Raw genomic sequence first — 230,686 nt, 5'->3', positions numbered from 1 at the left:
CGTCTTCTATGCGCTGCCGCAGTTCGGTGTGGTGATCGATCCGTTCCCCGCCGCGATCATCGCGTTCAGCATCAACGTCGGCGGCTACGCGGCGGAAGTGATCCGTGCTGCCATTCTCAGCGTGCCGAAAGGGCAGTGGGAAGCGGCGCAGACAATCGGCATGGGATATCGGACGACGCTGCAGCGCATCGTGTTGCCGCAGGCGATGCGCACCGCGGTCCCGCCGTTGTCCAACACGCTGATCTCGCTGGTGAAGGACACCTCGCTGGCGTCGACGATTCTGGTGACCGAACTTCTGCGCGTCGCCCAGTTGGCCGCGGCGCCGACGTTCGACTTCTTCGCATTGTATTCGGTTGCGGCGCTGTACTACTGGATCATCTGCATCATTCTGTCCTTCTTCCAGGGCAAACTCGAAGTCCGACTCGACAGGTACGTGGCGAAATGACAGAACCGTTGCTCGACGTGCAGGGTGTCCGTAAGGAATTCGACGGTGTGCCCGTTCTCCGCGACGTCAGCTTCAGCGCGCAGTCCGGCACGGTCACCGTGGTGATCGGACCGTCCGGATCGGGCAAGACCACGTTGCTGCGCACCCTGAACGCACTCGACGTCGCCGACGGCGGCACCATTCGAATCGACGACGTGTCCGCGGACTTCGGCAGCACGGTGGACAAGCGCGTGCTGAAGTCGTTTCGCGCGCAGAGCGGCATGGTGTTCCAGAGCCACAACCTCTTTCCCCACAAGACGGTGCTGCAGAACATCGTCGAGGGGCCCGTCGTGGTGCAGAAGCGTCCCGCCGACGAGGCGGCGAAGGACGCGCGAGTCCTCCTCGACCAGGTAGGCCTGGCCGACAAGGCCGACTCGTATCCGTTTCAGCTGTCGGGTGGTCAGCAGCAGCGAGTCGGCATCGCGCGGGCGCTGGCACTGCAGCCGGAATTGATGCTGTTCGACGAACCGACGTCGGCCCTCGACCCCGAGCTGGTGGGTGAGGTGCTCGTGGTGATGAAGAACCTCGCCGCCGAAGGGTGGACGATGGTGGTGGTGACACACGAGATCAAGTTCGCGCAGCAGGTGGCCGATCAGGTGCTGTTCATCGACAACGGCGTGGTGCTCGAAAGCGGAACGCCCGCAGAGGTTCTGGCGGAGCCGAAACAGGAACGGACTCAGCAGTTCCTGAAGCGCATTCTCGATCCTCTGTAGGCGCCTGCGGCACACGGGTGTGAAAAAGAGTGCTGGAGGACTCTTTTTCACACCCGTGTGCGGAGCGCCTAAAGCAGCGTCCAGGCCTCCGTGAGCACGTTTCGCAGAATCGACTCCATCGCGTCGAAGTCCGGCTGGTCGCAGATGAGCGGCGGGGCGAGCTGCACCACCGGGTCGCCGCGGTCGTCGGCGCGGCAATACAGGCCCGCGTCGAACAGGGCCGTGGACAGGAAGCCGCGAAGAATGCGTTCGGATTCGGCGGCGTCGAACGTCTCCTTGGTGGCTTTGTCCTTCACCAATTCGATGCCGTAGAAGAATCCCTCGCCGCGCACGTCTCCGACGATCGGTAGGTCGTTCAGCTTCTCCAGAGTGGCGCGGAACGCCGGCGCCTTCTCGGCGACATGGGCGTTGATTCCTTCGCGCTCGAAGATGTCCAGGTTGGCCATCGCGACCGCGGCGGACACCGGGTGCCCTCCGAATGTGTAGCCGTGGGCGAACGAGGAGTGCCCGTCGTCGAACGGCTCGAACAGTCGATCGGAGGCGATCATCGCGCCGATGGGCGAGTAGCCCGATGTCAGGCCCTTCGCGCAGGTGATGATGTCGGGTACGTACCCGAAGTCGTTGCAGGCGAACATCGATCCGATACGACCGAACGCACAGATCACCTCGTCCGACACCAGCAGCACGTCGTACTGGTCGCAGATCTCGCGTACGCGTTCGAAGTAGCCGGGCGGGGGAGGGAAGCACCCGCCGGCGTTCTGTACGGGTTCGAGGAACACCGCGGCGACGGTGTCCGGTCCCTCGAACTCGATGGCCTCGGCGATGCGATCGGCGGCCCACCGGCCGAACGCTTTCGGGTCGGTGTCCATCGGCGCGGGGGCGCGGTAGATGTTGGTGTTGGGCACGCGGAACGCTCCGGGGGTGAGCGGTTCGAACGGCTCCTTGAGAGCGGGAATTCCCGTGATCGCCAGCGCGCCCTGCGGAGTGCCGTGGTATGCGATCGCGCGCGAGATCACCTTGTGTTTACCGGGTTTGCCGACCTTCTTGAAGTACTGCTTGGCCAGTTTCCACGCGCTCTCGACGGCTTCGCCGCCGCCGGTGGTGAAGAAGACGCGATTCAGATCGCCCGGTGCGTACCCGGCGAGCCGCTCGGCGAGTTCGATGGCAGGTGGGGTGGCGTAGGACCAGAGGGGAAAGAACGCCAATTCCTTGGCCTGGCGCGCGGCGGCCTCGGCCAGTTCGGTGCGGCCGTGGCCGACCTGCACCACGAACAGTCCCGACAACCCGTCGATGTAGCTCTTGCCGTGGCTGTCCCAGATGGTGGCGCCCTCACCGCGAGTGATGATGGGCGGCGTGATGCCCTCGCCGTGGCGAGCGAAATGCCCCCACAAGTGCCGGGCGGCCTTCGCACCGAGATCAGTTGTGGTGGACGTGGCGTCGGTGACTGCGGTCATCGTGTTCCCCAATTGTATTGCTGCTTGACGAGTTTGAGATAGACCATGGTTTCGGTACTGGTGATTCCGGGTAGTGCGCGAATTCTCTTGTTCAGCAGTTCGAGCAGATGCAGGTCGTCTTCGCACACCACCTCGACGATGGCGTCGAACGATCCGGCGGTGAGGACGACGTAGTCGATCTCGTCGATCTCGGACAGTGACCGAGCCAGCTCGTCCGTGTCACCCGTGCACCGAATGCCGATCATCGCCTGCCGCGCGAACCCGACCTGAAGGGGATCGGTGACCGCGACGATCTGCATGACTCCGCTGTCGGTCAGCTTCTGAACGCGTTGTCGCACAGCGGCTTCGGACAGGCCGACTGCTTTCCCCACGGCAGCGTAGGACCGGCGGCCGTCCTCCTGCAGTTGCTCGATGATTGCCTTGGAGACGGCGTCGAGTGACACGGGCTGATCGGGCATGCACCGATTCTTGCCCTTCCGTGTCACGAATTCAAGTCCATTCGGGCCGTAGAACGCAGGAATCCGTCGTCGATAGGTCGGAAATCAGTGGATTCGGTTGTAGCATCGATAGGCATGAGCGCCTCTCGAGTTCCCGGTTGCTGGATCGACGGTGCACCCGCAGAGGGGTCGGGTGAGGTGTTCGTCGTGCAGAACCCGGCTACCGACGACGACATGGTGAGTCTGACGTTGGCCACTGCCGCCGACGTCGACCGTGCGGTCGCCTCCGCCCGTACGGCGTTTCTGCCGTGGTCGCGGCGCTCGCCGGCGGAACGGTCCTCGGTGCTCGCTGCACTGGCGCGAGCCGTGGAGGTTCACGCGGAGGAATTCGTGGCCGAAGAGGTTGCGCAGACCGGGAAATCGATCCGCTTGGCCCGCGAGTTCGACGTGCCGGGCAGTATCGACAACATCGACTTCTTCGCCGGTGCCGCTCGCATCCTGGAGGGCAAGGCCACTGCCGAGTACTCACCCGACCACACGTCGAGCATCAGACGAGGCGCCGTCGGCGTGGTCGGTTCGATCACGCCGTGGAACTACCCGCTGCAGATGGCGGTGTGGAAGGTGATCCCCGCGTTGGCGGCCGGCTGCACCGTCGTACTCAAACCGGCCGAGCTCACCCCCCTCACCACGTTGCGGCTCGCCCGGCTGGCCACCGAATCCGGTCTGCCGGACGGGGTCTTCAACGTCGTGACCGGTACGGGCCTCGACGCAGGCGCATCGCTCGCGCGCCACCCCGGTATCGACGTGATGACCTTCACCGGCTCCACGCCGGTAGGCCGCAGTGTCATGGCGGAGGCCGCGACCCACGGCACCCGCGTGCAACTCGAACTCGGCGGCAAGGCGCCGTTCGTGGTGTTCGAGGACGCGGATCTCGAGGCGGCGATCCACGGCGCGGTGGCCGGTGCACTGATCAACGGAGGGCAGGACTGCACCGCTGCCACGCGGGCCATCGTGGCAGACGCGGTGTACGACGATTTCGTCGACGGCGTGGCCGACACGATGCAGCGGGTGGTCGTCGGTGATCCCATGGACCCGTCGACGGACATGGGATCACTGATTTCGCGACACCATCGAGATCGGGTGCACGCCATGGTCGACCGTGCTCGCACGAGCGGCGCGCGCATCGTCACCGGTGGCGGTTCACCGAGCGGAGCGGGCGCGTTCTACCCGCCCACCCTGGTCGCCGATGTCGAGGAGGACGCAGAGATCTACCGCGACGAGGTGTTCGGGCCGGTGCTGACCGTGAGCCGCCACTTCGGGGACGACGACGCCATCCGGCGAGCCAACGACACTCCCTACGGACTCGCCGCGTCGGCGTGGACCACGAACGTGTATCGGGCCGGCCGCGCGTCTCGCGAGATCGACGCCGGATGTGTCTGGATCAACGACCACATTCCGATCATCAGCGAGATGCCGCACGGCGGGTTCGGTGCATCCGGCTTCGGCAAAGATATGTCGACGTACTCGTTCGAGGAGTACCTGACCGTCAAACACATCATGACCGACATCACCGGCATCGCTCGAAAGCCATGGCACAGAACGGTGTTCGGATCATGACCACCCCGGGAACGACGACACCCTGGGCGACGGCCCCGACACGCCGCGGCTCACTGATGGTGGCGAGCGCTGCGCCGGAGTCGTTCTGGTTGGACCGGCCCGAGCGACCGGACCCGCGCCCGCGCGCCGTCGGTGAGGTGAGTGCAGACCTGGTCGTCGTCGGCGGCGGGTTCACCGGTCTGTGGACCGCGGTGCAGGCGGCAGAGGAGAACCCGGGCCGGTCGATCGTGCTGCTCGAAGGGGGGCGAATCGGCGACGGAGCGAGCGGCCGCAACGGCGGGTTCTGTTCGGCCAGTCTGACGCACGGTCTCGGCAACGGAATGGACCGCTACGCAGACGAATTGCCGACACTGCTCAGGATGGGCACCGAAACCCTCGACGCCATCGAGTCGACGTGTGCTCACCTCGGAATCGAGGCGGACTTCGAACGCACGGGTGAGCTGGACATCGCGAACTTCCCGTACCAGGTCGACGAGCTACGGGAGTTGGTCGACGACGCCCGAGGTCTGGGCCAGGCCATGGAGTTCCTCGATGCCGCCGACATTGCGTCGAGAGTGACATCCCCTCGTGCTCTGGGCGGCGCGTTCGATCCCGACGTCATCATGGTGGACCCGGGAAAGCTGGTGTGGGGACTGGCCGCCGCGGCCGAGCGACTCGGGGTACGTGTGTACGAGAACTCGAGGGTGACGTCTCTGGCGCAGCGCGGAGACCGCATCCGACTCACGACCGGATACGCCGTCGTGACGGCGTCGAAGGTCGTGATGGCCACGGCGGCAACGACACCGGTGCTGCGTAAGCTGCGGCACTGGATCGTCCCGGTGTGGGATCACTCGATCATGACCGAGCCGCTCACGCAGGAGCAGCTCGATTCGATCGGCTGGAGCGGCAGGGAAGGACTCGCGGACGGCGGGCACCGGTTCCACTACTTCCGGCTCACCGCCGACAATCGAATTCTGTTCGGCGGGTGGGACGCTCATTACTTCTACGGCAACGACACCGACCCGAGACACCAGCAGGACCCCGACGCCTTCGCACTGTTGGCGGAACACCTTCTGCAGTACTTCCCGTCGTTGGTGGGTCTCGAGGCTTCGCACGCCTGGGGCGGCTCCATCGACACCTGCTCGCGCTTCAGTGCCTTCTGGGACGTCTCGATGAACGGCCGCGTGGTGTCGGTGCTCGGGTTCACCGGCCTGGGTGTCGGCGCGTCGCACTTCGGCGCGCGAACCGCACTCGACCTCGTGGACGGGCTCGACACCGAGCGGACCCGGCTGAACATGGTGCGGACGAAGCCGCTGCCGTTCCCACCCGAACCGCTGCGGTGGATAGGAATCACCATCACCCGCAACGCTTTTGCGCGGGCGGACCGCAACGAGGGCAAGTCGGGATTGTGGCTTCGAGCCATGAACAAGGTGGGGTTGGGGTTCGATTCCTGAACGTCCTGCCACCATGCGGGCCCGATCTATTCGAACTCCCGCGGCACCACCATCACCGGCGCCGTCGTCGCCCGCAGGATCTTGGCCGCGCCGGAGCCGAGAAACACCCGTGAGGGCTGACCCAAGCGGCCCGAACCCAAGGCCAGAACGTCGCCGGCGCGCCAGCTGAGGGAGGACACTGCCTCCTCCAACGTCGACCCGTCGGCAACGATCGACTCCAGACCCGGAGTGTCCGGAAGAGCGCGTATCGCGATGTCGAGGTTCGCTTCCGCCGCGTCGACGTACTTCTGCCGTGTCTCGCGCGACGGGCCGTCCGGTCCGTATCCGCCCGGTTCGAGAGAGACCAGGGACATCAGGCGCAGGGGTACGTGCGCAGCGCTGGCCAGCGTGATGGCGAAGGGGAGCGGGTTGGCGGACGCTTGGCGTGTCGGTACGGCGACGGTGAAGCCGGTGATCTCGGTGACGCCGCGATCACGAAAACCCCGTGGTGCCAACGCCACCGGAACCGGCGACGCATGAAGGAGGGCGCCCGCGACCGAACCCACCGCATGCCGGTTCAGAATGCTGTCACCGGCAGCGCCCAGCACGATCATGTCCGAGTGATGGGTCTCCGCGAACTCGACGAGACCTTCGGCGAACGACTCGTTGTAGACGGTATGTGCTGCGACGGTGACCGAACTCGGAAACTGCGTGACGGCAGCGTCGAGCCAACCGGCCGCCTTGGCTTCGAGCACCTTGCGATAGGGGCCACTGCCCTCCATGGGCGGGTCGTCGCCGGCCAGCACGAGCACGACGTCGACCGTCGCGTCGAGCGTGGTGGCCAAGGCAGCCGCGAGGGCGACGCCGTCGTCGCCGCTGGGCGTCGCGAGGTAGCCGACGGTCACATGCATCAGAAGTGTCCTTCGCTGAGATGTCAGTACGTGTCGGGGACTTTGACTTCGGTGTTCGCGTCGAGGGTCTTGCCCTGGAAGAAGTCCCTGTTGCCCACGAAGCAGAGCAGCATCAGTGGAATGCCCAGCACCAACATTCCGACGCCGAGGACGAAGACTCCGCCGACAGGCCCGTAGGCGGTCAACCCGTAGTCCGGCTTGATCATGTCGACTGCGCTCTGCACAAAGGCCCACGTCATCGACAGGCCGCCGAGAAGCGGAAAGATGCCGCGCATGAACAGGTTTCGTACCGAAGACGTCAGCGTGCGGCGGAAGTACCACACGCAGGCGTAGGCCGTGATCCCGTAGTAGAACGCGACGGCCAGTCCCAGCGAGGCCACCGAATCCTGCAGCGCACTCGAGCTGACGAAGGTCAGCACGAGATAGAACAGCAGCGCCGCTGCGCCCATCACGAGGGTTCCGAAACCGGGGGTCATGTACTTCGGGTGGACGCTGGCGAACCGCTTGGGGATGGCCTCGTACACCGCCATCGAGAGCGTGCCGCGCGCGGTCGGAAGGATGGTCGTCTGGGTCGAGGAGAGAGCCGAGATCGACACGGTGAGCAGCAGCAGCGACGCCGCGATCGAACCGGCGACGGGATCGCCGAGGATCGTCAGGACGTCGTCGACGTTGTCGGGGTTGTTGAGCCCGATGCCCGTGTCACCGAAGCCGGCGAAGGACTGCACGGCGTAGCCCACGAGAACGTAGGTGAGCACCAAGATCAGTGTGGTGATGACAGCGGCGCGCCCCGGTGTCTTCTCCGAGTCCTTCGTTTCTTCGCCTACGGCAAGGCACGCGTCCCAACCCCAGTAGATGAAGATGCACAGGATGATCGCCTGCGCCGCATCGGACATCGTCAGGCCGGTCGGGACGATCCAACTCAACTGCGGGGTGATCGCCTGCGGCCCGGCGCTGCCGGAGTACACCTTGTACAGAGCGATGACCGAGACGCCGACGAGAACTCCGAACTGCACCACGATCAGCACGTTCTGCATACGCTCGCTGATCAGGATGCCGCGGAAACTGACGTACGTCATCGACACGATGAAGAAGCAGCCCAGTGCGACCTTCGCGAAGGTCGAATCGGCGGCGCCGTCGAAGCCGAGAAACTCGAACAGATAGATGGCTGCGATCTCGGCCACGTTGGCCAGCACGATGATGGCGGACACGGCGAGACCCCAGCCGGCCATCCAGCCGACCCACGGCCCGAATGCCTTGGTACCCCACGTGAACGAGGTGCCGCAGTCCGGTGTGTCTCGACCCAGTTCGCGATATGCGAAGGCGGTCAACAACATCGGAACGAACGCGACGAGAAACATCGACGGTGCCTTGTCGCCGACCGCGAGCACGACGTAGCCGAGCGTCGCGGCCAGGCTGTACGCCGGCGCGACCGCGGAGAGTCCGATGACGACGTTGCCCACGAGCCCGAGCGCGCCCGCGTTCAGGCCCTTGCTGGTGGTACCCGGTGCGTGGGACGCCGGCGGTACGGCACTGCTCATGTTCACTCCGAGGATCGATCCGGTGAATGCAGAGAATAGTACGATTTCCGTCGTCTTCAGGGGCGGATGCGACGGAATTGTTTTCATGCGAGTAACAAGTCGACTGTTTTGGTCGCGCACGGGCGACGACGGTGGCTGGCAGGAGTGGAGCCTGCGGAACGACCCGACTGACAGCTAGGGTCGGAGGATGGAAGCGACAACGGGACCCGCACCCCTCGATCTGACGTCCATTGCCCGAGCGCCCAAGGCGCTCCTCCACGACCACCTCGACGGTGGCCTGCGGCCGGCCACCGTGGTGGATCTTGCGGCGCAGTGCGGGTACGACGGTCTGCCGGAAACCGACGCGGACGCGCTCGGTCGCTGGTTTCGCGACGCGGCCGACAGCGGCTCGCTCGTGCGCTACCTCGAGACGTTCGCGCACACCGTCGCCGTGATGCAGGACGAGAACGGGCTCCATCGGGTTGCGCAGGAGTGCGCGGAAGACCTCGCGGACGACGGTGTGGTCTACGCCGAGGTGCGATTCGCGCCCGAGCAACATCTGGAGCGGGGACTGAGCCTGGACGAGGTCGTGGAACACACGATCGAAGGGTTCCGCGCGGGGGAGTCCGCCGCACGAGTGCGCGGAAAGAACATTCGCATCGGGTGTCTGCTCACCGCCATGCGGCACGCAGCCCGCTCGCGCGAGATCGCCGAGCTGGCCGTCCGGTTCCGCGATCGCGGCGTGGTGGGCTTCGACATCGCCGGGGCCGAGGCAGGGTTCCCGCCCAGCCGACACCTCGATGCCTTCGAGTACATGCGAGCGAACAACGCGCACTTCACCATCCACGCAGGGGAGGCCTTCGGGCTACCGTCCATCCAGGAGGCAGTCGCGTTCTGCGGCACGGATCGTCTCGGCCACGGCGTGCGGATCATCGACGACATCGACGTCGACGCCGAGGGACATCCGACGCTGGGGTTGCTGGCCGCATACGTCCGTGACAAGCGCATTCCGCTGGAACTGTGCCCGAGTTCGAACGTGCAGACCGGCGCCGTGGCCTCCATCGCGGAGCACCCGTTCGACCTGTTGGCGCGGCTTCGATTCCGCGTCACCGTCAACACCGACAACCGGCTGATGAGCGACACGTCGATGACTCGCGAGATGCATGCCCTGTCACAGGCATTCGGCTACGGGTGGTCCGACCTGCAACGCTTCACGATCAACGCGCTGAAGTCGTCCTTCCTCCCGTTCGACGAACGTCTCGAGATGATCGATCACGTGGTCAAACCGGGGTACGCCGTCCTGGTGGGTTAATTCTTGCGGAGGCGGGTCTCGAACTCCTGCTCGAGCGCCCGCCACGCCACCGCTTCGGCGTCGAACGGCGCGCTGGGAGCCATCCGCCCGGCGGTCGGATCGGTCACGTAGGACACGTACCACCCCAGCGGTGTCGACGGCGCCAACGCGTCGTCCACGGAGGTGTCTCCGGCGTATTCGGCGGCGTCCGTGAACAATTCGACGGCGAGGTCGAGTTGTTCCGCGTCGACCGATTCGGGTCCCTTCGCCAGGTCGTCTGCGAGACCGGGAAGAACGTAGACGTTCTCGTCGGTCACCTCGACTTCGAGGGAGCCGTCGACGGCGGCCGTTCGGATGTCCTCGTACGTACTGACTGCAGCAAGGTCGTGGTCGTGGTCGTCGGCCAGGTAGCGTGCCAGCGCCCGCTCGGAGGTGAAGACGGTGATGGCGCCGTTGCGGCCGAGAAACACGGGGTCGTCGCCGAGGTAGCACCGCAGCGTGTAGAAGGTGTTGTCCGAGGTGATGATTCGAACGGGGTCGACGCCGACCGACACCCAGAACGACTCGACGTCGTCCTCGGCGTCCTCGTCGCTCTCGTCCTCCTCCTCGTCTTCCGATACCGGCGCAGCGTCCTCGTCCTCGTCGGTCTCGATGTCCTCGTCGACCAACTCGTCGACGCCGAGGTCGCTCTCGGCAGCAGCCACGATCTCGGCTTCGGCCAGCGCGACGGCCTCCTCGTCGACGGTCGGGGAGGTGATCACGGTGTCGATCGCATCGAGTACCGCGTCCCAGCCCTTGGCCACGACAGCGCCGACGCGGTCCCAGAGCTGTTTCCCGTCGCGCCCGGTGAAGGTGTCGGCCCCACGGCCGAGAACCCCGAGTACCGGGTTGGAATTGAAGAAGCGGGTGACGGCGTCGAGCTCGCACACCTCACCGATGGTGCGCGCCATCTCGAGGGTCTCGCCGAGCTCGGAGACCGTCTCGTAGGTGGGGCTGCCCGCAGCGAGTTCGGGCACACCGACGAAGTCGTAACGATGATCGTCGTCCGGCTCGAGCTGCGCAGCGGACAGAGCGACGAGCACACGCCAACTCGGGTGATCGACGAGGTCGTTCTCGGTGTCCGTGCGCACGAAGCCGGCCAACTCGGCGACCGTCGGGAATGCGTGAAACTCCTCGTCGTGGCCGAGGAATGCTTCCCACTCCTCGTCACCTTCGCGCCATTCCGGCGCCCAGAGGGTGACCAGGTCGCCGGCGGTCACACCGAGCTCGATCGGGACGATGTCTCCAGCCATGCCCGAGAGACTATCTCAGGGCGCTGAGAGCGAACTGTGCAGCAACGCGACGAGTTCCGCACGCTGCGCGGCGGCTCGGTCGGCGGCGCGACCTGCGGCGACTTCGATCTCGCCGGCCAACCGATCGGCGCGTACGCCTCGCAGTGAGTTCGCCATGGACAGATCGACCAGCCTGCCGCTCCCGTCGACCACCGCACGCACACCGAAGTCCGCTTCACCGACCGCGCGGATTGCGGCGGTGCGTTCGAGGAAGTCGTGCATGGCGTCGAGCTTCGAGGCCGCGGTCACGGCCGGAGCGTCCACCGGCCGGGTGGCGACGTCGGTGCGGTGCCCGCCGGGGCGACGCGATCCACGACCTCGGGCGCCAGGCCGTCGCGTAGCAGAGCTGCTCGGTGTCGCTGGGCGGCTGCGTGGGCCGCGGCGGAGCAGACCGACAGGATGGTCGCGGCGAGCGCGTCACCGCCGAAGCGCAACTCGCTTCGTTCGATGTGCAGACCGACCAGCACGCCGGTCTCGGTGGCGCGGACACGCACCGTACCGCCTGCGTTGGATGCGCGTGCCTCGGTCATTCGGTCGGCCTATAGAAGCCGTGGAACGCCATGCCGCTGTTCGACGTTCGGATCGGATTCACCTGGACCGGATCGCCGGCTTCCACGAGCTGACCGTTACCCACCACCATTGCGACGTGACCGTCCCAGACGGCGAGGTCCCCTGGCAGAAGATTCTCCGCGCCGACGGGTGTGCCGATGTCCTGATCCGCAGCCAGTCTCGGAATGTCCAGTCCTGCTTGCCCGTACGCACTCTGAGTGAGCCCGCTGCAATCGAGACCCTGTCCCGGTGTGGTGCCGCCCCACACGTACGGCGTTCCTTGCTGGGCCAGCGCGAACCTGACTGCGCTGGCAGCTTTTTCGTTGGGCGCAATTGCCGTGCTGCCGTCCGGCAGCGCCACCTCGACACCTTTGCCGCCGGTGCGGGGATCGTACGCCCGATGGCCCTCGGCCTGTCCGGACCTGCTGTCCGGCGCGGAGTCGGAGAAACCCGCGAAGGACGTCGGAGTGGTGGAGGTGGCGGACGTGAACGCCTGGCCGACGCTCTGCAGTGCTTGAACGGGACTCGACACGGCCGCGGCGGGCGCGGTGGCTGCCGGGCTGGTTCCGGCTCGATCGGGAACGGCGGGAGGCTGCACGAGTGCCGTCGCCTCGGCGGTGTGCTGTGCCAACTCCGCCTTCACTCGGGCGACGACCGCCGTAGCGCGGGTGAGATGTTCGGCAGCGACGGCAACGAGCGCCGTCTGGCCCGCGGGTGTCCACAGCGTCGGTGCCGCGGCGGCCGCATAGGCGAGAAACGATCCGAGAACCGCCGCGAGCTCGACGGTCCCCGCGTGCACGGTCGCCGTTGCGCGTGCCAACACGGCGTTCAGCTCGTCTCCGTGAGCCTGCAGTGCCGCTGCGACTCTCGACGCCTCGGCGATCGACTGCTCGGCGGCCACTGCCGCCCCTCCGGACCACACGGGCCCTATCGCGCCCGCCGCGGTGGTGGCAAGATGCGACGCCGTCCTCAGTGCGGTCGAGGCATCACGGAGTGCGTCCGGGGAGCCGCCGGGCGGGCAGGTTCCGGTACCGAGGGATGCGGCCAGTTCCCGGATGGGTGCGCTCAGCAGGTCGATCACGCGAGTCCGTTCGCCAAGGAGCGGGCCGCGGCCTCGTCGCCGGCCGAATAGGATGCGGCAGCAGCGGCGATCGACGCGGCGATGCTCTCGAACACGCCGCCGAGTTCGGCGGCCGCGGCAGCGTGACGCCCCTGGGCGGCGGCGAACACGGTCGCGAACTCGGCTCCCAGGACACCGAACGTCGCCGTCAACGCCGCCGTACCCGCCGCGGCTGCGACCGACGCCCCCGCGACCACGCCTCCCGTTCGAGCGGTCGAGTCGGCAATGGCTGCCATTCCGTCCGACACCGCAACTTCGTTCATCGTTTGTCGAGCCCTCCCCGCGCGCACCAATTCCCTCGTCATCGTCTTGGACGGCCCGCAGACGCCCGCGGTTCCACCCCGGAAGCAATTAGTGTTCTCGTTCATGGACACGCACGTCATCGACCACCCGCTCGCCGCAGCACTCCTGACCACAATGCGCGACGAACGAACGGACAATCCGTCGTTTCGGTCGGCACTGCGCCAGCTGACGCAAATGCTTGTCTACGAGGCGATCCGCGATGCTCCGGTCGAGGAGTTCGACGTGCGGACGCCGGTCGACACCGCCCGCGGGGTGCGCATCGCGCATCCACCGCTGCTCGTGCCGGTTCTGCGCGCCGGCCTGGGAATGGTGGAGAAGGCGAGTTCGATGATCCCGCAGTCACGCGTCGGGTTCGTCGGCATGGCGCGGGACGAGCAGACTCATCAGCCCGTGCCGTACATGGAATCCCTCCCGGACGACTTGGCCGGATACCCGGTGTACGTACTCGACCCGATGCTGGCCACCGGAGGCTCCATGGTGCACACGATCGAGCTGCTGGTGCAGCGCGGAGCCGACGACGTGACGGCCATCTGCGTGGTCGCTGCGCCGGAAGGAGTTGCGGCACTGTCGGAGTCCGGATTTCCCGTTCGACTCGTGACGGCGAGCATCGATCAGGGTCTGAACGAGAACGCGTACATCGTGCCCGGTCTCGGCGACGCGGGCGATCGTCAGTTCGGCCCTCGCTAGACAGCTTGTCCCGTCGTCGTGTCTGTGATGGACATCATGTCGGGTAGCGCGAAGAGTCCCGTGGTCGCACGCTCTTCCCATGCGATTGACCGTGGGATACCTGGCCACACCGAGTGGTGACGACGGCATTGCGCTGGCCGTCGCCATGGCGCGAACGTTCGGGGCGAGCGTCGACATCTGTCTCGTGCTGGAGGACGAACGCCGCGTACCGGCGAAGGGCGGCGTCGAGAGCGCGTGGGAGGACATCGTCGTCGATCGCGCGAGGAAATGGGTGGCCGACGCGGCCGCGCTGTTCCCGCCCGACACGGAGGTCACCACCCGCGTTCTGATCGACGACTCGTTCAGCGGTGGCCTGCTGTCCGCCGCCGGCGATACGGGGGCCGACATGATCGTGGTGGGGGCGGCCGGTGACGGTCTGCTCGGCCGACATTCGATCGGCACCGTGACCAACGCGTTGCTGCACAGTTCCTCGCTCCCGGTGGCGATGGCGCCCCGCGGATTCCGACACACCACCTGTACCGGCGTGCGGTCGGTGACGTTCGCGGTGGGGAACCGACCCGGCGGCGCCGACGTGGTGCGAACCGCGATCACGTTGGCGGAGGGTGCCGACCTACCGCTTCGCCTGTTGTCCCTCGTCGCACTCGACGGGTCCGAAGCCGGTGAGGACGCCCACGACCTGTCCGTCCGGCAGCGACACGTCGACGTACTCGACGAGACGACGGCAGCGATCCGCGCCGAGGTGGGCGACGTCGCTGTGGAGGCGGTGGTGGCCGACGGACCGTCCATCGAGGAAGCGTCACGCCGACTCGAATGGCACGACGGGGACGTCATGATCGTGGGGTCGTCTCGGCTCGCGCGGCCCCGCACCCTGTTCCTCGGTTCGACCGCTACGCGCATGTTGCGAGTCGTACCCGTTCCCGTGATCGTCGTTCCCGCGGACGGGGCGCTGTCGTGACCGACGTGAAGGTCGAATCCAAGGGCCTGTCCGCGGGATCGCTGGGGCTTGTCGGCAGTGTCGTGCTGGGCATCTCGACCATCGCCCCGGCCTATGCGCTGACCGCCTCGCTCGGCCCGACCGTGCAGGAGGTCGGCGAGCACCTCCCGGCCATCCTGATCGTCGGGTTCATCCCGATGTTGCTCGTGGCGCTCGGCTACCGCGAACTGAACAACGCAGAGCCCGACAGCGGTACCTCCTTCACCTGGGCGTCGAAGGCGTTCGGGCCCTACGTGGGTTGGATGGGAGGGTGGGGCCTGATCGCGTCGACGATCATCGTGTTGTCCAACCTGGCCGGGGTGGCGGTCGACTTCTTCTATCTGTTCCTGGCCCAGGTGACCGGCAACGACTCGCTGGCGGATCTGACGGCGAACAAGCCGGTGAACATCGCCACGTGCCTGGCGTTCATGGCTCTCGCATGCTGGTTGACCTACCGCGGCATGCAGGAGACCAAGAAGGTGCAGTACACCATGCTGGCGTTCCAGCTGGTCGTGCTTGCATGGTTCGTGATCGAGGCGTTCGCTCTGGTGGCCAAAGGCAGTGCTGCGGGCGGTATCTCGTTCAGCCTGAGCTGGTTCGATCCGTTCGGCATCGAGAGCTTCTCGGCGTTCACGGCAGGGCTGTCGCTGTCGATCTTCCTGTACTGGGGTTGGGACGTGTGCCTCACCGTGAACGAGGAGACATCGGGCAGCGCCAAGACCCCGGGCCGCGCGGCGATGATCACGGTCTTCGTCATCGTCACCCTCTACCTGTTCGTCGCCGTGGCGCTGCTGATGTTCGCCGGCACCGGGGACACCGGGAACGGACTGAAGAATCCCGACACCTCCGACAACGTGTTCGCGGCACTTGCGTCGCCGGTCATGGGTCCGTTCGCGATCCTGTTGTCGCTGGCGGTGCTGGGCAGTTCGGCCTCGTCGCTGCAGGCAACGTTCCTCTCCCCGGCTCGGACACTGCTGGCCATGGGCCATTACAAAGCCATTCCGGGCCGATTCGCCTCCATCACACCGCGTTTCAGTACGCCCGGATTCGCGACCGTCGTCGCGGCGGTGGTGTCGGCCGGCTTCTACGCGTTGATGCGGGTCATCAGCGACAACGTCCTGACCGACACCATCGCTGCACTCGGGTTGATGATCTGCTTCTACTACGGCATCACGGCGTTCGCGTGCGTCTGGTACTTCCGATCCGAGCTGTTCGCCGGCCCCCGAAACGTGTTCTTCAAGTTTCTGTTCCCGCTGCTCGGAGGAATCGGGATGGCCGTGGTGTTCGTTCAGACCTCGGTCGACGCGTGGGATCCCGATTTCGGCAGCGGGTCCTCGCTGTTCGGGATCGGCACGGTGTTTCTGATCGGGGTAGGCATCATCGTGCTCGGAGCCGTTCTGATGGTTGCGTTCTCGCTGAAGCACCCGGCCTTCTTCCGCGGTGAGGTGCTGACCAAGAGCACGCCGTCCCTCATCGTCGAGAATTGACCGCCGCATCGATTCCGGTGAGGAGTGCCGTCAGACCGAACTCGAAGGCGTCGCCCTTGTCGACGCCCGTCGACAGTGCTTCGGCCAGAGCGGGTTCGACGCGGTCCGAGTCTCGCCACGGCGCATCCGGAGCAGCCAGATCCAGCGCGGCACCGAGGACGAAACTGTCGAGGGCGGTGATGGTGCGCAGAGTGTCGCGCGGGGTGAAACGAGCGTTTTGCAGAATCGAGGCCAGCGTGTTGTACATCCGGAAGGCGTGATCACTGTTCACCGCGTGCGCGGTCAGCAACGGGATCAGACGCGGGTACCGGGCGTAGCTCGTGCGGTAGGCGCGGGCGATGTGAGCAACCGCCGTCTGCCAGTCCCCGTCGGTGTCGTCCGGGAGGTCGACTCCCGACATCGCTTGCGCGCGTAGCAGTTCGACGATCTGTTCCCGGCCGCTGACGTGGTTGTAGAGCGATGACGGGCTGACCTTCAGTTTCTTCGCCAGACCGGGAACGGTGAAGTCCCCGTGCTCGGCCACGAGCGCGAGCGCGGCCACCGCGATGCGGTCGGGCGAGAGCAGCGGCGACGACGGTCTACCCACGTGATTCCTCGCTCCTCTTGCGTCGATCGGACCAGTCCACCATACTTAACGAATAACATTCGTTTTAAACGAGGAGCAGGACACATGCGGACAGTCACCGCGTTCGGCGCAGCGCCGGCGCTCACCCGTACGACACCGGCCGACCGGCCGCTGCTACGCGTCGCGCTGGTCCAACACCGGTGGCGAGCGGACGCCGATGCACTGCTCGCCGAGCTGAACGAAGGCGTTGCCACCGCTGCCGCGCAGGGCGCCACGGCCGTGTTCCTTCCCGAGATCACGCTGCTTCGATACCCGGCCGACGTGCGCGCGGGGGCGAACCCGGGCGCCGCCGCGGAGGAGCTCGCAACTGGTCCCACCTTCGCGTTCGCGTCGTCCGCCGCACGTGAGCACGGAATGTTCGTGCACGCGTCGCTGTACGAGAAGGCCGAGGCAGCAGACGGTCTCGGATACAACACGTCGATCCTGGTGTCGCCGACCGGCCACCTCATCGCGAAGACCCGCAAACTTCACATTCCCATCTCGGCGGGGTACTACGAGGACACGTACTTTCGGCCGGGCGACGCCGCCGACCCTCACCCGGTGTACGACCCCGAGGGGCTCGGTGCCCGCATCGGACTCCCGACGTGCTGGGACGAATGGTTCCCCGAGCTGGCGCGCTCGTATGCGCTCGGCGGTGCCGAAATCCTGGTGTATCCGACTGCCATCGGGTCCGAACCGTCGTTCCCCGAGTTCGATTCGCAGCCGCTGTGGCAGCAGGTCATCGTGGCGAACGGCATCACCAACGGTCTATTCATGATCGTGCCCAACCGGTGGGGCGACGAAGGAGCCGTCACGTTCTACGGATCGTCGTTCATCTCGGATCCGTACGGCCGCATCCTGGTTCAGGCTCCGCGAGACGAATCGGCCGTCCTGATCGCCGATCTCGACCTGAGTCAGCGGCGGGACTGGCTCGAACTGTTCCCGTTCCTCGTCACTCGTCGGCCGGACACCTACGGAAGACTCACGGCGCCGGTGGATCACCAGCACCCGTACGGCGACGGACACGCGGCGACGGCGGTGGTGAAGTGACGAAAACGTTCATGATGCCGTCGGAAACCGCTGTGCAGGAACGGGTATGGATGGCATTCCCGCCCGAGGGGTATTCCTTGGGAGAGGGTGACGAGGCCAAGCACGAAGCCCGGTCCACCTGGGCGGCCGTGGCGCACGCATGTGCGCGCTTCGAACCCGTGACGGTCGTGGTGGACCCGGCGGAAGTGCACATAGCGCGGACCTACCTGTCCGATGAGATCACCATCGTCGAAGCACCGCTCGACGATGCGTGGATGCGCGACATCGGCCCTACTTTCGTGCACGCCGACGACGGCTCCGTCCGCGGTGTCGATTGGGTGTTCAACGGATGGGGTGCTCAGGACTGGGCTCGGTGGGAGAAGGACGCGAGGATCGGGTCGTTCGTCGCCGGTCTCGCGGACGTTCCCGTCGTGTCGTCGGCACTGGTCAACGAAGGTGGCGGAATTCAGGTCGACGGCCTCGGAACGGCGTTGGCAACGGAGACCGTGCAATTGGACTCGGGCCGTAACCCGGCCCTGACCAAGGACGATGTCGAACGGGAGTTCGCCCGCACCCTCGGCGCCACGCACGTGATCTGGCTACCGCGCGGCCTCACCCGCGACAACGAACGGTTCGGCACTCGCGGACACGTCGACATCGTGGCCGCCATTGCGGCGCCCGGCGTGGTGTTGGTCGACGATCAGCAGGACCCGGCGCACCCGGACTTCGAGATCAGCGCGGAGATTCGCGACGTGTTCTCGCGGTCGGTGGATGCGTTGGGCCGGCCCTGGCGGATCGTGAACGTTCCCGCGCCGACCGTCCTCGAGGACGACGAGGGCTTCGTCGACTACAGCTACATCAACCACCTCGTGGTGAACGGCGGTGTCGTCGCCTGCAGCTTCGACGATCCCAACGACGCTGTCGCGGTGAAGATCCTGTCGGAGGCCTACCCGGGGCGGGAGGTGGTGACCGTCGACGCACGCCCGTTGTTCGAGCGGGGCGGCGGAATCCACTGCATCACGCAGCAGCAGCCGTCGCCGCGGTAGCGTTCACAGCCCCTCGGCGAATTCCCGCAGCCGGTCCAACCGTGCCGACGCGGTCTCGCGTGCCGCACCGAGTGCGGGCCGATCCGTCACCGGCACCACCACCTCGAGGTACGCCTTGAGCTTGGGCTCGGTGCCGGACGGCCGCACGATCACCCGCACCCCGTCTCCTGTCAGTTCGACTGCGTCGGTGCGCATCTGCCCGCGCGCGAGTGAATGGTCGGTCACCGCGACGGCAATTCCGGCCACGTCGGCGGGCGGTGAACTGCGCAGGCGTTTCATCATGGCCGCGATCTCGGACAGGTCGGTCACCCGACGGGACACCTGCGAGCCCGCGTGCAGCCCGAACTCCACTGCGAGGTCGTCGAGAACGTCGAGAAACGTACGGCCCGATGCCTTCAGCGACGACGCGTACGACGCCAGCGCAACGGCTGCGGAGACGCCGTCCTTGTCCCGTACCGTCTTCGGGTCCACACAGTGACCGATGGCCTCCTCGTATGCGTACGCCAACCCGTCTCCCGCTCGAACCAGCCACTTGAAGCCGGTGAGGGTGCGGGCGTACCGGGCACCGCGCGCCGGGGCCAGCTTCGACATCAGGGTCGAGGACACGATCGTGTTGGCCACCAACGCGTCCGGTGCAGCCCGCGCGAGCGCCCACTCCGTCAGCAGAGATCCGGTCTCGTCGCCGGTCAGCATGCGCCACCCGTCCGGGGACGCAACGCCGACTGCGCAGCGATCGGCATCGGGGTCCAGCGCGATCGCGATGTCGGCGTCGGAACGTTCGGCCAACGCCAGCAGGAGATCCGCCGCGCCGGGCTCCTCGGGGTTCGGGAAGGTGACCGTCGGAAAGGCAGGGTCGGGTTCGAACTGTTCCTCGACCACGACGACGTCCGAGAAACCGGTGCGCGCGAGTGCGTCCAGAGCCACGGCGCCGCCGACTCCGTGGAGGGCGGTCAGAGCGATGCGTACCGGTTCCGAGGAGTGTGCAAGCAACGCAACACGATCCAGGTAGGCACCCACGATGTCGTCGGTGGTGGGCTCGACGACGGTGCGAGAAACAGCCGACGCGGGTCCGACTGCGCCGATGAGAGTTTCGATCTCACGGTCGGCCGGAGAGATCAGCTGAGCGCCGCCGTCGAGGTAGACCTTGTATCCGTTGTCTGCGGCCGGATTGTGTGATGCCGTGATCTGCACCCCGGCGGCCGCACCCCGCGAGCGAACGGCGAACGCCAGCACCGGCGTCGGAAGTGGGCGGGGGAGCAGGGTGACCCGAAAGCCCGCCGCAGCGAACACTTCAGCGGCGGCCGCGGCGAAGGCGTCGGATCCGGTTCGCGCATCGCGACCGACCACCACCTCCGAACCCCCGAGGCAGGCGTTCGACAGGTACGCGGCGAGCGCCGCCGTGGTGCGAGTGACGACGGCGACGTTCATCCCCGTCGGCCCGGCTTGGACGGGACCGCGCAGTCCCGCCGTACCGAAGGCGAGAGAACTCGAAAAACGCTGCGCCAGTTCGGTGTCCGACAGTCCAGCGAGTTCGTCGCGGGTCTTCGGGTCCGGATCACCGTCGATCCACGCTGCGACCTGACCGGCGAGAGTCACAGGTGCGGAACGAGGTCGCGCAGCAGCGTTCCCATCCGCACCGCGGAGGCGGCTCCCGCGGCGATCACCTCGTCGGCGTCGAGGTGCTCGCCGGTCATGCCGGCCGCGAGGTTGGTGACCAGCGAGATTCCGAGGACCCGGGCACCGGCGGCGCGGGCGGCGATGGTCTCGTGCACCGTCGACATGCCGACCAGATCTGCTCCCATGGTGCGCAGCATCCGTATCTCGGCCGGAGTTTCGTAGTGCGGGCCGGGCAGCCCTGCGTAGACACCGTCGGTGAGCGACGGATCGATCCCACGGGCCACCTCGCGTAGATCGGCCGAGTACGCGTCGACCAAGTCGACGAACTGGGCACCGACGAGAGGTGATCGTGCGGTCAGGTTGAGGTGGTCGCTGATCAGAACCGGATCGCCGACGCTCATGCCCTCGCGGATGCCGCCGGCGGCGTTCGTCAGTATCACCGTGCGAGCGCCCGCAGCGCACGCCGTACGTACGGGGTGCACGACACGTGAGAGGTCGTGGCCCTCGTACGCGTGGGTGCGTCCGAGCAGGATCAGGACCTTGGTGGAACCGACAGTCACCGACCACATCGCGTTGGAGTGTCCGAGGGCCGACGGCAGTGCAAAACCGGGGAGCGACGACATGGGCACCACGGTGTCCGGCTCGCCGAACTGTTCGGCAGCGGCCTGCCAGCCCGACCCGAGCACGACGGCAACGGAATGTTCGCTCACCCCCGTGGCGGAGGCGAGGGATGCTGCGGCGTCGGTGGCGGCAGAGGCCGGATCAGGAATGCTCACGACGACTCACAGTAGTGACAGTCGCCCGGCGGAGCATGCGGAGCGACACGAAGGCACTGTCGTGCCGCCGACTATCATCCCCAGAATGCCTTCACTCGAACGCGACGGTGACGTCTTCGTCCTCCTCCTCGGCAACGCCGACGGGTCCAATCCCGAGAATCGTTTCGGTCCGGTCTGGATCGACGAGATGCACGCCGTGCTCGACGAAGTCCTGGCGTCCGACGGCCCGGCTGCACTGGTCACGACAGCGAGCGGCAAGTTCTACACCAACGGTCTGGACACGGACCACGCGTTCTCCGACCTGGCCGCGCTACCCGCCTACCTCGACCGCGTGCACGAGATCTACACCCGCATCCTGGAGTTCCCGATGGCCACCGTGGCCGCGGTGCAGGGGCACGCCTTCGGGGCGGGCGCCATGCTCGCGTTGGCCCACGACTTCCACCTCATGCGAGCCGACCGCGGGTACTTCTGCCTGCCCGAGGTGTCACTCGGAATGCCGTTCACGCCGGGCATGACCTCACTGGTCACCTCTCGGCTGTCGCCGCAGACGGCGCTGGAGGCAATGACCACCGGACGCCGCTACGGCGGACCGGAGGCCGTCGAAGCGGGAATAGTCGAGTCCACCGCGACGGCGGAGGAAATTCGCGCCACCGCGGTCGCGATCGCGAACGCCCTGACGTCGAACCGTGGCCCCAACCTGACCGCGATCAAGAGGAGTGTGCACGGCCCGACGCTGGCTGCCCTCGCACAGAAGACGACGGAGAAGACATTCTCTTTCGGACAGTGACGCTGCCCGCGCCGGCGGCCGGTGACAGACTGACATCCGTGCAGAGAACAGACGACCGAGAGCGGGCGGGCGCGCGGTTGGACGCGGCAGCCACCGACATCGTTGCGCTGTCACACGCCATCCACGCACGCCCCGAGCTGGCGTTCGAGGAGGTTGCCAGTTCGGCCGCGACCGCAGACCTGTTGCGCCAGGCCGGATTCGACGTCGAGCCTGGCGTCGCCGGCTTACCCACCGCCTTCGATGCGCGTTTCGGCTCCGGCGATCTGGTCGTCGCTGTCTGCGCCGAGTACGACGCCCTCCCCGAAATCGGACATGCGTGCGGCCACAACATCATTGCCGCGTCCGCGGTGGGAACCGGGATCGCGCTCGCGTCCGTCGCCGATGCCCTCGGAATCACCGTCCGTGTGCTGGGTACGCCTGCCGAGGAATCCGGCGGCGGCAAGGTCGTCATGCTCGACCACGGAGTGTTCGACGGCGTCGCCTTGGCCCTGATGGTCCATCCCGGACCGTTCGACGTGGCGGGCGCGCGATCGCTTGCGTTGGCAGACATAGCCGTTCGCTACACAGGGCGCGAGGCACACGCCTCGGCCGCGCCCGAGTGGGGCATCAACGCGGCGGACGCCGCCACCGTCGCGCAGGTGGCCGTGGGACTCCTGCGTCAACACCTGCGGCCAGGCCAGCAGGTGCACGGAATCGTGAGCAACGGTGGAGCGGCCCCCAACATCGTCCCCGGACTCACCGAACTTCTGTACTACCTCCGCGCCGAGACGGCGGAATCGTTGGCCAACCTGACCGAGCGCGCCTCCGGATGCTTCGAAGCGGGAGCCGTCGCCACGGGATGCACGCACGAGGTCGTGACCGTCTCGCCCACCTACACCGAGCTGACGCCCGACCCCTGGCTGGTCGAGACGTACCGCGAGGCGGCTCGCGCGCTCGGGCGCACTCCGCTGACGCCGGAGGAGGAAGTCTTTCGACCTCTCGGAAGCACCGACATGGGCAACGTGTCGCGGGTGATTCCGTCGATCCATCCGGTGATCGGCCTCGATTCGCAGGGATCGGTCACCCATCAACCCGGATTCGCGGCCGCGTGCGTCACCGAGTCGGCGGACCTGGCCGTACTCGACGGCGCTCGCGCCCTGATCGACGTCGCGATCGCAGCGGCAACCGATCCCGTTCAACGGGACCGCCTGCTCGAAGGCGCGCAGACACGAAAGGCGGCGCAATGAACCAGCTGCACCGAAATCCCGCGGATCCCTGGATCGCCGCACACGGCGTAGACCTGGTGTCCTGGCGTCGGCGCATTCACGCACACCCCGAACTGGCCCGGCAGGAGTTCGCCACCACCGAGTTCGTGTTCGCCACGCTCACTGCGGCAGGTCTGTCCCCGCGACGACTTCCCGGCACGGGCTTGATCTGCGACATCGGACCGTCGGGCCCGCGCATCGGCCTGCGCGCCGACATGGACGCGCTACCGCTGGACGAGTTCACCGGCGCGGAATACGCGTCGACCGTGCCCGGGGTGTCCCACGCCTGCGGCCACGACGCCCACACCACCATTCTTCTCGCGACCGGCCTCGCCCTGGCCGACCTGCCCGAGCTCCCGATGGGGGTGCGGCTGCTGTTCCAACCGGCCGAAGAGGTGATGCCCGGAGGGGCGATCGACCTCGTCGCCGCGGGAGCTCTGGACGGCGTGTCGCAAATCTTCGCTCTGCACTGCGATCCGCGGCTGGAAGTCGGCAAGGTCGGCATTCGGGTCGGCGCCATCACGTCTGCAGCCGACACGGTCGAGCTCCGTCTCGATTCGGCGGGCGGGCACACATCGCGCCCCCACCTGACGTCGGACCTGGTGTACGCACTGGGAACCGTGATCACGGGCCTGCCCGGACTGCTCAGCCGTCGGGTGGACCCGCGGACCAGCACGGTGATGGTGTGGGGCGCGGTCGTGGCCGGCCAGGCGCCGAACGCGATCCCGCAGAAGGGGATGCTGACCGGCACCGTCCGCACCGGCGACCACGAGACCTGGGCGTTGCTCGAACCGCTGGTTCACGAGATCGTGGCGGGTGTGCTCGCTCCCACCGGCGTCAAGTTCGAAGTGAACTACCGCCGCGGTGTTCCGCCGGTCGTCAACGACGAGGCCGCGACGCGCCGGTTCGAGAATGCGATCCGTGCATCCGGCCCGGATGCGTTGGCGGACACGGCGCAGTCCGGCGGCGGTGAAGACTTCTCGTGGTACCTCGAACACGTTCCCGGCGCGATGGCACGGCTCGGGGTGTGGTCCGGGGTCGGACCGCAGCTCGACATCCATCAACCCACATTCGACCTCGACGAACGTGCGCTTGCGGTGGGCGTGCGGGTGATGACGAACCTGGCGCTGGGGATCTCGGACGAGCCCGCCTAGCTGTTGCCCGGGGAGGGCGGCCGGAGCTCAGATGGTTCCGGGTCCCACGTTCCGGCTGTTGCGGGTGCGGAGGTCTCGCACGTAGTCGGCCGGGGCGCCTGCGATCTCGGCTGCCTCGGCCATCACGCCCAGATAGCGCGCCGACGGCAGGCCACCCTCGTAGGCGTCGAGCACGTACATCCAGGCCAGCATCGGGCCGTCACCGGTGTCGATACGAAGCCTGATCTTGCGGTGGATCCCGAGCTCGGATCCCTCCCAGCGGTCCAGGCTCTCCTCGTCCTCGAGCGGGACGTCGTAGAGCACCACGAACACCTTCGATGCGGGGTCCTCCACGATGGTGGCGAGAGCGCCCTCCCAGCCGATGTCGCCGCCGCCGAACGTCAGCCGCCAGCCCGGCAGCCACCCCGTCCCCGCGACCGGAGAGTGCGGGCAGCGTTCGAGCATCTGCTCGGGATGCATGTTGGAACCGTAAGCGGCGTAGATCGGCACGGCGGTCAGCCTAAACGGTCTTGCCGCGTCGAGCGGTCTCGGACCGCGATCGGTCAGGGTGAGGTGCGCGACGAACGGGTCGTGCAATAGCGTTGCATCCCGACGAAACGTGCACATGGCGATCCCAGACGCAGGCGGAGGACGAATGACCCGAATCGTGATCATCGGTGGCGGACCAGCGGGCTACGAGGCCGCGTTGGTGGCCGCACAACACGGCGGGTCGGTCACATTGATCGATTCCGACGGCGTCGGAGGCGCATGCGTGCTCTGGGACTGCGTCCCGTCGAAGACGTTCATCGCGTCGACGGGTATTCGCACCGAGATGCGCCGCGCGACCGATCTGGGCATCAACCTGGAACCGTCACAGGCGGAGGTGTCGCTGCCGCAGATCCACGCGCGTGTGAAAGCACTGGCGCTGTCGCAGTCCGCGGACATTCGCACCAGGTTGCAGACCGTCGGGGTGACGGTGCTGGCGGGGCGGGCACGGCTGATCGACACGCAGACCGGCTTGGCGGCGCACAAGATCGAGGCTCAGCTGTCGACGGGTGAAGAGAAGATCTTCGACGCCGAGGTGGTACTGATCGCCACCGGCGCAAGCCCACGCGTGTTGCCCGGTGCGGAACCGGACGGCGAGCGGATCCTCAACTGGCGCCAGCTCTACGACCTGGAGGAGTTGCCGACGCATCTCGTGGTGGTCGGGTCCGGCGTCACCGGCGCCGAGTTCGTCTCCGCCTACACCGAGATGGGTGTCAAGGTCACGGTGGTGTCGAGCCGGGACCGCGTCCTGCCCGGTGAGGACGCCGACGCCGCCCTCGTGCTCGAGGATGCGTTCAACGAGCGCGGCGTCACGCTGATCAAGCATGCGCGCGCCGACGCCGTGGAGCGGACCGCCGTGGGCGTCATCGTCAAGATGTCCGACGGCCAGACGGTCGAGGGTTCGCACGCGCTGATGACTGTCGGTTCGGTCCCCAACACGAACGACCTCGGTCTGGATCGAGTCGGCATCGAGCTCGATCGTGGCGGATACCTGCGCGTGGATCGGGTGTCTCGGACCTCGGTCACCGGCGTCTACGCCGCCGGCGACTGCACCGGGCTGCTGCCGCTGGCGTCCGTTGCCGCCATGCAGGGTCGCATCGCGATGTACCACGCACTCGGCGAGGGTGTCAGCCCCATCAAGCTCAAGACGGTGGCGTCGGCCGTGTTCACGCGGCCCGAGATCGCCACCGTGGGTGTCAGCCAGTCCGCCATCGACAACGGTGAGGTGCCGGCGCGCACGGTGATGCTGCCGCTGAACACGAATCCGCGCGCCAAGATGTCGGGCCTGCGGCGCGGTTTCGTGAAGATCTTCTGCCGACCGGCCACCGGTGTGGTGATCGGCGGTGTGGTCGTGGCGCCGACGGCATCGGAGCTCATTCTGCCCATTGCTATTGCGGTACAGAACAATCTGTCGGTCAGTGATCTGGCACAGACGTTCTCGGTGTACCCGTCGCTGACCGGATCGATCACCGAGGCGGCTCGTCAGCTGATGCGTCACGACGATCTGGGATAGTCCCATCAGGTGAGACGCAGGTTTCACATTCTGGATTCGCTTTGTACAGTCGAGATGCGCCCCACCACAGGCGCGTCTCGACTGAAGTCCCGCTCCGTGAACCGACGAGCGAGCGATGTCGCTCCTCGTCCCGTCCACACTCAGGAGCCCGCATGCTTCCACCCCTCGCTCACCGCACTTCGCAGGTCCGCGGATCGGCGATTCGTGACCTGCTCACGCTGACCGCACGCGACGACGTCATCTCGCTCGCCGGCGGCCTGCCTGCACCGGAACTGATGCCACACAGGAGAATTCGCGACGCGGCGTCGCGCGCATTCGACGCCGCCGGCGTGCTGCAGTACTCGGAGACCTCCGGTGTGCGCCGACTGCGGGCCGTGATCGCGGAACGGGAGACACGGCGCACCGGGTCACCGGTCGACGTCGCCTCCGTCGTGGTCACCCACGGCTCCCAACAGGCCCTGAGTTTGCTCGGCACCGTGTTGATCGACCCGGGCGACGTGGTGATCGTCGACGCCCCGGCGTACACCGGAGCGCTCCAGGTGTTCGCCGCGGCGGGAGCCGAGATCCGGGCTGTCCCGGTCGACGCGAACGGCACCGACATCGATGCGCTCGAGGCGTTGCTCGGAACAGGTGTCAGACCACGAATCGTGCACACCGTCAGCAACTTTCACAATCCACGCGGTGTGACCCTGTCTGCCGGTCGGCGCCAGGGGCTGGCCGATCTCGCGGACAGGTACGGGTTCTGGATGATCGAGGACGACCCCTACGGCGAGATCTGGTTCGACGCTCCTCCGCCGGAACCGATCCACTCGGATCGGGTGGTCCGGTTGGGGTCCGCGTCGAAGATCCTGGCGCCGACTCTGCGAGTGGGCTGGATGACGGCGCCTTATCCGGTGGCCGCAGCGGTCGAGTTGTTCAAGCAGGGCGCCGATCTGTGCGGGTCGTCCTTGACGCAGACCGTCGCGGCCGACTTGCTCGACGACACGGAGTGGTTGGACGAGCACCTCGGCGGCCTCCGCCGCGCGTACCGATCACGGTGTCGGGCATTGACCGGCGCGTTGACGTCGGCGTTCGGGTCGTCGGTCGAGTTCGACGATCCCACGGGCGGCATGTTCGTCTGGGCGGCCTTCACCGACGGAACGGACACGTCGGCGATGCTGTCGACGGCGACCGACCACGGCGTCGCCTACGTGCCGGGTGCGGCCTTCGGATCCGAACCGGCCTTCGGTCACGCTGCTCGGCTCTGCTTCGCAACGGTGGACGAATCGGTCGCCGTGGAGGCGGTCGATCGGTTGTATCGGGCTCATCAGGCCGACGTCAGCGCCTCGAGGTGAATCGGTGGTCGCGGTGAGCTGCGTCCGTGGTCTGCACCAGGGTGCGCGGAGCCTGCGCAGCCACGTATCCCGACAGGGCCATCACGAGCAGAAGGCCGACGGCGAAGAATGCGGTTGCCATGAAATTCCTTTGTGAGTGGGTGTGACACCACTCTGACTCCCTCGGCTGAGCGGAGCATGACTCGAAGCTGGGAGCCGGCTGTGAATGTGTGTCAGCGTTGGCAGCGCGGGCAGTAGTAGATCTGCCGCTCCTCGAGCGGATTGTCGCCGAGGTGGCCGAAGACGATCCGCGCTCCACAGCGGCGGCACGGCTTGTTCTCGCGCCCGTACACCCAGAACTGCCGCCCGGGGCGCAGGTCACCGGTCATGGTGCGGCCGTTGCGATGCTTGTTCGCGTGAATGGTGCGGAACGAGACGTCGACGAGCTTGCCGATATCTCCCACGCGCGCAACCGGAGTCGTGGGCCGCACCCCCCGGAGGAAGCAGACCTCGTTCCGGTAGACGTTGCCCAGGCCGGCGATCACGCGCTGGTCCAACAGCGCCAATCCGACCGGCCGAGCAGGGTCGGCTTCGAGGTTGGCGGCCGCGACGGATGCGTCCCAATCGTCCCCGAGCAGGTCCGGCCCGAGGTAGCCGACCGCAGTGTCGTCGTCGTCCAAGATCTCGACCACGCCGAGTTCGAACCCCACCGCCGTGCGCTCGGTGTTCGCGAGGACGATGCGTGCTTGGTAGGCCGGTCTGCGCCACTTGGTGCCCGGTACGTAGACGTGCCACGCGCCTTCCATCTTCAGATGCGAATGGATCACCTTGTCGCCCACCCGTATCAGCAAATGTTTGCCCCGCGAATCGACCGAGTCGACAACGGATCCCGTCAAATCGACTGTGGCGTAGCGAGGTACGCGCACATCGCAGACGGTGAGTTGGCGCCCGACAAGGGCGTCGCGTAGAGAGTTGGCCGTCCGCCAGACGGTGTCGCCTTCGGGCACGTACTACGCCCTGATCCGAAGGCCGCGCGGCGTGGCGGAGAACCCCGCCTCGGTGAGGATGGACGCGAACACGCTGCCGTGGATGTCGGAACCGTCCGTGCGTTCGATCAGGATGCGATCGACGGATCGCTGCGTGACGAGCTTGCCCAGGGCCGCCGCCGCGGACTGCAGCACGTCCCGATCCTCGGTGAACGTCAGTACCGACTTCCCGCCGCGCTCGACGTAGAGCACCAGGTCTCCTTCGACCAGAACCACGATGGCACCGGCCTTGCGGCCGGGCCGGTGGCCGGAACCTGCCTCGGTAGGACCCTTCGGCCAGGTGAGTGCTGCACCGAACGGATTGGCCGGGTCGGTGGCCGCGAGAGCGACTGCGCCGGATGTGCGCTCGCTCTCGTTGCGGAGCCGGTCGACCACGTCGGACGTCGAGAACTGTGCTCCACCCAGGGAATCGACGAAGTACCCACGCCGGGCGCGACCGCTGTCCTCGAAGGTGGAGAGCACCTTGTACATGGCGCCGAACCCGCCCGGAACACCTTCGCTCATGACCGACCCACGAGTGACCACTCCGTACCGTTCCAAGAAGATGTCTGCGGTGGCTTTCGCGCGAACGGTGAGGTCGTGTTCGGCCTCCGGCAGCAACGCCCACCGTCCTCCCGCCGAGGGCGGTCCGGTGCGGGTCGGCAGCGACGGGCGTTCGAACCGGCGATAGGAGCGCGTCCTCGGTGTGCGGCGCACTTGACGGTGACTGGGCGCGGATTTGGCGGACCCGTGCAGCAACGCTCGTAGCGGGGCGAACGTGTCGTTCGTCAGCCGACCCGTCCACACCAGATCCCACAACGCGGCGACCACGGCGTCGTCGTCGATGCTCTGCACGGAATCGGAGAGTTGCCGGAAGAAATACGCGCCGCCGCCGGCGAGCGCACCCAGGATCCGCTCCTGTACGTCGGTTAGCTCGGCGTCCGGTGGTTCGGTGAGCGTGAGCGGAGCCGCGTCTGCAGTGTGCAAGCACACCCACCCGTCCTTCGACGAGATTGCGCCGTGTCCGGACCACAAGACCTCGCCCGTAGCGGTGAGCTCGTCGAGCATGGCAGGGGAGTAGTCACGAACACGCGAGGGAAAGATCAGCGATTCCCAGGCCGAGGCCGGAACCGGCACGCCGGCAAGCTGTTCCACGACCGTCGCGACCCCGTCGATCCCGTGCAACTTGCCGCCGACGTGTTGCCACGACGGTAGGAACCGGCCGAGGGTCCCGACCGACACGGGCTCGACGTCGTGCCGCGCCGCGGCGAGCGAGCGACGACGCAAGCGGCGCAACACTTCTGCGTCACACCATTCGGATCCGGTTGCGCCGGGACGGAACTCACCTTCGACGACTCGTTTCTGCGCGGCCAACCGATGCAGCGCGTCGCGGGCCACCGCGGCGCCGATACCGAACCGGGACGCGACGTCGGCGGTGGTGAACGGGCCGTGTGTGCGGGCGTACCGGCTGACCAGATCGCCCATCGGATCGTCGACCGGTTCGATGAACGCATCCGGAACCCCGATGGGAAGGGGGACACCGAGGCCGTCGCGCAATCGGCTCGCGTCCTCGATGGCCACCCACCAGTGCGAACCCGCGAAAGAGACGTCCATCGCGCGGCGTGACGTCACCAACTGCTGCAACCACTCCGGAACGGCGCCGTCCGGCACCGTCCTCGCCACCACCTCGTCGGTGGTCAGCGGACCCAGGATGCGGAGGAGATCCGCGACCCCTTCGACGTCGCGCGCGCGTCGGTCCTCGGGCAGTCTCTGCAGCTCTGCTTCGGTGGTGGTGACAACGTCGCCGTCCAGCAGATCACGGAGTTCGACGCGGCCGAGCAGCTCGGCCAACAGGGACGCGTCGAGAGTCAGGGCAGCGGCGCGGCGCTCGGCCAAGGGCGAGTCGCCCTCGTACATGAACTGCCCGACGTAGGAGAACAGCAATGACGTCGCGAACGGCGACGGTGAGTCCGTCTCGACGTCGATCACCCGAATCTGGCGGCGGGCGATGCGAGTGCACAACTCTTCGAGAGCGGGCAGATCGTAGACGTCCTGCAGGCACTCACGCACCGTCTCGAGCAGGATGGGGAACGACGGGTATTTCTTTGCCACGTCCAGCAATTGAGCCGCCCGCTGACGCTGCTGCCACAGCGGCGCACGCTTGCCCGGGTTGCGGCGGGGGAGCAGCAGCGCTCGTGCTGCGCACTCGCGGAAGCGCGACGCGAACAGCGCGGAACCGCCGACCTGCTCGGTCACGATGTCCGCGATCTCGTCGCGATCGAACACGAACAATTCGGCGCCGGGCGGGGCGTCCTCGGTATCGGGGAGACGCACGATGATGCCGTCGTCCGACGCGGTGGGAGACGAGTCGATGCCGAATCGTTCGATCAACCGGGCGCCCACCGCAAGCGCCCACGGTGCGTGCACCTTCTGGCCGTACGGTGAGTGCAGAATCAGACGCCAGTCACCGAGTTCGTCGCGGAAGCGCTCGACGACCAGCGTCTTGTCGGTGGGAAGGTTCCCCGTTGCCGCGCGCTGTTCCGCCAGCAGCGAAACGAGATTGGTGACGGCATTGACGTCCAGGCCGCTGGCCACCAGACGTTCTCGCAGTGCGTCCTCGTCCGAACTCTCACGCAGGAACCCACCGAGCGCCTCACCGAGTTCGGCGGGACGGCCGGGGCCGTCGCCGTGCCAGAACGGAAGCCGCCCGGGCACACCGAACGCCGGGCTGACGAGCACTCGGTCGTGGGTGATCTCCTCGATCCGCCAGCTGGTGGCGCCGAGGGCGAAGACGTCACCGACGCGGGACTCGTACACCATCTCCTCGTCGAGTTCGCCGACGCGGGTGGCGCGCTCGCCGACCATGAAGACGGTGAACATGCCGCGGTCCGGGATGGCACCGCCGGACGTGACCGCCAGGCGCTGGGCACCCGGTCGGCCGGTGAGAGAACCGGTTTCGCGGTCCCAGACCAGGCGCGGGCGGAGCTCGGCGAACTCGTCGGACGGATAGCGGCCGGACAGCAGGTCCAGTGTCGACTCGTACGCCGACCGGGGCAGCGACGCGAAGTTGCCCGTTCGGCGGACGCTGTCGAACCACTCGTCGGCGTCGATGGGTTCGAGTGCGCACGCTGCGACGGTGTGTTGCGCCAGGATGTCGAGCGGGTTGGTGGGCACCTTCAGTGCCTCGATCTGGCCGTCCGCCATGCGCTGCACGGTGACCGCGCAGTGGACGAGGTCGGTGCGGTGCTTCGGGAACAGAACGCCGCGGGAGACCTCGCCGACCTGGTGACCGGCACGCCCGACTCGTTGCAGACCGCTGGCCACCGACGGCGGCGCCTCCACCTGGACGACGAGATCGACTGCGCCCATGTCGATGCCGAGTTCGAGGCTGCTGGTGGCCACGACGCATCGCAGTCGCCCGGACTTCAGGTCGTCCTCGATGATGGCGCGCTGGTCCTTGCTGACACTGCCGTGGTGCGCGCGGGCGAGCAGTGTCTCGGCGCCGTGGGTGACGTCGGACGCGCCGCCGACTTGGGACGGCGGAGCGTGCTCGGTGTCGACTGCCTCACCGAGGCGCTCGGAATAGATCTCGTTGAGCCGTGCGGTGAGCTTCTCCGACAGCCGCCGCGAGTTGGCGAACACGATCGAGGAACGGTGCTCGAGCACCATGTCGACGATCTGTTCCTCGACGTGCGGCCAGATCGAACCCTGTTGCGGCGCAGCAGAAGCCGATCCCTCCTGCGGCGACGAGGTGCCGAGCTCGGTCATGTCCTCGACCGGGACTCGTACCGATAGTTCGAAGGTCTTGGTGGACGGAGGCGCCACGATGCGGATGGGCGCAGACCCGGTGAGGAAGCGTCCGACCTCCTCGTGCGGACGGACGGTGGCGGACAACCCGATGCGCTGCGCCGGCTTCTGTAGTGCGGCGTCGAGGCGTTCCAGCGACAGGGCCAGGTGCGCGCCACGTTTGGTTCCGGCGACGGCGTGAACCTCGTCGACAATGATGGTGTCGACGGATTCGAGTGTCTCGCGGGCCGCCGAGGTGAGCATCAGAAACAGCGACTCGGGGGTGGTGATCAGAATGTCGGGTGGGGTCTTGATCAGCAGCCGCCGATCAGCCGGTGTGGTGTCACCCGACCGCACTCCCACCGAGATCTGCGGCGGTACGAGGCCGTGCAGCTTTGCCGTTTGCGTGATGCCGACGAGGGGTGCGCGGAGGTTGCGCTCGACGTCGACCGCCAGCGCTTTGAGCGGTGAGATGTACAGCACGCGGGTGCCGCGAGGCTCGTCCTCCCCTCGGGAGGCGAGGCGGTCGAGAGCCCACAGGAAGGCCGACAGTGTCTTGCCCGATCCGGTGGGAGCGACGACGAGGGTGTGCGCGCCGCTGGAAATGGCATCCCAGGCCCCGAGCTGAGCAGGAGTGGGAGCGGGGAACGCGCCGTCGAACCAGGTGCGTGTGGATTCGGAGAACCGAGAGAGGACTCCGGCAGCGCCGTCCGCAGTGTCTGCGCCCTTCCTGGTTTTGCTCACGACCTCATTGTGCCCCGACCCACCGACACGTCCCGTCCCACCGACGTCAAGGCTGCTCGTCGTCGAGCTTGTCCTGGCCGCGGTTGCGGAAGAACTTGAAACCGGGGATGCCGATGACAGCGCGGCGCACATCGGTGGTGACCTCGAGAAGTTGGTGCAACTCCGGCGCCACCGAATCCATGGTCGCGAGAATGGGCATCAGGGCTTCCATTCGCGTCATCAACTCGGGTAACTGGTCCACCATCTTGATCGCGGCGTCGAGCTCGGCCTCGGAGAAGTTCTCGACGAATTTGCGCCCCAGAGGCAGTCCGGCGTCTGCGATGGGCTCGAGTTCGCCGATCAGGCGCTGCGCCACGGCCGATGCCTCGGACGCTCCGGTGACCACTTTCGACGCGTCGATGGTGGTGCGCTCGACGTCGACGATCACACCCGCCGCGCTCTCGGTGATCGCCTCTACCTTCGCCAGCAGCGCGTCGAGCTGGGCGAACAAGCCGTCGATGCGCGCGGGCAGCGAGGCAACGAGGGCCACCGTGTCGAGCGACCACAGAACGGTTCCTCGCACGACGGCGACCAGGTCGCCCGGCGTCGGAATCGTGAACGTGATCCGCCGCGGTGCGGGCGGGGAGGGCAGGGGGTGCGGGGATCGGGGGTGCGGGGATCGGGGGAGCGGGAAGCCCGGAGGGCGGTCGGGTGGTCGCGGCACGGTCGACATAACGTCATCTTGTACCCATTCCGGCGTTCACCGACACGCATTGGCGGCATCGGTTCGGTGCGACCATCCTCACGCGGTGACCTGGCTCGATGCGCCGTAATGTCGGAGACATGACAGCTCTGGTCACCGGTGCAACCGGATATATCGGGTCCCGACTCGTCGCCGCTCTGCGCGAGGCGGGAGAGGACGTGGTCGCGGTCAGCCGCCACCCCGACAGCCTGCAGCGTTTCGACTGGTACGGCGACGTCACGACGACCAAGATGGACGTGACCAGCAAGAGATCGTGCACGGCGGCCTTCGATCGAGTCGGAGACATCGACGTGGCGTACTACCTGGTGCACGCGATCGGGCAGGCCGGTTATCGCGACGTCGACATGCGGTCGGCCCGATACTTCGCAGAAGCCGCGCGTGACGCCGGCGTGCGACGCATCGTGTACCTCGGCGGATTCGTTCCGCGTGGCGAACAGCTCTCCGAGCACCTCGCGAGCCGCGCGGAGGTGGGTCGCGCCCTGGAGGTGGGCGGCATCGAGGTGGTGTGCCTGCAGGCGGCCATCGTGCTCGGCGCCGGGTCGACGTCCTTCGAGATGCTCCGGTACCTCTCGGACCGGCTGCCGGTCGTCCCTTTGCCCACGTGGTTGAACAAGGACGTGCAGCCCATCGCGGTCGACGACGTCATGCACTACCTGATCGCCTCGGCGGACGACGTCCTGCCGCCGGGGTCCTACGACATCTCCGGCGCCGACGTCATGCCGTACAGCGAGCTGGTGTTCTCGTACGTGCGGGCAGCGGGATTGCGCCGTGTCGGTGTCCCGGTACCGCTTGTCCCGATGTCGTTGGCCGCAGCCGTCATCGGGCGCATCATTCCGGTGCCGGCGGGACTCGCCGAAGATCTCGTTGCGTCGCTGCAGAATTCGATGACCGCATCGGACGACCGGATCAGGTCCTACATTCCCGATCCGCCGGGAGGTCTCACGAGCGTCGCTGACGCGATGCGTCGCAGCCTCGTCGGACAGCACGCGGTGCCGAAGCCGATCGGCGCGACGCCGGACACGCTGCGGTTGGTGGACTCCGACGCGGTGTGGACCGGCGGCGACGAGGCCAGCATTCGCCGCCGCGCCGGCGAAGTCGTGACCCGCGACGGCTGGAAGGTGCTAGAAGGCCTGGGCGCCGGGGCAATCCTCTACAAGTGGCCGGTCGCTCCGGTCGTCCGCACGAACCTCGACGTACTCGAGGCGGTGGCCGATCGAGTACGGTCTGTGGTGCGACGACCCACCCGAGGAGACGATCGATGACCTCGCTGCGTACCAGGTTCGAAAGCACCGTTCGATCGGCATTGGTGGACAAGGTCGACCGAGACCACACCGAATCCGATCGCGCGTTCCTCCGTCGCCGAATAGTGGTGACGATAGTCCTGATTCTCGGCGCGACGCTCCTGGGTATATCCCTGAACGTCGACCCGGGCGACACTGCCTTCTACCCACTCACCATCGGCGTGGCTCTGGTGTGGATCGTCGGCGGATTCCTGTCCGGCCCACTGCACCTCGGCAGCATCAACTTCGCAGGACATCTTCGGCGGCCCATCGTGACGCCCATCGCGATCGGCCTCGCAGCCGGAGCGGTGTTCGTCGTCGGTGGGCTCATCGTCCGTGAAATCCCTCCGCTGCGTGATTTCATTGCGAGCGTGTTGGCGTATGCGACACAGGGATCGCTCCCACTCATCGTCTTCATCGCCTTGCTGAACGGCGTCGCCGAGGAGATCTTCTTCCGCGGCGCGCTGTTCGCCGCGATCGGACGCAAGCGGCCGGTGGTCATCTCGACCGTCATCTACACCATCGCCACACTCGCCACCGGCAACCCGATGCTCGCGTTCGCGGCCATCCTGCTCGGTTTCGTCCTCGGTCTGGAACGTCGAGCATCGGGCGGCATCCTGGCACCGATCCTCACCCACGTCGCTTGGTCCACGATCATGGTTCTGGTCCTACCGCCGATGTTCACCTGATCCGATCCGCTAGCGTTGGGCCGATGTCCGACATTCTCGATCCGACGGATCGCCTGCTGGTGTCCGAGCTGGTGGGGGACGGCCGGGCCACGCTCGCCGCGCTCGCCGACAAAGCAGGCTTGTCCGTGTCGGCGGTCCAGTCCAGGGTGCGCCGTCTCGAAGCGCGCGGGGTGATTCTGGGCTACACGGCGCGAGTCGACCCAGAATCGTTGGGGCACATGCTGTCGGCCTTCGTGGCCATCACCCCGCTCGATCCCGCGGCACCGGACGACGCTCCCGCTCGGCTCCAGGAGATTCCGGAAATCGAGTCGTGCCATTCGGTGGCAGGCGACGAGAGCTACGTCCTTCTCGTTCGGGTCACCGGCCCGCGTGACCTCGAGCGACTTCTGCAACTGATCCGCTCGACGGCGAACGTGCGCACGCGCAGCACGATCATTCTGCAGACGTTCTACGACTCCTGAAGTGCCCGCCAGATGCGGTCCGTCGTCATCGGAAGGCTGTGCAGGCGTACACCTGTCGCATCCCTGATGGCGTTGGCCAGAGCCGGAGCCACCGGGTTGTACGGGGATTCACTCATCGACTTCGCTCCCAGCGGGCCGATGGCGTCGTAAGTATCGGCGAAGAGCACCTCGGTGCGGGGCACGTCCGCGAATTGCGGAATGTGGTAGTTGCGCAGCGTGGTCGTGGTGACGGCGCCGGTGGCGTCCGTTCGCATGTCCTCGTAGAGCGCAGTTCCGATTGCCTGCGCGACACCACCTTCGACCTGTCCGCGGCACTGCACAGGATTCATCACCGTCCCGGCGTCTGCGCTCTGCACCGAGCGCAGAATCTTCACCCGACCCGTCTGCGCGTGCACGGCAACCCGAAAACCCTGCACGTTGAACGCAATCGAGCGGGGAGAGCCGTCGTGCCGGCCGATCTCGGTCAGCGACCCTCCTGCGCGGGCCGCAATGTCGGGCAGCGCGACCTCGAGATCGGTGAAGCGAACTCCGGTCGCAGTCAGCGTTCCGTCGGACTCCCCGGTCATCTCGGCCGCGATGGTGAGCAGTGTGGACTTCAGTGTCGCGGCGGCGAGCAGAAGCGCCTTGCCGGCCACGACGGTGCCGGCCGATCCGAACGCCCCGGTGTCGTACGTCGTGGCGTCCGTGTCCGATTGTGCGACGAGGATGTTGTCGACCGACGTGCCGAGTTCCGAGGCGGCGATCTGAGTGTGCACCGTGGTGGTTCCGTTGCCGAACTCGGCGGTGCCGACGCGCGCGAGATACGTTCCGTCGGAACGCAGTTCGATGGACGCGTCGGCGCGGTGTCCGCGAGGCGGAATGGTGGCGATCATGGCGACGGCCATCCCCGTGCCCACGGACCACCCGTCCGGCGGCGGGAGGCCCTCGTCGCGCTTCATCGCGTCGTCGACCAGGTCGATGCATTGGTCGAGACCGTAACTGCCGTAGAGCAGGTCGCCGTCCTCGACGTGCGCATCGACGAACGGGTCGCCCGGGACCACCACGTTGCGACGCCTGAATTCGTAGGGGTCCACGTGCACCTTGCGCGCCAGTTCGTCCATGGCGGACTCGATGCCGAACATGACCTGTCCGAGACCGTATCCACGGAACGCCCCGGACGGAATGTTGTTCGTGTACACCGCTTTCGCGTCGACTCGCTTGTTGGCGCACCGGTAGATCGCCACCGACTCGCCGCACCCGTGGAACATGACGCCGGCACTGTGGTTCCCGTAGGCTCCCGCGTCGCTGACCACGTCGATGGCCAGGGCGGTCAGGATGCCGTCGGCGTCGGCGGCCGCCGTGACGGTCACGCTCATGGGGTGGCGGCACGGTGCTTTGGTGAACTGATCCGACCGGCTGAACTCGTACGAGACCGGGCGGCGGGTGCGCATTGCCGCCAGGGTCACCAGATCCTCGGTGAGCAGTTCCTGTTTGCCGCCGAACCCCCCGCCCACGCGGGTGGTGAAGACGCGAATGTCGTCGGGGCGGAGAGAGAAGATGTGGCACAGCTCGTCGCGGACGAGGAACGGCACCTGCGAGCTGGTACGGACGACGAGCCTGCCGCTCTCGTCGTGCCACGCCAGAGCTCCGTGCGTTTCGAGGTGCGCGTGCTGTACCCGACCGGTTCGCCAGGTGCCGGTCACCGACGCCGCCGACGTCGCGACCGCGGCGTCGACATCACCGGAACTTCCGTGGAGCTCGGCCACGAGATTGCGTGCAGGGTCCGCGATTCGGGCCTGTGGACCCTTATCGTCGTGGATCACGGGGGCACCGGGGGCGCATGCTTCGACGGGATCGAACACGGCGGGGAGGACCTCGTACCCCACCTCGATTCGCCGACAGGCCTCTTCGGCGGCGAGCACGCTCTCCGCGACCACGGCCGCGACCCGTTGACCGACGTGTCGCACGACGGTGTCGAAGACCAGAGTGTCGTCGGGATCGTCGTAGCGAACCTCGTGACGGGCCGTGGAGAACGCGACGTCGGGTGCGTCGCCGTGAGTCATGACGTCGACGACGCCCTCGACCTCGAACGCCTTCGTCGTGTCGATGGACGTGATCCTGGCGTGGGCGTGCGGACTCGACAACACCGCGATGTGCAGCAGGCCCGGGGGTGCCACGTCCATCGTGTACGGCTCACGTCCGGTGACGATTCGCTCGCCGGCCGGGGCGGGAACTCCATGACCGGTCGAGGGGCCGCGGCAGGGTCGCTCGACGTTGACGACGCCGTGCACGGCATCCTCGATGGCTCGATATCCGGTGCAGCGGCACAGGTTTCCCTTGAGCGAGGTGTCGAGATCGTCGGATTGGCTCGGCGAAAAAGTCGACGCGGTCACGACCATGCCTGCCGTGCAGAAGCCGCACTGGAACCCGCCCGCCTCGACGAACCGGCGCTGGACGGGATGGAGGTCGCCCGGCGAGCCGAGCCCGGCTGCGGTAGTGATGGTCTTTCCCTCGGCCCGGTACGCCGGCACGATGCACGAGTGCGCTGCCTTGCCGTCGATCAGAACCGAGCACGCCCCGCAATCGCCTGCGTCGCACCCCTTCTTGACCTCGAAATGGGCGAGGTCGCGGAGCATCGTGCGCAGGCACTGACCGGGAGCCGGAGTGTGTTCCACACCGGTGCCGTTGACGTCGAACCTCATCTCAACTCCTCGCAGATCTCGCGGGCCGCCGCCCCGCTCACGTGGCGGCGCCAGTCCGGATCGCCGTGCACGTCGTCGTACCAACTCGATTCCGGTACAACCGAATACAACACGTTGCCGATGTGACGCGCGTCGGGGACCTCGGCGAGGCGGACCTGATACGGCCGGTCCGTCGCGGCGGTGACGGTGAGCACGAAGTCGCCGTTCGGGTCCACCCGCCCGATCACGACCGCCCCCGAGCGGCCACGGGGTGCGAGCGCCACCTTGCGGAACGCCGTGCGAGCACGCAAGGCCGAATCGGCGATGCTGATGCTGCGTAGGACATCACCGTCGTTCAGTGAGGTCCGAACCGCGCCCGTCACCAGATCGGCGACGGGTATCACGTAGTCGGTTCCGTCCGCCGCCCAGACAAGGGCCTGTCCGTCGAGCGCCGCGCACAGCGACGTCATCGCCCCGGCCGGCAGAGCCAGACAGATGTTCCCGCCGACCGTGGCGAACTGCTGCACCTTGAAGGACAGGAGAACCGCATCGCAGCATTGGCTCACGAGTGTCGACACCGACGAATACGGGGCGGGTAGCTCGGCGCCGAGCAGTTCGGTCAGCGTGCAGGTGGCGGCAATCTCGAGTCCGTTGTCGCGGACGGTGATCGGAGTCCATCCGAGGTCGGTTATGTCGACGAGGCGGCGTATGTGGTTCTGCCGCTCCGACATCATCCAGGTGGCACCCGCCACGACGGCGGTGTCACCGCCGACCGTGCGGAGATCGTCCCGCGAGCGCGCCCGCACGACCTCGCTGACGGTTCCGAGATCCATCGATCATCAACCTGTCTTCGGTGCCACTGCTCTGAACACCACTGCTCAGCCCACCACACTGTAGGTGCGCCAGGCGGGGCCGGCGTCGGGTGCGTCGTCTCGTTCGACCGTGGCCTGAATCAGCCCGTACGGCCGGTCGTCGGCGTTGAACACTTCGTTGGGGTTCTCGAGACCGAAACGCGAGAGGTCGTAGACGAAGTGGTGCTTGTTGGGCGCCGACATCCGGATCTCGGCGATGAACGGATACTTCTCGAGCACCGCCTTGCCCATCTCGAAGAGCGTCTGCTGGAGGGCGAGCGACTGCACGTCGGCGAACCGTTCCACCATGGCCTGCTTCGCACCTGTGTACGTTGCGTCCCAGTCGACGTCGGTTCTCGTGTAGCGCCATCTGGTTTCCAGCGATGTGGCCATGACGCGATCGTGGGTGGGTTCGAGGACCGTGTACGAATCCTCCAGGAATCCGGCGAACTCGCTTCCGGTGGACTTGAGGATGACCAGATCCTTGAATCCGCTGGTGACCCAGGTCTTCTGGGCGTCACCCTTGCCCTCCACGGTCACCGACGCCACGCGCGTCTCCTGACCCTTGCGGACCCAGGTGTGATCGTGCTCCTTGCCGCCGACCGTGACGCGCTCCCACGCGTATTCCTCCAGTTCGATGCGGGCGCTCTGGACCGGGACGGTGTCGTCCACGAAATGCCGTCCGAGATCGAGACCGTAGCTCTCGAGGTTGCGCAGTCCCTTCTCCTTGGCGTACGCGTAGGCCGTCTGCTTCTGCGTGTCCGTCGGCAGGACCTCGGACTGATCTCCGGCCAGGTGCGCTGCCGAGAAGTCGCCGCGCAGAGCGGAGGAGACGTTGATGTCGTGGATCTCGTGACGCGGTGCATCGCGGTAGATGCGCACGACGCGATTCTCGGCCTTGCCGTACTGATTCGCGCCGAGAACGATGTTGCCGGTCAGGTCGGTCACGGTGGTCAACTTCCTCTGTAAGTGGAGAATGCGAAGGGAGACAACAACAACGGCACATGATGATGAATCGTCGGGTCGACGATGGTGAACGAAATGGTCACTTCGGGGTAGAAGCCGACCACCCCGACCGAGTCGAACCAGTGCCCTGTGTCGAAGGTCAGGCGATAGACACCGGGATCGGCATCCTCGGGCAGCAGGTCCTTGGCTCGACCGTCGGAATCGGTTGCCGACGAGGTGAGCACCACGCCGTCCGCGTCGGTCAGGGTGATCGGAACACCGGCGGCCGGAACGCCTTTCGCGGCGTCGAGAACATGTGTACTCACACTCACCCGGTCTTGTCCTCTCCGAGCATCCGATCCAGCCGGATCCTGTTGATCTTCGCCAGCTCCACGCGCATCACCCGGCGTTCGGTCTCGGCGTCGTTGTCCATCCTGTCCTCGAGGATACTCAGCAACTCGGCCGCCGACTTTCCGGTGGCACACACGAGATAGACGTGTCCGAACTTCGCTTCGTAGGCCCGGTTGCCGGCCGCCAGAGCGTCGAGGACCTGTCGGTCCGCCGAAGCGACAGCAGCCTGCTCTCGCTGTGACGACGAGTTGTTCACCCGCCCACCGATTCTCGGGTGTCCGTCCAGAGCATGGTCGAGCTCGGCTTCCGGAATCTCGGCCAGCACGCGGTCCGCTCGTTCGAACAGGGCGTCACGGGTGTCGAAGGGTCGGCGCATCGCCACGCGTCGTGCCCAGATCAGCGACGAACAGCATTCGAACAACGCATGCATCGCGGCGCGATCGGACAGATTGTTGAAACCCTTCAGACCGATCCATTCGTGTAGCGCCACAGATCAGCTCAGCTCGCTGAGGCGACCGAACCGTGCGGCCGAAATCGGATTGGCGTCGGCGACGAGATCGTCGAAACGGTAATTGGCGATCTTGGCGACCTCGATCATGGCGAACGAGCGCTCGGCACTCTCCGAGTTCTCCATGCGCGCCCATCCGTTGGCCAGCACGCGGTCGTAGCGCTCCGTCTCGCGTGCACAGATCACGAGCGGAAAACCGAAGTGCTCGCGGTATGCACCAGCGAGTTCGACCACGTTGTCGTGCTGGTCTTCCTCCAGGTTGCTCAGCGACGTGTGGTCCTTCGCGTATGCGATGCCGGTGGGATCCTCGCTTCCGAGGTCGGGGAACGATCCGATCAACGCCAGCTGTTCCTCGGTGGTGCCGGCCAAGAGTGAATCCTGGAACGCCTCGCGCAGTGCGTGCGCGTCCGCGAACGGTTTCTGCTCGAAGGCGCGCTCGACCACCCACGGCGTGCCCTGGACCAGACCGCCGAAGGTCTCCGCGAACTTCTCGGGGGTCATCTCGTTGACCTGGTCGAGGGTGATGGCCTTGCCGGGTTCGCCGGCGACGGCAGGTCCGCGATTCGGCCCGATGTGGAAGAAGAGCACGTTGAGCACGATCGCAGAGACCGCGCCGAGCACGATGCCACTGCCGAACAGCATGGCAAGCCAATCGGGAACGCCTTCGGACACCGTCGGCTGAATCGTGACCAGCATTGCCAAGCCCAGACTGGTGGCCACGATGATCAGGTTGCGGTGGTCGGTGAAATCGACCTTCGACAATGTCTGGATACCCACCACGGCCACGGTGGCGAACAGGGCGAGCGCGGCGCCACCGAGAACCGGTGACGGGATGGACGCCACAACCGCCGCAGTCTTCGGCAGCAGCCCCAGCAGAATCATGATGCCGCCGGCCGTCGCCACGACCCAGCGGCTACGTACTCCGGTCAGACGCACCAGCCCCACGTTCTCCGAGAACGCCGTGTACGGGAACGAATTGAATGTTCCGCCGATGACGGTGGCGACACCGTCTGCTCGCAGCGTGGCCGCGATGTCTTCCTTCTTGACGCGCTTGCCGACGATTTCCGCTGTGGCGTAGACACTTCCGGTTGTTTCGACCGCGATGATGAGCATGACGACGATCATCGAGATGATGGCCACCACGCTGAACTTGGGGGCACCGAACAGGAACGGCTGGGTGAAGCCGACCCACGACGCCTCGGACGTTCCGTCGAAGTTCATGTCGCCCAACACGAATGCGACCGCGGACCCGATCACGAGTCCGAGCAGGACTGCGATGGTCGCCATGAAGCCCTTGAAGAACCGTTGAATCAGCACGATGATGAGCAACGTGCCGATGGCGTAGGCCATCCATCGCCCGTTCGTGGGGTCCTGCTCGTGTGTGATGGGGTTGGTGACCGCGTCGTTCACGGCGACGGGGAGCAGTGCCACGCCGATGATCGTGATGACGGTGCCGGTGACGACCGGCGGGAAGAACCGCAGCAGCCTGCTGAACCAGGGCGCGATGAAGAACGTGACCAGCCCCGCCACGATGACCGCGCCGTACACGTACAGCAGTCCGTCGGTACCGCCACCGTTCGCCATCGCGATTGCGATCACCGGGGACACGCCGGCGAAGGTGACGCCCTGCAGCAGAGGGAGTCTGACGCCGATCTTCCAGATTCCCACCGACTGAATGATCGACGCGATTCCGCAGGTGAACAGGTCGGCGTTGATCAGATGGATCAGTTGTTCGTTGGTCAGCCCGATCGCACTGCCGATGATGATGGGAACCAGGACGGCGCCCGCGTAGAACGCGACGACGTGCTGGAACCCGTACGCGGCAAGCTTGGGTACAGGAAGTACCTCGTCGACAGGGTGAGTCTTTTTGACGCGTACTGGAGTTTCAGACGACATGAAAGATGCCTCACTGAGGTTGTTCGCCCGACCCCTGCCACGCTGCAGGAGAAATTTCGTAACTACCAGAATCGACCATGAACGCCGTTACCGCGAGTCGAGACGCAATACTGGTGGGGTGAGCGCAGCGGTGGGTACCTGCGGCGTGGTCCTCGCGGCCGGCGCCGGAAGCCGGTACGGGATGCCCAAGGTGCTCGCTCACGACGGTCGTTGGCTCGTCGCGGCCATCGACGCGCTGAGCGGGTGCGACTCGGTGATCGTCGTGATGGGCGCAGCGGTGGTCGGCGTCCCGGACGGCGTGACGGTGGCGGTCAACGAAGCCTGGTCGAGCGGAATGGGCGGGTCGCTGCGGGTCGGCCTCGACGCGTGCCGACCCCTGCCGGTCGAGTACGCCGTGATCATGCCCGTCGACACGCCGGACGTCGGCGTCGACGTGGTGACGAGAGTGGTTGCGGCAGCGATGGACTCGGAGACGGGATTGGCGCGGGCCATGTTCGGCGACGTCCCCGGTCACCCGGTCGTGATGGCGCGTCGGTGGTGGCGGGACGCGGCGGCACGTGCGGTGGGTGACGAGGGTGCTCGTGCGTTCCTCTCCGGGCGCGTCGACGTGGTCGCCGTGCAGTGTGGCGACCTGGCCGACGGTGGGGATCACGACTTCCCCGACGAGCGCGAACCGTAACAATCGGTCGGCTGCGGTCGATCGATTGGTATGAGGAAGGCACTGGACGGCGCTGTGCTGACACTGCTGGGCGCCGCCGGCCTGTTCAACGGAACGGCACTGGTGTCGGACTCGTCGGGGCGCACGTTGGGACTGCGGGTGGACATGCTGCCGGCGTGGCACACCTGGGACTACCGCTGGGCCGGACTCTTCGTTCTGGTTGCGCTCGGAATTGCGCCGTTGGTCTGCGGCGCCGCCATTCTCGTCGATTTCCCGAACACCACGCGCCCCGTCGTCGGGATCGGGATTCTCACCGTCGGCTGGGTCCTGTGGCAGATCATCGTGCTGGAAGTGCACGCACCGACCGTCCAGGTCGTCCTGGCGGCCGCGGGTGTGTTCCTCATCGTGCGCCCGCACATGGGGACTCGGCGGGTCGTACGCCGCGCCGACAACAGTTCTCGCTGAGCGCCCGGCCGTTCAGCAACCCAGCGCGGTGGCGAGGTCTTCCATGCTGTCGGCCACGTGATCCCACTGCCCGCCCGCCTCGAGATCGACCGTCTGTGACGGGCCGTGCTCGGTCGGCCTGCGCACGAACGCCGTCCCGAATCCGCACTGCTGCGCGGCCTTCAGGTCCGAGTTGTGGGCGGCCACCATCAGGCACTCCTCCGGTGCGAGTCCCAGGATGTCGGCGGTCCGGAGGTACGCGTCGGGGGTCGGCTTGTAGGCGTGAGCGACTTCGGCGCCCAGCACGGCATCCCACGGAATCCCTGCCGCCTTCGCCATGTCCAGCAGCAGGGACACGTTGCCGTTCGACAGCGGCGCCACGATCATGGCCGACTTCATACGCGTGATCCCGGCGACGGAGTCGGGCCAGGCGGGCAGCGCATGCCAAGACGAGTTCAGCGCATCGACGTCGTCGTCGGACGCGGTGATCCGGTGGCTGAGTAGCACCTCGACGAGGTTCTCCCGGTGGAGGACGTCCAATCGCGCGAACGGGCGCCGACCCTCGCGGACCTCCCGCATGGACGGGTCGTATCGAGATCTCCACTCGTCGGCGAACGCGAACGAATCGACACCCGTCACACCCCGAGTGTCCATCCACTCGTCGACGTGCCCCGCAATGCCCGTGCGCCAGTCGACAACGGTCCCGAAGACGTCGAAGAGGGCCGCTCGCACCGTCACTTCAGTTCGGCGAGAACGGTTCCCTGCGTGATGGCGGAGCCGGGCTCGACAGTGAGCCCGGTGACGACACCGTCCTTGTGGGCGGTGACGGGATTTTCCATCTTCATGGCCTCGAGGACCGCGATCAGGTCGCCTGTGACGACTTCCTGACCCTCGGTGACGGCGACCTTGACGACGGTGCCCTGCATGGGGGCGGTGACGGCGTCGCCGGACGCGGCGGCGCCGCCGGCCGCACCACGCTTACGCGACTTGGGTTTACGGCGGATACCACCCTCCGCGGCGGGGGCGGAACCGACGGAGAATTGACCGGGCAACGAGACCTCGACTCGGCGGCCACCGACCTCGACGACGACGTTCTGACGGGGCAGCGCGTCGTCCTCTTCGATCGGGGCTCCACCGGTGAAGGGCTCGACGGTGTTGTCCCACTCGGTTTCGATCCACCGGGTGTGCACGGAGAAGCTCTTACCGTCGCCGATGAACGCGGGGTCGGAGACGACCGCGCGGTGGAAGGGGATCACGGTCGCAAGTCCTTGGACGTCGAACTCGGCCAAGGCCCGACGCGAGCGGGCGAGCGCTTCCTCGCGGGTGGCGCCGGTGACGATCAGCTTCGCGAGCATCGAGTCGAACTGTCCACCGATGACCGATCCCGATTCGACACCGGAGTCGACGCGCACGCCCGGCCCGGACGGCGCCGAGTAGGAGGTGACGGGTCCGGGTGCTGGGAGGAAGCCGCGGCCGGCGTCCTCGCCGTTGATGCGGAATTCGAACGAGTGTCCGCGCGGAGTCGGGTCCTCGGTGATGGAGAGTTCTTCGCCGTTGGCGATGCGGAACTGCTGCAGCACGAGGTCGATGCCGGACGTTTCCTCGGTGACGGGGTGCTCGACCTGCAGGCGCGTGTTGACCTCGAGGAACGACACGAGTCCGTCCTGGCCGACGAGGTATTCGACGGTGCCGGCGCCGTAGTACCCGGCTTCCTTGCAGATGGCCTTGGCGGACGCGTGGATCTGTGCGCGCTGGTCGTCGGTGAGGAACGGCGCGGGGGCTTCTTCGACGAGTTTCTGGAAGCGGCGCTGCAGCGAGCAGTCACGTGTTCCGGCGACGACGACGTTGCCGTGCTGATCGGCGATGACCTGCGCTTCGACGTGACGCGGCTTGTCGAGGTACCGCTCGACGAAGCATTCCCCGCGGCCGAACGCCGATACCGCTTCGCGGGTGGCCGAATCGAACAGCTCGGGGATCTCCTCGCGGGTGCGGGCGACCTTCATCCCGCGGCCACCGCCGCCGAACGCGGCCTTGATGGCGATGGGCAGACCGTGCTCGTCCGCGAACGCGAGGATCTCGTCCGCGTCCTTCACCGGCTCGGAGGTGCCCGGAACCGACGGGGCCTTGGCGCGGGTGGCGATGTGGCGGGCGGTGACCTTGTCGCCGAGATCGCGGATGGACTGCGGCGAGGGGCCGATCCAGATGAGGTCGGCGTCGATGACGGCCTGGGCGAAGTCGGCGTTCTCGGACAGGAACCCGTAGCCCGGGTGGACGGCGTCGGCTCCGGACTTCGCTGCGGCGTCGATCAACTTCTCGATGGACAGGTATGACTCGGCGGACGTCTGGCCCCCGAGCGCGAACGCCTCGTCGGCCAGCCTCACGTGCGGCGCGTCGGCGTCCGGTTCGGCATAGACGGCAACGCTCTTGAGGCCTGCATCGGCTGCAGCCCTGATCACGCGTACTGCGATCTCACCCCGGTTCGCAACGAGAACTTTGGTGATGTGCGCGCTGGCATGACTGGGCAACGGTGCCTCCTGTGACGACAAAGACGGATCCGCGTGACTACGTGCGGACGGACAACAACTTGGTTCGGAGTGTATGTGGTGAAAGTCGGCGCACCGACAGGGGATCGCCGATGGCGCACGCGAAAAGGGAGCTACCCGCCGGTAACGACGGCGCCGTCGGAAGACGGTCGTACGGTCGTGGCCGTACCGGTGGCGGACACGGTGTTCAGCACGCTGCGCAGCGCGCCGACGAAGGTGTGGACCGCACTGCTCGCCTGCTCGGTGCTGGGAAACCGCACCGCGATGTTGAGTCCTTGAGGCGTCCGATTGAGCCAGACGTAGACGTCGTGGTCGTACTTTCTGCTGCGCAGCGCTCGCGCGTTGATGCTCGGCCATCTGTCGGCGTGGGGTGCGAATCGCACGTCCATGAAGGAGACGACGAATTCGGGATCGGACTGTATTGCGAGTCGATCCATCACGACGTCGAGCGGGATTCGAGCGACGTCCTTGACGCGCGCCACTTCCGACTGCGCTCGGGAGATGACGTCGCCGAACGTGTCCGATTCGTCGACGTCGAACGCGAGTGGGCTGACGCCGACGAACCATCCCAGGGAGGCAGCCCACGACGGGTCGTATCGCGTGTGCACCGGAGTGACCGTGGCGAAGCGTGTGCTTCCCGACGACTGCAGTGCCGCCAGGGCCATGGCGGCCATGAGTCCGGCGAAGAACCCCTGTCCCAGCTTTCGGCAGGCGATCGAGAATGCGTCGGCTTCGCGACTGTCGAGAATCCACGCCGACAGGCCACCCTGAGGTGCGACGCGTCCTCGAGGGTCGCCGATGTCGCCGGGAAAGGGTGGGAAGGTGCCGCCGCAGTGATCGAAGAATCTGCGCCACTCGGCGACGGCGACGTGGTCACGGCCGACACCGGCGATCGCGGCGCGCTCGGCGACACCGAAATCGAGATAGCTGCGCGTCCCGAACAGACCAGCGGGCTCTCCGGTGCGAGCCTCCTCGTAGAGCATGGTCAGTTCGTGGGCGATCAAGACGACGGACAGACCGTCGATGATGGAGTGGTCGGCCGCAAAGAACACGGTGAAGGTGTCCTGCGGGTGGTCCGAAGGCCGGTCGGCAACACTGCCGGAAGTCGGCTCGAGGGTGACGAACGCGTAGGACGGCCAGGCGAGGGGAGAGGTGTACTCGTCGAAGAGATGCTGCAGGTGTTCGAACACCTCGTCGGACCGCGTGGTGGTGTCCTGCTCGATGACCCAGATGTCGGTGGCTCCGACCGGTGCGGTGACCCGGGTGAGGACACCGGAATCCGGGTCGATCGATGCGTTGGTGCGCATGCCTTCGTGGCGATCGATCCACGCGAGGACCGCCGCGCGGAAAGCCTTCTTGTCGAGCGGTCCGGGACACTCGAACGCGGTGCCCAACCACGACTCGCGACCAGCCGTCGGGTTGGCGAGAGTTCTGCGCAGGTGTGCTTCGTGAACGTGCGACGTGGGACGTGGATCGTCCTGCCAGCCGGCTGTCTCGGGCGTCGACGCGTGCGGACCGACGCTCGGAATCCACTCGGTGATGGTGCCGGCGGAGATGGGGTAGTCGGCCAGTTCGGTGAATTCCACGCGGCAGCCGACCTTTCACGTTCGTTCTGTGAAACACAGACTCTAGTCGCTGAGGGGAATGTCTGCACAAAGTGTGCGACGCGGGCTCAGGCGCGCAGGTGCATCTTGACCCGGCTCAGCATCGCCGACATGCCGCGCAGGCGAAGCGGACTCACCGACTGGGCGAGCCCTAGCTCGCTGTAGAAATCGTCGGGCACGTCCAAAATCTCCTGCGCCGAATGGCCGTCGAGGCCCTGCTGCAGGATGGACGCGAATCCGCGTGTCGTAGGCGCCTCGGCCGGAGCGCTGAAGTGCAGGCGCACATGGTCTCGATCGGACGCGTCCACCGCCAGGAACAACGGGGATTGGCATTCCGGAACCGGCTCCATGGCCGCTTCGGTCAGCTCGGGAGGAAGCTCGGGCAGTTCCTTGCTGAACTCGAGCAGCATGGTGATCTTGTCCTGACCCTCCACTGCGGCGAAGTCGTCGACGATCTCGGCCAGTGCGGCAGGGAGCCCACTCATACGGTGCCCGGGTCCGCACCGGTCGCGATGGGCGTCCGCACCGCGTTGCCCCACTCGGTCCACGATCCGTCGTAGTTCCGCACGCTGTCGTAGCCGAGCAGGTGAGTCAGGACGAACCAGGTGTGGGACGAGCGTTCGCCGATGCGGCAGTACGCCACGACATCGGTGTCGGAAGGCACGTCGGCGTAGACCTCTTTCAGCTCGTCCGCGGACTTGAAGCGGCCGTCCGGTGCCGCGGCCTTGGCCCAGGGGATGGACAGCGCCGACGGGATGTGGCCGCCGCGCAGGGCGCCTTCGTCCGGGTAGTCCGGCATGTGCGTGCGTTCGCCGGTGTATTCGGCGGGCGAGCGAACGTCGACGAGCGGGCCGTGACCGAGGTGGGCGAGGACGTCGTCCTTGAAGGCACGGATCGACGAATCGTCGCGCTCGACGACGGGGTAGTCGACAGAGGACAGCTCCGGAACGTCCAGCGTGGTCTCACGGTTCTCCGCCAACCACGCATCGCGACCGCCGTCGAGCAACCGCACGTCCTCGTGGCCGAACAGGGTGAACACCCAGAGTGCGTAGGCCGCCCACCAGTTGCTCTTGTCGCCGTAGATCACGACGGTGTCGGTGCGCGCAATCCCCTTGCGATTCATCAGGTCTGCGAACGCTGCACCGTCGACGTAGTCCCGGGTGACCGGGTCGTTCAGATCGAGGTGCCAGTCGATCTTCACCGCGCCGGGGATGTGTCCGACGTCGTACAGCAATACGTCCTCGTCGGATTCGACGACGCGAAGACCGGCCGATCCGATGTTCGCCGACAACCACTCCGTGGTGACCAGCCGCTCGGGGTGGGCGTACGAGGAGAATGACGGGTTTGCATCCGGCGCAACGGGCACGGTCGACTCCTGAGCAGTGAGGTTGGGCGTGGAACTCGAGCCTACCGGGGCGCGTTGGTGGACCACAGTTCGGCGACCGTGATTCCGACGCCGGCGAGCAGACGGCGCACCAGCGGAAGTCCGATGCCGATGACCGACGACGGATCACCGTCGATCCGCTCGACGAACCACCCGCCCAGCCCGTCGAGGGTGAACGCTCCAGCGACCTCGAGTGGTTCACCGGTGGCCAGGTACGCCTCGAGGTCGTCGGCGGTGGGTGTCCCGAACGTGACGGTGGTGGACGAATGATCGGAGGCGCGGTCCGTGATCGCCCCGTCGACGATGCGAATCACGCAGTGACCGGTGAGGAGTCGCCCCGACCGACCGGCCATGTGCGACCACCGGATTCGAGCGGTGTCGACATCGGCGGGCTTTCCGGCCAGGAAGTCGTCGAGCGAGAGCATCGAGTCACATCCGACGACGACGGCAGAGGTGAAATCGACTGCGCCGGAACCGGAACGAATGTCGGCGACGAGCGACTCGGCGACGACGGTTGCTTTCGCGTCGGCCAAGGCGGTCACGGTGCCCTCGTGCGATGCGTTCCCGCCCAAAGCAGCGGCCACGGCGCCCTCGTCCACCCCGGACACCCGGACGTACGGGTCGACTCCGGCAGCACGCAGAACAGCCAGTCGTGCCGGCGAGCGCGAAGCCAGCACCAGACGGGTCACGCGGGTCGCCCGATCGGTATCGTGCCCGGTCGCGAAATCAGGGAGTGCCCACGCCGAACGCGAACGGGGCGAACGTCGTTCCGGTTCGGAGCCGATCCGCGGGACGGCCCCACAGGTCGCGGGGGCCGGGATCGGGTACCGACTGTGCCGACGCGGATCGAGCGGCGACGATCACGGCAACCAGGGCAGCGATCTCGTCGTCGGTCGGGGACCCGGAGACGATGGTGATGTCGTCGCCCGTCGACTTCGAGTGATCCTCGACTGCGGTCACAACGCACCCTCTGCCTTCTGTTCGTCCGACTGATTCGGCTTCGACTTTAGTGCACGACGGACGGGATCGGTGCCGGGGCCGATGCCTCGGCGACGACGACGGACGTCTCCGCCAAGAATCGTGAGACGACGTCGTGGGCCACCGGAGTGTCGGGAAAGCGGCTCCGCAGAGCCAGACCGTCGTCGGTTCGGGATATCCAGAACTGCGCGTCGTCGGCGACCGTCACGTTCGAGATGTGCCGTGCATCGAGCGCACGGTGGTCCTCGTGGCCTGGAAGGCGTCGGTAGTCCACGTACGACACCATGAAGATGTCCTTGCGCGACCGGTTCACACCGCCCATGGTCTCGATGACCTGCGGCAGAGGTACCGATCCGAGCGTGAGTGCTCGCCGCAGCGCGGGACCGGTGCTGCGGACGGTGTCGACGAAGCTGTCGTCGGCGACCACGTCGAGCGGCGCATTAGTGGTGAACCAGCCGACTGCCGACTGCCACCGCTCGTCGGTCCGGGTGTGCAGGGGAAAGAGGAGAGACAGGCGCCGGCCACCGCCGAGGCGACGTACGGCATGGGCCATCGCGGACAGCACCCCGGCGTACAGGCTGGCTCCGTTGGAGCGGCAGAACTCCTCGAACCGCCGGGTGTCGTCGGGACCCAGGAGGTGATTCAGCAGAGCCGCCTGCGGGTGGGTCGTGCCGACCGCGACACCGAGATCGAGTGGAAACGGTGGTGGCGTGTTGCCGTGACGGCCGAAGAACGCCAACCAGGACTGCATTCGAGGATCGTCGACGTCGACGATGTCCGCCGCCCACTCTTCGGCGCAGTAGTCGACGAAGTCTCCCGTAGCGGGCGCGTCAGTGTCGTCGGCCGTCTCGCCGTCCAAGCACGCGCGATAGAGCCGGTGCAGATCGCGGACGATCAACGACACCGAATACGCGTCGATGTACGCGTGATCGAACCCGCACACGACCGTGGACCGATCGGGTCGATCGAGTACTGCCAGCAGATAGGCGGGTGCTGCGAAGGGATGGCACTCGCGATTGAGCGCAGTCCACAACACCTCACGAGTGCGCGCCGGGGTCGACGTCCGGACGGGTTCGCGACGTTTGAGGGTGATCGAGTCGGGGGTGAACCGCAGTCGTCGGACGTTGCCGTCGGCGGCACGTTCGAATGCGCTGCGCAGCGATCCGTGCCGGGTGATCAACAGTGCGAAGGCGCGGGCGAGCGCGTCCTCGTCCACGTGACCGGGAACGTCGAACGTCGCAGCGAGCCAGGTGCTTCCGTCGTCGGTGTCGTCCAGGTGGCAGAGCTGGTTGAACGAGGGTGGCACCGGTGAGACGTCCGTTCCCGAACCTGTCGTGTCGAGTGTCCACCACAGGAACCGACCGGGATCGAGGTCGACATGATCAATCGTGGTGACCTGCACGGGTGCCCTTCGTGGTGTTCGGGTCGGTGATGACGTAGTCGCCGTCGCGTGCGACGGCGACGAAGACCGAGGCGAGATGCCGGTGGTAACGCTCGATGTTGGCCCGCGCGATCGCAGTGTCCGGAGTCTGCGAGCCCAGGTACAGATGGCGCGCGTCGCGGTTGATCCACATCGAGGCATTCGCGGTTCGTCCCTCGCCGGTGAAGAGGACGGCACGATCGTCGGTCGGCGAACCGGCTCCGGGGAAACGTCGGAAGTCGATGTAGGAAAGCAGGTTCGGACTGGACGCCACGTCCGGCCCGGCGACACCGGACGCGATCAAGGTACCCAGCACCGCGTGCACCGGGGCTGCGGCCAAGGCTTTTGCGCGCGCGTAGCCCTCCTGGGCGACGGACGCCAGCTCGGTGAAGGTGCGAGCGCCCGCCACGTCGAAGGACACGGGCGCGAAGTTGCAGAACCACCCCTGCGACACGGCGAAGTCACGGCCGCGAGTACTCAGCACGGTGATACCGAAGTAGTCGTCGACGCCGGCGAGTTCGTGGTCCGTGATCGCGATCGCGGCGAAGATGCCGCCGTTCGTCCTCGCTCCGGACTCGTGGCAGATCTTGTCGAACGCGTCGGTTTCGGACGCGTCCAGCAGATCCAGTTCGACCGGACGAACCGGAGCCGTCTCGCCCGGCGCCAGTCCGAGATCCAGCGGAAACTTCGGCATCACTCCGCCGCGCGCGGTGAGTATTCGCGTCCACTCGGCGACAGCGGGGGAGTCGTGATCGACCGCCGCGGCTGCCGTCCGCTCGCGCCGCACGTATTCCAGGAAGCTGTGCGAGATCTCGGACGTGTCGACGGGTTCGGTCCCCTCGACCTCGGCGCGGTACAGATCCGCCAACTCCGAGATCACCAAGATTTGCGACGCTCCGTCGGAGAACGCGTGGTCGGTGCCGTAGTAAAGCGTGAAGCTTCCGGGGCGGCGAACGGCGCCGAACGAGAATCCGGGCCACCCGATGGGCGTTGCCTCTCGTCCGAAGCGTTCGTCGATGTAGGTCATGAACTCGGTGTGGTCGTCGGTCCGGCCGACGTCCCGCACCTCGAATTCGACTGCAGCAGGGTCGACCCGGTGGCGAGCGATCGTGTCCCCGTCCATCGAGAACGACGTTCGTAGGCCTTCGTGTCCGAGGACGTACCGCTGCAACGCACACGTCAACGCACTTTCGTCGAGCTCGCCGTCGAATTCGGTGGTGGCTCCGAGATACGCCCGGTGACGTTCACCCGCAGCGTGTTTGGACTGGTAGGACCTGATGTGACCGTCCTGCAAAAACGACGGGGGCGTGTCGTCGACGGTCGCTGCAGCGGCGAGCTCACGAGCACGCTCGGTCGGATGCCATTCCAGCAGAACACCCGGCGCCGGCTTCCAATTGTCCATCGCAGTGATGATCATCGCTCGGCCATGACTCCGCTGCGGACGGTCGATGCCAACGTCGTGACGAACCGGTGAACGTTGCGAGAGGCGTTCTCGTTACTGGGGAAGCGCGCGGAGATGTTCAGGCCCAACGGCGTTCGCAGAATCCAGAAGTAGACCTCGTCGGGCGATTCGGTGCTGCCCCGCAGGGTGCGAGCTCGCCACCGCGACCAGTCGGCCGAGTCGGGCGTGTGACGAAGGTCGAGGTACGACACGACGAACCGGGGTGTCTCGGTAACACCGAGCATGTCGGCGATCTTCGAGTACGGAAGTCGGGCCAGCCCCTTCACACCGTCCACCGCCGTCGTGGCTGCGGGCAGGCATTCCGTCAGCGACCGACGGCCGCCGACCTCGATTTCGACGGGGACCACGCCGACGTACCACCCCACGGACTCGGCGTACCGCGGTTCGAACCTGGTGTGCATCGGCATGACGAACCGGAGAGTGTCGTCACCGGTGAGATGTCGACCCGTCAACGCGAGCGCGGCGAGCACACCCGATTGCATGCCGTGACCGGCCGACCGGCACGACCGGGCGAACGCGTCGGTCTGCTCCACCGTGAGCAACCACGACGACAGACTGCTCTGGTGTGCGGACGTGCTCGCGGCATCGTCGACGGCCACAGGTAGCGGGAAGTCGGGGAACGTCGGTCCCGATGGTGCGTCCGCGCTCAGAAACTTCGACCACGCGTCGACGGCCTCGTGATCGGCGGTGACCGTGTCGCCGAGACGTCTGTCGACGGCGCTGAAGTCGACATGGCTCCCTATTTCTGCGAGCCGGGGATCGGTACCGCGGCACTCGAACTCGTACAGCCGCCGCAGTTCGCCGACCGCGAGCAGCATCGAGTAGGCGTCCATGACGGAGTGATCGGCTGCGAAGACGAGAAGAAACCGATCCTCGGCGGGTTCGTGCACGGTGGCGACCAGGCAGTGCGGCCATCGGAAGGGCGAGAGCCTGGACCCGAACCAGTCGGTGAGATGGTCGTGAATCCAAGTGCCCGAGTGGATTTCGTCGTCCGTGCGGGACATGATGTCGACCCGTTCACCGGGGGCCGTCAGCCTGGCCAGTTCTCCACTCTCCTCGGCGGCGACTGTCGTCCGGAAGGTCTCGTGGCGAATCGTCCATGAACGCAGAGCGCGGCGAACGGCGTCGGGTTCGTAGTCGAGGTGCATCTCGAACGCAGCACCGATCCACGCGGCCTCGGCGTCCGGGTCGGCACCGGCTGCGAGGCTCTGGCGGCAGTGGGCCTCATGGGTGTAGGCGAGAGGCCGGTCGTCTTCGGTCCAGGCATCCTCGCCGCCGCCGACCGTAGGCGTCCACTCGGTGAGAACTCCTGCCGGCAGGGGATAGTCGGCCAACTCCGTGAATTCCATGCTCGATGTACGTCCCTTTCCATCCGGGCCACATCGGTGTGGGTGCTCTGTTTCGCTTCGGTAACGGTAGGGCACTGACAATAAATGCAAAACGCCGGCAATTCATTACGAGACGCCGTGTTCTGAATCACTTTCGATGCAATTGACAGACTTTTGTGAATGTGTGGTGAACCGCTTCGTCAAAGCTTCAACACGATTCGAGTTAAATTTGTGTTTTCAGTAGATGTCACAACAATCCTCCCGCTGGGCCGACGCGAAGTACCGGGTGAATAGGGAGGGTCGTGTGTGCTGACCGACTCGGGCGAGACTCCATACCGATGCCGTAAAACCCGTGCTGCACAACGGTTCACAATCCTTTTGACTCGTGTCGTCACCTCGAGGTCGACTTCGTGCCGATAGAAAACCGACCATCCGCCTGGTGGTCGGCACCACTGACACGGCCGCGGGTGAGAATCGTCTCGCTGGGCATCACAACAGTGGCGGTCAGCCCGTATAAAGGACATTCACCACGCGATCCGATTCGGAGAATACGACTGTGACGACGGATTACGAATGGGCCATCGAGACCAGAGGACTGACGAAACAATTCGGCGGCTTTCGCGCTGTGGACGGTGTCGACCTCACGGTTCGCACCGGAACGGTGTGCGCCGTACTCGGTCCGAACGGTGCAGGCAAGACCACGTTGGTTCGGATGCTCGCGACTCTGTTGCGGCCCGACGACGGCAGCGCGTCAGTCTTCGGGCATGACGTCGTCAGGGATGCCACCGCGGTGCGAAGCCTGATCGGTGTCACCGGGCAGTACGCATCCGTCGACGAGGATCTGACCGCGACCGAGAATTTGATCGTGTTCGGCCGATTGCTGGGGCTCTCCCGTGCACGAGCCAGGACCCGAGCCGCAGACCTTCTCGACGAGTTCGACCTGAGGGAGGCCAGTGGCAGGCCGCTGAAACACTTCTCGGGTGGAATGCGCCGCCGACTCGACCTCGCTGCCAGCCTGATCACGAACCCGCCCCTGCTGTTCCTCGACGAGCCGACGACGGGTCTGGATCCGCGGACGCGAGCGCGAATGTGGGCGACGGTGGAGTCTCTGGTGTCCGGCGGTACCACCGTCCTGCTCACCACCCAGTACCTCGAGGAGGCCGACCAGTTGGCCGACCGAATCGTGGTCGTCGACAAGGGTCGCCTCGTAGCCGACGGAACCGCGAACGATCTCAAGTCCGCGGTCGGGAGTTCCACCCTCGTTCTGGCACTGGACGATGCGGAATCGGCGGTCCGTGGCGCTTCCATCGTGGAGCGGTTCACGGGTGCGGGCGTCGAGGTCGCGCCCGACGCGCGCTCGCTTCGATCTCCGTTCGTGGACATGACCGAGGTGCCGGAAATGTTGATCGCACTGCGCTCGGCAGGGATCCGTGTCGCCGAGATCGCCGTCCAGAAGCCCACTCTCGATCAAGTGTTCTTCGCCATCACCGATCTACCGGACGCCACGTCGTCCGAGGAGGGTGCAGCATGACCGCCGTTCAGGGACCTTCCGTACGCCGACCTTCCGTACGCCGACCTCCCGCACACCGACCATCCTTGCACCGAGTGTCACCGGGGTCGGCGCTGACGCACGCCGGCACCATGGCCTACCGAGGGTTGCTGAAGTTCAAGCACAACCCGCAGCAGTTGTTCGACGTTCTGGTGCTGCCGGTGGTCTTCACTGTCATGTTTGCCGGCATTTTCGGCGGAGCCATCGCGGGCGATGTCGCGTCCTACCTGCCGACGTTGGTTCCGGGTGTCCTCGTACAGGTGGCGTTGGCAGCGTCGGTCACCACCGGTGTGCAGTTGCGGGAAGACATGAACAAGGGTGTCTTCGACCGCTTCCGGTCGTTGCCGATCGCTCGAATCGCGCCGCTTGCAGGCTCTCTCATCGCCGACGTGGTGCGGTACGCCGTCGCCGCGGTCATCACGATCGCAGTCGGGATGGCGCTGGGATACCGGCCCGGAAGCGTCGTCGGTGTCGTGGCTGCCTGTGTGCTGACCATCGTGTGCGCTTTCGCCCTCAGCTGGATCTTCGCCTTGATGGGCGTCCTGATGAGCAAGGCATCGACGGTGCAGGGGGTGTCGATGTTGGTGTTGATGCCGCTGACGTTCATGTCGAACGCCCTCGTTCCCGTCGCCACGATGCCGGGCTGGATGCAGGCGTTTGCCGGAGTCAACCCCGTGTCGCACTTGGTTTCCGCCGTTCGGCAGCTCGCGAACGAGGGACAGTTCGGGCTGCAGATCGTGTGGTCCCTGCTCGGTGCCTTCGCCGTCCTCGCCGTGGCCGCCCCGGTGGCCCTTCGGGTGTACATGCGACGCACGTAGCGATCAGGGCATCACCCGGTCCTCGGTGGGCCGCAGCATGTTCCGGACGGCGAAGCGACCGGTGTTCTTGTCGTAGGCCCGGATCACGAGCAGGCGGACGGCGTGCAACGCGGTCACCGACGGCAGGTAGAGAAGGGCTGCGCCCGCTGCCAAGGTGTATCGGCGATGGAGCACGAGCGTCCTGGGCAGGCAGCTCATGTACTGCACGAAGGAGGGGAGTCCCGACTCCATTCGCCGGGCGGACACGCCGACCGTGATGTGCGGCAGAAAAGCATTGCGCCCACCCGCCTCCTGAACGCACAGACCGGTGTCGACGTCTTCGAACACGTCTCGTCGCATGCTCACCTTGTCGGCAATCTTGGCCCAGGTGTCCCGACGCAGAATCATGTTGGAGCCGTACAGCACCGGGACGTCGCGCACACCCTGTGCGGAGGCGCTCCTGCGCGCGAACGGGTTGATGCGCTCCTTGAGTCGAGCGGCGGCGTCGCCGTAGGGCAGGTCGTATGCCTCGCCGCGACCACACACCGCCGCCCACCGGCCCTCGTCGTCGGCGTCGAGGAACTCGGTGATCGACCGTGCCCAGTCGTCGGGTACTCGTGTGTCCGAGTCGATTCGGGCGATGGCGTCGCCGGTCGCCGCGTCGAGACCGGTGTTTCGCGCGAAGACGAGCCCCTGTTCGGGTTCGGTGATCATGACCACCTCGTCGAACCGGTGTGCGTACTCGGCCACGATGTCTCGTGTTCGGTCCGTCGAGTTGTTGTCCACCACGACGATCTCGGCGATGACGTCGAGTTGTCGGGTCAGGCGGTCGAGACAGTCCCCGATGCTGTCCTCCTCGTTGTACGCCGGGACGACGACGGACAGGTATCTCGGCTTCATCTGTGCTCCTTCGATGGTGCGACGGCTTCGATCACGTCCACCGCGGCGGTCGCGGCGTTCTCCGCGGATGTCAGGCGACGTCCGAGGGCTCGTGCGGCAGAAGCACGCTCGTCGCGGAGAATGTCGACGAACGCTGCCGTCAGCGTCTCCTCGGTCACGGTCCGCACCGGCAGGGCCGCGCCGACTCCGGCTCGGGTGATCTGCCGTCCCCACATGGGTTGGTCGGCGCCGAACCAGCAGACCAGCGTCGGGATGCCCGCCCGCAGTCCGGCGGCGGTCGAACCCGCTCCGCCGTGGTGCACCGCTGCCGCGCACCGCGGTAGGACCCGGGAATGGTCGACGGACGGGGTCACGTACAGGGTGTCGCTGCCGGTCGGTGAGCGGTCCATGAACTTGCTCCATCCGGAGGCGACCAGCAGGCGTCGACCCGTCGCTGCGGCCGCCGTGACGAGCGCGGCGCTCGTGCGCTCGGGATCGGGGACCGTCATGCTGCCGAAACCCACGTAGATCGGTGGTGGCCCGGCATCGAGCCACCGGTCGAGGTCGTCGTGGGTGCTCTCACCGTGAAGCAGGCGGCGAGTGCGAGGAGCGAGGTCGAGGAAGCCGACCAACGGCCGCTGCGGACCCCACTCTCGGGCGAGACCCGGGAACAGTGCGCCGTCGTAGGCCTGTATTTCGGGTACGCCTCTGCGCGCGATACGCGTGGCGGTGGTGGACGCCGCCGGGGACAGACCCAGATCCGCGCGCAGCTCGTCCTCCGTGCGACGCGTCGCTCGCCACAGAACCTGCTCCAGCACAGTCCAACTCGCGCGAGTGAGCCACGGCGCGAGGCCGGACGCGAACGGAAGTATCGATACGATGCCGTTCTTCCGAACGGGACAGTAGTGAACCGGCACGTAGGGGATCGCGCGCTTCTCGGCGACGTTCAGGGCCCGCTCCTGACCGACACTGGAGCCGACGATCACGTCTGCATCTGTCGTCAGATCGAGCAGAGTTTCCTGCGCGCTGCGGCCGCCGCGCAGAGTCAACTCCGAAATTGCGCGCACGCGCCGCGCCGGGTTGGAGGACTTCAGATCGGTCGAGACGAGTCCCGAGCCGAGTACGTCGTCCGTGCTGCCTCCGCACGGATGCGCCTCCACACCTGCGCCGGTCACGAACTCCACGAGGTTGGGCGGGACGGCCATCACCACGTCATGGCCCCGCCCCATCAGGGTCGCGGCGAGAGCGAGGCCGGGTTGCACGTCCCCGCGGCTGCCGTTGAAGGACAGAACGAGCTTCATGCCGATACCTCCTCACCGTCGACGTCAGCGCACATGCTTCCAGATTGTGTTGCAGCGCAATGATTTGCGGGATCTCGTCGTGGTGTGTCACACACGTGCCGGTCGACGTGAGAATCGTCTCGTCCGCACCGGCCGATTCCGACGATAGTGTCGAAAGACTGCTCGTCCCCGACTCCGTACCCCGACCCTGCGACGGGAGCATCGTGTGAACATCGTCTTCACCGTCAGCGGAACGCGAGGCGACGTCCAACCGGCCGTCGTGCTCGGCTCCGAGCTGCAGCGCCGCGGACACGACGTGTCGATGGGGGTTCCGCCCAACCTCGAACCGTTCTCCGCTGCCGCCGGTCTGAAGACTCGGCCGTTCGGATACGACACCCGAGCTCACATGAACTCCGACCTGGTCCGCACCGGAACCCGAACCGGAACGCTCCGACAGCGCGCAGCTGCTGTGGCCGAGTTGTGGAACTACGGCTGGGATCAGATGGTGGAGGAGACACTCGAACTCACCGACGGAGCAGACGTGGTGGTGACCGGGGTGACGACGGAGCAGATCGCACTCACCGTCGCAGAGAGTCGCGGGATGGCGTTCGCCACGGTGCAACACGCTCCGATTCGCCGCAACCGACTGTTCTCACCCATCCCCGGCGCACCCGACTCACTGCCTTCCTGGGCGACACTTGCGACGTGGTCCGCCTACGACTCGTTGCTGTGGACGCTGACCAGTCACCGCGAGAACACCGTGCGACGCCGGCTCGGTCTGCCGACGGTGCGGTCGGGCGTTCCGGGGCGCATCGAGTCGGCCGGCGGAGTCGAGATCCAGGCCTACGACGCCGCGCTGTGCCCGGAACTCGAAGCGGACTGGACGGCGCATCGACCCTTCGTCGGCTTCCTGGATCTCGACCCGGAACTGCGCGCGTCGATCGGCGAGGACATCGAACTCGATCAGGACACTGCATCGTGGATCGCGCAGGGTCCACCGCCGGTCTACTTCGGGTTCGGGTCGATGCCTGTCCCCGACCCCGAGTCGCTGGTGTCCACCATCGCAGCCGCCTGTGCAGCGGTGGGAGAGCGCGCGGTGATCTCCGCCGGTTGGAACGACTTCGACGTCAGTTCGCAGCCAGGCGACGACGTACGAGTGATCGGGGCGGTGAATCACGACCGGCTGTTCCCTCTGTGCCGCGCCGTCGTGCACCACGGCGGGGCAGGGTCCACCGCAGCGGGACTGCGTGCGGGTAAACCGACGCTGGTGTGCTGGGTGTCCTCGGATCAGCCCTTCTGGGGCAGCCGGTTGACTCGGCTGGGATTGGGAGCGTCGACGTCGCTGCGCGGAATGACCACCGAGAGCTTGACGGCGGGCCTGCGCACCGTGTTGTCCCACGAAACAGGTTCCACAGCGCAGCGTTTCGCGCAAACCATGGTCGGCCCACGCAGTGCGGTCGAGCGGGCCGCGGATCTCGTGGAGGGTCGGGTGGCGCCGAAGTGACACCGCCGAGGTTGCAGGACCAGGACTTCACCTACTGGTTCCTGAAAGAAGCATTCGGGTGGTCGGTCGTGCTCCAGTTGGCGTGGACGTTCGACACCGCACCGTCCACGAATGCTCTCGAGCGAATGAATCGCGCTCTGGCCGACGGCTCGTTGAACCGGCGGATCGTCAGATCCAAGGTTCCGCTCGCGCGTCCGCGGTGGGTGCGATCGACACTGCGGCCCACCCTGATCGTCGACGACGACGCCATCGACGAGGTGGACGGGCAAGACTGGGCCGCACACGATCTGGCGACCACGCACCTCGATGCCGAGTCGGGCACCCCCTGGAGATTACGCGGCGTGGCAACCACCACCGGTGGATATGTTCTCTCGCTCACCTGCCTGCACCTCGTCGCCGACGGTCGATCGTTGACGTTTGCGGCGCAGGCGGCGATGTCGGGCTCTCTCGACCGAGCAGACGGAGGAACCGACAACGGCTCGATCGCACTCGATGTAGTCGATGCGGCCACGCAGGTGATCGGCGCGGTCGCCGGGGTGGGACGAGCGATCATCACCGGAGCGACCTCGGGAAGAGGCGGTTCCGAGGGGTCGTCGGCAACGGCACCGCGCGTTCCAGCGCGCACTCCCGTGGCCGACCGAGCGCCGACCGCCACGGGTTCCTGGGCTGTCGTGAGCGCAGCCACCGACGAGTGGGAACGGGCGGCGAAAGAGCATGGCGGAACCGCCAATTCGTTGTTCGTCGCGGTAGTGGCCGGTGCGCTGTGGGCGTCGGGATACGCAACCGACGGGTCAGCGGTCAAGGTCGGTATTCCGATGAGCCTGCGCGGAAACGGGGACGATCGAGCGAACGCGACTGGGGGCGTGTCGGTGGTGCTGCGCGAGCGACCGCGTCCCGCAACAGATCTGACCGAGATCAGACGCCTGTGCAAGGACGCGTTCACGGCGTTGGCGCGGGGGCGGCGTCCTGCCATGATTCACCTGCAGCGGCTGCTGCAAGTGCTTCCTCTGTCGGTGGTGACGTCCGTGGTGATGTCCGGTGAATCGGGCATGCCGGACGCGATGGTCTCGAATCTCGGCACCTTCGACGACTCGGTTCTCGACCTCGGAGGCACGCGCGCCGAGTCCGTGGCGTTCCGCGGCACGGCGCAGGGTGTGGACCCTGCCCGTCCGCACCGTTTCGGTGAGGGCCTGCAGTCCTGGTTGCTCGAAGCGGACGGGACCACCACGTTCGCGGTGCTCGCCTTCGACGAAGAGCACGTACCCGATGCGCAGCGATTGCGCGAACTGCTGTCCGCGGAATTGACCGGGTGGAACGTGCCACACCGGTTCTGGTGAGAGGGATGGTCCGACGATGAATCGTGTTGCAGGAGCTGACGAATCGTATGCTCTCGCGGAACGCCTGTTCGGCTGGACGGCTCCGATCCAATACCTGTGGGTCTATCCCCGCGAGCCCGGCCCCGAGGTGATCGACGCCCTCAACGACCAGCTCGCCGCCGGCGCGTTCAACCGCAAGGTGGTGCCCGCCAGAGTGCCCGTGGCTCGGGACCGTTGGGTCCGCGTCGAGCCCGTTCCTCCTGTCCACGGCGAATCCGCACCGATCGCCGACGACGCGGTGGGCGCGTGGGTCGACCGTCGGCTGCGTCAGGCCGATCTCGATCCCGCCGCCGGGCGAGGATGGAAGCTCGAACACGCGACCACGACGTCCGGACGATTCGTGCTGACTTTGCTCGTCTCGCACATGATCGCCGACGGCCAAGCGGTCTACAACGCCCTCGCCAGGGCGCACGCGGGGACGTCGAAGAACGCGTTGCCCCACCCGAGCGAGGTCGCGGGGACGGCGGGGCTGCGGGGCGACGTCGCCGACGCGATCGGTCAGATCGGCGCCGCGGGAAAGGCGCTGCGCGTCCTGATCAAACCCCTCTGGGAGGGCCGAAAGACCATGGGTGGCTCGCCGACTCGGGATACCGCGCCCGGTGCGGGAAGCGCGTCCGGTCCCGATACCACCCTCGCAATCGTGGACCTGGACAAGGCCGAATGGACGGCGCGCGCCATCGAGTACGGGGGCACGGCGAACAGTCTGTTCACGGCCCTGCTGGGTGGTCTCCTGCGCCGATCCGGATATCCGATGGGACCGGACGGCACGAAGATCTGTATCGCAGTCAGCAATCGCATCGAGGGGGACGAGCGCGCCAACGCATCGGGCGGAGTGTGGATCCGCGTCCCGGGTCCGATCGGGCCGGAGGCCGGGCTGCGCGAGATCCGAGCGCTGAGCAAGACGGCGTTCGCCGAGTACGCGCACGCGGACGACACCGTTGCCGACAACCTGCAGACCGTCGCGCGACTTCTTCCCGACACCGTGCTCGGGGGCATGATGCGGTCGATCGCGGGGCCGGACGTCACGGTGTCCAACCTCGGGGCGGCGCCGGAGAGTGCGCTGTGCTTGGGCGATCTCACCGCCGAGTCCTTCGGCATCCGCGCCATCATGCAAGGCCGAAACGCGGCGGACCGCCGTACTCAAGGACCCGCGATCGCTGCCTGGGCCGTCGAGTACGGCGACAAGGTCACCGTCACGTTCTTCGGAATTTCACCCGACTGGTTCGGCGACACCGACGTACTGCGGAAGTCGATCAGCGCCGAACTCGCCGAATGGTCTCTGTCCCACACCTTCTGGTGAGTATCAGAGCTGGTCAGGGTCAGAGCGGAATGTTGCCGTGCTTCTTGGGCGGCAACGTCACCAGTTTGCGTTCGAGCAACCGCAACGCCGAGACGATCTGTCCGCGGGTGTGGCTCGGTGGGATGACCGCGTCGACGTAGCCGCGCTCGGCGGCGACGTACGGGTTCACCAGGGTGTCCTCGTACTCGTTCTGCAGCTGAATGCGCAACGCGTCGACGTCTTCGCCGTTGGCGGCGGCGTCGGCGAGGCGCTTGCGGTAGACGAAACCCACCGCCCCGGATGCGCCCATCACGGCGATCTGGGCCGTGGGCCACGCGAGGTTCACGTCGGCGCCCATGTGCTTGGAGCCCATCACGTCGTACGCGCCGCCGTACGCCTTACGGGTGATCACGGTGATCTTGCCGACCGTCGCCTCGCCGTAGGCGTAGAGAAGCTTCGCGCCGCGGCGGATGATGCCGTCGAATTCCTGACCGGTTCCGGGCAGGAAGCCGGGCACGTCGACGAACGTCAGAACGGGGATGTTGAAGCAGTCGCACGTGCGTACGAACCGCGCGGCCTTCTCGGATGCGTCGATGTCGAGGGTGCCGGCGAAGGACATGGGCTGGTTCGCCACGATGCCGACGCTGCGCCCGTCGACGCGGCCGAACCCGACGATGATGTTGCGGGCCCGACCTTCCTGCACCTCGAGGAACTCGTCGTCGTCGAGAATGCGGGTGATCACCTCGTGCATGTCGTACGGGGTGTTCGGTGAATCGGGGATGAGGGTGTCGAGTTCGAGGTCCTCGGCGGTCAGGTTCTCCGCGATCGCCCCGTCGATCGGATCGGTCGGAGCCAGGCGGGGCGGCGCAGCCTGGTTGTTCGACGGGAGGTAGGACAGCAGCTCGCGGACGTAGTCGAGCGCGTCCTGCTCGCCGGACGCGACGTAGTGCGCGACACCGGACTTCTCCATGTGCGTCTGGGCGCCGCCGAGGTCTTCCATGGTGACGTTCTCGCCGGTGACGGTCTTGATCACGTCGGGGCCGGTGACGAACATCTGGGAGGTCTTGTCGACCATGACCACGAAGTCGGTGAGCGCGGGGGAGTAGACGTGACCACCGGCGGCAGGTCCCATGATCAGCGAGATCTGCGGCACGACACCGGACATGCGCACGTTGCGGTGGAAGATCTCGCCGTACAGCCCGAGGGAGACGACGCCTTCCTGGATGCGGGCGCCAGCGCCTTCGTTGATGCCGACCAGCGGACGTCCGGTCTTGAGGGCGAGGTCCATGACCTTGACGATCTTCTCGCCGTAGATCTCGCCGAGGCTGCCGCCGAAGACGGTGGCGTCCTGGGAGAAGACGCATACGTCGCGGCCGTCGATGGTGCCGTAACCGGTGACGACGCCGTCGCCGAACGGGCGGTTCTCGGCGAGGCCGAAGTTCACGCTTCGGTGCCGGGCGAGGGCGTCGAGTTCGACGAAGGATCCTTCGTCGAGCAGTGCAGTGATGCGTTCGCGGGCGGTGAGTTTGCCCTTGGCGTGGACCTTGTCGACGGCCGCTTCGCCCATCGGCAACTCGGCCTTCGCGCGGCGGGACGCCAGTTCGGCGAGCTTGCCTGCCGTGGTGTGGATGTCCGGAGCTGCAGCGCCCTCGGTCTGTTCGGCAACTGATTCCTGCGCGGACGCATCCTGAACACTCGTCATAGCCCTGCACCTTACGATGACGGTGTCCGGTGGGTCACACCGACCTGCGCGAATGTGCCTGTCTCTATGCTCGGCCGAATGTGGGAGAACCTGGACCGGCCGCCACTCGATGCCCGGACGCTGCGACGAGCACTCGTGGACGGGCCGCAGGGTTCCTGGGCGCGGGTCGATGTCGTCGACCGCACCGGGTCGACCAACGCGGACCTGCTCGCCTCGGCGGCAGACCTTCCCGACCGCAGCGCTCTCGTCGCCGATTTTCAGGCCAGCGCGCGCGGCCGACATCTTCGCCCGTGGTCGGCCCCGGCGGGGTCGCAGCTCGCGGTGTCGGCTCTGTTCAGGTTTCCGGGGATCGACCCCGCCGTCCTCGGCTGGCTGCCGTTGCTCACCGGGGTGGCCGTCGTCGACGTGTTGCGCTCTGTGGCGGAGGTGGACGCCGAACTCAAATGGCCGAACGACGTGCTGATCGGCGGCCGCAAGGTCGCCGGGATTCTTGCCGAAGTCGCACCGGGCGGCCCGGTGCCGACCGTCGTGGTCGGCATCGGCCTGAACGTCTCGATGACCGCGGACGAGCTTCCGGTGCCGACGGCCACGTCGTTGGCCATCGAGAAGGCAGCCGTGCTCGACCGGGACACGCTGGTGCGCTCACTGCTCCGCACGCTGGGGTCCGCCGTGGACGTCTGGCGTGACGCAGGATGGGACTCCAACTCTCTCGCCGAGCCGTACCGAGCTCGATGCGGAACGCTGGGTCGGCGGGTGCGCGTGATCATGCCGGGTGACAACGAGTTGATCGGCACCGCGACGGACGTCGACGCCGACGGACGCATCGTGGTGGTTCCCGAGGGCTCCGACAGCGCGCCCGTCGCCGTGTCGGCGGGAGACGTCACCCATCTGCGCACGGTCGTCTGACTACTATCTCCGCCATGGCGTACCCGCAGGACATGCTCGCCGGCGACGAGGAGCTTCTCCTTCACCGGCATCCGCACTGGAAGATGCTGTTCCTTCCCGCGGTCACGTTCGTGGTGGCCACCGCCGTGGCAGGGTTCCTCCTCGGTCTGGTCTCCAAGCACGTCGACGGAACCACCCGGACAGTCCTGCTCGCAGTGGTTGCCGCACTGTGGCTCGGGCTGGTGGGGTGGCGCTGCGTCGGCAAGTTGCTGAGCTGGAGATTCACCCACTTCATCGTCACGGACCGACGGGTGTTGATCCGGCAGGGCATCCTGACCCAGTCGGGAATCGACATCCCGCTCGGGCGCATCAGCAACGTCCAGTTTCGGCACGGACTGATCGACCGGATGCTCAGGACCGGCACGCTGATCATCGTGGCCTCGTCCGACGACCCCCTCGAGTTCGACGATGTTCCGCAGGTCGAGCGCGTGCATTCGCTGCTGTACCACCAGGTCTTCGACGCCATGGACATGCGCCGCGACGACGGGTCGGACGATCGGTTCCGGCGCGCCGACGACCGAGACTCGTAAGCTGATTCACGTGACCGAAGTCCTGCTTGCCGAAGACGACGAGGCGATCGCCGCACCACTGTCCCGCGCGCTCGGGCGGGAGGGGTACACGGTGACCGTCGAAGCGACCGGACCGCTTGCCCTCGACCGTGCCCTGGCCGGGTCGTTCGACCTCTTGATCCTCGATCTTGGGCTTCCCGGCATGGACGGTCTCGAAGTGTGCCGTCAGGTCCGGGCACACAGTTCGGATCTCGCCGTGCTGATGCTGACAGCGAGAACGGACGAGGTCGACTTCGTCGTGGGGCTCGACGCCGGCGCCGACGACTACGTCGGCAAACCGTTCCGGCTCGCCGAGCTGATGGCGCGGGTGCGGGCTCTGCTGCGCCGTCGTGGGGCCAGCAACGAGGATGCCGTGGTCGAGGTCGGGGGGATCAAACTCGACCCTGCCGCGCGTCGCGTACTGGTCGACGGCGTCGAGATCGGACTGGCGAACAAGGAGTACGAACTGCTCAAGATCCTCCTCGATCACGCCGGCCAGGTGGTGTCGCGCGATGTGATCCTGCAGGAGGTGTGGGGCGACGCGGAGCTGCGCGGATCCAAGACGCTCGATATGCACATGTCGTGGTTGCGACGCAAGATCGGCGACGAAGGTCCCGTAGCCGAGCGACGCATCGCGACCGTCCGCGGCGTCGGATTCCGCATCAACTCCGACTGAGGCACGCGTGCGCCGCCGCATTCTCCAGTCGATTCTGGCCGTCGTCATCCTGACGGGCCTGCTACTCGGGCTGCCGCTCACCTACACGGCATGGTTGTGGGTCGAGGACTTCACCCGCAGCGATCTGCAGTCCCGGCTGGACCGCATGGCCGCGGAGATCATCTCCCAGGAGGGTGGTGACGGACGCGTCGACGGTGCCCTCGACACCGCGTCCCTGCGCCTCGTCGTGCCCGAGGGCGGGCGACTGCTGGTCGTCTACCCGACGCCGGAGGACGCGGCGTCGCGGATGGACATCGGAGCACCCAGCGTGGCGCGCCCCCTCGTCGAGTCGCTCTCGATGGGCACGTCCGGATCGCTGCGACTCGAGGTCCCGTCCTCGCACATGCGGACATTGCAACAACAGGCCGTCGGCGCGGTGGCCTTGGTGGTGTTGGCCTCCATCGCGGCAGGAACCGTGGTGGCCGTCGTGACCGCCCGGCGCCTGGCCGACCCGTTGCTCCAAGTGGCCAAACGTGCCGCCCGACTGGCCGAAGGAGACTTCCGCCAGGACCCGACCCGGCACAGCATCGCCGAACTCGACCGCGTCTCCGACGTACTGGACTCCGCCACGGTGGAGATCGTCGGACGTCTGCAACGCGAACACGCGTTGGTGGCCGACGTGTCCCACCAGCTGCGCAGCCGACTGACCGCGGTACGACTGCGTCTGGACGAGCTGTCGGTGTACCCGGACCCGGCCGTTGTCGACGAGGCGAACGAAGCCATGGCTCAGGTCGACCGATTGACGTCCGCCATCGACGAACTCGTCCGATCCTCCCGCAGCGACGGCTCGGCGGGCGCCGCCACGGTCTCGGTCGTGAAGGAACTGTCGGGCGTCGTCGCGGAATGGGACACCACCTACCGTGACGCGGGTCGACTGCTGACGATGCGCGGTAATCCTGACGTGACTGCGTCCGTCACCGGATCTCGTCTGCGAGAGGCAGTGTCGGTGCTGGTGCAGAACGCGCTCGAGCACGGCGAAGGAACCTGCACGGTCTCCGTCCGGCTCGTCTCCGGGACGCCCGCCCGCGGCCACGTGGACCCCACCGTGTGCGTCGAGGTCTCGGACGAAGGGGTCGGTGTCAGCAACGACCTCGCGCCGCACATCTTCGACCGAGGATTCTCCGGCGCCGGATCCACCGGTGTGGGTTTGGCGCTCGCGCGTGCACTCGTCGAGGCGGACGGGGGACGCCTCGAACTCCAACGCCGTAAGCCCGCGCTCTTCGCCGTGTTCCTACCGGCCGTGCGTGACGAAACTCCAGTGGCCGTCGGGGCAGGAATTCACGAACCGCGCTGATCTCCTCAGCTGTGTCCCCGGCTGATCCGCTTCGCTCCTCAGCTGTGTCCCCGGCTGATCGGCTTCGCTCCTCAGCTGTGTCCCCGGCTGATCCGCTTCGCTCCTCAGCTGTGCCCGAACTGCTCTTCCTCGTCGGCCGCAGAATCGTCCACCGGCAGCACAACTCGGCCGTTCTCGTCCGGAAACGCGAACCGGCGCAGGGCCCAGAAGCGGAACACCATCTGCAGCAGATTTCCGATGATGTAGTTCAGAACGAAGTCGATGATGACTCGCGTCGTCAGGTTCTCCTGCGCCTCGCGGATGTCGAACACGTTGTTCGCGATCCACAAGGGCGCCGCGGCCAGCAGAACGCCGACACCGCTGATGGTGAAGAACAGCAGCGCCTCGTGGTGCCGTTCGCGACCGCCCCGGTTCTTGAACGCCCACTCCCGGTTCAGGATGTAACTCAGAATGGTGGCCATCACACCGGAGATGATCTTGGCGACCACCGGCTTCGGTTCCAGGACGGTGAGACTGAGCGAGTAGAAGATCGCGAGGTCGAAGACCATGGTGGTTCCACCCACGATGGCGAACTTGATGAGCTCGCTGTGACGCAGCGCGAGGTCCCGGAACGGCTGGGGGACTCGGGCGATCACGCTGTCGATCAAGGGCACAACGAGAGAGTCTACGAACTGAAGCGGTCCAGGACGAATCGACGGGCGCGGCCTCGTGCCGTCGACCTCAGTTGCGTCGTGGCACCATGATCGCGTGACAGGAACCGAGTCCCGTGAAACGCCACCCCGCGAGCCCACCTCCTCCATGCCGACCGTGACCATGATCGGCGGCGGTCAGCTCGCTCGGATGACGCATCAAGCGGCCATCGCTCTCGGTCAGACGCTGCGAGTCCTGGCTGCCGGTCCCGATGATCCCGCGGCCGCCGTATCCGCCGACGTGGTGATCGGCGACCACTCCGACCTGGACGACCTACGCGTCGCCGCCCGCGGGTCCGATGCCTTCACCTTCGACCACGAACAGGTCCCCACCGAGCATCTCGACGTCCTGGTCGCCGAAGGCGTCAACGTCCAGCCGCCCCCGACCGCCCTGATCTACGCGCAGGACAAACTGCGGATGCGGGAGAAGCTTCGGTCGCTGTCCATTCCGGTTCCGGCGTTCGCCGAGGTGACGTCGGTCGCCGACGTGACCGATTTCGGTTCCGCGCACGGCTGGCCCGTCGTCCTCAAGGCGATTCGCGGTGGCTACGACGGTCGCGGCGTCTGGATGCTCGACGACGCCGACCAGGCTCGCGAGACGGTCGAGCAACAGTTGGCGGCGGGTGTGCCCCTCCTCGTCGAACAGAAGGTCGACATGGCCAGGGAGCTGTCCGCCATGGTCGCGCGCTCACCGTTCGGGCAGGGAGCAACGTGGCCCGTCGTGGAGACCGTCCAGCGACGCGGCCAGTGTGCCGTGGCTATCGCGCCGGCGCCGGGCCTGTCCGACGACACCGCGGCCGACGCCGAGCACCTCGCTCTGCGCATCGCGTCCGAACTGGGTGTCGTGGGAGTGATGGCCGTGGAGCTGTTCGAGACACCGACCGGCCGACTGCTGGTGAACGAACTCGCGATGCGCCCGCACAACTCCGGCCACTGGAGCATGGACGGGGCGCGGACGTCGCAGTTCGAGCAACACCTGCGCGCAGTCCTCGACTACCCGCTCGGGGACTGCGCACCGCTCGCCCCCGTGACCGTGATGGCCAACGTCCTCGGCGCGCCCACGGCGCCGACGATGTCGATGGACGAGCGTGTGCACCACCTTTTCGCCCGCATGCCGGACGCCAAGGTTCATCTGTACGGCAAGGGTGAGCGGGCGGACCGTAAGATCGGCCACGTCAACGTGCTGGGCGCCGCCTCCGGTTCCGCGAACGATGCCGAATACGTTGCAGCCGTGCGTGAACGGGCCGAGCGCGCCGCGCACTGGCTCTCGCACGCCGAGTGGACCGACGGATGGGATCATCACGATGGCTGACGTTCGATGACGGGTCCCAAAGTCGGCATCGTCATGGGCAGTGACTCCGACTGGCCCACGATGGAGGCCGCTGCGGAAGCTTTGGCGGAGTTCGGGATCGCGTTCGAGGTGGGCGTCGTGTCGGCGCACCGAACGCCCCAGCGGATGCTCGACTACGCAACCGGGGCGGCCGGTCGCGGTATCGAGGTGATCATCGCGGGCGCCGGCGGCGCCGCCCACCTGCCGGGCATGGTCGCGTCGGCCACACCACTTCCGGTGATCGGGGTGCCGGTCCCGCTGAAGTATCTGGACGGCATGGATTCGTTGCTCTCGATCGTGCAGATGCCGGCGGGTGTTCCCGTCGCGACGGTGTCCATCGGCGGGGCGCGCAACGCCGGGTTGCTGGCGGTGCGCATCCTCGGGTCGTCGGATCCGATTCTCCGCGAACGGATGTCGGATTTTCAGAAGTCCCTGGAGAAGATGGTTCTGGACAAGGACGACGCGTTGCGGCGTTCGTTGCTGGGCTGATGGCAGCGGCCGGGCGGCCGCTGCACCGGCAGCCCGCGGCTCTGACGGCGGTGTTCGCCGGCGCCGTCGTGGGCACGGCCCTCCGGTACTGGGTGGGTGAGGCCTATCCGCACAGCGGTAGCGACTGGCCGTGGGGAACCTTCTGCATCAACGTCATCGGGTCGTTCGTCCTGGGCCTGCTTCTCGAGGCGCTGGTACGCCTCGGTCCGGACACCGGTGTTCGTCAGCGTGTGCGACTGCTCGCCGGCACCGGTTTCTGCGGGGCCTTCACCACGTACAGCACCTTCGCCCTGGAGACGGCGCGTCTGATCGAGAACGGTGCTGTGACAACAGGACTCGCGTACGCAGCTGCGTCCGTGGTGTCCGGCGCCGCGGCTGCTCTCGGCGGTATCGTCGCCGGAAACGCGCTCGCTGCGCGAGTGCAGCGATGATCGTCCTCACGGTTCTGGTGGCCGGAGCGCTCGGCTCCGTCGTGCGGTTCACGATCGACTCCGAGATCAAGCGCCGATGGCGGCGGCCGTTTCCGCTCGGCACGTTCGTCGTCAACGTGACCGGTTCGCTGGTGCTCGGCGTGCTCGCCGGACTGGTGACCTTCCACGGCCAACCTCCCGAGTGGCAGACCGTTCTCGGTACCGGATTCTGCGGTGGGTACACGACGTTCAGCACCGCGAGCGTCGAGACGGTACGTCTGGTTCAGGCCGGTGAGCGCGCCACTGCGGCGGCGAACGCGCTGGGCTCGGTCGTCTCGTCCGTCGCCGCCTGCGCGCTCGGACTTGCGCTGGTGTGGGTGTGGTGAGCGCCCTGAACCGGGCTGCGCGGGGTTCCCGGCAGGCCGAGTTCGCGACCGTCGTCGCGCTCGGCTGGGCTCGGTTGTGGCGCGCACGCATCCGGTTCGACACGGAAGTCGAGTTGTTCGTGTGCGAGAACATGCGACGGGGATTCGCACGCGGGGGAACCTGCGTCGGTGGAGCGTTCCTCACCGGGGGTGTGCCGTCGCGCGCCTTGCTCCAGCACGAGTCCGTGCACGCCGACCAGTGGGCCCGTCACGGGCTGTCCTTCGTCGTGCGTTACCTCGTGGAGGAGAGTCGACATCGCGGTTCGGCGAACAGGTTCGAGATCGAGGCGGGACTGCACGACGGCGGATACGGCGGCTAGCCGTCGAGGACGGCGGTGACCTTCTCGGTCGCGATACGGCGCTCGGCCGACGTCGAATTCGGGTTCGACACCTGAACCAGGGACGCCCCGACGACGAGGACCGACAACAACCCGTCGACGAGATCGTCGGCGGTCGACCAGGCAGCGCTGGACAGAACACGGTCGGTCGCAGTGAATCCTCGCTGCGCAGCCCGCGCCCGCGCCGCAGCGAGAACGTCGTCGACCGCGCGGCCGTCGAGAACAGCGTGGCCGGCGCCGGACGGGACGAACTGGTCGCCGTGCACGCGGACCGAGGTCGCGTAATCGGTCACCCCGATAGGCAGATCGGGCACCGCCTTGCCGAAGGCGTCGAGCGAGAATGCAACGACTTCGTCGGCCTGCGCCGACTCGACGCCCTCGGCAGTCACCAGTGCCACGTCGGAGGGCGCAGTGGCGTCCAGCACGACGTCGGCGCCGGCCCACCAGGCTCCCAGCAGAACTGCGGCCGTCTGCCAGTGCGCGGGCAGAGCGACCGCCACGACGCCACCCGGGGCGAACCCGAAGTCGTCGCGCAGGAAATTGGCCGTCTTGGCTGCCCAGTTCGCCAAGGTGACCGCGGAGAGCTCGATGCGTTCACTCGTCGCGTCGTCGTAGTACGTGATCCGGGGTCCGGCCGGGTCGGAATCGAGAATCGGCTGAAGAAGCGTCTCGGTGAGGGTCGGGCCGGGCATGAAGGAACTCCTTGGTCAGTTGACGCAGGCAGGGCCGGTTCGCCCGGCATCGATGGCGGGTGCAGGGGGTGCCGGTGTCGCGGAATCGCCTGCCGGCGAGATGCCGGTGTCGTTGCCGGTCGGTGTGGTGCCGGCGTACCCGTCCGCGCCCGGTCCGCTGTAGTCGGACGCCAGAACGACGCGCAAGGTGTCTGCACCCAACGACGGATCGGCCGCCACGGTCGCGTTTCCGAGGCGAGCGGCCAGCGTCGTAGCTGCGGCACTGTCCGCGTCCGTCGCGAGGACTGTGGTGGTGGTGACGGCCTCCCCGTCGTTGTTGCCGACTTGGCCGGCGCGGTAACCGGACGAGCCGAGGGCACTCGACACGGCCGAGGCGAGACCGTCGATTCCGCTGTCGTTCGCCACGTCCACGGTGATGGACGACGGGTCGACCGACGGTGGCGTCGTCGGTGACGGCGAATCCTCGTCGCCCAGTAGGCCGCCGACGTACGACTTCACCGCGGACGGATCGACCTGCACGATGGACTCGCCGTAATCGGTCACGGCGTTGATGTCGACGACGGGGATGGTTTCGAACTTCACCGATCCGCCGGCGAGATCCTGCAACTTCGTGGCGAACTGCAGGATGTCCCAGTCGGAGTCGATCACCACCGAGCGCTGCACCGCAGAACTGAGCTGCCCGAGTTTGCTCGGATTGCTCAACGTCTTCGCGCTCAGCACTTTGTGGACCAAGGACGCCATGAAGACCTGTTGGCGCACGATGCGGTCGAGATCGCCGCGGGGGAGGTCGTGGCGTTGTCGGACGAAGCTCAAGGCGTTCGATCCGGTCAAGGTCTGTGGGCCGGCCGGAAAGTTGGCACCGGACAGCGGCTCGTCCACGGGGGCGTTCAGACACACGTCGACGCCACCGACGGCGTCGGTGAGCAGCACGAATCCGAGCAACCCCACCTCGGCGTAGTGATCGACCGTCACGCCGGTCAGTTGCGCGACCGACTGGATCAGAGCCTGTCGACCGGCCTTCGAGGATTGGGCGTCGGCGTCCGCGTCGGCCACCCCCGATTCGACCAGCTTCAGCCGGTCCTCTTCCTTGGTCGCGCCGTACGCGGCGTTGATCTTCGACATACCGATACCGGGAACGTCGACGTAGGCATCACGCGGGATCGAGATCGCCGTGGCCGACGACCCGTCGTTGGGGACTCGGATGAGAACGATCGTGTCGGTGTTCGACGCGGTTTCCTCACCGGCACGCAACGAGTCCAGTTCTTGCTGCGACAGCGGATTACCGCGCGCATCGGTCCGGCTGTCGGTTCCGACCATCAAGATGTCGACCGCTCCGTCGGAGCCGTTGCCGAGACCGAGGTCCGACACCGTCGCCAGATTGGATCGGAGCGAATCCACGCTCTGCCACGCGATCCCGGTCACGAGCACGGCCACGGTGGAGAGGCCGGCCACGAGCACGCGGCCGGGGTTGCGTCTGCCCGACGGAGACGCTGCGGTTCGCCCGCCGTCCCGATGAGACCCGCCGCGGGGTGAACGAGCTTGCTCGGCGCGCCGCCGTCCCGGTGGGTCGCGTCGCCGGTCGACCGGCCGCCGCTGGGCAGGCCGTCGTCGCGGGCGTTGTTCCGGTCCCTGCGGATCCCACGGCACTTCAGAATCCGTCACAAAGCTAGAGGCTAGCCGTCGTAACCGCTCGCCTCCCGGAGGCGAGATCGGCGTGCCACACTCTGACGCTGTGACCACGGAACAGCGTGACCGACGCGACGGACCTCTGCACCTCCTCGTCACCGGCGCCGGCGGGCAGCTCGGATCGCAGGTCATGGCGGCGGCCGCGCCCGGATCCGCGACCGGTGCCACGTCGGCAGACCTGGACATCACCGACTTCGCGGCCGTCCGATCGGTGGTACGCCCCGGCGATGTGGTGATCAACTGCGCCGCCTACACCGCAGTCGATGCAGCCGAGACGGACGAGGACGCGGCCGCTCGGATCAACGAGACTGGTCCCGAGGTTCTGGGCCGAGCGTGCGCCGAGGTGGACGCTCACGTGATTCATGTCTCCACGGACTACGTCTTCGCGGGCGACGCGTCGACCCCCTACGAGCCCGCCGATCCGACCGGTCCGCGCACCGCCTACGGGCGAACGAAACTCGCCGGCGAGGCTGCCCTGCACCGTGCCCTGCCGTCCGCGACGGTGGTACGCACGGCATGGGTCTACACCGGGGCGGGTACGGACTTCGTGGCCACCATGCTGCGGCTGGAGCGAGAACGAGACACGATCGACGTCGTCGACGACCAACTCGGTTCACCCACGTACTCGGCCGATCTGGCCGCGGCGTTGATCGAGCTGGCGGCCCATACCGAGCCCGTACCGCCCGTGGTCCACGCGACCAACTCGGGTAGTGCGACCTGGTTCGATTTGGCCCGCGCTGTCTTCTCAGGAGTGGGGGCGGACCCCGAGCGCGTGCGTCCGTGCAGCAGCGCGCAGTTCGTGCGCCCGGCGCCCCGGCCTGCGTATTCGGTGTTGTCGCCCGCGTCCTGGACCGGTGCGGGGTTGACACCGCTACGCGGCTGGCAGGACGGTCTGGATGCGGCGTTGGCGGGGCGACCCAGGGACAGCCGATAGTCTGACCGGCGTGAGTGACCATGTGGCCGTCGTAACGGTGACCTATTCGCCGGGCGAACATCTGGACCGATTCCTGACGTCGTTGACCCACGCCACCACCCGTCCGGTGTTGGTGATCATGGCCGACAACGGGTCGACGGACGGCTCGCCCGAAGCCGCGGAGCGGGGGTTCGACAACGCCCTGTTGCTGCGTACCGGGGAGAACATCGGGTACGGCGGCGCCGCGAACCGCGCCGTGGCCGAGGTGGACCCCGATGTCGAATTCGTGATCGTCGCCAACCCGGACGTGCAGTGGTCTCGCGGATCCATCGACCGGCTTCTCGACGCCGCCGAGCGGTGGCCGCGAGCGGGATCTCTAGGCCCGCTGATCCTCGAGCCCGACGGAACGCACTACCCGTCCGCCCGTCGTGTGCCGGATCTCGTAACCGGACTGGGTCACGCCCTGTTCGGCACCGTGTGGCCGTCCAATCCGTGGACCGCGAGCTACCGGCAGGACCTCGAAGCGGTGTCGGAGCGCACCGTCGGATGGCTGTCCGGATCGTGTCTGCTTCTGCGCCGCTCTGCGTTCGACTCCGTGAACGGGTTCGATTCGCGCTACTTCATGTACATGGAAGACGTCGATCTCGGCGACCGGTTGTCCAAGGCCGGATGGCAGAACGTCTACGTTCCGACGGCCGAGGTGGTCCACGCGAAGGGGCACGCCGCGGGGCGTCACCCCGAGCTCATGCTGCCCGCTCATCACCAGAGCGCCTACCGGTTCCAGGCAGACCGCCACCCCGATCGATGGCAAGCTCCTCTTCGATGGGCGTTGCGCGGTGGACTCGCGCTGCGCTCACGCCTGGTCGTCACCGCGGCGACGAAGGAACGCGACACGGACCTCTCGAACGAACAACGGTCGAACGAACAACCCTCGAACAAGCAACGAAAAGGTGGTTCCAGATGACGGGCTCGGCAACCGACGCGGTGGTTCTGGTCGGCGGCAAGGGAACTCGGCTCAGGCCGCTCACCCTCTCCGCCCCGAAGCCGATGCTGCCGACGGCGGGACTGCCGTTCCTGACGCACCTGCTCGCGCGGGTCAAGGCTGCGGGTATCGACCACGTGGTGCTCGGAACCTCGTTCAAGGCCGAGGTGTTCGAGGAGCACTTCGGCGACGGCAGTTCGCTCGGCCTCGAACTCGAGTACGTCACCGAGACCGACCCGATGGGCACCGGCGGTGGCATCCGAAACGTGTTGCCGCGCTTGCGAGCCGACAACGTGATGGTCTTCAACGGGGACGTCCTCGGCGGAACGGATCTGCGCGCCGTCCTGGACACCCACCACAGCACCGAGGCAGACGTCACGCTGCACCTTGTTCGCGTCGGTGATCCACGCGCCTTCGGTTGTGTCCCCACCGATGCCGACGGTCGCGTCACCGCGTTCCTCGAGAAGACCGAAGATCCGCCGACGGACCAGATCAACGCCGGGTGCTACGTCTTCAAGCGCGAGATCATCGAATCGATCCCGTCGGATCGCCCCGTGTCGGTCGAGCGCGAGGTGTTTCCGAATCTGCTGTCCGAGGGCAAGCGTGTCTACGGCCACGTCGACACCGCGTACTGGCGCGACATGGGAACGCCGGAAGACTTCGTTCGCGGATCCGCGGACCTGGTTCGCGGTATCGCGCCGTCACCGGCGCTCGAGGGTGCGCGCGGAGAATCCCTCGTGCATCCCGGCGCCGGCGTGGCACCCGGCGCCGTCCTCGTGGGCGGCACCGTGGTGGGCCGCGGAGCCGAGGTGGGTGCGGGCGCCCGCCTGGACGGGGCCATCCTCTTCGACGGCGCGCGCGTCGAAGCAGGCGCCGTCGTCGAACGGTCGATTCTCGGATTCGGCGCTCGCATCGGCCCCCGCGCACTCGTTCGCGACGCCGTGATCGGCGACGGCGCCAACATCGGCGCTCGATGCGAACTCCTCCGCGGAGCGCGGGTCTGGCCCGGAGTCACCTTGCCCGACGGCGGCGTGCGGTTCTCCTCCGACGTCTAGAGGCTGCCCGCGCGGCGCAGCATGTCGTCGAGGGTGTCCCGTTCGGCACTGTCCGGTAGGTCGTCGACGGGCCACCACCGCAGATCGACGGACTCGTCGCTGCGCACGATGTGCGCATTAGCCGGTGCGCGCACCAGGTAGCGCAGATCTAGGTGACGCGTCGGCACACCGAGCGAGCAGGTGATCGGATGCGTGTGGATCGAGAGCAGGCCGGGTTCGATGACGAGGTCCGGTATTCCGCTCTCCTCCACGGCTTCTCGCAGGGCGGCGCCGGTGATGTCGTCGTCGCTCGGCTCGCAGTGCCCGCCCAGTTGGACCCATCGGCCGATGCGCGGATGCAGCGTCAGCAGCACGTGGCATCCGCCGTCGTCGAGGACCAGGGACGAGGCGGTGATGTGACCGGCGACGTTCTCCCGGAGGCATCCCAGCGGTGCACTGTCGAGGAAGGCAAGCATGGTGTGGCGCAGTGCGTCGTCGTGACCGTCGGCGGCCGTCCAGTCGACGAGTGCCCGACGGGCCGTGCGGTGCAACGACTCTGCGCTCACAGCTCCAGCAGCTCCGGACCGGGTTCACGGGGCCGGCGCGGCTCGGCGGACTCCGCGGGACGGCCGATGGCGACCGCGCCGAGTGCGGACCAGTCGGCGCGCAGTCCGAGCTCGCTGCGCACGATGTCGGCGGCGAAGATGGTCGAGCCGATCCAGCAGCTGCCGATCTCGCGTGCGGCCAGCGCCACCAGAAAGCCCTGCACGGCCGCGCCGGCGGCGACGGTGAACATGGTTCGTTCGGCTGCCCGCCGTCGGTCGTCGGGGTACGAATGCGCACCCTCCGGAACGAGGAACGGAATCACGAGTTCCGGTGCGCGACGGAGGATGTCGCCGCGGGCGAGCCGAGCCTCGACCGCGCTGTCGGAGAAACCGTCGGCCACCAGATCGGCTTTCCACTTCTCGCGCATGCTGTCCAGCAATCGCGTTCGGATCTGGGGGTTGCGCACCCAGACGAAGCGGACAGGCCGAGTGTGATGGGGCGCCGGCGCCGTCAGTGCGTCGGCGACTGCGGCCCGGACGTCCGCCGGATCGACGGGGTCGGGCGAGAACGAGCGAACGGATCGTCGGTGGGGGACCGCGTCACGGCGCCCGCGCTGAATGGACTCGGCGGTGCCGAGCCAGAACAGGTCGTCCTCGCCGGGCCGAACCAACTGAGCCGCAGTGGAACCGTCGTCGACCGGAGTGAACCCGCGCACCACGGCGATGGGTACGGACCCCAATTTCCCTTTGACCAGGTCGCCTGCCGCGGCGATCTCGTCGACGACGGCGATCTCGGTCACCACGAGGTCGTTGCCCTGGCTGTCCTGTCCTCCTGCGTACGGGTGCAGGACCCGGATACCTGCGGATCCGATGGCCGCGTCGGTCTGTCCGACTCGCCAGGCCCGGCCCATGGTGTCCGTGATCACGACGGCCACATCGACATTCATCGTCTCGGCCAGTCGTGTGCGCAGGGCAGCAGCGCTCGCGTCGGGATCCTCGGGCAGCAATGCCAGTTCGTCGGACACGACGTTGGACCCGTCGACCCCGGACGCCGCCTGGACGATGCCCAATCGGTTCTCGGTGATCAGTGTCCGCCCCTTTCGAGCGACCACGCGTACCGCTTCCTGCTCCACCAGACGGCGGCGCAACGCGTCGCGCTCCTCGGCGTCGACGGGGGCGGTGACAAGACGACCTTCCACTTTCGACAGCACCTTGCTGGTGACGACGAGCACGTCGCCGGTCTCGATCCAGGGTGCGTGCTCTGCGATGGCCGCAGCCAGATCGTCGCCGGGGCGGAACTCGGGCAGCCCCTTGACCGGTCGAACGGTGATGGCTGCCCCGGGGGAGTGGTCCGTGACGCTGGGGTCGGTCACAGTGCACCAGCGGCCTGCAGCGCCGCCCGAGCCATCTCCGCGGTGGTCGACGGATCGGTCATCAGCAGCGGGATGCTGCGGACGTCGACACCGGGGACGTCGGCGGTGTCGGTCGAATGCACGAGCCAGGTGTCGAGAATTCCGGTACTCGATCGCGCTCCGTAATGCCGGCCGATAGCTTCGGCGGTCGTCTCGACGCCGATGACGGACAGGCATTCGTCGGCCATTCCGCGCAGTGGTTTGCCGTCGATGACGGGGGACAGGCCGACGACCTTCGCGGGTGTGGTCCGAAGCGCGCCGCGGATACCAGGCACCTCGAGAATCGCTCCGATGCTGACGACCGGGTTCGACGGAGCGAGAACGACCGCATCCGCTGTCTCGATGGCCTCCAGCACCCCGTCTGCCGCCGTGGCCTGTTCGGCGCCGACGAACGCGAAACTGTGAGTCGTCACAGCCGCGCGATGGCGAACCCACCACTCTTGGAAGTGAATCGCCTTCTGCTCGTCGTCGACCGGATCGGTGATCACCACGTGCGTTTCGCTGCGATCGTCGGTGACGGGGAGGAGTCGAACGCCGGGCTTCCAGCGATCGCACAGTGCTTCGGTGACGGCCGACAGCGGGTAGCCGGTGCGCAGCATGCGGGTGCGGATCAGGTGCGTGGCGATGTCGCGATCGCCGAGTCCGAACCACGACGGCTCGGCGCCGTACGCCGCGAGTTCTTCCTTCGCGCTCCAGGTTTCGTTCACCCGGCCCCAGCCGCGTTCGGTGTCGATCCCGTTGCCCAGCGTGTACATACAGGTGTCGAGGTCGGGGCAGATGCGCAGTCCGTGCATCCACACGTCGTCGCCGACGTTGACGACGGCGGTGATCTCGCTCTCGTCCGCCTGCCCCCTGTCGTTCCGGTCCCCGGAGCCCAGCAACGCCCGAACACCTTGCAGGAAGCGGGCTCCGCCCACTCCGCCCACCAAGACTGTCACTTTCACGATGAACGAGCCTAGGCGCTGTCGCGAAAGGCAGTTCGTGCGGTGTGTCCGCACGCGAAACACCGAGCGCCTGCGAGGTATCACGAAAACAGGGCGATGGATGGTATTGGAATTGTCGTCGTCCGCTTGACCGCGACACACCATCACGTGTCTAATCACAACTATGTCATTCCGAGCTCGGCAAGCGAGATCGCTTGAGGCGAACGCTCATTCGAACGTCTGTTCCCATCGGGAATCGAAATGACCACTGACTCCACGTCCGACGATATTTTCGAAACCAACTGCGCTCGAACAGGTGAGGAGGCGGAAACGATGCCAGAACAGCAGTTCGACGCAGCCGGATCTTCGGAGACTCCAGCCACGGAGGCGCCGTCCACGGTAACCCCAGCCACGGAGATCCCAGCCACGGAGATCCCGCGATTGACTCTCGTCCAGTTCGACGAGACGTTCGAGTCGCTCGAGGATCAGTGGCAGGAGCGTGCCCTCTGCGCCCAGACCGATCCCGAGGCGTTCTTCCCGGAGAAGGGCGGATCGACGCGCGAAGCGAAGCGCATCTGCCTCGGGTGTGAGGTCAAGGACGAATGTCTCGACTACGCCCTCGCTCACGACGAGCGATTCGGAATCTGGGGTGGTCTGTCCGAACGCGAACGGCGTCGCCTCAAGCGCGGAATCGTCTGACCCGCAACAGATCTCGAAACGGGGCTCAGTCCTCGTCTTCGGTCGGATAGGGATCTACGACGTCGGGTAACAGGCCCAGGTACGTCGCAACCTGCTCGACCAGAACGCTGTGAATCAGATCCGCCAGCTCGTCCCGGTCGTGCGCTCGTCGCTCGAGTGGGCGTCGAAACAGCACCACTCGTGCCCTCGTCGTCGCCCCCCGCGTGTCCACCCCCGCAGGGACCAGGCGTGAGAGCGGAACCGGCCCCTCGGCCACCACTTCCTGCGGCCAGTTCACCGACTCCGGGTCGACGGCCCTGATCTTGGGGACGTCGTCGACCGCGATATCCAGCTTGGTCAATCTGTCGTGCCATCGCCGGTCGATGTCCGCGAAGGCCTCGAGAACCACGCCGTCGAACTTCTCTGCGCGGGTGCGATGCGCCGGAAGGGCATCGGAGTACATGGGCCCGCGGACACCTCGGCCGCGGCGTGCGACCGACCGCGACGTCTGCGGTCGGCGAGGTGGCGTGGGCACGCACGAACAGTACCGACCCGGCTCTGCGTGTCTGCGGGGGCGGGCCGCCGGGCGCGGGCTAGGGTATCGGTCGTGAGAACAGTGCGTGGGTGCTGCCGGCCGGGGTGCAACAGACCGGCCGTTGCGACGTTGACCTACGTCTATTCCGATTCCACCGCCGTGGTGGGCCCGCTCGCCACCGTCGCGGAACCGCACTCCTGGGACCTCTGCGACATACACGGATCACGCATCACCGCCCCCAAAGGCTGGGAGATGGTGCGCTACGAGGGCGGCTTCTCGTCGTCCACACCCGACGACGACGATCTGACCGCGCTCGCCGAAGCTGTCCGCGAAGCAGGGCTTCGAGACCGTCCCACCTCCGTGAGGAGCGTCGACCGCGGTGGCGACAGGTCCGAGCCCGGCCTGCCGTCCACATCCGCTCGTCCGGTGTCCAACGTGCGGACCGGTCGCCGAGGGCACCTCCGGGTGCTTCCCGACCCCACCACCTGACGCTCGCACCGCACCGAACGGTGCCCCGGGCCGATAGGCTTCCCCCGACCGTCTCGTCGTAGTGACGGTCGAACACCGCCGACGAACCTTCACCGCCGACGAGCAGGAGAACGACAGTGCCCCGATCCGCAGAACTAGTGCATGCCGTCATCAAGGCGTACGACGTGCGGGGTGTGGTCGGTGAGCAGATCGATGTCGACTTCGTCCGCGACGTCGGCGGCGCCTTCGCCCGACTCGTACGCGACGGGGGAGCGGAGCGCGTGACCGTCGGGCACGACATGCGCGCGTCCTCACCCGAACTGTCCCGCGCGTTCGCCGAGGGAGTGACGGCACAAGGTCTGGACGTCGTGATGATCGGACTCGCGTCCACGGATCAGCTGTACTTCGCATCGGGCCGGTTCGACTGCCCGGGAGCGATGTTCACGGCCAGTCACAACCCGGCCAAGTACAACGGCATCAAGCTGTGTCGTGCGGGTGCGAAACCGGTGGGCCAGGATTCCGGGCTCGCCACCATCACTGCCGAGGTGATCGACGGAGTGCCCGGCTACGACGGCGCGCGGGGAACGATCACCGAGCAGGACGTCCTCGCGGACTACGCACAGTTCGTCCGGGACCTCGTCGACACGTCGCAACTGAGGCCCCTCGTCGCAGCCGTCGACGCCGGGAACGGCATGGGGGGACACACTGTCCCCGCCGTGTTCGAGCCCATGACGGTCGGCGTCCGCCCGCTGTACTTCGAGTTGGACGGCACCTTCCCCAACCACGAGGCCAACCCGCTCGAACCGGCGAACCTGGTGGATCTGCAGAAGTTCGTACTCGACACGGGCGCCGACATCGGCTTGGCGTTCGACGGCGACGCCGACCGCTGCTTCGTGGTCGACGAGCGCGGCGAGCCCGTGTCGCCGTCGGCCATCACCGCATTGGTCGCGGAGCGTGAACTCGGAAAAGAGCCGGGCGCCACGGTCATTCACAACCTCATCACCTCTCGCGCCGTCCCGGAACTGGTGGAGAAGCTTGGCGGAACCCCCGTCCGCACCCGAGTGGGACACTCCTTCATCAAAGCGCTCATGGCCGACACGGGCGCGATCTTCGGCGGCGAGCACTCGGCGCACTACTACTTCCGCGACTTCTGGGGTGCGGACTCCGGCATGCTCGCGGCACTGCACGTTCTGGCCGCGTTGGGTGGCCAGGAGCGTCCGCTGTCGGAACTGATGAAGCAGTACGAGGTGTATGCGGCGTCCGGAGAGATCAATTCGACGGTGGTGGATGCCCCGGGCCGCACCGACGCGGTTCTCGATGCCTTCGCCTCTCGGACGGACTCGGTGGACCGGCTCGACGGTGTCACCGTCTCGCTCGGCGACGCGGCATGGTTCAACATCCGTGCTTCCAACACCGAGCCGCTGCTCCGGCTGAACGTCGAGGCCCGAACCGCGTCCGAGGTCGACGCTCTGGTGACCGAGATTTTGGATATCGTCCGCGCCTGATCCGGCCACGAACTGTCATAGTGGGTACAGCGCGAACGGTGGAGGAACCGACGGGGTCCGAGAGGGAGGTGGCAAGGCGATGACTGCTCCTTCGTCCGTCATCGACATCGACGACTCGGTTGCCGTGCTGGCCGCCGACTCTCACGGATCTCTGCACTCGGCTGCACTTGCGGGTGCACAGGTGCGCGCGACAGCCGCAGCGGTCGCCGAAGGTCTGCTCGATCACCTCGTCGACCTGCGCCCCCGCAGCGTCGTCTTGGTCGCGTCGTCGGGACGCGCCCGCCGCGCAGCCTCGCTGGCTGCAGCGGCGCTCGGCGGTGCAGCCGGGTTACCCCTCGTTCACGTCTCGGCGACTCCGCCGTGGGTCGGTCCGCTCGACGTCGTGGTCGTAGCGGGAGACGACGCGGGAGATCCGCGCACCGTCGACTCGGTGGCTGCCGCAGTCCGTCGGCGCGCGGAAGTCGTGGTGGCAGTTCCCGACGAAGGTCCCGTGAGATCGGCCGGCGCCGGCCGCGTGTGCATGTTCCCGCCTCGCATGCAGGTACTGGATCGAAATACGCTGCCGCGCTTCGTCGCGGTGATCGTGGCGGTCCTGGCCGCGGTGGACCCGCGGGAGGACGCCGTAGCCGGCCTCGACGCTCTCGCCGACGCGTTGGACGACGAGGCTGCCCGGAACAACCCGGCCCTGGAGTCCTTCCACAACCCGGCGAAGGCGCTGGCGTCGCGGATGGCAGGACGGCGAGTGCTCGTACTCGGTGACTCGCCGGTGACCACGGAGATCGCCATGCACGCCGAAGAGGTACTGCTCCGGTGCGGAACGGTCGCCGCCGCGGGTGAACTGTCGGAAGCTGTTGCGTCGGTGAGTGATTTCGGTCCGTTGGGCGGATCGCCGGATGCGATGGCCGCCGACGTCGATCCCCTGTTCCACGACGAGCAGTTGGACGGCCCGAGGCCGAGTGATCCGGTGCGTGTCTTCGCCGTCTCCACCGAGCCGGACGAGGGACTGGTGCGTCGGCGCAGCGCCATGCTCGGCGACGTGGACGTGGTGCGCGCGGAAGTGTCCTCACCCGACGTGCTGTCCCCCCCGACTACGACCGCGTCTCGGTCGTCGACGGCACGCGCGGTCGAGCAGGCCCTGGTGATCGCGTCTCGGCTCGAAACGGCTGCGGCATACGTACAACTGACAGGCGGTCGATAGTGGATCTGCTCGACGGAGCGGCGAGGTCGTATGCGTGGGGTTCGCGCACCGCACTGGCGGCGTTGCGCGGTCGACCCACCCCGTCGCCTCACCCGGAGGCGGAGCTGTGGTTCGGCGCGCACCCGGGCGATCCGGCCACGCTCCGATCGGAGACCGGTGACGCGTCGTTGCTCGACGTCGTCGATTCCGATCCCGTCGGGCAACTCGGATCGGCCACCGTCGACAAGTACGGTGCCCGCCTACCGTTTCTGCTGAAACTGCTTGCGGCGGAAGAGCCTCTGTCTCTCCAGGCGCACCCGAGCTCGGCGCAGGCGGCGGAAGGATTCGCGCGCGAGAACGCGACCGGTGTCGCGGTGGACTCGTCGGTCCGCAACTACAAGGACAGCAGCCACAAACCCGAGCTCGTGATCGCGCTGACGCGGTTCGACGCGCTCGCGGGGTTCCGTGACCCGAAGCGGACGCTCGAACTGTTCGACCATCTGGCCGTTCCCGAACTGGCCCCGTACTCCGAGATGCTTGCTGCGCAACCGGATTCGTCGGGCCTGCGGGCTCTCTTCACGTCCTGGATCACCCTCCCTCAACGCGCGCTCGACGTGGTGCTGCCTTCCGTCCTCGAAGGGTGCGTGGTGGCCCTGGGCTCGGGCCCCGGCGATTTCGTGCCCGAGTTGCGGACGGTGCTCGAACTCGGCGAATTCTATCCCGGCGACGGGGGAGTGCTGGCTGCGCTGTTGCTGAACCGCATCACGCTCGAGCCGGGGCAGGGTCTCTATCTCGCCGCCGGGAACCTGCACGCGTACCTGCGGGGCACCGCCGTGGAGATCATGGCGAACTCCGACAACGTTCTGCGCGGTGGTCTCACTCCGAAGCACGTCGACGTCCCGGAACTGTTGCGGGTGCTGGACTTCGAGCCGCTCGACGCTCCCGTGCTCGATCCGGAGGGCGAGCGCGGAACACCGGTGGTGTACCCGACTCCCGCTCCTGAATTCACCATCGCCAGGGTGGATCTGACCTCGTCCGACACGGGAATCACCACGGCCGTGGCGGGATCGACGGGCCCGCGAATCGTGCTCGTGACCGAGGGTGATGTCGATCTGGTCGCGGGGGGACGCACGCTGACCGTCCATCGCGGCGGAGCGGCCTGGTTGTCGGCGACCGACCCTGATCCGGTGGTGACCACCGCGTCCGAGACCGCTCGGTTGTTCGTAGCGACCGTCGGCTGAATTCGGCGAGTCGTTTCGTCTCGACGCGAGGTACGTCCGGTTTACTGTGATCCCGTGAGCGAACGACGAACGGGTCTCTTCCGAACCAAATCGATCGAGCAGTCCGTTCAGGACACCGACGAGCCGGACACCAAACTCAAGAAGAATCTGGGTGCGTGGGATCTGACCGTGTTCGGTGTGGCCGTCGCGGTGGGAGCGGGCATCTTCACGCTGACCGCACGCACCGCCGGTAACGTTGCGGGACCGTCGGTTTCGTTGGCTTTCGTCTTCGCCGCGATCACCTGCGGGTTGGCTGCGCTGTGTTACGCCGAGTTCGCATCGACGGTGCCCGTCGCGGGCAGTGCCTACACGTTCTCGTTCGCGACGTTCGGCGAGTTCGTGGCCTGGATCATCGGCTGGGACCTGGTGCTGGAGTTCGCCCTTGCTTCCGCCGTGGTCGCGAAGGGGTGGTCGTTGTACCTCGGCGAGGTGCTGGGAACGGCCGCGCCGGTGTTGTCCGTCGGTTCGGTGTCGATCGACTGGGGCGCCCTGTTGATCGTCGTCGTGTTGACGGTGGTGCTGGCGACGGGAATCAAGCTGTCCTCGCGGGTGTCGCTGGTGATCACCGCGATCAAGGTCGCCGTGGTTCTCCTCGTGGTGATCGTGGGTGCGTTCTACATCAAGGCGTCCAACTACTCGCCCTACGTTCCGCCGTCGGAACCGAGTGACACGGGGAGCGGTCTGACGCAGTCGTTGTTCTCCGCCGTGACCGGTGCGGGGGGAAGCACATTCGGGTGGTACGGCGTGCTGGCTGCGGCCAGCCTCGTGTTCTTCGCCTTCATCGGATTCGACGTCGTGGCCACGACCGCGGAGGAGACCAAGGATCCGCAGCGTGCGCTGCCGCGCGGCATCATCGGCTCGTTGATCATCGTGACGGTGCTCTACGTAGCGGTCACGCTGGTTCTGACGGGCATGGTGAAGTACACCGATCTCGCCGGGGAGGACTCGACACTCGCGACCGCCTTCGAGTTGAACGGCATCACCTGGGCGAAGAACATAATTTCGTTCGGCGCCCTCGCCGGTCTGACCACGGTCGTCATGGTGTTGATGCTGGGTCAGACCCGAGTGCTGTTCGCCATGTCCCGCGACGGTCTCGCGCCGCGAGGTCTCGCCCGTACCGGAAGCCGCGGAACTCCGGTGCGCATCACAGTCCTCGTCGGAGTGGTCGTGGCGGTCATCGCCACGTTCTTCCCCATCGGGACGCTGGAGGAGATGGTGAACATCGGTACGCTCTTCGCCTTCGTTCTGGTGTCGATCGGCGTTCTGGTGCTCAGACGCACCCGCCCGGACCTGCAGCGCGGCTTCACCGTTCCGCTGGTGCCCGTGGTGCCGATTCTGTCCGTGATCGCCTGCCTGTGGTTGATGCTGAACCTGTCGGTCGAGACGTGGATTCGTTTCGTCGTCTGGATGGCGTTGGGGGTTGTCGTCTACTTCACCTACAGCCGCCGCCACTCCGTTCTCAACGACACGGCACGTTCCTCCGACGTGGCCTAGATCACAGCTGCCCTGCTCGCTGGAGAACGCGCTGCTCATCGCCTGTTCCGACACTGGTGTCGGGGCGGCTCGTCTCTCGGGTGTCGGAAGTAGCTCCTTCGGATAACGAAATCAACACAACGGTCGTTTGTCCTGTTATAGAGTCCAAGGACAGACCACAAGACTGTTTTCGTTGTCTATGGAGGACCGTCGATCATGTTTTCGAGCTTTCTGCGAACAGCAAGCTCGGTCGACAAGCCTGCGGGGGGCGCTCGTGAGACCGACAAGTCAGAACAAGAAGTAGGCCGGAGCCGACGAACGACATCGCGCTGGCGCGATCCGAAACGGTACCTGTGGGTGCTGGGCCTGCTGGCTCCGGCGTCGGCGCTCCTGCCGTCCCAACTGGTCATGCACACCGGATGGCCGATTTTCTGGTGGAGCGGGTTGCTGGTGTTCTTCGTCCTGATTCCTGCTGCGGACATCCTGGCGGGGGAGGACGGGGTGAACCCGCCCGACGAGGCCGGTTCTCTTCAGGAGGACCGGTTCTATCGCTGGTGCACCTTCCTCTTCTTGCCGGTGCAGTTCTCGTCGTTGCTCGTCGCGTGCTGGATGTGGGCCTTCGGTGACCTGACCGTCGTCGACAAGATCGGGTACGCAGTCACGGTCGGACTTGTCGGTGGAGTCGGCATCAACGCCGCCCACGAACTCGGTCACCGCGTCGAGAGCGCGGAGCAGTGGCTCGCCAAAATCGCACTCGCGCAATCGTTCTACGGTCACTTCTTCGTCGAGCACAACCGCGGTCACCATGTCCGTGTGGCAACGCCGGACGATCCGGCGAGCGCTCGGATGGGCGAAGGCCTGTGGATGTTCATGCCGCGCAGCGTCGTCGGTGGGGTCCGCTCGGCGTGGGCTCTGGAGGTGGCCCGACTGCGTCGTCGGGGCCGGTCCCCGTGGAGCGTCCGCAACCACGTTCTGAATGCGTGGAGCATGAGCGTCGTGCTGTTCGCCGGATTGGTGCTGGTGTTCGGCGTTCGAATCCTTCCCTACCTCCTGGTGCAGGCCGTCGTCGGATTTCTTCTGCTCGAAGCGGTGAACTACATCGAGCACTACGGACTGTTGCGTGCGCGCACGCGGCGCGGGACGTACGAACGGTGCGCACCTCGACACAGCTGGAACAGCGACCGGATCGTCACGAACATCTTTCTCTATCACCTGCAGCGTCACAGCGATCATCACGCCAATCCGACCCGGCGGTTCCAGACGCTCCGCTCCTTCGACGAGGCTCCGCAGTTGCCGGCGGGGTACGCGACCATGGTCGTCCTCGCTGCCGTTCCGCCCCTCTGGCGCCGCTACATGGACCCGAAGGTGGTGGCGCACTACGGCGGAGACGTCTCGCTCGCCAACGTTCATCCACGTCGGCGCGACGCGATCGAGACCAGGTTCGCTCCGCCGTTCGGCGGTGCGGTAGCCGGGCCGACGCCCCTGGGTCTCGATCGAAGCGCCTGACCGATAGCCTTGGGGGCATGACAACAACGACATCCGCGCAAGCCCTCGTGGCGGACAACATCGGCGGCCTCGACTTCAAGGTACGAGACCTCTCCCTTGCCGAGTACGGCCGCAAGGAGATTCGTCTCGCCGAGCACGAGATGCCCGGGCTGATGGCGCTGCGCCGCGAGTACTCCGACGCCGCACCGCTCAAGGGTGCCCGCGTGTCGGGATCGCTCCACATGACCATCCAGACCGCCGTCCTGATCGAAACCCTCGTCGCGCTCGGCGCCGAGGTGCGGTGGGCGTCGTGCAACATCTTCTCCACTCAGGATCACGCCGCCGCGGCCGTCGTGGTGGGTCCCTACGGAAGCCCCGAGGAGCCCAAGGGCGTCCCGGTCTTCGCGTGGAAGGAAGAGTCGCTCGAGGAGTACTGGTGGGCGGCGGAGCAGATGCTCACCTGGCCGGGCGAGCCCGCCAACATGATTCTCGACGACGGTGGTGACGCCACGATGCTCGTGCTGCGCGGTGCGCAGTTCGAGAAGGCGGGGGTGGTCCCGCCGACCGACGACGACGCCGATTCCGACGAGTACAAGGTGTTCCTGGGGCTGCTGCGTCGTTCGCTGGAGGCGTCGACCACCAAGTGGACCGAGGTCGCGTCGTCCATCAAGGGTGTCACCGAGGAAACCACCACCGGTGTTCTGCGCCTCTACCAGTTCGCGGCGGCCGGTGAGCTCGCGTTCCCCGCGATCAACGTCAACGACTCGGTCACCAAGAGCAAGTTCGACAACAAGTACGGCACGCGCCACTCGCTGATCGACGGAATCAACCGTGGCACAGACGTTCTCATCGGTGGCAAGGCCGTGCTGGTCTGCGGTTACGGCGACGTCGGCAAGGGCTGCGCCGAGGCGCTCAAGGGCCAGGGCGCACGCGTCACGGTCACCGAGGCAGACCCCATCAATGCGCTCCAGGCGCTCATGGACGGCTTCGACGTCCGTACGGTCGAGGAGTTCATCGAGCAGGCCGACATCGTGATCACCTCGACGGGCAACTTGTCGATCATCACGTTCGAGCACATGCGCAAGATGAAGCACCAAGCCATCCTGGGCAACATCGGCCACTTCGACAACGAGATCGACATGGCCGGACTCGAGAAGGCGACCGACGTCACCCGCATCAACATCAAGCCGCAGGTCGACGAGTTCCAGTTCAAGGACGGACACTCGATCATCGTGTTGTCCGAGGGTCGCTTGCTGAACCTCGGCAACGCCACGGGTCACCCGTCGTTCGTCATGAGCAACAGCTTCTCCAACCAGGTGATCGCGCAGATCGAGCTGTGGACCAAGCCGAGCGAATACGACAACGAGGTCTACCGCCTGCCGAAGCACCTCGACGAGAAGGTCGCTCGAATTCACGTCGAGGCACTGGGCGGTTCGATCACCAAGCTCACGAAGGAGCAGGCCGAGTACATCGGTGTCGACGTCGAGGGCCCGTACAAGCCCGAGCACTACCGGTACTGACGGCGGCTGATCCGCCATGGGCGTGCTGGTCACGATCGAGGGAGTGGACGGCGCCGGAAAGTTCACCCTCTCGCGCAAGCTGACGCTTGCATGGGAGGAGTCCGGAGTCGACGTCGTTCGTATCGGGTTTCCGAGGTACGGCGAGTCCGTGCACGCGGACATCGCCGCGGAGGCGTTGGCCGGCGAGCACGGTGACCTCGAGACCAGCGTCAACGCCATGGCGGTGCTGTTCGCCCTCGACCGATCGAGCGCGGCTGCCGAATTGGTCAAACTGACCCGGCGGCACGACGTCGTGATACTAGACCGGTACGTGGCGTCGAACGCCGCGTATTCGGCCGCCCGCGTTCACGAGGACGCGGACGGTCCGATGGTCGAGTGGGTTCGGGCGCTCGAATTCGACCGGCTGATGCTCCCGGTTCCCGACGCCCAGGTCCTGCTCGGTGTTCCCGTCGAGCTCGCGGAGGAGCGCGCGAGAACGCGGGAGCAGGAGGACGGCAGTCGCATTCGTGATGCGTACGAACGTGATTCGGGGCTGCAACGACGAACCGCCGCCGTGTACGCGGGACTGGCCGAGAAGCAGTGGATGTCGCCGTGGCACGTGGTCGACGGCAGCCCCGACGGCGACCTAGATCCCGTTCAACTCGCCGCGACGCTTCTCAATGAGCGGTCGCGCGGCGCCGGAGTGACAACATAGGAGCATGAAGCCACGAATTCTGGTTGTCGACGACGATACGGCTCTGGCCGAAATGCTGACCATCGTCCTCCGCGGCGAGGGTTTCGAACCGTTCGTGGTCGGCGACGGCACGCAGGCGCTCGCTGCGGTGCGCGAGAACCGCCCCGACCTCGTTCTGCTGGACCTGATGCTTCCCGGCATGAACGGGATCGACGTGTGTCGCGTGCTCCGCGCCGATTCCGGGGTTCCGATCGTCATGTTGACCGCGAAGACCGACACCGTCGACGTCGTGCTCGGGCTCGAGTCGGGTGCCGACGACTACATCATGAAGCCGTTCAAGCCGAAAGAACTGGTCGCCCGCGTCCGCGCGCGGCTGCGCCGGACCGAGGACGAGCCGGCGGAACTGTTGTCGATCGGCGACGTGGTGATCGACGTGCCGGCCCACAAGGTCACCCGCGACGGCTCGCTCATCTCCTTGACACCGCTCGAGTTCGACCTGCTGGTCGCACTCGCGCGCAAGCCGCGCCAGGTGTTCACGCGCGAAGTCCTTCTCGAACAGGTCTGGGGTTACCGGCATGCAGCCGACACCCGTCTGGTGAACGTCCACGTGCAGCGGCTTCGCGCCAAGGTCGAGACGGACCCCGAGAACCCGGAAGTGGTGTTGACCGTGCGCGGCGTGGGGTACAAGGCGGGTCCGCCGTGACGGCTCCTCGACCATGATCTGGACCTCCAGATCACGACGGCGGATCAACGGGACCTTCTCACCGGTGATCCGCTGGTTTCGTTCGCTGGGCACGTCGCTCTCGCACGCCTGGCGACGATCGCTGCAGCTGCGAGTGGTCGTCTCGACGCTCACGCTGTCGCTGATCGTCATCACCATTCTCGGCGTGGTGTTGACCAGTCAGATCACCGATCGATTGCTCGAGACGAAGATCGACGCGGCCACCAAGGAGCTCGATCGGGCGCGCGCCGAGGTCGAGGGCCAACTCGCGGGCGCCGACGACAGCACCACCCTCGGCAACCGACTGCAGCTGGTGCGCTCGGCCCTGACCAACCGTGACACCGAGACGGGCGCCGACTCGAGCTCCGCGGGAACCTTCGACCCGGTGTTGATCGTCGCCGGAGACGGTTCCAGGCAGGAGACGTCGACCGGGCCCGCCGATCAGATACCGCAGTCGCTGCGCGCGTTCGTTCAGGCCGGGCAGGTCAGCTATCAATTCTCCACCGCGAACGACCCGACCGGTTTCACCGGCCCGGTCCTGATCGTCGGAAGCCCGACGGCATCGGACCTGTCGACCCTCGAGCTCTACCTGGTCTTTCCGTTGGCGGGGGAGGACCGGAGCCTCGCCCTCGTCCGCGGCACTCTGCTGATCGGCGGGGCGGTGCTGATGGTGCTTCTCGCCGCCATCTCGATGCTGGTCGCCCGGCAGGTGGTGGTGCCCATCAGGTCCGCCTCGCGTATCGCGGTGCGGTTCGCCGACGGCAGGCTGAAGGAACGAATGCCGGTGCGCGGCGAGGACGACATCGCGCGGCTCGCGATGTCGTTCAACGAGATGGCCGAAAGCCTGTCGAAGCAGATCGCTCAGCTCGAAGAGTTCGGAAACCTGCAGCGGCAGTTCACGTCCGACGTCTCCCACGAGTTGCGGACACCCTTGACGACGGTCCGGATGGCGGCCGAACTGATTCACGACGCGAGCGACGATCTCCCCCCGGCGCTCAAACGTTCGTCCGAGTTGCTCGTGAACGAGCTCGACCGATTCGAAACGCTGCTCAACGATCTCCTCGAGATCTCCCGCCACGACGCCGGCGTCGCCGAACTCGCGTCCGAACAACTCGATCTGCGGATGTGCGCGAAAGCTGCCGTGTCCACGGTGCGGCACCTGGCCCGCGAGAGCGGTACCGAACTGGTCATGGACATGCCCGACGAACCGGTCATCGCAGACGTCGATCCCCGACGCGTCGAACGGATCCTGCGCAACCTGCTCGCCAACGCCATCGACCACGGTGAAGGCAAGCCCGTGCTGCTTCGCCTTCGGGCCGACGCGGACGCCGCGGCCATCGTGGTGCGAGACCAGGGCATCGGTCTGCGGCCCGGCGAAGAGAAGTTGGTGTTCAACCGGTTCTGGCGCTCGGACCCCTCCCGTGTGCGTCGTTCGGGCGGCACCGGTCTGGGGCTGGCGATCAGTCTCGAGGACGCGCGGCTGCACGACGGAAAGCTCGACGCCTGGGGCGAACTCGGACACGGTGCCTATTTCCGCCTCACCGTGCCTCTGGTACGCGGACGCAAGGTCGTGACCAGCCCGCTGCCCCTCCGGCCGGTGACGCGGCGGTCCGCGACCGGACATCCGAACGGCGTGGCCTCGGGCCGCCCGGCAATCGCATCGCGCGCGGGTACGTCTGCGGAGCCGCTGTCGTGATCCGCCGTCTCGCCGGAGCGGCGATCGTCGCCCTGATACTGCTGGTGTCGGGCTGCGCGAGCCTCCCGACCTCCTCGGCGCCGCAAGCGCTCGGCACGGTGGCACGCGAGCCCGCGGTCCCGGAACTGCCCGTACCGACCCCGGGTCGGGAACCGCAATTGCTCGTCCGCGACTTCGTCAAGGCCAGCACCGATCCCACGGACGGTCACGCTGCCGCGCGTCAATTTCTCACCGACGACGCGTCGAAGGGGTGGAACGACGGGGCGAGCGCCACCGTCGTCGACAAGGTCGACGTCCTCGAGGACAGCCGGTCGGGCGACTCGGCGGAATACACGATCCGGGCCAATCGCGTCGGTCAGCTCGAACAGGGCGGGCAGTACCAGGCCGAGGAGGGATCGTTCGAGGCTCGCTTGACCCTGTCCAGGACGGATGGGGAGTGGCGGGTCGACGGGCTTCCCGCGGGCACCATCATGGACCGAACCCAGTTCCTCAACAGCTACGAACGCAAGTCGCTGTACTTCGCCGACCCGACGGGCGCCTCGCTGGTCCCTGACCCGCGGTGGGTGTCCGTCGCGCAGGACCGACTCGCAGAGCAGCTGATGGGGTCGCTCGTGTCCGGGCCACGTGACTCTCTCGCCCCGGCCGTGCGCAACCTGCTCAACGGTGTGTCCCTCCGAGGCCCCGTGACGAAGGCGGACGGGCGAACGTCCTCCGTCGGAGTCGGCCTCGGCGGTATCCGCGTGGACCTGACCGGGCTGGGCAACCTCGACACCGCCAACCGGGAACTGCTTGCTGCACAAGTCATCTGGACCCTCGCCGAAGCCGAGGTGTCGGGGCCGTACGTCATCCTCTCCGACGGTGTCCCACTCGACTCGGCCTACCCGGACGGGTGGACGACGGCCGAGGTCGCCTCCTACGACCCGCTGTCCGTCTCGGGGGCGACGATCGGCCTGCATGCGCTCAAGGGCGGCAGCCTGGTCAAGATCGGAGACGACGCCTCGGTCACCCCGGTGCCCGGATACTTCGGCACCGTCAACAATCTGAAGTCGATCTCGCTGTCCGCGGACGGCACTCTCGTCGGGGCAGTCTCCGACACCGGCCGGGCCGCGCCCCAATTGCCCGACGCCCTCTTCATCGGCACGTACGGCAGTGGCGCATTCCCCGTCGCCGAAGGCAATTCGGTCACGCGGCCGTCGTGGGGACCCGACAAGGACGCCGTCTGGGCCGTCGTGGACGGAACCAGAGTGGTTCGTGCCGTGCGTGATCCGGCGACGGGACAGGTGTCGGTGGTGGGCGTCGACTCGTCGGAGCTGGCGGGCATCGGCGGGCAGATCAGCGAGCTTCGGCTCTCCCGTGACGGGGTGCGTGCGGCCCTGATCGTCGACGGGTCGGTCTACGTGGCAGTCGTGGTGCGTCAGTCGAACGGGGTGTACGCATTGCGAGAGCCCCGGCCGGTGGCCGACGGACTCGGGAGTTCGGCGCTCTCGCTCGACTGGAGCACGGGAGACACCGTCGTGGTGGCCCGCGCATCGTCCGATGTCCCGATCGTGCAAGTGGCAGTCGACGGTTCGCGCCTCGACGCGCTGCCGAGCCGGAATCTGACCGCACCGGTGGTGTCCGTGGACGCGTCGGCGACGAGCGTCTTCGTGGCCGACTCGCGAGCAGTGTTCGAGATCGACAACACCGACCCGGCGAGCGATCGCTACTGGCGCGAGGTTCCGGGTCTGACGGGCACGTCCGCCGTTCCGGTCCTGCCCGGCTGAGTGAACGTGTCGGTGCCCCGGTAGAGGATCGGCGGCGTGGAGACCCTCCTGGACCTGATCCTGCCCCGCGAATGCGGTGGGTGTGGGCGCCCCGGAACGCGCTGGTGCGCGGCGTGCCGAGCCGATCTTGCCGCTGACCCGATCGTGCTGCGCCCACGAGTGGAAGTCGGCGCGCCGTGCTGGGCCCTGGGTGCGTACTCCGGTGCTCGCCGCCACAGCGTGGTGGCGGCGAAGGAGCGCGGACGGCGGGACCTCGCGCAACCGCTGGGGGAGGCCGTGGCCGGCTTCGTGCGGTCGCTGCGACGGCAGGGGGAGATCGATCCCTGGCAGCTCTCGCCCCTGACGCTCGTACCCGCGCCGTCGAGGCGGAGCGCGGCGCGACGGCGCGGCGGTGACCCCGTCGAACGGCTGTGCCGGGGTGCGGCGCTCGCGCTGCTTCCGGAGAAGGTGCTCGTCGCCCCCGTCGTCGGGGTCGATCGCACGGTCCGCGATTCGGTCGGGCTGTCCGCACGCGCGCGCCAGGCCAACCTCGCCGGAAACGTGCGTGTGCGCATTCCTGCCGACGCGGCGTCCCGCTTACGACAGAGCACCACGATCGTCGTCGACGACGTCATGACGACCGGTACCACCGCGTCCGAAACGGTCCGCGCACTTGCTTCACACGGTGTCGTTGTGGACGTGGTAGTGGTCGTCGCGTCGGTGCTCTAGACGGTTTGCGTACCGGTTGTCCGGACATTTCTGAACACCTCCCGTGAATATCCGATGAACGGTGGCGGACGGGCATGCGACGGACTACGGTCACGTTCACGAACCCGGGTCGATCGCGACTCGGTTCGATCACGAATTTGCCCGTCTGTGAATGACTTTCGGTAGGAGGTGACGCCTCTTCACCTGGTGCCGGGCGGTTCCCTTCCCGGCGCTCGATTCTTTTGCGTCGCCGCGCGTGCAGTGCGGCCACTATCGGGAGGTACATATGACGACACCGTCGACCACGTCCGTATTCGTCGAATCGGATGACAGTGCAAGCCAGGACGCGCCCCGCGCCGAAATTGTCGTGAAGGGCCGAAACGTCGAGATACCCGATCACTTTCGCATCTACGTCACCGAGAAACTCGAACGACTCGAGCGTTTCGATCCGACGATCCACCTGTTCGACGTCGAGCTCTTTCACGAACGCAACCGTCGGCAATCGAAGAGTTGCCAGCGTGTGGAGATCACCGTGCGCGGTAAAGGGCCCGTGGTACGTGCCGAGGCGTGTGCCGACAGCTTCTACGCCGCACTGGAATCCGCGACGACCAAACTCGAAAGTCGCCTCCGCCGCACGAAGGACCGCCGCAAGGTTCACTACGGCGAGAAGCGACCCACATCCGTGGCCGAGGCCACGGCGTCCCTGATCGACGAGGACGTCCACGAGCACACCCTCGCCGACAAGCCCGACCCCACCGACGACTTCGAAGGTGGTCCCGGCCGGATCGTGCGCACCAAGATGCACTCGGCCGTTCCGATGTCCGTCGACGACGCCCTCTACGAGATGGAGCTCGTCGGCCACGATTTCTTCCTGTTTCACGACAGCGCGACCGACCGACCGTCGGTCGTCTACCGCAGACATGCCTTCGATTACGGGCTCATCCGGCTGACCTGACCGGTACGAGAAGATCCAGCACGCCGCCGCGGGTGCCTCGTCGTGTCACGACGGGTCACCCGCGGTGTCGCGCCCCGGACGCCTACCATGGGCTGCGCCGGGGTCACCCCCGCTGTCATGCTGCCGAGTATTGAGGACGAGTAAAGCCAGTGCCGTCGTTGTCGTTTTCCAAACTGCTCCGTGTCGGTGAAGGTCGCATGGTCAAGCGGCTGAAGCACATCGCCGACCACGTCTCCACCCTGTCGCCGGACGTCGAGTCCTTGACCGACGAGGAACTGCGGGCCAAGACGGACGAGTTCAAGAGTCGATACTCGGACGGCGAAACGCTCGACGAGCTGCTCCCGGAGGCATTCGCGGTGGCCCGTGAGGCCTCGTGGCGCGTGCTGCAGCAGCGCCACTTCGACGTGCAGCTCATGGGCGGCGCAGCTCTGCACTTCGGCAACGTCGCCGAGATGAAGACCGGCGAGGGCAAGACTCTGACCTGCGTTCTCCCCGCGTACCTCAACGCCATCGCCGGTGACGGCGTGCACGTGGTCACGGTCAACGACTACCTGGCCAAGCGCGACTCGGAGTGGATGGGCCGCGTCCACCGCTTCCTCGGACTCTCCGTCGACGTCATCCTCTCGGGTATGTCGCCCGCCGAGCGTCGGACCGCCTACGCCGCCGACATCACCTACGGAACGAACAACGAGTTCGGGTTCGACTACCTGCGCGACAACATGACGCACTCCCTCGACGACCTGGTGCAGCGCGGCCACAGTTTCGCCGTCGTGGACGAGGTCGACTCGATTCTCATCGACGAGGCGCGAACACCGCTCATCATCTCGGGCCCGGCCGACGCGTCCTCGAAGTGGTACGCCGAGTTCGCGCGCATCGCGCCGCTGCTGAAGCCCGACATCCACTACGAGGTCGACATCAAGAAGCGCACCGTCGGTGTGCACGAAGCGGGCGTGGAACTGGTCGAGGACCAGCTCGGCATCGACAACCTCTACGAAGCCGCCAACTCGCCGCTGGTGAGTTACCTGAACAACTCCATCAAGGCCAAGGAGTTGTACAACAAGGACAAGGACTACATCGTCCGCGACGGCGAGGTCATCATCGTCGACGAGTTCACCGGCCGTGTTCTGCTCGGTCGCCGCTACAACGAAGGCATGCATCAGGCCATCGAGGCGAAGGAGCGAGTGGAGATCAAGGCCGAGAACCAGACCCTCGCCACGATCACCCTCCAGAACTACTTCCGTCTGTACGACAAGTTGTCCGGAATGACCGGCACCGCCGAGACCGAAGCCGCCGAGCTGCATCAAACGTACGGCCTGGGTGTGATTCCCATCCCGACGAACCGTCCGATGATCCGCTCGGACAACGGCGACCTGATCTACAAGACCGAGGAAGCCAAGTTCGACGCGGTGGTCGACGACGTCGTCGAGCGCCACGAGAAGGGGCAGCCGGTCCTGATCGGCACCACGAGCGTCGAGCGCTCGGAGTACCTGTCGAAGCAATTCACCAAGCGCGGTGTGGTGCACAGCGTGCTGAACGCGAAGTTCCACGAGCAGGAAGCAACCATCATCGCCGAGGCCGGCCGCTCGGGCTCGGTCACCGTCGCCACCAACATGGCCGGTCGCGGCACGGACGTCGTGCTCGGCGGAAACCCGGACATTCTGGCCGATCTCGCGCTGCGCAAGAAGGGACTCGACCCCGTCGACAATCCCGAGGAGTACCAGCAGGCGTGGGAAGACACCCTTGATTCGGTCAAAGCGCAGGTCAAGGAAGATGCGGACAAGGTCCGCGAGGCCGGAGGTCTGTACGTCCTGGGCACCGAGCGTCACGATTCGCGCCGCATCGACAACCAGCTGCGCGGCCGTTCGGGTCGTCAGGGCGATCCCGGAGAGTCTCGCTTCTACCTCTCGCTCGGGGACGAATTGATGCGCAGATTCAACGGCGCAGCTCTCGAATCGATCATGACCAGGCTCAATCTCCCGGACGACGTTCCGATCGAAGCGAAGATGGTGTCCAAGGCCATCAAGAGCGCCCAGACGCAGGTCGAGCAGCAGAACTTCGAGATCCGCAAGAACGTTCTGAAGTACGACGAGGTGATGAACCAGCAGCGCACCGTTATCTACGAGGAGCGCCGCCGCATCCTGCGCGGCGAGGACATGGAAGGCCAGATCGAGGAGATGATCACCTCGGTCATCGCGGCCTACGTGAACGGGGCGACGGCCGAGGGTTACGTCGAGGACTGGGACCTCGATCAGCTGTGGACCGCGTTGAAGACGCTGTATCCCGTGTCGCTCGATCACAAGGCCCTCTCCGGGGAGAACGAGTTCGGTGAGAAGGGCGATCTGTCCCGCGACGAACTGCTCGAGGCGCTGCTGGACGACGCGCGCCAGGCCTACGTGCGCCGCGAGGCAGAGATCGACGCCATCGCAGGCGAAGGCGGAATGCGTGAACTCGAGCGGCGGGTGCTGCTGTCGGTGCTCGACCGCAAGTGGCGTGAGCACCTCTACGAGATGGACTACCTCAAGGAGGGAATCGGCCTGCGCGCCATGGCGCAGCGTGATCCTCTGGTGGAGTACCAGCGCGAGGGCTACGACATGTTCACCGGCATGCTCGAAGGACTCAAGGAAGAATCGGTCGGCTTCCTGTTCAACCTGCAGGTCGAGGCAACACAGCCGAGTCCGGCCGCGGCGGCGGGCCTCCAGGTGGGTGCCGGGCTGCAGTCTCCGGTCGGGTCGGCGGCTGCGCTGACCAAGGCACCGGCCGGCGAGGCGCCGTTGAGCAAGGCCCCGTTGTCCAAAAACCCGGTGTCCAAAGACCCGGTGTCCAAGGACCCGGTGACCAAGACTGCCCCCGGGGCGCTGCCCACGCAGCAGCAGCCCACCCCGGAACCCGAGCGGTCGGCGGCGCCGGCAGCCCTGCGTGCCAAGGGTCTGGGCGACGATCAGACCAGCCGACTGACCTACTCCGGGCCCGACGAGGACGGCGGAACCGTCGTGCGACGCGGATCGGGTGCCGAGTCGAACGGGGGCGGCGACGGTACGCGTCGCGAGCGCCGCGAGGCGGCACGCGCAGGTACCAAACCGGTGAAGAGGCCGGCGAAGTCGAAGCGTCGGAAGTAGGGCTCGGAAGTGGGGCTCTCGGTCACGAGAGCCTGAGCGAGGTCACGCTCCACGACGGTGCTCGCCCGGCGGAACGGCGGTAGCGCGCACCGGCGGCGATCGCGAACACGCGATCGCCGCGGCTGTAAGTTCCGAAGACCTCGGCATGGTTGGGGCTCACCACGCTGACGTGAACCCGTTGCAGCACAGCAACTCCGAGGTGCCGCCCGGGCACCGCAGCGGTGGCCAGTGCGCCCACCATGCCCACTACGGCGGGACTGAGTACGTGGGCCACGGTCGATGCTCCGCGCCGCCTGTCCACCACTTCGAGTACATGACGCAGTGCGCTGGTGGCGAATTCGCGTACTTCGACCGTCTGGAGTGCGAGGACGCGGCTTTCGGTCGAGACGTTCGACGGTGGAAGCGGTCCGCGGCCCGATCGGCCCGAGTGCGGGCCAGGCCGGGAGTGCGACAGTCGGTGCGGAGGAAGGCGACGGGTGCGAGACCCGACCAACGGCGGTTCGGACCTGGGCGCACGGCCGAGGTAGGACGGGAACTGCGCAGGTGTGTCGGACATGGCTCTCCTCGTGGACAACGTGCCTCATGGACGTGCTTCATGGACAACGTGGGAAGGTGACCACCCGAGGAGAGCGGGTGCTGCAAGAGCATCGCATTCGAGTCGACGACTCGCAAGACAAACGAGATCGGCGGCACGTAACGAGCTGCGTCGTAGGGTCGCAACCGGCAGCGACCCACATGCGAGACTGTTCACCGATACATTCGGTCTGTTTCGACAGGGAGGGCAGAGGGGCGATGGCCACCAGGCTCACGACTCAGGATGCGTCCTTCTATTTCCTCGAAGCGGGCACCACGCCCATGCACGTCGGATCGCTCGCGGTGTTCCGGGTTCCCCGCAACGGCTTCAGCTACGACGATCTGCTGAGCATCGTCGAGAGCCGGCTCGCACTGGTGCCGCGCTATCGGCAGAAGGTCCGGGAAGTGGCGCTCGGCCTGGCCCGACCGGTGTGGGTGGACGATCGAGACTTCGACATCACGTATCACATCCGCCGGTCCGCGCTTCCGAAGCCGGGATCGAACGAACAACTGCACGACCTGGTCGCCCGGTTGACGTCGCGTCCGCTCGATCGCACGCGACCGCTGTGGGAGATGTACCTCGTCGAAGGCCTGGTGCGGAACCGGTTCGCCATCTTCACCAAGTCGCACTCGTCCCTCGTCGACGGAGACAAGGCGCTCGAGATCAGCCAGGTCATTCTCGACGCGACGAAGACGCCGCCGACCATGGCGGAAGAGCTGTGGATGCCGAGCCGCGAACCGAGTGAATCGGAACTTGTCGTGCAGGCCGTCGCCGAGATCATCGCGCGTCCGGGCGAAGGCCTGGAGGCAGTTCGCTCCGCGGTGAACGACGTCGCCCGCACGGCCGGTGGCGCAGTTCGTGCCCTGAGCAAGGTCGCCGCCGTCGTGCGCACGGCGGCTCAGGTCGCGCCGTCGAGTCCGCTGAACACCGAGATTTCGCGCAACCGCAGGTTCGCCGTGGCGAAGACGGACCTGGACGATTACCGGACCGTGCGCAGCAAGTTCGGCGGGAACATCAACGACGTCGTGCTGGCGGTCGTTGCGGGTGCTCTGCGTAACTGGTTGCTCTCGCGGGGGGAGCCGATCAGTGCGTTCACCACGGTCCGTGCGTTGGTGCCGATGTCGGTGTACGTCTCCGGTGAGGGTCCGGACATCAGCGATCTGGCGCCCAGCGAGGTGTCGTCGTTTCTCGTCGACCTGCCGGTGGGGGAGCCCAATGCAGTTGTCCGCTTCTCCCATATCGCGCACGCAACCGAGGCGACCGTCCGTCAGAGTCGAGGCGTCACCGCCGGCACGCTGATGCGCCTGTCGGGTTTCGCGCCTGCCACGCTGCACGCGATGGGCGCACGGGTGGGGAGCAGCTTCTCGCAGCGCGTCTTCAACCTCGTCGTCACCAATGTGCCGGGTCCGCAGTTCCCGCTGTACGTCGGCGGTGCGCGGATGCTCGAGATGTATCCAGTGCCTCCACTCGTACGCAATCAGGCGCTCAGCATCGGCCTCACGTCCTACGACGGCAACGTCTACTACGGTTTGAATGCGGACCGCGACGCGATGCCGGATGTCGAAGTGATCACCTCGCTCCTGCACGAGTCGCTCGAGGAACTGCTCGACGCCGCGCGCGACAGCAGCCGATAGAGCAGAGGGTGAGAAACACGTGAGGGTCTTCGTGCCGGCGACCATCCGGATGTTGCAGGTGTTGATCGAGGACCGGGAGATGAACCCGATCAGTCGGACCGCGTTCGCGGTGACCCCTGCTCTGCGTGAGGCGTACGCGTCGGGTGACGACGACGAGCTCGCCGACGTCGCGATGACCGAAGCCGCGCGAGCATCCATCCGCCTCCTCGCCGCCGAGGCGAGCGACGCATCCGACGACGGTGTGGTCGAGGAAGACACCACCGCCGGATCGGCGAAGATATTCCGCCGTGCGGTGATTGCCGCAGACGTCGAGGCGGTGACGCTGCGCCCCGATCTCGACGATGCGGTGGTGCGCTTGCAGTCACCCCTCGCGCTCGACCAGGTCGCAGCGGTTCACGTGGATCTCGCGGCGGCGGAGCACGCGGTCCGGTCGGCTGTCGACGTGGTCGACGCTGCCGATCTGGGCGACCCCGACGCCGAGTTCGTGCTCGGTGACGCCGAGGATCACGAACTCGCCTGGTACGCCACCCAAGAGCTACCGTTCCTGTTGGACCTCCTGTGACGCCTAATGTTGTGACGATTCAGTGAAGAGAGGCTCGTGATGGGGATCAAGGACTGGCTCGAGGCGCCCGCCGCCGGTGTGTCGGCACCGCGCCGGCCGAGGCTCAACATGGTGCGCGGCGCGGTCACCCGTCTGACGACACCGTTGCTCCCAGACGACTATCTCCATCTCGCCAATCCGTTGTGGTCCGCGCGCGAGCTGCGGGGTCGAATCGTGGCGGTGAAGAAGGAGACGGAAACCTCGGCCACCATCGTCATCCAGCCCGGGTGGGGCTTCGACTTCGGTTACCTGCCGGGTCAGTACATCGGCATCGGGCTGCACGTGGGAGGGCGCTGGCACTGGCGTTCCTACTCGCTGACCTCTCCTCCGGACTGGAAGGACAAGCAGATCTCGATCGCCGTCAAGGCGATGCCCGAAGGATTCCTGTCCAGCCACCTCGTGGAAGGCGTCCACGAGGGCACCATCGTGCGGCTCGCTGCGCCGAAGGGTAATTTCGCGCTGCCGGACCCACCCCCCGAGAAGATGCTCTTCGTCACTGCCGGAAGCGGGATCACGCCCATCATCGGGATGCTGCGCAGCCTCGACCGACGCGGTGAGCTCGCCGACGTGGTGCACGTGCACTCCGCCCCGACTGCAGACGAAGTCATGTTCGGCGACGAACTGGCGGCGTTGGACGCGAAGTATCCGAACTTCGTTTCGCATATCCAACTGACGCGGAGCGACGGCAAGTTCGATCTGGCAACACTCGACTCGGACTACCCGGATTGGCGAACCCGGCAGACCTGGGCGTGTGGGCCGGTCGCGATGCTCGACGACATCGAGCGGGTCTGGAAGGCCGAGCATGTTGCGGACAACCTGCACACCGAGCGATTCGAGATCGCCCGCGCCGGCGCTGTCGGCGAAGGTGGCACCGTCACGTTCGCGGCGTCGGACCGCACGGCTGCGGTCGACGGTGCGACCACACTGCTCGACGCCGGTGAGAGACTGGGCGTGAAGATGCCGTTCGGATGCCGCATGGGAATCTGTCAAACCTGCGTCGTCCCACTGATTTCCGGTCACGTTCGCGATCTGCGCAGTGGCAAGGAACACTCACAAGGTGAGCGCATCCAGACGTGCATCTCGGCCGCGGCCGGTGACTGCACACTGGAGTTGTAGGCAGCACCGGAGCTCCCCCCACCCGCGTGGCGTGCGTCTCGGCTCTCACCGGGTGCATCACAGTTCCGCTATTCTCGTGATGCACGCCGAGGTTCGGAGAACAGCCTCTGGGCGTGATCCGCGACAGCCGAATCACTTTCCAGACATCCTTCGGGGGTACACGGTGGCAATCACCGACATCAAAGAGTTCGCTCATCTCACGGACGCCGACATCGAAACGCTCGGTCGTGAGTTGGATGCGATCCGCCGCGACATCGAGGACGACCGCGGCGAGCGCGATGCGAAGTACATTCGCCGAACCATCGCGGCGCAGCGCAGTCTCGAGATTGCCGGTCGACTGTGCATCCTCGGGTCCAGGTGGCGTGCACCGGCGGTTCTCGGTACGGCGCTGCTGGCCACCGCGAAAATCGTCGAGAACATGGAGCTGGCCCACAACGTCAGTCATGGGCAGTGGGACTGGATGAACGACCCGGAGATCCATTCGACGTCGTGGGAATGGGACCAGACCGGCCCGTCCGAGCATTGGAAGCGTGCGCACAACTACTCCCACCACACCTACACCAACATCGTCGGCATGGATCACGACGTGGGCTTCGGCATCCTGCGGATGACCCGCGACGAGAAGTGGAAGCTGCGCAACGCAATTCAGCCTGTCGGCAACCTGATCCTTGCCCTGACCTTCGAGTGGGGCATCGCGTTCCACGATCTCGACGCCGCGAAACTCACCAGCGACGCCGGCCCATTCGAGATGCGTACGGGCCCGAACCGAGAGTTCGCGAACAAGGTCGCCAAGCAGCTGGCGAAGGACTTCGTGGTCTTTCCCGCGCTCGCCGGTCCCAGCGGGTGGCGACGTGCGATGGGCGCGAACCTGACGGCCAACGTCATCCGCAACCTGTGGGCCTACGTGGTCATCTTCTGCGGTCACTTCCCGGACGGTGCGGAGAAGTTCACGATGGGCCAGTTCGAGACCGAGACCCACGAGGAGTGGTATCTGCGTCAGATGCTCGGCAGCGCGAACTTCACTGCGGGTCCCGCGATGGCGTTCATGAGCGGGAACCTCTGCTACCAGATCGAGCATCACCTGTTCCCCGACCTGCCCAGCAATCGGTACGCCGAGGTGGCGGAGCGGGTCCACGCCCTGTGCGAGAAGTACGACCTTCCGTACACCACCGGCAACCTCCTCACCCAGTACTGGTTGGCGTTGCGGACCATCTACAAACTGTCCCTACCCGACCGTTTTCTGCGGTCGACCTCGGACAACGCACCCGAAACCAGCTCGGAACGTCGCTTCCACACCGCCGGCGCCTCGATGGTCGACAGGGTTCGCTTCGATCCGGTCACCGGGCGCAAGCGTGGTCTGCGTTCTGCACTCCGGGAAGCACGTCGGGGCGCGCGTGACGCCTACCAGTCGGCGTCGTCCCAGGCCAGGCATCTCGTTCATGCGAAGGACCAAGGTTAGCCGAGTCACATTGGCAGAACTCCAACCTACGGGACCGTAAGTTTCGGTACATTAGGGACAACGGCGAGCGGGGGTCGACCCCGTTTCAGCCACCTACTGTTGGCGAGGAGTTCCATCATGGCCGTATCGGATGTCAAGGAGTACGCGCATCTCACCGATGCCGATGTCGAGGCGTTGGGTCACGAACTCGATTCCATCCGACGTGAGATCGAGGAGTCGCGTGGCGAGCGCGACGCCCGGTACATCAGGAACACCATCCGGCTGCAGCGTGGACTGGAGGCCGCCGGCCGTACCGTGTTGCTGGGCAGCAAGCACCGCCCGGTGTGGTGGCTCGGGGCCTCGATGCTCGGCGTCTCCAAGATCATCGAGAACATGGAACTCGGCCACAACGTCATGCACGGCCAGTGGGACTGGATGAACGACCCCGAGGTGCACTCCACCTCGTGGGAGTGGGACAACGCAGGTACGTCGGAGTACTGGAAGCAGACCCACAACTACATCCACCACAAGTACACGAACGTCCTGGGCATGGACGACGATGTGGGCTACGGCCTGATCCGCGTCACCCGTGACCGCAAGTGGGCACCGTTCAACGCCGGAAACCTGGTCTACAACACGCTGCTCATGCTTCTGTTCGAGTACGGCGTCGCAATTCAGCACGTCGAACTGGGCAAACTCGCCAAGGGCGGCGAAGCCAAGGCCGAGACGCTGCGACGCGCCAAGTTCGCCGGCACCAAGATCGGTCGGCAGATGGTCAAGGACTACGTGGTGACGCCGGCTGTCTGCTCCGTCTCACCGGCCGCCTCCTACCGTTCGACCCTCACGGCGAACATCGCGGCGAACCTGATCCGCAACGTCTGGACCAACGCGGTGATCTTCTGCGGGCACTTCCCGGACGGCGCGGAGAAGTTCAAGAAGAAGGACCTCGAGAACGAGACCAAGGGTGGCTGGTACCTCCGCCAGATGCTCGGCAGCGCGAACTTCCACTCCGGCCCGGTGCTCGCCTTCATGAGTGGCAACCTCAGCTACCAGATCGAGCATCACCTGTTCCCGGATCTGCCCAGCAACCGCCTGGCCGAGATCAGCGTGCGGGTGCGCGAGCTGTGCGACAAGTACGACTTGCCCTACACCACAGGCAATTTCGCGTTGCAGTACGCGAAGTCGTGGCGCACCATCGCCAAGCTGTCGCTCCCGGACAAGTACCTGACGGCGACGTCGGACGACGCCCCGGAAACCCATTCCGAGCGCGCGTTCGGCGGTGCGGCAACCATCGATCCAGTGACGGGCAAGCGCCACGGTCTTCTCAGCGCCATGCGCAGCTCGAAGAAGGCCGGAAAGATCAAGTCGCTTCTCGCGAGCTGATCACCACGTCTCGTTGGTGGCGATCGCCACCAGAAGTCGACGAACCGCCTGGACACGTTGTGCCGCTTTGCCGGTCAACGTGTCCAGAGCGCATTCCGGGTCCGCCGGAGGGCCCAGGTGGGTACATCCGCGTGGGCACTGCTCCGCGGTGACCGCGAGATCGGAAAAGGCCGCAACCACATCGACGGGCGAGATGTGCGCGAGACCGAACGATCTGATGCCCGGCGTATCGATCACCCACCCGCCGAACGGATTTCGATCGCCCGACGTCAGGTCGGGAGTCGGAACGCCCGGAAGGTGCAGTGCGACGGACTGGGTGGACGTGTGTCGTCCCTTGCCCACGCCGGACACGATGCCGGTTGCCCGGTTCGCTTCGGGCACGAGCCGGTTGACGAGAGTGGACTTACCCACACCGGAATGCCCGATCAGCGCGGTCAGCGAACCGGAGATGCGGTCGAGCAGGGGCTCGAGCGGCTGTTCGCGGCCCGCCATCACCACCGGTACGTCGAGGTCGGAGAACAGCGAGACGAAGTCGTCCGGGTCGGCGAGGTCCGCCTTGGTCAGGCACAGCACCGGCTGTAGCCCACCGACGTAGGCCGCCACCATCGCGCGCTCGACGAACCCGGAGCGTGGGGGAGGGTCGGCCAGCGCCACCACGATCAACAGCTGGTCCGCATTGGCCACCACCACGCGTTCGAACGGATCGGTGTCGTCCGCTGTCCGCCGCAATACCGTGCGACGCTCCTGTACCCGCACGATCCGAGCCAACGCGTCCACCTTGCCCGACACGTCGCCCACCACGCCCACGTCGTCACCGACGACGATCGGCGTACGGCCCAACTCGCGCGCGCGCATCGCGACGACGAGTCGATCGGGATCGCCGCCGATCACGCAGCCCCACCGTCCGCGGTCCACCGAGACCACCATGGCCGTCTCGGCGTCCGCGTGCGTCGGACGCGTCTTGGTGCGGGGTCGAGTTCCCCGCCCCGGACGAATGCGGACGTCCGACTCGTCGTACTGCCGCGGAGTCAGAAGTCCCCCCGGACTGTCGGCTCGATGTATTCGACCGAACTCTCCAGCATCGATGCCCACATGCCTTCGAACCCGGGCAGCGTCTTTGCGGTGGTGCTGACGTCGTCGACGACGACACCGGGGACGACGAGACCCACGATGGCCCCGGCTGTCGCCATGCGGTGATCGGCGTAGGACAGCCACGCCCCGCCGGTCATCGGGGCAGGGGTGATCTCGAGACCGTCGTCCATTTCGACGACGTGGGCACCGAGGGACGTGAGTTCCGTTGCCAGTGCGGCCAGCCGGTCGGTCTCGTGCCCACGCAGGTGCGCGATCCCGCGCAGAAAAGACACCCCGTCCGCCAGCGCCGCGAGGGCGGCGACGGTGGGTGTCAGCTCGCCGACGTCGTGCAGGTCGATGTCGATGCAGCGCAACGTGTTCGGGCCACGCACCGTGAGGCCGGCGTCGGTGAGCTCCACATCGGCGCCCATGGACTCGAGGATGGCGCGAATCGCATCGCCGGGTTGGGTCGTCGTTCGGGGCCAGTCCGGCACCGTGACGTCGCCGCCGGTGACCGCGGCCGCAGCCAGAAACGGTGTGGCATTGGACAGGTCCGGTTCGACGTCGAACCCGACAGCGTCGACGGTGCCGGGGTGGACTCGCCAGGTGTCGGCCAGTCCGGATTCGGCCGGGGTGTCGACTACTACACCGGCGCTGCGCAACATGCCCACCGTCATGTCGATGTGCGGCATCGACGGCACCGGCTTTCCGACGTGGTGGATCACCAGGCCTTCCTCGAACGCGGCACCCGACAGCAGCAGGCCCGAGACGAACTGCGAAGAACCGGATGCATCGATGCTCACCGTGCCGCCCCGCACGGACCCCGTTCCGTTCACGACGAACGGGAGCGCGTCACCGTCGATGTCCGCACCCAGACTGCGCAATGCATCCAGCACGGTGGAGAGCGGACGAGTGCGAGCCTGCTCGTCTCCGTCGAACGTGCTCGGCCCGGCGGCCAGCGCCGCGACGGACGGAACGAATCGCATCACCGTTCCGGCGAGCCCACAGTCGACCGCCCCACCGGTGAGGGGGCCCGGAGTCACCGTCAATGTGGTGCCGTCGGACCCGCTGTCGTCGACGGTCACGCCCAACGCACGCACGGCCGCGATCATGAGGTCGGTGTCCCGGCTGCGCAGCGCACGGCGGATCACGCTGGGGCCGTCCGCGAGTGCGGCGAGGATCAACGCGCGATTGGTGATGGATTTCGATCCCGGCAGCGGCACGACAGCGCGGACGGGTGCAGAGGCGGTAGGGGCGGTCCAAGCAGTCACGACGCAATCATCCCATCACGCACGACGCCGCAGCGGTCAGTGCGTCGCGATGGCGCCCACGAGCGCATCGGTGACGCGAACGAGGTCACGTGGATCGAGGTCGATCTCGAGTCCGCGGCGTCCCCCACTGCACAGGACGCGGGGCCACTCCAACGCGGATTCGTCGACGACGGTGCGCAGAGTCTTGCGCTGACCGACCGGTGAGATACCGCCGAGAACGTACCCCGTCGATCGCTCCGCTTCGATTCGGTCGGCCATGACCACTTTCGCCCATCCCACCGTCGCAGCGAACGTCTTGGTGGACAGGCGAAACGGCACCGGGAGTACCGCCACCGCGAGGGTGCCGTCGGGGGCGCGCACGATCAGTGTCTTGAATATCTGTGCGGGCGAGACCCCCAGCGCGTCCGATAGTTCGTCGACCGCCTCGTCGCCGAACGAATGCGCGCCCGGATCGTGGTCGTACGTGTGCACGAGAAACTCGACGCCTCTCTTTTTCAGCGCAGTCGTTGCGGGTGTCGCGGTTCCAGCCACGATGCGAACACTAAACCGGGCGGGACACCGGGCGAGGGAACACCGCCGGAGTCGCGGCTGTTGCATACGAGTACCAGCAGTCGAAAGGAGTCGCCAGTGAGTGTGTTGGCGCCGGAACGGGTTCCGAACGGGACTCTGCGCAGCAGTAGGCACGTGAACAGGGTGGTCGTCCTCCCGGTAACCTCGGGTGCGATGGCTACCGAAGGGATCAGCGTGGCTGACGACGACCGATCGACAGCGGAGACGCCCGAGGAGCTGACGGCACGGTTCGAGCGCGACGCTCTCCCTCTGCTCGATCAGCTGTACGGCGCCGCTCTGCGCATGACTCGAAATCCGGCCGACGCCGAGGATCTGGTCCAGGAGACGTACGTCAAGGCATATTCGGCGTTCAAGAGTTTTCGTGAGGGCACGAACCTCAAGGCGTGGCTTTACCGCATTCTGACGAACACCTACATCAACTCGTACCGCAAGAAGCAGCGGCAACCGGCGCAGTACCCGACCGACGAGATCACCGATTGGCAGCTCGCGGCCACCGCCGAGCACACCTCGGCGGGTCTGAGGTCGGCGGAGGTCGAGGCTCTCGACGCCCTTCCGGACGACGACATCAAGGCAGCACTGCAGGCGCTCCCGGAGGAGTTCCGAATGGCGGTGTATTACGCGGACGTCGAGGGTTTCCCGTACAAGGAGATCGCGGAGATCATGGGCACCCCGATCGGGACCGTGATGTCCCGGCTTCATCGCGGGCGCAAGCAGCTGCGCGGTCAGCTGGCGGGCGTCGCGCGCGAACGTGGATTCAACCGTAACGGCGCTGTCGATGCGCACGAGGGGGTGTCGCAGTGAGCGGCGAGAACGAGTTCGAAGATCTGGATTGCTCGGCGGTGATCGCCGACGTGTGGACCCTGCTGGACAACGAGTGCGACGAAGCGTCACGGGTGCGGGTGCAGAAACACCTGGACCATTGTGGTCCCTGCCTCGAGGCGTACGGGATCGAAGAGAAGATCAAATCGCTGATCGGTCGCAAGTGCGGAGGCGAACGTGCGCCGGAGGGCTTGCGTGAACGTCTGACCATCGAGATTCGTAGGACGGTCACGATCGTCGACGACGGACGCTGAGTCTGTTCGACGCCGACGTCGTTCTTCGCGAGAGAAGACAACGAGGGCCGGGACGCAGTGCGTCCCGGCCCTTCGTGTTGCGCGAGCGTCTCAGCTGTTCGGCCTCTTGCCGTGATTCGCCTTGTTGCCCTTGCGTGCGCGCTTCTTGCGTCCCCGCTTACCCATGATTGCTTCTCCTCTCCTGCTCGTTTTCCGACCGGACTTCGGCCTACCGGTCGACCGTTGCCACACAGTCTTTCACGTGTGGTTGGCTGTACCCACTCGCGGCCGGTGGCAGCAGCCGGTCCGACCGCAGACGGAGGGATTGTCGATGGCGGAAGACGTACGAGCGGAGATGGTGTCGACCGTCTTCCAGATCGTGGTCGCCGAGGGAGATCAGGTGTCCGAAGGGGACACACTGGTCGTGCTGGAATCGATGAAGATGGAGATCCCCGTGCTGGCCGAGAGCGCCGGAACCGTGACCTCCGTCGGGGTGACCGTCGGTGACGTCATCCAGTCCGGCGATCTGATCGCGGTCATCTCCTGACCCGCCCGCCTTCGGTCCGTCGTGGTGTCTCGTGTCCACACTGAGCGATCTACTGGCCGAGCACACCGATCTGCCCGGCGAGGCGGTAGACCATCTGCAACGGGTCGTGGGGGAGTGGCAACTGCTCGCCGACCTGTCCTTCGCCGACGTTCTGCTCTGGGTCGGGGTCGACGACATCGACAGCCGGGACAACGTCCCGGTCCTGTGCGTTGCTCAGTGCCGGCCCACCACGGCGCCGACGGCCATTCCGGTGGACATGGTGGGAGCCACCGTCTCACCCGACGAGCACCCGCACGTGCTCGAATGCCTGCGGTCGAAGGACATCGTGCGCGCCGGCGACGAGATCACCGGACCTCGCGATGCGATTCCTGTCCGCGCAGGCGAACACGTCATCGCGGTCCTCACCCGTGACACGGCGCTGAATTCGTCCCGACCGCCGAGCCCACTCGAGCAGGCGTACCGCGAGTGCGCCGACGACCTGTGCCGCATGATCAGCGAAGCGTCGTTTCCGCTTCCGGACGAGAAGACCGACGTGAATTCGAGCCCGCGGGCCGGCGACGGCTTCGTCCGCCTGGACACCACGGGGATCGTCTCCTACGCCAGCCCCAATGCGGTGTCGGCATACCACCGTATGGGTTTGACGACGGACCTGTCCGGCCATGACCTGGCGTCGGTCACACGAGCGCTGATCACGGATCCGTTCGACAGCCAGGAAGTGGCAGATCACATCAGGGGGGCTCTGACGGGTGTGGGTGGGCACCGCATGGAGGTCGACGCACGCGGGGCGACCGTCTTGCTGCGGACTCTGGCGCTGCGCCCGCGCGCCGAGTCGGTGGGCGCGGTCGTCCTGGTCCGGGACGTCACCGAGGTGAAGCGACGGGACCGCGCCCTGCTGAGCAAGGACGCCACGATTCGCGAGATTCACCATCGAGTCAAGAACAATCTTCAGACCGTTGCGGCATTGCTTCGGATGCAGTCCCGACGGCTCGAGAACGAAGAGGCGCGCCAGGCCCTCAGCGAATCCGTGCGGCGTGTCACGTCGATAGCCCTGGTGCACGACATGCTCTCGATGTCGGTAGACGAGGAGGTCGACCTCGACGAAGTGGTCGATCGGCTGGTGCCGATCATGGTCGACGTCGGTTCCGTGTCAGCCCATATCCGGGTCGTTCGTTCCGGAAGTCTGGGCGTTTTCGCCGCCGAGCGCGCGACGCCACTGGTGATGGTGCTGACCGAATTGGTGCAGAACGCCATGGAGCACGGTTTCGACCGAGACGCGCACGGCACCGTCACGGTGCAGGCAGATCGGTCGTCCAAGTGGTTGGACGTGGTGGTCCACGACGACGGGAAGGGACTTCCGCCGGGATTCAGCCTGGAGCGTTCGGATCGCCTGGGGTTTCAGATCGTCCGGACTCTCGTCGATGTGGAACTCGGTGGTTCTCTCGGGGTGCATCCCGGACGCAGCGGCGGAACGGACGCGGTGTTGAGAGTGCCGCTCGGACGACGCTCGGGCCGATCCTGACACACGAAAGCCCGACACCGTGACGGTGCCGGGCTTCGGTGAACGAACTTGGTGGGCTAGACGCTCGACCGTGCCCGCGTCCGCGCGTTACGACGCTTCAGCGCACGACGCTCATCCTCGCTCATGCCGCCCCACACGCCGGCGTCCTGTCCCGACTCGAGTGCCCACGTGAGGCAGTCGGCGGTGACGGGGCAGCGATTGCAGACAACTTTGGCATCGGCGATCTGAGCGAGAGCGGGACCACTGTTTCCAACCGGGAAGAACAGCTCCGGATCCTCGTCGCGACAGATAGCTTTGTGGCGCCAATCCATCCTGGTACTCCTTACTGGGCGCACTCCTACGCCATTGCGTTTCGAACCGTTCATGTGTGCGTACTCAATGTTTCCGCACTGTTACTTGTGAATGCTTTCACGAACGGTGGGGAAGTCAAGAGATAGCCACTGTCCGGTGGCCAAGCTCACTTTGTTATCGTCTTCTGCAGTTGTGCCGTTCTCCGTTGTACCTCGTCGGCGATGTTTTCGCTCGTCAATACGGCTGCGAGTCTCGAGGTTTGTCGCAGATCACGGACCCGAGAGGTCCGGTCGGCCGCAGGTCACGACCGTGAAGGCGCTACCACTTCCAGTGCGTCGGGTGCCGAGAAGAACTCGACATCGGTTCGCAATCCCAGGTAGTCGCCGTCGATCTGCAGCGCGGTCGGTTCGGTGGCCCGAATTCGCACGGACGCCACGTCGTCCGCCCGCAGCAGGTGCTTCGAGTGCGGTTGTCCGTTCCGCACGAGCAGCTGCCGCGCCACGCGGAGTGTGGGGAGCACCTTGGTCGTCGTCATCGCGAACACGCCGAGTCCGGTGTCGAACGACGTGCCCGGATTCGTGTGCACCGGTCGTTCGTCGAAAAACGTCCACGGATTCGAGTTGGTCACGAATGCGTAGTGAATTCCGTCGACCGTGCGTCCGTCCGGAAACTCGACGGTCAAACGGGGATCGCGACTCTTGTTGCGGAAGAATGTTCGGACCGTTGTTCTGACGTACCGCGTAGGTGATACCAGACCCCCGCCGCTCCGACTCGAGTCGATGGCCGCGCACACATCCGCGTCCAGTCCGAGACCGCCGTTGAACAGGAACCACCGTTTGTCGCAGTGGCCGAGTCCGATCCGCCTGCGCGAATGACCCCTGATGAGATCGATCAGCTGATTCGTCGCTTCGACCGGGTGATTGTCGATGCCCAGGGAACGGGCGAACACGTTGGCCGACCCGCCCGGAACCACCGCCACCGGCGGTATGGGTCCGATGGTGACCGATTGCATCGACGTCGGCGCAGGCACGCCCAGGAGACCGTTCACAACTTCGTTGACCGTGCCGTCGCCGCCGTGCACGATGACCATGCCGACTCCGCCCAGCCTGGCCTGACGCGCGAGTTCGGACGCGTGTCCGCGGTGGGTGGTATGCGCAACCGACAGTTTCACCCGGCTCGACAGGGCGTGAACGACGAGGTCGCGGACTCCCGCTGTCGTCGACGTGGCGTTGGGGTTCACGATCAGCAAAGCTCGCACGGACCATCACCCTAGTGCCCGGGGCGCGTTGCTCTACCCTGGACCGGTGCCGATCACACTGCCCGAAGGCATGCCGACCGGTCTGCCCGGAGGCGACGTCCCCGCCCCGATTCGGTGGGCCGGGCTCTTGGTCGCACTCGAGGGATCCGCGGCAGTCGGTGTCGCCGTCGTGCTGCTCGTGCGTAGCCTCCTCGGACACGAACAGGGTGCCGCCAACGGGTACGGAACGGCGTTGTGGTTCCTCGTACTCGGCGGAGCCGTCGTCACCGGCGGTGTCGCCCTCGCGCTCGGTCGTCGCTGGGCTCGCGCCATCGCCGTCGTGGCGCAACTGCTGCTGCTGCCGGTGGTGTGGTCACTGCTGACGGATTCGCAGCAGCCGCTGTGGGGCTCGCTGCTCGGCGTGGTGGTCGTCGCCATACTCGTTCTGCTGTTCAGCCCTCCGGCATCGCAGTGGCTTGCCCGCGACTACATCGCAACCGACGACGAGGACCAGCAGGACTGACGTTCACTCCTCGCGCGGAGTTCGCGAATCGACGTTGTGCGTGATGACCTGGTGGTACGAATGCTCGTATCCGACAACGGAATACGAAGCCGGATCGAGCGCGAACCGCTTGCCCTCGGTGGCCGCGAATTCGGCCCATCGGGCAATCAGCACGCGAGAGAAGTGTCCGTGGCCCACGAGCACGACGTCTCGTTCCGACAGAGCCGGCTCGGCAACGGACAGCACCATGTCCGCACGTGCGGAGACAGAATCGACCGTCTCTCCCCCCGGGCACGGGTGGGTCCACACCGTCCAATGGGGAACATGGACTCTGATCTCGGGAGTCGTCAGGCCCTCGTACTCGCCGTAGTCCCATTCTCCGAGCGCATCCCAGGTGCGCTCGATCGCCAGACCGGCCAACTCGGCGGTGTGGGCAGCGCGCCGACGCGGGCTGCTCATCACGAGGGGGTGGTGCAAGTCGAGTTCGGCGATGGACCGCCCGGCCGTACGTGCCTGACGCTCACCGTAGGGCGTCAGCGGAATGTCGGTGATCCCGGTGTGGCGCCCGTCGGCCGCCCACTCGGTCTCCCCGTGGCGCAGCAGAACCAGCCGTCGTCGCTCGCGTTCCATGAGGCAATGATGCACGTCGACATGCGCGCCGGTCTGCGCCGGTCGAGTGGGTGACGTCGGTCGCCGAAGGTAGGATTCGGCGAATATTCGGTGGCACCGACTGCGGATCTGGGGTTCGATTCACGTCGTCGCCCGCGACCGATCCCGCTCCGTCGAGACGAGAGATGCTCATGACCGAAACGTCGAAAACCCCCGAGTCCTCGAAGAGCACCGGGTCGTCGAAAAGCACCGAGTCGACGCACATCACCGACTCGTCGACTGCACCTCCGCCTCTCGACGCGGCCGTCCTGAAGATCGCCGGCGTGATCGTCATCGGCGCGATCATGTCCATCCTCGACGTGACTGTCGTCAGTGTGGCCCTGCCGACTTTCGCCTACGAGTTCCAGACGTCCTACGCCAACGTCGCGTGGACCATGACGGGCTACACCTTGGCGCTCGCGACCGTCATCCCTCTCACCGGGTGGGCGGCTGATCGCTTCGGCACCAAGCGCCTCTACGTACTCGCTCTGGTTCTGTTCGTTCTCGGATCCGTGCTGTGCAGCTTCGCGTGGGATGTCACCTCGCTCATCGTCTTCCGCGTCCTGCAGGGTTTCGGCGGTGGCATGTTGATGCCGCTCGGAATGACGATCCTGACCAGGGCCGCCGGCCCGGAACGAATCGGTCGCTTGATGGCCGTCCTGGGCGTTCCGATGCTTCTCGGTCCGATCGCGGGTCCGATCCTGGGTGGCTGGCTGATCGACGCCGCGAGTTGGCACTGGATCTTCCTCATCAACGTGCCGATCGGAGTCCTGGCCCTCGCTGCCGCCCTGATCATCCTGCCGAAGGACAACGCCGAACCGTCGCAGTCCTTCGACTTCGTCGGAATGCTGCTGCTGTCACCGGGTCTCGCCCTCTTCCTCTTCGGGGTGTCGTCCATTCCCGAGACCCAGACCGTCATGGCCACACGAGTTCTACTTCCCGCCGTCGTCGGCCTGATCCTGGTGGTTGCCTTCGTGTTTCACGCCCTACGAACAGAGCACCCGCTGATCGATCTGCGGCTGTTCCAGAACCGAAGCCTGACCGTCGCGGTGGTGGCGATGAGCCTGTTCGCCGTGGCGTTCTTCGGTGCCGGCCTACTGTTCCCGAGCTACTTCCTCCAGGTGCGGGGTGAAACCACGCTCGCCGCGGGACTGTTGCTCGCCCCGCAGGGTCTCGGCGCCATGGTGTCCATGCCGATCGCCGGCCAACTCGCCGACCGCATCGGACCGGGAAAGATCGTGATCACCGGCATGGTGCTCATCTCGGGAGGCATGTTCGTCTTCACTCAACTGGGGTCGACCACCTCTTATGGTCTGCTGCTCGGAGCGCTGTTCGTGATGGGCCTCGGCCTCGGCGCCTCGATGATGCCGATCATGACGGCGGCGTTGCAGACGCTGAACGACGCGTCCGTGGCGAGAGGGTCCACGCTCATGAACATCGTGCAGCAGGCCGCCGGTTCCATCGGCACCGCAGTGATGTCCGTGGTGCTGACGAATCAGCTCCAATCGCGCGAACTGGCGTCGGCCGCCATCGCCGCACAGCAGAGTCCCGAGGTGGCGGCGTCGCTTCCGCCCGGGGCTGGGGAGACCGGACTCGCCCAAGCCGCAGATGCGTTCGGAAACACGTTCATGGTGGCGCTCGTGCTGATCGTGATCACCTTGATCCCGGCATTCATGTTGCCGCGCAAGAAGTTCGAGGCTTCGACCGACTCGGGCGTAGGAAAGCGGGCAATCGTCGTCCACTGACTCGGTGTGGGTCGCCCTCGCTCCGGCAGTCGAACTGGGGAAGGATCAACGCGGTGACGACGATTCTGGCTGTGGCCAACCAAAAAGGCGGCGTCGCCAAAACGACGACCGTGGCGTCTCTGGGTGCCGCCCTGGCGGGACTGGGCCACAAGGTGCTGGTGGTGGATCTCGACCCGCAGGGATCGCTGACCTTCTCGCTAGGGCACAACCCCGACCGTCTCGAGCAGTCGGTGCACGAGGTGTTGACGGCCGGTGTTCCCGCCGCAGACGTCCTGCTCGACACGCGAGAGGGGGCGCAGCTGCTGCCTGCCACCATCGACCTTGCCGGGGCCGAGGCGTTGTTGCTGATGCGGCCCGGGCGGGAACACACCCTCGCCCGCGCACTGAAGCCGATCGTGGACGACTTCGACGTCGTGATCATCGACTGCCCACCGTCACTCGGCGTGTTGACCCTGAACGGACTCACGGCCGCGGACTCGGTGCTGGTACCGCTGCAGTGCGAGACGCTGGCGCACCGCGGCGTCGGTCAGCTCCTGCGGACGGTCTCCGAAGTTCAGCAGATCACGAACCCGGGTTTGACGATGCTGGGTGCGCTTCCCACTCTCTACGACGCACGCACCACGCACAGCCGCGACGTTCTGGCCGACGTCTCCGACCGGTACGACATCGCCGTCCTCGACCCGCCGATCCCGCGCACGGTGCGCTTCGCCGAGGCGTCCGCGTCGGGAGCGACCGTGCTCACGGGGCGCAAGAACAAAGGTGCAGTGGCGTATCAGGCTCTGGCGAAACAGCTTTCGGACCACTGGACCAAAGGCAAGGCGCTGAAGACGTACGTCGCCGACTAGACGGGCGGCTCACGCCAACGCAACCAGGTCCGTTCCGCGTTGCTCGAGGACGGTGGTTCCGAGAACGGCGAGACCGACCGGGCCCGTGTAGCCCCCACGGTCCACGATGATCGTGTTCTCGATGCGCCCGGTGCCCGGGTCGATCACAGCGAGACCGGCTCGAACCGGGACAAGAAGCTTCCCGGCCATCGGTACGCCCGCTCCGAGCGTCTCGCCGACCGACCACCGCGTCGCCAGATCCGTCTGTGCAAGACCGAGAGTGGTCTCTCCGGTCCACCACGCCAGGACACTCCCGGTCTTGACCACGTTGCGACCGTCGCCTCCGGTCGTCGTGGCCGCTGTCGCAAGAGGCCACGCTGTCACGAAATTCGAGGACCCGTCGAACACGCCGACCCGTGCGACCGCGCCTCCGCTCGGGGGTAGATACATCCCGATTCGGTCGCCCGCGACCGCCAGAATGCGGGCGCCGGAGTCCCCCGGGGGAACGTCCGTCAGAATCGTGGAGCCGTACGGTTCCGGCTTCGAGTTGTCCTTGGGCGCCGGGTTCATCGTCGTCAGTCGGGGTCCCTCCTCGCCGGGACATTGCTCGAGCACCGCCACCCTGCTGCTGCTCGATGCCGTCGAGAGGAGTTGGCATCCCGACCGAGGTTGATCACCGGGATTGACGGGTGCGTCGACGCGCCCGTATTCGAGCGTGCGCACCAGGTCGGATCGCCAGACCTCCATCCGGGTGCTGCCGCGCGAGCTCACGTAGGTCCCGTCGGTCGACAGCGACACGGCATCGTCGGCATCACTGCCACGCTGAGCCGTGCGCGCCCCGGTCGAACCGTCGAGTTCGGTGACCTGCCCACACCCGCGGTCGTCCGAGTAGACCGCGACCGCTGTGTTCCAAGCGGCGATCACAGAACAGAGGTCGACGTCGCGGGTGTACGTCCACAAGGGGGCCCCGGACGTCGGATCGAGCCCCACGACGGTACTACCGGACGACGAGACCACCGTTCCGCCCGCTGTCATCGGCACGGTGCCTGCGGTGTCGGACCGCCGCCAGGTCTCTCGAAGGGTCCCCGGCACAGACGTCGCCACCGAAGGTCTAGGTGCCGGTGTCACGGCTTCCGACGACGTGGTTCCGCGGGCGTTGCTGCCGAACCACACCAGAGCCGCAGCGATGATCACGACGAGCGCGATCGCGGCTGCCACCGCGATGTCGACGCGTGTCCGGCGTTCGGGTGCGAGCACGTGTGGCGGATTCAGTCCGCGGCAGGCGCCGATGCGGACGAGCGGCGCCGACGACGCCGGCGTGGTGCCGAGCTGCCTTCACCGGACGTGTCCGGTGTCGCCTCGCCGGACGACTGTGGCGACTCCACGTCGGACGCATGGCCTGCGCCGGAGCCACCCCCGCGGGTGCGGCGACGCGAGCGGGAACGACGAGGTTCGCCGGCCTCGTCGGGACCAGCCTTCGGCGCCGCCGACGGGCTCTCGTCGACCTTCGCCGCCGCACGCTCGGCGACAGGCTTCGCGATGCTGCCCTTGGCCTCGGCCGGGATGTCCATCTCGGCGTAGAAGTGGGGCGAGTTCGAGTACGTCTCGACGGGATCGGGGATGTCCAGGCCGAGGGCCTTGTCGATGAGCTGCCAGCGGGGGATGTCGTCCCAGTCGACGAGGGTGACGGCGATACCTGTACGTCCTGCACGGCCGGTACGGCCGATCCGGTGCACGTAGGTCTTCTCGTCCTCGGGGCACTGGTAGTTGATGACGTGCGTGACGTCGTCGATGTCGATGCCGCGTGCAGCGACGTCGGTCGCCACGAGCACGTCGATCTTGCGGTTGCGGAAAGCGTTCAGGGCCTTCTCTCGCGCGATCTGGCCGAGGTCGCCGTGCACGGCACCCACGGCGAATCCGCGTTCGGCGAGATCGTCCGCGACTTTCTGCGCGGTCCGCTTGGTCCGCGTGAAGATCATGGTTGCGCCGCGGCCTCCGGCCTGCAGAACTCTCGCCACCATCTCGGCCTTGTCCAGAGCGTGTGCGCGGTAGACGTGCTGGGCGGTGCGCTCGTGAATCGAAGAGGAGTCCGCCTCCTCTGCGCGGATGTGCGTCGGCTGTGTCAGGAAGGTGCGGGCGAGCGTGATGATCGGCCCGGGCATCGTCGCCGAGAAGAGCATGGTCTGGCGTTTGTCCGGGACCATGCCGAGGATGCGCTCGATGTCGGGCAGGAAGCCGAGGTCGAGCATTTCGTCGGCCTCGTCGAGAACGAGGACGCCGATCTTCCCCAGGATCAGATGGCCCTGCTTGGCCAGATCGAGGAGTCGGCCGGGAGTGCCGACGACCACGTCGACGCCGGAGCGCAGGGCTTCGATCTGCGACTCGTAGGGGCGACCGCCGTAGATGGACAGCACCGTGACGTGTCCACGGGTGGAGTGCAGGTGCTTGGCCGCATTCTCCAGGTCGCTCGCAACCTGAACGCACAGCTCGCGTGTCGGAACGATGATGAGCGCACGCGGGGTGCCGTCGAGGTCGATGGTGCCGGTGCCGTTCGTCTGGCCGGACGCCAGTCGGTGCAACAGCGGGACGCCGAATCCGAACGTCTTTCCCATTCCGGTGCGTGCCTGGCCGATGAGGTCGTCGCCCGCGAGTGCGAGCGGCAGGGTCAGTTCCTGAATGGCGAAGGTGCGTTCGATACCGATGTCGTCGAGTGCGCGCACGATCTCCTCGCGCACGCCGAGCTCGGCGAAGGTGGGTGGTACGTGGGTGGTGTCGATGGTCGCGGTGACGGTGGTGCCCACGGGGGCAACCTCGCTGTCGACGGTGATCTTGCTCAGTGGTCCGGCCTTTCTCGTGTTTTCGCTTGCGCGCACGATGAAAGGGCCAGGCCGAGATACGGCCGATGTCGATGCCCTCGATCCGGCGATGTCCTCGCTGGGCCCATCGCTGACGCGGGGCCTGATCGAGAACGCGAATCAAGTGCGCGCGCAGTGTCTGTCGAGCGAGCACGGCTTACCGCAGACTCGCTCTGCGCTCATTCTACCTGGTGGTGGGCCCGGGAGTCGCAACCCCGCGTCGGGCGGCCGCGCGGCGGTAGTGTCTGCGGGCATGGGAGCCAATCCGTCGAACTCGACCACCTCGTCGGTCGCCGCCGACCATCCGGGGATCGTCAGCCTGTTCGGCGTACTCGCCTACGGCGAGATCTCGGCGTTCTACCGCCTCGTGGAGGATGCGCGGTTGTCGCCGTCTCTGGAGGGACGGATCGCCCTGGCCAGCATGGCGGCCGCCGAGATGAACCACTTCGAAGCGCTCGAGATCGCTTTGCGTGAACGCGGGCGTGACGTCCTGTCCGTCACGGAGCCCTTTGCCGGCGCACTCGACGCCTATCACGCGTCCACCACACCCTCGACGTGGATGGAGGTGCTGGTCAAGACCTATGTCGGCGACGGGCTGGCCGCCGATTTCTACCTGGAGATCGCTCACAGCCTCCCCGATGACGTCAGCGCCACCGTTCGCGAGGTCCTCGCGGAAACCGGACACTCGGAGTTCGTCGTCCAGGAGGTACGCGCGCGAGTCACCTCGAGTCAGCAGGACAAGGATCGGCTGATGCTGTGGGGGAGACGCCTGTTGGGCGAGGCCATCACACAGGCCCAGTTCGTTCTGGCGCAGCGGGAGGAACTGACCGATTTGGTCATGACTGCCTCCGGCGACTTCAACGGCATCGTGGCTCTGTTCGACCGCATGCAGGAGCGGCACGCGGAACGCATGACCGTCCTCGGCCTCGTGTGAGGCACGCGCCTGTTCGCTCAGGGCGTGTGCGCGGCAGCGGCGCCCGTGCTCGGCTCTGCACTAGCCTGAAAACGACAACGTGATGACTATGTTCGGAGGTTGACCGTGGAGGTCAAGATCGGTATCGCGGACAGCCCGCGTGAGCTCGTCGTGAACAGCACCCAGACACCCAGCGAGGTCGAAGCGCTCGTGTCCACTGCTTTCGGTGGGGAGGGAGTGCTGTCCTTGGTGGACGAGAAGGGCCGCAAGTACCTCATCCCGGCCGCGAAGGTCGCCTACGTGGAGATCGGCCCGTCCGATGCTCGGCGTGTCGGGTTTTCCTCACCGACGCCACAGCTCTGACGCACTAGCTCTGACGCCCCAGATCCTGACGCACTGACACCGAAAGCCCCGCACCGATCCGTTCGGTGCGGGGCTTCTTCGTGTGTCGAGGCAGCTGGGTCGACCGAAAGCTAGGTCGACCGAAAGCTAGGTCGACTGCAGCGGAACCCGCGAGAGCCCGCCCCACGCCAGCGTCACCGTCGTGTCGACGGCCTCTTCCTTGGTGATGGGACGGTCTGCTTCCAACCAATAGCGAGCGGTGAACTGGCTGGCTCCGACGAGACCGACTGCGAGAATGCGCGCGCGGTGTGGGTCGAGTCCGGAGTCGTGGCTGACCAGGTCGAAGACGGCGTCGACGCACGCCTCGGTCGCCTGATCGACGCTCCGCTGAACTTGTGGGTCGCCCATCAAGTCGGATTCGAACACCAAACGGAACCCCTGCGAATCGTTGTCGACGAAATCGAAGAAGGCGAAGACGGCTGCACGAACGCGGCGGTTGTTGTCGGTGGTGGACCTCAGTGCCTGGCGGACTCCCGCGATCAGGCTGTCCACGTAGCTCTGCAGAACCGCGAGGTAGAGATCCAGTTTGCCTGGGAAATGTTGGTAGAGAACAGGTTTGCTTACTCCGGCGCAGTCGGCGATCTCGTCCATACCGGCAGCGTGATAGCCGCGGGCAACGAAAATTTCACTCGCTGCACTGAGCAGCTGCGCGCGTCGTGCGTCGCGTGGCAGGCGGGCACTGCGGCGGCCGCCTCCACCCGGAGTGCCCACGGAAGAACTCCGATCGGCGACGTCAGTCATGAATGTTCAGCCGTTCCCATCCGCTGCGGCGACATTCGGCCCCGGGTCTCGAAGCTCAGTCGGTGTGCAGCACTCTCGGTCAGATCGTGACGACATTACCCCGGCGCGCCAGAGCTGCGTCTCGGTTGCGTATGAGAACCTGGTTCGATGAGTGACCGCGGGGGAACTGGACACCCACGAACGGACTCCGTGCGTGATCGGTCGGGCAGGCCGGGTAGGCCGGAGGCCGGTCGTAATTCAACGGACCGCCATTTCGGCGACTCGACGGACGACCGTATGCGCAGATCCCATCAGCCGCTTCGCGCTCAGTGGGATCCGACCGCGGTCGACACCTCCCGCCAGCGCCCCGTCCGACCGGAACGCAGCGCGAAGAAGCGCAGCCGCCTGGGTCGGTTCACGTCGACCTACGGCTGGCGCGCATACGCCATTCCGATTCTGGCCGTCGTGACGATTCTTGTGGTGGTCGACGCCGTTCGTGATCCCGGCACGTCGCTGTCGCCGACCGCCTCCGTCGGCTCCGATTCGGACCCGGGATTCGGGGCTTTGAGCGATCCGAATTCGTCGACCGGTGTGGTCGGGGTTCCCCCGCAGGGTGACGGGAACTTCGCCGACAGCATTCCGTCCGGAGCGTTGCCGGACGGTGGTCCGTTCACCGAGCAGGGTGCGGGCACCTGGCATGTCGTCTCCGGCACGAGCGCGCAGGCCGGCCAGGGCACCGAGAAGGTGTTCACCTACACGGTCGAGGTCGAGGACGGCGTCGACACGACCAGTTTCGGCGGCGACGAGTCGTTCGGTCGTCTGGTCGATCAGACGCTGGCCAATCCGAAGAGTTGGACCAACGACCCGCGGTTCGCCTTCCGCCGGGTCGATACCGGTGACCCGGACTTCCGTATCTCGCTGACCTCGCAGATGACGATCCGCCAGGCGTGTGGATACGACATCCAACTCGAGGTGTCCTGCTACAACCCCGGCATCAATCGAGTGGTCCTCAACGAGCCCCGGTGGGTGCGAGGCGCCATCGCGTTCCAGGGCGACATCGGGTCGTATCGCCAGTACCAGATCAATCACGAGGTGGGTCATGCCATCGGATACGCGCAGCACCAGCCCTGCGAAACCGACGGCGGCCTCGCCCCGATCATGATGCAGCAGACGTTCGGTACTGCGAACAACGACATAGCGACTCTCGACCCCGCGGGAGTCGTCCCGATGAACGGTCTGACATGCAGGTTCAATCCGTGGCCGTACCCGCGCGCATGACCGGTTCCCTGCCTCCGCTGGTGCAACCGGATGGCGACCTCACCCGTGAGGACGTGGCCCGGTACTCGAGACACCTCATCATTCCGAACGTCGGAGTCGACGGTCAGAAACGACTGAAGAACGCGCGCGTTCTCGTCGTCGGTGCGGGTGGATTGGGATCGCCGGCACTGTTGTATCTCGCTGCGGCCGGAGTGGGCACGTTGGGCATCGTGGATTTCGACGTGGTCGAGACCTCCAACCTGCAGCGGCAGGTCATTCACTCCGAGTCCGACGTGGGGCGACCCAAGGCCGACAGCGCGCGGGACTCGATTCTGGCGATCAATTCGTCCGTCGACGTCCGAGTGCACCCGACACGCCTGGACTCCGGGAACGCGGTTGGACTCTTCGGGGAGTACGACCTCGTGCTGGACGGAACCGACAACTTCGCGACCCGGTACCTGGTAAACGACGCCGCTGCGCTGGCGGGAAAGCCCTGTGTCTGGGGGTCGATCTTCCGATTCCAGGGCCAGGTGTCGGTGTTCTGGGAATCCGCCCCGGACGGCCGCGGTGTGAACTACCGCGACCTGTATCCGGATCCGCCGCCTCCTGGCGCAGTGCCGTCCTGCGCCGAAGGTGGCGTGCTGGGTGTTCTCTGCGCCTCGATCGGCTCGATCATGGTGACGGAAGCGATCAAACTGATCACCGGAATCGGTGACAGCTTGCTCGGACGGCTGATGATCTACGACGCACTGGCCATGTCGTATCGGACCGTCACGTTGCGTCCGGACCCAGCGCGGACACCCATCACCGAATTGGTCGACTACGAGGCGTTCTGCGGGCTCGAATCCGCTCCGGACCTCGCCGCTTCGGACGGGGGTATCAGTCCGCGGGAGCTTCGCACTCTGATCGACTCGGGCAGAGATTTTGCGCTGATCGACGTGCGAGAGCCGGTCGAATGGGAGATCGTGCGCATCGATGGTGCCCGCTTGGTGCCCAAGGACCGGATCCTGTCCGGTGAGGCCCTGGCAGAACTTCCGCAGGACCGACCGATCGTGGCGTACTGCCGGACCGGTATTCGCTCGGCGGAAGTTCTGACTGCATTGCGCGCTGCCGGTTTCTCCGACGCGACGCATCTGTCCGGCGGTGTCACTGCGTGGGCGACGCAGATCGACCCGAGCCTGCCGATCTACTGACCGTCCTTCCCGCGGCGTTGCGCTCCCGGAAGTGAAGCCGGTACGGCGGTAGCGTGGGAAAGGTGACGTCGGTCGAGCCTCCCCAGCACGTGTGCGGCACGTTCGGACTGCGTGACGTCCCCGCTGAGCCGTTGGGTGTCGACTGGGACGGAGGGTGGCGTTTCGGCGACGTCGTGCTGTCGCCCGTCGCCGATCACGCTCGCGCAGCGTGGTCTGCCAAGATACGCGAAACGTTGGTGGTCGACGGGGTCCGTCTCGCCCGCCCGGTCCGCTCGACCGACGGCCGCTACGTCGTGTCCGGTTGGCGTGCCGACACGTTCATCGACGGCGTGCCGGAGCCGCGGTACGACGAGGTCGTCTCGCTCGCCACGCGCTTGCACGGTGCCACTTCTCAGCTCGAGCGGCCACGTTTCCTCGTGCAGCCGCCGGTAGCGCCGTGGGCGGATGTCGACGTGTTCGTGGCTGCGGACCGTGCGGCGTGGGAACCGGTGCCGCTGCGTTCGGCGCGAGCCGGAGGGGCGACCGAACCGACGTCCCCCGACGGTCAGCGCAGTGTGGAGCTGATCAAACAACTCGCGACACTTCGTCGCACCGTGACCACGGACGACCAACTCGTCCACGGCGACCTTTTCGGAACGGTGTTGTTCTCGGGCGCCCTTGCACCCGGAATCACCGACATCACCCCGTACTGGCGGCCGGCTCCGTGGGCTGCTGCGGTCGTCGTCGTCGACGCTCTGTCGTGGGGAGGGGCGGACGATGGGCTGATCGGCCGGTGGGACGGCTTGGCAGAATGGCCACAGATGCTGCTCAGAGCAGTGATGTTCCGGCTCGCCGTGCATGCGCTGCACCCGCGATCGACGACGGAGGCCTTCCCGGGGCTGGCGCGCACCGCCGATCTGATCAGATTGATTCTGTAGGTCCGCTTTCGCCGACGTCGTTCTGTGTCGATCCGACGAGCTCGGTGAAGAAGCAGCGTGCGGCCTCCGCAGCGCGGTCGGGGCGACCGTCCACGATGGCGCGAACCAGGGCGGCGTGCTCGTCGTGCAGGGCAACGCCGGTACTCGACACATGATGGACGATGGTCTGTTCGATCGTGGGGAGCAATCGGTCGTAGACCTCGAGGTACACCTCGTTGTGGCTCGCGGCCACGATGGCGCGGTGCAGGGCCACGTCTGCGTCGAGTGCGGCCGGTAGGTCCGTCTCCCAGAGCACCCGACGGCGGGCCAGCAGTTCTTCGAGCACGGCGATGTCCGACCGATCGCGCCGCTCGGCCGCGAGTGAGGCAGCCGTGGTGTCGAGGGCTCGACGCAGTTCGACGACGTCACGGTCGCGAGCGGCCGCGAAGTACTTGCCGAGGGCTGTACCGACGTCCGAGGTGGCCACCACGTACGTCCCGGAACCCTGCCTGCGTTCCACCATCCCGGCGTGGACGAGCGCCTGGACGGCCTCGCGGACCGTGTTTCGCCCGGTGCCGGTGCGTTCGCACAGTTCGGGTTCGGTGGGAATTCGGCTTCCGACCGGCCACACGCCGCGAGAAATCTCCTGGCGCAGTTGATCGGTCACCTGTGTGATGAGGCTGTGTCGACGGACCGGCTCCACTCGCGACCTTCCGTAGTTGTGGGCAAATCGTCTCGACCCTAATACGCCTTTGCGCCAAGTGATCGGGTCATCCTATGATTTCTGGAATGAGCGCAGCCATCGTCGACGACACGACTGCACGTGCGTCCGCGCGTCCGTTGATCCGTGGTCGGGCCCTCGTCTTCCTGGCGCTGGTCCTGTCCGCCTTCACGCTGCGCTCGGCCGTGACGTCGATGTCGCCGCTTTTCGGCCGGATCAGCTCCGACCTGAACTTCGGACCGGGCGTGATCGGCCTCCTCGGCATGGTTCCCACTCTGATGTTCGCGGTGTTCGGCGTCGCCACGCCTGCGATCTCGAGGCGCATCGGCCTGGAGTGGACGGCACTCGCCGCCATGATTGCGGCCACCGTCGGAATCGGCCTGCGCGCGTTGGCGCCGGACGTCGTGACCCTGCTGGGCGTCTCCACCCTTGCGCTCGCCGGGCTCGGCATCGGCAACGTCGTCATCCCGCCGCTGGTCAAGAGATACTTCTCCGACCGGCTCGCGCTCATGAGCACGGTGTACATCTGCTTCCTGCAGCTGAGCACGATCGTCCCGGCTCTCACCGCGGTGCCGGCCGCCGACGCGGGCGGCTGGCGATTCTCCATCGGCATGTGGTCGCTCGCCGCGTTCGCGGCGGTACTGCCGTGGATCGGTGTGTTGCTCATGCGTCGTGGAACACCGGCCGAGCCTGCTGCAGTCGTGTCCGACCCGCACACGCCGATCGCGGTGTGGCGGTCGTCCCTCGGATGGGGGATGGCGACGATGTTCGCAATGACGTCCATGATCACGTACGCGATGCTGACCTGGCTGCCCGAGTTGTTGGTCGAAGCCGGCGCCGGTGAGCAGTTCGCCGGCGCGTCCGTTGCGGTGTTCGGCGCGATGGGACTGCTCGTGTCCTTCGTCGCGCCAACCCTGTGCGAGCGGATGCGAAACCCTTATCCGATCGTCGTCGGGTGCGCTGCGTTCTACCTCGCCGGGTTCGCGGGCCTGATGTGGTCACCCGGCACGGCGACCATGCTGTGGGTGGTTCTGCTCGGACTCGGGCCGACGACGTTTCCGATGTCGTTGACCCTGATCAACCTGCGTACTCGGACGCCGGCCGGATCGGCTGCGCTGTCCGGTTTCACGCAGGGCGTCGGCTACACGATCGCCTGCGCTGGACCGTTGCTCTTCGGACTCCTGCACTCGGCCACCGGCGGCTGGGGTTTCTCGCTGGGCTTCCTGGCGTGCGGGGTGGCAGTACTGCTGGTGGGTGCCTTCGCGGCGTGCCGACCCAGGCTTCTCGAAGACGAACCCCGCGTCTGACACCCGCCGTCTCACCCGCGGCGACGGTGGTCCGTGAGGGCAAGTTCACTCCGAGGTCATCACGTAACGCGCCGCGGCAACAACCTTTTCCTATCTTTGGGGCTCCCCAGAGACCCATTCTCTGAGTCCCCAAAGACAAGGAGACCACTCACGTGACCAGCACGCCAGAGGCCGCCACGGGAGCGCCGACCGCTCCCGCCGTGAAGAAGCACCACATCTCGAACTGGAACGCCGAGGACGTCAGCGCCTGGGAGTCCGGTGGCAAGGACGTTGCGCGGCGCAATCTCGTCTGGTCCGTCGTCGCCGAGCACGTCGGCTTCTCGGTCTGGTCGATCTGGTCGGTCATGGTGCTCTTCATGCCGATGGCGACGTACAACATCGATGCGGCCGGAAAGTTCTTCCTGGTCGCCATGCCCACGCTGATCGGTGCATTCCTGCGCATTCCGTACACCTTCGCGACGGCGAAGTTCGGCGGACGGAACTGGACCATCTTCAGCGCCCTGGTCCTGCTGATCCCGGTGCTGCTCACCATGTACTTCATGCTGAACCCCGCGTCGTACACCACGTACATGATCGTCGCGGCGTTCGCCGGTCTGGGCGGCGGCAACTTCGCGTCGTCGATGACCAACATCAACGCGTTCTATCCCCAGCGCGAGAAGGGGTGGGCGCTCGGACTGAACGCCGGCGGCGGCAACATCGGCGTGCCGGTGATTCAGCTCATCGGTCTGCTCGTCATCGCGACCATCGGTAACACGGCCCCCGAGATCGTCTGTGCCGTCTACCTGGTGCTGATCGGTGTCGCAGCAGTCGGCGCGGCGCTGTTCATGGACAACCTCGACAACCAGAAGACCAACGCCCGCTCCATGATCGACGTTCTGAAGTTCTCCGATTCGTGGTGGATCGCTTTCCTCTACATCGGAACGTTCGGATCCTTCATCGGCTACAGCTTCGCCTTCGGACAGATCCTGCAGATCAACTTCCTCGCCGGATTGACCGACGGCGGCCCTGTCACGCCCGCACTGCAGGCCCAGGCGTCGCTCCACGCGGCGCAGATCGCCTTCATCGGCCCGTTGCTGGGGTCGCTGTCTCGGCCCGTCGGTGGCAAGTTCGCCGACAAGATCGGCGGCGGGAAGATCACGCTCTACACCTTCGTGGCCATGATCTTCTCCGCCGGAATCCTCGTCGCGACGTCCATGACCGACGACGGAACCGCCGGAGCCGCAACGGGTTCGATGATGGTGTCCTACGTCGTCGGTTTCATCCTGCTGTTCGTCCTGTCCGGACTCGGAAACGGGTCGGTCTACAAGATGATTCCCGCCATCTTCGTGGTGAAGTCGACAGAACTGGTCGGCATGACCCCCGACGAGCAAGCAGCGTGGTCACGCCGGATGTCGGGGGCTCTCATCGGAATCGCCGGTGCCATCGGTGCTCTCGGTGGTGTCGGCATCAATCTCGTTCTGCGAGCGTCCTATTCGGGTGCGGCCAAGTCGGCGACCATGGCGTTCTGGGTGTTCCTCGGGTTCTACGTACTGTGCGCCGTCGTCACATGGGCGGTCTACCTTCGCAAGCCCCGTTCGGCCGTCGCGCCGAACTCCACTGCGAGCGATCCGAACGCGGCGTCGGTGTCCGTCTGATGGGCGGGAAGGCCGGAGGCCGGTCGGAAGTCGGCGGGAAGGCAGCCGACAAGCATGCCGTTCTGGTTGGACATGGAATGGTCGGTCACCGGTTCGTCGAGACGCTGCGCTCGCGCGACGCGACGGACCAATGGGCGGTGACCGTTCTGTGCGAGGAAGAACTGCCTGCCTACGACCGTGTCGGCCTGTCCTCCTACGTCGGGTCCTGGGATCACCGCGAACTCGCCCTCGCCGGAAACGATTATGTCGGTGACGATTTCGTGACTGTTCACACCGGGGTCCGTGCAACGAGTATCGATCGCGCCACGCGAACGGTGGCCACCTCGGACGGCCGATCGGTGCACTACGACGCGCTGGTTCTCGCCACCGGTTCGTACCCGTTCGTCCCTCCTGTCCCGGGTCACGATCTGGACGGGTGCTTCGTGTACCGCACGCTCGGCGACTTGGACGGAATTCGCGTGCGAGCCGATTCTGCGGGCCCCGGCGCGGTCGGCGTGGTGGTGGGCGGTGGCCTGCTCGGACTCGAAGCGGCAAACGCATTGTCGCTCATGGGAATGTCCCCGCACGTCGTCGAGTTCGCGCCACGCTTGATGCCGATGCAGGTCGACGACGGCGGCGGAGCGTTGCTCGCTCGGCTCGTCACCGATCTCGGAGTCACCGTGCACACGGGTGTTGGCACGTCCAGCATCACCGAAACCGACACCGGGGTTCGCGTCGAACTGTCGGACGGAGGCGTCATCGACGCGGCGCTGGTCGTGTTCTCGGCCGGAGTTCGTCCACAGGACACACTCGCGAGGGCCGGTGGTCTCGACATCGGCGATCGTGGCGGAGTCCTGACCGATTCCGGTTGTGCAACAGCGGATCCCGCTGTGTACGCGATCGGAGAGTGTGCAGCCGTCGAAGGCCGATGCTACGGACTCGTCGCGCCCGGGTACGCCACGGCGGAGATCGTCGCGGATCGGCTTCTCGGCGGCGACGCGACCTTCCCCGGGGCCGACATGTCGACCAAGCTCAAGTTGATGGGCGTCGACGTCGCCAGTTTCGGCGACGCCCTGGCCAACTCGGAAGGCGCGCTCGAAGTCGTGCTGAGCGACGCGGCGAAGGGAACGTACGCCAAACTCGTGGTGTCGGACGACGCGAAGACCCTGCTGGGCGGAATCCTGGTCGGCGACGCGTCCGCGTACGCCACTCTGCGCCCATTGGTGGGACGCGAACTCCCCGGCGATCCCGCAGCGCTGATCTCACCCACCGGGGAGAAGATCGGTGCCGCAGCGCTTCCCGACGACGCGCAGGTGTGCTCGTGCAATGCCGTGGACAAGGGCACCATCTGTTCGGCCATTGCCGGCGGGGCCTGCGACATAGCGTCGGTCAAGGCGTGCACCGACGCCGGTACCACGTGCGGCGGGTGCCTGCCCACCATCAAGTCGCTTCTCGCCGCGTCGGGTGTCGTGCTGTCGAAAGCGTTGTGCGAGCACTTCTCTCACTCGCGTTCCGAGCTGTACGAGATCGTCGCCGCCACCGGAGTGCGCACGTTCTCCGGCCTTGTGGCCAAGTACGGCAGGGGAGCGGGCTGCGACATCTGCAAGCCCGTCGTCGCATCCATTCTCGCGTCGACGTCGTCCGACCACATCCTCGACGGTGAGGCCGCGTCGCTACAGGACACCAACGACCATTTCCTGGCCAACATCCAGAAGAACGGTACCTACTCGGTGGTGCCTCGGATGCCCGGTGGTGAATGCACACCCGAGCAGCTGATCGTGATCGGTGAGGTGGCACGCGACTTCGGCCTGTACACGAAGGTGACCGGGGGACAGCGCATCGACATGTTCGGTGCGCGGGTCGAGCAGTTGCCGGCCATCTGGAAGCGTCTCGTCGACGCGGGAATGGAATCGGGCCAGGCGTACGGCAAGTCGTTGCGCACGGTGAAGAGCTGCGTCGGGTCGAGTTGGTGCCGGTACGGGGTTCAAGATTCCGTGGGGATGGCCGTCGATCTCGAGAAGCGGTATCGGGGGCTGCGGTCACCGCACAAGATAAAGTTCGGGGTGTCCGGCTGCGCGCGCGAGTGCGCAGAGGCTCGCGGCAAGGACGTCGGCGTCATCGCCACCGAGAGCGGGTGGAATCTGTACGTCGGTGGCAACGGCGGTCAGAGCCCGGTGCACGCCCGCCTACTGGCCTCGGGACTCGACGACGACACGCTGGTGCAGTACATCGACCGGTACCTCATGTTCTACGTCCGCACTGCCGATCGGTTGCAGCGGACCGCGCCGTGGGTCGAGTCGCTAGACGGCGGACTCGAACACCTGAAGGCCGTCGTGTGCGACGACAGTCTCGGGATCGCCGGCGAGCTCGAGGCGGCCATGGAGCGGCACGTCGCGGGATATCGAGACGAATGGAAGGGCGTACTCGACGACGAAGCAAAACTCGCGCGGTTCGTGTCCTTCGTCAACGCCCCGGGTCACGAGGACCCCACGGTGATGTTCGACGAATCCGGTGCCCGCAAGGTACCGGTTCTGATGGGGATGCCGTCCGTTCCCAGTGGTCGGTGATCGCTGCGGAACGTCCGATTCACACGCCGTGCCGACCGGCGTAACGGCGAAGTAACACCGCACCCGTACAAAGGGTACGAGGAGGAGTACTCATGACTGTGATCGATTCGGCGGCCCGCACCGATACCTGGACCTCGGCCTGCGAGCTGGAGACGTTGACCCCGGACCGGGGTGTCGCGGTCCTGCTCGAGGGTGGTCGGCAGGCGGCGCTGTTCCGTCTCGCGGACGGACGTTTGTTCGCGGTGGGCAACATCGACCCGTACGGGCGCGCGGCGGTGATGTCGCGGGGGATCGTCGGCGACCGAGCGGGCGAGCCCACCATTGCGTCCCCGCTGCTCAAGCAGGCGTTCTCTCTCGTCGACGGCCGGTGCATCGACGATCCGGCAGTCGCACTCCCGACCTTCGACGTCGACGTGATCGACGGCATCGTCCGCGTGAAGATTTCACCGAACCGATCGGAGACACGACCGACGTGAGTGCCGAGATCGTTCCCCGTGACCCGGCCGACAAACCGCTGGCCGGTTACACGGTCGGCGTCACCGCTGCGCGCCGAGCCGACGAGTTCGCCACACTGTTGTCACGTCGCGGCGCGGACGTGGTCCACGCTCCGGCGATTCGTATCATCCCGCTGTCCGACGACACCGAACTCGAACGCGTCACCCGCGAGATCGTCGACGCTCCGCCCGACATCACGGTCGCCACAACGGGAATCGGTTTTCGCGGTTGGATGGAAGCCGCCGACGGCTGGGGACGGGCAGAGCGCCTGGGTACTGCTCTCGGAGCCACTCGCTTGCTGGCGCGCGGACCGAAGGCGAAGGGAGCGATCCGAGCGGCGGATCTGAGGGAAGAGTGGTCGCCGGCGTCGGAGTCGTCCGCCGAGGTGTTGGAGTTCCTGCTCGCCGAGGGCGTGGAAGGCAAACGGATCGCCGTCCAGCTGCACGGCGCCACCACCGAATGGGAACCTGTTCCGGACTTCTGCGAGGTTCTGCGGTGCGCGGGCGCCACGGTCATCCCTGTGCCCGTCTACCGATGGACACCGCCTACGGATCAGACGCCCATGGACCGCATGATCGACTCCATGATCGCCGGCGACCTCGACGCGGTCACCTTCACCAGTGCACCCGCCGTCGCGTCGATGCTCATGCGCGCCAAGGACAACGGGCTCCTCGAACCGTTCCTGCAGTCGATGCGTGGACGCGTCCTCGCTGCCTGTGTGGGGCCGGTCACCGCCGCGCCGCTCGAGGCGCTGTCCGTGTCGACCACGCAACCGTCCCGCGCCCGACTGGGAGCACTTGCCCGCCACGTCACCGACGAACTCCCCAGGCGCACCAAGACGATGAAGGCCGGTGGTCACGTACTGAGCGTTCTCGGGGGCTGCGTCGTCGTCGACGGGGAACCCCGCCAGGTATCACCTGCCGGAATGGCCATCGTCAAGACGCTTGCTCGTCGACCGGGCCGAGTGGTGTCACGAGAAGATCTTCTGGCCGCGTTACCCGGTGGTGGTGGGGACACCCACGCTGTCGAAACGGCGATGGCTCGTGTCCGCTCGTCCCTCGGGGCACCCAAGGTCATTCAGACGGTGGTCAAACGCGGCTACCGACTTGCGCTCGACGACTCGCTCGAATCGATATGACCGACCCTGCTCTGGTTCTGGTCGCGCACGGCACCCGTAATCCTCGGGGCGTCGAAGTCGTTGCGGCGCTTGCGGAAGCGGTGCGACCTCGGGTCGGCTCCGTCCGTGTCGCCTTCGTGGACGTGCTCGGACCGTCACCCGAGGAAGTGTTGCGCGACCCGGCGCTGACGGGTTCTGTGGTTCTCGTCCCCGCGTTCCTCGCGTCCGGATACCACGTCCATGCCGACCTCCCGCGTGAGATCGCCGCGAGCCGACGCGAAGCCGTTCACGTCACGCGGGCCCTCGGGCCGGACCCGGCGCTGGCCGACATCATGGTGGAGCGGTTACGGCAGGTGGGATGGAGACCGGGCGATCCCGTGGTCCTCGCCGCGGCGGGATCGTCGGACCGGCGAGCTCTGTCCGACGTCGCCCGTGCCGCTGAACAGCTCGCCGTGGCCGCGTCGACGCCGGTGGTCGCCGCATACATCGCCACCGGGCGACCGCGGGTGCCGTGTGTGGTCGCGAGACTACGTGCGAACGGCGCCGAGCGCGTCTTCGTTGCGTCGTACCTGTTGGCTCCCGGACTCTTTCATTCCCGCGTGCGCGACTGCGGAGCAACCGGTGTGACGGAACCGCTCGGTCTGCACGAGGGAGTGGTGGATCTGTTGGTCTCCCGGTATCGAGCGGGAGCGCGGATCATCGAATCGGCACCGGCAGAATCTCGGTCCGGTCGCCGCTGACGGTTCCCGGCGTGACGACGGCGATGCCGTCGCACCCCAGCAGGCCGGCAAGGTGCGCGGTCCGCGTCGATTCGCTTGCGTGCCAACGATCGTCGCCCTCGTGGACAGCCGGAACGAGACGTGCCGAGGTGGTAGTCGGCGGGGGGTCGATCAGTTGACCGGTGCGCGGGACCGTTGGAGCCGCACCGGTCAGGGCCGCCGAGATACTCGGACCGAGACACAACAGAGTTGCGACGGCCGCGTACGGATTGCCCGGCAACCCGAACACGACGCGCCGGTCGGGGAGAACGGCGATCACGCAGGAACCACCGGGACGGCACGCAACCGATCCCACGACGACGCGTGCTCCTGCGCGATCGAGGGCGCCCCGCAGACGGTCTGCTGCACCGCCGCCGGTGGCACCGACCACGACCACCACGTCCACGTCGGACGCCGCGGTGAGCGTGGTGTCGAAACCGCCTTCCGAGTCGAGAGTGTGCGTCTCGCCCCGAGGCCGAAATCCGCACGCGCGCAGGAAACTCGGCAGGACCGGTCCGATCGAGTCTCTGATCTGATTGTCCGCCAACGGACCGCTCGATCGAATCTCGTCGCCGGTGACGACGGTGCGGACCGTGGCCGGCCCGCGCACCAGCAGGGACTCGACACCGGCGCTCAGCGCGGTCGACACGAGGGCGGGTGTCACCGAGACACCCGACGGCGCCAATGTCGACCCCACGGTCCAGTCCTCACCCGTGCGGCGGGTGTCGTTCCGGACAGGCGCGTCCGGCAGTAGGTCGAGTCGACTGCCGTCGAGGGTCACGTGTTCGTCTCGGAACACGGACGTGGAACCCGGCGGCACCCGAGCGCCGGTGGCGATGCGCACGGCGGATCCGGAAGCAAGTGGTTCGGGGCCGCCGTGTCCGGCGTAGACGACGTCGTCGCGGACGTTCCACGGTCCATCACCGGCAACGGCGTACCCGTCCATGGCCGAGGTGTCGAACCGAGGGAACGCGGTCAGAGCTCGAAGCGGTTCGCCGAGAACGGCTTCCGCCGCATCCTGGACGGGCACGCTTCGGGGCGGCAGCAGCGCGAGTACCGCGCGCACCCGAGCGCGTGCATCGGCGAGTGACAACGTGGTCGCGCCGAGCACTCGGTCGAGGTCGGACTCGGTGTCGATGTCGGCAGTCGTTCCGATCTCGATCGTGGCCGTGCGCTCCGGAACGAGAGCGCGCATCGCCCGGCCGGCCGCGGCGCCGTCGCCCAGCGATCGGCGGAGCGCGTCACCTCGCCAGACTCCGTACAGGTATTGCGTCACTCCGTCTGCGTCCGAAGCGAACACCGCGTCGACCGAATCGTCCGTCGTCAGACGATCGACCAGTGTCTGCACGTCTGCCTCGTTCACCCACGGCATGTCGGCAGCCAGCACGATGACCGCCGACTCGCCTGCCCGAGAGTCGCGGTCGAGGGCCGCGACACCGGCCGCCAGAGCCGCGACGGGCCCGCCGTGCACGGGTTCCTCACGCGCCCACAGCAACCGGCGCGGCGGATCGGACAGTTCGCGCTGCGGACCCACGACAACGACGCGTCCGTGGACGGACACCGCAGACACGGCGCGTTCCAGTAGGGACGTCCCAGCGACGACGAGGGAGGGTTTGTCGACACCGCCCATACGGGTACCGAGCCCGCCGGCGAGAAGGACGGCGTCGACAGGCATCGTTCGAGCCTAGCGACAGCACCGTCAGTCCGAATACACCCGACTGCGCGGCGGGCCCGACCGCGCGCAGCGGCCCCCGTTGCCGACCGTTCCGGCCGAGCAGACCGCACCGATGATGGACAGAACCACGAGCACTCCAATGATGACCATAGATCGATAATGGACTGTGATTCTGCGGAAATCCGCAGTCCACTGTGTCAGAATGGACTGATGTCGACTGTGATTCCGAACCACATTTCGTCGATGTCCGCCGGAAGGCTCGCCGACGCACTCGGCGCCCCCACCCTCGAAGCGTCGTCTCGGGCGTCGGGAAGTCCGCTCTACGCGCACCTTGCGTCCGAGTTGCGCCGACTCGTGGAGACCGGCGTCCTCTCGTCCGGAACGAGATTGCCGGCCGAGCGGGCATTGTCGGCGAGCCTCGGCGTCAGCCGGGTCACCGTCGCATCGGCCTACCGAGACCTGCGGGACGCAGGACTGCTCCGCTCGCAGCAGGGAGCCGGAACGTTCGTGGCGCCGACCGCACGAGAGTCGTGGGGATCGCTGTCGCGCCACAACGGATCCGGCGTACTCGAATTCGTCAACGCGTCGCCGTCCGCATCACCGCTCCTGCACGAGGCCTACCTGCACGCCGTGGAACGCGTTCGAGACCGGTTGCCCGACAGCGGATACGCCCCGGGCGGATCGGTCGAGCTCAAGGAATCGGTTGCCGCGTACTACACCCGCCGTGGTCTCCCGACGTCCACCTCGAACATTCTGATCACGTGTGGAGCCTCGGATGCCGCTCACGCGATTCTCGACACGCTGATCGAACCGGGAGGTCGCGTGCTCGTCGAGCATCCGACGTATCCGGGGGTGGTGGACGCCGTGGCATCCACCGGTGGGCGGTGCATACCGGTCTCGGTGGATCCGGACGACCCCGACGGTTTCGTCGCCGCGGCCGATCTCGCGGCACGTCAGAGCGCTCCGACTCTGGCCTACTTCATGCCGGACTTCTCCAATCCGTCCGGGACGCGTCTGCCGGTCGACAGTCGTCGGCGGCTGTCCGCGACGATGCACCGTCACGGTGTGCTCACCGTCGTCGACGAGGTGTCGGCGGACCTCGGTCTGGACGACTCACCGGCTCTCGAACCGTTCGGTGTCGCCACTCCCGCCCGCGCGACCATCACCCTCGGATCGACCAGCAAGACCGTCTGGGGAGGAATCCGCGTCGGGTGGGTGCGAGCCGAACCGTCGATGATCGACCGAATCGCCTCCACCTACGCGCGCCGGCAGTTGTCGGCATCGATCCTGGATCAGACCGTCGCGGCCCTGCTTCTCGATCACTACGACGAGGTATGCGGTGCGCGCTCGCAGAGCCTCCGCGCTGCACGCGATCACCTTGCCGCATCGGTTCGAGAGATGTTGCCAGACTGGAGTTTTCGACTTCCTGCGGGTGGTCTGTCGCTGTGGTGCCGACTGCCCACGGATCTACGGTCGACCGATCTCGTCGCAGCGGCACACGCCCGGGGGGTACTTCTCGCTCCCGGCCCGAGGTTCGGGCTGGGTCACGCGTTCGACGATCATCAGCGGATTCCGTTCACGCGAGCTCTCGCCGACATCACCGATGCGGTGGCAGTTCTGGCCGACATCACTGCGGCGCAGAGTCTGTCGGTCGACTCCGCGCCACGGCGGCCGTCCGTCGTCGTCTGACCGGTTCCGGTTCGGTCTACCCCCGGGCGATGAGGTCGCGGACCAACTCGGCGGACTCGGCAGGTTTCGCTTGCGGAACCATGTGATCGCAGTCGAAGTGCTCGTACCGCATGTGCGGCAGCGAGTCCCGCAGCGCTGCTTCGAACGCCGCGGTCACGTAGGGAGGTTGCACCTGCATCGCCTGTACGACGGTGACCGGTAGATCGGCCGGCGGCAGGACGAACGGCCTGGCCAGTTCACCCCACGACGCCACGATGGCGGGCACCGACAGACGCCACCGCACGCGCCCGGAATCGGTGGTCACCAGGTGCTCCTCGATCTCGGCATCGACCAGCGCGGGGTCGACGTCTCTCCAGGCGCCGCCGAGCTTCTCCGCACGCGCCTCGTCGGCGTCGGTGTACTCGCTGTGCTGCACCGTCGACATCGCGACGTCCAACAGTTCGTCCGGATCGAGGCCGATCGCCGGATCGAACAGTGCAAGGGCCCGAACCCGTTCCGGACTGCGGCGCGCAAGATGGATCGCGATCGCGCCGCCGTACGAATGGCCCACGACGACGACCGGTCCCGACGCGTGCGCATCGAGCACGTCGACGAGCGCTTCGACCTGCGCGTCGATCGACCACGGTGGGGTGGAACGCGATCGACCGTGTCCGATGAGGTCCGGCGCGATGATCCTGGCTTCGGGCAGGTACTTCGACCAGGACTCCCACCGTTGGCCGTGCCCGGTCATTCCGTGAATAGCCAACACCTCGGGACCGTCGGTCGGTCCGTAGGTGTGGACCTCGATTTCGGGCATCGAAAGCCTCCTCGCGTCTTCTGTGGCCACGTTGCTGCAGTGGGTACGGGTATGTCGTACCCACATGATGCAATGCGTTCATGATCGACGATGCGGTGAGGCCGGGGTCCGGGCGGGCCGACCGCACGGCCACGCTGGTACGTCGGCAGGTGGTGGACACTCCCCGGCGCGCGTGGCCCGACGAGGTCGCGCCCATCCTCGATGCGGGTTCGTCCGGTCGCGCGTGGCAGGTGTTCGGCGCCGCAGGAACGGGAAAATCCGCGCTGCTGGCGGACGCGGCCGTCGCTCGCATCGTGGATGCGCACGACGACCCCGAGTCGGTCCTGGTGCTCACCCACTCGAAGCGGGCTGCCGTCGCCATGCGTGAGCAGATCACCGCCGGCGTGCTCGGCTCCGGCGGAGCGGCACGCGCCACCCGCGAGCCGCTGGTTCGCACCGTTCACTCGTATGCCTTTGCCGTACTTCGGCTCCAGGCCTCGGCGCACGGAAACCGGCCACCGCGCCTGTTGACCGGAGCGGAGCAGGATGCGGTGTTACGAGAGATGTTGCGCGGCGAGGTGGCCGACGGCGCGCACGCGTGGCCGGAGTCGATCAGACCCGCACTGGGCCTCGTCGGCTTCGCGGCGGAGTTGCGCAACCTCATCCTCCGGTCGGTCGAACGGGGTCTCGGTCCGGAGGACCTCGTGCGCTGGGGCCGACGTCACAAACGGCCCGAGTGGGTGGCGGCGGGACGGTTCGCGGCTCAGTACGAGCAGGCCATGATTCTGCGGGGGTCCGTCGGCGTGGAAGCGCCCGAGGCCACTGCGCCCGGACTGGACGCGGCGGAGTTGGTGGGGGCAGCACTCACGGCGTTCGCCACCGATCCGGACCTTCTGCAGAGCGAACGCGCGCGGGTGCGCCACGTGCTGGTCGACGATGCGCAGCACCTCGATCCTCAAGCGGCGGAGATTGTTCGCCTTCTCGCGGTGGGTGCATCGAGCTCCGTCGTCAGCGGTGATCCGGATCAGGCCGTGTTCGCATTTCGGGGCGCGGACCCGACATTCCTGCGAGAGTTCGACACTCGCGGCCAGGCCACGCGCGTCGTACTTCGCACCAACTTCCGCTCCGACCCCGCGATCGGGCGGGTGACCGCAGCGGTAGCAGCGCGACTGCCCGGTAGCTCGCCGACTCGGGTCGCTCTGTCGTTCGCCGACCAGACGGACATTGTTCCTGTCGGCGTCGAGGATCCGGTCCTTGTCGAGGTTCCGGTCCGAGTCGAGGTTCCGGTCCGCGTCGAGGTGGCCACGTCCACGGCGAAGGAGGCCGCCGTCGTCGCCGACACCTTGCGGCGCGCACATCTCGTCGACGGGGTGCCGTGGTCGTCCATGGCCGTGGTGGTGCGCTCGGTGCCGCGCGCACTGGCGCCGATTCGTCGCGCTCTGCATGCGGCGGGCGTACCCGTGGTGGCCTCGGCGACGGAGCTGCCGCTGCATCGGCAGCGAGGTGCGGTGGCCCTGTTGCTGGTACTCGGCGCCGTCTCCGCAGACGCCGACTTGGGCCGGTCGCCATTCACCGGGAAGGCCGGAGGCCGGTCGCCATTCACCGGGAAGGCCGGAGGCCGGTCGCCATTCACCGGTGAGGACGCGGTGGCACTGATCGAAGGACCCATAGGCGGAGCCGATCCCCTTGCCCTGCGCCGTCTTCGGCGCGGTCTGCGCCGCGGAGACGTCGCACGCGGCGGTGACCGCGACTCCACGGAGCTGCTGCGAATCGCACTGGAACTCCGAGGCGACGGCGAGGCCGACGCTGTGCTGGCGCAATTGAGCGACGTCGAGGCCGCGCCGTTGCGCCGGGTGCGTACCGTCCTCGTCAAGGCCGACGCGGTGCTGCGGCGGGACGATCGCGCGGTGGAGGACGCGTTGTGGGCGGCCTGGCACGCGTCCGGTCTGGAACGGAAGTGGGTTGCGGCATCCGAACGCGGTGGACCACTCGGAGCGCAGGCCGATCGCGACCTGGACACCGTCGTCGCGTTGTTCGACGCGGCAGCCAACTACGTCGACCGGCTGCCCCGTGCAACGGTCGGTGGTTTCGTCGAGTACGTCACCGATCAAGAGATTCCGAGCGAATCACGTTCGCGCACCGTGGCTCCCGCCGATGCAGTCTGTGTTCTGAGCGCCCATTCCGCGGCGGGTCGCGAATGGGACGTCGTCGCCGTCGCCGGTGTGCAGGAAGGTCTGTGGCCCAGCCTGCGAGCACGCGGGTCACTGCTCGGAGTCGAAGCGCTCGTCGATCTTGCGAGCGGTGTCGCCGACGGTGAGAAGTCCTTGGCGGGAACGGTCTCGCGGACAGCGCCGTTGCTCGCCGACGAGCGGCGCTTGTTCCTGCTTGCGTGCAGTCGAGCGCGTCGACGGCTCCTGGTGACCGCCGTCGATTCGGTGACCGATTCGGATCTGGTGCATTCGCGTTTCCTGGACGAATTGGTGGCCGACCCGGAGACCGGTGACGCCACCGCCGAACTGTCGAAGGCTCGCCGCGGCCACGTGCTGTCCTTGCCGTCCCTGGTTGCTCAGCTACGCAGTGTCGTGTCTGATCCGCGTGTCGCAGATCGAGATCCGGCGAAGCACCGCCGCGCCGCAGAATCGCTCGCGAGGTTGGCCCGCGAAGGTGTTCGTGGCGCACATCCCGACGACTGGTACGGCACGTCCGATGTCAGTACACAGAAACCGCTGTGGAGTACCGGGGACGGTCCCGTGCCCATGTCTCCGTCCACCGTCGAGCAGCTGAGCACCTGCCCGTTGCGGTGGGCGCTGGAACGGTCCGGTGGCAACGACGGCGACACGGTGCATGCGGTCACCGGGAACCTGGTTCACACGCTCGTGCAGGCCGTCGCCGGACACATTCCGCCGGACCGAGTGCGCGCATCTCTCGAAACTGCTTGGACAGCAGTTGATCTCGGTTCTGCATGGTATTCACGCAAGGAGCTGGATCGAACGGCGTCCATGCTCGACACGTTCGCGCAGTGGCTGCAGACGTCACGCTCGGAGCTGACTGAAATCGGAGTCGAGGTTCCGGTGGACGGTGTCCTGGCCGCCCGAACGCCCGACGAACCCGAGATCAGGCTGCGCGGAAGAATCGACCGACTCGAACGCGACAACGACGGTCGGCCGGTGATCATCGACGTGAAAACGGCGAAGAGTCCCGTCACGAAATCCGCAGCAGCCGAACACGCTCAGCTTGCCACGTATCAAGTCGCTGCGGCGGCCGGCGCCATCGCGGGGGAACCCGCCACCGAACCAGGAGGGGCGCGCCTCGTTTTCGTCGCCAAGCCCCATCGCGGCGTCGGAGCGACCGAGCGCACGCAGAATCCGTTGTCACCCGGCGACGTCGACGCCTGGAGGGACACCATCGCCACCGCGGCATCGGCCACTCGAGGACCGTCGTTCGAAGCGAGAGTCAACGACGGGTGTCGGCACTGCTCGATAGCCTCGAGCTGCCCCGCCCAGGACACCGGAAGGCAGGTGAGCGAGGGATGACCGCTACCACCGCGCGATCGAAGGCTCGGGTGCGTGCGCTCGACGCCCGTATCGGACCCGGTGAGCTCGCCGTTGCTCTGGGACAGAATCCGCCGACTGCCGAGCAGTCCGCGGTCATCGCCGCGCCGATCGGGCCCACTCTCGTCGTGGCCGGAGCCGGTGCCGGCAAGACCGAGACCATGGCCGCGCGGGTGGTGTGGATGGTCGCCAACGGTTTCGTGCACCCCGATCAGGTGTTGGGTCTGACGTTCACACGAAAGGCCGCGCAGCAGCTGACGTCTCGCATCAGGCAACGGCTTGCCAGGCTGGCCGGTTCGGAGCTCATTCTGCGGGCCGATCCGTCCGGGCAACTTCGCGATTCAATCGTCGGGGGTGAGCCCGAGGTGAGCACCTACCACTCCTACGCGGGCCGGCTCATCGACGAGCACGGGCTTCTGCTGCCGGTCGAGCCGTCGGCACGATTGCTCACCGAGACCGAGCTCTGGCAACTGGCCTACCGTGTGGTGAGTTCCTGGGACGGCGATATCGAGTTCGACCGAACCCCCACCTCGATCACGGAGGCGGTGCTGGCTCTCGCGGGCCAGTTGGCGGAGCACCTCGTCGGTCCAGACGACCTGCGCGAGGCGCACACCGAGCTGAACAAGCTGGTGCACACTCTGCCCGCCGGTCCCGGGCAACGAGGCGGGCCGAGCAAGGCTCTGCTCGACGTGTTGGACACCCAGCACAACCGTATTGCACTGCTGCCCTTGGTCTCTCGACTGCGCGAGGTCATGGCTCGGGAGGGGCTGCTGGACTTCGGCAGTCAGATGTCGTTGGCGGCAACCCTGGCGTCGGACCACGCGGACGTCGGCGTGTCCGAGCGAAGCCGATTCCGGCTCGTGCTACTCGACGAGTACCAGGACACCGGCCACGCTCAGCGTGTTCTGCTCTCCTCGTTGTTCGGAGGCGGCGCGGACGCAGGTCTGGCGGTCACCGCGGTGGGCGATCCGATGCAGTCGATCTACGGGTGGAGAGGGGCGTCGGCGGCCAATCTTCCCCGCTTCACCTCCGACTTCCCGTTGCCGGACGGCCGATCGGCCCCGGTTCGAGAATTGTCGACCAGCTGGCGCAACCCACCTGAAGCACTGGCTCTGGCCAATCTCGTTGCAGCGCCGTTGCGTTCGCGAGGAGTCGCCGTCGACGAGCTCACCGCCCGACCCGGCGCAGCGCCCGGTGACGTGCGACTCGCGCTCACCGAGACGGTCGACGAGGAGCGTGACTGGGTCGCGGCGCGCATCGCGGCGGAGTACGACGCCGCGTACGACACGGGCAGTGAGCCGCCGACCGCCGCGGTCCTCGTCAGGCGGAACGCGGATGCCGAACCCATGGCGGATGCACTGCGGCGCCGTGGACTGCCCGTCGAGGTGGTCGGGTTGGGTGGATTGCTCCGCACGCCCGAAGTAGCCGATCTGGTGGCGATGCTCAGATTGGTCGCCGACCCGCTGGCGGGAAGCGCGGCGATGCGCCTGCTCACCGGGTCGCGATGGCGGCTGGGAATCGGCGACCTTCGTGCGTTGTGGGACCGTGCAGCCCGGATTGGAGCCCGCGGCCGACGAGCCCCGTCCGGCGCGGTCACCGATCAGTCCGCACTGGACGAGGCCCTCGTCGCGGTGGTTCCCGGTGAGCGCGCCGAACAGTCGGGACTGGTCGACGCTATTGCCGATCCGGGTGACCCGTCGGCGTATTCCGCTACGGGGTATCGCCGGATCACCGAGCTCGGTTCCGAATTACACGCTCTCCGTTCCCGTTTGGGTCAACCACTCACCGAGCTGACCGCGGACGTGGAACGCGTTCTCGGAATCGGCATCGAGGCAGGGGCGCGGAGCCGTGGTGGCGAGGCGCTCGGTGCCGGTCGCGAACATCTCGACGCTTTCGCCGACGTGGTGGCCGATTACGGTGATCAGCCCACAGCCACTCTCTCCGGCCTCCTCGGCTTTCTCGCTGCCGCCGATTCGGTCGAGAACGGTTTGGCGCCCGGCGAAGTGGAGGTGGCGGCGCACCGCGTACAGGTGCTGACCGTGCATGCGGCCAAGGGCCTCGAATGGGAGGTCGTCGCGGTTCCACACATGAGCCGCGGAGTGTTCCCGTCGTCCACGGCGCCGGCCTACTGGCTCGGCTCCGTGGCGGAGCTTCCGCCGTCGCTACGGGGAGACCGAGCAAGAGACGCGGACGACGAAGACGGTGTTCCCGTGCTCGACCTGTCCGACGCCTACAACCGCAAGGATGTCGAGACCGCCCTCACCGCGCACAAGGATGCCCTCAAGCGCCGCAAGCTAGCCGAGGATCGACGCCTGTTCTACGTGGCTGTCACCAGAACCGAACGCGCACTCTACGTCTCGGGATACCACTGGGACAGTGCCGCGTCCGCACCACGTGGAGCATCGGACTTCCTCGCCGAATTACACGACTTCGCGGTGGGAGCCGGATCGGCAGACGGTGTCGCTGTCGTCGACCTGTGGGCCCCGGCACCCGAGGACGGTGCCGAGAACCCGTTCGGGGGCAGCGCCGTGTCCGCGATCTGGCCCGCCGACCCGCTCGGAACACGCCGCGACGCGGTCGAGTTCGGCGCGGCAGCGGTTCTCGTCGCGTCGGCGGAACTCGACAACGCAGACAACGCCGACAGCAGAGCTGCCGACGACGATCCCGAAGGATGGGCCGCCGACATCGACGCCCTGCTCGCCGAACGCGACGCTCGACGCACCGGCCCTGCGGATGTGATCGTGCCCGGCCAATTGTCGGTCAGTCAGCTCGTCGACCTGGTCGCCGACCCCGACGCGCTTGCCGCGAAGCTGCGTCGGCCGGTCCCGTACCCGCCGAATCCGCTCGCACGCCGCGGCACGGCGTTCCACGCCTGGGTCGAACGGCGCTTCGGCGCAACCCGACTGCTGGACATGGACGAGTTGCCGGGCGCCGCCGACACCGGGGCCGCACACGACAGCGAATTGTCGAAGCTGCAGGATGCATTCAGCCGATCACCGTGGGCTCTGCGCAGCCCGATCGAGGTCGAGGTTCCGTTCGAGACCACCGTCGCCGGTGTCGTTCTGCGTGGGCGCATCGACGCCGTGTTCGCGGACTCGGACGGAGGGTGGACTGTCATCGACTGGAAGACCGGTGCCGAGCCGAGTCCGGAAGACGAGCGTGCGGTCACGATGCAGCTTGCGGCGTACCGCGTGGCGTGGGCGGAGTTGGCGTCGGCAGCACATCCCGAACGGCCCGTCCCTCTCGACTCGGTGCGCGCGGCCTTCCACTACGTCAGGTCGGGCCGCACGATTGCACCGGACGATCTACCCGACGCTCGTGAACTCGAGCGACTGATCGAGAACTCCGGGCGCGGGTGATCAGCTGGTGCGCCGAACCTTCAACGATTCGGTGATCAACGGGATCTGTAGCGGAAGACGGGCCAGCACACCGATTTTCATCGCGGTCGTCGTCTTGGAGCTGCGTAGCCAGTCCACCGCCATCTGAACGTTCGCCGGGAACACCGCAACGAAGAACACGGCAGCAACAGTCGCCGTCGTCCGCCGTGTACGAGCGGCGGCGAGACCGCCGGCCAACGCGATCTCGGCGACACCGGACGCGTAGGTGTACGTCCGCGCCTCACCCGGCAACGCCCGAGGAACCTGCTTGTCGAACGGGGTCGGCGTCACGAAATGCAAAACGCCCGCCCCACCCAGAAGTGCCGCGAGGCGAAACGCGGCGGTCTGCCCACGAGAGTTCGTCATGGTGACACCCTGCATCACCCGAACGAAGCACGCCACTGTGCAGGTTAGGCTTCGAGCGGATCGCGTGCCTGCGCGAGGAGACGAAGCGAACTAGGGGCGAACCAATGGCTGGAGGGCTGAGCTCGCGTCTGCGTAAGAACAACGCGGTGCTGACGGACCGACCGGACTTCACCCTCGTCGGTGTCCTACGGATTCCGACCATCGAATCCAGTCCGTGGCGCGCCATCTGGCAGCGCATCCTGATTGCGCTGGTCGTGCTGTTCGTCGCGGCCATCATCGTCTACATCGACCGTGGTGGTTACGCCGACAACCAGGACAACGAATTGTCCTTCCTCGACGCGTTCTACTACACGACCGTGTCGCTCTCGACCACCGGTTACGGCGACATCGCACCGATCTCGCCGTCGGCGCGACTGGTCAACATTCTGGTCATCACCCCGATGCGAGTTCTCTTCCTGATCCTGCTCGTCGGAACCACCTTGTCCGTTCTCACCGAACGTTCGCGCCAGGCGTTCAAGATTCAGCGATGGAGGCGCAGCGTGCGCAATCACACGGTTGTCGTCGGTTACGGAACCAAGGGTCGTACCGCCGTCGATGCAATGCTCGGCGACGGAGTCGCGGCCGGGGACATCGTCGTCGTCGACACCGACCAGACTATTCTCGAGTCCGCCGCGAACATCGGTCTCGTCACCGTGCACGGTTCGGCCACACGGTCGGATGTGTTGCGGCTTACCGGTGCTCAGAACGCGAAGTCCATCATCGTCGCCACTAATCGCGACGACACCGCGGTGTTGGTCACTCTCACCGCCCGAGAATTGGCGCCCAAGGCGAAGATCGTCGCGGCCATCCGTGAGGCGGAGAACGTTCATCTCCTGCGTCAGTCCGGCGCGGACTCTGTCGTCGTCTCGTCGGAGACCGCGGGGCGTCTGCTCGGAATCGCCACCACCACCCCGAGTGTCGTGGAGATGATCGAGGACCTTCTCACCCCCGAAGACGGGTTCGCCATCGCCGAGCGTGAGGTCGAACGTGACGAGATCGGTGGATCGCCCCGGCATCTCGCGGACATCGTTCTGGGCGTGGTGCGCGAAGGTCGTCTTCTCCGAGTCGGATCACCCGAGGTGGACGCGGTCGAGGCCAACGACCGCCTGCTCTACATCCGCCGCGTATCGAACTAGTTCGGGAGTTCAGTAGTGTCCTAGCAGTGCCCGAGAACTCCAGCTCCACCTTCTCCCTGACCACGGAACCGATGCTGTCCCGCTCGCCCATCGATCGAGCGGAAGAGTTGCGCCGCAACACCGATGCACTGTCGGCAGGGTGGTCCACCGCGTCGATGCTGTTGGTCGACCACCAGGGACGCGTCCGGATCGACGAGGGACGGGTCGTTCTCGTTCCGGCAGTCGACGTCAGCGAGGATCGTGCGGACGACGCGGTATTCCTGGGTGTGGTCGACGGCAAGCACATCTGGGCTCGCAGTGTCGGTGCGCTGAGCGGCGAACTGGCCGACCTGCGGCTGATGGGTCAGGTGCTCGACGACGATTCGGCCGGCTTGCTGGTCACCGCGGTGGCACTGCTCAACTGGCATCGAAGCGCGTCGTTCAGTTCGATCGACGGATCACCGACGGTCATCTCGTCGGCCGGATGGTCACGAAAGAGCACCGCCAGCGGTCACGAAGAGTTCCCGAGGTCGGATCCTGCCATCATCTGCCTCGTTCACGACGGCGACGATCACGTACTGCTGGCACGTCAGCCCGTGTGGCCCGAGCGCAGAATGTCCGTTCTCGCCGGCTTCGTCGAAGCGGGGGAATCGATGGAGACGTGCGTCGTGCGCGAGATCCGAGAAGAGGTGGGCCTCGACGTCACCGAGATTCGCTACCTCGGCAGCCAGCCGTGGCCGTTCCCGCGCTCGCTGATGATCGGTTTCGCGGCCGAAGCGGATCGGAATCAACCACTCTCGTTCAACGACGGCGAGATCGCCGAAGCCGCATGGTTCTCGCGGGAGCAGGTGCGCACCGCACTGGCCCTGGGGGACTGGACCGCCGACGGCGACGCGCCCCTGCTCCTGCCCGGATCCATCTCCATCGCGCGAGCGATGCTCGAATCCTGGGCTGCGAACTGACCCGAGGTCAGACTCCGAGCGCCTTCTTGACCTCCGCGAGTGACGGATTGGTCGCAGTGCTGCCATCCGGGAACACCACCGTCGGAACGACGTGGTTCCCACCGTTCACGCTGCCGACGAACTCGGCGGACTTCGGATCACGCTCGATGTCGATCTCCGTGTAGCCGATTCCGTTTTCGTCCAGCTGGGTCTTGAGCCGGCGGCAGTAGCCGCACCAGGTGGTCGAGTACATGGTCAACTGGGCAGTGTCGGTCGATGTCATGATCAGTGCAACGCCGGAGGGCCGAAGCATGTTCCGCAGGCTCCACTCCTTGGCGACTTCGGGTCGTTCCGCAGGCTCCACTCCCGGTCCAGAGATGTCGGTGTCGGCTGACATGATGGGTCCATGGCTTCGGACGCGATGATCGACGGGCTCGATCCAGAGCAGTCGTCTGCGGTGTCGGCGCCACGCGGACCGGTCTGCGTGCTGGCCGGCGCAGGAACCGGAAAGACTCGCACGATCACCCGCCGCATCGCCCATCTCGTCGATGCAGGACACGTCTCGCCGGGGCAGGTTCTGGCTGTCACCTTCACCGCCCGCGCAGCCGGTGAGATGCGTGAGAGGCTCCGCGCGTTGGGCATTCGTGGCGACGGTGGGCAGGTGCAGGCGCGCACCTTCCACGCTGCAGCGATGCGGCAACTCAAGTACTTCTGGCCGCAGGTGGTCGGGAGCTCCGACTGGCAGCTGCTCGATAGAAAGTTCGCCGTCGTGGGGCAGGCTGCATCGAAGGTCGGGCTGCCGACGTCGACGGACAGCGTGCGCGACCTGGCCGGTGAGATCGAATTCGCCAAGGCATCGTTGGTCGCGCCGGAGGACTACCCGGCCTTCGTGGCCCGTATCCGACGTGACTCGCCCTTCGACCCGGCAAAGGTGGCGGCGGTGTACGACGGGTACGAGGCACTCAAGTCGCGCAACCCCGACGCCGTTCTCCTCGATTTCGACGATCTGCTTCTGCACACTGCCGCTGCCCTCGAGAACAGCTCGGCCGTCGCCGAGGAGTTCCGTGATCGGTATCGGTGTTTCGTGGTCGACGAATACCAGGACGTCACTCCACTTCAGCAGCGTGTTCTCGACGCGTGGCTGGGGGACCGAGACGATCTGACGGTGGTCGGGGACGCCAACCAGACCATCTACTCGTTCACCGGTGCGACCCCCAAGTTCCTTCTCGACTTCTCCCGCAGGTTCCCCGACGCCACCGTGGTGCGGCTCGAGCGGGATTACCGGTCCACGCCTCAGGTCGTGTCGCTCGCCAACCGAGTGATCGGCGCGGCGCGCGGACGGATTGCCGGTACTCGGTTGCAGCTCATCGGGCAGCGCGACAGCGGTCCGGAGCCGACGTTCGTCGAATACGACGACGAATCCGCCGAAGCAGCCGGCGTCGCCCGATCCATCAAGCGGTTGATCGACAAGGGAGTGGAGCCGGCGAACATCGCCGTTCTGTATCGGATCAACGCCCACTCCGAAGCGCACGAACAGGCATTGACGTCGCTGGAGATTCCGTACCAGATTCGAGGGGGAGAGAGCTTCTTCGTCCGCGCCGAAGTTCGTCAGGCGGTGTCGGCCATCAGAGTGGGTGCAGGCCGCGGTGACCTTCCGGACGACGCTCGTCGCGGCGACGGACTGCCGAGCCTCGTGCGTGCTCTGCTGGCACCGCTGGGACTCACCACGTCCGAACCCACGGGTGCGCAGGCACGCGAGAAGTGGGCCTCCTTGCAGGCGCTGGTCGCACTCACCGAGGAGCTCGTCCTCCAGGTACCGGACCTCGACGTCGACGGGCTGTTGCGAGAATTCGCGGCCCGAGCCGAGGCGCGTCACCCGCCGGTGGTTCAGGGCGTCACGCTGGCGTCGCTGCACGCGGCGAAGGGTCTGGAATGGGACGCCGTGTTTCTCGTCGGCCTGACCGACGGAACGTTGCCCATCACCCATGCCTTGGGAGAGAACAATTCGTCTCCCGACGAGGCTGCCGTCGAGGAAGAGAGGCGCCTTCTCTACGTGGGCGTCACCCGCGCTCGTGTGCATCTCGAGTTGTCGTGGGCATTGGCGCGCAACGCAGGTGGCCGCAAATCCCGACGGCGGTCCCGGTTTCTCGTCGGCCTCGTTCCGGACGATTCGCCGGCGTCTCGTATCGCAGCGCCCACCGCGCAGAAGAAGCGCCCGGTGTGCCGGGTGTGCGGCAAACCCTTGATCGGAACGACGGCCACCATGCTCGGCCGGTGCGACGCATGCCCGTCCGACGTGGACATGGAGCTCCTCGAGGCGTTGCGCGCGTGGCGGTTGGAGAAGTCTCGGGAGCTGAAGGTTCCTGCCTACGTGGTGTTCAGCGACAACACCCTGACCGCCATTGCGGAGCAGCGCCCGGGGGACGACCGAGGACTCGTGGGAATTCCAGGTATCGGTGCGAAGAAACTCGAGCGATTCGGCGCAGACGTCCTCGAACTCGTCAGAACCGGCTCGACGAGCGTGCGGTGACAACGCCCCGCTGTTCCAACATATGACGAAAACCGCAGGTAGAAAAAGGGTTGTGCATCGGTAGCAAGCTTGTTTACTGTAATTGCCATACCCCGCGTCGTGTCCTGGACAGGAACACGGCGCGAACCGACAGTCACTCGCAGTGGGAGGTGTTACCCGTGAAGAAGATTCAGATGTCCGGCGTGTGCGCCTCCCGTGAAGCAGCAGCATTCGCGGCATACCCCAGCTTGGGGCATGCCGGTTGGGCGCCGCGCACGGCAGGTAATGCCGCATTCCGCGTCGCCCGACTGCGCGAGGCAGATCGCGAATTCGTTTCGGTGAGCGAACATCGAGAGCACTCTCGATAGACAGCTCATTACCTCCACCGAGGCCACGGATTCGCACTCGCGAACCGTGGCCTTTGTCGTGAGAGGGCTCTCACGTACATCGGCAGTCGGTTCTCGTCGCATCACCAACCGTCACACCGATATTCATCGAAGAGAGCGTAAGGAGCACGACGTGTCAACCGTGACCGTTCGGACGACATGCCGAAACGACGTCCGTAGCCGGACCGGCTCGGACAGCCGTCCCTACAACGAGATACCGTGCCGCGAGGTCGATCCCGACCTCTGGTTCGCCGAATCTCCGACCCAGCTCGAGCAGGCGAAGGAACTGTGCGCCGGCTGCCCCATCCGCCGGCGCTGCCTCGACGCGGCCCTCGGGCGCGCCGAACCGTGGGGCGTGTGGGGAGGAGAGATCTTCGACCAGGGCGTCGTCATCGCCCGTAAGCGTCCCCGTGGGCGGCCCCGCAAGGACGCTGGCGAGACCACGGAGGCAGCGTGCGCATGAGTCGTGGACTGCACGACAACGACTTCCGCCGAGCGCGACTGCGCTCGGCGGACGTCGTCGTCACTCGGTGAAGCCGGGCAACCATTCTTCGAGAATGGACCGATACGGGGCGTAGGCATCGAGCTGGGCGCAGATGCCCACTGTGCCGAGAAGCACCCGGAAGATCATGGCGTACTGCGGCGGAAGATTCAGCGACCGCGCTGTCTTGAATTGGGTGGTGGTGAAATCGGTTGCATTGCTTGCCATTCCTTGCATCCACGCACGGGTGAAGTGGAACGACTCCATCTTGATCGGATCGGTGATCGGACGCAGGTAGTCCGCGATCTCCTTGTCCGACACGTCGCGACCGGCGATGATGAAATTCTGCTCCCGCAACAGCTCGGTCAATTCGTCGAACTTCTCTTCCCTGGCGAGCCGCACCATCGCGCCGAGCTCCCGCGGCAGCCCGTTCGGAAGAGCAAGTGCCGCACCGAAGTCGATTGCGCCGAGTCGCCCGTCGGGAAGCAGCATGAAGTTGCCGGGATGTGGGTCGCCGTGGAGGATCTTCACTCGCGCGGGTGACGCGAACTGGAACAGCGCCAGTCGCCCGCCCGCCGTGTTCCGTTCTTCGACAGTGCCTTTGGCGATGATGGCCGACAGAGGTGTGCCGGTCATCCATTCGGAGATCATGACTTTCGGCGAGCTTGCCACCACCCGAGGCACGGCGAAGTTCTCGTCGTCGTCGCCGATCGCCGTAGCGAAGGCCCGCTGGTTGCTTCCCTCGATGCGGTAGTCCAGCTCCTCCTCCGTGCGCGCGGACAGCTCGTCCAGCACGGATTTGATGTCGGTGCCCGGCATCACCGTCGCAAAGATCCCGACGAATCTCTGCAATGTCTTCAGGTCCGAGCGGAGCGCAACATCCGCACCCGGGTACTGCACTTTCACCGCGACGTCGCGTCCGTCCGACCACACCGCACGGTGGACCTGGCCGATGCTCGCGGACGCGGTGGGTGTGTCGTCGAACTCCCGGACCCGCTGTCGCCAGCCGGTACCCAGCTGCTGATCCAGCACGGCATGCACACGTTTGACCGGCATGGGCGGCGCCTCGGCCTGCAATTTGGTGAGCGCTTCGCGATACGGCTCCGCGAATTCCTCTGGAACGGCTGCCTCGAACACGCTGAGGGCCTGCCCGAGTTTCATGGCGCCGCCCTTGAGCTCACCGAGCACGCTGAACATCTGCTCGGCTGCTTTGGCGGCCAGCTGCGCGTCGATTTCGTCGCGATCGCCGCCGGCTATCTTTCGGCCGAAACCCATCGCCGCACGACCCGCGATCCCGAGCGGGATGCTGGCCAGTTTGGCGGTTCGTGCGGAGCTGCGTCGGGGGATGTCGGGCACACCTCCATCATTCACGACGACGCCCGAACGTGCCTGCGCACCCTGGTCGGAGGCGCTCAGGTGCGCGTGGTGCACCCGCAGAGCCGATGGACCGGCCACATGCGCTGCCTGAGCGACGCGCGGTCGACATCCACCTCGATGCTGCGCCCCAGCGTGGTGGGCGGGGGACCGATCGGCCGGGTGAGGAGCGCATCGACCTGCGCGACGGCGAGTGCCGCGGTCGCTGCGACGGTGGTGGACGACGCGGTGCCGGTGGTCCCGAACAATTGTGCGGCGAGATAGGGCCACTCCCGGTCGTACTCGCAGCGCACGAGGTCCACACACCGAAGGCAACTCGTGTGCCCCGGAAGCACCAGTGGTCCGACCACTCCGCATCCGTCCCGCAGGCGCACCGGAATGTGCGGCGTCAGGCTGCGCATCAGCTCGGTCACCGCGCCGGGGTCGGGAATCAACTGGTCGGTCAGAACGACGCAGTCGAAGCCGCACGGTCCACTGGGGAGTGCGGACGCAGCTCGGCCGACATCGCTCCCCGGCGTCAGACCCTTTGCCACGGCGTCCGCGAGGGGCCCCCGACCGACGACGAGCAACGTTCGACGTCCGGCGTCGGTGTCCGGACGGGGACGCACCAACGCAGCGTCCTCGAGCTCACGGAGGATGCGCGTCATGTGTGACGCATCGATTCCGAGTTCGGCGGCACGCCAATACAGGTCGGGGACGCTGCGCCGCCCGTCCATGAGCCGGAGCGCAGAGATCATCGTCCGCGGTTCCACCCCGGACGGCGGACTCAGTAGGCGAGTGCGTTCCGGAGTGCAGCCCACCTGCACGGACCCGTCTCTACGCACGAGAAGGGTGAGGTGTCTGTCCAGTTCGGGACTGATCGAGAGCTTGCGGGATCCGAGTGTCACCGACTACGGATACCGCATCTCGGTCCGTGGGGGCCGTCGCTCGGTCCGGTTATCCACAGCCCCACAGGGTGCCGACCTGCGGCAACGGCCGGACGCGACCGGAAAACGCCAGGTCGATCAGGTCTCGTCTGTTTCCGGTCCGTCGGACTTGTTCTCACGCGCTTCCCGCTCGCGCTTCTCGGTCGCTTCCAACTCGGCGATCGGGTCGTCGAACGTTCCGGTGTCGCCACCGACGATGCGATCGACGAAGGCGGCGGAGTTGTCCAGATCAGCGGCGTCCGGCAGCAGGTCGGGGTGCGCCCACACACCGTCGCGTCCGTCGATCCCGGCACCGTCGGTCAACCGGCGCCACAACTCGGCGGCTTCGCGGACCTTGCGTGGCCGCAGTTCGAGTCCGACCAGCGTCGCGAACGTCTGCTCGGCGGGGCCACCGGACGCACGACGACGACGAATGGTCTCGGCCATCGCGGACGCCCCGGGAAGCCGCTCGCCCAGTGCGTTGCCGACGACGGTGTCGACCCAACCCTCGACGAGAGCGAGCAACGTCTCGAGGCGTTCGAGGGCCGCCTTCTGCTCGGGAGTCGTCTGAGGTTCGAACGTGCCCTGCTGCAGGATCTTCTCGAGCTGAGCCGGGTCGGTGAGCGCGGACGGGTCGATGCCCTGCGCGGCTTCTTCGAGGGCGCTGAAGTCCATCCGGATTCCCCGCGCGTACTCCTCGACCGTCGCGAGCACCCGCTGGCGAAGCCACGGAACGTGACTGTAGAGGCGGTGATGTGCCACTTCACGCGCCGCGAGAAACACCAGCACCTCGCGCTCGGGCAGTTCGGTTCCCTTGCTGAACTCGGCCACAGCGGCCGGGAGCAACGCGCCGATGTCCTTGGGGCCGAGCGGAAGTCCGATGTCGGTGGAGGTCAGGACCTCCTTCGCGAGCTGGCCGAGTGCTTGGCCGAGTTGCGACCCGAACGCGAGTCCGCCCATCTGGCCCAGCATGCCCATCATCGGACCCATCATCTGCTGCGCCTCGGCGGGCAGGCCCGAGGTCCACATGCCGGAGATCTGCTGCGCCACCGGATCACACAGGCGCTTCCAGGTGTTCAGCGTGTTGTCGAGCCACTGCTGCGGTGTCCAGGCTTCGGTACGGACGGCGCCGGCCGGAAGGATGGTCGCCTCGTCCAGCCACTGTTCGGCGAGGTGGGCCGCGTCGGTGATCGCGGTGCGTTCACCGTCACGGATGACGGGTGCAGCACCGATCTGCTGCAACGCCAACTTCTTCGCCACGTCGTAATTCACCGGCCCCGATCCGCCTCCGGTGCCCATGCCGCTGAGCATCTGACCGAACTGCGTGAGCATCTGCCCCAGCGCCGCGGGATCGAACCCTTCCGCGCCGAAACCGAAGCCGCCGGCACCGCTCGCGGGGTCACCGGGCTTGTTCGGCTCGCGATCGGAATCGTCGTCGGAACCGGAGAATCCGAAATTGCTCATGGCTCAACGGTACAAGGCATGGCGTGACCGAGCGCCCTGTCGCGTGCGCTGTGCGCGAACACGGTCTCTACTGTGGATCGGGTGAATCGGAGGATTGCGACCCTGCTCGTCGCGCTGTTGCCGGTGTTGGTGCTCGGCGTTCTCGGCACGGTCGTCACCGTGCCGTTCGCTGCGCTCGGACCCGGTCCCACGTTCAACACCCTCGCCGAGGTCGACGGGAAACAGGTGGTGGACATCGAAGGAACCCCCGTCGACCCGACGTCGGGCAACCTGAACATGACCACCGTCGCAGTACGCGACGGACTGAACGTCTTCGAAGCGCTCGGGTTGTGGCTCAGCGGCCGTCAGGGCCTGGTCCCGCGCGAGGAGGTCTACCCGCCCGAGAAGACCGAGCAGGAAATTCAGGACGCCAATCAGGCCGATTTCCAGCAGTCGGAGAACAGCGCGGAACTGGCCGCCCTGCATTTTCTGGACCTACCGGTGGACCTTCGGATCAAGGACGTGTCCGACGACGGGCCGGCCGCGAACGCACTGCGCGACGGGGACACCCTGGTGTCCATCGACGGAAAGCCGGTCACGACGGTCAGCGGCGTGCAGGACGTGGTCGGGGACATCGCGCCCGACACGTCGATCACGCTCGACATTCTTCGCGACGGAGCGCCGGTCAGCGAGACCGTGACGGTGGGTGCACGCCCCGGCGACACCGGACGCGGGTACCTCGGGGTCACCCCCGAAGAAGTCCCGAACGTCCCCTTCGACGTCACCTTCAACCTGGCCGACATCGGCGGTCCGTCGGCCGGGCTGATGTTCACGCTCGCCGTGATCGACAAACTCAGCCCCGGTGAACTCAGCGGCGGACGCTTCGTGGCCGGCACCGGAACGATCGCGTCCGACGGAACGGTCGGGCCGATCGGCGGAATCCCGTACAAGCTCATCGCTGCCCGTGAGGCCGGTGCCACCACGTTCCTCGTCCCGTCCGAGAACTGCGACGAGGCCAAAGCTCATGCCCAGGACGGTTTGCAACTGGTGAAGGTCGACTCGCTGGGCAGTGCGGTCGACTCCCTGACGTCGCTGCGCTCCGGAGGCGACGCGCCCAGCTGCTAGCGCCCAGGGGCGCTAGTCGTCGTCCTCGACCGCGTCGAGGGTGGCATAGAGCGCGGCGACGACGTTCGGAGCCAAGTTTTCGTACGTCAGAAGTTCGACGGGCGCGTCCGGATCGTCGTCGTCCTCGTGCGGGCGCAGTTGCAGCAGCGCCAGGGCCGGCCCGTCCCGAAGCACTGCGGCGATGAGTCGTCCGTCACGCCGCTCGGGGTGCGACTCGGCAGCGATGCGCGCGGCGTGATCGGCCGCGTCCCGATCGGCCAGCAGCGGCGCGAGCGCACTGTCGAGATCGGATTCGGCGTCGGGCGGAAGTACCACGATCTCCTCGACCAACGCGCAACCGGACACCGAGGCAGGCCAGGACGTGGTGGCCAGGAACTCGTCGAGCGCGGGGGACCCGCCGTCGACGTCGGCGGGAAGCCGCTCCTGCGCAACGGGAGTCAGTTCGGCGCCGTCGGCCAACTGGTCGAGCAGAGCGGGTTCCGCTGCCGCCAGTGCGGCGGTGGACACGATCGCGAACATCTGCGGCGGCTGGTCCCAACCGCCTGCGTCGACGAACTCGACCACCTCGCGCACGCAACGGGCCAGAGCGGCTTCTGCACCCTCGGCGTCGGCGCCGTGATCGAAGTACGCGTCGTCTCTCTCGCTCACCCGACCATCCTTGCACTCGGTACTACAGTCGGCATCGCCGCCACCGCCACCCAGCGGCTCGACGGCGGTCGCTCGACGCTTGCGTAGAGTGGCGGAAAAATCGGACATTGCGATAACTGCCACATCTGCGACGAGCAGGTCGGGTATCGCGCGAAAACTGGAGTGTGGCACGTGGGCATGAGGCCCCCAACCGGACTGCCGTCTCTGTCGAGGCGCAGCCGAACCCTTCTCGTACTGGCGCTTGTGGTGGCAGTTCTCCTGCTGGTCGGCCCCAGGATCGTGTACACGTACACGGACTGGCTGTGGTTCGGCGAGGTCGGATTCCGCGGTGTCTTCACCACGGTTCTCTTCACTCGCCTCATCACGTTCCTGGTCGTCGCACTGCTGGTGGGCGGCATCGTGTTCGGGGCCATGGTGGTGGCGTACCGGTCTCGTCCGGTCTTTGTCCCCGTCGCCGGGCCGAACGATCCGATCGCGCGCTACCGCACGACCGTCATGAGCCGGCTGCGACTGTTCGGCATCGGCGTTCCCATCGTGGTGGGTGTGCTGTCCGGCCTTGTCGCGCAGGGAAACTGGGTCACCGTTCAGCTGTTCCTGCACGGCGGATCCTTCGGCATACAGGACCCGCAGTTCGGACTCGATGTCGGCTTCTATGCCTTCGACCTGCCGTTCTACCGGTCGGTGCTCAACTGGCTGTTCGTGGCGACGCTGATCGCGTTCCTCGTCGCACTGCTGACGCACTACATCTTCGGCGGCCTCCGACTGACCGGCCGCGAGGGTGCACTGACGAAGTCCGCTCGCATCCAGCTTGCGGCCCTCGCCGGAACGTTCATCGTGCTCAAGGCCGTGGCTTACTGGTTCGACCGGTACTCACTGCTGTCGAGCGGGCGCAAGGAACCCACCTTCACCGGAGCCGGCTTCACCGACATCAACGCGGTGCTGCCCGCCAAATTGATCCTGCTCGCCATAGCGGTCATCTGTGCTGCCGCGTTCTTCGCCGCAATCTTCCTTCGCGACCTGCGGATCCCGGCGTTGGCCACAGCGCTGCTGGTGCTGTCGTCGATCCTCGTCGGCGCAGTGTGGCCGCTCGTGGTGGAGCAGTTCTCGGTGCGCCCGAACGCGGCCGACAAGGAAAGCCCGTTCATCGAACGCAATATTCAGGCGACCCGAGAGGCCTACGGAATCACCGACGGCACAGTCGAGTACAAGGACTATTCCGGTCAGGCGAGCGAATCGCCGCAGCAGGTTGCCAGCGACACCGATACCTTGTCCAATATTCGACTGCTCGATCCGAACGTGTTGTCTCGGACCTTCACTCAGCAGCAGCAGATCCGAAACTTCTACGGCTTCCCCGACTCGTTGGCGGTGGACCGGTACGAGACGAACGGCCAGCTTCGTGACTACGTCGTGGCGGCTCGTGAAATTTCGCCCCAGTCCCTCAACGGCAACCAGACCGACTGGATCAACCGGCACACGGTCTACACCCACGGCAACGGCTTCGTTGCCGCACCGGCCAATTCGGTCGTCGGCGTCGCCACGGACGGTGATACGAGTGCCGACACGGGCGGGTATCCGGACTACGACATCAACTGGATCGAGAACAACCGCGAAGGAACCATCCGCAACGACGGTCCGGCGAAGCTCGACCAACCCCGCATCTACTACGGGCCCGTGATCGCGAACTCGGACGCCGACTACTCCATTGTCGGATCCGGCGGAGATCCTCGCGAATACGACTCGGACAGCAAGAGTTTCACGTACGACGGTCAGGGCGGTGTGCCCATCGACAACTGGTTCAACAGGGCGTTGTTCGCCGCCAAGTACACCGAGCGCAATCTGCTGTTCTCCAGCGCGATCGACGATCAGTCGAAGATCATCTTCAACCGTGATCCGCGCGACCGAGTGCAGAAGACCGCTCCCTGGTTGACCCTCGACGGATCGACCTATCCGGCCGTCGTGGACGGCAAGATCGTGTGGATCATCGACGGTTACACGACCTTGGACAACTACCCGTACTCGCAGCAGATGTCGCTGGACGACGCGACCGTGGACTCCCTGGCCTCCACCACGACTCGCGCGCTTCCGAGCAAGCAGGTCGGGTACATCCGGAACTCCGTGAAGGCCACCGTCGATGCCTACGACGGAACCGTCAAGCTCTACCAGCAGGACGAGAACGATCCGGTGCTGAAGGCATGGATGTCGGTGTTCCCGGGAACCGTGTTGCCGAAGTCGGACATCTCGCCCGAATTGGCAAGCCATTTCAAGTACCCGGAGGATCTGTTCAAGGTCCAACGCGAACTGTTGACGCGGTACCACGTGAACGATCCGCGAGAGTTCTTCACCAACAACGCGTTCTGGGAAGTGCCCGGTGATCCCACCGTCGACGGCGGCACCGGTACCAACTTGAGTCAGCCGCCGTACTACGTCGTGGCGGCGGACCCGTCGACCAGGTCGGAAGGGGCCACGTTCCAGCTCACCAGCGCACTGACCGGATTCCGGCGGCAGGTTCTGGGGGCGTACGTGAGTGCCGACTCGTCACCGGAGGCGTACGGAAAGATCACGGTCCTGCAGTTGCCCACGGACACGTCCACTCAGGGTCCGATCCAGGTGCAGAACCAGATGACGACCACGACAGCGGTGTCGGAGAACCTGGGTATCGTGCGTCGCGAGAACACGGTGACCTTCGGGAACCTGCTGACCTTGCCGGTCGGCAACGGCGGGTTGCTGTACGTGGAACCGGTGTACGCCTCTCGGGCCAACGACTCGTCGTCCTACCCGCAGCTCATCAGGGTGCTCGTGAGTTACGGCGGTCGTGTCGGTTACGCACCGACGCTCAGCGAGGCGCTGAACCAAGCGATCGGACAGGGTGCGGGAACTCCGGCAACAGTTCCTACTCAGTCGCCGTCCGACACGGGCGGTCAGACGAGCTCGCCCGCCCCGTCGTCGTCGGCAGCCCCGTCGACCTCGCAGAGTCCGCAGGCGCCGGCCAATCGGGATGCCGCCGTCGCCGGTCTGAACACGGCCCTGCAGAACGTCCGCGCGGCGCAGACATCGGGCAATTTCGCGCAGTTGGGTGACGCTCTGAACGCACTGCAGACGGCAGTCGATCAGTACAACGCATCCGGCGGGTGACAGTTGCCGCATCATGACGAAAAAGCCCCACACCGTGACGGTGTGGGGCTTTTTCTATCGGCTGATTATCGGCCGATGCCGTTGATCAAGCCGGCGTTGGCGTTGACCAGGTCGCTGTACTGCTGCCCGAGACCGTACTGGTCGGCGATGGCCTTGCCCTGATCGACCAGACCGGCCAGCGGTGCGGGGGCCGGTGCCGCGGCGGGGGCCGCCGCCGGAGCGGGTGCCGCTGCCGGGCTCTGGGCCGCAGCGGTCGAACCCGAGCTGAGGTACTGGCCGCACACGGGCCACGCACCTGCTCCCTGGGTCTGCAGGACGTTCTCGGCGACGCGGACCTGCTCGGCCTTCGACGCGTTGTGTGCCGATCCGGAACCGCCGTTGGCGGCCCAGGTGCTTTGCGAGAACTGGAGACCGCCGTAGTAACCGTTGCCGGAGTTGATGCCCCAGTTGCCGCCGCTCTCGCACTGTGCGACGCCGTCCCAGTTGTGGGTTGCAGCGCTGGCGGTACCGGTGCTCAGCCCGAGCGGAATTGCGACGGCCGCGCCGGTGACAGCGGCCCATCCGAGTGCGCGCGTGCTGATCTTCTTTGCTGTGGTCATGCGGAATGAATCCTCTCGTGCTGGTAGACGCGAGCGGCGCGTGAAGGCCATTGATGCTCGTCGATCCCTGCCCCCGGGTAAGTCGGGTATCCGATCCCGCGGGGCAGTGAGCGTCCAGCGGCGGGTCGGCCTGGCCTTGATGCGGACCGAGGGCGACGGTAATGGAGGAATCGTGGGTCGTCATATGTACTTTCGCTCCATACCCGGGGCGCGAGACCAGGCCCAAAATCGGCATTCGGCCTGTTCGGACGGTATGACAGCACAACCGTGTCCTGATCGTGATCTTGTTGTTACGTGGCGGGGATCACCCTCTTTTTGAGACCGCGGTCACCCGATTTCCGCGTATTTCCACCCGTTCGACGCGGGAATCCCGTTGCTCGGCACGCGATTTGCTATTGGTCGACGCCGTCCGGTAACTTCTTGTTCAGCAACCGAAGCGGTTCACGAATCGCAGCGGGTGCAGGCATCGCGGGGTGGAGCAGCTCGGTAGCTCGCTGGGCTCATAACCCAGAGGTCGCAGGTTCAAATCCTGTCCCCGCTACCACTCTTCAGGCTCGGAATCTTCGGATTCCGAGCCTGAAGTCGTTTCCGGCCCCGGTCGCGGTGTACGAGGCGAGCTTCGCCCAGCCCCGCCGAACACCCCTCAGCGCCATCTCAGCATCGACGCTGATACTCGTGTGGTGCGACGACTGCGATTCCATTCCGCCCGGCCCTTCCCGGGTGAGGGGTTGTCGATGCGGCGCCGCGTTCTGCTCTTGACGACCGCTCTGGCGGCCATCGCGGTGGCGGCCTGTTCGATTGCCATCTACGTCGTCACCGAAGACGCTCTGCGTGCGCAGATCGCGGAGCGCGTCGAGCGGAACGCAGCCAAACTGGCGGTCAGTTCGTCCACGCAGATGTCGCCGAACGCACTCGGCTTCGCCAACGACGGAACCGGCCCCATGCGCGTCGCGATGATCACGGCGGCGGGCGAATTCATCGCGCAGGACGGATCCACCGAACCGTTCCTGACCGAGAGCGGTCAGATGTCCACGTCGCTGCAGCCCCTCGTGAGAGGTGAGACAGGCCAGGTTTCCACCGAAGCGGACGGTTTCCTGATGTGCGGCATAACCGCGGTCGGGGGAGACATCGTTCTGGTGGCGGAACCCGAATCCACCATGGCGCCGACCATGCACACGCTGGTGGTGTGGCTCAGCGCCCTGGGGGGCCTCCTCATTCTTCTCGCGGCCGCAGTGGGCGCCGCGGCGGCGGGAATCGGCTTGAGGCCGGTCGAGCGCCTCACTCGTGCGACACGGCGGGTGGCGTCGATGGGAGACCTGACGCCGATCACGGTGACCGGCAAGGACGAGTTGGCTCAGTTGGCCGTCGGGTTCAATGCGATGCTTCGCGCGCTCGACTCGTCACGGGCGCGTCAGAGCCAACTGGTCGTGGACGCCGGTGCGGAGTTGCAGGCTCCCCTGACGGCTCTACGCACGAATATCGAACTGCTTATCGCGGTGCAGGCAGAAGGCGGGCCGGGTCTGGACCGGGCCACCGAAGCGGCATTGCGGACGGATGTGCTCGATCAGTTGGACGAGCTCACGGGCCGCATCCATCGACTCGTGGAGGATGCGAGAGAGGCGTCGCCGCAAGCGATGTCGAGCTGAACGAGAGAACGGGCCCGGTGCGTCGATCTGCACCGGGCCCGCTCTCGGGTACGAATCACTTCAGTTCGGCGGACGACTTTCCGAGCACTCGACGAGCAACGATCAGCTGCTGAATCTGCTGGGTGCCCTCGAAGATGTCGAGGATCTTCGAGTCGCGCGACCACTTCTCGAGCAGCAACCGCTCGGAGTAGCCGAAGGTCCCGGCCAACTCCACTGCCTTGAGAGTGACGTCCGTCGCGGTGCGCCCGGCCTTGGCCTTGGACATCGAGGCCTGCAGCGAGTTCGGCTCCTTGTTGTCGGCCATCCACGCTGCGCGAAGCGCAAGCAGGTATGCCGCTTCCCAGTCGGATTCGAGCCGGATGTACTCCGACGCCGCAGCGCTCTGACTGTTCGACGGAGCGTCGTACGAAATGTCGACGCCGGCGTCGGTCAGGATGGTGCGCAGCTCTTCCAGTGCGGCACGGGCGACGCCGATGGCCATACCGGCCACGAGCGGACGCGTGTTGTCGAACGTCTGCATGACGCCCGCAAAGCCCTTGTCCGTGTTGACATCTGCGGATCCGAGGAGGTTGTCCTTCGGGATGCGGCAGTTCTCGAACAGCAATGCCGCGGTGTCGGACGCCTTGATGCCGAGCTTGTGCTCGAGCCGGGCCACGGTCATTCCCGGGGTGTCGCGCGGAACGACGAACGACTTGATGGCCGCGCGTCCCTTGCTCTTGTCGACGCTCGCCCACACCACGACGTGGGTGGAACGCTCACCCGCAGTGACGTAGATCTTCTCGCCGTTGAGGACCCACTCGTCGCCGTCGAGCGTGGCGGTCGCGGTGACGGCTGCGGAGTCGGAGCCGAAGCTGGGCTCGGTGATGGCCATGGACGCCCACACCTTGCCGAAACGCTCGAGCTGGGCGTCGGTGGCCACGGCGGCGATGGCCGAGTTGCCGAGACCCTGGTACGGGATGGACAACGTCAGGCCGACGTCACCCCAGCACGTCTCGATGACGTTGACCAGAGCGGACATGTTGCCGCCGTTGGCGTTTGCCGTCTTGCTGGGCTTGGGTGCATCTTCGCTGTTCTTGTCACGCCCGCCGGCTGCGCCGCCGATGTCACCGCCGGCGTCGGTCATGCCTTCGACCATGGCGGCCATGGTGTTCAGCTCGACCGGATATTCGTGCTCGGCGAGGTCGTATTTGCGTGAGATCGGACGGAAGATCTCGGCGGCGACCTGATGTGCCTGGTTCGCCTGAGCCTTCAGCTTTCTGGGGAGCTCGAGATTGATCATCGTGGTTCCTTAGTCAAGGAGTGAGTCGAGAAAGAAGGGTGGGCGAATCAGATGAGGACGATGCCCTCGGCGACGCCGACGGCACGCAGGTCGCGGTACCAGCGCTCGGCCGGGTGCTCCTTGGTGAAGCCGTGGCCGCCGAGCAGCTGCACGCCGTCGAGGCCGATCTGCATGCCCTTGTCGGTGGCCAGGCGGCGAGCCAGCGCCGATTCGCGAGCGAACGACAGTCCCTGCTCGGCGCGCGACGCGCCGCGTTGGGTCACCAGGCGGATGCTGTCGAGTTCGATGGCGATATTGGCCACCATGAACGCGACTGCCTGACGGTTGCTGATCGGCTCACCGAACGCGGTGCGCTCGTTCACGTACGGGACGACGTAGTCGAGAACGGCCTTGGACGTGCCTGCGGCCATCGATGCCCATCCGAGGCGAGCCAGACGCACGGCGTCGGCGTACTCCCCGGCCCGACTCGTCGAATCGCCGTCGCCGAGCAGTGCGGATTCGGGCACCGCTACGTCGGTCAGGTGCAGTCGTCCGAGACCCGCCGCCCGCAGGCCCATGCTGGGATCCGCTTCGACGACAAGCCCTTTGGTGTCGGATTCGACGATGAAGAAGCACGGCTTGCCGTCCAGCTCCGCGCCGATGACGAACAACTCGGCCGACGCAGCCGCAGGAACCAGGCTCTTGACGCCGTTGAGCTTGTAACCGCTGGGGGAGCGGACGGCCTTGGTCTGCAACGCGAACGGATCGAACAGCGCACGAGGCTCGTTGATCACGACGGACGCGCCGGGAACCGTCTCACCGGTGAACGCCGGGAGGTACGTCTTCTGCTGCGCGTCGGTGCCCCACTGGGTGAGAGCGACCGCGACACCGCTCGGCGCGAGGATCGGAAGTGCAAGGCCCATGTCGCCGTACGCGAGTGCCTCTGCGACAAGCGAATTGGTGACCGCTCCGCGTTCGCTCGCGGCGCCCTCGAGCTGTTCGGGGACGTTGATCAGAGTGATGCCCAGTTCGGCTGCACGGCGGCCCAGGTCCGCGGGGGACTCCGCGGCCTCGTCGGCGTCGTGCGCGGCCGGACGCATTATTTCCTCGGCGAACTCCTTCACCGTCTCGACGATCATCTTCTGCTCGTCGTCGGGCGTCAGGTCGAAGTAGTCCTTGCGCGCAACGGTCGCGTCGGGGAGCCGCTCGGGCTTGCCGCCGCCTGCGACCTTCTCGAACGTGCGGGTGGCCGCGCCCAGTGTCTTGAACCCGGTCTTGGTGCTCTCGTAGGTCACGCGGTCGATGGTCTGGCGGAGGTTGTACTTCTCGGCCAGCTCCGAACCGGTGATCTTGGTCAGCACGCGCATCGCGGTGCCGATCGCGTCACGTTTGACGGGGTTCAGGCCCGGCGCGGAAGTATCTCGTACGCTGTCTTGCTTCGTCATGATCACCAGCTGCTTCTCGGTGTTCGGTCGTGGACTCCTCTATCTTACTCACCGGTAAGATAGGTGTCTACTACCGAGTAGATCGCGGCTGGAGTCGAGCCAGTACCGCGTCGTGGAGCAGCCCGTTCGTGGCCACCGCACTGCCTCCGTGCGGCCCGGCGGCTCCGTTCAGCGCGGTGAATCGCCCGCCCGCCTCACGCACGATGAGGTCGAGCGGTGCCAGGTCCCACAACGACACCTCGGGTTCGGTGGCGATGTCCAACCCGCCTTCGGCCAGCAGACAGTAGGAGAAGAAGTCCCCGTATCCGCGCACTCGCCAGACGGCGTCGGTCAGGTCGACGAAGTCCTCACGCAGACCCAACTCGCGCCATCCGGACAGGCTGGCGAAACTCAGGCTCGCCGACCCGATGTCGTGGACCGACGACACCTGAAGACGCCGAGCTTCCTCGTCGCCGAAACGGCCGAACGCCCCCGCTCCGGCGCAGGCCCACCACCGCCGGTTCAACGCCGGCGCACTCACCACGCCGACGACGGGCACACCGTCGTCGAGCAGGGCGATCAGCGTGGCCCAGATCGGTACGGAGCGGACGAAGTTCTTCGTTCCGTCGATGGGATCGACCACCCACTGCCGCCCGACGAACGACGCGTCGCCCCCGAACTCCTCGCCCAGGACGGCGTCCCCTCGACGCTGCGCTGCGATCATTCCTCGAACCGCGGTCTCGACCGCGAGGTCGGCGTCCGACACCGGAGTCAGATCCGGCTTGTCGTCCACCCGAAGATCCACGGCACGAAACCGGTCGCGGGTGATGTCGTCGGCCGCGTCGGCGAGACGTAGGGCGAGTTCGAGGTCGGGGGAGTAATCGGGCACCGGACGAGATTACTCATCGCCCGGCGCCCGGCATCACAGCTCTCCGCCGTCACAACACTACGAGGTGACTTCCTTCAGCTTCCCGGTCGCCACGTCGAAGACGAACCCACGCAGGGACGTCGTCTTGCTCACGAACGGAGACGTCTCGATGCGCTTCAGGGACTGCCGAACGTCCTCGTCGAGATCGGAGAACGCTTCTGCCGACCACGCCGGCTTCACACCGGTCTCACTCAGGATCCCCGCCTTGAAGTCGTCGTCGGTGAACGTCAGCATCCCGCAGTCGGTGTGGTGAATCAGGATGATCTCCGTGGTGCCCAGGAGTCTCTGGCTGATGGCGAGGGATCGGATCTCGTCGTCGGTCACCACGCCGCCGGCGTTGCGGATGACGTGTGATTCACCGTCGGCGATCCCCAGGATCCGGTACACGTCCAGGCGCGCATCCATGCACGCCACCACGGCAACGTGCTTGCTCGGAGGAAGCGGTAGCGGGCCTTCGAACTGTGCTGCGTATGTCTCGTTGTTCTTCAGATACTCGTCCGTGACTGTCATCGATGTCCTTTGTTGGTTTGCCGCATGCGATCCGACGCATGTGAACCGTGCCGAAGCGAGCGCTGTGGCGCCAGTGATCCGCGCGACGTGATCGGAAGGGTTGACACTCGGTGTCATCGACGGGTGTCATCACGACGTCGCCGCTCCCGGTAGCCTCGACTACCGTGCATCCCGACGTTTCCGCAGACATAGCCGAGCTCGACGCCACCTTGAAAACGGTGGAGTCGGTGCTCGACATCGACGAACTCCGGCGTCGAATCGACGAGCTCGAGCATCAGGCCGCAGACCCGGAACTGTGGAACGACCAGGAGCACGCACAGCAGGTCACCAGCCAGCTCTCCCACGCTCAAACCGAATTGCGTCGGGTCGAGGAACTGCGGCAACGGCTCGACGATCTGCCCATTCTGTACGAGCTCGCCGAGGCCGAAGAGGGCGCTGCGGGCGCCGATGCACTCGCCGAGGCCGACGGCGAGCGCACGTCACTGCATGCCGATGTCGAGTTGCTGGAAGTCAGAACGCTGCTCTCGGGTGAGTACGACAAGCGTGACGCCTTGGTCAACATTCGCTCCGGAGCGGGCGGGATCGACGCGGCCGACTGGGCGGAGATGCTGATGCGCATGTACATCCGCTGGGCGGAGAAGCATGGATACGGCGTCGAGGTCTACGACACGTCGTATGCGGAAGAGGCCGGCATCAAGAGTGCGACGTTCGCGGTGAAGGCGCCCTACAGTTACGGGACCCTGTCGATCGAGCAGGGCACCCACAGGTTGGTGCGGATCAGTCCGTTCGACAACCAGGGTCGCCGTCAGACGTCGTTCGCGGAGGTCGAGGTACTTCCCGTGGTGGAGACGACCGACCACATCGAGATTCCGGAGGGCGACATCCGTGTCGACGTGTACCGGTCGTCGGGGCCCGGCGGTCAGTCCGTCAACACCACCGACTCCGCGGTGCGCCTGACCCACATCCCGACCGGAATCGTCGTGACGTGTCAGAACGAGAAGTCGCAGCTGCAGAACAAGGTGTCGGCAATGCGCGTGCTGCAGGCCAAGTTGCTGGAGGTCAAGCGCAAGGAAGAACGCGCGGAGATGGACGCCCTCAAGGGTGACGGCGGCAGTTCCTGGGGCAATCAGATGCGCTCCTACGTCCTGCACCCCTATCAGATGGTGAAGGACCTGCGTACCGAGTACGAGGTCAACAATCCGTCCGCCGTGCTCGACGGTGACATCGACGGGTTCATCGAGTCGGGCATCCGGTGGCGCATGCGCTCGGACGAGGCGTAACCGCCATGGGCTTCCTGACACCTCCGCCCGATCTGGTCTTCTGGCTGCAGAACAATTTCCTGGAAATGATCCTGTGGATTCTGGGCGGCCTGCTCGCCGGCCGTGCCGTGAACTGGGCCGGCGCCAAGATCACCGGACGCATCGACCGGACGTATCAGCAGACCGACGCCCTCATTCGCACGGAAGCGGCGAAGCATCGGCATTCGCTCGCGCAGGTGATCACCTGGGTCGTGATCGCCCTGATCTACGTTCTGGTCGGAATCCGGGTGCTCCAACGCCTCGGTTTCCCCATCACGAGCCTGGTCGCGCCCGCGACGGTGCTCGGCGCCGCGCTCGGATTCGGTGCGCAGCGCATCGTCCAGGACATCCTGTCCGGGTTCTTCATCATCACCGAACGTCAGTACGGCTACGGCGACGTGGTGCAGCTCGCGATCACCGGTACCGCGAACGACGCAGTCGGCACCGTCGAGGACGTGACGCTTCGAGTCACCCGGGTGCGGTCGGCGGAGGGCGAGGTCATCACCGTTCCGAACGGACAGATCGTCAAGGCAGTCAACCTCTCGAAGGACTGGGCGCGAGCGGTCATCGACGTCCCCGTACCCCCCACCGCGGACCTGGCGAAGGTCACCGAGTTGCTCAAGTCCGTCGGACAGGAAACGCACAACGACAGGCATCTCGCCGCGCTGCTGCTCGACGAGCCCACCGTGATGGGCGTCGAAAGTATCGAGGTGGATCAGGTGAACCTGCGGGTGGTGGCCAGAACCTTGCCGGGCAAGCAGTTCGAGGTGGGTCGTGAACTGCGCGCCCGCATCGCCATCACGTTGCGGCGCAACGGCATCACCGTCTCGCCCGAGCTTTCGGCCGACCGAACCGTGGGGAGCGACCTGTGACGCAGTCCGAGATTCCCCCCGTCGACGAGTCGGCCGAGGGCAAGAAGTCCCGGTTCGGTTGGTTGTCGAAGGTTCCGTCGCACCTGCCCGGTGGAATCAGAACCACGACGGCCGCCCTCGGCGTGCTGTTCTTTCTTGTTCTGCTGCTGTGGAATTCGGTTCGGTACGACCCGACCCTGAACGAGAACTCGCCCGTGTACGTGCCGCCCGCTCCGTCCACCACCGAAGTGGCGCCGACGCAGCAGTACACCCCGACCAGGGTGCCATCGACAACGTCGACCCCGACGACGAGCGCGACGGCGCCGAACACCACGTCGCCCGATGTCGGAACCACCGGCGGCAGCGGTACGGCAACCACCACACCGGCCCCGACGACGACCCCCGGATTCCAGCTCCCCACCATCCCCGGTCTACAGCTACCCGGGCAGGCCCCCACCACCACGCCGGCGCGGTGAGCGAGGACGCCCTTCCGGCCTGGCGCCGCGTCACGGCGGGAGAGCCCAGGTGGGCGGCAGCCATCGCGATGCTTGCGATGATCGCCCTCCAAGTCAGCCTGCCCGACGGCCTCAACCTGACGTCGCGGTATGTGCTTCCGACCATCGAGGCGGTGCTGCTCGTGGTGTTGGTGGCGGCGAATCCACTCAGAATCGATCGGATCTCGACGCCGCTGCGGGCGCTGAGTCTCACTCTCATCACCCTGGCGAGCCTCGCGAACGCGTACTCGGCCGTCCGACTCGTCGTCGACATCGTCACCGGTGCGCACGGAGTGCAGGCTCCTGCGCTGCTGGCCACCGGCGGCGCCATCTATCTGACGAACATCATCGTGTTCGGACTCTGGTACTGGGAACTCGACCGCGGCGGCCCGGCCGCGCGGTCCGCGGGACTTGCGGAGTATCCGGACTTCCTGTTTCCGCAGATGACCGCTCCGGGCATGGCCGACCCGCACTGGGAACCGCGGTTCGCGGACTACCTGTACGTGTCGTTCACCAATGCCACCGCGTTCAGCCCGACCGACACGATGCCCATGACTCGGTGGGCGAAGCTCGCCATGTCGATCCAGTCGGTGATCGCCCTCGCGACGGTGGCGATGGTCCTCGCCCGTGCGATCAACATCTTGAACTGAGCACAGCTCTACCGCGCGCGGCGGTCCAGGGTAGGCGGGGTGCGCGCGGCTACACTGGCGACCCGTGATCAGCGTGGAGAATGTGTCCAAGTCCTACAAGTCGTCGACTCGCCCCGCGCTGGACAAGGTGTCGGTGGACATCGAGAAAGGCGAATTCGTCTTCCTCATCGGACCGTCCGGATCCGGGAAGTCGACGTTCATGCGGTTGCTCCTCAAGGAGGAGACCCCGACCTCGGGTGACATCCACGTCGCGTCCTTTCACGTCAACCGCCTGTCGGGCCGCCGGGTCCCGCGCTTGCGTCAGACCATGGGCTGCGTGTTCCAGGATTTCCGGCTTCTGCAGAAGAAATCCGTAGCCGAGAACGTGGCGTTCGCCCTCGAGGTGATCGGAAAGCCACGTTCGATGATCCAGCGCACGGTTCCCGAGGTTCTCGATCTCGTCGGGTTGTCCGGTAAGGCCGATCGCCTGCCGACCGAACTCTCCGGCGGCGAGCAGCAACGCGTGGCAATCGCGCGTGCCTTCGTCAACCGGCCACTGGTCCTGCTCGCCGACGAACCCACCGGCAACCTCGACCCGGACACCAGTTCGGACATCATGCTGCTCCTCGAGCGCATCAACCGAACGGGAACGACGGTCCTGATGGCGACTCACGACAACCACATCGTCGACTCCATGCGTCGGCGGGTGGTCGAACTAGACAACGGCCGTGTGGTCCGGGACGAGGCCAGAGGCGTCTACGGCGTGGGCAGGTAACCGCCCCACCAGCTTCCGGCCACATTCGAACGACGAAAGTTTTCTGACGATGCGCGCAAGTTTTCTGTTCGGCGAGGTCCTCACCGGCCTGCGCCGCAACATCACCATGACGATCGCGATGATCCTGACCACCGCGATCTCGCTCGGGCTGTTCGGTGGCGGACTGCTGGTGGTCCAGATGGCCGGGAAGACCCAACAGATCTTCCTCGATCGCGTCGAGGTCCAGATCTTCCTGACCGACGACGTGTCGACGACGGACCCGGACTGTTCGGGGGACATCTGCGCCGCCCTTCGTCGCGATATCGAGTCAACCCCGTCCGTGGTGTCCGTGCAGTACCTGAACCGGGCCGACGCCGTGGCCGACGCCACGAACCGTGTCTTCAAGGACCAACCCGAGCTTGCATCCCTGGTCAGTCCGGACAGCTTCCCGGCCTCGTTCAAGGTCAAGCTCAGCGACCCCGAGCGATTCGGAGTCATCAACGATCAGTTCGCCCAGCGACCCGGCGTGCAGAGCGTGCTCAACCAACGCGAACTGGTCGATCGACTGTTCAGCGTGCTGTCAGGGGTCCGCAACGCCGCCTTCGCGATCGCGGTCGTTCAGGCGCTCGCAGCAATCCTGTTGATCGCCAACATGGTTCAGATCGCGGCGTTCACTCGCCGCACCGAGGTCGGCATCATGCGATTGGTGGGAGCCACCCGTTGGTACACCCAGTTGCCGTTCCTGCTCGAAGCGGTCGTCGCAGCACTGGTGGGTGCCGTTCTCGCCATCGCGGCACTGTTCACGGCCAAATCGGTGTTCATCGACTCCGTGCTGGACGATCTGTACCAGGCGAACATTCTCGCCCGGATCACCGCGAGCGACGTGCTGCTGATCGCACCGATTCTGCTGCTGTCAGGGCTCGGCATGGCAGCGATCACCTCGTACATCACCCTCCGGCTGTACGTGCGCGAGTGACGTCTGCTTCTCGGCCGAAATAAATCGACGGTCGCACTCCTTATGATGGGTTGACACCGATCCGAAAGGTCCTGCTGTGAGAGAGAAAGGTCGCAAGGCAATTGCGACCAACCGCAAAGCCCGGCACAACTACTCGATCCTCGACGTGTACGAGGCCGGCGTTGCGCTGGTCGGTACCGAGGTGAAAAGCCTGCGCGACGGCAAGGCCTCGCTGGCCGACTCGTTCGCCACCGTGGACGACGGCGAAGTGTGGCTGCGCGGACTTCACATCCCCGAGTACACGCAGGGAAGCTGGACCAACCACGCGCCTCGCCGCAACCGAAAGCTGTTGCTGCACAAGCGCGAGATCGAGCATCTCGTAGGCAAGACCCGCGAGGGAAACCTCACGTTGGTCCCGCTGTCGATGTACTTCAACGAAGGCAAGGTCAAAGTCGAGCTGGCCCTGGCCAAGGGTAAGCAGGACTACGACAAGCGCCAGAGTCTGGCCAAGCGCACCGCCGAGCGCGAGGTCACCCGCGAGATGGGTCGCCGCATCAAGGGCATGCGATGACTGCCGTCATCAAGGGAATGCGATGACTGCCGTCATCAAGGGAATGCGCTGACCGCAGTCCTCCTCGCCCTCGTCGCCGCGCTCGGCTATGGAGTGAGCGATTTCGTGGGAGGCGTGGCCTCGCGCCGAGTGGCGGCTCTGCGTGTGGTGATCGTCTCGTACCCGTTGTCCCTGATCATCGTCGGAGTGGTCGCGCCATTTGTCGGCGGAGACGTCACGCTCGCGCCGATGCTGTGGGGTGTGGCCTCGGGAGTCGCCGGTGGGATCGCCGTGTGGTGGTTCTACCTCGCACTCGCCGCCGGCCCGATGTCGATCGTCTCGCCCGTCACGGCGGTACTCGTCGCGGGCGTGCCGGTGATCGTGGGACTTGCGCTCGGCGAGAGGCCGACCGCGCCGGCCTACGCGGGCATCGTGCTGGCGTTGATCGCGGTGGTCCTGGTGAGCAAGGAGTCACCCGACGAAACCGCCGGTGAGGTTGCCGGCGGTCGCACGCTCGCCTTCACGCCCACGGTGGCCTGGCTGACGGTCGGCTCCGGCATCACCTTCGCCCTGTCCTTCATTGCGATCGACCGCATCGGCGACTCCGACAGTGGCTTGTGGCCACTCGTGGCGTCACGTGCCGCAGCGACGGCCGTCGTGTGGGCAGCAGCGCTCTCCCTCCGTCAGTTCTCGCCGGCGCGCGGGGGAGTGCTGAAGTTGGCCGCGTTCGTGAGCGTGCTGGACGTCGTCGCCAACGTCGCCCTTCTGTACGCGTTCCACGGTGGCCTGTTGTCTCTGGTCAGCGTCATCGCGTCGCTCTATCCGGCGGCCACCGTGCTGCTCGCGATGGTCATGCTGGGCGAACGAGTCGGCAGCATTCAGAAGGTAGGCATGGTGTTGGCGTTCGGAGCGGTGGGTGTGATCGCCGTCGCGGGCTGATCCGGCTCCGAATGCTCATCATGAACCAATCGAGCTCGGTACGACCCCGCGTCCTGGTGACAGGAGCAACCGGGTACATCGGCGGCCGGCTCGCGCCGCGGTTGCACGAGGCCGGGTATCGGGTGCGGGTTCTGGCCCGTTCGCCGCAGAAGCTGCGCGACGTGCCCTGGGCCGCCGACGTCGAGGTCGCACGGGGGGACCTGGGTGATCCGGAATCCCTGGACGCTGCGTTCGCCGACGTCGACGTCGTCTACTACCTGGTCCACTCGATGGGCGGGACCAAGGACTTCCACCGCGCAGAGCGGGAGAGCGCAGAGAACGTCGCGCGTGCGGCGAAGGGTGCGGGTGTCCGGCGCATCGTCTATCTCGGCGGTCTGCACCCGACCGAGGGTGAACTGTCTCCGCACCTTCGGTCGCGCGCCGAGGTCGGCGAAATTCTCATCGACTCCGGGGTGCAGACGGTGGTGCTGCAAGCGGGTGTCGTGATCGGATCCGGATCCGCCTCGTTCGAGATGATTCGTCACCTCACGGACCGCTTGCCGGTGATGACGACGCCGAAATGGGTGCACAACCGAATTCAGCCCATCGCCGTGCGAGACGTCCTGCACTATCTGATCGAAGCAGCGGACGCGCCGTTCGACACCAGCCGTACGTGGGACGTCGGCGGACCGGACGTGTTCGAGTACGGCGAGATGATGAACCTCTACGCCGAGGTCGCCGGATTGCGCAAGCGACGGATGGTGGTGCTCCCGGTGCTCACCCCGCGCCTGGCTGGGCACTGGATCGGCGTGGTGACGCCGATTCCGCGTGGCCTCGCCATGCCGCTCATCGAGTCCCTGCAGTACGACGCCATCGCGCACGAAACCGACATCACCGACGTCATCGCCCCACCCGAGGGTGGGCTGACGAGCTACGCCGACTCGGTCCGCCTGGCGTTGCGCCGAATCGAGGACGGTACCGTCGAGACCACCTGGGCCAGTGCGTCCGACGAGAACATCCCGTCCGATCCGCTCCCCTCCGACCCGGATTGGGCCGGCGAGGACGTCTACGTCGACGAGCGGTCGCGAGACTGCAACGCCAGCCCCGAACTGCTGTGGGAGGTCGTCGAGGGAATCGGTGGCCAGAACGGCTGGTACTCCTTCCCCGCCGCGTGGGTCATCCGGGGATGGCTCGACAAGGTCGTCGGCGGGGTCGGGCTCAAGCGCGGTCGCCGAGACCCACGCAAGCTCGTGGCCGGAGAGGCCCTCGACTGGTGGCGGGTGGAGGAGATCGAACGGGGGTCTCTGCTTCGCCTTCGTGCCGAGATGCGGGCGCCGGGTGGAGCATGGCTGGAACTCCGCGTGACACCACTCGACGACGGTCGGCGTTCCCGGTACGAGCAGCGGGCGATCTTCTTTCCTCGCGGACTCGCGGGTCGCGTGTACTGGTACGCGATCATGCCGTTCCACGGGGTCATCTTCCGCGGGATGCTGGAGAACATCACCGGCAAGGCCGAGCGGTCCGAGCATCCGACGCGCTCGATATCCGGATGATTCTCCTCCCGCGACGCGTTACACTGAACAGCCCCGGTGAGTGCCGGGGTGCACACGGGGCTGAACGGTTTCGACTGTGTGCGTCTAGTTAGGGGAAGCGTGTCGGTGCAGGCGAGAGACCACCGTAAGCGTCATCGCAAAAATATAAGCGCCGATTCCAATCAGCGCGACTACGCACTCGCTGCCTAAGTAGCGACTGCGTGTCTGTCAGTCCGATCTTGCCCTCGGGTCGGGTACTGGCATCAGCTAGAGGGCTCACCTATTCACTCGGCTGCGGAGTGATGTGGAACATCAAACAGTGGCTGGGATCGTCATCCAGGCTTGTCTGCGAGATCTGGAGATCCAAGTAGAGGCATAGCGGACTGCACACGGAGAAGCCCTAGCAAACCGACACAGGACCCGGGTTCGATTCCCGGCAGCTCCACGAACAAGGGCCCCACCTCGAACGAGGTGGGGCCCTTGTCGTTGTTTCTGTCCGCAAAATCACAGATATCCGAGCGCGCCGTCGTCCGACTCCTGTGCGGCTCGGTGTCGAATGACTGCCATGAAATCCTCAGGTGGACCGGCTGCCGTTCTTCACGGTGACGCGCGCGGTCCGGTGAAAGCAGCCGTCCTCGTCCTCCACGGCGGCAAAGTGACATCGCACGACCCTGCCACCCGGTGGCAGTTGTCGAGCGTGCGGATGTGGCCGTTCACCTGGTCGCTGCGCCGAGCACTGACCGACACCGCTGTGCTGCAACTGCAGTACCGCTACCGCGGATGGAACGGAGCCGAGGAGAGCCCGGTTCGGGACGCGCGATGGGCGTTGGCGCAGATCCGCGACCGCTTCGGCGACGTCCCGGTGACCCTGGTCGGTCACTCCATGGGGGGCCGAACTGCTGCTGCCGTCGCGGACGACCCCAATGTCGTCGCCGTCGTCGCTCTCGCACCGTGGTGGCCCTCGGGTAACGAGACGAAAGCGATGCGCGCCGAACAATCCGTGCTGGTGGTGCACGGCTCCGCCGACCGGTGGACGGACCCCGCACTCTCGAAAGCCGCGACCGACGCGGCGCTCGTTCGAGGCGTCCGAGCACGCTACGTCTCGATGAAGCGAGCCGGGCACTTCATGCTGAGATCGCCCTGGACGTGGTCGAAGCTCGTGCGTGACTTCGTGGTGGACCAATCGCCGAGCACCTGCGCTACGAAAACTCGATGAGTCGACACAATCGAAACTCGATGAGTCGACACAATCGAGGAGACGACCACGTGACCACAACCCCGAGTTCAGCCGCACGGCGCAACGTCGCCGTCGTCGGCAGCGGGGTCGCCGGCCTCACGGCCGCGTGGGTCCTGTCGAAAAGCGCGAACGTCACTCTCTTCGAGGCGGATCGACGGCTCGGCGGTCACGCCGACACTCATGTCGTCGACACCGAGCGCGGACCCCTTCCCGTGGACACGGGGTTCATCGTTCACAACGATCGGACATATCCGACCCTGCAACGGCTGTTTCGCGAATTGAACGTCGCCACACAGGAATCGGACATGAGTATGTCGATCCACTGCGACGGGTGCGGCCTCGAGTACTCCGGCGGGCAGGGCTTGTCGGGCTTGTTCCCTTCCGTGGGAACGGCATTGCGGCCCAAGTACCTGACGATGCTCCGCGAGATCACCCGGTTCCACCGTCAGGCTCGCGAACTCCTGGCGTCACCGGACACCGACGACTCCATCACCGTCGACGACTTCGTCGCGATGGGGGAGTTCTCCCCGTACTTCACAGCGCATTTCATGACGCCGCTGGTGTCTGCGGTCTGGTCGTGCAATCCCGTTGTCGCACTGGCATACCCGGCTCGGTACCTGTTCACGTTTCTCGAACATCACGGCATGCTCGGTGTTTCGGGTTCGCCGACGTGGCGGACGGTGACGGGCGGATCTGTCGAGTACGTCTCGCGCGTCGCAGAAGCCATCTCCCGCATCGAACTCGAGACGCCGGTGCGTGCGATCCGCCGCAACGCCGATTCGGTCGAGATCACCGTCGCGTCCGGCGCGTCCGAGCGTTTCGACGCAGCGGTGGTCGCCACCCATCCACGGCAGGCTCTGGACATGCTCGTCGAACCGACGTCCGCCGAGCACACGATCCTGGGTGCGATGGCCTACTCGCCGAACCGAGCTCAGTTGCACACGGACACATCGGTGCTGCCTACCCTGGCCCGCGCGCGGGCGTCCTGGAACTACTCGATGCCCGCGTGCGACGCGAAACCGGACAACGTTCTCGTCAGCTACGACATGACGCGTCTGCAGCGCCTCCCGAACACCGGGGTCCGTTACCTCGTCACCCTGGGCGGCGCGGACTCGGTCGACCCGGCATCGGTCATCGACGAGATGGACTACGAGCACCCGCAGTACACACCGGACTCGGTCTCGGCGCAGCAACGCCTTCCGGAACTCGATTCGGACACGCTGGCATTCGCCGGTGCGTACCACGGATGGGGGTTCCACGAGGACGGCGCTCTCTCCGGGTTGCGCGCAGCCGAACGTATCGGTGGAATGTGGACATGAGTGCCGCACCGGCGTTGTACGACACCAGGATTCGGCATGTGCGAACCGGTCCGATACAGAACGAGTTCACGTACCGCAGCTACTCCTGGCTCGTCGATATCGATCGATTGCCCCGATTGTCCGCGCCACTGCGTCCGTTCGCGCGTTTCGAGGCGAGTGACCATCTCGGTGATCCCTCGGCAACCTTGCGAGAGAACGTCGACGCGTTCCTCGCCGCACGCGGGATCGACCTACGCGGCGGGCGAGTTGACATGCTGGCCTCGGCCCGCGTGCTCGGGTACGTCTTCAACCCGCTGAGCGTGTTCTGGTGTCACGACCGCGACGGAACGCTCGAGTGCGTCATCGCCGAGGTGCACAACACCTACGGAGAGAGCCATTGCTACCTCGTTCGCACCGACGAGCGCGGCGCCGCGCGAACGGCCAAGGAGTTCTACGTCTCCCCGTTCAACGACGTCGAGGGCGAGTACCGCATGCGCCTTCCCGAACCGAACGACACGTTGGCGCTGTCCATCGTCCTGCACCGCGACAACCATCCGCCCTTCGTCGCCACGGTCACCGGAACGCGGCGGCCCGCCTCGCCGCGTCACATCGTCCGGACCGTCACCTCACTTCCTATGGCGCCGTTGGTGGCGTCCGCGCAGATACGTCTGCAGGGAATCAAACTATGGAAGCGCGGCCTCACCGTGGTTCCCCGCCCAGTCCACACGCCACAGGAGGCTGTGCAATGACCACCACCACACATCGACGCGACCGATCTCCGTCGCTGAACGCCGAACGCTGGCCCAGCATCGCCCGCGTTCCGTCCGGGCCGAAGGTACGCGTCGCGTCGCCGGTCGCTGCCGCACTCTTTCGGAATGCCGCATCGCGGCTTCCGATTCGCGTCGAGATGCCCGGTGGCGAGGTGATCGGCGGTGGAGCCGACGACCCGAACGCGCCCGTCATGGTCATCAATCGGCCGGCCGATTTCGCGTCACGAGTCGGTGACAGCGGCCTGATCGGCTTCGGTGAGGCGTACATGGCCGGGGACTGGGACGCACCCGACCTCGCCGCTGCCCTCGGCGTGTTCGCCTCACGCATGGCGACGCTGATTCCGGAGTGGCTGCAGCGGCTGCGTGGGTTGTACATCCCGAAGCAACCACGCGCCGAGAAGAACACCACCAAGAACACCCGCTCGAACATCTCTCGGCACTACGACCTGTCGAACGAAATGTTCGAACTGTTCCTGGACGAGTCGATGACGTACTCGAGTGCGCTGTTCGGAACTTTGACCCCGGCCCCGTCCTGGGACGATTTCGCCGATGCACAGCACTCGAAGATCGACCGCCTTCTGGACCGCGCAGGGGTCACCGCAGGCTCCCGCGTTCTCGAAATCGGTACCGGCTGGGGTGAACTCGCGATCCGCGCCGCCTCTCGTGGTGCCACGGTGCGGACGGTGACGCTGTCGACCGAACAACTCGAATTGGCGTGCAAGCGAATCGATGCCGCGGGATACAGCGACCAGGTTCGGGTCGACCTCCTCGACTACCGTCTGGTGGACGGTGAGTACGACGCGATCGTGTCGGTCGAGATGATCGAGGCCGTCGGCCACCAGTACTGGGGAGAGTACTTCTCCACCATCGACTCGCTTCTCGCACCGGGAGGCAAGGTTGCGATCCAGGCGATCACCATGCCGCACGAACGAATGGTGGCCACGCGCAACACGTACACCTGGGTGCACAAGTACATCTTCCCCGGCGGATTCCTTCCGTCCATACGTGCGATCGAAGACGTGACCGAGAAACAAACCACTCTGCGTGTGCGTGAACGGCTTTCGATGGGCGACCATTACGCGCACACCCTGCGGCTGTGGGACGAGCGGTTCGCCGCCCGTGTCGAGGAGGCGGCGATGCTCGGTTTCGACGACATCTTTGCGCGCATGTGGCACTTCTACCTCTGCTATTCCGAGGCCGGCTTCCGGTCCGGTTACATCGACGTCCAACAGATCACGCTCGACCGGAGGAGCGCCACATGAGCACCGTCGCACGGACCTTGGCAGACCTGCTCGCTCCCGTGGTGGGCGGCGAACTCCCGGTGCACATCACTGCGTGGGACGGTTCGACCGCAGGGCCCGAGGATGCACCACATGTTCGGTTGACGAGCCCGAACGTGTTGCGCCGCTTGCTGTGGAGCCCGGGTGAGTTGGGCGCCGCACAGGCGTACGTGACCGGTGAGCTCGACGTCGACGGTGACCTCGGTGAGGCGCTGACACACGTGTGGGCCGTCGTGCGGAGCCGCGGTCTCACCATGGTGCGGCCCACACCCGCCAAGGTTCTCGAATTGGTCCGTGCAGCACGCTCTCTCGGAGCGTTCGGCCGACCGCTGCCCGCGCCGTCATCGCAAGCACAGGTGAAGGGCCGGTTGCATTCGTTGAGCCGCGACCGCGCCGCGATCAGCCACCACTACGACCTGTCCAACGAGTTCTACGAGATGGTGCTCGACCCCAACATGGCGTACTCGAGTGCGTACTGGACGTCGGATTCACCCGACTACACCCTCGAGGACGCGCAACGAGACAAGCTGGACATGGTCTGCCGCAAGGTCGGTCTGGATCAGCGAAGGGGAATGCGGTTCCTCGACGTCGGATGTGGGTGGGGATCGCTGAGTCTGCACGCCGCGGCCGAGTTCGGCGCGCAGGTCGTCGGTGTCACGATTTCGCGGGAGCAGAAGGCGTTCATCGACAAGCGCATTGCCGATCGCGGGTTGACCGATCTGGTCGAGATCCGAATTCAGGATTATCGCGAAGTTCCGGACGGGCCGTTCGAGGCAGTGGCGTCGCTGGAGATGGGCGAGCACGTGGGCCAGAAGAACTACCCGGTCTACGTGAAAGCGCTGCACGACAACATCGTTCCCGGGGGTCGGGTGCTGATTCAGCAGATGTCTCGCAAGGCCGGAGATCACCCCGGCGGCGGCCCGTTCATCGAGTCCTTCATCGCTCCGGACATGTTCATGCGTCCGGTCGGCGAGACCGTCGCGATGATCGAGGAGGGCGGACTCGAGGTGCGTGACGTCCACGCGATGCGCGAGCACTACGTCCGCACGGTCGACGTCTGGTACGACACGTTCGAGAAGCGGTGGAACGACCTGGTCGCGTTGGTGGGAGAGGAGGTGGCGCGCGTGTGGCGCCTCTACCTCGTCGGCGGGGGAATGGCGTTCCGCGACGGGCGCATGGGAGTCGACCAAATCCTCTCGGTACGTCCGGACAGTGAGGGCCACACGTCGATGCCGCCGGTTCGCCCCAGTTGGTCGGCATAGGGTCCGACACATGAACTCCTTCGTCTGGTCCGATTTCCTCTCGGTCGTCGGCGTCAGTCTGCTCTCCATCGTCGTGCTGCTCGGGGTGACCGCGATCATCGGCTTCCGTATCGGCCGCCACAACGTGGTCGACGTGACGTGGGGTCTCGGGTTCGTGGTCGTCGCCGTCGCAGCTGCGCTCTCGGGAACCGGAGACGGGTGGAGGCGACTTCTGTTCGTCGCGCTCGTCGGGGTGTGGGGACTGCGGCTGGCGTCGTCGATGTTCCGCCGCTCCCGAGGCAAGGGTGAAGACCCACGCTACGAAGAGATGCTGGGCCGCGCCGGCGGCCACCCGGTGTGGACTGCCGTCCGCAAGATCTATCTCACCCAGGCACTCGCACTCTGGTTCGTGTCGCTGCCACTGCAGGTTTCCGCAGTGACGCATGGATCTTTCGGCATCGTCAGCGCCGTCGGCGTGGTGCTGTGGCTGGTCGGTCTGGTCTTCGAGACCGTCGGCGACGCGCAAATGGACAAGTACAAAGCCGACAAGGCCACGCTCCCGAAGGACGAGCAGCCGACGGTCATGGATCGCGGGCTGTGGGGATGGACGCGTCACCCGAACTACTTCGGTGATGCCTGCGTGTGGTGGGGGATCTTCCTCGTCGCTGCAGCGCACTGGCCCGGCGTACTGACCGTGCTGTCACCGGTGGCGATGACGTACTTCCTCGTCTTCGCCACCGGCGCAAAACTTCTCGAACAATCCATGGAGAAGCGCCCCGGGTACCGCGAGTACCAGCAGCGCACCAGCTACTTCATACCGCGCCCACCGAAAAAGGCGTCAGCGAACCAGTAGGGCGACCGGGAGCGAGCCGAACACGGTCGCAACGTCGACCGTGCCGCTGTGGGTGCGCGAGGTGAGGACATCCGTCCACTCACCCTCCGGCAGCGCCACCGTCGTGTCACCCCAACCGTTCTCTTGCATGGACAGGGTCAGGCGAGAGGCGACCGCGATGACGTCCCCACTCGACCCGTGTGGCCCGCGTAGGAATCCGACGAGGTGCTCGGCAGCGTCTCCCGAGGCCACGACGGGCGCGTAGGTACCACCGACGAAGCTCGCCGGCCGATCTCTGCGCAGTGTCGCAGCGTGCCGGGTGGCCCAGAGTTTCGCCGCCCCGGACGCATCGAGTGTGGGCACGGAGGTGGTGGACTGGAGCAGCGTCCGACGGGAGTCGTAGTCCACGTCCCGGCGGTTGTCCGGGTCCACGAGCGAGTCCTCCCAGAGCTCGGTTCCCTGATAGATGTCCGGAATTCCGGGGCCGGCGAGATGCAACAGTTTCTGCCCCAACGAATCCGACCATGCGTGGGGAGCGAGGTGGCTCACGAACTGTGTCACGGATGCGGCGACCGGGCCGTCGAGAACTGCGTCGATCCACGCGTGCATCGACGACTCGAACTCCTCGTCGGAGTCGTTCCACGAGGTGAACAGCCCCGCTTCGCGTACCGCCTTCTCGGCGTAGTCGTGCAGGCGGGTGCGATACTCGTCGGTGATGGTTCCGTCCGTCGGCCAGGTGCCGATGATGTTCTGCCACAGGAACAGTCCGGTAGTACCATTCGGGCTCGGCGCCACACCCTCCCAGTCGGCGAGGCATCTCGACCAGAGTTCCGCGATCTGGGAGAGCACTGCGATTCGGGCGCGAACGTCCTCACCGCGTTTCGTGTCGTGTGTGGACAAAGTGGTCATGGCAGCGGGCCACAGCCGCGCACGTTCGGCAAGCCGAACGTGGAACTCGGCCACGGAACGGCCGAACTGGGCAGGGTCACCGCCCACCTCCTGGAGCGAGAGCAGCCGCGACGTGCGGTAGAAGAGGCAGTCCTCGACGCTCTTGGCCATCACGGCGCCTGCGACCTGTTGCAGACGTACCGATGCTTCCCCTCCGACCGAGATGGCGGCAGCAACATCGGTGAGTGCAGCGGAGAGCTCGGGCCGATCCTCGACCACCGTGGCGACGATTCCCGCCAAGGTGCCCGCGAGCGGACCGTAGTCGGAGCGGTACGCCGGCATCCGGGCGACGATTTCGACAACGGCGTCGCGTGTGACAGATCGGTCCAGGGAAAGACCCGTGTCGCGCGCCACCGCGGCAACGAGTCGATCCACCTCTGCGGACAATCCGGTCTGTGCGGTGGTGCGCTTGATGTCCAGTTCGGCAGCATGCAGCCATTCACGGTCGCCGGCGTTGCCGGTGAAGGTGGTCGACAGTTCCCCGAGCGTCGCCACACCCGCCGGGTCGACGAACACGCCGCCCAGATCGGACAGCGCGTCGTACCCGGTCGTACCGTCCACGGGCAGGGCCGGATCCAACGGCTCGGTGCCTGTCAGGATCTTCTCGACCACGAGCCAGCTGTCGGCGCCCATCACCGATCGAAGGCGCGCGAGATAGTCTGCGGGAGCAGCCAATCCGTCGGGGTGGTCCACCCGCAGGCCGTCGACGAGCCCGTCGCCGAACCAGCTGCGCACCTCGGTGTGCGTCGCGTCGAACACGGCCGGGTCCTCCTGACGGACACCCGCGAGATCGCTGACGGTGAAGAACCGGCGGTACCCGATCTGCCCCGTCTTCCATCCGACGAGTCGGTAGGCCTGTCGATCGTGAAGCGACGCAGCGTCATCGGAGCCGTCGTCGGTGGAAGGATCGATGGGGAAGCGGTGGTCGTAGTACGCGATCATTGCTTCGTCGGTGGAGCGATCCACGGTCAGTTCGGCGACGTCGTCGTCGCTTCCCAGAACCGGAAGCGCGATGGTCGCTGCGGCCCAGTCGATGTCGAACCAATCGCGGTACTCGCTCGCGCGGCCGAATTTGAGCACGTCCCACCAGAACGGGTTGTCGCGCGGCACCGCCACTCCGAGGTGATTCGGCACGATGTCGACTACCACGCCCATCCCGCGGGCACGACACTCCTGAACCACGTTCTCGAACTGGGCGCGGCCTCCGAGGGCCTCCGATACGGACCGCGGATCGGTCACGTCGTAGCCGTGGGTCGATCCTTCGGCGGCGGTCAGAATCGGCGACAGGTACACGTGCGAGACGCCGAGATCGTGGATGTAGTCCACGACCGCAGCCGCGTCGGCAAGGGTGAACCGATCTCCCCGGAGTTGAAGACGGTAGGTGGACGTGATGGCAGCCATGGAGACCTCTTACCCAGTTTTGCGGAGCACCAACAGTGACCGCGCTTCCACGGCCACGGCAGTTCCCGCCACGATCGTGCGGTCTTCGAGACCGGTCGGCGTCGCGGTGTTCAGCGCCACCGTCCATTCTGATGCGTACTCACCGTCGACGGTGGTGAAGTCGATCGGCTCGTGGTGGGCGTTGAAGCAGAGGTAGAAGGTGTCGTCGACGACTCGATTACCGCGTCCGTCCGGCTCGGGAATGCCCTCGCCGTTCAGAAAGACAGCCAGCGATTTGCCGAAACCGCTGTCCCAGTCCTCCTCGGTCATTTCCTCGCCGGCCGGTGTGAGCCAGGCGATGTCGCGAGTCTGGCCCGACCTCCGCATGGGCCGACCCTCGAAGAACCGTCGACGACGAAAGACCGGGTGGTCGTTGCGCAGCGCGATCACGTGCGCCGTGAAGTCGACGAGGTCCGCGTTCTCCTCGGCCAACGACCAGTCCATCCACGCCAGTTCGGAGTCCTGGCAGTAGACGTTGTTGTTGCCCTGCTGGGTGCGGCCCATCTCGTCGCCGTGGGCGAGCATGGGCGTGCCCTGGCTCAGCATCAGAGTGGCCAGCATGTTCCGAATCTGCCTGGCGCGCAACGACACCACCTCGGGGTCGTCCGTCGGACCCTCGACGCCGCAGTTCCACGACCGGTTGTGGCTCTCGCCGTCGTTGTTGTCCTCGCCGTTGGCGTCGTTGTGCTTGTCGTTGTAGGACACCAGGTCTGCCATGGTGAAACCGTCGTGCGCGATGACGAAGTTGATGCTGGCGCCCGGGCGTCGACCGGTGTTCTCGTAGAGATCGGACGAACCGGTGAGCCGCGACGCGAACTCGCCCAGGGTGGCCGGTTCGCCGCGCCAGTAGTCCCGAACGGTGTCGCGGTACATGCCGTTCCACTCCGTCCACAGGCTGGGGAAGTTGCCCACCTGATAGCCGCCCTCGCCCACGTCCCACGGCTCGGCAATGAGCTTGACCTGGCTGACGATCGGATCCTGTTGCACCAGATCGAAGAACGCGCTCAGCTTGTCCACGTCGTGCAGCTCGCGAGCCAGCGTCGAGGCCAGATCGAAGCGGAAGCCGTCCACGTGCATCTCGGTGACCCAGTAGCGCAACGAGTCCATGATCAGCTGGAGTGTGTGCGGATGTCGCACGTTGAGACTGTTTCCCGTGCCGGTGTAGTCCATGTAGAAGGACGGGTCGTCGTCCACCAGCCGGTAGTACGCGGCATTGTCGATTCCGCGGAAGGCGATGGTGGGGCCCATGTGGTTGCCCTCGGCGGTGTGGTTGTAGACCACGTCGAGGATGACCTCGATGCCCGCTTCGTGGAACGACCGGACCATCGTCTTGAACTCCGACACGGCGGAGCCGGCGAGCGCGGACGACGCGTACTCGTTGTGCGGAGCCATGAATCCGAAGGAGTTGTATCCCCAGTAGTTGCGAAGTCCCTTGTCCAACAACGTCTGATCCTGCATGAACTGATGCACCGGCATCAGTTCTATCGCAGTCACCCCGAGCTTCTCCAGATGACTGACGATGGACGGATGTGCCAGTCCCGCATACGTTCCGCGCATGTCTTCCGGGATGTCGGGGTGCGTCATGGTCATGCCCTTGACGTGTGCCTCGTAGATGACCGTCTCGTTGTAGGGACGGCGCGGAGAACGATCGTTCTGCCAGTCGAAGAACGGGTTGACCACAACCGTGTTCATCGTGTGACCCAGCGAATCGTGCTGCGGGAACGAGCTGTCTCCCGTCTCGGCCTCCGCCTCGACGGGCACCGGCTCCTTCGCAGGAGTGGACACGGTGGGGACGTTCGCACGGGTCGCGTCGACGGTGCGAGAGGCGACGGCCGAGCCGGCGGGCCCGGCGACATGGGCCTCACCCGGGTGGATCTCCTCGGGCTGCGGAACCTCCGGCTCCTGCGCGGGAATGTCGATGTCGTAGCTGAAGAGCGACCGGTCACCGTCGAAGGCGCCCACGAACGCTTTGCCGTAGGGATCGACCAGCAACTTGCTGGGATCGCACCGCTGCCCGGCACCCGGGTTCCACGGTCCGTGAACGCGGTATCCGTAGCGTTGACCGGGCTGAACCGTAGGGAGGTACGCATGCCAGACGTACCCGTCCACCTCGTCCAGGCGGACCTTGGTTTCGGTTCCGTCCGGGTCGATCAAGCACAGTTCGACGGTCTCGGCTACCTCGGAGAAGATTGCGAAATTGGTTCCCGCGCCGTCGTAGGTTGCGCCCAGCGGATAGGCGCTACCCGGCCATGCGGGGATCTTGACAGGGTCGGTGGTGCGGTCGACGGACATGGTCGAAACCCTATCCCGGCCCCGGCTCACACGACGCTTCGGCGCAATCGGTGCAGGTCACCAGCCCGTTGCTGCCGAGAACTGCCGATTCAACTCGGGGACGAGGGTGGTGACGTAGCTCGCAGTCAGGTGGTGGGCATCGTGGTAGATCAGGACGTTGCCTTCGGCGGCCCGGCAGACGTCGACGGCGCACACGGAGTCGGTCAGATCCATGATGCTCACCGTCGGTAGTGCGGCCGTTGCGTCGGCGGCCGGATCGACGTCCGAGAGCACGTCGGCACGCGGCATCCCGCACGACGTGGCGTCACCGCCGCCGGACAGACAGTCGACGGTTCGGTAGGGGACGCCGTCATCGTGCAGCCACGGGGTGTCTCGGATGGCGACGACGGGCAGTCCGCGATCGGCGAGTGCGAGCCAGGCGGAGACGTACCACTCCGGTGTCCAGTCGCCCGGCCCGTCCGGGCGCGGCCGCGTCGACGTGGTGACGACGTAGTCGGGGCGATCGACGTCGAGGGCGTCCAATGTGGCCAACGACCATTCCAGGCAGTCGGGGTAGTCGTTGCCGACGAACGACGGCATGGTGTCGACGGTCAGCGGGCACCCCACCTTGAGGTAGGTGTCGACGCGGAACCCACCGTCCTTGCCCATGCGATCGAACGCGGTCAGCCAGTGTTCGGAGTGCGAACCGCCCACCAGGGCAACCGTTCTCGCGGCCGACGTGTCGCCGTAAGTGCACCGAACCACGTCGCGGACGACGACGTCGACGATGCATCCCTCCGTCGTGCTCGCGGGGAGATCGAGGCCGGCGTCGTAGACGGACGGAACCATCGGCGCGTCCGGCGCGAGGACTCCGTCGACGAGCACTCGCGCGCCGGGATTCCTCGTCTGGTCCAGCGAATCGGCGGGTCGCCCGCCCGTGACCGCCGACTCGACATGCGCGGTCCATCCGACCGACGCGACCACCACAGCGGCGGCCAAGCCGTAGGACCAGGTGGTCACCACCGTGCGAGCCCGGCTCGGGCGAGACGCCGGGCCGACCACCCACATCATGATCTGCGCGCCCACGAGGGACGCCAGGACGACGGCTGTGCCACCGTCGACTCCGATCTCCGGGCGACCGGAGACGACCAGCGTCCCGATGAGGACAGGCCAATGGACCAGGTAGAGCGGATAGGCGATGGAGCCGAGCCACACCAGCGGACGCGATGCGAGAACGGCGGACACGGAGTTGGACCGCCCGTCAGCCGTGCCGCCGGCGACTGTCAGTGCGACCGTCGCCAGAACCGGGACGAGAGCCCACGGTCCGGGGAACTGCTCGGCTCCGTTCAGCAGAACGCCGCACAGTGCAATGGTCACGAGTCCGGCGAACGCAAGCGCGGTGCGCGCGGCACGGCTCGTTGGAGCGCGCAGCACGATCAGTGCCAGGAGAGCTCCGACGAGCAACTCCCACAGCCGAGCAGCGGAGTCGTAGTAGGCCCACGCCTGGTAGCGCGAGGACATGACGGATGCGTACATGAACGACGCTGCCGCCGCGACGCCGAGGATTGCGACGAGAGGCCGGACAGGAGAGAGACCCCGCCGGCTGCATACCCGCGTCACGGCCCAGACGACGACGATCGCAAGGAGGTAGAACTGGCCTTGCACGGCCATCGACCAGAGGTGCTGCATCGGACTGATCGACGCGTCGGCGCGCAGGTAGTCCGACGAGGTGCGCGCCAGTTCCCAGTTCTGGACGAACGACACGCTCGTCAGACCCTGGCGGAAGAGGTCGTCCCACCGAGTTCGGGGGAGTAGGAAAGCGAACACCAGAACAGTCGCCGCGACGGTGAGTGCCAGCATGGGTAGCAGCCGTCGCAGCACCCGCACGACTGCCGGCCACGCGGCGAGCGATCCACCGGACTGCGCGCGCCGAACCAATCCGCCGACGAAGAAGTAGCCGGACAGGACGAGGAAGACGTCGACGCCTCCGGACACCCGGCCCAACCAGACGTGAAACACGACGACCAGCGCGATCGCCACTCCCCGAAGTCCGTCGAGGTCGCGGCGGTGGGTGGGTCGCGAGCCGGGGGCGGCGTCTACCGAGTCAGCAGTGGTGCGGGGATCCATGACGAACGCGACAATACCGGCGGTGCAGTCACGACCGGCGGTGTGGCCACGACCGGCGGTGTAGTCACGACACGGTCACGTCGATCCACACCAGCCGGTGGTCGCTGCTGACCGTGGGCGGGAGCAGATCGGCGCCGTCCGTCCCGGTGGGCGGCCAGAACACCGCGGAGCCCGTCACCGTCAGATCGACGCTGGGTAGTACGTAGTCGACCCGTAGGTTGCCGGGATCAGGGTCCGCGAAGTCGGCGGTGTCCAGTTCGGCTGGAGTCGTATGACCCTGGCTCGCCTGCAGTTTCGCACCGTCGGACACCGGAGCGGGGTCGGTCAGCTCCGGCCGGGAGAGGACCTGTGCAATCGTGCCCGCCACGGAGCCACCGTCGTTCGGGTCACTGTTCTGATCTCCGAGGAAGACGAACGATGCGCCCTCGGGTAGTCCGCCGCGGACGCCGACGTCGTCGTAGATGTAATTCGCGTCACCACCGCCGGCAATGTAGTCCGCCGAGAGGCGTACCTCGTCGTGATTGCGCGTCCCGTTGCGGTCTTCGGGACCGTCGAACGACGGCGGGGTCGGGTGCGACGCGAGAACATGGATCGTCTTCTCACCGACGGTGATCGGTACGTCCCAGTGGGACTTGCTGGAAAGCCGCAGAGCGTCGGCGTTGTCGCCGTAGTAGTCCCGAGGCAACAAGTTGTCGGGCATGTCCTTCCACAAGAAATTCTGGAAGGTCCGTACGGCCGCGGTGTCGATGGGGAACTTCGAGAGGACGACCATCCCGTACTGACCGGGAAACGCTCCGAATCCGTAGGCGTCCCCGGGTCCGTCGATGCGACCGTCGCGATCGAGGTCGCGTCCGGTGGGAACACCGGTGTTGACGGGAGCGGTATAGGCGTAGGGGTAGTCGATCGGGGTCTGTCCCCGCTGGCTCACCGACAGGTAGTTCTGCCGGAACAAATCGACCGCGATGTTGTCCGGGTAGTAGTCGAACTCGTTGACCAGCAACACATCCGGATGGTTGCGTTGAACGATTTCGGCCACCGCGCCGATCTGCGGATCGTTCCCTGCCGCCATGTCCTCGGCCAGCTCACCTGCGCGAGATCGGTTGAGGCTGGCGTTGAACGTGGCGAACCGCACCGTGGATGCGGTGGGAGTGTCGGAGGGGTCGTCCGAGGGCCCCGAGTCGCGGGAACATGCTGCCGCAGTAGCACCGAGAAGCACGACGAGTGCGAGGACGAGATGCCGGGCGCGCGTGGGGCGGGAGGACATGCGGCGACCGTAGAGCGTCGAGCTGAACGGCGCATGTCGATTCGGTGTTGCTTGTCACATCGATCCGTTGGAGCCGTGGCCGCGAATATAGTTAGCGTTACTCATTAACACACCTAATGATTTGGTAAAGAGGGGGCATCGTGACGATCGATACGCGCACGGACACCGAGGTTTCGGAGAGCGACAGGGTGTCGACGGACGCCCGGCAGGAGCGCCTGGCACGGCGCACGGCCGAGCTTTACGCCGCCGACGATCAGTTCGCCGCCGCCGCACCGCTGCCCGAGGTCTCCCGCGCCGCGTCGGCGCCGGGACTACGCTTGGCCGAGGTGGTCGAGACCATCCTCAGCGGCTACTCCGACCGCCCCGCCGTGGGACAGCGCCGCCGCGAGTTCGTGACGAACCCGGACACCGGCCGAACCGAGATGCGCCTCCTCGACGATTTCGAGACCTCCACCTACGCCGATCTGCAGCACAGGGTGTCCGCCATCGCGCGGACGTGGAGCGACGACATCGACTCCGTCACGGGCAAATTCGTGGCAATCCTCGGGTTCACGAGCAGTGACTACACCGCACTCGATCTCGCGTGCATCCGCCTCGGCGTCGTGTCCGTTCCGCTCCAGACCAGTGCGCCGGCCGCTCAACTCGCGCCGATCATCGCCGAGGTTGCCCCCACCGTCGTCGCTGCGAGCATCGGACAACTGGACACGGCGGTGGACGCCATCGTGCAGGGCGCGACGCCCGATCGCGTCGTGGTGTTCGACTACTACCCGCAGGACGACGAGCAACGCGAGACGTACGAGTCCGCCCGCGATCGCCTACCGTCCGCCGTGGTTCTCGAATCGCTGGCCGAGGTGATCGAGCGCGGGACGGCCGGTGACCCTCCGCCGGTGTACGTTCCCGACGAGGACGACAATCCGCTCGCCACCATCTTCTACACGTCCGGGAGCACCGGCGCCCCCAAGGGTGCGATGTACACCGAGCGCATGCTCGTCACTCCATGGCTGCCGTCCACTCTCCTTCGCCGCCACCACGACGACGTCATCCCGGCAATTCACATCAACTTCATGCCGATGAGTCATCTCTATGGACGGCACTGGCTCGCCATGACCTTGGCGTCGGGCGGCACCGCCTTCTTCGCGGCCAAGAGCGATCTGTCCACCCTCTTCGACGACATCGCCATGGTGCGCCCCACCGCGTTCAACTTCGTGCCGCGAGTGTGCGACATGGTGTTTCAACAATTCCGCAGCGAGGTCGATCGCCGCACCCGCGACGGAGTCGATCGTGACGAACTCGAACGTCAGGTCAAGGCCGACATTCGCGAGAACTTCCTCGGTGGCCGTGTACTGGCCGCCATGTGCGGCACCGCTCCGTTGTCCGCCGAAATGGGCGAGTTCATCTCGTCGTGCCTCGACCTGGACCTCGGCGACGGTTACGGATCCACGGAAGCCGGAATGGTGTTGGTGGAGTCGAAGATTCAGCGTCCCTCGGTCATCGACTACAAACTCGTCGACGTTCCCGAGCTCGGGTACTTCGGAACGGACACACCGTATCCGCGCGGCGAACTGTTGCTCAAGACCGAGTCCATGTTCCCCGGGTACTACAAGCGGCCCGAGATCACGGCCGAGATGTTCGACGCCGACGGGTATTACATGACAGGCGACGTCATGGCCGAGGTCGGCCCCGACGAGCTCGTGTACGTGGACCGGCGCAAGAACGTCCTCAAGTTGTCGCAGGGCGAGTTCGTCGCCGTGTCGAAGCTGGAAGCGGACTACGTCAACAGCCCCTTGGTCCGACAGATCTTCGTGTACGGAAACAGTGCACGCGCATACCTTCTCGCCGTGGTGGTACCCACCGATCCCGACGTCGACAAGGACTCCATTCTGCGGTCACTTCAGTCGATCGCGGCAGCGGAAGGTCTCAATTCCTACGAGATTCCCCGCGACGTCGTCATCGAGACCGAGCCGTTCACACAGGACAACGGACTGCTGTCCGGCGTCGGAAAGCTGCTGCGGCCGAAACTGAAGGAACACTACGGCGACCGTCTCGAGCAGCTCTACGCCGAACTCGCCGACGGTCAGGACCAGGAGATGCAGTCCCTGCGGACCAGTGATCCGGACGGCCCGGCCCTGGAGATCGTCTCCCGCGCCGCTCGTGCGCTCCTCGGATGCGCGGAATCCGACGTCGTGCCCGGCGCCCATTTCACCGATCTCGGCGGAGACTCGCTGTCTGCGTTGACGTTCTCCACGCTGTTGCAGGACATCTTCGACGTCGAGGTACCGGTCGGCGTCATCGTCAGTGCGGCCAACGACCTCGCACACCTGGCCGACTACATCGAGAACGAGCGCCGCACCGGCGCGGCGCGTCCCTCGTTCGCATCCGTGCACGGGGCCGGCAGTACTCGCGTCGCCGCAGCCGACCTCACGCTGGACAAGTTCATCGACGAGGACACCCTTCGCGCTGCATCGTCGTTGCCGCGACCGACCGGTGACCCGCAGACCGTGCTGCTGACCGGTGGCAACGGCTACCTCGGACGGTTCCTGTGCCTCGAATGGCTCGAGCGCGTGGCGAAGACCGGCGGCACGGTGATCGCGCTGGTGCGCGGAAGCGACGCGGCCGCGGCTCGGCGGCGTTTGGACGAGGCGTTCGACAGCGGCGACGACGCGCTGTGGACGCACTATTCCGAGCTCGCCGACCGGAACCTCGAAGTGCTCGCCGGCGACATCGGCGACGACAACCTGGGTCTGGACCCGCAGACGTGGAAGCGGTTGGCGGACACGGTCGATTTGATCGTCCACCCGGCAGCTCTGGTCAACCACGTGCTCCCGTACAACCAGATGTTCGGTCCCAACGTGGTCGGTACGGCCGAACTGATCCGGATGGCAATCACCTCCAAGATCAAGCCTGTCGATTACCTGTCCACGGTTGCCGTTGCGTCGCAGATAGATCCGTCCGCGTTCGAGGAGAACGGAGATATTCGAGACATCAGCGCCGAGCGGTCGGTCGACGACTCGTACGCGAACGGGTACGGCAACAGCAAGTGGGGCGGCGAGGTCCTTCTGCGCGAGGCGCACGACCTGTGCGCACTACCGGTCGCCGTGTTCCGGTCGGACATGATTCTCGCCCACAGCACCTACGGCGGCCAGCTCAACGTGCCCGACGTGTTCACGCGCCTGATTCTCAGCGTCGTGGCCACCGGCATCGCGCCGGCGTCGTTCTACACGGGAGACCCGTCGCGAGCCCACTACGACGGTCTCCCAGCGGATTTCACCGCTGCAGCCATCGCTGAACTCGGTGGTCCCATCACCGAGGGCTACGTCACGTACGACGTGTTGAACCCGCACGACGACGGAATCTCGCTCGACACCTTCGTCGACTGGTTGATCGAAGCCGGGTACCCGATCACTCGCATCGACGACTACGACGAGTGGTTCGCCCGGCTGGACACCGCGATTCGGGCGATGCCGGAGAAGCAGAAGCAGCACTCGCTTTTACCGCTGATGCACGCGTACGAGAGCGCCGCCGAGCCGACACCGGGATCCGTAATTCCCGCGGAGGTTTTCCGGTCTGCGGTGCAGGAGAAGCGACTGGGTGTCGATCGAGACATTCCGCATCTGTCGCAGAACCTGGTGCTCAAGTACGTCACGGACCTGAAGGGTCTCGGGTTGCTCTGATCGGTCAGCGCATCGCGTGTACGCGGTGCCGGACCCCGTCGAGAAACAGCTCGAGACCGAAGCCGAATCGCTCTGTCGCCGAGGGCGATTCGGCTATGGGGGAGGCCGACTCGGTCAGCGCCCCGGCGGAGTCCAACTGCAGGCGTGCCTGTTCGTCCATCGCGGCGCCGAGAACGTAGTACAGCAGTGTATCGGCTGCGGACGACGCGTCGGAGTCGTCGAGGTCGGCGGCGGACATGGTGTCGCACAACAGATCCCGGACCAGGGACGTGACGGTTCGGGCCGACAGGCTGGACGCCACGACCTCGGCTCCGTCGCGATGAGCGAGCAGGGCGTCGCGGAGACGGTGGGCAGCCTCGGTTGCGCGACCGTCCCACGTCGATGTCGTGAACGGTCGACCGACCGGAGCGAGAACGAGATCCGAGACGGCACCCAGCAACGCCTGTTTGTTCGGGAAGTGCCAGTAGAGGGCTCCTGGTCCGACGCCCAGGGAGCCGGCAAGACGGCGCATCGTCAGGTCCGCGAGGCCGTACTCGTCCAGAATTGCCAGGGCGCCGACGACGACGTCCTGTCTGCGCAACTGCATGGCGACCACCTTAACTCGACGCGGGCGCCCGGCCGGCCCCGTCGTAGTGTTGATCCGGTGAGACACGCGATGCGCCGCCCGATACCGATCGTGGTTGCCGTGGTTCTCGTGGCCAGTGCTCTGGCCGGTGTCGTGTGGGGTGTGCTGGCGCCCACCGAACACCTGATGGTGGTCGAGGAGAATCGCGGGATCCTGCTGACGGGGGAGAGTGCCCACCGCTTCGACGCTCTTGCCCTGTTCGTGTGCATCGGAGTTGGGCTGGGTGTGGTCGGTGGAGTCGGGTCGTGGTCGACACCATCTTCTCGGGGGCCCGCCATGACAATCGCTCTGACGATGTCGTCGTTGGTCGGAGCTGTCGTCGCCGCGGGCGTGGGACTCGGAGTCGGAGGGCTGCTGCACCCGCGCGCTGCGTCCCCTGCGGTGGGCGACGTCATCTCCCTCGCCCCCGGGCTGTCGACGCCGCTCGCGGTCCTCGCGCAACCTCTCGTCGCTGCACTCGTAGTGGTCGTCCTCGCCTCGCTGAGCCGATCGGACGATCTACGCAGGCATACCGACGACGATGCGGCCGAGGACACCGACGTCAGCTCGGTGGCCGCAGAGCCGCGAACTCGTCCGTGACCCGCAGGGTCGATTCTCGGAACCGGTAGAGGGTGGGCGGACGCCCGCCGGAGGGGCCGGGCGGAGCCGTGGTGCCGGTGGATTCGAGCACCCCGCGCCGGCTCAGTACCCGCTGAAGATTGGTCGTATCGACCTGGTATCCCAATGCGGCGCAATAGATGTCGCGCAGAGTCGACAGCGTGAACTCCGCCGGCGCCAGCGCGAACGCAATATTGGTGTAGGACAGTTTCGCGACGAGCCGTGTGCGTGCGTGCCGCACCATGGTGCCGTGGTCGAACGACATGTTGGCCAAGCTCGACACGCGATGCCACGCGGTGTCGACGGGCAGCGTGGGATCGGCCAGGATCGGGACCAGGCCGAGGAAGGTCGACGCGATGCGCCGCGGTCCCGGTGCGCGGTCCGGATGCGAGAACACGGACAGCTGCTCGAGGTGCGCGACCTCACGCACGTCGACTTTTTCCGCCAGCAGCCGTCGGGCCGAGGTGGGCAGATCTTCGTCGTCCGCGAGGGTGCCGCCGGGCAGCGACCAGGTGCCGTTCTCGGGGGAGCGGGCGCGCTGCCAGAGCAGCACCGCGAGCTCGGCGGGTTCACCGGTGTCGAAGACTCGGACTTGGAACACGACACTGAGCACTTCGTGGACGGTGCTACGATGTGGCATGTTTTCGATCATAAGTCGAAAACCTCCGAGGGAGAAACCGCCGGTCGAATTGAGGCCGGTCGCAGGGTGAAGGAGAAGACCATGGCGACCACGACGTTATGGACGGGCGGACTGTCGCAGATTCACGACGGGCCGGGCGGGTACAGCGGAATCGAGGCCGGCCCGGAGTGGGCTGCGGAGATCAAGCGACTCGCGAGATCTCGCGGAGCGACGATCCTGGCGCACAACTATCAGCTCCCGGCCATTCAGGACGTCGCCGATCACGTCGGAGACTCGCTGGCGCTCTCGCGCATCGCAGCTGACGCCTCCGAGGACGAGATCGTGTTCTGCGGTGTGCACTTCATGGCCGAGACCGCCAAGATCCTCAGCCCGGACAAGCGCGTCCTGATTCCGGACGCGCGCGCCGGATGTTCCCTGGCGGACTCTATCGATGCCGAGCAGTTGCGCGAGTGGAAGTCCGAGCACCCGGACGCCGTCGTGGTGTCCTACGTCAACACCACGGCCGAGGTCAAAGGTCTGACCGACATCTGCTGCACGTCGTCCAACGCCGTCGAGGTCGTCGAGTCGATCGACCCGGACCGCGAAGTGCTGTTCCTTCCGGACCAGTTCCTCGGTGCTCACGTCAAGCGCGTCACCGGCCGCACCAACATGCTGATCTGGGCCGGTGAGTGCCACGTCCACGCCGGAATCAACGGCGACGAGCTCACCGCTCGCTCGCGGGCATACCCCGAGGCCGAGCTGTACGTGCACCCCGAATGCGGTTGCGCCACATCCGCTCTTTACCTGGCGGGCGAAGGATTCGTGCCTGCAGAGAAGGTGAAGATTCTCTCGACGGGTGGCATGCTCGACGCGGCTCGCACCACGGGGGCCAAGCAGGTTCTGGTGGCGACCGAGATCGGGATGTTGCACCAGCTTCGCAAGGCGGCTCCCGGCGTGGACTTCCAACCGGTCAACGAGCGCGCGTCCTGCCCGTACATGAAGATGATCACCCCGGCCGCGCTGCTGCGTTGCCTCACCGAGGGCAAGGACGAGGTGCACGTCGATCGCGGGGTCGCGGAACGAGCTCGCCAGTCGGTCGAGCGCATGATCGCGATCGGCACACCCGGCGGCGGCGGGGAATGACGCAGCGGGAAGGCCGGAGGCCGGTCGGTTCGCAACAGCGGGAAGGCCGGAGGCCGGCCGGTTCGCAAACCTGGGAGGTCGACGCGGACCTGGTGGTCGTCGGCGGCGGTGTCGCCGGCCTGGCCGCAACCATCGAGGCCACTCGGCGCGGCTTGCGCGTGGTCACGGTCGCCAAAGCTGATCCCGGTCAGACATCGACGCAGTACGCGCAGGGTGGCATCGCGATCAGCTACGGGGACGACATCGCCTCGCACGTGGCGGACACCTGTGTCGCCGGCGCGGGCCTTTGCGACGAGCTAGCCGTGTGGTCCATCCTGTCGTCCGGCGCCGCAGCGCTGGACACCCTCGTCGGGTTGGGTGCGCGTTTCGACACGAACGCCGACGGGTCTTTTGCGCTGACTCGTGAAGGTGGACATGCAATTTCGCGCATAGTCCACGCGGGTGGCGATGCCACCGGTGCCGAGGTACAGCGTGTGTTGTCGTCGGCAGCGACCGCGGTGCTCGTGGGGACGACGGCCGTGCGCGTGCTGACCGGACCGTCCGGTGCGGCCGGTGTGCTGGTGACGTCCGAGCAGGGAGTCGGCGTCCTGCGCGCGCCCGCTGTGCTTCTGGCGACCGGAGGGCTGGGCCAGTTGTTCTCGTGCAGCACCAACCCTGCGGCGGCGACGGGGGACGGAATCGCGATGGCTCTGCGTGCCGGCGCGGTCGTGTCCGATCTGGAGTTCGTGCAGTTCCACCCGACGGTGTTGTTCGACGCTGCCGGCGTCGGCCGGCGTCCGTTGATCAGCGAGGCCGTGCGCGGCGAGGGTGCCCGACTGGTGGACGTCACCGGGAGATCCGTCATGGCTGGTGTACATCCGCTCGGAGATCTCGCGCCCCGCGACATCGTGTCGCGAGCGATCGCCACACGCCTGCGCGAGACGGGGGGCGATCACGTGCTGCTCGACGCCCGCGGCATCGACGACATTGCACACCGATTCCCGACGGTCACCGCGTCGTGCCTCGCCGCGGGAATCGATCCGTCGGTCGACCTGATCCCGGTCGCGCCGGCGGCGCACTACTCCTGTGGAGGCGTCGTCACCGATGTGCATGGGCGAACGGCTGTTCCCGGCCTCTATGCGGCGGGCGAGGTGGCCCGGACCGGTCTGCACGGGGCGAATCGACTCGCGTCGAACAGTCTCGTCGAGGGGGCCGTGGTGGGAGCGCGAGCGGGCGTCGTCGCTGCGGAGCGTCGCGGTCTTCTCGTGGACATCGACGCAGACCAGGTCGACGACGTGGTCTCCGGATCGTGGACGCAGAGACGGATGCCTCGCTCGATGATCCAGGAGGTCATGACGACTCACGTCGGCGTCGTGCGGGACGGTTCCGGATTACGTTCTGCAGCAGTCGTTTTCGACTCGGCCACCGATCAGTCGGTGTCGAGCGGTGTCGAAGCGGAGGACGCTGCGCTGACCCTTGTCGGAACTGTGATGGTGGCTGCCGCCGCGCTGCGGGCGGAAACTCGCGGGGCCCACACCCGACTCGACCGCGACGGTGAAGATCCCCAACAACGTCGAAGCACCACCTTCGGCCTGGACGCGGACGGCGCCGTTTCGGCGCTGGAGCTGGCAGGGGTGGCGTGATGACCGAATTGGCAGGCACCGGCCTGGACCTGGACGAGGTTCGTGGGGTTGTTCGAGCGGCGCTCGACGAGGACCTCCGACTCGGCCCCGACATCACGTCCTTGGCCACGGTTCCGAGCGACGCACGGACGACCGCGTCCGTCGTCTCCCGCGCCGAGGGCACCGTCGCCGGTATCGACGTGGGAATTCTCGTCCTGGACGAAGTGATCGGAGCCGACCGGTACGAGATCGTGTCACGCCGCGACGACGGGTCTCGTGTGGAGCCGGGGCAGTCCGTGTTGACTGTCGAGGCTCCCACGCGGGAACTGCTCACCGCGGAACGCACGATGCTCAACATCATGTGTCACTTGTCCGGAATCGCCTCTGCCACAGCCGAATGGGTGGCGGAGGTCCAGGGCACGTCCTGCGTCGTTCGTGACAGTCGAAAGACGCTGCCCGGCCTGCGAGCGCTGCAGAAGTACGCAGTGCGCGCCGGTGGCGGTGCGAATCACCGTATGGGCCTCGGTGACGCGGCGTTGATCAAGGACAACCACGTCGTGGCTGCGGGCGGAGTCGTGGCTGCGCTGCGCGCCGTAAGGGCCATGGCTCCCGATATTGCGTGCGAGGTCGAGGTCGACACCCTCGAGCAACTCGACGCGGTGCTCGCCGAGGGTGTCGACCTCGTTCTCCTGGACAACTTTCCGTTGTGGCAGACGCAGATGGCGGTGCAACGGCGGGACAAGCAATCGCCGCGCACCCGACTCGAATCGTCGGGCGGGCTCACCTTGGCCGTTGCCGCCGACTACGCGCGGACGGGTGTGGACTTCCTCGCGGTCGGTGCGCTCACGCATTCGGTGACGGTGCTCGACCTCGGACTGGACTTCTGACCTCAGCCGGTGACGCCGGTCAGCTCGTTCGGAACATGGTCGAGTTCGGCTGTCGCAGTCACGGTTCCGGACGCGAGATCGACCGCATGAACCGTCGACGTGGAGGGATCGGTCACGTAGGCCGCTCCGTCCTGTACGAACAGAGCCGGTCGCGGCGACTGCCACTCGTCGGGCTCGGTCCACGGGTCGATCACCGGGATCGTCCTCGAGACGCGGGCAGTCTCCGGATCCACGACGTGGATCGCGCCGTCCGTACCCAGCACCAATCCCTCACCGGCGGGCCCGCGGCCGAGTGACCGGAAGGTGTAGCTGGTGCCGAGGTCGACGAGTTGCACCGTCGACGTGCGGGTGTCGGTGATCGACACCCGCGTCGGCCGCTCGAGTTCGGCATCGGGGTCGGCTTTGTAGTCGCCGAGCACGTAGCTCGAGTTCTCGTTGCCCGCCTGATTCCCGATGCGGCCGTAGAGGTCCGGGCTCTGCGCCTTCGTGATCACCCCGTCTCGGTAGACGACCAGACCGTTCTCACACCCGAGAACCACGGTCTCGTCCGCAGCCACGGCCTCTCCGTGCACGCCGGGGCAGGCGTCGGTGCGGGCACGTTCACGGCCATCGGCATCGGTGACGACCACTCCGGTTCGCCCGTCCTCTGTTCCCACGGTCGTCAGCATCGACCCGTCAGCGAGTTCGACGGCGACACCGTGGTGAGCGTCCGGTGTGCGGTGGGTACTGGTCGGAGGTTGTCCGCTTGCAAGGTCTTTCGGGTCGAACGAGGTCACGGTGCCCGTTCCGTCGTCGAACAGCACGGTGCGCCCAGCGTGGCGCACGACGTGTCCCGGTTCCTCGGCCTCGAACGCGGTCTCCGTCATGGCCGGTTCCGTCGTGTAGTGATGCGCGTGGTCGCCGTGTTCCCTGGACCACGTGCCGGCGTCGAGAACGTCGAAACTGTCTCCGGCGCTGACGATCACGTGTCGACCGTCCCCGGCCGGGTTCAGCCGTACGAACCCGGTGGCAGCGGTGTTGCCGACGGCCTCGAGCGTCGTGGCATCGAGGACGGTGATGCCGCCGTCGTGGGAGATCGCCAATCGTGGAGTCGCCGAGGCATTCTCGGACTTGTCCGCGGCGGGTGGTTCGGGTGCAGGATCGTCGGTTGCGCATGCGGCGAGCAGTAGGGCGCAGGTCGCTGTCGTCAGCGCCATGCGAAGAGTAGTGGTCACGGTGTGAATGTCTACGGCTTAATGTAAACGATTGTCAAAGTCGTGAACGTGCATGTATCGATCGAAGTTCAGGGACGACGGGCCGATCGAATCAGGGTCTCGACCGGTCGGCGATAGCTCGGATCCGCGCGCTGATGTCGTCGGCGATCAGCCGCATCCTGTCGAGTCCGTCGATCCCGCGTGCCGACGGCTCGTCGGTGTCCCATACCTCGAGCTGCACACCGTGGGGTGCGGTGACCTCAGCCTTTCCGACTACGACGACAAGGTCGGCGGCGCGCATCAACTCGTCGGTGAGTTGGCGAGGGCGGTGGTGGTCTGCTCTCGCTCCGCGTTCGGCGAGCACCTGAGCGGAAAGCTCGTTGACGGTCCCGCCGATCCGGGCTTCGGTGCCCGCCGACGATGCGGCGATCGTTGGGGTGATCGTCGTGGTCAGCCTCTCGGCCATCACCGACTTCCCGCGGTTGCTCACGCACACGAACAGCACTGATGTCGGATCAGTCATGGTGCACAATGCTTTTCGGCGGGGTTGCGGCGAATCGGCTGCGCAGTGCCAGGGAGACGTAAACCAACCCGACGAGTACGGGTACTTCGATGAGCGGTCCGACGACGCCGGCGAGGGCTTGGCCTGACGTGGCGCCGTAGGTGGCGATCGAGACGGCGATGGCGAGTTCGAAGTTGTTACCCGCAGCGGTGAACGCAAGGGTGGTGGTGCGCTCGTAGCCCAGCCCGATCGCGGCGCCGAGGGCGTAACCGCCACCCCACATCACCGCAAAGTACACCAGCAGCGGTAGCGCGATACGCACGACGTCGAGGGGCTGCGACGTGATCCGATCACCCTGCAGCGCAAAGAGAACGACGATGGTGAACAACAGCCCGTACAGCGCCCAGGGAGAGATCCCGGGAACGAACTTCTCCTCGTACCACTGCCGTCCCTTTGCTCGCTCGCCGAAGTACCGGGACGCGAACCCCGCCACGAGCGGCACTCCCAGGAAGATCACAACCGACTTGGCGATCAGCCAGGGTGAGGCCTCGATGGTGGTCTGCTCGAGGCCCAACCACCCCGGGAGCACCGAAAGGTAGAACCAGCCGAGAACGGAGAACATGACCACCTGGAATACCGAGTTGACGGCCACGAGGACCGCAGCGGCTTCACGGTCACCACAGGCGAGGTCGTTCCAGATGACGACCATCGCGATGCACCGGGCGAGTCCGACGATGATCAACCCTGTGCGGTACTCGGGAAGGTCCGGAAGAAGCAGCCACGCGAGGGTGAACATCAACGCCGGTCCTAGCACCCAGTTCAAGGCCAAAGATGCTGCAAGCAAACGCTTGTCACCCGTCACGCTGTCGAGGCGGTCGTAGCGCACCTTGGCCAGCACGGGGTACATCATGACCAGCAGTCCGATGGCGATCGGCAGCGAGATGCCGTCGACGGAGACGGCCGACAGTGCGTCGTTCACGCCGGGAATGGTTCTGCCCAGCAGAAGGCCCACGACCATGGCGACGCCGATCCACACCGGTAGGAATCGGTCCAGCGTAGACAGCTTGCCCACGACGGCAGGTGACCGCTCGGTACCGGTGCTCACACCGTCACCGCATTCACGCCTGCGAGCGGTGCCATGTCCGCAAGCGCAGCTGCCAGGGGTGCCAGCGCGGACGGTACGACTCGGTAGTACACCCACGTGCCCCTGCGCTCCGATGCGACGAACCCGTTGTCGCGTAACACTTTCAAGTGGTGCGAGATCGTCGGTTGTGACACCGCGAACGTCGGCGAGATGTCGCACACGCACGCCTCGCCGCCGTCTCGGCCGGCAATCATGCTCAGCAACCGCAGCCGCACCGGATCCCCGAGGGCCTTGAACGCTCCCGCGAGCACCGTCGCATCGGTCTCGCTCAGCGGATCGCTCGTAGTCGGGGTCGGACAGCACTGATCACCGGTTCGAAACGACATACCCTTATATTGACGTACGTCGAATCAAGAGGGCGAACCGGGTCACCCGAATGAAGCCGTTCCTGCCCCGATTCGACCACTGTGCCGCAGATGCACATAGGTCTGACATAGATTCCTGCACCGAAGTTGTTGCTGTGACCTATTTTTGGCCTTGCGGGCGTCAGCGCCAGGCAGTAGAATCGAATGCATGTTCGAATCGGGGGATTCTGGTGGACCAGCGGTGGTGCAGTCGGCCGCTGCGTTGGTTGCTGCTCTCGACGAGACGCGTCGTGCGGTGAATCGGTTCGATGCTCAGCGGGTGCATTATGCGTACGACCTGCTCGATGTGCGGTTGACCGCTGAGCTCGAATCGGGGTCCAGGTGCGCCCAGAGTGCTGCGCGGACCGCGACGGTGGATGTGGCGGAGGCGTTGAGACTGTCGCAGGACGTGGCGATGACGGTGATCGAGGTGGGGGAGCAGCTGTGGCACCGGTTGCCGTTGCTGAACGCCGCGTTCACCGCCGGGGAGGTCGATTACCGGCGGGTGGCGACGACCGTGTCGGTGCTGAAGCGAGCGTGTGATTCGACGGTGGCGGCGGTGGAAGCGGAAGCCGTTGCTGCGGCGCAGTCGAAGACGCCGGGTCCGTTGCGGGATGCGGTGTGGTCGTTGTGGTTCGATCACGACCCGGACGAGGCACGGGCGGCGCAAGAGGTTGTGCGCAAGGACAATTCGCGGGTGTATCGGCGTAAGCGTGGCGACGGGTTGTCCGATGTGGTGATCACCACCGGTGATCTCGCGGCGCAGGAGTTCATGGATCGGATCGAGCAGTTGGTGGGCACGGTGTGCACGAACGACCCACGCTCGAAGGGTGAGTTGCAGGCAGCTGCGGCGACGGCGATGGCGCGCGATCAGAACGCGATCGAGTGCCGGTGCGGGCTGGACGAGTGCCCGGTCGCGGGCCTCGAGGTGGGTCCGGCGCCGGTGCGCAGGATCGCGGCGTACATGGACATCGAGGTGCTGCTGGGTTTGTCGTCGACCCCGCCGACGTTGGCCGATGGGACACCGCTCGATCCGGAGGTGGCGCGGGTGTTGGCCGCGGATGCGCGGTGGCAGATCATTCTCACGGAGATGCGCACCGTCGCCGCGGGGTATCGGCGGGACAACCCGGCGGAAGCAGACGCTGATTCGGACTCGGTGGACGCCGAGTCCGCATCGGAGCCCATCGACGCCGATGATTTAGTGGAACATTGTGAATCGGCCGCCGACGGCGAGTCGGGTACGCCGCCGCCGCGCCCGGCCCCGGGTGTGCCGACGCGGTTGACCTCGTGCCGCGCGCGAGTGTTGCTGCATCGCAGCCGCTCCTACACGGCGCCCACGCTTCCGGTGTCGTCGTCGCCACCGATGAGACCGAAGGCGCATTACTGGTTCCGGGCGCTCAACCGCCACGTCGCGGATTTGCTGGCGCAGATCGCGGCGAACCCGTCGTTGGCGAACGGGGTGCATCCGGACGGTCACGGGGGACACCTGTGCCCACCCAAGGGGGCGTTGACGTACGCCCCGTCGGCGGAGGTGGCGGCGTTGGTGCGGGCGCGGTACCGCAAGTGCGTCGCCCCGGGGTGCTCGACGCCCTCGGAGCGTTGCCAACTCGATCACACGGTGCCCTTCGATCACGACGATCCGATGCGGGGTGGGTGGTCGATCGTGGAGAACCTCGGGCCGCTGTGTGTGACGCACCATCAGGTCAAGACGGAGCGGCATTGGTTGCCGGCGATCATGGCGGACGGGTTCGTGGCGTGGCGCACCGACACCGGGTTGATCAGGGTGAGCGCGCCGGCGCCGGGGTTGATCACGTTCGCGTCGATGGCGTTGGGGGAGGAGATCGACGCGGGTCGGGGTAAGCCGTGGCCGCTGCGGGCGTCGACGCCGTTGCCTGCGGATCTGGATGCGCCGACGTGGTGGGAGCACTACCACTCGATGTTGGGTATCGACCGGTGGGTGACGGAGACGGCGATCGCGACGATGCGGTACGGCCCGGATCGTGATGCGGCGCGGGCGTTGCGGGTGAAGTACCTCGAACACCGCGCGATCGTGCGAGCCCGCCGCGCCGCGGAGCCCGCCCCGTTCTGAGTTTGCCCATAGAGCGCACGGGTACACGAGCAGCATGGCAACAGTGACGAACGTAGACAAAGGGAAGCACGCAATTTCGCGTCGAGTGACGGTCGCCACAGATGCGAACACTCTCTTCGACATCGTGGCCGACCCGCACCGGCACAGTCAGCTCGACGGATCGGGAACGGTCAAGGACAACGTCAAAGGCCCCACGCGGCTCGGCCCCGGCGACAAGTTTTCCGTCGGGATGAAGCAGTTCGGTGTTCCCTACAAAATCACCAGCACCGTGACGGAGTTCGTGGACGACGCCGAGCGCAAAGTCCTCGAATGGCAGCACCCGATGGGTCACCGCTGGCGCTGGGAGCTGGTCCAGACCGGACCGACCTCCACCGAGGTCACCGAGAGCTTCCTCTACGACACCGCGAAGAGTCCCAAGATCCTCGAAGTACTGGGTCAGACGAAGGCGAACAGCAAGGGCATCACCGCCACACTCGAGAAGCTGTCGTCGAAGTACTCCTGACCGGCGTGAAAAAGACCGCCGTGTGAAAAACTAGGTGACGCGTACTGGATAATCGGATCGTCAGCTTCTCCGGCATCCGAAAGGTATTCGTCATGACTGCCCGCACCGAGCTCCGCCGCGTCGACCTTCGCGGCAGCTCTCCGTCCACGGCCGAACTCAGGGCCGTGCTCCCGCGAGGCGGAGTGGACGTGAACTCGGTGCTCCATCTGGTGCAGCCGACGGTGGACGATGTCCGCGATCGCGGTGCGGACGCCGCCCTCGATTTCGGCGAGAAGTTCGACAAGGTTCGACCCGACACCGTTCGAGTGCCGCAGGACGAGTTGGTCAAGGCCCTCGACAACCTCGACCCGGATGTCCGTGAGGCACTGGGCGTCGCGATCGAGCGCACCCGCACGGTGCACAACGATCAGCGCCGGACGGACAGCGTCACCGAAGTGGTGCCCGGCGGAACGGTGACCGAAAAGTGGATCCCGGTCGACCGGGTCGGTCTGTACGTACCCGGCGGGAATGCCGTGTATCCGTCGTCCGTGGTGATGAACGTCGTACCCGCCCAGGCCGCAGGCGTGGCGTCGCTCGTGGTCACCTCGCCGCCGCAGGCCGAGTTCGGTGGGCTTCCGCACCCGACGATTCTGGCCGCCGCGCAGATGCTGGGTGTCGACGAAGTGTGGGCAGTCGGAGGCGCCCAAGCCGTCGCGTTGCTCGCGTACGGCGGTACCGACACCGATGGCGCGCCTCTCGACCCGGTGGACATGGTCACCGGCCCGGGAAACATCTACGTCACCGCCGCCAAGCGCATCTGTAGAGGCGTCGTGGGCATCGACTCCGAAGCCGGTCCCACCGAGATCGCGATCCTCGCCGATCACACCGCCGATCCGGTTCACGTGGCAGCAGACCTCATCAGCCAAGCCGAGCACGACGTGCTGGCGGCCAGCGTGCTGGTCACCACCTCCACCGATCTCGCGGACGCGGTGGACGCGGCGGTAGTCGACCAGTTGCAGATCACGAAGCACTCCGAGCGGGTCGCCACCGCCCTGTCCGGCGAGCAGTCGGGAATCGTTCTGGTCTCGTCCGTCGACGACGGGCTCCGCGTGGTCGATGCGTACGCGGCCGAGCACCTCGAGATCCAGACCGAGGACGCATCCGCCGTGGCGCACCGGGTCCGCAGCGCGGGCGCCATCTTCGTCGGTCCCTGGGCCCCCGTCAGTCTCGGTGACTACTGCGCCGGTTCCAACCATGTGTTGCCCACCGCCGGGTGCGCGCGCCACTCGTCCGGTTTGAGCGTGCAGACGTTCTTGCGCGGTATCCACGTGATCGACTACTCGCGGGACGCACTCGAAGACGTGTCCCGTCACGTGATCTCCTTGGCCAACGCGGAGGATCTCCCCGCGCACGGTGAGGCCGTGCGGGTTCGCTTCGAAAGCCTGCGCCCGTGACGGCGCCGGGAGCGGGAACGACCCTGGGCGACTTGCCGATTCGCGACAATCTGCGCGGTAGGTCGCCGTACGGCGCTCCGCAGCTCACGGTGCCGGTTCAGCTCAACACGAACGAGAATCCGCATCCTCCGACCCGCGCTCTCGTCGACGACGTCGCCGAGTCCGTGCGGGAGGCCGCGTCGGTGTTGCACCGGTATCCCGACCGCGATGCGGTGGCGCTGCGGCAGGACCTCGCTTCGTACTTGACCAAGCAGACGGGCGTGTACGTCACCCCGGACAACGTCTGGGCGGCAAACGGTTCCAACGAAATCCTGCAGCAGCTGATGCAGGCGTTCGGTGGACCCGGCCGGACCGCGTTGGGGTTCGTCCCGTCGTACTCGATGCATCCGATCATCTCGGCCGGAACTCAGACGGCGTGGCTCGACCTCACCCGCCGGCCGGACTTCACACTGGACGTCGACGCCGCGGTTGCCGTGCTCGCCGAACAGAAGCCGGACGTCGTGTTCGTCACCAGCCCGAACAACCCGACGGGCCACAGCCTGAGCCTGGACGATCTTCGCCGAATAGCGCGAGCGGCAACCGGAATAGTCATCGTCGACGAGGCCTACGCGGAATTCTCCAGTGCGCCCAGCGCTCTCGAACTCGTCTCGGAGTTTCCGGCACGTCTGGTCGTGAGCCGAACGATGAGCAAGGCTTTCGCGTTCGCCGGTGGTCGCCTCGGTTACCTGGTGGCGTCGCCGGCCGTCGTCGACGCACTTCTGTTGGTGCGCTTGCCCTATCACCTTTCCGTGGTCACGCAGGCCGCGGCCCGGGCGGCTCTCCGTCACGCCGACGACACTCTGGGCAGTGTGAACGAGCTGGCGCTCCAACGTGATCGAGTGTCCGCGGCACTCACCGAACTGGGCTTCGACGTCGTCCCCAGCGACGCGAACTTCTTGCTGTTCGGCCGCTTCGAGGACGCGCCCCGCACGTGGCAGCACTACCTCGACCGTGGGGTGTTGATCCGCGACGTCGGTATCGACGGATACCTCCGCGTCACGATCGGTCTCGTGAACGAGAACGATCGCTTCCTCGCCGTCAGTTCCGAACTCGTACAGGAGATCTCGTGACCCCACGCATCGCGCGCATCGAACGGACCACCAAGGAGTCGTCGATCGCTGTCGAGTTGAACCTCGACGGAACCGGCGTGGTGAACGTCTCCACCGGGGTGCCGTTCTTCGACCACATGCTGACGGCGCTGGGAACGCACGCCAGCTTCGACTTGGACGTCCAGGCCACGGGCGACATCGAGATCGAGGCGCATCACGTGGTCGAGGACACGGCCATCGTGCTCGGGCAGGCGTTGGCCGAGGCCCTCGGGGACAAGAAGGGCATTCGCCGATTCGGCGACGCGTTCATCCCCATGGACGAAACCCTGGCGCACGCAGCCGTCGACGTGTCCGGCCGTCCGTACTGCGTCCACACCGGCGAACCCGAGCACATGCTGCACGCGGTCATCGGGGGATACCCCGGCACGCCGTACGCCACGGTGATCAACCGGCACGTGTTCGAGTCGATCGCATCGAACGCGCGCATCGCCCTGCACGTCCGAGTGCTCTATGGACGCGATCAGCACCACATCACCGAGGCCGAGTTCAAGGCGGTTGCCCGCGCGCTGCGAGTCGCCGTCGAACCGGATCCCCGCGTGTCGGGAGTGCCGTCGACCAAGGGCGTTCTCTGAGTTCGGACGGGCAGTCGCTCAGACACATCCCAGGCCTTCCGGCCGCGATGATCATGGGCGCGGCGTCGTTCGGCGGGTTCGGTCTCCTGCTGCCCGTCGTTCCGCTCGTGATCTCGCAGAACGGTGGATCCGACGCACTCGCCGGCGCCACGACTGCGGTGTTCATGGGCGCCACCGTTGCCACCCAGCTGGGTGTGCCGTGGCTGCTGCGGACCGTCGGGCACCGAGGTGTGCTGGCTGCGGGGTGCCTGCTGTTGGGTCTGCCGGCGCTGGCGTTCCTGCTGTCGACGGCGCCACCCGCCGTGCTGACGATTTCCGCGTTCCGAGGCGTCGGCTTCGGACTACTGACGGTGTCCTCCGCCGCGCTCGTGGCCGAGCTGGCGCCATCCTCGCTGCTCGGCCGAGCGACCGGCGCTCAGGGCATCGCGGTCGCGGTGGCCCAAATGATCGCGCTGCCGACGGGTCTTGCCCTGCTGCAGTCGGTGTCGGCGTCGGCTGTGTTCTTGGTCGGCGCACTCGTGCCGGTCGTGGCGTTGGTCGCGATACTTCGCCTGCCTGCTGTGCGCTCTGCTCCCGAGGCGCGCACGTCGGGCGGCGCATTCGAGTGGCAACGGCTGGTGCTTCCCTGTGTGGCCATCGCGTCGGTGTCCGCGGCGTTCGGTGGCCTCTCGTCGCTGCTTCCCATCGCCGAGAGCGATAGTCCGGTGCTTGCGGGACTGGCCCTGTCCGTCGTCAGCGGGGCGATGATCGTCGGACGGTACGGCGCCGGTGCCATCGCGGACCGCGTCGGACCGGGGCGCGCGTTGGTCCCCGCGCTCGTCGTCACCACGGTCGGCGTTCTGGCTTTTGCTGCCGGCGTGGCCGGAGCCGGTTCCGCCGCGGTTCTGTTGGCAGCGGCCGTGGTGTTCGGTGTCGGGTACGGGGCATGCCAGAACGAAAGTCTCGTCATGGCTTTCGCCTACGCCGGCCCTACCCGGTTCGGCGTGGCGAGCGCCGCCTGGAACATCAGCTTCGATGCGGGCACCGGGGTGGGCGCGCTGGCCCTGGGTGTTCTCGCCGTGCACTACGGATACTCCACGACATTCGCTCTCGGGTCAGCTCTGGTGCTGGTGGTGGCCGTTCTGGTTCGATCATCGACATGGCGACGCTGACGGACGCAATCTCGATCGCAGCAGACCTCCCGGAGGTGGGCGAGGGAACGCGGTGGAGCAACCGCACGTGGTTCGTGCGCAAGAAGGCCTTCGCCTGGGAGCGACCGTTGAACAAGGCCGACATCAAGCGGTTCGGCGACCGGCCCGTCCCCAGCGGACCGATTTTCGCCGTGTCCCTCGGAGACCTCGGCGAGAAGGAGGCGGTGCTCGCCGAAGAGCATGAGGGAGTCTTCACCATCGAGCACTTCGCCAAGCACCCCGCCATCCTGATTCGACTCAAGGTGGTCGACCCGGCAACGCTGCGCGACCTGATCGTCGACGCGTGGCTGGCGGCTGCTCCGGACGTGCTCACCGAGCAGTACTTGGCGGACAACCCCACCGATACACTCGGCGCATGACTTCCGTTGCCCTACTCGATTACGGGTCGGGAAATCTGCATTCCGCACAGCGCGCCCTCGAGCGAGTGGGTGCCGCCGTCACCGTCACCTCCGATCACCGGGTTGCCTTGGCTGCCGACGGATTGGTCGTGCCGGGCGTAGGGGCCTACGGAGCGTGCATGGACGGCCTGCTGTCGGTACGCGGCGACGAACTGATCGACAAGCGACTCGCCGGAGGTCGGCCCGTTCTGGGGATCTGCGTGGGAATGCAGATCCTGTTCGACCGCGGCGTCGAGTTCGGTGAGCCCGCCACCGGCTGCGGACAGTGGCCGGGCACCGTGGAGCAACTGAAAGCCGGTGTTCTCCCGCACATGGGATGGAACACGGTGACCCCCGACTCGGGCAGCGTCTTGTTCGACGGGATGGCGGCCGACACCCGCTTCTACTTCGTGCACTCCTACGCTGCGCTCCGATGGGAGATGGAGCCGAGCGATTACATTCCCCCAGCCACGTTGACCTGGGCCGACCACGGTGGTCCCTTCCTCGCCGCGGTGGAGAACGGCCCGCTGTCGGCCACCCAGTTCCACCCGGAGAAATCCGGTGACGCCGGGGCGGCACTGCTGGAGAACTGGCTCCGCACCGTCGCATGAGCGACGACCCGAGCTTCTCGTTCGCCCGCCACGCCCTCACCTCGCTCGGATCGGCGGCACTCGTGCTCGCCGCTGTCACCGTCGTCGTTCTCGCCGTCCGTCCCGGGCCGGGTCTCGGACTGCTGATCGTGGGGGTCGGCATCGTCATGGCCGTCGCAGTGATGGCGGCGGTGTCTCGACGAACCGTGCGTCGGGCATTCGGAGACGACACCGATGGACACGAGCGCGTCGACCCGCCAACGTGAACCGCGGCTTCGGGCAGTACCCTCGGACCACGTGAGCCTGGTACTTCTTCCTGCTGTCGATGTCGCCGATGGCGAGGCCGTGCGCCTCGTTCAAGGAGAGGCGGGAAGCGAAACTGCGTACGGTTCGCCCCGCGAGGCCGCCCTCGCCTGGCAGCGCGACGGCGCCGACTGGGTGCACCTGGTCGATCTCGACGCAGCATTCGGACGCGGATCGAACCGCGATCTGCTCGCCGACGTCGTCGGCGAACTGGATGTCAAGGTGGAGTTGTCCGGTGGTATTCGCGACGACGAGTCGCTCCGGGCCGCCCTCGCAACCGGATGTGCTCGCGTGAATCTCGGAACCGCGGCTCTCGAAGACCCGGAATGGTGCGCACGGGCTCTCGGTGAGTACGGAGATCGCGTCGCAGTCGGTTTGGACGTGCGCATCGTCGACGGGGAACACCGCTTGCGTGGGCGAGGCTGGGTCAGCGACGGGGGAGACCTGTGGGAGGTGCTCGAGCGCCTCGACCGTGACGGGTGCAGCCGGTACGTCGTCACCGACGTGACACGGGACGGAACGCTCACCGGCCCCAATCTGGAACTGCTCCAACAGGTCTGCGCCGTAACCGACGCTCCGGTCATCGCGTCGGGCGGTGTGTCGACCATCGACGATCTGCGTGCCATCGCCACCTTGACCGACGTGGGTGTCGAGGGTTCCATCGTCGGCAAGGCGTTGTACGCCGGCAAGTTCACCCTCCCCGAGGCGCTCCGCGCCGTCTCGTCATGACCGATCTCGATCTCGACGCTCTCGCGTCCATTGCGCGAAGTCTGCTCGACGGCATCGAAGACCGTTTCGTCGCGGGCGTCGGAGCGCCGAGTGCCGTCGCGAAGGGGCCGGACGACTTCGCCACCGCGGTCGACCTGGAACTGGAACGCCGTCTGACCGACGAACTGTCTCAGCGCACCGGGATAGCGGTTCACGGTGAGGAATTCGGCGGGCCGGATCTCGACACCGGCGCCGTCTGGGTGGTCGACCCGATCGACGGTACGTTCAACTACTCCTACGGATTGCCCACTGCCGGAACACTTCTCTCGCTTCTGGTCGACGGCGTCCCGGTCATCGGACTGACGTGGCTTCCGCTGTTCGGCCATCGCTACTGGGCGGTCGACGGCGGGCCGGTGCACCTCGGATCCGATCCCATTCCCGCGCTCGAACCGACCACCCTGTCGGAGTCCATCGTGGGATTCGGCGCCTTCAACGTGGCGAGCCGCGGGCGGTTGCCCGGTGCCTATCGCGTGCGCATTCTGTCCGAACTCTCACGCGACTCGTCGCGGATTCGCATGCACGGATCGACTGGACTGGACTTGGCCTTCACGGCTGCCGGAGTTCTGGGCGCAGCGGTCGTCTTCGGACATCAGGCGTGGGACAACGCGGCCGGCGCGATGTTGGTGCGCGCTGCCGGTGGCATCGTGACCGACTTGCGTGGGCAGCCGTGGACGATCGCGTCCACGTCGGTCCTTGCCGCCGCGCCGGGCGTGCACCAGGAATTGCTCGACATCGTCACCTCCCTCGGAGATCCGGGAGACTTCCTTCCATGACCGTCGCCGTACGTGTGATTCCCTGTCTCGACGTCGACGCGGGCCGAGTGGTCAAGGGGGTCAACTTCGCCGACCTCAGGGACGCCGGTGATCCGGTGGAGTTGGCCGCGAAGTACGACGCCGAGGGCGCGGACGAATTGACGTTCCTCGACGTCACGGCCTCCTCCGGTGGCAGGGCCACGATGCTCGACGTGGTCACCCGCACGGCCGAGCAGGTGTTCATCCCCCTCACCGTCGGCGGCGGTGTCCGCACGGTCACCGACGTCGACTCGTTGCTGCGGGCCGGGGCGGACAAGGTCAGTGTGAACACCGCTGCGATCGCACGTCCAGAACTGCTGCGCGAGTTGAGTTCGCGGTTCGGATCGCAATGCATCGTCCTGTCGGTCGACGCTCGGACCGTTCCGGACGGGGAGCGCTCGACGCCGTCCGGGTGGGAGGTGACCACCCACGGTGGCCGTCGGGGAACCGGAATCGACGCTGTCGAGTGGGCAGAGCGTGGCGCGGATCTGGGAGTCGGTGAGATCTTGCTCAACTCGATGGACGCCGACGGAACGAAGGCAGGCTTCGACATCGCAATGATCGGAGCGGTTCGAGCGGCAGTGCGAGTGCCGGTCATCGCCAGCGGCGGCGCGGGAAAGGTCGAACACTTCGCGCCCGCGGTCGCCGCCGGAGCCGACGCCGTTCTCGCCGCGAGCGTGTTCCATTTCGGCGAGCTCGTGATCGGTCAGGTCAAGGATGCGCTCCGCGCAGAAGGGGTGACGGTCAGATGAGTTTGGACGCGGACATCGCGGCCCGGCTCAAGCGCAACGACGCCGGACTGTTCAGTGCAGTGGCGCAGGAACGTGGCACCGGCGACGTGTTGATGGTCGCCTGGATGGACGACGAGGCACTCTCGCGCACTCTCGCCACGCGTAAGGGCACGTACTACTCGCGTTCGCGCGGCGAGTACTGGGTCAAGGGCGAGACGTCCGGTCACACCCAGTACGTCCACGAGGTGCGGTTGGACTGCGACGGCGACACCGTTCTGCTGATCGTCGACCAGGAAGGCGCAGCGTGCCACACCGGCGCGCACAGCTGTTTCGACGCCGACGTGCTTCTCTCTCCCGAAACGGCTTGAGCCTCAAGCTTTTCCGAGTCCGCCCGCAATACCTCGGTCGAGCTGCGCAAGCATGACCGAGCCCAGCTGGCGCAGCGTCTCGACCTGAGCATCGTCCAGTCCCTCGAACACCAGGGACTGCACGGTCTCGACGTGTCCGGGCGCGGCCTCGCGCACCTTGTCCCATCCGGTGTCGGTCAGAACCGCGAACGAGCCCCGTCCGCCTTCGATGTTCTCGCGCTGCACCCACCCCAGCTTTTCGAGCTTGGTGATGACGTGGGACAGCCGGGACAGCGACGCGTTCGACCGCTCCGCGAGGTCGCGTAGCTTCAGACGGCGGTCGGGGCTCTCGGACAAACCGCCGAGGACGAAGTAATCGAAGTGGGTCAGCCCGGAGTCACGCTGCAGTTGTGTGTCCAGCGCTGCGGGGAGCCGGGTGCACAACGTCACGAGACCTCGCCACGCGGCTTGCTGCTCGGCTGTGAGCCACCGCGTTGCATCGTGCTCGTCCATCGTGTGCCCATCTCCTGATCGTGAGGCTGGCCAACAGTTTGCACTCCTGCCCGCGCAGCTGGTGATCGGGCACCTGAAACACTGGACGCATGCATGGTCAGAACACGGCCTCGGCAACCACATCCCGCGAACAGTTTCGGCTGCTCGCGACCGAGCATCGGGTGGTTCCCGTGGTGCGCAAGGTGCTTGCCGACTCCGAGACTCCACTGTCCGCCTACCGCAAGCTCGCCGACGACCGGCCGGGTACATTCCTGTTGGAGTCCGCCGAGAACGGCAGATCGTGGTCGAGGTGGTCGTTCATCGGTGCGGGGTCGCCGGCTGCGCTGACGGTCGTCGACGGCGAAGCGGCCTGGATGGGAAACGTCCCCGCCGGCGCTCCGTCCGGTGGTAACCCCCTGGAGGCGTTGGGTGCCACCCTCGAACTGCTGCGCTCGGAGCGGTTGCCCGACCTTCCGCCGTTGACCGGCGGAATGGTGGGTTACCTCGGGTACGACGCCGTGCGACACATCGAACGGTTGCCGGACACTACCGTCGACGACCTCGAGGTTCCGGAACTCGTCATGATGCTGGCCACCGACATCGCGGCGGTCGATCACCACGAGGGTGCGATCACGCTCATCGCCAACGCAGTGAACTGGGACGGTACGGACGATCGCGTGGACGAGGCGTACGACGACGCCGTCGCGCGACTCGACCGGATGACCGATGCCCTGTCCACCCCGGCCCATTCGACGGTGGCCCGATTCGAGCGCCCCACACCGCAATTCCGTCGCCAGCGAACGCCGGACGAGTTCGGCGCCGGCGTTGCCAGACTGGTGGAGGAGATCGAGGCGGGCGAGGCGTTCCAGGTGGTCCTGTCGCAGCGATTCGAGATGGACACGGACGCAACACCGATGGACGTCTACCGCATGCTGCGAGCGTCCAATCCCAGTCCGTACATGTACCTCATGCACGTCCCCGACGTAGCCGGGGGCACCGCGTTCTCCATTGTCGGGTCCAGTCCCGAATCGTTGGTGACCGTGGTCGAAGGCGTCGCGACGACACACCCCATCGCCGGAACTCGGTGGCGTGGACACACCGAGGAGGAGGACGTCCTGCTGGCGAAGGACCTGCTCGCCGACGAGAAGGAGAACGCCGAGCACCTGATGCTGGTCGACCTCGGCCGCAACGACCTCGGCCGGGTCTGTGTACCGGGCTCGGTCAAGGTCACGGATTACCGCCATATCGAGCGGTACAGCCATGTCATGCACCTCGTGTCCACCGTGACGGGGTCCCTCGCGGACGACAAGCACGCCATCGACGCAGTCACGGCGTGCTTTCCGGCCGGCACCCTGTCCGGTGCACCGAAGGTTCGCGCGATGGAGCTCATCGACGAACTCGAGACCTCGCGTCGAGGTGTCTACGGTGGAATCGTGGGTTACCTCGACTTCGCCGGCGACGCCGACACCGCCATCTGCATTCGTTCCGCGCTCATCAAGAACGGCACCGCCTACGTCCAGGCCGGCGCGGGTGTCGTGGCCGATTCGAAGGCCGAGTACGAGGACGACGAATCGCGGAACAAGGCGATGGCCGTCCTGGGAGCCATTGCCGCAGCCGAGACGATTTCCAGCACCGAGTCGGGTTCGCGGTGAGTCGAACCAGCGCGCGCAGGGCCACTGCCCTGACCGCGCTGCTGCTCGTGATCGCCGCGCTCTGCCTGTGGGCGGCGTCGCGGATGACGTGGGTGACCGTGTCGTCCGTGGACGGGCTCGGAGAGGAACGCACGTCTGCTCTCGACGGCGGCACCTGGGCGGCCGCGACCACCCCGCTCGCCCTCGCCCTCGTGGCTGCCGTCGCAGCGATGTTCGCCGTCCGAGGGCGTTGGTCCATTCTGATCGGGCTGCTGGTGGCGGCCGTATCGATCGGAGCACTCGTTCCGGCCGTGTCTCTCCTTTTCGGCGGCGCCGACGCCGATCGGGGTGCGAGTCTCGCCGAGCTACCGGCGCGAGCCGAGGTGACGACGCTGGACGTGTCCCGGGTTCCGGCGGCAGTTGTGGTCGTCGGCGCCGTGTGCGCCCTGGTGGCTGCGGTACTGCTCTGCCGCACTCCGCCGTCCCACGGGGGCCTCTCGTCCAAGTACGACGCCCCCGCCGTGCGGCGAGCCGAGGCGGAGAGAGCCGTCGAGGCCGCGGACGACACGAACGACGAGCCGAGCGAACGCGCATTATGGGACGCACTCGATTCCGGTCTCGATCCGACCGACGACCGGCGCCCGCCGCGGTGATCCGGGCCCTACCTGCACGTCCCGGCCGGTCGGTATGTGTGTAACAGTGCACACACTTTTTCGCCCGGATACCCGATGGGACCCATCGTGCGCTAGGGCTCTAGTCTGTGATCACCGGATGGGCTTCTCCACATCGGAGCCTGTCGGAAAGGATGCGGGGGCCGAAAAATGACTGTTCTCGATTCTATTCTCGACGGGGCGCGTGCAGACGCAGCAGCACGGGAGTCCGTCCTCGATTTCGCCAGCGTGAAGGCCGCCGCGAAGGCAGCTCGGCCGCCGCTCGACGCCGCTGCCGCACTGATCGAAACCGGAATCGGCGTCATCGCCGAGGTCAAGCGAGCCAGCCCGTCCAAGGGCGCTCTCGCCGACATCAAGGATCCCGCCGAACTCGCCCTCGCGTACGAAGAGGGCGGCGCCCGCATCATCAGCGTGCTCACCGAGGAGCGCCGCTTCCGCGGATCGCTGGACGACCTGGACTCGGTGCGTCGTGCAGTGTCGATCCCCATCCTGCGCAAGGACTTCATCGTCGGCCCGTACCAGATCCACGAGGCGCGAGCCCACGGTGCGGACATGATTTTGCTGATCGTCGCCGCGCTCGAGCAGGACGCGCTCGAATCGCTTCTCGACCGCACGGAGTCGCTCGGTATGACCGCGCTCGTCGAGGTCCACACCGAGGAGGAAGCCGATCGAGCCCTGACCGCCGGCGCGAAGGTCATCGGTGTCAATGCCCGCAATCTCAAGACGCTCGAAGTCGACACCGACACGTTCGGGCGCATCGCGCCGGGACTGCCGTCGGAGGTGATACGCGTAGCGGAATCGGGCGTGCGGGGAACTGCAGACCTGCTCGCGTACGCGGGAGCGGGCGCAGATGCGGTGCTCGTCGGTGAAGGTCTCGTCACCAGCGGTGATCCTCGCTCGGCGGTGCGCGATCTGGTGACCGCGGGCACGCATCCGTCGTGCCCGAAGCCTTCTCGCTGAACTGCGGGTAGGCCGGAGGCCGGTCGGGAAATGGTAGGCACCCGCTCACGAACTCCCGAGCTCGGTGGGGGAGACTTGACGGCGTGAGTACCAGCTATCGATCGAACGCAGGCGGCCTCCCGAGTACGAGCTCAGGAATCTCCGAGCGGACCACCCACGACCCGGATGCTCTCGGGCACTTCGGTAAATACGGCGGTCGCTACGTCCCCGAGGCCCTGATGGGCGTCATCGAAGAGGTGACGGCGGAGTACGCGAAGGCGCGGATCGACGAGGGGTTCCTCGAGGAGCTCGACCGTCTGCAGCGGGACTACACCGGGCGTCCGTCACCCGTCTTCGAGGCGACGAGGCTGGCCGAGTTCGCCGGCGGTGCCCGAATCCTGTTCAAGCGCGAAGACCTCAATCACACGGGTTCGCACAAGATCAACAACGTCCTCGGTCAAGTTCTCCTTGCCAAGCGCATGGGCAAGACCCGCATCATCGCCGAGACCGGCGCCGGTCAGCACGGTGTGGCCACAGCCACGGCCTGCGCTCTGCTCGGCCTCGAGTGCGTGGTCTACATGGGCGAGGTCGACACCGAGCGGCAAGCCCTGAACGTTGCTCGCATGAAGTTGCTCGGCTCCGATGTCGTTGCGGTGCAGTCCGGTTCGCGCACCTTGAAGGACGCGATCAACGAAGCGCTCCGCGACTGGGTCAGCCACGCGGACAACACGTACTACTGCTTCGGCACCGTCGCAGGCCCGCACCCGTTCCCGATGATGGTTCGCGACTTCCAGCGCGTCATCGGACTCGAAGCGCGCGCCCAGGTGCAGGCAAGCCTCGGCCGGCTGCCCGACGCGATCGCCGCGTGCGTCGGGGGTGGTTCCAACGCCATCGGCATCTTCCATGCGTTCATCGACGATCCGGGTGTACGGCTCATCGGCTACGAAGCTGCCGGCGACGGAATCGAGACCGGTCGCCACGCCGCCACCATCGGTGCGGGATCGCCGGGTGCGCTGCACGGCGCGTTCTCGTACCTGCTGCAGGACGAGGACGGCCAGACCGTCGACTCCCACTCGATCTCCGCCGGTCTCGACTACCCGGGTGTCGGACCGGAGCACTCGTACCTCAACGACATCGGGCGGGCCGAGTACCGACCCATCACGGACTCCGAAGCCATGGACGCCATGCGGTTGTGCTCGCGCCGCGAAGGAATCATCCCGGCCATCGAATCCGCCCACGCCGTCGCCGGTGCGTTGAAGCTCGGGCAGGAACTGGGCGAGGGCGCCGTCATCCTCGTGAACATGTCGGGACGCGGTGACAAGGACATGGACACTGCTGCGAAGTGGTTCGGCATCATCGACGAGAAGGGCAACGTGACGTGACTTCCGCCCCGACCGACCCCAAGCCTTCCCGAGGCAACTTGGCTTCCGTTTTCGAGGCAACCCGGTCCGAGGGGCGCGCCGCACTCGTCGGATACCTCCCGGCCGGATTCCCGACGGTGCCCGGGTCGATCGACGTGGTGCGTGCCATGGTCGATTCCGGTTGCGACATCATCGAAGTCGGAATTCCGTACTCCGATCCGGTCATGGACGGACCGACCATCGCGGCGGCCGCGGACACCGCTCGTCGAAACGGCGCGCACGTACGCGACGTCTTCACCGTGGTCGACGCCATCGCGTCCGCGGGCGGCAACGCCGTGGTGATGACGTACTGGAACCCGGTCATGCGTTACGGAGTCGACGCGTTCGCTCGCGATCTCGCAGCGGCCGGCGGCCTCGGCATGATCACCCCCGATCTCATCCCGGACGAGGCAACCGACTGGCTCGCCGCGTCCGAGGAGCAGCACCTCGATCGCATCTTCCTCGTCGCTCCGTCCTCGACGGAGGAGAGGCTCGCACGCACCATCGAGTCGAGCAGCGGCTTCGTCTACGCGGCCTCGACCATGGGCGTGACCGGAGCACGCGACACCGTCTCGTCCATGGCGCCCGCCTTGGTGGCACGTATTCGCGAGCACTCTCGCATTCCGGTGGGCGTCGGTCTCGGTGTGCGCTCCGGTGCGCAGGCTGCGGAGATCGCCGCCTACGCCGACGCGGTGATCGTCGGCTCGGCGCTGGTGTCCGCGGTCGACGACGGAATCGACGCCGTGGCAGCGCTGACGGCCGAGCTCGCCGAGGGTGTGCGTTCGGCTACCGTGGCGTCGTGACGTCACCCGGTACCGCTGTCCTCGCGTACATTCCGAGTCCGCCTCAGGGCGTGTGGCACGTGGGCCCGCTGGCCCTGCGCGCATACGCGTTCTTCATCATCGTCGGTATCGTCATCGCGATCGTGTGGGGTGACCGCCGGTGGGTTGCCCGCGGCGGTACCAAAGGCACCGTGCTCGACGTCGCCGTGTGGGCGGTCCCGTTCGGACTGATCGGCGGGCGGCTCTACCACGTCGCCACCGACGCATCGACGTACTTCGGCGAGGGCGGAAACCCGGTCGACGCACTCAAGATCTGGCAAGGCGGCCTCGGTATCTGGGGGGCCGTTCTACTCGGTGGAGTCGGCGCGTGGATTGCGTGCCGCCGCAGAGGGATTCCACTTCCCGCGTTCGGAGACGCAGTCGCTCCCGGCATCCTTCTGGCGCAGGCGATCGGCCGTATCGGCAACTACTTCAACCAGGAGCTCTACGGCCGTGAGACGACCGTTCCCTGGGGCCTCGAGATCTACGAGCGCGTCGACGCGAACGGACGCAACGATTCGCTGAACGGAATTTCCACCGGGCTCGTCGAGCGCGTCGTGCATCCGACGTTCCTGTACGAGTTGCTGTGGAACGTCGTCATCGTCGTCCTGCTCGTCGTCGTGGACCGTCGGTTCCGGATCGGCCACGGTCGGTTGTTCGCCCTCTACGTGGCGGGCTACTGCGTCGGTCGATTCGTCGTCGAGCTCATGCGCTCGGATTACGCAACCGAGATCGCCGGCATCCGCATCAACTCGTTCACCTCGGGCATCGTGTTCGCCCTCGCCGCGCTGTACATCGTGTTCGCGCGCAAGGGCCGCGAGGATCCCGAGACGTTGCGGTCCGACGACGCAGACCCGATCCCGACGTCAGAGCTGGACGAAGGGGGCGAAACGACGGACACTGTGTCCGTGGACACCGCCGACTCCACTACCGACGCGGGAAGGGACAAGACGTCGTGACGGAACCGGACCGACCAGATCTGACGAAGAAGTTTCCGACCGCGCCGGACGATCACGGTCAGCCGCAATACGAGCAGCCGCAGTACCAGCAACCCCAGTACCAGCAACCCCAGTACCAGCAACCCCAGTACCAACAACCGTTCGCCCAGCCCGGATACGGTGCGCCCGTTGATCCCGGTGCGCCGTACGGCCGGGACCCGCTGACCGGCGAGCCGTTCTCGGACAAGTCCAAGCTGCTGGCCGGCCTGCTGCAGATCGTGCCCGTATTCGTGGGGCTGCCCATCGGTATCGGCCGGTTCTACATGGGCTCGAACGGCATCGGTATTGCCATGGCCGTCCTGACCGTCGTGAGCTACTTGTTGATCTTCACTCTCATCGGTGCGCTGCTCGGACTCCCGGTGCTGTTCGCCACCGGTATCTGGGCCATAGTCGACGGCGTCATCCTGCTCACCGGTACACCGCGTGACGGCGCGGGTCGTCTGCTGAAGAACTGATACGCTCCAACAGAACTGCCCGGTAACCCGAACGTCAGGGTCCCGGCGGTTCGTTCTCCACTTGCCTCTTCGGGCCGACGCTGTCCCGGTAGATCCCGATAGCGTTTTTCGTTCGTGCCATCCTGTGTCGCCCCACCCCGAAACCGGGTCGGCGACGAGTGGCCGTCCCGGAGGTGACCGAAGTGCTGTTTTCCCAGTTGCCCGCGGAGCAGGGTCTGTACGACCCGGCGCAGGAAACCGACTCGTGCGGTGTCGCGATGGTCGCCGACATCCAGGGACGGCGATCTCACTCGATCGTCTCGGACGCGCTGCTCGCCTTGGAGAACCTCGAACATCGCGGTGCCGCGGGTGCCGAACCCAACAGCGGTGACGGCGCCGGAATCCTCATCCAGCTTCCGGCCGAGTTCTTGGCCGACGTGGTGGACTTCGATCTGCCGGCACCGTCCGACGACGGCGCGAACAGCTACGCGGCCGGTATCTGCTTCCTTCCACAGGGTGTACGCGAGCGCAACGCCGCGGTGGCTCGCATCGAATCGATTGCGGCGGAGGAAAACCTCGAGGTTCTCGGGTGGAAGGACGTCGCCGTCGACCCCGACGCCGCCGACGTCGGCCTCACTGCGCTCGGGTGCATGCCGTTCATGCGCTACCTGTTCGTCGCTGCTCCGGCGAAGAACGGTGTGCGCCCGTCCGGCCTGGATCTCGATCGTCTCGTCTACGCGCTGAGAAAACGGTCCGAGCAGGTGACGAACGAGATCGAGGAAGAGGGCAGTGGTGTCTTCTTCCCGTCGCTCTCGTCCCGCACCATGACGTTCAAGGGCATGCTCACCACGATGCAGCTGCCCCTGTACTTCCCCGAGCTGCGTAACCCGCTGTGTTCGAGCGCGATCGCCATCGTGCACAGCCGCTTCTCCACGAACACCTTTCCGTCCTGGCCGTTGGCTCACCCGCACCGCTTCGTCGCGCACAACGGTGAGATCAACACTGTCAAGGGCAACCGCAACCGGATGCGCGCTCGCGAGGCCATGCTCGCCAGTGATGTCATTCCCGGTGACCTCACTCGCCTGTACCCGATCTGTACACCTGATGCGTCGGACTCGGTCTCGCTCGACGAGGTGCTCGAACTGCTGCACCTGGGCGGACGAAGTGTTCCGCACGCAGTGATGATGATGGTTCCCGAACCCTGGGAGAACGACGCCACGATGGATCCCAAGGTGCGGGCGTTCTACCAGTTCCACTCCTCGATGATGGAAGCCTGGGACGGACCCGCGTGCGTCACGTTCACCGACGGTGCATACGTCGGAGCTACGTTGGACCGCAACGGTTTACGGCCCGGGCGCTGGTGGCGCACGGCCGACGACAAGATCATTCTCGCGAGCGAGGCGGGGGTGCTCGACGTCGCGCAGTCCGAGGTCGTGGCGAAGGGGCGCCTCGAGCCCGGCAAGATGTTTCTCGTCGACACCGTTGCGGGACGACTCGTTCCCGACGAAGAAATCAAGGCGCAACTGGCGTCCGCACATCCCTACGACGAGTGGTTGCACGCCGGTCTGCTGAACATCAACACCCTCCCGCCGCGAGCGCACATCCAGTACAACCACGATTCGGTCGTCCGACGTCAGGTCGCCTTCGGGTACACGGAGGAGGATCTGCGGCTGCTGCTCGTTCCGATGGCAGCGTCCGGCGGTGAGCCGCTCGGCTCGATGGGAACCGACACCCCGCCCGCCGTGCTGTCGCAGCGCTCGCGTCAGCTCTACGACTACTTCATCGAACTCTTCGCTCAGGTGACCAACCCGCCGCTCGACGCGATCCGCGAGGAGATCGTGACCTCGCTCTCGCGCGTCATGGGCCCGGAGCAGAACCTGCTCGCTCCCACCGCGGCGTCGTGCCGACAGATCGAACTGCCGTGGCCCGTCCTGGACAACGACGACCTGAACAAGATCATTCATATCGACGACGACGGTGATCACCCCGGCTTGTCGGCCACCGTTCTGCGTGCGCTGTACGACGTGGAACGCGGCGGCGACGGGTTGGCCGAGGCCATCGAGGACCTACGCATCCGCGCCAGCGAGGCCATCGCGGCCGGGTACAGCACCTTGATCATCTCCGACCGCGACTCCGATCACACCCGCGCTCCCATCCCGTCGCTGTTGGCGACGTCGGCGGTCCATCACCACCTGGTGCGGACCAAGGAGCGCACGAAGGTCGCGTTGGTGGTCGAGTCCGGCGACGCCCGCGAGGTGCATCATTTGGCGCTGCTCATCGGTTTCGGAGCCGCGGCGGTCAACCCGTACCTGGCCATGGAATCGATCGAGGACCTCGTCGGCGAGGGGGAACTGACGGGCGTCGAGCCCACTCAGGCGGTACGTAACTACCTCAAAGGCCTGGGCAAGGGTGTGCTCAAGGTCATGTCCAAGATGGGCATCTCGACCGTCGGGTCCTACACGGGCGCACAGGTTTTCGAGGCTGTGGGTCTCGACAAGGAGGTCGTGCGGGAGTACTTCAAGGGCACCGTCAGCAAGCTCGGAGGCGTCGGGATCGACGTCCTCGCGGAAGAGGTCAAGCTGCGGCACCGACGTGCGTACCCCGAGAACCCCACCGATCGTGTGCATCGTCGACTCGACGTCGGCGGGGAGTACCAGTTCCGACGCGAAGGCGAACTGCACCTGTTCACACCGGAGACGGTGTTCCTGCTGCAGCACGCCACCCGGACCGGTAGGTACGAGGTGTTCCAGAAGTACACCGACGAGGTCGACCGCCTCACCCGCGAGGGCGGCGCGTTGCGCGGCCTGTTCGGGTTCGACGAGACGCTACGCGAGCCGGTTCCGCTCGACGAGGTGGAATCTGTCGAGTCGATCGTCACTCGCTTCAATACCGGCGCGATGAGCTACGGGTCGATCTCGGCGGAAGCGCACGAGACGATGGCCGTCGCCATGAACCACCTCGGCGGACGATCGAACTCCGGTGAGGGCGGGGAAGACACCGACCGGCTCTACGACCTCGAGCGACGCAGCGCGGTCAAGCAGGTGGCCAGCGGCCGGTTCGGGGTCACCAGCGACTACCTCGTCAACGCCACCGACATCCAGATCAAGATGGCGCAGGGCGCCAAACCGGGTGAGGGCGGCCAGCTTCCGGGATACAAGGTGTACCCGTGGGTGGCGAAGACGCGGCACTCGACGCCCGGCGTCGGCTTGATCTCACCGCCGCCGCATCACGACATCTACTCCATCGAGGATCTGGCTCAGTTGATCCACGATCTGAAGAACGCGAACGAAAACGCCCGTGTGCACGTCAAACTGGTGAGTTCGGTCGGTGTCGGAACGGTTGCGACCGGTGTGAGCAAGGCCCACGCCGACGTCGTCCTCATCTCGGGCTACGACGGCGGAACGGGAGCTGCGCCCCTGACGTCGCTCAAGCACGCCGGTGCGCCGTGGGAGGTGGGTCTCGCCGACGCCCAGCAGACGCTGGTCCTGAACGGGCTTCGTGACCGAATCACCGTCCAGGCCGACGGCGGTATGCGCACGGGGCGAGACGTCGTCGTCGCTGCGCTGCTGGGTGCCGAGGAATTCGGATTCTCCACCGCCCCGCTCATCGTGGCCGGCTGCATCATGATGCGGGTGTGCCACCTCGATACCTGTCCGGTGGGTGTCGCGACGCAGAACCCCGAACTGCGCAAGCGGTTCAACGGCAAGCCCGAGTTCGTCGAGGAATTCTTCCGATTCATCGCACAGGACGTGCGGAACTACCTGGCGCAGCTGGGTTTCCGCAGCATCGACGAAGCAGTGGGCCGCGCCGACGTGTTGAACACCGCCGACGGTGTGGCGCACTGGAAGAGCCGAGGGCTCGACCTGTCGTCCGTCTTCGCCATTCCGACCGATCCGCACGGGGCCAAGATGACGCAGCGGCGCAAGCTGCGCGATCAGGACCACGGGCTCGACCTGGCGCTGGATCGCACCTTGATCCAGCTGTCCGAGGGAGCGTTGGAAGATGCGCATCCGGTGCGGCTCGAACTACCGGTGCGCAACGTGAACCGCACTGTCGGAACCCTTCTGGGTTCCGAGGTGACTCGCCGCTACGGAGCAGCAGGGTTGCCCGACGACACCATCCACATCGAGTTCACCGGATCGGCCGGTCAATCGCTCGGCGCGTTCCTGCCGCCGGGCATCACGATCGATCTGATCGGCGACGCCAACGACTACGTCGGCAAGGGTCTGTCCGGTGGCCGCATCGTCGTGCGGCCGGCCTCGGACGTCTCCTTCGTACCGGAGGACAACGTCATCGCGGGCAACACGATCCTGTACGGCGCGACGTCGGGTGAGGTCTTTCTCCGCGGACGGGTGGGGGAGCGGTTCGCCGTCCGGAACTCGGGAGCGATCACCGTCAACGAAGGCGTGGGCGACCACGCTTTCGAGTACATGACCGGTGGTCGATGTGTCGTTCTCGGTCCGACCGGCCGCAACATGGCGGCAGGAATGTCCGGCGGCATCGCGTTCGTCCTCGCACTCGATCCCAAGAACGTGAACCCCGCCATGGTCGAGATACAGACCCCTGATCCGGACGACCTGCTGTGGCTGCGCGACGTCGTCGAGAAACACCGCGACGTCACCGGTTCGACTGTGGCAGCGTCGATTCTCGCCGACTGGCCGCGACGCTCCGCCCAATTCTCGAAAGTCATGCCCATCGACTACCAACGAGTTCTCGACGCCACTCGGATGGCACGCGCCGAGGGCCGCGACGTCGACACCGCGATCATGGAGGCAGCACGTGGCTGACCCACAAGGATTCCTGAAGGTCGTCAAGAGGGATGCTCTCAAGCGCCCGGTCGACGAACGCGTCGGCGACTGGCGCGAGGTGTATGCCCCCCAGCCGATGGGTGAGCGCACCGAGGAGGTGGCCGAGCAGGCGCGCCGCTGCATGGACTGCGGCATCCCGTTCTGTCACTCCGGCACGGCAGGTTGCCCGCTGGGGAATCTCATTCCCGAGTGGAACGACCTGGTGCGGCGAGGCCGGTGGGACGCAGCCATCGATCGTCTGCACGCGACGAACAACTTCCCGGAGTTCACCGGACGCATCTGCCCGGCTCCGTGCGAGTCGGCGTGCGTGTTGTCGATCTCCGAGCCCGACACGGGCGGCAGCGTCACCATCAAGCGCATCGAGCAGACCATCGTGGACGTCGCGTGGGCGAACGGGTCCATCGAGCCGTCGCCGCCGACCATCAGTACCGGCAAGAAGGTCGCGATCGTGGGATCGGGGCCTGCCGGACTTGCTGCGGCACAACAGCTCACGCGCGCCGGGCACGACGTCACGGTGTACGAGCGCGACGACCGACTCGGCGGGCTGCTGCGCTACGGCATCCCCGAGTTCAAGCTCGAGAAGTCGGTACTCGATCAGCGTCTGATGCAGATGCGTGCAGAGGGAACGCACTTCGTCACCGACTGCGAGGTGGGCGTCGACTTCACGGTGGAGCAACTGCGCAACCGCTTCGACGCGGTGATTCTGGCCGTCGGTGCCCTGGCGGGCCGTGACAACACCGATGTCGCAGGTCGAGAGCTGGACGGAATCCACCTCGCGATGGAGCATCTGGTGCCGTCGAACAGGGAGTGCGAGGGCGACGGACCGACCACCATCTCCGCCAAGGACAAGCACGTGGTCATCATCGGCGGCGGGGACACCGGCGCCGACTGCCTCGGCACCGCCCACCGTCAGGGCGCCGCGTCGGTCACGCAGCTCGACTACAACGCCGAACTGCCGACCGACCGAAACACCGAACGGTCACCGTGGCCGGCGTGGCCACTGGTGTTGCGCACCTCGCCCGCTCACGCCGAGGGCGGACTTCGTAGGTACGAGGTCGCGGTGCAACGATTCCTCGGCGACGACAAGGGGCACGTCCGGGCGATGGTGCTCGCGGAGGTGAAGGTCGAGCGGGACGCCGACGGTCGACGCATCATCACTCCCGTGGGTGCGGAGATCGAATTGCCTTGTGATCTGGCGCTTTTCGCTATCGGCTTCGAAGGGCCGGAGAAGGGTCCGCTGTTCGACGACTACGACATCGCCCTGAACCGGCGCGGGAACGTCTCGTGCGGACCGGACTGGCAGACGTCGGCACCGGGTGTGTTCGTGTGCGGCGACGCGCATCGCGGTGCGTCTCTCGTGGTGTGGGCGATCGCCGAGGGCAGATCTGCGGCCAACGGGGTTGATACGTACCTCACCGGGTTCTCCGAGCTGCCGTCTCCGGTCCACCCGACGGCGCTTCCCCTCGCGGTCGTCTGAGTTACTCACGGGTAGCGCTGTTTTGTCGTTGCGCGGGCTCCCCTCCAGCCCACTTGTCAGGACAAAGCGGTCACGTTCGATAGAGAACAACGGTGTCAGGGACTAGGGTTTGACGGGTGAGCCGACGGACGAAAATCGTATGCACCCTGGGACCTGCGACAGCAACGGACGAGCGGATCAAGGAACTCGTCGAGAGCGGAATGGACGTCGCCCGGCTGAACTTCAGCCACGGCGACTATCCCGATCACGAAGCCAACTACAACCGAGTGCGCGCGGCCTCCAACGCGACCGGCAAGGCGGTCGGCATCCTGGCGGACCTGCAGGGTCCGAAGATTCGCCTCGGCCGTTTCAAGGAAGGCCGCACCACGTGGGCCAACGGTGAGCTGATCCGAATCACGGTCGACGAGGTCGAGGGCACCCACGACCGCGTGTCGACCACCTACAAGGAACTCGCGCTGGACGCCAAGGAAGGCGACCGCCTCCTCGTCGACGACGGCAAGGTCGGTCTCGTCGTCACCGGTGTCGAGGGCAACGACGTTCTCTGCCGTGTCACCGAGGGTGGACCGGTCAGCAACAACAAGGGTGTGTCGCTCCCCGGAATGGACGTATCGGTGCCGGCGATGTCCGAGAAGGACACCGCCGACCTCGAATTCGCGCTGGCGCTCGGAGTCGACTTCATCGCGTTGTCCTTCGTACGGTCACCGGCCGACATCGAACTGGTCCACTCGGTCATGGATCGCGTCGGGCGTCGCGTGCCGGTGATCGCGAAGATCGAGAAGCCCGAAGCAGTCGACAACCTCGAAGCCATCGTGCTCGCGTTCGACGCAGTGATGGTCGCCCGCGGCGATCTCGGTGTCGAATTGCCGCTCGAGCAGGTACCTCTGGTGCAGAAGCGAGCCATCCAGATCGCGCGCGCCAACGCCAAGCCCGTCATCGTGGCAACGCAGATGCTCGAGTCGATGATCGAGAATTCCCGTCCCACCCGCGCCGAGGCGTCGGACGTCGCCAATGCTGTTCTCGACGGAACCGACGCGGTGATGTTGTCGGGGGAGACCTCCGTCGGCAAGTTCGTGATGGAGACCGTGCGCACGATGGCGCGGATCGTGGAGACGGTGGAGACGGACGGCGACGCGGTTCCCGCGCTGTCGCACACTCCGCGCACCAAGCGCGGCGTCATCTCGTACGCAGCGCGCGACATCGGTGAGCGACTCGACGCGAAGGCACTCGTGGCGTTCACCCAGTCCGGCGACACCGTTCGCCGCATGGCGCGCCTGCACTCTCGTCTGCCGCTCCTCGCGTTCACCTCGATTCCCGAGGTTCGCAGTCAGCTCGCGCTCACCTGGGGTACCGAGACGTTCCTGGTTCCCTTCGTCGACACGACGGATGGAATGGTCCGTGAGGTCGACAAGTCCCTGCTCGAACTCGAGCGGTACAACCGCGGAGACCAGGTCGTCATCGTCGCCGGTGCTCCTCCCGGCACGGTAGGCTCCACCAACTTGATCACCGTGCACCGTCTGGGAGAAGAGGACTGATCCGATTGACCGACGTGGGGGGCAGTGCCGGGGTGGGGACACCGGCACGGAGATCGGTCGATCTCGACGGTTTTCTCGATCTTCTCGATCTGATCGAAGTCGACGAGAACACGTTCGTCGGTAAGCATCCCGCGCAGGTTGCGAGCCGCACGTTCGGTGGTCAGCTCGTGGCGCAAGCGCTCGTCGCTGCGGGTCGCACCGTGTCGGGTGACCGCCCGGTGCACGCGATCAACGCGCACTTCATCCGCGGCGGAGACGTCAAGGCGGACATCGAGTATCGCGTCGAACGGCACCGTGACGGACGCGCTTTCGCCAATCGTCAGGTGACCGCGTACCAGAACGGGAGCGAGCTGTTCGTCATGCTCGCGGCGTTCCAGGACTTCCGCGCCGGGCTCGAGCACAGCGTCGAAGTGCCCGAGGTGGCGTACCCCGAGGATCTGCCGCCGCTCGGCGATCACTTCGAGGGCTACGAGGATCGTCTGCAGATGTTCGTCAATGCCCTCAAGCCGATCGACATGCGCTACGCCAACGACCCGGCGTGGATCATGCGCGGCACGGGGGAGAAGCTGAACCACAACCGTGTGTGGATGCGAGCGGACGGGCCGCTGCCGGACGATCCGAACGTTCACGTCGCCACCCTCGGATATGCCTCCGACACAACGGTTCTCGACTCCATCATCACCACGCACGGCCTGTCGTGGGGACTGGACCGCATCGTCGCTGCGACCGTGAACCACTCCATCTGGTTCCATCGTCCGTTCCGATTCGACGACTGGGTGCTCTACTCGACAGAATCGCCCGTCGCTGCGGGCTCGCGAGGCTTGGCGACCGGCCGCTTCTTCTCGCGCACAGGTGAATTGGTGGCCACGGTGGTACAGGAAGGTCTCATCAGGCATTTCCCGGCCCGGGGCTGACCTCGGTGGCCGCGTCCGGGTCGACACTCACTCGGGAGCAGTGGAGCCGTACGTTTCTGCACCGCCAGCGGCTGTGCGGTACCCATGCCCCGGCCACGGCATCCGAACTCGTCCACGCCAATGTCGCTCTGCAGTCGCAGAATCCACAGGCCGCGTTCTATGCCCTGCGCTGCCGTGACCAGTCCTTCGAGCCCGCGGCGTTGGACGAGCTCGTGGGCTCGGGTGGGGTAGTGCGAATCGCGGCCCTGCGCAGCACGGTCATGACCATGCTGCGCGAGGACGTGCAGGCATTTCGCACGCTCGGGGCACCAGCCCTGCGTAACGAGGCCCTGCGCAATCACGCGCCCCGCTTGAGCGAGGCAACCGTCACGGACATCACTGCGGTGGCGTCGGATGTGTGTGCGGGAGGGGACATCCCGATCACGAGACTGACCGCTGCCCTGGCCGCGCGATGGCCTACGGAGGACCCGTCGACGATGACTGCTGTCGCCCGGTGTCTGCTCCCGCTCGTCCAGCTTCCACCTCGTGGACTGTGGCGCGCCTCGTCGGGAATCGTGTACCGACTCGTCGACGTGCCCGCCGACGATCACGACCACCGGCCGGACGTGGCGCTGCGGTATCTCCGCGCTTTCGGTCCGTCGACGGTGAAGGCAGTGCAGATGTGGATGGGTGTCACCGGACTGGGCGCCGTGCTCGGTCGTCTGATCGAGACGGGAGCGGTACGGCGATACACCGGACCGGACGGGGAGAAGTTGTTCGATGTCGACGACGGAACCATCGTCGACGATGCACCTGATCGTGCGGTGATGTTGGCTCCGTTCGACCACGCCGTGGTGTCCAACGCCGACCGCGGGCGCAT

General features: G+C 66.4%; 211 protein-coding genes, 1 tRNA gene and 1 other RNA gene (2 of these 213 only partly in view). 133 read left to right on the top strand and 80 right to left on the bottom strand.

Annotated features, from left to right (window positions below; genetic code table 11):
* Both IEW02_RS14600 and IEW02_RS14595 read left to right on the top strand, forming a co-directional pair.
* Window positions 1-445, top strand: partial view of an ABC transporter permease subunit gene (locus IEW02_RS14600; protein WP_188545580.1) — the 3' portion only. 1,046 nt of this gene lie to the left of the window's left edge; only the last 445 of its 1,491 coding nucleotides appear in the window; the start codon falls outside the window, past its left edge; its stop codon occupies window positions 443-445.
* On the top strand, window positions 442-1,197 hold the full coding sequence (locus IEW02_RS14595) for an amino acid ABC transporter ATP-binding protein (protein ID WP_188545579.1): 756 nt from the start codon (window positions 442-444) through the stop codon (window positions 1,195-1,197). The genes IEW02_RS14600 and IEW02_RS14595 overlap by 4 nt, the downstream gene beginning before the upstream one ends.
* A 68-nt stretch (window positions 1,198-1,265) precedes the next feature.
* Here the strand turns inward: IEW02_RS14595 and IEW02_RS14590 are convergent, their stop codons facing one another.
* Window positions 1,266-2,651 carry an aspartate aminotransferase family protein gene (locus IEW02_RS14590; RefSeq protein WP_188545578.1) on the bottom strand — a complete coding sequence of 462 codons (1,386 nt, stop codon included), beginning with the start codon at window positions 2,649-2,651 and terminating at the stop codon, window positions 1,266-1,268.
* Window positions 2,648-3,109, bottom strand: a complete 462-nt coding sequence (locus tag IEW02_RS14585; RefSeq protein WP_188545577.1) for an Lrp/AsnC family transcriptional regulator — start codon at window positions 3,107-3,109, stop codon at window positions 2,648-2,650. Before IEW02_RS14585 ends, IEW02_RS14590 begins: the two co-directional genes overlap by 4 nt.
* 114 nt (window positions 3,110-3,223) lie before the next feature.
* Here IEW02_RS14585 and IEW02_RS14580 point away from each other — a divergent pair, with 114 nt between their 5' ends.
* Both IEW02_RS14580 and IEW02_RS14575 read left to right on the top strand, forming a co-directional pair.
* Entirely contained in the window at window positions 3,224-4,705 is a 1,482-nt protein-coding gene (locus tag IEW02_RS14580) for a gamma-aminobutyraldehyde dehydrogenase (protein WP_188545576.1), read from the top strand.
* Window positions 4,702-6,138: an NAD(P)/FAD-dependent oxidoreductase gene (locus IEW02_RS14575; RefSeq protein ID WP_188545575.1), complete on the top strand. Its 1,437-nt coding sequence runs from the start codon at window positions 4,702-4,704 to the stop codon at window positions 6,136-6,138. The genes IEW02_RS14580 and IEW02_RS14575 overlap by 4 nt, the downstream gene beginning before the upstream one ends.
* A gap of 26 nt (window positions 6,139-6,164) precedes the next feature.
* On the opposite strand, the gene IEW02_RS14570 is transcribed toward IEW02_RS14575, so the two are convergent.
* Together IEW02_RS14570 and IEW02_RS14565 are read right to left on the bottom strand one after the other, a co-directional pair.
* Complete coding sequence (locus tag IEW02_RS14570) at window positions 6,165-7,028, bottom strand: universal stress protein (RefSeq protein WP_188545574.1); 864 nt, start codon at window positions 7,026-7,028, stop codon at window positions 6,165-6,167.
* A 23-nt stretch (window positions 7,029-7,051) separates the two neighbouring features.
* Window positions 7,052-8,566, bottom strand: coding sequence for an APC family permease (locus IEW02_RS14565; protein ID WP_188545573.1), 1,515 nt, complete (start codon window positions 8,564-8,566; stop codon window positions 7,052-7,054).
* A 187-nt stretch (window positions 8,567-8,753) separates the two neighbouring features.
* On the opposite strand from IEW02_RS14565, the gene IEW02_RS14560 reads away from it, so the two are divergent.
* Window positions 8,754-9,857: an adenosine deaminase gene (locus IEW02_RS14560; RefSeq protein ID WP_188545572.1), complete on the top strand. Its 1,104-nt coding sequence runs from the start codon at window positions 8,754-8,756 to the stop codon at window positions 9,855-9,857.
* Here the strand turns inward: IEW02_RS14560 and IEW02_RS14555 are convergent.
* From IEW02_RS14555 to IEW02_RS14535, 5 genes are read right to left on the bottom strand one after another with little or no spacing between them, the layout of a single operon-like run.
* Window positions 9,854-11,128 carry a SatS C-terminal domain-containing protein gene (locus IEW02_RS14555; RefSeq protein ID WP_188545571.1) on the bottom strand — a complete coding sequence of 425 codons (1,275 nt, stop codon included), beginning with the start codon at window positions 11,126-11,128 and terminating at the stop codon, window positions 9,854-9,856. The genes IEW02_RS14560 and IEW02_RS14555 overlap by 4 nt on opposite strands.
* A gap of 15 nt (window positions 11,129-11,143) precedes the next feature.
* On the bottom strand, window positions 11,144-11,416 hold the full coding sequence (locus IEW02_RS14550) for a hypothetical protein (RefSeq protein ID WP_188545570.1): 273 nt from the start codon (window positions 11,414-11,416) through the stop codon (window positions 11,144-11,146).
* The gene (locus IEW02_RS14545) at window positions 11,413-11,697 is read right to left on the bottom strand and encodes a hypothetical protein (protein ID WP_188545569.1); all 285 of its coding nucleotides are present in this window, start codon (window positions 11,695-11,697) and stop codon (window positions 11,413-11,415) included. The genes IEW02_RS14550 and IEW02_RS14545 overlap by 4 nt, the downstream gene beginning before the upstream one ends.
* Window positions 11,694-12,797, bottom strand: coding sequence for a C40 family peptidase (locus tag IEW02_RS14540; protein WP_188545568.1), 1,104 nt, complete (start codon window positions 12,795-12,797; stop codon window positions 11,694-11,696). Before IEW02_RS14540 ends, IEW02_RS14545 begins: the two co-directional genes overlap by 4 nt.
* Window positions 12,794-13,204 carry a type VII secretion target gene (locus IEW02_RS14535; protein WP_188545567.1) on the bottom strand — a complete coding sequence of 137 codons (411 nt, stop codon included), beginning with the start codon at window positions 13,202-13,204 and terminating at the stop codon, window positions 12,794-12,796. Before IEW02_RS14535 ends, IEW02_RS14540 begins: the two co-directional genes overlap by 4 nt.
* Here IEW02_RS14535 and upp point away from each other — a divergent pair.
* From upp to IEW02_RS14520, 3 genes are all read left to right on the top strand, one after another.
* A complete protein-coding gene (upp, locus tag IEW02_RS14530) occupies window positions 13,203-13,826 on the top strand; it encodes a uracil phosphoribosyltransferase (RefSeq protein ID WP_188545566.1) in 624 nt (207 codons plus the stop codon). The genes IEW02_RS14535 and upp overlap by 2 nt on opposite strands.
* A gap of 79 nt (window positions 13,827-13,905) precedes the next feature.
* On the top strand, window positions 13,906-14,781 hold the full coding sequence (locus tag IEW02_RS14525) for a universal stress protein (RefSeq protein WP_188545565.1): 876 nt from the start codon (window positions 13,906-13,908) through the stop codon (window positions 14,779-14,781).
* Complete coding sequence (locus tag IEW02_RS14520; RefSeq protein ID WP_188545564.1) at window positions 14,778-16,286, top strand: APC family permease; 1,509 nt, start codon at window positions 14,778-14,780, stop codon at window positions 16,284-16,286. The genes IEW02_RS14525 and IEW02_RS14520 overlap by 4 nt, the downstream gene beginning before the upstream one ends.
* Here IEW02_RS14520 and IEW02_RS14515 read toward each other — a convergent pair.
* Window positions 16,270-16,872: a TetR/AcrR family transcriptional regulator C-terminal domain-containing protein gene (locus IEW02_RS14515; protein ID WP_188545563.1), complete on the bottom strand. Its 603-nt coding sequence runs from the start codon at window positions 16,870-16,872 to the stop codon at window positions 16,270-16,272. The two genes, IEW02_RS14520 and IEW02_RS14515, sit on opposite strands and share 17 nt — an antisense overlap.
* Before the next feature lie 84 nt (window positions 16,873-16,956).
* Between IEW02_RS14515 and IEW02_RS14510 the strand changes: the two genes are divergently transcribed.
* On the top strand, window positions 16,957-17,940 hold the full coding sequence (locus tag IEW02_RS14510) for a nitrilase-related carbon-nitrogen hydrolase (protein WP_188545562.1): 984 nt from the start codon (window positions 16,957-16,959) through the stop codon (window positions 17,938-17,940).
* An 11-nt stretch (window positions 17,941-17,951) separates the two neighbouring features.
* Window positions 17,952-18,965 carry an agmatine deiminase family protein gene (locus tag IEW02_RS14505; protein ID WP_229746117.1) on the top strand — a complete coding sequence of 338 codons (1,014 nt, stop codon included), beginning with the start codon at window positions 17,952-17,954 and terminating at the stop codon, window positions 18,963-18,965.
* Window positions 18,966-18,968: 3 nt separating this feature from the next.
* On the opposite strand, the gene IEW02_RS14500 is transcribed toward IEW02_RS14505, so the two are convergent.
* Window positions 18,969-20,561 carry a phospho-sugar mutase gene (locus IEW02_RS14500; protein WP_188545561.1) on the bottom strand — a complete coding sequence of 531 codons (1,593 nt, stop codon included), beginning with the start codon at window positions 20,559-20,561 and terminating at the stop codon, window positions 18,969-18,971.
* Complete coding sequence (locus IEW02_RS14495; RefSeq protein WP_188545560.1) at window positions 20,558-21,358, bottom strand: purine-nucleoside phosphorylase; 801 nt, start codon at window positions 21,356-21,358, stop codon at window positions 20,558-20,560. Before IEW02_RS14495 ends, IEW02_RS14500 begins: the two co-directional genes overlap by 4 nt.
* An 85-nt stretch (window positions 21,359-21,443) precedes the next feature.
* Between IEW02_RS14495 and IEW02_RS14490 the strand changes: the two genes are divergently transcribed.
* Genes IEW02_RS14490 through IEW02_RS14480 form a run of 3 tightly spaced genes read left to right on the top strand, consistent with a single transcriptional unit; the run spans window position 21,444 to window position 24,543 of the window.
* Window positions 21,444-22,145 carry an enoyl-CoA hydratase/isomerase family protein gene (locus IEW02_RS14490; RefSeq protein WP_188545559.1) on the top strand — a complete coding sequence of 234 codons (702 nt, stop codon included), beginning with the start codon at window positions 21,444-21,446 and terminating at the stop codon, window positions 22,143-22,145.
* A gap of 38 nt (window positions 22,146-22,183) precedes the next feature.
* Window positions 22,184-23,371, top strand: coding sequence for a M20 family metallopeptidase (locus IEW02_RS14485; RefSeq protein WP_188545558.1), 1,188 nt, complete (start codon window positions 22,184-22,186; stop codon window positions 23,369-23,371).
* Window positions 23,368-24,543, top strand: coding sequence for a M20 family metallopeptidase (locus IEW02_RS14480; RefSeq protein ID WP_188545557.1), 1,176 nt, complete (start codon window positions 23,368-23,370; stop codon window positions 24,541-24,543). The genes IEW02_RS14485 and IEW02_RS14480 overlap by 4 nt, the downstream gene beginning before the upstream one ends.
* Window positions 24,544-24,570: 27 nt before the next feature.
* Here IEW02_RS14480 and IEW02_RS14475 read toward each other — a convergent pair whose 3' ends face one another.
* Complete coding sequence (locus IEW02_RS14475; RefSeq protein ID WP_188545556.1) at window positions 24,571-25,032, bottom strand: gamma-glutamylcyclotransferase family protein; 462 nt, start codon at window positions 25,030-25,032, stop codon at window positions 24,571-24,573.
* A 145-nt stretch (window positions 25,033-25,177) separates the two neighbouring features.
* Between IEW02_RS14475 and IEW02_RS14470 the strand changes: the two genes are divergently transcribed.
* Both IEW02_RS14470 and IEW02_RS14465 read left to right on the top strand, forming a co-directional pair.
* Window positions 25,178-26,581, top strand: coding sequence for an NAD(P)H-quinone dehydrogenase (locus IEW02_RS14470; protein WP_188545555.1), 1,404 nt, complete (start codon window positions 25,178-25,180; stop codon window positions 26,579-26,581).
* 152 nt (window positions 26,582-26,733) lie between these two features.
* Window positions 26,734-27,915 carry an aminotransferase-like domain-containing protein gene (locus tag IEW02_RS14465; RefSeq protein ID WP_188545554.1) on the top strand — a complete coding sequence of 394 codons (1,182 nt, stop codon included), beginning with the start codon at window positions 26,734-26,736 and terminating at the stop codon, window positions 27,913-27,915.
* On the opposite strand, the gene IEW02_RS14460 is transcribed toward IEW02_RS14465, so the two are convergent.
* The 4 genes from IEW02_RS14460 to IEW02_RS14445 form a co-directional block, all read right to left on the bottom strand.
* Complete coding sequence (locus IEW02_RS14460) at window positions 27,899-28,036, bottom strand: hypothetical protein (protein WP_188545553.1); 138 nt, start codon at window positions 28,034-28,036, stop codon at window positions 27,899-27,901. The two genes, IEW02_RS14465 and IEW02_RS14460, sit on opposite strands and share 17 nt — an antisense overlap.
* A gap of 91 nt (window positions 28,037-28,127) precedes the next feature.
* Window positions 28,128-28,901 (bottom strand): DNA-formamidopyrimidine glycosylase family protein, encoded by a 774-nt coding sequence (locus IEW02_RS14455; RefSeq protein WP_188545552.1) that lies wholly within the window; start codon window positions 28,899-28,901, stop codon window positions 28,128-28,130.
* A 3-nt stretch (window positions 28,902-28,904) separates the two neighbouring features.
* Window positions 28,905-33,449 (bottom strand): ATP-dependent helicase, encoded by a 4,545-nt coding sequence (locus IEW02_RS14450; RefSeq protein ID WP_229746045.1) that lies wholly within the window; start codon window positions 33,447-33,449, stop codon window positions 28,905-28,907.
* Between the two features lie 46 nt (window positions 33,450-33,495).
* Window positions 33,496-34,161 carry a DUF2059 domain-containing protein gene (locus IEW02_RS14445; protein ID WP_188545550.1) on the bottom strand — a complete coding sequence of 222 codons (666 nt, stop codon included), beginning with the start codon at window positions 34,159-34,161 and terminating at the stop codon, window positions 33,496-33,498.
* Window positions 34,162-34,271: 110 nt separating this feature from the next.
* Between IEW02_RS14445 and IEW02_RS14440 the strand changes: the two genes are divergently transcribed.
* Genes IEW02_RS14440 through IEW02_RS14430 form a run of 3 tightly spaced genes read left to right on the top strand, consistent with a single transcriptional unit; the run spans window position 34,272 to window position 36,621 of the window.
* Window positions 34,272-35,453, top strand: a complete 1,182-nt coding sequence (locus tag IEW02_RS14440; protein WP_188545549.1) for an NAD(P)H-binding protein — start codon at window positions 34,272-34,274, stop codon at window positions 35,451-35,453.
* A complete protein-coding gene (locus IEW02_RS14435; protein ID WP_188545548.1) occupies window positions 35,450-36,160 on the top strand; it encodes a CPBP family intramembrane glutamic endopeptidase in 711 nt (236 codons plus the stop codon). The genes IEW02_RS14440 and IEW02_RS14435 overlap by 4 nt, the downstream gene beginning before the upstream one ends.
* 23 nt (window positions 36,161-36,183) lie before the next feature.
* On the top strand, window positions 36,184-36,621 hold the full coding sequence (locus IEW02_RS14430; protein ID WP_188545547.1) for an Lrp/AsnC family transcriptional regulator: 438 nt from the start codon (window positions 36,184-36,186) through the stop codon (window positions 36,619-36,621).
* Here the strand turns inward: IEW02_RS14430 and IEW02_RS14425 are convergent.
* From IEW02_RS14425 to IEW02_RS14400, 6 genes are read right to left on the bottom strand one after another with little or no spacing between them, the layout of a single operon-like run.
* Window positions 36,609-39,302, bottom strand: a complete 2,694-nt coding sequence (locus tag IEW02_RS14425) for a molybdopterin-dependent oxidoreductase (protein WP_188545546.1) — start codon at window positions 39,300-39,302, stop codon at window positions 36,609-36,611. The genes IEW02_RS14430 and IEW02_RS14425 overlap by 13 nt on opposite strands.
* On the bottom strand, window positions 39,299-40,114 hold the full coding sequence (locus IEW02_RS14420) for an FAD binding domain-containing protein (RefSeq protein ID WP_188545545.1): 816 nt from the start codon (window positions 40,112-40,114) through the stop codon (window positions 39,299-39,301). Before IEW02_RS14420 ends, IEW02_RS14425 begins: the two co-directional genes overlap by 4 nt.
* A gap of 45 nt (window positions 40,115-40,159) precedes the next feature.
* Window positions 40,160-41,080, bottom strand: a complete 921-nt coding sequence (gene pucL, locus IEW02_RS14415; protein WP_188545544.1) for a factor-independent urate hydroxylase — start codon at window positions 41,078-41,080, stop codon at window positions 40,160-40,162.
* A 5-nt stretch (window positions 41,081-41,085) separates the two neighbouring features.
* Window positions 41,086-41,409, bottom strand: a complete 324-nt coding sequence (uraH, locus tag IEW02_RS14410; RefSeq protein WP_188545543.1) for a hydroxyisourate hydrolase — start codon at window positions 41,407-41,409, stop codon at window positions 41,086-41,088.
* Window positions 41,406-41,918, bottom strand: coding sequence for a 2-oxo-4-hydroxy-4-carboxy-5-ureidoimidazoline decarboxylase (gene uraD / locus IEW02_RS14405; RefSeq protein WP_188545542.1), 513 nt, complete (start codon window positions 41,916-41,918; stop codon window positions 41,406-41,408). The genes uraH and uraD overlap by 4 nt, the downstream gene beginning before the upstream one ends.
* Before the next feature lie 3 nt (window positions 41,919-41,921).
* Window positions 41,922-43,832: a solute carrier family 23 protein gene (locus IEW02_RS14400; RefSeq protein ID WP_188545541.1), complete on the bottom strand. Its 1,911-nt coding sequence runs from the start codon at window positions 43,830-43,832 to the stop codon at window positions 41,922-41,924.
* A 118-nt stretch (window positions 43,833-43,950) separates the two neighbouring features.
* Between IEW02_RS14400 and IEW02_RS14395 the strand changes: the two genes are divergently transcribed.
* Window positions 43,951-44,511 carry a nucleotidyltransferase family protein gene (locus IEW02_RS14395; RefSeq protein ID WP_229746044.1) on the top strand — a complete coding sequence of 187 codons (561 nt, stop codon included), beginning with the start codon at window positions 43,951-43,953 and terminating at the stop codon, window positions 44,509-44,511.
* Window positions 44,512-44,541: 30 nt separating this feature from the next.
* Window positions 44,542-44,955 carry a hypothetical protein gene (locus tag IEW02_RS14390; RefSeq protein ID WP_188545539.1) on the top strand — a complete coding sequence of 138 codons (414 nt, stop codon included), beginning with the start codon at window positions 44,542-44,544 and terminating at the stop codon, window positions 44,953-44,955.
* A gap of 12 nt (window positions 44,956-44,967) precedes the next feature.
* Here IEW02_RS14390 and IEW02_RS14385 read toward each other — a convergent pair whose 3' ends face one another.
* The 10 genes from IEW02_RS14385 to IEW02_RS14340 all read right to left on the bottom strand — a co-directional run bounded on the left by IEW02_RS14385 (window position 44,968) and on the right by IEW02_RS14340 (window position 55,674).
* Window positions 44,968-45,672, bottom strand: a complete 705-nt coding sequence (locus IEW02_RS14385; RefSeq protein ID WP_229746043.1) for a haloacid dehalogenase type II — start codon at window positions 45,670-45,672, stop codon at window positions 44,968-44,970.
* A complete protein-coding gene (locus tag IEW02_RS14380; protein ID WP_188545538.1) occupies window positions 45,669-47,459 on the bottom strand; it encodes an acetyl/propionyl/methylcrotonyl-CoA carboxylase subunit alpha in 1,791 nt (596 codons plus the stop codon). Before IEW02_RS14380 ends, IEW02_RS14385 begins: the two co-directional genes overlap by 4 nt.
* A gap of 131 nt (window positions 47,460-47,590) precedes the next feature.
* On the bottom strand, window positions 47,591-49,063 hold the full coding sequence (locus IEW02_RS14375; RefSeq protein ID WP_188545537.1) for a condensation domain-containing protein: 1,473 nt from the start codon (window positions 49,061-49,063) through the stop codon (window positions 47,591-47,593).
* Between the two features lie 86 nt (window positions 49,064-49,149).
* Entirely contained in the window at window positions 49,150-49,566 is a 417-nt protein-coding gene (locus IEW02_RS14370; protein WP_188545536.1) for a SufE family protein, read from the bottom strand.
* Complete coding sequence (locus tag IEW02_RS14365) at window positions 49,563-50,447, bottom strand: sulfurtransferase (protein WP_188545535.1); 885 nt, start codon at window positions 50,445-50,447, stop codon at window positions 49,563-49,565. Before IEW02_RS14365 ends, IEW02_RS14370 begins: the two co-directional genes overlap by 4 nt.
* A gap of 41 nt (window positions 50,448-50,488) precedes the next feature.
* On the bottom strand, window positions 50,489-51,154 hold the full coding sequence (locus IEW02_RS14360) for a Maf family protein (protein ID WP_188545534.1): 666 nt from the start codon (window positions 51,152-51,154) through the stop codon (window positions 50,489-50,491).
* Window positions 51,155-51,191: 37 nt separating this feature from the next.
* Window positions 51,192-51,425, bottom strand: a complete 234-nt coding sequence (locus IEW02_RS14355) for an acyl-CoA carboxylase subunit epsilon (protein WP_188545533.1) — start codon at window positions 51,423-51,425, stop codon at window positions 51,192-51,194.
* Window positions 51,426-51,471: 46 nt separating this feature from the next.
* Window positions 51,472-52,845, bottom strand: coding sequence for a condensation domain-containing protein (locus tag IEW02_RS14350; RefSeq protein ID WP_188545532.1), 1,374 nt, complete (start codon window positions 52,843-52,845; stop codon window positions 51,472-51,474).
* Window positions 52,826-54,280, bottom strand: coding sequence for a condensation domain-containing protein (locus IEW02_RS14345; protein WP_188545531.1), 1,455 nt, complete (start codon window positions 54,278-54,280; stop codon window positions 52,826-52,828). Before IEW02_RS14345 ends, IEW02_RS14350 begins: the two co-directional genes overlap by 20 nt.
* Window positions 54,277-55,674, bottom strand: coding sequence for a condensation domain-containing protein (locus tag IEW02_RS14340; RefSeq protein WP_188545530.1), 1,398 nt, complete (start codon window positions 55,672-55,674; stop codon window positions 54,277-54,279). Before IEW02_RS14340 ends, IEW02_RS14345 begins: the two co-directional genes overlap by 4 nt.
* A gap of 535 nt (window positions 55,675-56,209) precedes the next feature.
* Between IEW02_RS14340 and IEW02_RS14335 the strand changes: the two genes are divergently transcribed.
* Both IEW02_RS14335 and IEW02_RS14330 read left to right on the top strand, forming a co-directional pair.
* Window positions 56,210-57,184, top strand: coding sequence for an ATP-binding cassette domain-containing protein (locus IEW02_RS14335; protein ID WP_188545529.1), 975 nt, complete (start codon window positions 56,210-56,212; stop codon window positions 57,182-57,184).
* A complete protein-coding gene (locus tag IEW02_RS14330; protein WP_371829956.1) occupies window positions 57,181-58,020 on the top strand; it encodes an ABC transporter permease in 840 nt (279 codons plus the stop codon). Before IEW02_RS14335 ends, IEW02_RS14330 begins: the two co-directional genes overlap by 4 nt.
* A 3-nt stretch (window positions 58,021-58,023) precedes the next feature.
* Here the strand turns inward: IEW02_RS14330 and IEW02_RS14325 are convergent, their stop codons facing one another.
* Together IEW02_RS14325 and IEW02_RS14320 are read right to left on the bottom strand one after the other, a co-directional pair.
* Window positions 58,024-58,899, bottom strand: a complete 876-nt coding sequence (locus IEW02_RS14325; RefSeq protein ID WP_188545528.1) for a glycosyltransferase family 2 protein — start codon at window positions 58,897-58,899, stop codon at window positions 58,024-58,026.
* A complete protein-coding gene (locus tag IEW02_RS14320; RefSeq protein ID WP_188545527.1) occupies window positions 58,896-60,179 on the bottom strand; it encodes a glycosyltransferase in 1,284 nt (427 codons plus the stop codon). Before IEW02_RS14320 ends, IEW02_RS14325 begins: the two co-directional genes overlap by 4 nt.
* 205 nt (window positions 60,180-60,384) lie before the next feature.
* Here IEW02_RS14320 and IEW02_RS14315 point away from each other — a divergent pair, with 205 nt between their 5' ends.
* The 3 genes from IEW02_RS14315 to IEW02_RS14305 are packed head-to-tail and all read left to right on the top strand — an operon-like array spanning window position 60,385 to window position 64,338.
* Window positions 60,385-61,662: a glycosyltransferase gene (locus IEW02_RS14315; protein ID WP_188545526.1), complete on the top strand. Its 1,278-nt coding sequence runs from the start codon at window positions 60,385-60,387 to the stop codon at window positions 61,660-61,662.
* On the top strand, window positions 61,659-62,999 hold the full coding sequence (locus IEW02_RS14310; RefSeq protein ID WP_188545525.1) for a hypothetical protein: 1,341 nt from the start codon (window positions 61,659-61,661) through the stop codon (window positions 62,997-62,999). Before IEW02_RS14315 ends, IEW02_RS14310 begins: the two co-directional genes overlap by 4 nt.
* Window positions 63,000-63,015: 16 nt before the next feature.
* Window positions 63,016-64,338: a hypothetical protein gene (locus IEW02_RS14305; protein WP_188545524.1), complete on the top strand. Its 1,323-nt coding sequence runs from the start codon at window positions 63,016-63,018 to the stop codon at window positions 64,336-64,338.
* A gap of 19 nt (window positions 64,339-64,357) precedes the next feature.
* Here IEW02_RS14305 and IEW02_RS14300 read toward each other — a convergent pair whose 3' ends face one another.
* Window positions 64,358-66,019 (bottom strand): acyl-CoA carboxylase subunit beta, encoded by a 1,662-nt coding sequence (locus tag IEW02_RS14300; RefSeq protein ID WP_188545523.1) that lies wholly within the window; start codon window positions 66,017-66,019, stop codon window positions 64,358-64,360.
* Window positions 66,020-66,097: 78 nt separating this feature from the next.
* On the opposite strand from IEW02_RS14300, the gene IEW02_RS14295 reads away from it, so the two are divergent.
* Genes IEW02_RS14295 through IEW02_RS14280 form a run of 4 tightly spaced genes read left to right on the top strand, consistent with a single transcriptional unit; the run spans window position 66,098 to window position 69,521 of the window.
* Complete coding sequence (locus tag IEW02_RS14295) at window positions 66,098-66,925, top strand: biotin--[acetyl-CoA-carboxylase] ligase (RefSeq protein ID WP_188545522.1); 828 nt, start codon at window positions 66,098-66,100, stop codon at window positions 66,923-66,925.
* Window positions 66,926-66,939: 14 nt separating this feature from the next.
* Window positions 66,940-67,494, top strand: coding sequence for a PH domain-containing protein (locus IEW02_RS14290; protein ID WP_188545521.1), 555 nt, complete (start codon window positions 66,940-66,942; stop codon window positions 67,492-67,494).
* Window positions 67,495-67,504: 10 nt separating this feature from the next.
* Window positions 67,505-68,188 carry a response regulator transcription factor gene (locus IEW02_RS14285; RefSeq protein ID WP_188545520.1) on the top strand — a complete coding sequence of 228 codons (684 nt, stop codon included), beginning with the start codon at window positions 67,505-67,507 and terminating at the stop codon, window positions 68,186-68,188.
* A 7-nt stretch (window positions 68,189-68,195) separates the two neighbouring features.
* Window positions 68,196-69,521: an ATP-binding protein gene (locus IEW02_RS14280; protein WP_188545519.1), complete on the top strand. Its 1,326-nt coding sequence runs from the start codon at window positions 68,196-68,198 to the stop codon at window positions 69,519-69,521.
* A gap of 104 nt (window positions 69,522-69,625) precedes the next feature.
* Here the strand turns inward: IEW02_RS14280 and IEW02_RS14275 are convergent, their stop codons facing one another.
* The gene (locus IEW02_RS14275; protein WP_188545518.1) at window positions 69,626-70,174 is read right to left on the bottom strand and encodes a GtrA family protein; all 549 of its coding nucleotides are present in this window, start codon (window positions 70,172-70,174) and stop codon (window positions 69,626-69,628) included.
* Window positions 70,175-70,268: 94 nt separating this feature from the next.
* On the opposite strand from IEW02_RS14275, the gene IEW02_RS14270 reads away from it, so the two are divergent.
* Genes IEW02_RS14270 through IEW02_RS14250 form a run of 5 tightly spaced genes read left to right on the top strand, consistent with a single transcriptional unit; the run spans window position 70,269 to window position 73,184 of the window.
* Window positions 70,269-71,522, top strand: a complete 1,254-nt coding sequence (locus IEW02_RS14270) for a 5-(carboxyamino)imidazole ribonucleotide synthase (protein WP_188545517.1) — start codon at window positions 70,269-70,271, stop codon at window positions 71,520-71,522.
* Between the two features lie 6 nt (window positions 71,523-71,528).
* Window positions 71,529-72,029, top strand: coding sequence for a 5-(carboxyamino)imidazole ribonucleotide mutase (gene purE, locus IEW02_RS14265; protein ID WP_188545516.1), 501 nt, complete (start codon window positions 71,529-71,531; stop codon window positions 72,027-72,029).
* Window positions 72,029-72,460, top strand: coding sequence for a fluoride efflux transporter CrcB (crcB, locus tag IEW02_RS14260; RefSeq protein ID WP_188545515.1), 432 nt, complete (start codon window positions 72,029-72,031; stop codon window positions 72,458-72,460). Before purE ends, crcB (IEW02_RS14260) begins: the two co-directional genes overlap by 1 nt.
* Entirely contained in the window at window positions 72,457-72,825 is a 369-nt protein-coding gene (crcB, locus tag IEW02_RS14255; RefSeq protein ID WP_188545514.1) for a fluoride efflux transporter CrcB, read from the top strand. The genes crcB (IEW02_RS14260) and crcB (IEW02_RS14255) overlap by 4 nt, the downstream gene beginning before the upstream one ends.
* Before the next feature lie 5 nt (window positions 72,826-72,830).
* Window positions 72,831-73,184, top strand: coding sequence for a hypothetical protein (locus IEW02_RS14250; protein ID WP_188546127.1), 354 nt, complete (start codon window positions 72,831-72,833; stop codon window positions 73,182-73,184).
* Here the strand turns inward: IEW02_RS14250 and IEW02_RS14245 are convergent.
* Both IEW02_RS14245 and IEW02_RS14240 read right to left on the bottom strand, forming a co-directional pair.
* Window positions 73,181-73,894, bottom strand: a complete 714-nt coding sequence (locus IEW02_RS14245) for a TIGR03089 family protein (protein WP_188545513.1) — start codon at window positions 73,892-73,894, stop codon at window positions 73,181-73,183. The two genes, IEW02_RS14250 and IEW02_RS14245, sit on opposite strands and share 4 nt — an antisense overlap.
* Before the next feature lie 15 nt (window positions 73,895-73,909).
* Complete coding sequence (locus tag IEW02_RS14240; protein ID WP_188545512.1) at window positions 73,910-75,712, bottom strand: LCP family protein; 1,803 nt, start codon at window positions 75,710-75,712, stop codon at window positions 73,910-73,912.
* On the opposite strand from IEW02_RS14240, the gene rfbD reads away from it, so the two are divergent.
* The 3 genes from rfbD to manB are packed head-to-tail and all read left to right on the top strand — an operon-like array spanning window position 75,711 to window position 78,530.
* Window positions 75,711-76,514, top strand: coding sequence for a dTDP-4-dehydrorhamnose reductase (gene rfbD / locus IEW02_RS14235; protein ID WP_188546126.1), 804 nt, complete (start codon window positions 75,711-75,713; stop codon window positions 76,512-76,514). The genes IEW02_RS14240 and rfbD overlap by 2 nt on opposite strands.
* Before the next feature lie 10 nt (window positions 76,515-76,524).
* Entirely contained in the window at window positions 76,525-77,457 is a 933-nt protein-coding gene (locus IEW02_RS14230) for a glycosyltransferase family 2 protein (RefSeq protein WP_188545511.1), read from the top strand.
* Window positions 77,454-78,530, top strand: a complete 1,077-nt coding sequence (gene manB, locus IEW02_RS14225; RefSeq protein ID WP_188545510.1) for a mannose-1-phosphate guanylyltransferase — start codon at window positions 77,454-77,456, stop codon at window positions 78,528-78,530. The genes IEW02_RS14230 and manB overlap by 4 nt, the downstream gene beginning before the upstream one ends.
* On the opposite strand, the gene IEW02_RS14220 is transcribed toward manB, so the two are convergent.
* Genes IEW02_RS14220 through cofD form a run of 3 tightly spaced genes read right to left on the bottom strand, consistent with a single transcriptional unit; the run spans window position 78,527 to window position 81,410 of the window.
* The gene (locus tag IEW02_RS14220; RefSeq protein WP_229746042.1) at window positions 78,527-79,075 is read right to left on the bottom strand and encodes an NUDIX hydrolase; all 549 of its coding nucleotides are present in this window, start codon (window positions 79,073-79,075) and stop codon (window positions 78,527-78,529) included. The genes manB and IEW02_RS14220 overlap by 4 nt on opposite strands.
* Window positions 79,072-80,427 (bottom strand): coenzyme F420-0:L-glutamate ligase, encoded by a 1,356-nt coding sequence (locus tag IEW02_RS14215; RefSeq protein WP_188545509.1) that lies wholly within the window; start codon window positions 80,425-80,427, stop codon window positions 79,072-79,074. The genes IEW02_RS14220 and IEW02_RS14215 overlap by 4 nt, the downstream gene beginning before the upstream one ends.
* On the bottom strand, window positions 80,424-81,410 hold the full coding sequence (gene cofD / locus IEW02_RS14210; RefSeq protein ID WP_188545508.1) for a 2-phospho-L-lactate transferase: 987 nt from the start codon (window positions 81,408-81,410) through the stop codon (window positions 80,424-80,426). The genes IEW02_RS14215 and cofD overlap by 4 nt, the downstream gene beginning before the upstream one ends.
* Before the next feature lie 411 nt (window positions 81,411-81,821).
* On the opposite strand from cofD, the gene IEW02_RS14205 reads away from it, so the two are divergent.
* Window positions 81,822-82,088 carry a WhiB family transcriptional regulator gene (locus tag IEW02_RS14205; protein WP_188546124.1) on the top strand — a complete coding sequence of 89 codons (267 nt, stop codon included), beginning with the start codon at window positions 81,822-81,824 and terminating at the stop codon, window positions 82,086-82,088.
* A gap of 25 nt (window positions 82,089-82,113) precedes the next feature.
* Here IEW02_RS14205 and IEW02_RS14200 read toward each other — a convergent pair whose 3' ends face one another.
* Entirely contained in the window at window positions 82,114-82,530 is a 417-nt protein-coding gene (locus IEW02_RS14200; RefSeq protein ID WP_188546123.1) for a metallopeptidase family protein, read from the bottom strand.
* A 144-nt stretch (window positions 82,531-82,674) separates the two neighbouring features.
* On the opposite strand from IEW02_RS14200, the gene IEW02_RS14195 reads away from it, so the two are divergent.
* The 14 genes from IEW02_RS14195 (at window position 82,675) to secA (ending at window position 101,121) form a co-directional block, all read left to right on the top strand.
* A complete protein-coding gene (locus tag IEW02_RS14195) occupies window positions 82,675-83,091 on the top strand; it encodes a DUF3499 domain-containing protein (RefSeq protein ID WP_188545507.1) in 417 nt (138 codons plus the stop codon).
* A 116-nt stretch (window positions 83,092-83,207) separates the two neighbouring features.
* Entirely contained in the window at window positions 83,208-84,575 is a 1,368-nt protein-coding gene (locus IEW02_RS14190) for a phosphomannomutase/phosphoglucomutase (protein ID WP_188545506.1), read from the top strand.
* Window positions 84,576-84,654: 79 nt separating this feature from the next.
* Window positions 84,655-85,773 (top strand): tobH protein, encoded by a 1,119-nt coding sequence (locus IEW02_RS14185; protein WP_188545505.1) that lies wholly within the window; start codon window positions 84,655-84,657, stop codon window positions 85,771-85,773.
* Complete coding sequence (manA, locus tag IEW02_RS14180) at window positions 85,773-86,993, top strand: mannose-6-phosphate isomerase, class I (RefSeq protein ID WP_188545504.1); 1,221 nt, start codon at window positions 85,773-85,775, stop codon at window positions 86,991-86,993. Before IEW02_RS14185 ends, manA begins: the two co-directional genes overlap by 1 nt.
* Before the next feature lie 54 nt (window positions 86,994-87,047).
* The gene (locus IEW02_RS14175; RefSeq protein WP_188545503.1) at window positions 87,048-88,526 is read left to right on the top strand and encodes an amino acid permease; all 1,479 of its coding nucleotides are present in this window, start codon (window positions 87,048-87,050) and stop codon (window positions 88,524-88,526) included.
* A gap of 195 nt (window positions 88,527-88,721) precedes the next feature.
* Entirely contained in the window at window positions 88,722-90,011 is a 1,290-nt protein-coding gene (locus IEW02_RS14170) for an alkane 1-monooxygenase (RefSeq protein WP_188545502.1), read from the top strand.
* 17 nt (window positions 90,012-90,028) lie between these two features.
* Window positions 90,029-91,510 (top strand): adenosylhomocysteinase, encoded by a 1,482-nt coding sequence (gene ahcY / locus IEW02_RS14165; protein ID WP_188545501.1) that lies wholly within the window; start codon window positions 90,029-90,031, stop codon window positions 91,508-91,510.
* A 22-nt stretch (window positions 91,511-91,532) separates the two neighbouring features.
* Window positions 91,533-92,204: a dTMP kinase gene (locus IEW02_RS14160; protein WP_371829966.1), complete on the top strand. Its 672-nt coding sequence runs from the start codon at window positions 91,533-91,535 to the stop codon at window positions 92,202-92,204.
* A gap of 4 nt (window positions 92,205-92,208) precedes the next feature.
* On the top strand, window positions 92,209-92,886 hold the full coding sequence (gene mtrA, locus IEW02_RS14155; RefSeq protein WP_188545499.1) for an MtrAB system response regulator MtrA: 678 nt from the start codon (window positions 92,209-92,211) through the stop codon (window positions 92,884-92,886).
* A gap of 13 nt (window positions 92,887-92,899) precedes the next feature.
* Window positions 92,900-94,600 (top strand): MtrAB system histidine kinase MtrB, encoded by a 1,701-nt coding sequence (gene mtrB, locus IEW02_RS14150; RefSeq protein WP_188545498.1) that lies wholly within the window; start codon window positions 92,900-92,902, stop codon window positions 94,598-94,600.
* Window positions 94,597-96,363 carry an MtrAB system accessory lipoprotein LpqB gene (gene lpqB / locus IEW02_RS14145; RefSeq protein ID WP_188545497.1) on the top strand — a complete coding sequence of 589 codons (1,767 nt, stop codon included), beginning with the start codon at window positions 94,597-94,599 and terminating at the stop codon, window positions 96,361-96,363. The genes mtrB and lpqB overlap by 4 nt, the downstream gene beginning before the upstream one ends.
* A gap of 36 nt (window positions 96,364-96,399) precedes the next feature.
* Entirely contained in the window at window positions 96,400-97,071 is a 672-nt protein-coding gene (locus IEW02_RS14140) for a ComF family protein (RefSeq protein WP_229746041.1), read from the top strand.
* 265 nt (window positions 97,072-97,336) lie between these two features.
* Complete coding sequence (gene hpf / locus IEW02_RS14135; RefSeq protein ID WP_188545496.1) at window positions 97,337-98,005, top strand: ribosome hibernation-promoting factor, HPF/YfiA family; 669 nt, start codon at window positions 97,337-97,339, stop codon at window positions 98,003-98,005.
* Between the two features lie 149 nt (window positions 98,006-98,154).
* Complete coding sequence (gene secA, locus IEW02_RS14130; RefSeq protein WP_188545495.1) at window positions 98,155-101,121, top strand: preprotein translocase subunit SecA; 2,967 nt, start codon at window positions 98,155-98,157, stop codon at window positions 101,119-101,121.
* A gap of 22 nt (window positions 101,122-101,143) precedes the next feature.
* Here secA and IEW02_RS14125 read toward each other — a convergent pair whose 3' ends face one another.
* Window positions 101,144-101,677 (bottom strand): Rv3235 family protein, encoded by a 534-nt coding sequence (locus IEW02_RS14125; RefSeq protein WP_188545494.1) that lies wholly within the window; start codon window positions 101,675-101,677, stop codon window positions 101,144-101,146.
* Window positions 101,678-101,913: 236 nt separating this feature from the next.
* On the opposite strand from IEW02_RS14125, the gene IEW02_RS14120 reads away from it, so the two are divergent.
* From IEW02_RS14120 to IEW02_RS14100, 5 genes are all read left to right on the top strand, one after another.
* Entirely contained in the window at window positions 101,914-103,329 is a 1,416-nt protein-coding gene (locus IEW02_RS14120; RefSeq protein WP_188545493.1) for a WS/DGAT/MGAT family O-acyltransferase, read from the top strand.
* A 19-nt stretch (window positions 103,330-103,348) separates the two neighbouring features.
* The gene (locus IEW02_RS14115; protein WP_229746040.1) at window positions 103,349-103,891 is read left to right on the top strand and encodes a DUF6912 family protein; all 543 of its coding nucleotides are present in this window, start codon (window positions 103,349-103,351) and stop codon (window positions 103,889-103,891) included.
* 39 nt (window positions 103,892-103,930) lie between these two features.
* Entirely contained in the window at window positions 103,931-105,046 is a 1,116-nt protein-coding gene (locus tag IEW02_RS14110; RefSeq protein ID WP_188545492.1) for a ferredoxin reductase, read from the top strand.
* A 163-nt stretch (window positions 105,047-105,209) separates the two neighbouring features.
* Window positions 105,210-106,505 carry a fatty acid desaturase family protein gene (locus IEW02_RS14105; protein WP_188545491.1) on the top strand — a complete coding sequence of 432 codons (1,296 nt, stop codon included), beginning with the start codon at window positions 105,210-105,212 and terminating at the stop codon, window positions 106,503-106,505.
* Window positions 106,506-106,622: 117 nt separating this feature from the next.
* Entirely contained in the window at window positions 106,623-107,867 is a 1,245-nt protein-coding gene (locus IEW02_RS14100; protein ID WP_188545490.1) for a fatty acid desaturase family protein, read from the top strand.
* Here the strand turns inward: IEW02_RS14100 and rsgA are convergent, their stop codons facing one another.
* Genes rsgA through IEW02_RS14085 form a run of 3 tightly spaced genes read right to left on the bottom strand, consistent with a single transcriptional unit; the run spans window position 107,868 to window position 110,740 of the window.
* The gene (gene rsgA, locus IEW02_RS14095; protein WP_188545489.1) at window positions 107,868-108,959 is read right to left on the bottom strand and encodes a ribosome small subunit-dependent GTPase A; all 1,092 of its coding nucleotides are present in this window, start codon (window positions 108,957-108,959) and stop codon (window positions 107,868-107,870) included.
* A complete protein-coding gene (gene aroA, locus IEW02_RS14090) occupies window positions 108,896-110,209 on the bottom strand; it encodes a 3-phosphoshikimate 1-carboxyvinyltransferase (protein WP_188545488.1) in 1,314 nt (437 codons plus the stop codon). Before aroA ends, rsgA begins: the two co-directional genes overlap by 64 nt.
* Window positions 110,210-110,245: 36 nt before the next feature.
* Complete coding sequence (locus IEW02_RS14085; protein ID WP_188545487.1) at window positions 110,246-110,740, bottom strand: aminoacyl-tRNA deacylase; 495 nt, start codon at window positions 110,738-110,740, stop codon at window positions 110,246-110,248.
* A 192-nt stretch (window positions 110,741-110,932) separates the two neighbouring features.
* Between IEW02_RS14085 and IEW02_RS14080 the strand changes: the two genes are divergently transcribed.
* Both IEW02_RS14080 and rsrA read left to right on the top strand, forming a co-directional pair.
* Entirely contained in the window at window positions 110,933-111,580 is a 648-nt protein-coding gene (locus tag IEW02_RS14080) for a sigma-70 family RNA polymerase sigma factor (protein WP_188545486.1), read from the top strand.
* On the top strand, window positions 111,577-111,852 hold the full coding sequence (rsrA, locus tag IEW02_RS14075; protein ID WP_188545485.1) for a mycothiol system anti-sigma-R factor: 276 nt from the start codon (window positions 111,577-111,579) through the stop codon (window positions 111,850-111,852). Before IEW02_RS14080 ends, rsrA begins: the two co-directional genes overlap by 4 nt.
* Before the next feature lie 90 nt (window positions 111,853-111,942).
* Here rsrA and IEW02_RS25475 read toward each other — a convergent pair whose 3' ends face one another.
* Complete coding sequence (locus IEW02_RS25475) at window positions 111,943-112,017, bottom strand: 50S ribosomal protein bL37 (RefSeq protein ID WP_370878772.1); 75 nt, start codon at window positions 112,015-112,017, stop codon at window positions 111,943-111,945.
* A 145-nt stretch (window positions 112,018-112,162) separates the two neighbouring features.
* Between IEW02_RS25475 and IEW02_RS14070 the strand changes: the two genes are divergently transcribed.
* Both IEW02_RS14070 and IEW02_RS14065 read left to right on the top strand, forming a co-directional pair.
* Entirely contained in the window at window positions 112,163-112,378 is a 216-nt protein-coding gene (locus IEW02_RS14070; RefSeq protein WP_188545484.1) for a biotin/lipoyl-binding carrier protein, read from the top strand.
* 31 nt (window positions 112,379-112,409) lie between these two features.
* Entirely contained in the window at window positions 112,410-113,897 is a 1,488-nt protein-coding gene (locus IEW02_RS14065; protein ID WP_188545483.1) for a sensor histidine kinase, read from the top strand.
* Window positions 113,898-113,953: 56 nt separating this feature from the next.
* Here the strand turns inward: IEW02_RS14065 and IEW02_RS14060 are convergent, their stop codons facing one another.
* Both IEW02_RS14060 and IEW02_RS14055 read right to left on the bottom strand, forming a co-directional pair.
* Entirely contained in the window at window positions 113,954-114,208 is a 255-nt protein-coding gene (locus IEW02_RS14060; protein WP_188545482.1) for a WhiB family transcriptional regulator, read from the bottom strand.
* A 281-nt stretch (window positions 114,209-114,489) separates the two neighbouring features.
* A complete protein-coding gene (locus IEW02_RS14055) occupies window positions 114,490-115,446 on the bottom strand; it encodes a diacylglycerol/lipid kinase family protein (protein ID WP_188545481.1) in 957 nt (318 codons plus the stop codon).
* Between the two features lie 70 nt (window positions 115,447-115,516).
* Here IEW02_RS14055 and IEW02_RS14050 point away from each other — a divergent pair, with 70 nt between their 5' ends.
* Window positions 115,517-115,948 (top strand): hypothetical protein, encoded by a 432-nt coding sequence (locus tag IEW02_RS14050; protein ID WP_188546120.1) that lies wholly within the window; start codon window positions 115,517-115,519, stop codon window positions 115,946-115,948.
* A gap of 3 nt (window positions 115,949-115,951) precedes the next feature.
* Here IEW02_RS14050 and IEW02_RS14045 read toward each other — a convergent pair whose 3' ends face one another.
* On the bottom strand, window positions 115,952-116,557 hold the full coding sequence (locus IEW02_RS14045) for an acid phosphatase (RefSeq protein WP_188545480.1): 606 nt from the start codon (window positions 116,555-116,557) through the stop codon (window positions 115,952-115,954).
* A 170-nt stretch (window positions 116,558-116,727) separates the two neighbouring features.
* On the opposite strand from IEW02_RS14045, the gene IEW02_RS14040 reads away from it, so the two are divergent.
* On the top strand, window positions 116,728-118,320 hold the full coding sequence (locus IEW02_RS14040) for a DHA2 family efflux MFS transporter permease subunit (protein WP_188545479.1): 1,593 nt from the start codon (window positions 116,728-116,730) through the stop codon (window positions 118,318-118,320).
* Between the two features lie 53 nt (window positions 118,321-118,373).
* Entirely contained in the window at window positions 118,374-119,165 is a 792-nt protein-coding gene (locus IEW02_RS14035; protein ID WP_188545478.1) for a ParA family protein, read from the top strand.
* A 9-nt stretch (window positions 119,166-119,174) separates the two neighbouring features.
* Here IEW02_RS14035 and IEW02_RS14030 read toward each other — a convergent pair whose 3' ends face one another.
* A complete protein-coding gene (locus IEW02_RS14030) occupies window positions 119,175-120,401 on the bottom strand; it encodes an Rv3212 family protein (protein ID WP_188545477.1) in 1,227 nt (408 codons plus the stop codon).
* Between the two features lie 11 nt (window positions 120,402-120,412).
* Window positions 120,413-122,017: a DEAD/DEAH box helicase gene (locus tag IEW02_RS14025; protein ID WP_188545476.1), complete on the bottom strand. Its 1,605-nt coding sequence runs from the start codon at window positions 122,015-122,017 to the stop codon at window positions 120,413-120,415.
* Window positions 122,018-122,252: 235 nt separating this feature from the next.
* On the opposite strand from IEW02_RS14025, the gene IEW02_RS14020 reads away from it, so the two are divergent.
* Both IEW02_RS14020 and IEW02_RS14015 read left to right on the top strand, forming a co-directional pair.
* Complete coding sequence (locus tag IEW02_RS14020) at window positions 122,253-122,933, top strand: ferritin-like fold-containing protein (protein WP_188545475.1); 681 nt, start codon at window positions 122,253-122,255, stop codon at window positions 122,931-122,933.
* 105 nt (window positions 122,934-123,038) lie between these two features.
* Window positions 123,039-123,275, top strand: a complete 237-nt coding sequence (locus IEW02_RS14015; protein ID WP_188545474.1) for a DUF3107 domain-containing protein — start codon at window positions 123,039-123,041, stop codon at window positions 123,273-123,275.
* Window positions 123,276-123,401: 126 nt separating this feature from the next.
* Here the strand turns inward: IEW02_RS14015 and fasR are convergent, their stop codons facing one another.
* Window positions 123,402-124,055 carry an HTH-type transcriptional activator FasR gene (gene fasR / locus IEW02_RS14010; RefSeq protein ID WP_188545473.1) on the bottom strand — a complete coding sequence of 218 codons (654 nt, stop codon included), beginning with the start codon at window positions 124,053-124,055 and terminating at the stop codon, window positions 123,402-123,404.
* A gap of 276 nt (window positions 124,056-124,331) precedes the next feature.
* Here fasR and IEW02_RS14005 point away from each other — a divergent pair, with 276 nt between their 5' ends.
* From IEW02_RS14005 to IEW02_RS13995, 3 genes are all read left to right on the top strand, one after another.
* Window positions 124,332-125,312 (top strand): DUF3152 domain-containing protein, encoded by a 981-nt coding sequence (locus tag IEW02_RS14005; protein ID WP_229746039.1) that lies wholly within the window; start codon window positions 124,332-124,334, stop codon window positions 125,310-125,312.
* The gene (gene moeZ / locus IEW02_RS14000) at window positions 125,309-126,484 is read left to right on the top strand and encodes an adenylyltransferase/sulfurtransferase MoeZ (protein ID WP_188546119.1); all 1,176 of its coding nucleotides are present in this window, start codon (window positions 125,309-125,311) and stop codon (window positions 126,482-126,484) included. The genes IEW02_RS14005 and moeZ overlap by 4 nt, the downstream gene beginning before the upstream one ends.
* 62 nt (window positions 126,485-126,546) lie before the next feature.
* Window positions 126,547-127,401: a TIGR02569 family protein gene (locus IEW02_RS13995; RefSeq protein ID WP_188545471.1), complete on the top strand. Its 855-nt coding sequence runs from the start codon at window positions 126,547-126,549 to the stop codon at window positions 127,399-127,401.
* Here the strand turns inward: IEW02_RS13995 and IEW02_RS13990 are convergent.
* Window positions 127,385-128,083, bottom strand: coding sequence for a FadR/GntR family transcriptional regulator (locus IEW02_RS13990; protein ID WP_188545470.1), 699 nt, complete (start codon window positions 128,081-128,083; stop codon window positions 127,385-127,387). The two genes, IEW02_RS13995 and IEW02_RS13990, sit on opposite strands and share 17 nt — an antisense overlap.
* A gap of 86 nt (window positions 128,084-128,169) precedes the next feature.
* Between IEW02_RS13990 and IEW02_RS13985 the strand changes: the two genes are divergently transcribed.
* From IEW02_RS13985 to IEW02_RS13960, 6 genes are all read left to right on the top strand, one after another.
* A complete protein-coding gene (locus tag IEW02_RS13985; RefSeq protein WP_188545469.1) occupies window positions 128,170-129,408 on the top strand; it encodes an MFS transporter in 1,239 nt (412 codons plus the stop codon).
* A gap of 200 nt (window positions 129,409-129,608) precedes the next feature.
* Window positions 129,609-131,042: a nitrate/nitrite transporter gene (locus tag IEW02_RS13980; protein WP_188546118.1), complete on the top strand. Its 1,434-nt coding sequence runs from the start codon at window positions 129,609-129,611 to the stop codon at window positions 131,040-131,042.
* The gene (gene nirB / locus IEW02_RS13975; RefSeq protein ID WP_188546117.1) at window positions 131,042-133,588 is read left to right on the top strand and encodes a nitrite reductase large subunit NirB; all 2,547 of its coding nucleotides are present in this window, start codon (window positions 131,042-131,044) and stop codon (window positions 133,586-133,588) included. The genes IEW02_RS13980 and nirB overlap by 1 nt, the downstream gene beginning before the upstream one ends.
* 92 nt (window positions 133,589-133,680) lie before the next feature.
* The gene (gene nirD, locus IEW02_RS13970; RefSeq protein WP_188545468.1) at window positions 133,681-134,064 is read left to right on the top strand and encodes a nitrite reductase small subunit NirD; all 384 of its coding nucleotides are present in this window, start codon (window positions 133,681-133,683) and stop codon (window positions 134,062-134,064) included.
* Window positions 134,061-135,221: a uroporphyrinogen-III synthase gene (locus tag IEW02_RS13965; RefSeq protein WP_229746038.1), complete on the top strand. Its 1,161-nt coding sequence runs from the start codon at window positions 134,061-134,063 to the stop codon at window positions 135,219-135,221. Before nirD ends, IEW02_RS13965 begins: the two co-directional genes overlap by 4 nt.
* On the top strand, window positions 135,218-135,940 hold the full coding sequence (locus IEW02_RS13960) for a sirohydrochlorin chelatase (protein WP_188545467.1): 723 nt from the start codon (window positions 135,218-135,220) through the stop codon (window positions 135,938-135,940). The genes IEW02_RS13965 and IEW02_RS13960 overlap by 4 nt, the downstream gene beginning before the upstream one ends.
* Here IEW02_RS13960 and IEW02_RS13955 read toward each other — a convergent pair.
* Both IEW02_RS13955 and IEW02_RS25355 read right to left on the bottom strand, forming a co-directional pair.
* Window positions 135,897-137,633 (bottom strand): NTP transferase domain-containing protein, encoded by a 1,737-nt coding sequence (locus IEW02_RS13955; RefSeq protein WP_188545466.1) that lies wholly within the window; start codon window positions 137,631-137,633, stop codon window positions 135,897-135,899. The two genes, IEW02_RS13960 and IEW02_RS13955, sit on opposite strands and share 44 nt — an antisense overlap.
* Window positions 137,634-137,657: 24 nt before the next feature.
* Window positions 137,658-137,783 carry a hypothetical protein gene (locus tag IEW02_RS25355; protein WP_268236734.1) on the bottom strand — a complete coding sequence of 42 codons (126 nt, stop codon included), beginning with the start codon at window positions 137,781-137,783 and terminating at the stop codon, window positions 137,658-137,660.
* Window positions 137,784-137,843: 60 nt separating this feature from the next.
* On the opposite strand from IEW02_RS25355, the gene IEW02_RS13950 reads away from it, so the two are divergent.
* Window positions 137,844-139,322, top strand: coding sequence for an aminotransferase-like domain-containing protein (locus IEW02_RS13950; protein ID WP_188545465.1), 1,479 nt, complete (start codon window positions 137,844-137,846; stop codon window positions 139,320-139,322).
* Window positions 139,323-139,338: 16 nt separating this feature from the next.
* On the opposite strand, the gene IEW02_RS13945 is transcribed toward IEW02_RS13950, so the two are convergent.
* The gene (locus IEW02_RS13945) at window positions 139,339-140,118 is read right to left on the bottom strand and encodes an alpha/beta fold hydrolase (RefSeq protein ID WP_188545464.1); all 780 of its coding nucleotides are present in this window, start codon (window positions 140,116-140,118) and stop codon (window positions 139,339-139,341) included.
* Between the two features lie 80 nt (window positions 140,119-140,198).
* On the opposite strand from IEW02_RS13945, the gene IEW02_RS13940 reads away from it, so the two are divergent.
* Together IEW02_RS13940 and IEW02_RS13935 are read left to right on the top strand one after the other, a co-directional pair.
* The gene (locus IEW02_RS13940; RefSeq protein WP_188545463.1) at window positions 140,199-143,630 is read left to right on the top strand and encodes an ATP-dependent helicase; all 3,432 of its coding nucleotides are present in this window, start codon (window positions 140,199-140,201) and stop codon (window positions 143,628-143,630) included.
* Window positions 143,627-147,007, top strand: coding sequence for an ATP-dependent helicase (locus tag IEW02_RS13935; protein ID WP_188545462.1), 3,381 nt, complete (start codon window positions 143,627-143,629; stop codon window positions 147,005-147,007). Before IEW02_RS13940 ends, IEW02_RS13935 begins: the two co-directional genes overlap by 4 nt.
* On the opposite strand, the gene IEW02_RS13930 is transcribed toward IEW02_RS13935, so the two are convergent.
* Window positions 147,008-147,391 (bottom strand): DoxX family protein, encoded by a 384-nt coding sequence (locus tag IEW02_RS13930; RefSeq protein ID WP_229746037.1) that lies wholly within the window; start codon window positions 147,389-147,391, stop codon window positions 147,008-147,010. It lies immediately after the preceding gene.
* Between the two features lie 104 nt (window positions 147,392-147,495).
* Here IEW02_RS13930 and IEW02_RS13925 point away from each other — a divergent pair, with 104 nt between their 5' ends.
* Together IEW02_RS13925 and nudC are read left to right on the top strand one after the other, a co-directional pair.
* Window positions 147,496-148,566: a potassium channel family protein gene (locus IEW02_RS13925; RefSeq protein WP_188545460.1), complete on the top strand. Its 1,071-nt coding sequence runs from the start codon at window positions 147,496-147,498 to the stop codon at window positions 148,564-148,566.
* Window positions 148,567-148,637: 71 nt separating this feature from the next.
* Window positions 148,638-149,507, top strand: coding sequence for an NAD(+) diphosphatase (nudC, locus tag IEW02_RS13920; protein ID WP_188546115.1), 870 nt, complete (start codon window positions 148,638-148,640; stop codon window positions 149,505-149,507).
* 7 nt (window positions 149,508-149,514) lie between these two features.
* Here nudC and IEW02_RS13915 read toward each other — a convergent pair whose 3' ends face one another.
* Window positions 149,515-149,769, bottom strand: a complete 255-nt coding sequence (locus tag IEW02_RS13915; RefSeq protein WP_188546114.1) for a mycoredoxin — start codon at window positions 149,767-149,769, stop codon at window positions 149,515-149,517.
* Window positions 149,770-149,892: 123 nt separating this feature from the next.
* On the opposite strand from IEW02_RS13915, the gene IEW02_RS13910 reads away from it, so the two are divergent.
* The 3 genes from IEW02_RS13910 (at window position 149,893) to IEW02_RS13900 (ending at window position 152,844) form a co-directional block, all read left to right on the top strand.
* Window positions 149,893-152,016 carry an ATP-dependent DNA helicase UvrD2 gene (locus IEW02_RS13910; RefSeq protein WP_188545459.1) on the top strand — a complete coding sequence of 708 codons (2,124 nt, stop codon included), beginning with the start codon at window positions 149,893-149,895 and terminating at the stop codon, window positions 152,014-152,016.
* Window positions 152,017-152,174: 158 nt separating this feature from the next.
* Window positions 152,175-152,363, top strand: a complete 189-nt coding sequence (locus IEW02_RS13905; protein ID WP_188545458.1) for a hypothetical protein — start codon at window positions 152,175-152,177, stop codon at window positions 152,361-152,363.
* 151 nt (window positions 152,364-152,514) lie between these two features.
* Window positions 152,515-152,844, top strand: coding sequence for a WhiB family transcriptional regulator (locus IEW02_RS13900; RefSeq protein WP_308933184.1), 330 nt, complete (start codon window positions 152,515-152,517; stop codon window positions 152,842-152,844).
* Between the two features lie 60 nt (window positions 152,845-152,904).
* Here the strand turns inward: IEW02_RS13900 and IEW02_RS13895 are convergent, their stop codons facing one another.
* The 3 genes from IEW02_RS13895 to IEW02_RS13890 form a co-directional block, all read right to left on the bottom strand.
* Window positions 152,905-154,218, bottom strand: coding sequence for an ABC1 kinase family protein (locus IEW02_RS13895; protein ID WP_229746036.1), 1,314 nt, complete (start codon window positions 154,216-154,218; stop codon window positions 152,905-152,907).
* A gap of 56 nt (window positions 154,219-154,274) precedes the next feature.
* Entirely contained in the window at window positions 154,275-155,123 is an 849-nt protein-coding gene (locus IEW02_RS25125; RefSeq protein WP_229746035.1) for a helix-turn-helix domain-containing protein, read from the bottom strand.
* Window positions 155,124-155,240: 117 nt separating this feature from the next.
* Window positions 155,241-156,605, bottom strand: coding sequence for a zinc-dependent metalloprotease (locus tag IEW02_RS13890; protein ID WP_188545456.1), 1,365 nt, complete (start codon window positions 156,603-156,605; stop codon window positions 155,241-155,243).
* 81 nt (window positions 156,606-156,686) lie between these two features.
* Here IEW02_RS13890 and IEW02_RS13885 point away from each other — a divergent pair, with 81 nt between their 5' ends.
* Complete coding sequence (locus IEW02_RS13885) at window positions 156,687-157,709, top strand: YlbL family protein (RefSeq protein WP_188545455.1); 1,023 nt, start codon at window positions 156,687-156,689, stop codon at window positions 157,707-157,709.
* 12 nt (window positions 157,710-157,721) lie between these two features.
* Here IEW02_RS13885 and IEW02_RS13880 read toward each other — a convergent pair whose 3' ends face one another.
* Entirely contained in the window at window positions 157,722-158,357 is a 636-nt protein-coding gene (locus IEW02_RS13880) for a PPA1309 family protein (protein WP_229746034.1), read from the bottom strand.
* Window positions 158,358-158,528: 171 nt separating this feature from the next.
* Here IEW02_RS13880 and IEW02_RS13875 point away from each other — a divergent pair, with 171 nt between their 5' ends.
* The gene (locus IEW02_RS13875) at window positions 158,529-161,489 is read left to right on the top strand and encodes a UPF0182 family protein (RefSeq protein ID WP_188545454.1); all 2,961 of its coding nucleotides are present in this window, start codon (window positions 158,529-158,531) and stop codon (window positions 161,487-161,489) included.
* 65 nt (window positions 161,490-161,554) lie between these two features.
* Here IEW02_RS13875 and IEW02_RS13870 read toward each other — a convergent pair whose 3' ends face one another.
* Window positions 161,555-162,088 (bottom strand): transglycosylase family protein, encoded by a 534-nt coding sequence (locus IEW02_RS13870; RefSeq protein ID WP_188545453.1) that lies wholly within the window; start codon window positions 162,086-162,088, stop codon window positions 161,555-161,557.
* A gap of 467 nt (window positions 162,089-162,555) precedes the next feature.
* Here IEW02_RS13870 and IEW02_RS13865 point away from each other — a divergent pair.
* Window positions 162,556-162,632 (top strand) — tRNA-Met (locus IEW02_RS13865).
* Between the two features lie 136 nt (window positions 162,633-162,768).
* Window positions 162,769-163,734 (top strand): HAMP domain-containing protein, encoded by a 966-nt coding sequence (locus tag IEW02_RS13860; RefSeq protein ID WP_188545452.1) that lies wholly within the window; start codon window positions 162,769-162,771, stop codon window positions 163,732-163,734.
* A 55-nt stretch (window positions 163,735-163,789) separates the two neighbouring features.
* On the opposite strand, the gene IEW02_RS13855 is transcribed toward IEW02_RS13860, so the two are convergent.
* The 4 genes from IEW02_RS13855 to IEW02_RS13840 all read right to left on the bottom strand — a co-directional run bounded on the left by IEW02_RS13855 (window position 163,790) and on the right by IEW02_RS13840 (window position 167,854).
* Complete coding sequence (locus IEW02_RS13855; protein WP_188545451.1) at window positions 163,790-165,013, bottom strand: acyl-CoA dehydrogenase family protein; 1,224 nt, start codon at window positions 165,011-165,013, stop codon at window positions 163,790-163,792.
* 47 nt (window positions 165,014-165,060) lie between these two features.
* Window positions 165,061-166,443 (bottom strand): acyl-CoA dehydrogenase family protein, encoded by a 1,383-nt coding sequence (locus tag IEW02_RS13850; RefSeq protein WP_371829955.1) that lies wholly within the window; start codon window positions 166,441-166,443, stop codon window positions 165,061-165,063.
* 64 nt (window positions 166,444-166,507) lie between these two features.
* Complete coding sequence (locus tag IEW02_RS13845; RefSeq protein WP_188545449.1) at window positions 166,508-167,305, bottom strand: inositol monophosphatase family protein; 798 nt, start codon at window positions 167,303-167,305, stop codon at window positions 166,508-166,510.
* A 57-nt stretch (window positions 167,306-167,362) separates the two neighbouring features.
* Window positions 167,363-167,854, bottom strand: a complete 492-nt coding sequence (locus IEW02_RS13840) for a beta-class carbonic anhydrase (RefSeq protein ID WP_188545448.1) — start codon at window positions 167,852-167,854, stop codon at window positions 167,363-167,365.
* 164 nt (window positions 167,855-168,018) lie between these two features.
* Between IEW02_RS13840 and prfB the strand changes: the two genes are divergently transcribed.
* From prfB to IEW02_RS13760, 16 genes are all read left to right on the top strand, one after another.
* Window positions 168,019-169,134: a peptide chain release factor 2 gene (gene prfB, locus IEW02_RS13835; RefSeq protein WP_188545447.1), complete on the top strand. Its 1,116-nt coding sequence runs from the start codon at window positions 168,019-168,021 to the stop codon at window positions 169,132-169,134.
* Between the two features lie 5 nt (window positions 169,135-169,139).
* Window positions 169,140-170,024, top strand: coding sequence for a mechanosensitive ion channel family protein (locus IEW02_RS13830; RefSeq protein WP_188545446.1), 885 nt, complete (start codon window positions 169,140-169,142; stop codon window positions 170,022-170,024).
* On the top strand, window positions 170,021-170,479 hold the full coding sequence (locus IEW02_RS13825) for a hypothetical protein (protein ID WP_188545445.1): 459 nt from the start codon (window positions 170,021-170,023) through the stop codon (window positions 170,477-170,479). Before IEW02_RS13830 ends, IEW02_RS13825 begins: the two co-directional genes overlap by 4 nt.
* Window positions 170,476-171,147: a hypothetical protein gene (locus IEW02_RS13820; RefSeq protein ID WP_188545444.1), complete on the top strand. Its 672-nt coding sequence runs from the start codon at window positions 170,476-170,478 to the stop codon at window positions 171,145-171,147. The genes IEW02_RS13825 and IEW02_RS13820 overlap by 4 nt, the downstream gene beginning before the upstream one ends.
* A gap of 64 nt (window positions 171,148-171,211) precedes the next feature.
* Window positions 171,212-171,901 (top strand): cell division ATP-binding protein FtsE, encoded by a 690-nt coding sequence (ftsE, locus tag IEW02_RS13815; protein WP_188545443.1) that lies wholly within the window; start codon window positions 171,212-171,214, stop codon window positions 171,899-171,901.
* Between the two features lie 49 nt (window positions 171,902-171,950).
* Window positions 171,951-172,856 (top strand): permease-like cell division protein FtsX, encoded by a 906-nt coding sequence (gene ftsX / locus IEW02_RS13810; RefSeq protein WP_188545442.1) that lies wholly within the window; start codon window positions 171,951-171,953, stop codon window positions 172,854-172,856.
* Window positions 172,857-172,932: 76 nt separating this feature from the next.
* The gene (gene smpB, locus IEW02_RS13805) at window positions 172,933-173,406 is read left to right on the top strand and encodes an SsrA-binding protein SmpB (protein ID WP_188545441.1); all 474 of its coding nucleotides are present in this window, start codon (window positions 172,933-172,935) and stop codon (window positions 173,404-173,406) included.
* Window positions 173,407-173,454: 48 nt separating this feature from the next.
* The gene (locus IEW02_RS13800; protein ID WP_188546111.1) at window positions 173,455-174,324 is read left to right on the top strand and encodes a DMT family transporter; all 870 of its coding nucleotides are present in this window, start codon (window positions 173,455-173,457) and stop codon (window positions 174,322-174,324) included.
* A 20-nt stretch (window positions 174,325-174,344) separates the two neighbouring features.
* Window positions 174,345-175,856, top strand: coding sequence for an SDR family oxidoreductase (locus IEW02_RS13795; RefSeq protein WP_188545440.1), 1,512 nt, complete (start codon window positions 174,345-174,347; stop codon window positions 175,854-175,856).
* 56 nt (window positions 175,857-175,912) lie between these two features.
* Window positions 175,913-176,283: a transfer-messenger RNA gene (gene ssrA, locus IEW02_RS13790) on the top strand.
* Window positions 176,284-176,400: 117 nt separating this feature from the next.
* Entirely contained in the window at window positions 176,401-177,051 is a 651-nt protein-coding gene (locus IEW02_RS13785; protein ID WP_188545439.1) for an alpha/beta hydrolase, read from the top strand.
* A 20-nt stretch (window positions 177,052-177,071) separates the two neighbouring features.
* The gene (locus tag IEW02_RS13780; RefSeq protein WP_188545438.1) at window positions 177,072-178,391 is read left to right on the top strand and encodes an NAD(P)/FAD-dependent oxidoreductase; all 1,320 of its coding nucleotides are present in this window, start codon (window positions 177,072-177,074) and stop codon (window positions 178,389-178,391) included.
* Entirely contained in the window at window positions 178,388-179,119 is a 732-nt protein-coding gene (locus IEW02_RS13775) for a DUF1365 domain-containing protein (protein WP_188545437.1), read from the top strand. The genes IEW02_RS13780 and IEW02_RS13775 overlap by 4 nt, the downstream gene beginning before the upstream one ends.
* Complete coding sequence (locus tag IEW02_RS13770) at window positions 179,116-180,402, top strand: SAM-dependent methyltransferase (protein WP_188545436.1); 1,287 nt, start codon at window positions 179,116-179,118, stop codon at window positions 180,400-180,402. The genes IEW02_RS13775 and IEW02_RS13770 overlap by 4 nt, the downstream gene beginning before the upstream one ends.
* Complete coding sequence (locus IEW02_RS13765) at window positions 180,399-181,682, top strand: SAM-dependent methyltransferase (protein WP_188545435.1); 1,284 nt, start codon at window positions 180,399-180,401, stop codon at window positions 181,680-181,682. The genes IEW02_RS13770 and IEW02_RS13765 overlap by 4 nt, the downstream gene beginning before the upstream one ends.
* A 10-nt stretch (window positions 181,683-181,692) precedes the next feature.
* Complete coding sequence (locus IEW02_RS13760; protein WP_188545434.1) at window positions 181,693-182,514, top strand: DUF1295 domain-containing protein; 822 nt, start codon at window positions 181,693-181,695, stop codon at window positions 182,512-182,514.
* Here the strand turns inward: IEW02_RS13760 and treY are convergent.
* From treY to IEW02_RS13740, 4 genes are all read right to left on the bottom strand, one after another.
* Window positions 182,500-184,842, bottom strand: coding sequence for a malto-oligosyltrehalose synthase (gene treY, locus IEW02_RS13755; protein ID WP_188545433.1), 2,343 nt, complete (start codon window positions 184,840-184,842; stop codon window positions 182,500-182,502). The genes IEW02_RS13760 and treY overlap by 15 nt on opposite strands.
* Window positions 184,843-184,851: 9 nt before the next feature.
* Window positions 184,852-187,173, bottom strand: a complete 2,322-nt coding sequence (gene glgX / locus IEW02_RS13750) for a glycogen debranching protein GlgX (RefSeq protein ID WP_188545432.1) — start codon at window positions 187,171-187,173, stop codon at window positions 184,852-184,854.
* Between the two features lie 57 nt (window positions 187,174-187,230).
* Window positions 187,231-189,279, bottom strand: a complete 2,049-nt coding sequence (locus IEW02_RS13745) for an acyltransferase family protein (RefSeq protein ID WP_188545431.1) — start codon at window positions 189,277-189,279, stop codon at window positions 187,231-187,233.
* 64 nt (window positions 189,280-189,343) lie between these two features.
* A complete protein-coding gene (locus IEW02_RS13740; RefSeq protein WP_188545430.1) occupies window positions 189,344-190,543 on the bottom strand; it encodes an endonuclease/exonuclease/phosphatase family protein in 1,200 nt (399 codons plus the stop codon).
* 140 nt (window positions 190,544-190,683) lie between these two features.
* Here IEW02_RS13740 and car point away from each other — a divergent pair, with 140 nt between their 5' ends.
* Complete coding sequence (gene car / locus IEW02_RS13735; RefSeq protein ID WP_229746032.1) at window positions 190,684-194,214, top strand: carboxylic acid reductase; 3,531 nt, start codon at window positions 190,684-190,686, stop codon at window positions 194,212-194,214.
* A gap of 4 nt (window positions 194,215-194,218) precedes the next feature.
* Here car and IEW02_RS13730 read toward each other — a convergent pair whose 3' ends face one another.
* Window positions 194,219-194,800: a TetR/AcrR family transcriptional regulator C-terminal domain-containing protein gene (locus IEW02_RS13730; protein WP_188545429.1), complete on the bottom strand. Its 582-nt coding sequence runs from the start codon at window positions 194,798-194,800 to the stop codon at window positions 194,219-194,221.
* A 57-nt stretch (window positions 194,801-194,857) separates the two neighbouring features.
* Here IEW02_RS13730 and IEW02_RS13725 point away from each other — a divergent pair, with 57 nt between their 5' ends.
* Window positions 194,858-195,418: a DUF2567 domain-containing protein gene (locus IEW02_RS13725; RefSeq protein WP_188545428.1), complete on the top strand. Its 561-nt coding sequence runs from the start codon at window positions 194,858-194,860 to the stop codon at window positions 195,416-195,418.
* On the opposite strand, the gene IEW02_RS13720 is transcribed toward IEW02_RS13725, so the two are convergent.
* Window positions 195,381-196,076, bottom strand: coding sequence for an NUDIX hydrolase (locus IEW02_RS13720; protein ID WP_308933183.1), 696 nt, complete (start codon window positions 196,074-196,076; stop codon window positions 195,381-195,383). The genes IEW02_RS13725 and IEW02_RS13720 overlap by 38 nt on opposite strands.
* Window positions 196,077-196,157: 81 nt before the next feature.
* Between IEW02_RS13720 and nadA the strand changes: the two genes are divergently transcribed.
* Genes nadA through nadC form a run of 3 tightly spaced genes read left to right on the top strand, consistent with a single transcriptional unit; the run spans window position 196,158 to window position 199,686 of the window.
* Window positions 196,158-197,198, top strand: a complete 1,041-nt coding sequence (gene nadA, locus IEW02_RS13715) for a quinolinate synthase NadA (RefSeq protein WP_188545427.1) — start codon at window positions 196,158-196,160, stop codon at window positions 197,196-197,198.
* Complete coding sequence (locus IEW02_RS13710) at window positions 197,195-198,820, top strand: L-aspartate oxidase (protein WP_188545426.1); 1,626 nt, start codon at window positions 197,195-197,197, stop codon at window positions 198,818-198,820. Before nadA ends, IEW02_RS13710 begins: the two co-directional genes overlap by 4 nt.
* Window positions 198,820-199,686 carry a carboxylating nicotinate-nucleotide diphosphorylase gene (gene nadC, locus IEW02_RS13705; protein ID WP_188545425.1) on the top strand — a complete coding sequence of 289 codons (867 nt, stop codon included), beginning with the start codon at window positions 198,820-198,822 and terminating at the stop codon, window positions 199,684-199,686. Before IEW02_RS13710 ends, nadC begins: the two co-directional genes overlap by 1 nt.
* A gap of 2 nt (window positions 199,687-199,688) precedes the next feature.
* Here nadC and aztD read toward each other — a convergent pair whose 3' ends face one another.
* From aztD to IEW02_RS13685, 4 genes are all read right to left on the bottom strand, one after another.
* A complete protein-coding gene (aztD, locus tag IEW02_RS13700) occupies window positions 199,689-200,882 on the bottom strand; it encodes a zinc metallochaperone AztD (protein WP_188546108.1) in 1,194 nt (397 codons plus the stop codon).
* A 109-nt stretch (window positions 200,883-200,991) separates the two neighbouring features.
* Entirely contained in the window at window positions 200,992-201,402 is a 411-nt protein-coding gene (locus IEW02_RS13695; RefSeq protein ID WP_188545424.1) for an arsenate-mycothiol transferase ArsC, read from the bottom strand.
* Window positions 201,395-202,486 carry an ACR3 family arsenite efflux transporter gene (gene arsB, locus IEW02_RS13690; protein WP_308933182.1) on the bottom strand — a complete coding sequence of 364 codons (1,092 nt, stop codon included), beginning with the start codon at window positions 202,484-202,486 and terminating at the stop codon, window positions 201,395-201,397. The genes IEW02_RS13695 and arsB overlap by 8 nt, the downstream gene beginning before the upstream one ends.
* Window positions 202,483-202,851 carry an ArsR/SmtB family transcription factor gene (locus IEW02_RS13685; protein ID WP_188545423.1) on the bottom strand — a complete coding sequence of 123 codons (369 nt, stop codon included), beginning with the start codon at window positions 202,849-202,851 and terminating at the stop codon, window positions 202,483-202,485. The genes arsB and IEW02_RS13685 overlap by 4 nt, the downstream gene beginning before the upstream one ends.
* A gap of 187 nt (window positions 202,852-203,038) precedes the next feature.
* Here IEW02_RS13685 and IEW02_RS13680 point away from each other — a divergent pair, with 187 nt between their 5' ends.
* The 13 genes from IEW02_RS13680 (at window position 203,039) to hisI (ending at window position 213,731) form a co-directional block, all read left to right on the top strand.
* Window positions 203,039-204,958, top strand: coding sequence for an HNH endonuclease signature motif containing protein (locus IEW02_RS13680; RefSeq protein WP_188545422.1), 1,920 nt, complete (start codon window positions 203,039-203,041; stop codon window positions 204,956-204,958).
* 34 nt (window positions 204,959-204,992) lie between these two features.
* Window positions 204,993-205,460 (top strand): SRPBCC family protein, encoded by a 468-nt coding sequence (locus IEW02_RS13675; protein ID WP_188545421.1) that lies wholly within the window; start codon window positions 204,993-204,995, stop codon window positions 205,458-205,460.
* A gap of 92 nt (window positions 205,461-205,552) precedes the next feature.
* Window positions 205,553-206,893, top strand: a complete 1,341-nt coding sequence (gene hisD, locus IEW02_RS13670) for a histidinol dehydrogenase (protein WP_188545420.1) — start codon at window positions 205,553-205,555, stop codon at window positions 206,891-206,893.
* Window positions 206,890-208,002, top strand: coding sequence for a histidinol-phosphate transaminase (locus tag IEW02_RS13665; RefSeq protein ID WP_188545419.1), 1,113 nt, complete (start codon window positions 206,890-206,892; stop codon window positions 208,000-208,002). The genes hisD and IEW02_RS13665 overlap by 4 nt, the downstream gene beginning before the upstream one ends.
* On the top strand, window positions 207,999-208,613 hold the full coding sequence (hisB, locus tag IEW02_RS13660) for an imidazoleglycerol-phosphate dehydratase HisB (protein WP_188545418.1): 615 nt from the start codon (window positions 207,999-208,001) through the stop codon (window positions 208,611-208,613). Before IEW02_RS13665 ends, hisB begins: the two co-directional genes overlap by 4 nt.
* 47 nt (window positions 208,614-208,660) lie before the next feature.
* Complete coding sequence (locus IEW02_RS13655; protein ID WP_188545417.1) at window positions 208,661-209,764, top strand: MFS transporter; 1,104 nt, start codon at window positions 208,661-208,663, stop codon at window positions 209,762-209,764.
* Complete coding sequence (locus IEW02_RS13650; protein WP_188545416.1) at window positions 209,752-210,162, top strand: MmcQ/YjbR family DNA-binding protein; 411 nt, start codon at window positions 209,752-209,754, stop codon at window positions 210,160-210,162. The genes IEW02_RS13655 and IEW02_RS13650 overlap by 13 nt, the downstream gene beginning before the upstream one ends.
* Window positions 210,159-210,791, top strand: coding sequence for an imidazole glycerol phosphate synthase subunit HisH (gene hisH, locus IEW02_RS13645; protein WP_188545415.1), 633 nt, complete (start codon window positions 210,159-210,161; stop codon window positions 210,789-210,791). The genes IEW02_RS13650 and hisH overlap by 4 nt, the downstream gene beginning before the upstream one ends.
* On the top strand, window positions 210,788-211,036 hold the full coding sequence (locus IEW02_RS13640; RefSeq protein WP_188545414.1) for a hypothetical protein: 249 nt from the start codon (window positions 210,788-210,790) through the stop codon (window positions 211,034-211,036). Before hisH ends, IEW02_RS13640 begins: the two co-directional genes overlap by 4 nt.
* Window positions 211,037-211,067: 31 nt before the next feature.
* Window positions 211,068-211,802: a bifunctional 1-(5-phosphoribosyl)-5-((5-phosphoribosylamino)methylideneamino)imidazole-4-carboxamide isomerase/phosphoribosylanthranilate isomerase PriA gene (gene priA / locus IEW02_RS13635; RefSeq protein ID WP_188545413.1), complete on the top strand. Its 735-nt coding sequence runs from the start codon at window positions 211,068-211,070 to the stop codon at window positions 211,800-211,802.
* Window positions 211,799-212,614 (top strand): inositol monophosphatase family protein, encoded by an 816-nt coding sequence (locus IEW02_RS13630; RefSeq protein WP_188545412.1) that lies wholly within the window; start codon window positions 211,799-211,801, stop codon window positions 212,612-212,614. Before priA ends, IEW02_RS13630 begins: the two co-directional genes overlap by 4 nt.
* Entirely contained in the window at window positions 212,611-213,384 is a 774-nt protein-coding gene (hisF, locus tag IEW02_RS13625) for an imidazole glycerol phosphate synthase subunit HisF (protein WP_188545411.1), read from the top strand. The genes IEW02_RS13630 and hisF overlap by 4 nt, the downstream gene beginning before the upstream one ends.
* Window positions 213,381-213,731: a phosphoribosyl-AMP cyclohydrolase gene (gene hisI / locus IEW02_RS13620; protein ID WP_188545410.1), complete on the top strand. Its 351-nt coding sequence runs from the start codon at window positions 213,381-213,383 to the stop codon at window positions 213,729-213,731. The genes hisF and hisI overlap by 4 nt, the downstream gene beginning before the upstream one ends.
* A 3-nt stretch (window positions 213,732-213,734) precedes the next feature.
* Here the strand turns inward: hisI and IEW02_RS13615 are convergent, their stop codons facing one another.
* Window positions 213,735-214,223 (bottom strand): MarR family winged helix-turn-helix transcriptional regulator, encoded by a 489-nt coding sequence (locus tag IEW02_RS13615; protein ID WP_188545409.1) that lies wholly within the window; start codon window positions 214,221-214,223, stop codon window positions 213,735-213,737.
* Window positions 214,224-214,312: 89 nt separating this feature from the next.
* Between IEW02_RS13615 and IEW02_RS13610 the strand changes: the two genes are divergently transcribed.
* The 12 genes from IEW02_RS13610 to IEW02_RS13555 form a co-directional block, all read left to right on the top strand.
* Window positions 214,313-215,854 carry an anthranilate synthase component I gene (locus IEW02_RS13610; RefSeq protein ID WP_188545408.1) on the top strand — a complete coding sequence of 514 codons (1,542 nt, stop codon included), beginning with the start codon at window positions 214,313-214,315 and terminating at the stop codon, window positions 215,852-215,854.
* The gene (locus tag IEW02_RS13605; protein ID WP_188545407.1) at window positions 215,851-216,486 is read left to right on the top strand and encodes a TIGR02234 family membrane protein; all 636 of its coding nucleotides are present in this window, start codon (window positions 215,851-215,853) and stop codon (window positions 216,484-216,486) included. The genes IEW02_RS13610 and IEW02_RS13605 overlap by 4 nt, the downstream gene beginning before the upstream one ends.
* A gap of 168 nt (window positions 216,487-216,654) precedes the next feature.
* Entirely contained in the window at window positions 216,655-217,464 is an 810-nt protein-coding gene (gene trpC, locus IEW02_RS13600; protein ID WP_188545406.1) for an indole-3-glycerol phosphate synthase TrpC, read from the top strand.
* Window positions 217,465-217,601: 137 nt separating this feature from the next.
* Window positions 217,602-218,825 carry a tryptophan synthase subunit beta gene (trpB, locus tag IEW02_RS13595; protein WP_188546106.1) on the top strand — a complete coding sequence of 408 codons (1,224 nt, stop codon included), beginning with the start codon at window positions 217,602-217,604 and terminating at the stop codon, window positions 218,823-218,825.
* Between the two features lie 38 nt (window positions 218,826-218,863).
* On the top strand, window positions 218,864-219,646 hold the full coding sequence (gene trpA / locus IEW02_RS13590; protein ID WP_188546105.1) for a tryptophan synthase subunit alpha: 783 nt from the start codon (window positions 218,864-218,866) through the stop codon (window positions 219,644-219,646).
* The gene (lgt, locus tag IEW02_RS13585; RefSeq protein WP_188545405.1) at window positions 219,643-220,623 is read left to right on the top strand and encodes a prolipoprotein diacylglyceryl transferase; all 981 of its coding nucleotides are present in this window, start codon (window positions 219,643-219,645) and stop codon (window positions 220,621-220,623) included. Before trpA ends, lgt begins: the two co-directional genes overlap by 4 nt.
* A complete protein-coding gene (locus IEW02_RS13580; protein ID WP_188545404.1) occupies window positions 220,620-221,117 on the top strand; it encodes an NINE protein in 498 nt (165 codons plus the stop codon). Before lgt ends, IEW02_RS13580 begins: the two co-directional genes overlap by 4 nt.
* A 182-nt stretch (window positions 221,118-221,299) precedes the next feature.
* A complete protein-coding gene (gene gltB / locus IEW02_RS13575) occupies window positions 221,300-225,883 on the top strand; it encodes a glutamate synthase large subunit (protein WP_188545403.1) in 4,584 nt (1,527 codons plus the stop codon).
* A complete protein-coding gene (locus tag IEW02_RS13570) occupies window positions 225,876-227,381 on the top strand; it encodes a glutamate synthase subunit beta (protein WP_188545402.1) in 1,506 nt (501 codons plus the stop codon). The genes gltB and IEW02_RS13570 overlap by 8 nt, the downstream gene beginning before the upstream one ends.
* A 116-nt stretch (window positions 227,382-227,497) precedes the next feature.
* Window positions 227,498-228,913: a pyruvate kinase gene (gene pyk, locus IEW02_RS13565; protein ID WP_188545401.1), complete on the top strand. Its 1,416-nt coding sequence runs from the start codon at window positions 227,498-227,500 to the stop codon at window positions 228,911-228,913.
* A 14-nt stretch (window positions 228,914-228,927) separates the two neighbouring features.
* Window positions 228,928-229,827: an acyl-CoA thioesterase gene (locus IEW02_RS13560; protein WP_229746111.1), complete on the top strand. Its 900-nt coding sequence runs from the start codon at window positions 228,928-228,930 to the stop codon at window positions 229,825-229,827.
* 5 nt (window positions 229,828-229,832) lie between these two features.
* On the top strand, window positions 229,833-230,686 hold the 5' portion of the coding sequence (locus IEW02_RS13555; RefSeq protein ID WP_188545400.1) for a winged helix DNA-binding domain-containing protein. The gene runs 223 nt beyond the window's last position; only the first 854 of its 1,077 coding nucleotides appear in the window; it begins with the start codon at window positions 229,833-229,835; its stop codon lies beyond the right edge, outside the window.

This window comes from Rhodococcoides trifolii (genome assembly GCF_014635345.1).
In the GTDB taxonomy this organism is placed as follows: Bacteria; Actinomycetota; Actinomycetes; order Mycobacteriales; family Mycobacteriaceae; genus Rhodococcoides; species Rhodococcoides trifolii.
Note: the sequence above shows the minus strand (reverse complement) of the source record. Positions and strands in the feature narration are given on the sequence as shown.

What these genes read in the sequence shown, in the direction of transcription:
- IEW02_RS13960 (WP_188545467.1), top strand. Translation starts at nt 135,218, where the DNA reads ATGACCGACCCTGCTCTGGTTCTGGTCGCGCACGGCACCCGTAATCCT.
- IEW02_RS25355 (WP_268236734.1), bottom strand. Translation starts at nt 137,783, where the DNA reads ATGGTCATCATTGGAGTGCTCGTGGTTCTGTCCATCATCGGTGCGGTC.
- IEW02_RS13650 (WP_188545416.1), top strand. Translation starts at nt 209,752, where the DNA reads ATGGCGACGCTGACGGACGCAATCTCGATCGCAGCAGACCTCCCGGAG.
- IEW02_RS14595 (WP_188545579.1), top strand. Translation starts at nt 442, where the DNA reads ATGACAGAACCGTTGCTCGACGTGCAGGGTGTCCGTAAGGAATTCGAC.
- IEW02_RS14305 (WP_188545524.1), top strand. Translation starts at nt 63,016, where the DNA reads ATGAATCGTGTTGCAGGAGCTGACGAATCGTATGCTCTCGCGGAACGC.
- IEW02_RS14325 (WP_188545528.1), bottom strand. Translation starts at nt 58,899, where the DNA reads ATGAAGCCGAGATACCTGTCCGTCGTCGTCCCGGCGTACAACGAGGAG.
- IEW02_RS14120 (WP_188545493.1), top strand. Translation starts at nt 101,914, where the DNA reads ATGGCCACCAGGCTCACGACTCAGGATGCGTCCTTCTATTTCCTCGAA.
- IEW02_RS13945 (WP_188545464.1), bottom strand. Translation starts at nt 140,118, where the DNA reads ATGCCCGAAATCGAGGTCCACACCTACGGACCGACCGACGGTCCCGAG.
- fasR (WP_188545473.1), bottom strand. Translation starts at nt 124,055, where the DNA reads ATGACTGACGTCGCCGATCGGAGTTCTTCCGTGGGCACTCCGGGTGGA.
- IEW02_RS14080 (WP_188545486.1), top strand. Translation starts at nt 110,933, where the DNA reads ATGGCTACCGAAGGGATCAGCGTGGCTGACGACGACCGATCGACAGCG.
- IEW02_RS14300 (WP_188545523.1), bottom strand. Translation starts at nt 66,019, where the DNA reads ATGACGAGTGTTCAGGATGCGTCCGCGCAGGAATCAGTTGCCGAACAG.
- IEW02_RS13770 (WP_188545436.1), top strand. Translation starts at nt 179,116, where the DNA reads ATGACCACCACCACACATCGACGCGACCGATCTCCGTCGCTGAACGCC.
- IEW02_RS13930 (WP_229746037.1), bottom strand. Translation starts at nt 147,391, where the DNA reads ATGACGAACTCTCGTGGGCAGACCGCCGCGTTTCGCCTCGCGGCACTT.
- hpf (WP_188545496.1), top strand. Translation starts at nt 97,337, where the DNA reads ATGACGACACCGTCGACCACGTCCGTATTCGTCGAATCGGATGACAGT.
- IEW02_RS13940 (WP_188545463.1), top strand. Translation starts at nt 140,199, where the DNA reads ATGATCGACGATGCGGTGAGGCCGGGGTCCGGGCGGGCCGACCGCACG.
- IEW02_RS14050 (WP_188546120.1), top strand. Translation starts at nt 115,517, where the DNA reads ATGCCGACCGGTCTGCCCGGAGGCGACGTCCCCGCCCCGATTCGGTGG.
- IEW02_RS13785 (WP_188545439.1), top strand. Translation starts at nt 176,401, where the DNA reads ATGAAATCCTCAGGTGGACCGGCTGCCGTTCTTCACGGTGACGCGCGC.
- IEW02_RS14545 (WP_188545569.1), bottom strand. Translation starts at nt 11,697, where the DNA reads ATGACCGAGGCACGCGCATCCAACGCAGGCGGTACGGTGCGTGTCCGC.
- IEW02_RS14320 (WP_188545527.1), bottom strand. Translation starts at nt 60,179, where the DNA reads ATGAAGCTCGTTCTGTCCTTCAACGGCAGCCGCGGGGACGTGCAACCC.
- IEW02_RS14510 (WP_188545562.1), top strand. Translation starts at nt 16,957, where the DNA reads ATGCGGACAGTCACCGCGTTCGGCGCAGCGCCGGCGCTCACCCGTACG.
- IEW02_RS13775 (WP_188545437.1), top strand. Translation starts at nt 178,388, where the DNA reads ATGAGTGCCGCACCGGCGTTGTACGACACCAGGATTCGGCATGTGCGA.
- moeZ (WP_188546119.1), top strand. Translation starts at nt 125,309, where the DNA reads ATGACCGGTTCCCTGCCTCCGCTGGTGCAACCGGATGGCGACCTCACC.
- IEW02_RS14505 (WP_229746117.1), top strand. Translation starts at nt 17,952, where the DNA reads ATGATGCCGTCGGAAACCGCTGTGCAGGAACGGGTATGGATGGCATTC.
- IEW02_RS13855 (WP_188545451.1), bottom strand. Translation starts at nt 165,013, where the DNA reads ATGATCAATCTCGAGCTCCCCAGAAAGCTGAAGGCTCAGGCGAACCAG.
- IEW02_RS14465 (WP_188545554.1), top strand. Translation starts at nt 26,734, where the DNA reads ATGCTTCCACCCCTCGCTCACCGCACTTCGCAGGTCCGCGGATCGGCG.
- IEW02_RS14565 (WP_188545573.1), bottom strand. Translation starts at nt 8,566, where the DNA reads ATGAGCAGTGCCGTACCGCCGGCGTCCCACGCACCGGGTACCACCAGC.
- hisI (WP_188545410.1), top strand. Translation starts at nt 213,381, where the DNA reads ATGAGTTTGGACGCGGACATCGCGGCCCGGCTCAAGCGCAACGACGCC.
- nirD (WP_188545468.1), top strand. Translation starts at nt 133,681, where the DNA reads ATGACTGTGATCGATTCGGCGGCCCGCACCGATACCTGGACCTCGGCC.
- IEW02_RS13720 (WP_308933183.1), bottom strand. Translation starts at nt 196,076, where the DNA reads ATGCCACATCGTAGCACCGTCCACGAAGTGCTCAGTGTCGTGTTCCAA.
- aztD (WP_188546108.1), bottom strand. Translation starts at nt 200,882, where the DNA reads ATGGCGCTGACGACAGCGACCTGCGCCCTACTGCTCGCCGCATGCGCA.
- IEW02_RS14330 (WP_371829956.1), top strand. Translation starts at nt 57,181, where the DNA reads ATGACCGCCGTTCAGGGACCTTCCGTACGCCGACCTTCCGTACGCCGA.
- IEW02_RS14420 (WP_188545545.1), bottom strand. Translation starts at nt 40,114, where the DNA reads ATGGATCTCGGAACCGTCAGCGAGGTCGTGCGGGCGCGCTCGCGGGAC.
- IEW02_RS14460 (WP_188545553.1), bottom strand. Translation starts at nt 28,036, where the DNA reads ATGGCAACCGCATTCTTCGCCGTCGGCCTTCTGCTCGTGATGGCCCTG.
- IEW02_RS14340 (WP_188545530.1), bottom strand. Translation starts at nt 55,674, where the DNA reads ATGGAATTCACGGAGTTGGCCGACTATCCCCTGCCGGCAGGAGTTCTC.
- IEW02_RS14580 (WP_188545576.1), top strand. Translation starts at nt 3,224, where the DNA reads ATGAGCGCCTCTCGAGTTCCCGGTTGCTGGATCGACGGTGCACCCGCA.
- IEW02_RS14585 (WP_188545577.1), bottom strand. Translation starts at nt 3,109, where the DNA reads ATGCCCGATCAGCCCGTGTCACTCGACGCCGTCTCCAAGGCAATCATC.
- IEW02_RS14490 (WP_188545559.1), top strand. Translation starts at nt 21,444, where the DNA reads ATGCCTTCACTCGAACGCGACGGTGACGTCTTCGTCCTCCTCCTCGGC.
- treY (WP_188545433.1), bottom strand. Translation starts at nt 184,842, where the DNA reads ATGGCTGCCATCACGTCCACCTACCGTCTTCAACTCCGGGGAGATCGG.
- IEW02_RS13985 (WP_188545469.1), top strand. Translation starts at nt 128,170, where the DNA reads ATGAGCGCAGCCATCGTCGACGACACGACTGCACGTGCGTCCGCGCGT.
- IEW02_RS13950 (WP_188545465.1), top strand. Translation starts at nt 137,844, where the DNA reads ATGTCGACTGTGATTCCGAACCACATTTCGTCGATGTCCGCCGGAAGG.
- IEW02_RS14390 (WP_188545539.1), top strand. Translation starts at nt 44,542, where the DNA reads ATGAGGAAGGCACTGGACGGCGCTGTGCTGACACTGCTGGGCGCCGCC.
- IEW02_RS14570 (WP_188545574.1), bottom strand. Translation starts at nt 7,028, where the DNA reads ATGCATGTGACCGTCGGCTACCTCGCGACGCCCAGCGGCGACGACGGC.
- IEW02_RS13955 (WP_188545466.1), bottom strand. Translation starts at nt 137,633, where the DNA reads ATGCCTGTCGACGCCGTCCTTCTCGCCGGCGGGCTCGGTACCCGTATG.
- IEW02_RS13780 (WP_188545438.1), top strand. Translation starts at nt 177,072, where the DNA reads ATGAGTCGACACAATCGAGGAGACGACCACGTGACCACAACCCCGAGT.
- IEW02_RS13675 (WP_188545421.1), top strand. Translation starts at nt 204,993, where the DNA reads ATGGCAACAGTGACGAACGTAGACAAAGGGAAGCACGCAATTTCGCGT.
- IEW02_RS14245 (WP_188545513.1), bottom strand. Translation starts at nt 73,894, where the DNA reads ATGCCCGGCCCGACCCTCACCGAGACGCTTCTTCAGCCGATTCTCGAT.
- IEW02_RS14435 (WP_188545548.1), top strand. Translation starts at nt 35,450, where the DNA reads ATGACCTCGCTGCGTACCAGGTTCGAAAGCACCGTTCGATCGGCATTG.
- IEW02_RS14040 (WP_188545479.1), top strand. Translation starts at nt 116,728, where the DNA reads ATGACCGAAACGTCGAAAACCCCCGAGTCCTCGAAGAGCACCGGGTCG.
- IEW02_RS13915 (WP_188546114.1), bottom strand. Translation starts at nt 149,769, where the DNA reads ATGACATCGACCGACACTGCCCAGTTGACCATGTACTCGACCACCTGG.
- mtrB (WP_188545498.1), top strand. Translation starts at nt 92,900, where the DNA reads ATGATCTGGACCTCCAGATCACGACGGCGGATCAACGGGACCTTCTCA.
- IEW02_RS14575 (WP_188545575.1), top strand. Translation starts at nt 4,702, where the DNA reads ATGACCACCCCGGGAACGACGACACCCTGGGCGACGGCCCCGACACGC.
- IEW02_RS14440 (WP_188545549.1), top strand. Translation starts at nt 34,272, where the DNA reads ATGACAGCTCTGGTCACCGGTGCAACCGGATATATCGGGTCCCGACTC.
- IEW02_RS13935 (WP_188545462.1), top strand. Translation starts at nt 143,627, where the DNA reads ATGACCGCTACCACCGCGCGATCGAAGGCTCGGGTGCGTGCGCTCGAC.
- nudC (WP_188546115.1), top strand. Translation starts at nt 148,638, where the DNA reads ATGCTGTCCCGCTCGCCCATCGATCGAGCGGAAGAGTTGCGCCGCAAC.
- purE (WP_188545516.1), top strand. Translation starts at nt 71,529, where the DNA reads ATGACGGGTCCCAAAGTCGGCATCGTCATGGGCAGTGACTCCGACTGG.
- rfbD (WP_188546126.1), top strand. Translation starts at nt 75,711, where the DNA reads ATGGCGGCGGCCGCGCCCGGATCCGCGACCGGTGCCACGTCGGCAGAC.
- IEW02_RS13830 (WP_188545446.1), top strand. Translation starts at nt 169,140, where the DNA reads ATGGGCTTCCTGACACCTCCGCCCGATCTGGTCTTCTGGCTGCAGAAC.
- nadC (WP_188545425.1), top strand. Translation starts at nt 198,820, where the DNA reads ATGACCGAATTGGCAGGCACCGGCCTGGACCTGGACGAGGTTCGTGGG.
- IEW02_RS14555 (WP_188545571.1), bottom strand. Translation starts at nt 11,128, where the DNA reads ATGGCTGGAGACATCGTCCCGATCGAGCTCGGTGTGACCGCCGGCGAC.
- IEW02_RS14110 (WP_188545492.1), top strand. Translation starts at nt 103,931, where the DNA reads ATGGGGATCAAGGACTGGCTCGAGGCGCCCGCCGCCGGTGTGTCGGCA.
- IEW02_RS14430 (WP_188545547.1), top strand. Translation starts at nt 36,184, where the DNA reads ATGTCCGACATTCTCGATCCGACGGATCGCCTGCTGGTGTCCGAGCTG.
- IEW02_RS13655 (WP_188545417.1), top strand. Translation starts at nt 208,661, where the DNA reads ATGATCATGGGCGCGGCGTCGTTCGGCGGGTTCGGTCTCCTGCTGCCC.
- IEW02_RS13890 (WP_188545456.1), bottom strand. Translation starts at nt 156,605, where the DNA reads ATGAGCAATTTCGGATTCTCCGGTTCCGACGACGATTCCGATCGCGAG.
- IEW02_RS13695 (WP_188545424.1), bottom strand. Translation starts at nt 201,402, where the DNA reads ATGACTGATCCGACATCAGTGCTGTTCGTGTGCGTGAGCAACCGCGGG.
- IEW02_RS13730 (WP_188545429.1), bottom strand. Translation starts at nt 194,800, where the DNA reads ATGCAGTTGCGCAGACAGGACGTCGTCGTCGGCGCCCTGGCAATTCTG.
- IEW02_RS14045 (WP_188545480.1), bottom strand. Translation starts at nt 116,557, where the DNA reads ATGGAACGCGAGCGACGACGGCTGGTTCTGCTGCGCCACGGGGAGACC.
- IEW02_RS13680 (WP_188545422.1), top strand. Translation starts at nt 203,039, where the DNA reads ATGTTCGAATCGGGGGATTCTGGTGGACCAGCGGTGGTGCAGTCGGCC.
- IEW02_RS14070 (WP_188545484.1), top strand. Translation starts at nt 112,163, where the DNA reads ATGGCGGAAGACGTACGAGCGGAGATGGTGTCGACCGTCTTCCAGATC.
- IEW02_RS13765 (WP_188545435.1), top strand. Translation starts at nt 180,399, where the DNA reads ATGAGCACCGTCGCACGGACCTTGGCAGACCTGCTCGCTCCCGTGGTG.
- nadA (WP_188545427.1), top strand. Translation starts at nt 196,158, where the DNA reads ATGGCGACCACGACGTTATGGACGGGCGGACTGTCGCAGATTCACGAC.
- crcB (WP_188545515.1), top strand. Translation starts at nt 72,029, where the DNA reads ATGGCAGCGGCCGGGCGGCCGCTGCACCGGCAGCCCGCGGCTCTGACG.
- IEW02_RS14590 (WP_188545578.1), bottom strand. Translation starts at nt 2,651, where the DNA reads ATGACCGCAGTCACCGACGCCACGTCCACCACAACTGATCTCGGTGCG.
- crcB (WP_188545514.1), top strand. Translation starts at nt 72,457, where the DNA reads ATGATCGTCCTCACGGTTCTGGTGGCCGGAGCGCTCGGCTCCGTCGTG.
- IEW02_RS14525 (WP_188545565.1), top strand. Translation starts at nt 13,906, where the DNA reads ATGCGATTGACCGTGGGATACCTGGCCACACCGAGTGGTGACGACGGC.
- IEW02_RS14185 (WP_188545505.1), top strand. Translation starts at nt 84,655, where the DNA reads ATGACTGCTCCTTCGTCCGTCATCGACATCGACGACTCGGTTGCCGTG.
- IEW02_RS13630 (WP_188545412.1), top strand. Translation starts at nt 211,799, where the DNA reads ATGACCGATCTCGATCTCGACGCTCTCGCGTCCATTGCGCGAAGTCTG.
- IEW02_RS13615 (WP_188545409.1), bottom strand. Translation starts at nt 214,223, where the DNA reads ATGGACGAGCACGATGCAACGCGGTGGCTCACAGCCGAGCAGCAAGCC.
- IEW02_RS14470 (WP_188545555.1), top strand. Translation starts at nt 25,178, where the DNA reads ATGACCCGAATCGTGATCATCGGTGGCGGACCAGCGGGCTACGAGGCC.
- IEW02_RS14370 (WP_188545536.1), bottom strand. Translation starts at nt 49,566, where the DNA reads ATGAGTGGGCTCCCTGCCGCACTGGCCGAGATCGTCGACGACTTCGCC.
- IEW02_RS13795 (WP_188545440.1), top strand. Translation starts at nt 174,345, where the DNA reads ATGAACCAATCGAGCTCGGTACGACCCCGCGTCCTGGTGACAGGAGCA.
- IEW02_RS13760 (WP_188545434.1), top strand. Translation starts at nt 181,693, where the DNA reads ATGAACTCCTTCGTCTGGTCCGATTTCCTCTCGGTCGTCGGCGTCAGT.
- hisD (WP_188545420.1), top strand. Translation starts at nt 205,553, where the DNA reads ATGACTGCCCGCACCGAGCTCCGCCGCGTCGACCTTCGCGGCAGCTCT.
- IEW02_RS14005 (WP_229746039.1), top strand. Translation starts at nt 124,332, where the DNA reads ATGCGCAGATCCCATCAGCCGCTTCGCGCTCAGTGGGATCCGACCGCG.
- nirB (WP_188546117.1), top strand. Translation starts at nt 131,042, where the DNA reads ATGGGCGGGAAGGCCGGAGGCCGGTCGGAAGTCGGCGGGAAGGCAGCC.
- IEW02_RS14125 (WP_188545494.1), bottom strand. Translation starts at nt 101,677, where the DNA reads ATGTCCGACACACCTGCGCAGTTCCCGTCCTACCTCGGCCGTGCGCCC.
- IEW02_RS14200 (WP_188546123.1), bottom strand. Translation starts at nt 82,530, where the DNA reads ATGTACTCCGATGCCCTTCCGGCGCATCGCACCCGCGCAGAGAAGTTC.
- IEW02_RS14425 (WP_188545546.1), bottom strand. Translation starts at nt 39,302, where the DNA reads ATGAGGTTCGACGTCAACGGCACCGGTGTGGAACACACTCCGGCTCCC.
- IEW02_RS13640 (WP_188545414.1), top strand. Translation starts at nt 210,788, where the DNA reads ATGAGCGACGACCCGAGCTTCTCGTTCGCCCGCCACGCCCTCACCTCG.
- hisH (WP_188545415.1), top strand. Translation starts at nt 210,159, where the DNA reads ATGACTTCCGTTGCCCTACTCGATTACGGGTCGGGAAATCTGCATTCC.
- IEW02_RS13840 (WP_188545448.1), bottom strand. Translation starts at nt 167,854, where the DNA reads ATGACAGTCACGGACGAGTATCTGAAGAACAACGAGACATACGCAGCA.
- trpC (WP_188545406.1), top strand. Translation starts at nt 216,655, where the DNA reads ATGACTGTTCTCGATTCTATTCTCGACGGGGCGCGTGCAGACGCAGCA.
- ftsX (WP_188545442.1), top strand. Translation starts at nt 171,951, where the DNA reads ATGCGCGCAAGTTTTCTGTTCGGCGAGGTCCTCACCGGCCTGCGCCGC.
- IEW02_RS13610 (WP_188545408.1), top strand. Translation starts at nt 214,313, where the DNA reads ATGCATGGTCAGAACACGGCCTCGGCAACCACATCCCGCGAACAGTTT.
- mtrA (WP_188545499.1), top strand. Translation starts at nt 92,209, where the DNA reads ATGAAGCCACGAATTCTGGTTGTCGACGACGATACGGCTCTGGCCGAA.
- IEW02_RS13925 (WP_188545460.1), top strand. Translation starts at nt 147,496, where the DNA reads ATGGCTGGAGGGCTGAGCTCGCGTCTGCGTAAGAACAACGCGGTGCTG.
- hisF (WP_188545411.1), top strand. Translation starts at nt 212,611, where the DNA reads ATGACCGTCGCCGTACGTGTGATTCCCTGTCTCGACGTCGACGCGGGC.
- IEW02_RS14100 (WP_188545490.1), top strand. Translation starts at nt 106,623, where the DNA reads ATGGCCGTATCGGATGTCAAGGAGTACGCGCATCTCACCGATGCCGAT.
- IEW02_RS13870 (WP_188545453.1), bottom strand. Translation starts at nt 162,088, where the DNA reads ATGACCACAGCAAAGAAGATCAGCACGCGCGCACTCGGATGGGCCGCT.
- IEW02_RS13910 (WP_188545459.1), top strand. Translation starts at nt 149,893, where the DNA reads ATGGCTTCGGACGCGATGATCGACGGGCTCGATCCAGAGCAGTCGTCT.
- IEW02_RS14345 (WP_188545531.1), bottom strand. Translation starts at nt 54,280, where the DNA reads ATGATCATCACTGCGATGGACAATTGGAAGCCGGCGCCGGGTGTTCTG.
- IEW02_RS14290 (WP_188545521.1), top strand. Translation starts at nt 66,940, where the DNA reads ATGGCGTACCCGCAGGACATGCTCGCCGGCGACGAGGAGCTTCTCCTT.
- IEW02_RS14240 (WP_188545512.1), bottom strand. Translation starts at nt 75,712, where the DNA reads ATGACCTGCGATCCGAGCTGCCCGCCGGCGCCGGTGACGAGGAGGTGC.
- upp (WP_188545566.1), top strand. Translation starts at nt 13,203, where the DNA reads ATGGACACGCACGTCATCGACCACCCGCTCGCCGCAGCACTCCTGACC.
- IEW02_RS14170 (WP_188545502.1), top strand. Translation starts at nt 88,722, where the DNA reads ATGTTTTCGAGCTTTCTGCGAACAGCAAGCTCGGTCGACAAGCCTGCG.
- glgX (WP_188545432.1), bottom strand. Translation starts at nt 187,173, where the DNA reads ATGTCCGTCGACCGCACCACCGACCCTGTCAAGATCCCCGCATGGCCG.
- IEW02_RS14060 (WP_188545482.1), bottom strand. Translation starts at nt 114,208, where the DNA reads ATGGATTGGCGCCACAAAGCTATCTGTCGCGACGAGGATCCGGAGCTG.
- manB (WP_188545510.1), top strand. Translation starts at nt 77,454, where the DNA reads ATGACGGGCTCGGCAACCGACGCGGTGGTTCTGGTCGGCGGCAAGGGA.
- ahcY (WP_188545501.1), top strand. Translation starts at nt 90,029, where the DNA reads ATGACAACAACGACATCCGCGCAAGCCCTCGTGGCGGACAACATCGGC.
- IEW02_RS13685 (WP_188545423.1), bottom strand. Translation starts at nt 202,851, where the DNA reads ATGTCGTTTCGAACCGGTGATCAGTGCTGTCCGACCCCGACTACGAGC.
- IEW02_RS14445 (WP_188545550.1), bottom strand. Translation starts at nt 34,161, where the DNA reads ATGTCGACCGTGCCGCGACCACCCGACCGCCCTCCGGGCTTCCCGCTC.
- IEW02_RS14480 (WP_188545557.1), top strand. Translation starts at nt 23,368, where the DNA reads ATGAACCAGCTGCACCGAAATCCCGCGGATCCCTGGATCGCCGCACAC.
- IEW02_RS14020 (WP_188545475.1), top strand. Translation starts at nt 122,253, where the DNA reads ATGGGAGCCAATCCGTCGAACTCGACCACCTCGTCGGTCGCCGCCGAC.
- IEW02_RS14295 (WP_188545522.1), top strand. Translation starts at nt 66,098, where the DNA reads ATGTGGGAGAACCTGGACCGGCCGCCACTCGATGCCCGGACGCTGCGA.
- IEW02_RS14400 (WP_188545541.1), bottom strand. Translation starts at nt 43,832, where the DNA reads ATGTCGTCTGAAACTCCAGTACGCGTCAAAAAGACTCACCCTGTCGAC.
- IEW02_RS13745 (WP_188545431.1), bottom strand. Translation starts at nt 189,279, where the DNA reads ATGGATCCCCGCACCACTGCTGACTCGGTAGACGCCGCCCCCGGCTCG.
- IEW02_RS14535 (WP_188545567.1), bottom strand. Translation starts at nt 13,204, where the DNA reads ATGAACGAGAACACTAATTGCTTCCGGGGTGGAACCGCGGGCGTCTGC.
- IEW02_RS13710 (WP_188545426.1), top strand. Translation starts at nt 197,195, where the DNA reads ATGACGCAGCGGGAAGGCCGGAGGCCGGTCGGTTCGCAACAGCGGGAA.
- IEW02_RS13740 (WP_188545430.1), bottom strand. Translation starts at nt 190,543, where the DNA reads ATGTCCTCCCGCCCCACGCGCGCCCGGCATCTCGTCCTCGCACTCGTC.
- IEW02_RS14560 (WP_188545572.1), top strand. Translation starts at nt 8,754, where the DNA reads ATGGAAGCGACAACGGGACCCGCACCCCTCGATCTGACGTCCATTGCC.